Source organism: uncultured Tateyamaria sp., assembly GCF_947497045.1.
In the GTDB taxonomy this organism is placed as follows: domain Bacteria; phylum Pseudomonadota; class Alphaproteobacteria; order Rhodobacterales; family Rhodobacteraceae; genus Tateyamaria.
The window spans coordinates 1-226,024 of the sequence record NZ_CANMEU010000004.1 but is presented as its reverse complement, the minus strand read 5'-3'; the positions used below and the strand labels follow the sequence as shown (position 1 = coordinate 226,024).

Below are 226,024 nucleotides of genomic sequence, written 5' to 3'. Positions count from 1 at the left end.
CCTGGGACCAGCGCAGCCCACCTATCTCGCCAAAGACCTGAATGCCAAGCCCATGTTGCCGCCCTATGGCCACCGACGAGGTCCAGAGCCGCCCGACCGCGCCGCCATCCATGCGGAAGTTGACCATCGCATCATCCTCAAGCGTGCGCACATCGATGCAAGATACGGTATCAGCGGACAGTTTTTCGACCTCTTGGCCGGTCACAAAAGACGCCATGTGCAAGGCATGGATGCCGCAATCAGCGAATTGGGCTGACACCCCCGCCTGCGCGGGATCGTAGCGCCAACGCACGCGCGGATTGTCCGCATCTGTGGCATCCGCGTGATGCCCGTGGGCAAATTCGGCCACGACAAGGCGCACCTTGCCGATGTCCCCCCGCGCCACCATCGCGCGCATGTGACGCACGAGGGAGTAACCGGAATAGCCGTAATTCACCGCGCAGATATTGCCGGTTTTCCTGGCGATTTCGACAATTTCCTGCCCTTCCTCGACCGTCATGGTCATCGGCTTTTCGCACAGCACGTGGAACCCTTTTTCAAGGAAGGCTTTCGTGATCTCGAAGTGGGTCGCGTTGGGGGTGGCGACGGTGACCAGATCGACGCGGTCATCGCGCTTGGCCTCGCCTTCAAGCATGTCCTGCCACGCGCCATAGGCACGATCCCCAAGGCCAAGGCGACGACCATAGTCGCGCCCCTGATCGGCGCGGTGATCCAGTGCACCGGCAGAAAATTCGAACAACCCGTCAAGGCCCGCCCCAAGGCGGTGCGCCGGTCCGATCTGGCTGCCTTGACCGCCGCCGATCATGCCCCATTTCAACTTTGCCATATCAGGTCCCCTCAAAACCGATGGATTGCAGGTAGGTGCGGTTCAGCTTTGCATCATCGATGGGCGAAGTGTCGCCCGCAGGATCGCAATCCTGTTCGACCGTGCACCAGCCCTGAAACCCATTGTCGAGCAACGCCTGACGCACCGCCGGAAAATCCACGTCTCCGTCGCCCAGATTGCAGAAAATGCCATCGCCGCAGGCTTCGTAGAAGTCGGTGCGGTTCGCAACGACTTTGGCTTTGACGGTTGGGTCGATATCCTTGAAATGCATGTAGCTGATGCGGCTTATGTGGCGCTGCATGAAGGCGACGGGGTCAAACCCGGCATAGGAATGGTGTCCGGTATCAAAGCAGATTTTCAGGATGCTTTCGTCCACCTCATCCAGCAGCCGCTCAAGTTCCGGTTCAAAGTCCATAAAGCCCGCGGCATGGGCGTGGATGCCGACTGTCAGCCCGTATTCTTCAGCGCCCAAGCGCGCGATGGTGGCGATCCGGTCGCGAAAACCGGCCCATTCGGCTGCGTCCATCTGCTCGGCCTCAGAGGCGCGGCCCGCGGTGGGTGCGCGGCGGGGCGAGATGCTGTCGATCAGCACCATATGCTGTGCGCCGTGGGCCTTGAGGGCGCGGGCCGTGCGCACGCTTGCGTCCATCACCTCGTCCCATTTGGACGCATCGTGGAAGGGGCGAAAAACGACGCCACCGACCAGTTCCTGCCCGTATTCCTCAAGCGCGTCACCAAGCACGGCAGGGTCCTCGGGCATGAATCCGATGGGGCCAAGTTCGATCCCTCCATAGCCTGCATCCGCATTTTCCTGCAGCACCTTGCGCCAGCTTGGATTGCGCGGATCATCTGCAAATTCCACACCCCAGGAACAGGGGGCATTGCCGATCTTGATCATAGTGATTTGCCTTATCTTTCAGTAATCTGCAACGGACACCCACGCACTCGCGCGGGAAGAGGCGAGGGCCGCGGCGACCACCTGATTGACGGCCAGCCCTTCCTCGAATGTGGGCCAGACAGGGGCACCTGAGTGTATCGCGGTCAGGAAATCCTTGGCCTCGATGATGATCTGATCCTGATAGCCGGTGCCGTGCCCGGGGCCCTGACAAAAGGGCAGATAATCGGGATGGGCGGGCCCGGTCAGGATCTTGCGAAAGCCGCGTTCGGCTTCGGGCACATCGGTGGTATAAAGCCAAAGCGCGTTCTGGTCTTCGCCATCAAAACGGATCGCACCATGGGTGCCGTAGATGTCATAGGCATAGCCCATCTTGCGCCCTGTCGCGACACGGCTGATGAACATGCTGCCCCGTACACCAGAGGTAAATTCCAGTTGCAAATGGGCCTGGTCGTCATTGGTCACCGCCACGCCGCCACGGGTCGCATGCACCGTCTCGACAACCGCGTGCAGGCGCGCAATCGGCCCCATCAGCGCGTGTGCACAATTGATTGGGTGCGGGGCCAGATCGCCCATGCAGCCATTTGCATCACCCGCGGTGCGCCACGAGGCGGGGGCCTCTGGATCAGCGAGAAAATCCTCGGTCATTTCACCCCGAAAGGAGGTCACGGTGCCAATCCGCCCCTCGGCCAGCAATTGACGGGCGAACTGCGTGGCGGGGGTGCGCACATAGTTGAACCCGATCATGTTTGCGACCCCGGCCTTTGCGGCGGCCGCCACCATTTCGCGGGCCGCATCGGGCGTTTCAGCCAGTGGTTTTTCGCAGAACACGGGTTTGCCAAGCGCGAAGGCCGCCAGCGCGATGTCGCGATGTGTGTCCTGCGGAGAGGCGATGACAACCGCCTCGACCTTCGGATCATTGACCAATGCCTGCCAGTCATCGGTGCAGCGGGCAAATCCATATCCGGTGCGGTAGCGTTCGGCCGATGCGCTACTGGTCGCACAGACCATCTCAAGCCGGGGGCGCAGGGCCGTGTCAAACAGGGTCGCAACCACGCTGTAGGCCGCAGCATGGGCCTTGCCCATATAGCCGCCTCCGACGATTCCAATCCCGATGTCCGTTCCCGTTTCGGGCATCTGCGATCCTTCCTGAAAAAGTATTTGCAACCGGTTGCAAGATTGGTATCGTCATTGCAACACAGCGGTCAATACAGAATCGTCGTTACAGCAATTCGCGTGATCTTGGGAGGGATAGAATGACTGATGTGGGCACCGTGCGCCTGACAACGGCGCAGGCAATCATCCGCTATCTTGACGCGCAATTCATCGAGATTGACGGGGTTGAATGGCGGCTGTGTGGCGGGGGTTTTGGCATCTTTGGCCATGGCAACGTCACCTGTCTGGGTGAGGCGCTTTATGATCACCGTGATACGCTGCCTTTATATCGCGGCCAGAACGAGCAGGGGATGGGGTTTGCCGCTGCCGGTTATGCCAAACAGTGGTTGCGCCGCCGATTCATGTTCTGCACCGCCTCTGCGGGGCCGGGCACGGCGAACCTGCTGACGGCTGCGGCTCTTGCTCATGCCAACCGCCTGCCCATGCTGATGCTGTGTGGCGATACGTTCATCACCCGGTTGCCGGACCCGGTCTTGCAACAGCTTGAACATTTTGGCGATCCAACCTTCGGGGTGAACGACGCGTTCAAACCCGTCAGCCGTTATTGGGACCGGATCACGCACCCGGCCCAGATCATCCAGTCGCTGCCAAATGCGATTGCGACGATGCTGGACCCTGCCGATTGCGGGCCAGCCTTTCTGGGGCTGCCACAGGATGTGCAGGGCTGGGCCTATGACTATCCGACCGCCATGTTCGAGCGCAAAGTACACCGCATCCGCCGTCAGGCCCCCGATATCGCCGAAGTTGCCGAGGCAGTTGCCGCCCTGCGCACCGCCAGACGCCCCATGATCATCGCAGGCGGTGGCGTGCAGTATTCGGGGGCCGTTGCCGAACTCACGGCCTTTGCCGAAGCACATAATATCCCCGTCGTGGAGACCATCGCGGGCCGGGCCAATATGCTCGACACCCATCCGCTGAACATCGGGCCGATCGGGGTCACAGGATCTGACAGCGCCAATGCGGTTGCCGAGAAGGCGGATGTGATCCTGTCGGTGGGCTGCCGCTTGCAGGATTTTACCACCGGGTCCTGGACGGCCTTCGCGCGGGATGCGCAGATCATTGGCCTCAATGCAGGTCGGCACGATGCGGGCAAGCACCGCTCGCTACCCGTGGTGGGGGACGCCAGGCTGGGGCTGGCCGCGTTGACCGATGCGATGACCGGCTATGCGGCACCACCGGACTGGACGAAGTTTGCCCAGGACGTGCGCGCAAAATGGACGGCATACGTGGCCGGGAATGTAGCACCCGGCAATCGCCCTAACTCTTATGCGCAAGCCATCGGGGCGGTAAACGCCGCCTGCGATCCGCGCGATCGGGTGGTGGCAGCGGCAGGGGGATTGCCTGCCGAAGTGACCGCGAACTGGCGCACGCTGGACGTCGGAACCGTGGATGTGGAATTCGGCTTTTCCTGTATGGGCTACGAGATCGCGGGCGCGTGGGGCGCGCGCATCGCCCAGGCCGAACGGGAACCGGACGCAGACACCATCACGTTCTGCGGTGACGGATCGTACCTCTTGATGAACTCCGACATCTATTCCTCGGTCCTGACACGCAAGAAGCTGATCGTGCTGGTGCTCGACAATGGTGGCTTTGCGGTGATCAACAAGTTGCAGAACAACACCGGCAACGAGAGCTTCAACAACCTGCTGAGCGATGCGCCCACCATCCCCAAAGCCTTTGCCATCGATTTCGAAGCGCATGCGGCGGCCATGGGTGCCACCGCCGAGACGGTCGAGAATGCGGCCGACTTGGGCGCAGCATTTCAGCGGGCCAAGGCCAGCGACAAGACCTATGTGATCTGCATGAAGGTCGATGCGTTCGAGGGTTGGACGACCGAAGGCCACACATGGTGGGAGGTCGGCACGCCTCACATCACCGACAACGCCAGGGTCGCCGCCGCCCACACCGATCAGGAAGCCTCCCGATCCAAGCAGCGTAAGGGGGTCTGAGACCATGTTGAGCGTGCCCCATGATGCGATTGATGCAGATGCGATCTGCGCCGAGTTGATGGAGGGTGGCGGGGCCGTGCGGATCACCGGCCTGTTCACGCCGGACCAGATCGCAGAGGCGCGCCGCATCATCATGGCCCATTCGGATCGTGAGGGCGACAAGGTCACCCATTTTCAGGGTGCCGCGATGGAAGACGGCCGGGCAGACCTGCAACGCCGGGTCTGGAACCTGCTGGCCAAGGGCGATGTGTTTTCTGACATGGCCACCCATCCGGCAATCATGGGCATCCTGCGCAAATGGCTGGGGTCCGAGTTCATCATGGGTTCGATTGCGGCCAATCGAATCTTGCCCGGCGGACCGGGGCAGGAGCCGCATATCGATTTTCCCTACTGGGATTTTCACTTGCCCGAGACGCATCCCATGGGTCTGAACGCCTCGTTCCCGCTGAATGCGCAAGTGACCATCGCACTTGATCCTTTCACGGAAAAGTCGGGCGCGACCGCCTATCTTCCCGGATCGCAAAAGCATCTTCGCTATCCGACACCGAACGACCACGCGCAATTCTACGACACCTGCGCGCGCATGACCGGGGTGCCGGGCGATGTGGTTCTGTTCTTTGGGGCGGCGTGGCATTGCGCCATGCCCAACCATGCCGATCACGACCGCAATGCCGTGCTGATCAACTACATCCCCAAATGGGTCAAACCGCTTGAGGATATGCCCGCCGCCCTGCCGCCGGGCTTCATCGACAATGCCAGCGTCGACATGCGCCAGCTTCTGGGTCTCGACTACCGTTATCCCGAAGTGCTGGACACCGCCGACGCCATCAACGCGGAGGGGATCAGATGAGCGCCCTTCTGGACGGTATCAAAGCCAACAATTTCGTCATCGTGGGCCGCGCGGGCATCGACTTTTTCACCGATGTGGGGGTGCGCGCCGAGGATGCAGCATCGGTCACCGTCGATCTGGGTGGCTCGGCAGCCAATATCGGCGCAGGCATCTGCAAACTGGGAGGGCAGGCGGCGCTGGTCACGTCCGTCTCTGACGATTCCGTGGGCAGTTATTGCATCAACCGGCTTGGCCATTACGGGGTGGACACCACCCATGTGCGCCGGGTCGGTGGGGAATACCGCAACTCACTGGCGTTTTATGAGAGCGTGCTTGAGGGGCACCGCAACGTGATCTATCGCAACGGGGCGGCGGACTTTCAGATGGAGGTCGCAGATGTCGAGGCCGTGGATTACAGCCGCTACGGTGCGCTGATCACCGCAGGCACCGTGTTTGCCGCCGAACCATCGCGCAGCGCCACGTTCCGTGCCTTTGAGCTTGCCAAGGCCGCTGGCCTGCCGATCATTTTCGATGTCGATTACCGCCCCTATAGCTGGCCCTCGTCCGAAGTTGCCGCCGATGTGCTGAGCCGCGCAGCAGACGCCTCGGACATGATCGTGGGCAATGACGAGGAATTTGGGTTCATGGCCGGGGGGATGGGCAAGGGGCAGGCCAAGGCGCGCGTGCTGTCGGAAACCTCAGCCGAGATTGTCGTCTACAAGATGGGTGAAAACGGGGCTGTCACATATGCCGGGGGCGACGAGATCACGACCGGCATCTATCCCGTCACTGCCGTCAAACCCAACGGGGCGGGCGATGCGTTTATGGCTGGGCTGATGACGTCCATCGCAGACGATCACGACCTGGAAACGGCAATTCTGCGCGGTTCGGCCTGTGCGTCGATCACCGTGTCCCAACCGGGCTGCGCGCCCGCCATGCCGACCCCGGACTTGCTTGACGATTTTCTGACCAATCATCCCGGTCCCACTCAAACCTAAGGAGGCCGCAGATGCACATCGCGCCCTATGACAACCAGAACAAACCTATCGTGGACGTGGATGACGAGACGGTTCCGCTCAACTATTTCAACATCGTGAAGCTGAAAAAGGGGCAGGCGTTTGAATATGCCGTGCCGGGGTTTGAAACCTGCATTGTGCCTGCCACGGGCAGCATTGATGTGGATATCGAGGGTTTCAAGGTCGCTGATCTGGGCGGGCGTGGTGTTGACGTATGGGATGGCGAACCAGAAGGCGTCTATGTCCCCACTGCCGCGCGCGCCCAGATGGTCTGCACGTCGGACGCAGCCGAAGTGTTCGTGGCAGGTGCCAAATACGACAAGGTGCTTGAGGCCTTCGCTGTGCGCAATAACGAGCTGGATCTGGTGCAATACGGCTCTGACGACACCAAGACCCACCGCAAGATCAAGCATATTCTTGGCACCAGATATCACGACAAGGTGGGCCGCCTGCTGGTGTCGGAGTTGTTCACGGTCGGGCAGGGTGGCTGGTCGGGCTTTCCCAGCCACAAGCACGATACTGACCGGCGTGACGGTGATCAGATCATCGAAACCCGCCATGACGAGACATATAATTTCCGCTTCCGGCCCAATCACGGGTCAGGCGTACAGATGCTGCAACGCAAAGAGGGGAAGTCGGGGGATGCCTACCACCTTGTTGATGGGTCCACCATTTGTCTCGACAGCGGGTATCACCCCTGCGCGGTGTTGCCGGGCTACGAGATGTATTACTTCACCATTCTGGGCGGTCTGAGCCAGCGCAGTCTGGTGCAGTATTTCCAGCCCTCCCATGCCGATCAGATCGAGACCATTCCCGGCATCAAAGACATGATCGCCAAGTTCAAATGAGCCTCGCCACTCTGTCCGAGGTACTGGTCCCGGCCAAGACTGAAGGCTACGCGGTGGCGGGTCTGGTCTGTTTGGGATGGGAAGACATGCGCGCCTATGTGGCCGCCGCCGAGGCCGAAGGCTGCCCCGTGATCCTGCAAGCGGGCCCATCCTGTCGGGCACACACCCCGCTGCCCATTCTGGGCAAGATGTTCCGCCATCTGGCTGAAGAGGCCAGCGTGCCGGTCGTCGCCCATTTGGATCACGGATATACCTTTGAGGAATGCAAAGAGGCGTTGGAGGCGGGCTTTACCTCGCTGATGTTCGACGGCTCGCGCAAGCCGCTGCAACAGAACATCGACGAGACGGCAGTGATTGCCGAAATGGCGCATAAGGCCGGCATTTCCTGCGAGGGCGAGATCGGGTTCGTGGGCTATGACAATGGCGAAGCCTCGGCCGGGACCAACCCGCAGGAGGCGGCACAGTTCGCCCGCGAGACGGGCGTGGATGCGATGGCGATTTCGGTGGGCAACGTGCATTTGCAGACCGATCAATCCGGTGGCCTTGACGAAGGGCGCATCGCTGCGATCCAGGGGCTGACGGATGTGGCGCTGGTGATCCACGGCGGGTCGGGCGTGCCGGGCGTACAGCGGCGCGCGCTCGCGCGGGGCACTAACATCTGCAAATTCAACGTCGGGACCGAGTTGCGCCAAGCCTTTGGGCACGCCTTGCGGGATGCGGTGAACCGCGATCCAGATCGCTTTGACCGGGTGCGAATCCTCGGTGAAACGCACGATCCGGTGGTTGCTGCGGCGCGCAGGGTATTCCAAACGATGAGAGGTTAGACCCATGATAAACATCGCACTTCTGGGCTGTGGCCGTATCGGGCAGGTCCATGCGCGCAGCCTGATGGGCATGGAAGGTGCGCAGGTCGCAGCCGTGGCAGACGCGATGCCCGCAGCGGCCGAAGCACTTGCCAAACGCACTGGCGCGCCCGTCATGTCGGTCGCGGATATCATGGCCGCTGCGGACATCGATGCCGTGGTCATCGGGACCCCCACAACGACGCATTATGACCTGATCCACACCGCCGCCCGCGCCCAAAAGGCGATATTCTGCGAAAAGCCCATTGATCTGAATTCAGAGCGGATCAAGGACTGTCTGGCGGTGGTCGACACGAACGCTGTCCCGTTTTTTGTCGCCTTCAACCGCCGCTTCGATCCGAATTTCCAGACCCTTCAAGCCCAGATCGCCGCCGGTAAGATTGGTGAGGTGGAAATGGTCACGATCCTGTCGCGCGATCCATCCCCGCCGCCCATCGACTATATCAAGACCTCGGGTGGGTTGTTTCGCGACATGATGATCCACGATCTGGACATGGCCCGCTTTCTTCTGGGCGAAGACCCGGTGGAGGTGTTCACCCACGCCGCGTGCCTCGTGGACCCCGCGATTGGCGCGGCGGGCGATGTGGATACGGCGATGGTGTCGCTGCGCACGGCCAGCGGCAAGCTGTGCCAGATTTCGAACTCGCGCCGCGCGACCTATGGCTATGATCAGCGCATCGAGGTGCATGGGCAAACGGGGATGCTGCGGGCGGACAATGTGCTGACCTCCACCGTCGAGATATCGAACGCGGACGGATTCCGCCGCGCCCCGACCGAGCCGTTCTTTCTGGAGCGTTACGCCGATGCCTACCGCGCCGAGATGGCCCATTTTGTCGACGTGCTGACCACCGGAAAACCCGCAAACCCAAGCGGTGTCGACGGATTCAAGGCGCAAGTCATGGCCGATGCCGCGCAAGCCTCGCATGACAGTGGGACACCGCAGAAACTGGTGTTTGACTGACGCTCAGATTGCTGCGCTATAGGTCCGTTCAGCTGTCAATGGCGTGCTCGGGGTGACCAGTTGTACTGCGATCAGCCGCACCAGCGGATGGGCCCACCGCCTGATCTCCAATGTCCGCCCGTCCCATGTAACAGCACCGTCAAAGTCCTGCGCGATCTGGTTCATCGCTTTGACAATCAAGGGCTTTGCTGCCTGCGCGTCGCTGAGGGTGGCGACGTAATAACACATCAACTGCTCGACCAGATTGGACTTCAGCCTGTCTGCCTCGCTCAGTGCATAGCCACGCCAGATCGCGGATACGCCCGCATCAATCTGGGTCGCATATTTGCCGGTGACCGGAATGTTCTGGGCGAACCCCTGCGGAAAGGTCGAAATCGCCGACGCCCCCAGACCGACGAGATACCCGATTGCATCGTCCGTGTACCCTTGAAAGGACCGTTTGAGGCGCTGATCAAAGAAGGCGTGCGCCAGCGCATCCTCGGGCCGCGCAAAGTGGTCAATCCCGATCTGGACATAGCCCTGACCCAATAACGTCTTGCGCGCTTGTTCAAACAGGGCCAGCCGCGCCTCGGGTTTGGGCAAGGCATCCGCGGGGATCAACGACTGGCGTTTGGACATCCATGGCACATGCGCATAGCCAAAAAGCGCGATCCGTCCGGGCTGCATTGCAAGTGCGGCCTCCAGCGTGGCCGCCAATGTGCCGGGGGTCTGGAAAGGCAGCCCATAGAGCAGGTCAAAGTTCAGTGAACTGACCCCGAGGCTGCGCAGATCATCGACCACCGATTGCGTAAGATCGCGCGACTGGGTACGTCCGATGGCGGCCTGAACCTGCCGGTCAAAGTCCTGAATGCCAAGGCTGGCGCGGCTTAACCCTTGCTGTTTGAGCATGGCAAGCCGGGCCGGGCCAACATCAGTCGGGTCCACCTCGACCGAAAACTCATCCAGGTCCGACAGGCCCCAGATATCATCAAGACCGCGCAGCAACCTGTCCAGCAACGACGCAGACAGGATCGTCGGCGTGCCACCCCCAAGATGCAGGCGTTTGGGGGTGACGCCATTTATGAAACCGCGGCGTTGATCCGCAGCCTCGCGCAAAACCCGATCCACATAGGGCGCAAGCGGGGCCGCGTTGCGGGTGCCCTGGGTTCGGCAGGCACAAAACCAGCACAATCTGCGGCAAAACGGAATGTGGACATACAGCGAAATCTCTGCATCCTTGGGTGCGTTCGATTGCCAGGTGCGCACGTGATCCGCGCTTATCCCTTCGGTGAACCAGTTCGCAGGTGGGTAGCTTGTAAAGCGTGGCACCTTGGCGTTGAACAGGCCAAAGTGACGGAGGTCGGACAAGTGTTTCATACCCAAAACCTGCACGCATTTTGCGTGGCCTGCTTTGACACAGATCAACAGGGCACATGATGGCGCATTCCTTGGCGACAGCCCCGACCTGTTCGAATTGTCCGATCCGTCACCGGGCCCTTTGCGCGCGCTGTGATGATGACGAATTGGAAGACCTGAACAGGATCAAGTTTTACAGAACCTATAAGGCGGGCCAGACGATTGCGATGCGCGGTGATGCGCTGGATGTGGTTGCATCGGTCGTGAGCGGCACGGCAACGCTGGAGCGTGGGATCGAAGATGGGCGCACCCAGATGGTCGGCCTGCTGCTGCCATCTGACTTTATCGGGCGTCCGGGTCGCACGACCTTGCAATATGATGTGACGGCGGTGTCGGAGCTAACTCTGTGCTGCTTCGCGCGCAAACCCTTTGAGGCGTTGCTGATCCAGATCCCCCACCTTCAGGAGCGGCTGCTGGAAATGGCGCTGGATGAGTTGGATGCCGCGCGGGACTGGATGCTGCTGTTGGGTCGCAAGACGGCCCGCGAAAAGATCGCGAGCCTGTTGATGCTGATGGCCAAGCGTACGATGAATCCCGATGGCGAGGCGATGGGGACCACGTCGCGCCTTGAGTTGCCAATCAGCCGCGAAACCATGGCGAACTTTCTGGGCCTTACCATCGAAACCGTCAGCCGCCAGTTCACAGGTCTGCGCAAGGACGGAGTGATCGGATTGGATGGCAACCGGGTCGTGCTGATCCCCGATCTACAGGACTTGCTGGTTGAAAGCGGGGATGACGGTGATGGCGGTCCGTTGATCTAGGCGCAGGCTTGATCCACATCAACGCGGGGGATCTGCGAGGTCCCTATCCTCTGTTCTGCAAATCAGAACGGAAGGAACGACGATGTACAAGAATATCCTTATTCCCGTCGCATTCGAGGAAGAGCGGGATGTCGCGGGTGCCATGGAGGTGGCCGCGCGTCTGTCAGGGCCGGACGCACATACGACGTTCCTGCATGTGATGGAGCAATTGCCGGTCTATGCGGCTGAATACATGCCTGCGGATATGCTGGCCGGCACCCGTTCACGTGCCAAAGAGCGTTTGTCGGACCTGGCCGACAAAGTGCCCGGCGGGCGCATGGCCGTAATCGATGGGCCCACCGGACGATCCATCACCGAATGGGCCTCTGATAACAGCGCGGACCTGATCGTGATCCCTTCGCACCGGCCCGTATTTTCCGACATCCTGCTTGGATCGACAGCCGCATGGGTTGTGCGTCACGCGCAATGTGCGGTGCATGTGATCCGCTAAATTACCGGTCTTGATCCAGATCAACGCGCGCGTTTTTCCGCGTCTCTATCACACCATCGAGAACAGGTGCGCCGCCCGTCCGTGGCGGCGCAGAAGTGCAAAGGAAAACTCATGTGGGATTACGTCAAACTCATCTTGCTTGGCCTTGTCGCCCTGATGGCCGCAATTGGGTCGGACTGGGGATATGATCTGGCCTACAAGGTTCATGCCGCGCTGATCATGTTTGTCGCGGGCGGCATGTTCATCTGGCAACTGCGTCAGATGGGCGATGTCAAACCGGTCGTGGATAGGTCCGGGTATATGGACGGCGTGATCCGGGCAGGGGTCATTGCCACCGGGTTCTGGGGCGTGGTCGGCTTTCTGGTGGGGGTGTTGATCGCCTTCCAACTGGCCTTTCCTGTGCTGAATTTCGACTGGGGCCAGCCTTTCACCAATTTCGGACGGCTGCGCCCGCTGCACACCAGTGCGGTGATCTTTGCGTTCGGAGGCAACGCGCTGATCATGTCCTCGTTCTATATCGTGCAGCGTACCTGTGGCGCGCGGCTCTGGGGCGGCAACCTCGCGTGGTTCGTGTTCTGGGGCTATCAGTCGTTCATCGTGCTGGCCGCCACTGGCTATCTGCTGGGTGCGACCCAATCCAAGGAATATGCCGAACCCGAGTGGTATGTGGATATCTGGTTGACCTTCGTGTGGGTCGCGTTTCTGGCCGTCTATCTGGGGACGATCTTCCGCCGCCGCGAAAAGCACATCTATGTGGCCAACTGGTTTTTGCTGAGCTTCATCATCACCGTCGCGATGCTGCACATCGTCAACAACCTGAGCATTCCTGTCTCCCTGCTTGGGTCAAAATCGGTGCAGGTCTTTTCGGGCGTGCAGGATGCAATGACGCAGTGGTGGTACGGGCACAACGCGGTCGGCTTCTTTCTCACCGCCGGGTTTCTGGGGATGATGTACTATTTCGTGCCCAAGCAGGCCGAACGCCCCGTTTACAGCTACAAGTTGAGCATCATCCACTTCTGGGCGCTGATCTTTCTCTATATCTGGGCGGGTCCGCACCACTTGCACTACACCGCGCTGCCCGATTGGGCCTCGACCCTGGGCATGGTGTTCTCGATTATCCTGTGGATGCCAAGTTGGGGGGGCATGATCAACGGACTGATGACGCTGCAAGGGGCCTGGGACAAGCTGCGCACCGATCCGATCATTCGTATGATGGTGATCAGCCTTGCCTTTTACGGCATGTCCACGTTCGAAGGGCCGATGATGTCGATCCGGGCGGTCAATGCGCTGTCGCACTACACCGACTGGACCATCGGACACGTGCACTCCGGTGCCTTGGGCTGGAACGGGATGATCACCTTTGGCGCGCTCTATTTCCTGACGCCGCGCCTGTGGGGGCGCAAGCGGATGTATTCGATGGCCGCTATCGACTGGCACTTCTGGCTCGCGACCATCGGGATCGTTCTTTACGCCGCCTCGATGTGGGTCACCGGCATCATGGAAGGGCTGATGTGGCGCGAAGTTGATGCGCAAGGGTTCCTCGTCAATTCATTCGCCGACACCGTTGATGCCAAATTCCCGATGTATGTGGTGCGTGGCCTTGGCGGGGTCCTTTACCTCAGTGGCGGGCTGATCATGGTCTGGAACATGTGGATGACCATTCGGGGAGGCGCACGTGTCGCCGCGCCCGTTGGTGTCCCGGCAGAATAAGGGAGGCCGAGAACAATGGCTGACAATCCAAAGAACTTCGGTTCCGCCAAGGGTGGCAATCTTGCGGCTGCGGCGGGCAACCCCGCCGGGGCAACCGCACAGGGCGCATTCCTTAATCGTCACGCGATGATCGAACGCAGCCCCACATTGCTGTTCATCCTGTCGCTGCTGGTCGTGAGCATCGGAGGCATCGTCGAAATCGCCCCTCTGTTCTACCTCGAGAATACCATCGAAGAGGTCGAGGGCATGCGCCCCTACAGCCCCCTCGAACTGGCGGGGCGCGACATCTATGTCCGTGAGGGCTGCTATGTGTGCCACTCCCAGATGATCCGGCCCATGCGGGATGAGGTCGAACGCTATGGCCACTATTCGCTGGCGGCGGAGTCGATGTATGACCACCCCCACCAGTGGGGGTCCAAGCGCACAGGGCCTGATCTGGCGCGCGTGGGGGGGCGGTATTCTGATGCCTGGCATGTGGATCACCTCAACGATCCGCAATCGGTGGTGCCCGAGTCGATCATGCCCAAATACGCGTTTCTGGGACGCACCCCGATCCAGGGCAAACGTATCGAAGATCTGTTGCGCACCCACCGCTTTGTCGGGGTGCCCTACACCGAAGACATGATCGAAAACGCGGTCTCTGACTTTAGGGCTCAGGGTGACCCGGAGTCCGATTGGGACGCATTGGTCGAACGCTATCCCGGTGCGGTTGTGGCGAACTTTGATGGCCAGCCCGAACTGACCGAGATGGACGCGCTGATCGCCTACCTTCAGATGCTGGGCACGTTGGTCGATTTCTCGACCTTCACCCCAGATGCAAACCGATAAGAGGGCGCGGACATGGACACCTATTCCACCTTGCGCGAACTGGCGGACAGTTGGGTGCTGCTGGCGATGATGGTCTTTTACATCGTGGCCTGCGTCTGGGCGTTTCGTCCGGGCGCGCGCAGCGCCAATGACGAGGCCGCAAGCATCCCATTTCGCCATGACGATGGGGCCCTCTCCAATCCCAAGAACCGGAGGCCAAGTGATGGCTGACCACAAAGAAAAAGACGAGATCACCGGGATCGACACCACCGGCCATGATTGGGACGGGATCAAGGAACTCAACAACCCGCTGCCGCGCTGGTGGCTGTGGACGCTTTACGCCACTATCGTTTGGGCTATCGCCTATACGATTGCATATCCGGCTTGGCCGCTGATAAATTCGGCCACGGGCGGGGTCCTGGGGTACTCCACACGCGGCGAGGTGGCCGATCAGATCGCAGCCGTTGATGCGCAGAATGCCGAGGTGGCGCAGCGCCTTGCCTCGGCGGATCTGTCAACCCTTGCACCGGACGATCCGGCCCACCGCTACGGCGTGGCCGGGGGCGCGTCGGTCTTTCTGTCCCATTGTTCGCAATGCCATGGGTCGGGTGCGGCGGGGGCTGTGGGATACCCGAACCTGCTGGATGATGACTGGCTATGGGGTGGCACACTCGAAGACATCGAATACACCGTGCGCCACGGTATCCGAAATGAAGCGGACCCGGACGCGCGCTGGTCGCAGATGCCCGCCTTTGGCGAGTTGCTCGAAGGCGAGGAAATTGCGGCCACGGTCGAACACGTGTTGACCCTGTCGGGCAAGGATCACGACGCGGCGCTGGCGGCGCAGGGGGCCATTCTGTTCGAAGAGCAATGCGCGGCCTGCCACGGCGAGGCAGGCGAGGGGATGCGCGATCAGGGTGCGCCCCGCCTGTCGGATGCGATCTGGCTTTATGGTGGGGATCGGGACACGCTCACTAAGACAATCACCTATTCCCGTTTCGGCGTGATGCCCCCGTGGGGCCCGCGTCTGGACGAGGCAGAGATCAAGGCCGTCACCTTGTATCTGCACCAATTGGGTGGGGGCGAATAACGCGCCCCGACCCTACATCGATGTTGCGCGCCTCAGGTTGTCCATCCTTCGGCGGGCGCGTGGCACCTCCGGCCCCTGTCCTGTTCGCACTCAATGGGGGTCGGGGGCTTTTTCGTACACCCTTGATCCAGATCAAGGCTGGCTGGTGGGCGGATCGCGCAGAGTGAGGTCACGAACAGGACAATCAACATGACCCAACCCCAAGGCGCGCCCCCGTCACTTTATGCCGCGCGCGAACCGATCTTTCCCCGGCGCGTCAAGGGCACCTTCCGCACACTCAAGTGGTGGATCATGGGCGGGACGCTGGCGGTCTATTACCTGACCCCCTTTATCCGGTGGGATCGCGGCCCGAACCTGCCCGATCAGGCTGTGCTGATCGACCTTGCGGGGCGGCGCTTCTATTTCTTCTGGATTGAAATCTGGCCGCACGAGTTCTACTTTGTGGCCGGGCTGTTGATCATGGCCGGGCTGGGGCTGTTCCTGTTCACCTCCGCCCTTGGCCGGGTCTGGTGTGGCTATACCTGCCCGCAGACTGTGTGGACCGACTTGTTCATTCTGGTCGAGCGCTGGATCGAGGGCGACCGCAACGCCCGCGTGCGGCTGTGGAATGCGGACTGGAGCTTGCGCAAACTCCGGTTGCGGCTGACCAAGTGGGTGGTCTGGTTCTTTATCGCTTTGGTCACGGGTGGGGCGTGGGTCTTCTATTTCGCGGACGCTCCCACATTGGCACGCGATCTGGTTACCGTGCAGGCGCCCTTCATCGCCTATTCGACCATCCTCGTGCTGACCGCGACCACCTTCGTCTTTGGTGGGTTCATGCGCGAACAGGTCTGCAACTACATGTGCCCGTGGCCCCGCATTCAGGCCGCAATGATGGACAATGACACGCTGACCGTCGCCTATCGCCACTGGCGGGGTGAGCCACGCGGCAAGCACCGCAAGGCGGCGGATGCGGGTAAATTGGGCGACTGTATCGACTGCATGGCTTGCGTGAACGTCTGCCCGGCAGGCATCGACATTCGTGACGGTCAACAGATGGAGTGCATCACCTGCGCGCTGTGCATTGATGCCTGCGACGATGTGATGGCGCGCATTGGCAAGCCGCGCGGGCTGATCGGCTATCTCGCCCTTGCCGATGAGGAACGCGAGACCGCGGGTGCCCCGCCGCGCCCCATCTGGCAGCATGTGCTGCGCCCCCGCACGATCCTTTATACCGTGCTGTGGTCGCTGATCGGGGTGGTGCTGGTCTATGCGCTGTTCATCCGGTCCGACATTGGGCTGACGGTCGAGCCGGTGCGCAATCCGCAATTTGTGACCCTGTCGGATGGGGCCGTGCGCAACACCTACACCGTGCGTATCCGAAATCTGACGGCCCAGGACCGCACTTTCCGGCTCATGCTCACCTCGGACGAGATATTGCGGATCGAGGTTGAAACAGACGGACCGCATGAAGGCCACGTGACCGTGCCCGCCAACGAGACGATGCAGGCCCGCGTCTACGTTACCGCGCGTCCTCAGGACCCGGCGGCAGAGGCCGAAATCACCGACCTGCGTTTGTGGGTCGAAGACGTGGGCAGCGACGACCGCGCGGGTGTCGCCACCATTTTCAACGGAAGGGGATAGCCATGTTTTCACGCGAACTCACAGGCTGGCATGTGGCCGCGATCTTTGGCGGGGCCTTTGCGGTTATCATCGGGGTGAACCTCACCTTGGCGTTCAAGGCGGTATCGACCTTTCCGGGCCTTGAGACGCGCAATTCCTATGTGGCCAGTCAGACCTTTGATCGCGACCGCGCGACCCAAGAGGCCTTGGGTTGGAATGTAAGTGCCGATCTCGTGGATGGTATGCTGTTTCTGCGGATCGATGATGAGGTGGGGGCAGTTGTGCCACGCGTTACCGCCGCCACCCTGGGTCGTGCCACCCATGTCGCCGACGACCTCAGCCCCGTGTTTCGCCATGATGGCACCCGGTTTGTGGCCGAGGTCGGCACCCTGGCGCGGGGCAACTGGAACCTGCGGGTGGAGGCCGAAGCGGCGGACGGCACGGCCTTTCGTCAGCGCGTGATCGTGCGGGTTGCGCCATGACGATGGCCGCCTGTCCGGGCTGCGTCGCTGCTGGCCCTGCGGCAGAGCGTGCAGCGAGGCGCGCAGGCCTGCCCACCCATGAGTTGATCCTGCCCACCATCCACTGTTCCGCCTGCATCAGCGCGGTCGAGCGGCTTTTGAATGCGCGCCCCGAAATTGCCGCCGCCCGCGTCAACCTCAGCCGCAAGCGGGTGGCCATCACGGCACAGGTGGGTCTGGACCCGACCCCATGGATCACCGCGCTGACGGCCATCGGGTTTGAGGCGCACGAGGCACGCGCCACGATCGCTGCGCAGGGCAATGACGGGCTGACCTTGCGCCTTGGCATTGCGGGTTTCGCGATGATGAACGTCATGCTGCTGTCGATCGCCGTCTGGTCGGGGGCCAGCGACTCGACCCGCGATTTCTTTCACTGGATCGCGGCGACCATATCGCTGCCTGCCGCCATCTACTGCGCCGACCCGTTCTTTCGTTCGGCCTGGAGTGCTTTGAAAGCTGCGCGCCTGAACATGGATGTGCCCATTGCGCTGGCGATCATTCTGGCCTGCGGATTGTCGCTTTATGAGACGATGACCGGGGGCGCGCACGCTTATTTCGATGCGGCGCTGTCGTTGACGTTTTTCCTGCTGGTGGGCCGGGTGCTTGAAACACGAATGCGCAGTGCTGCACGCTCGGCGGCGGCGGACCTGGCCGCGCTTGAACCCAACCGGGTTACGCGGATCGATGGTGACACCCGCGTCAGTTGCCCGGTGGATGAGATCGTGACCGGTGATATGCTGTGGCTCGCCGCAGGCTGCCGCGTTCCGGTTGACGGTGTGTTGACCAGCCCCGTCGCACAGGTGGACCGCAGCGCGTTGACGGGGGAAAGCGACGCGACTGAAGTGCGCGCGGGTGCGGTACTGACAGCTGGCGATGTGCTCCTGAGCGGCCCCGTGACCCTGCGCACCAGCGTGGATGCCAAAGGGTCAACCCTGCGCCGTCTGGTTTATCTGGCCGCCCTCGCCGAAGGGGCGCGCAGCCGCTACACCAGCCTCGCCACCAAAGCTGCGGGCATCTATGCGCCGCTGGTCCATGGGTTGGCGCTGGCCGCGTTTCTGGGCTGGTCCTTTGCGACCGCTGACCTCTACCACGCCCTCACCATCGCCATCGCAACGCTGATCATCACATGCCCTTGCGCCCTCGGGCTGGCGGTGCCTGCGGTCGCGACCGTGGCGACGGGGCGGTTGTTCCGCATGGGTATTCTGGTCAAATCCGAAACCGCGCTCGAACGATTGGCCGAGGTCGACACGGTCGTCTTTGACAAGACAGGAACGCTCAGCGACAGTGGTCTGGTGCCACCAGCCGAGATGCCTGATGGCCCGCGCCGTGTGCTCAAGGCACTGGCCCAAGCCTCGCAACACCCGCTCAGCCGGAGCGTTTTGGGTGCGTTGGCGGATGTGCAAGCCACGGATCTTGACGGGATCCAAGAGCATCGGGGCAAGGGCGTGTGCGCCTGCTGTGCGGGTCGTCCGGTTGCTTTGGGAAACGGGGCATGGCTTGGCTTGGGCACAGGAACATGGGTGCAGGTCGGCGATGCGGCCTATCTGCTGGAGCGGCGCGAGCGCGCGGTTCCAGATGCGATGCCTGCGCTGAGTGCGCTTCATGCCATGGGGCTCGACATCCATATGTTGACAGGGGACACCCATGCCCATGCCACACGGATGGCGGCGGACCTGCCAGTTGATCATGTCCATGCCGAGGTCGACCCGGAGGCGAAACAAAAGCTGATCCGCGACTTGCAGGCCCAAGGGCGGCGGGTTGTGATGGTGGGCGATGGGCTGAACGATACGCTGGCGCTGACGCAAGCCTGGGCCTCGATCGCACCGGGCACTGCGCTTGAGGCAAGCCAGAATGCTGCGGATGTCGTTCTGCTGGGCCAGCAACTGTCGGGCATTCCGACGGTCCTGCGCATCGCGCGCAGTGCGCGGCGGCGGATCCTTGAGAATTTTGCCCTCGCGGCGGGGTACAACTGTACCGCGATCCCGCTCGCGCTGATGGGGTTTGCGACCCCCTTGATGGCCGCGCTGGCCATGTCGAGCAGTTCGATCACCGTGACACTCAACGCGTTGAGGACCAAGTAAGCCCATGAACATTCTTGTTATTCTTGTTCCGTGTTCGCTGATCCTTGGCCTGGGGGCGCTGGTCGCCTTCATCTGGACGTTGCGGCACGATCAATATTCAGACCCCGCAGGCGATGCGCAGCGTATCCTGCTGGAGGAGGACGACGCCCCACGGCCCTGATACGTTTTTTGTTTGACCTGACCTCGGGCTTGGTTCCACAGTTGCGGCGCGCCATTGCGGCGCATGGGTTGCATACGAATGCGTATTGTCGGGATCAGATCATTGTCGCGCCGAGCCACGGGCTGCGATCTTGTGCCCTGTCTATAAGGATGTCGGGCCGATAGGCTCGATCGCTTTGACGGCGCACTGCGCGGTCACCCCCCGCCCTTGTGACGACGACGTGATCCATGACCCACACACTTGCCACGCAACAGCCTGAAAAAAGGCGCGACGCATGTTCTGACACCGTTTCATCGGACATAACGCAGCAGATGGCGGTCCCGGTCCGTATACTGACGATACGGCCCGACTTGTGCATCTCCCGATTCGTTACCGGAGGCAGACCATGACCCGCGCCTTGCCCCATATCGCGGCAATGTCGCCCTATGCGCTTGCGGACATGCAGGCACCGGATGGGGTTGACCTGATTTCACTGTCCCAAAACGAAAGCCTGCGCGCACCAAGCCCTTTGGCGGTCGAGGCGGCGCAGGCAACACTGGCGCAGGGGATGCTGTATCCTGACCCCGATTGGACCAACTTGCGCGCGGCGATTGCGTCGGTGCATGGCGTCGATTCCGCGAACATCCTGTGCGGGAATGGGTCGCTGGACTTGATCGGCTGCCTTGTGCGTGCCTTTGCGGGACCGGCGCAGGCGGTGCTGGCCCCCGCCCATGCCTATCCGTTTTTCCGCACCGTTGCGCAGATGGCGCAGGCCCGGTTCGACACCGCACCCGAGGATGGCACGACAGTCTCCGTCGACGCCCTTTTGGCAGCCGCGCAGCCCGACACCGGCATCGTGTTCGTGGCCAATCCGGGCAATCCGACCGGAACCCACATTCCGCGCGCTGATCTCGACAGATTGCGCGCAGGCTTGCGGGACGATATCCTGTTGGTGATTGACGAAGCCTATGGCGAGTTCGCGGATCATCAGGCGGTGGCCTGTTTTGACATGATCACCGCAGGCAACACGGTGGTGCTGCGCACATTTTCCAAGGCCTATGGGATGGCAGGTTTCCGGGTTGGATGGGGGCTGTTTCCACCGCATATTGCAGCTGAGATGCGCAAGGTTATGAACCCCAACAATATCTCCGCAGCGGCGCAGGCGGGGGCGGCAGCGGCGATGCGGGATCAGACCTATATGCGTCAGACCTGCGTGATGACCGCACAGATCCGCGAAGAGGCCGCAACCGCCTTGTGCGCGCTTGGATTTATGGTCGACCCGAGCTTCACCAACTTTGTTCTGATGGATATGGGCGATGCAGAGCGCGCCGCCCGTGCGGATGCGTTTTTGCGCAAGCGGGGCATGTTCCTGCGCGCCCAGGGCGGCGCGGGTCTGCCGCATATGCTGCGCATGACAGTCGGGTCGCTGGCTGACACGCAAAGGGCCATTGCCCTGTTGGACCAGTGGCAGCAGGAGGGCAGTACATGAGCGCATCCCGTGGAAAGGCGCGATTTGGCGTGCTGGTCCCTTTTACCAATTCGAACCTTGAGCCGGACATGGCGTTGTTGCGCCCGGATGGTGTGTCGGTGCACTTTGCCCGCATGGGGGGCTATGACGAGGATGAAATACCGGACGCCGACCAGATGCATGCCTTGGGGTCTGCGAACCTCGAAGAACCCTTGCGGCTGCTGACGGGGGTCAAACCGGATGTCGTGTTTTATGGTTGCACCTCGGCGACACTCACCCATGGATCAGCCTTTGATCGCGATCTGGCCGCGCGCATTGCGCAAGCCAGCGGGGCCAGGACGGTCACGGCCGCAGGGGCGCTGGTTGCTGCGTTGACAGCGCAGGAAGCAAAACGGATCGCGTTTGCATCGCCTTATGTGCCCGCAATCAATGACATGGCGATCAACTTCCTCGGCCAAATGGGGTTCGACACCGTACACTGCGCTGACTTTAAGGGCACGCTGGACAATGAAGGGCAGGGCGCGTTGACCCCGCGCGAGGTTTATGCCCTTGGGCAGCGCGCCGATCATCCGGACGCTCAGGTCGTGGTGTTGTCGTGTACGGACATGCGCAGCGTCGAGGTTCTGGATGATCTTGAGCGGGCCTTGGGCAAACCCGTCATCAGTTCAAATCAGGCGATGGTGTTTCAGGCGATGCGCCTGCTTGGGCTGCGCGCCCCGATCACCGGCTTTGGCCAATTGCTGGCATCGGAGCGTCCATGACCTTTGAAGATATCGCTGCCTTCACATTGGGACCATGTGCCGTGCCGGACGCTGCCGTCGACATGGCCGCGACCTTGTTGATCGACACGTTGGGCGTGGCCGCAGGGGCAGATGGGATGCAGGCCGGACAGATCGCGTGCGATCATGCGGTGCGCTTTCACGCTGCATCAAACCCGAGCGATCAGGCCACGCTCATGTTTGATGGCCGCCGTGCCTCACTGTCTGGGGCCGCCTTTGCGGCGGCCACACAGATCGACAATCTGGATGCCCATGATGGATATAACCCGACGCTTGGGCATATCGGCTGTGCGGTTGTGCCCGCGTTGTGTGCGTTTGGAGAGCACCTGCCCGACCTTTCGGCGCGGGATGCGTTGCGCGCAATGGCAATGGCCTATGAGGTGTCGGCAAGGGCCGCCATCGCGCTGCATGCCAGCGTTGCGGATTATCACACCTCGGGGGCATGGAATGCGCTTGGGGTTGCGGCCCTTGGCTGTCGGCTGCGCGGGGCCACGACGGACCAGTTGCGGCATGCCCTGGGGATTGCCGAGTATCACGGGCCGCGCAGTCAGATGATGCGGGAAATCGCCAATCCCACCATGCTGCATGACGGGTCGGGCATGGGCGCTTTGGTGGGGACAATGGCGGTGCTGATGGCTGAAGCCGGGTTTGAGGGTGCCCCGGCCATCACAGTCGAAGCCGCTGATATTGCACAGCATTGGGCTGATCTGGGCCAACGCTGGACGATCACGCAGAACTACATCAAACCCTATCCGATTTGCCGATGGGCCCATGCTGCACTTGATGGGTTCGGGGACTTGATCGACGGGCACAGCCTGACTGCGGGCGACATTGCAGCCATTGATGTGCGCACCTTTGACAAGGCCGCCGCCCTGTTTCCCGGCATGCCAGAGACGACCTCGCAGGCACAGTATTCGCTGGCTTTCGCATTGGGGGCGCGATTGGTGCATGGGCGGATCAATGCGGACCATATCTCGGGTGCGGAACTGAGGAACGCGCAGGTCGCCGCCGTCGTGAACAAAATCACAGTGCAGGAAGACGCACGGCATACATCGCGCTTTCCGGCCGGGCGGTGGTCGGATGTGACGGTGCGCTTGCAGGATGGGCGCACACTCAGCTCGGGGGATGTGCATGCGCGCGGCGGACCTGAGGCCCCGATGGCGCTTGGCGATGTTGAGGCCAAATTCCACGCCATCTCTGGCGCGATGCCACAACAGCGCAAGGCTGTGATCTGGGAGATGCGGGCCAAAATGCAGGAGCCGGACACAAAATTCAGCGATCTGCTGGCCCTGATCCACCCCCCGGCAGGAGAGACCACATGACGGATCCGGTCCGTGTCGTGCTGCATACCGATGCGCCCGAAGGGTTGGTCGACAGGCTGATGGCGGCCAGCCCACAGGCGCAGGTGCGCGTCTGTGACAGCTATGACGGGTTGCCTGAGATGCTGACAGGTTTTGCGCCTCAGGTGGTATACACCGTGCGGTTCAACGGCACGCCCGGCTTTCCGAGGGCGGCCCTTTTCGGCCCCAATGGCCCGCGATGGATCGCAAATGGGGGTGTGGGGACGGACCACTTCGGGCAGTGGGACGCGCGAGCCACAACCGTGACAAATGCCGCCGGGGTCGCAGCGGACATGATGGCCGAATACGTGATTGGCGGGTTTTTGCATTTCATGCTGGACGTGCCGGGGTTGCAGGCGGACAAGGGCGCGCAGGTCTGGGCCGCGCGCACGGTGCGTCCGCTCAAGGGCAAGACGCTGTTGATTGTTGGTCTGGGCCACACCGGTCAGGCGACCGCGCAGCGTGCCAAAGCGTTCGGGATGCACGTGATCGGCACCCGCGCCACCCCGCGCGACATGGACAACGTGGACGAGGTGCACGGTGCAGACGCTTTGAACAGCCTGCTGGCGCGGGCTGATTTCATTGCGATATCAACACCTTTGACGGCACGGACGCGCGGGTTGATCGGGGCCTCTCAGCTCAAGGCGATGAAACCCGGCGTGATCCTTGCGGATGTGTCACGGGGTGGGGTCGTTGATCAGGGCGCGTTGGCGGATGCGCTGGCCGAGGGGCATGTCGCAGGGGCCGCTTTGGATGTGTTCGAGGTCGAGCCGCTGCCGCAGGGCAGTCCGCTTTGGGCCTTGGACAACGTGCTGATCTCCCCCCATTGTTCGTCGGTGCATGACGGGTGGGAGGATGCGTCCTTTGACCTGTTCCTTGCCAACTTCGGGCGCTGGATTGCGGGTGAGGCGCTGGTCAATGTGGTTGATCCGGTGCGCGGGTACTAAGGCGGCACCCCGCCATATCGCGGCCCTCGTCCCGCTTGACCCCGCATCCGCGATGCCGTATCCGAGGCTTCGGTCTTGCGGGCGTTGTGTAGTGGTAAGACCTTAGCCTTCCAAGCTAATGACGCGGGTTCGATTCCCGCCGCCCGCTCCAATTTTCCACCGATTTCGACCTGCGCTGTGCTGTCCACTTGACGCGACATGGATGTTGCGGCCATCTGCGGTGCACGGACGCCTGGAGAGAGCATGACCGACAAGACCACGACAGATTTGCCGCCTCAATCAGCCACACAAGAGCGTGAAAAATCCAGAGAGCTTGGGTCGTTACGCGCATTGGTGCCGTTTCTGATCCCCTATTGGCCGCTGATGATCGCCGCCATTCTGGCCCTTGTTCTGACGGCTGTGGTGTCCCTGACACTGCCCTTGGCGGTGCGCCGTGTCGTGGACAACTTCGGCAGCGAAGACCCCGCTGTCCTCGATCTTTATTTCCTCGCGGCCATCGGCATTGCGGGCCTGCTCGCCTTTGGCACGGGGCTGCGATACGCCTTGGTCACACGCCTTGGCGAACGGGTGGTGGCGGATATCCGAAAGGCGGTGTTTGACCGGGTCATCGGCATGTCGCCCAGTTTTTACGAAAATGTCCTGACGGGTGAGGTGCTGAGCCGGATCACTACTGACACCACCTTGATCCTGAGCGTCATTGGGTCCTCCGTCTCGATTGCCTTGCGCAACATTCTGATCTTTTTCGGCGGTCTGGTCCTGATGCTGCTGACCTCGGCCAAACTTGCCGGGCTGGTGCTGTTGATCGTACCCGCCGTCGTGGTGCCGATCCTTGTACTGGGGCGCAAGCTGCGCGGGCTGAGCCGTGAAAACCAGGATTGGATTGCTGCGTCTTCGGGGCGCGCCTCCGAGCAACTGAGTGCGGTGCAAACGGTGCAGGCCTTTACCCACGAGGCCGCCAGCCGGATGATGTTTGCGGATGTGACAGAGGCCAGCTATGGGTCGGCCAAGCGGCGCATCACCATCCGTGCACTGATGACGGTCATTGTGATCTTTCTGGTCTTTGCGGGGATTGTCGGGGTGCTGTGGATCGGGGCCAATGACGTGCGTGCCGGTGTGATGACGATGGGTGCGCTCATCCAGTTCGTGATCTATGCGGTGATGGTTGCTGGGGGCGTGGCGGCCCTGTCCGAGATCATCGGCGAATTGCAGCGCGCGGCGGGCGCGACCGAGCGGTTGGTCGAGTTGTTGCAAACCGAAGATGCGGTGCAGGACGTCGCCCGGCCCAAGATCTTGCCCACCCCGGTGCAGGGGCACATCGCCTTTGAAAACGTGCGTTTTGCCTATCCCGCCCGCCCTGCACTCAATGCGCTGGACGGTGTGACACTCGAGATTACGCCGGGTGAGACGGTGGCGTTTGTCGGCCCTTCGGGCGCGGGCAAGACCACGATCATCCATATGCTTTTGCGCTTTTACGACCCGCAAGAGGGGCAGATCAGGATCGATGGTGTCGATGTGGCCGAAATGGACCGAGAGGCGTTCCGCCAGCATATCGCGCTGGTCCCGCAGGACCCGGTGATCTTTGCGGCGTCCGCGGCGGAAAACATTGCCTTTGGCCGCCCCGATGCCTCGCAAGCCGAGATCGAAGCCGCTGCCCGTGCTGCCGAAGCGCATGACTTTATCACCAGCCTGCCCGAAGGATATCACAGCCCCCTTGGTGAGCGCGGCGTGATGCTGTCTGGTGGTCAAAAGCAACGGATCGCCATTGCGCGCGCGATCCTGCGCGACGCACCGTTGCTGTTGCTGGACGAGGCGACAAGCGCGCTGGATGCCGAAAGTGAGCGCGCTGTGCAGGACGCGGTGGACAGCTTGGCGCAAGGGCGTACAACCCTGATCGTGGCGCACCGGCTGGCCACGGTGAAAAAGGCAGACCGCATCGTGGTGCTGGATCAGGGACGCGTTGTGGCGCAAGGTCCGCATGATCAACTGGTCAGCGAAGGTGGGCTTTATGCCCGCCTGGCCCGCCTGCAATTTACAGATGGCATCGCGGCGGAATAATTCCCATGCCCCTGCGAGGGGGCACGGCCTCGCGTCCCTGACGCATTCTGTAAAAGTGGAGCAGTCAGGTTCCGCGCATTCCACAGGGCTGATCCAGTACACCGAATGGCGGTGGAGGGTGACCGGTTGCTATGGCCCGTCGCCTTTCTTGTTGTGACCTAGCGTTACGTTTTTTGACGCCGCGTATTGTGGTCTCGCGGGGCCCCACACTCCTTGAATATTGCGGCAATCCACCGCATCCTTGACCATCAGGTACGCGCGCTGCGCCCCAAAGAATCAAAAGACGCATCAGGGAGGATGACGATGACATTTGCAGGGATCGCGGACCGCGACGCCATTCAAAATGAAATGCCATGGGAAGAGCGCGACGTTGCCAAGACCCTTTACGGCATGCTCAGCGCCACTGCCGAGAAATTCCCGAACCACAATGCGGTCAGCTACCAGATCTTTTCGGATCCCACCTCCAAGGCGGAGACGCTGACCTATTCCGCCCTCAAGGATCGCACAACACAATGCGCCAACATGTTGCGTGCCATGGGTATCGGCCCGACGGACGTGGTCGCCTATATTCTGCCCAATGCGACCGAAACCGTGCTGACGCTTTTGGGTGGCGCAACCGCGGGCATCGTGGCCCCGATCAACCCGTTGCTTGATGCTGAACAAATCGGCTCGATCCTGCGCGAGACAAATGCCAAGATCGTCGTGACCCTGCGCGCCTTTCCCAAAACAGACGTGGCCCAGAAGACCGCCCAGGCGGTGTCCCTTGCCCCCAACGTCAAGACGGTGCTTGAGGTTGATCTGCTGACCCATGTGTCCGGCCTCAAGTCGTTCATCATCCCGCTGATCCGCCCGAAGTCCGAACAGGCCCCCGGTGTGGTGTACAAGAATTTCAACGCCGAAGCCGCCAAGCAGCCCAAAACCCTCAGCTTTGAGGACGTGCAGGACGACCGCGTCGCCTGCTATTTCCACACAGGTGGGACGACCGGCATGCCCAAGGTCGCACAGCACAAATATTCCGGCATGATCTACAATGGCTGGGTGGGCGCAACCGTGTTGCTGGGCCCGGACGACAATATCCTCGCGCCCTTGCCATTGTTCCACGTCATGGCAGCCCATGTCTTGCTGATGGGTGCTGTGGCGTCGGGTGCTCATTGCATCTTCCCGACGCCGCAAGGTTATCGCGGTGAAGGCGTGTTCGACAACATCTGGAAACTGACGGAACGCTGGAAGATCACCTTTATCGCATCGGTGCCCACGGCCATTGCGGCCATGATGCAGCGCGGGATCGATGCCGATATCTCGACGGTGAAGTCGACCTTCTCCGGCTCCGCGCCGTTGCCCCAGGAACTGTTCAAACGTTACGAGGCTGCCGCAGGGGTCGAAATCGTCGAAGGCTATGGCATGACCGAGGCGACCTGCCTTGTGTCGGGCAACCCGATTGATGGCGAGAAAAAGATTGGGTCGGTCGGCATCCCGTTCCCCTATACAGACGTCAAGATCTTCAAGGGCACGCCCGAGGGTGCTGCCGAGGCTGCGATCGAGGAGGTGGGCGAGATTTGCGTGTCCAATCCCGGTGTGTGGCCCGGCAATACCTACACCGAAGCCGAGAAGAACAAGGACCTGTACTATCAGGAAAAATACCTGCGCACCGGCGATCTGGGCCGCTTTGATGCGGATGGATATCTGTGGATCACGGGCCGCGCCAAGGATCTGATCATTCGCGGCGGGCACAACATTGACCCTGCCGAAATCGAAGAAGCGTTGCTGGGCCACAAAGCCATCGCCTTTGCCGGTGCCATCGGCCAGCCGGACGCCCATTCGGGCGAAGTGCCCTGCGCCTATGTGGAATTGGTCGAGGGGGCGTCCGTCACCCCGGATGAGTTGATCGAGTTCTGCAAGACCCACGTGCGTGAACGGGCCGCACAGCCCAAGCACATGGTGATTATGGATGAATTGCCCAAAACCGCTGTCGGCAAGATCTTCAAGCCTGACCTGCGCAAGGAGGCGATCACGCGCACCTATAACGAAGCACTGTCAAAGGCTGGTCTGGACGCGCGCGTTGTGTCGGTGATTGACGACAAGAAACGCGGGCTTGTGGCCCAGGTCGATGCCAAGGGCGCAAGTGATCAGGCATTGCAGACGGTTCTGGGCGCATTTATCGCGCCATGGGAACCAGCACCCGCAGCCATCGCGGCGGAGTGAGATACGTCTGAAGACGACACGAGAAGGGCGTGCGGGCATTTGCCTGTGCACCCCTTTTTTGTCGGGCTGCGATGACGTGATTGTCAGGTGCGTCTCGGCGGTTCGGGAGTAAAGTACGGACGTCAATTCGTTTCACAGGCCCTTTATATGTCCAAGTCCAAATCCAGGCACCGCAAATCCACGCCCACCGCAGCCCCGACACCGTCGCGCCGCGACGTGCTGAAACTGGGCCGCAGCGGGGCCATTGGCCTCGCGGCACTGGCGGGTGCGGGCTATTGGGGGTTCGGATCGTTCCGGGCCTATGCCGCCGAGCATGACCTGACCCGCGTGGGCGAAGGTGCCATGACAATCGTGCAAATCCATGATCCGCAATGCCCCACCTGTACCGCCTTGCAAAAGCAGACCCGCGCGGCCTTGCGGGACTTTGATGAGTGCGGGGTGACCTATCTGGTGGCGGATATCAAAACGCCCGAGGGTGCCGCATTCGCGCGCAAATACCGCGTGCCGCATGTGACCCTTTTGATGTTTGACGGGCAGGGTGACTTACACCGCACCGTTCGGGGCCTCCAGACAAGCACGCATCTGGCTGAGGTGTTCGCGGCGCACAAGGCGGCGGTGACCTAGGTCAGGAACGGCTTGGCTTTCATCGTGTCGGGAATCGGCGCGCCAAGGCGGCTGAGGATGGTCGGTGCAAGCTGTACCTGATCAATGATCATGTCCGCATCGGGGCCGTCTGCATCCCCGAAATAATAGAGCGCCGCATCCTGTTGCAAATCGCCCCGTCCACCGTGATGGCCGCGTGCGTCCTGCCCATGATCTGCCGTCACGATCACCTCATAGCCCATCGCCCGCCAGCGCGGGATGAACGGGGCCAACATCTCGTCCATGACGAAACAGGCTTGATCCATTTCCTGACTCTCGTGAAAAAACCGATGCCCCATGCTGTCCAGCGTGCAGGTGTGCAGCATGCCGTAGTTCAGATCGAAACGCGCACAGAGGTTGGTGAGCGTACCGAACAGGTCCAGATCAGATGGCGTCATTTGGTTGTCGCGCCCATAGCCTGTCATCGTGTGAAAGCGCCCGTGGTTGATCGTGTCGCTGTCGGGTTCGTCATATTCGATGTCACGCACCACGTCGAAAGGCGCGCGGTTGAAAAACTCGGACCAGAACGAGTGTGCCACCGCACCTGTCGTCCCGCCCGCGATGCGGGTTTGCGAAAACACGTCCGGGTGGGACAGGCGAAACACGTTTCCGTTGCCCGTGCAGCCATGCTGCGCCGGGGTGACCCCGGTGTGGATCGACGCATAGCAACTGGCCGAGATCGAGGGCAGCACTGCGCGGTGCATCCAGACGCGGGCCGTGCCCGCATCGACCCAGCCTTCGAGATTGCCGAACAGGCGGCGCCAATTGCGGTAGGGCACCCCGTCGAGAATAATCAGCAGCAGTTTGTTTTCCATCCCAGCCCCCTTGGGGCTTTGCCCCAAACCCCACGGTATTTTTGGTCAAAAGAAGAGGGAAGGCGCGGGCCTTAGTTACCTGCGCTTTCCATTTTGCGATGTGCGATCACTTCTTCGAGCCAGCCCAATTTCATTTCCGGCACCGAACTCAGCAGGAGGTCGGTGTAGTCGTCAAAGGGCGGGGTGAGCACTTCGGATTTGCTGCCGTAACGTTGCACCCGTCCTTGGTACATCACCGCGATACTGTCCGCGATCGCGCGCACTGTGGCCAGATCGTGCGTGATGAAGAGATAGGCGACGTCCTCGACCTTTTGCAGGTTCAGGAGCAGTTTGAGGATGCCGTCCGCCACCAGCGGGTCGAGGGCCGAGGTGACCTCGTCACAGATGATCAGCTTGGGCTTGGCCGCCAGCGCGCGTGCGATGCAGACCCGCTGTTTCTGCCCGCCCGAGAGTTCCGCCGGATAGCGATCCTGAAACCCTTCACCCAGTTCGATTTCGTCCAACAGTTCCTGAATACGTTCCTGTTTTTCTTTGCCTTTGAGGCCGAAGTAAAATTCCAGAGGGCGCCCGATGATCGTGCCCACCGTCTGCCGGGGGTTCATCGCGGTGTCAGCCATCTGATAGATCATCTGCAATTCACGCAGATCTTCGAGGCTGCGTGACGGCTGGTCGGGCGACAGCCTGCGCCCGGCGAAGGTGATCGTGCCATCGCCTGGAGGCAGGAGGCCGGTGATCACCCGCGCCAGTGTGGATTTGCCGGACCCGGATTCGCCCACCACGGCCAGCGTTTGACCGGGGCTGAGATCGACCGACACATTGTGCAGCACATTGAACTTGGTGCCGGCATAGCGCGCGGTGATGTTTTCGACCCGCAGCACAGGCTCGGTCGGTTGCTTTTCCTCATGCGTGATCGAGCGGACCGAGACGAGGGCTTGCGTGTACTCTTCGCGCGGCGCGTTGATGATCTGATCGGTGGTGCCGTATTCGACCATCTCGCCCTGACGCAGCACCATGATGTGATCGGCCACCTGCGCCACAACCGCGAGGTCGTGGGTGATGTAGAGCGCGGCTACCCCGGTGTCGCGGATTGCGTCCTTGATCGCCTTGAGCACATCGATTTGTGTGGTCACATCCAGCGCCGTGGTCGGTTCGTCAAAGACCACAAGGTCGGGTTCGGGGCACAGCGCCAGTGCCGTCATGCACCTCTGCAATTGCCCGCCCGAGACCTGATGGGGATAGCGGTTTCCAATACTGTCCGGGTCGGGCAGGCCGAGTTTTTCAAACAGCGCGCGTGCCCGGTCTTCGGCATCGGATCTGGAGAACTTGCCTTGGAGCACGGCTGCCTCGATCACCTGTTCCATGATCCGTTTGGCCGGGTTGAACGAGGCGGCGGCGGATTGAGACACATAAGTGACTTCGGCCCCGCGCAACCGGCGGATATCGCGCAAGCTTGATTGCAGCACATCGCGCCCGTTCACCATGACCTCACCGCCTGTCAGTTCGACGCCGCCGCGCCCATAGGCCATGGAGGCGAGACCAATGGTGGATTTCCCGGCTCCGGATTCACCGATCAAGCCGAGAACCTTGCCCGCTTCAACGTCAAAGTCGACGCCGTGCACGATTTCGATATCGTGTGGTTTTTCGCCGGGCGGATAGACGGTTGCGCCGATTTTTAGGCCACGGACCTGAAGGAGAGGCGTTGTCATTGTGAGGTCTCCGTCAGGTAAATTTTGAGCATTTTAGGAACAATGAAGATCATCCGCGGCCCCCTTTCAGCGAGGTGGTGCGTGTCAGGATCCAGTCTGCAATCAAGTTCACGCTGATCGACAGGGTCGCAATGGCGACCGCCGGATAAAGGGCGGCACCGATGCCGAAGTTGATCCCCTCCTTGTTCTCTTTCACGATCCCGCCCCAGTCGGCCAGAGGCGGCTGCACTCCGATCCCGAGAAAGGACAGCGTCGAGATGAACAGCACCATGAAGATGAAGCGCAGGCCCATTTCGGCCACCAATGGCGACAGTGCGTTGGGCAGAATTTCCCGAAAGATGATCCATTTCAGTTTTTCGCCGCGCAGTCGCGCCGCCTCGACATAGTCCATGACCGTGATGTCCACGGCCACCGCGCGCGCCAGTCGGTACACCCGCGTGCTGTCCAGCAGCCCCATGATCACGATCAGCGTCACCACTGTCGCCTCGATCGAAGACAGGATCACGAGCGCGAGGATCAGGGACGGGATCGACATGAACAGATCGACAAGCCGGCTCATCAACTGGTCGACCCATCCCCCCGAAACGGCGGCGATAAAGCCAAGGACAGAGCCGGTGGTGAAGCTGAGGATTGTGGCGGCGGTGGCGATAAAGATCGTGGTTTGCCCGCCATAGATCATGCGGGTGAGCAGATCGCGCCCGATCTGGTCGGTGCCAAGCCAGTGCGCGGCCGAGGACGGCTCCCACACATCGCCGACGGTTTCGGCCATGCCGTAGGGCGCGATGACGCCCGCAAAGATGGCCGCCAGAAAGTAGGTGCCGGTGATGATCAGGCCGATCGCGGCTGAGAGGGGGATGTTCTTTAGCATTGGTTTTGGTCTCTCAGTGTCGGGCAGGTCATTGTTGCACCCGGAATGGCGAATGGATGTCTCCCTGCGCCTTTGCTTTGCAAAGACGCTTGGTCGCACGAGATAAATTTTCTCGGTGAAAAATTCATTTTGGATGCCTCAGGCGCGGATTGGCGAGAATGGACACTACATCCGCCACAATATTGAGGATGATGTAGACGGCGGCAAAGATCACCCCGCAGGCCAGCACCACGGGCACATCGCGTTTGACCACCGCATCCACCAGATATTGGCCCATACCCGGATAGGCGAACACGACTTCGACCACGACGACGCCCACCACCAGATAGGCAAGGTTGATCATCACCACGTTCACGATGGGGGCGATGGCGTTTGGGAATGCGTGCTTGCGGATGACGGTAAAGGTCGTCAACCCCTTGAGTTCAGCCGTTTCAATATAGGCTGACTGCATCACATTCAGAATGGCCGCGCGCGTCATCCGCATCATATGTGCCAACACCACCATGGTCAGCACCGCAACCGGCAGCGAGATCGCGTGGAGTTGTTCCAGCAGCGGCATTCCCGGCGAAACGGATGCAAAGGACGGGGCCCAGAACAGTTTGACCGCAAAGAAGAACACCAGAATGTAGGCAATCATGAACTCGGGTAGCGAGATTGAGGCGAGGGTCACCCCAGAGATCAGCTTGTCCGGCCACCGGTTTTGATAACGCACCGCGATCAGGCCCAGCAGGATCGCCAGCGGGACCGAGATGATGGCGGCCCAGAACGCAAGGAACAGCGTGGCCGACATCCGGCGCGAAATTTGATCCGCAATGGGCAGTTTGTTGGTCAGCGCATTGCCCAGATCACCTGTCATGATCCCCCCCAGCCACTCGAAGTAGCGGGTGAAGGCAGGCCGGTCGAGGCCCATTTCTGCCCGCAGGTTGGCGAGGTTTTCTGGGGTTGCGGTCTGTCCCAAAATGGCCTGTGCCGCGTCACCGGGCAGTATTTCGGTCAAGCCAAAGATCAAGGCGGAGGCTGCGAACAGCAGGATCAGGCCAAGCCCAAGGCGTTGGGCGACCAATGTTACAACTGGATGCATGAGGGCGCGCGCGCCTCCGTCGTTAGGGATGGCCGCAACGGGGCCGGGGCGATGAATGAACAGGCGGGGTGCCGCGTGGGCGCAGGCACAAGGATATCAAACGTTTGGGGGATGTGGACCAAACACGTGGACCGCGGCAATCGGGATGCGGCGCTGTGGATCAGGTCAGCAACGGGCCCCGAGGGGCGGACGTTGCCCGGCGATGTCTGCCGGGCAACGGGATTATTGAAAGCGAACACTGGACTGCTTTACGCTTTCCAAGTGTACTTGCCGACCTTCCAGTACATCAGAGCGCCGTTGGGGTTTGCTTCCCAGCCTTGCACTTTGTCTGAAACCGCATCCACGAAGTCGTTGAACATCGGGACCATCAGGCCGCCCTCTTCGTTCAACAGGCGACCCATCTGGGAATAGATTTCCTTACGCTTGCCCTCGTCGATCTCGGCACGCGCTTCCAGCAGCATCTCGTCAAACTCAGGACGCTTCCAGCGGGTGTCATTCCAGTCGGCAGTGGACAGATATGCCGTGGTATACATCTGATCCTGCACCGGTCGTCCGCTCCAGTAGGAACAGCAGAATGGTTGAACGTTCCACACTTCCGACCAGTATCCGTCATCTGGTTCACGCTTGATTTCCAGTGGAATACCAGCCGCTTGGCACGATTGCTGGTACAAGGATGCAGCGTCAACCGCGCCTGGAAACGCACCATTGGCGGTCCGCAGGATGATGGGCGACCCATCGTGGCCGGACTTCTTGTAATGCTCGGCCGCTTTTTCCAGATCGAATTCACGCTGTGGGATCGTTTCATCGAAAAACGGATATGCTGCATTGATCGGAATATCGTTTCCGATCGAGCCATAGCCTTGCAGGATCTTGTCGACCATTTCCTGACGGTTCAGCGCATGCTTGAGGGCAAGGCGCAGTTCGAGGTTGTCGAACGGTGCTGTGTCAACATGGGCGATGAACACATAGTGGCCACGGCCTTGGGTCGACAACACGTTCAGCGTCGGCGCGCGGTCCAGCAGCTTGGCGATCTTGGGTTCAACCCGGCTGATCGCATCCACCTGACCCGATTGCAGGGCGGCGGTGCGCGCTGTGGCGTCGTTCAGAACGATAACCTCGATGGTGTCGTAGTGCGCCACAACGGTTTGATCACCTTCCCAGTAGTCCGGGCGACGCTTGAAGACCATGCGCACGCCGGGCTCATCGCTTTCGAGCGTGTAGGGGCCGGTGCCGATGGCCGCAGCCGGGTCATCAAAGCCGCCATTGGGCTGGATCATCAAGTGGTAGTCTGCCATCAGATAGGGCAGGTCAGCGTTGCCCACATCAAGGGTCACTTCGAACACGTCACCATCGGTGCGCATGGATTTGATACCCTGCACGATGCCCAAAGCGCCGGACTTGGAGTCTTCGTTCGAGTGGCGCGCCATGGTCTGCATGACGTCGTCGGCTGTGACATCTGCGCCGTTGGAGAATTTGATCCCCTGACGGACCTTGAAGCGCCAGACCGTCGCATCGTCCGAGCCTTCCCAGCTTTCGGCAACCTGGCCCTTGAGACTACCATCCGCGTTGAGTTCTACGAGCGCTTCGCCCCACAGGAACCCTCCCGCGATTGGTACGTCCGAGGCCCAGGCAGCGGGGTCTTGGGTGTTGGTGGATTCACCACCCTGCACGCCCATCTTGAACGTCCCACCCGCGACAGGCGCCGCCTGTGCAACTTGCGCCAGCATGGAGGTTGCGACCGCAGCCGTCACGCCCAATGCGGCAGCCTTGGTCATAAATTCGCGGCGTGTCAGTGTGCCTGCCGCCACGCGTGCGGACAGGTGTTTCAGGTCATGTAACATTGTCGTCTCCCGGTTGGATTCCTGCATCTTTGCGCAGATTATAAGTGATTATGCTGCGACGTTAAGCATTTGAGCCAAGGTCGCAAGGGCTAAAGGAGGCGCAGTGTTCACGATCGCTTCCTGCGCTCGCTAGATTTGGTCGCGGCGAATTTGGTCTTCGAGGCTGCGTTCAAATACACGCTCGTTGTTTTCAAAGGCTTCAATGTCGGCGCGCAGATGGAAATGGGTCAAGTCCGACCACATTTCGCACTTGGCCTCGGTGCGCAGAACGATGTCACCCCGTTGCATTTCGTCCGTCCAATGGCAGGTGCCGCGCGCCGAAAGGGGGTCGTCGGGGTGAATGTCCCACCGTTCGCGCGCCACCGAGCCGTTGATCAACCCGTGCTCCAGATCGCGGACCTTGCCGAAATCATCCTCGATCAACAGACTTGTAACGCCGGTCACAAGGTCGGTCTGGGTCACGCGGCTGTGGGCCTCTTCGCGCAGGGTTTCGGTGCGCCATGGCTGCGCCGCGTCGGGTGGGGCAAAGGCCGGGCAATCGGTGGCACCGCTTGGGGCGGGCAGGTCAACGCGGCCGCTTGTGATGTGCAAGATGGCGGGTCTGGGTGCAGGCCAGATCAGAGGCCAATAGGCGGTGCTGATGGCGATGCGCAAGCGGTGTCCCGCAGGCACGTTATAGCCGATATGGTCAAGGTTCAGGGTTACCTCGACCTTTTGGCCCGGCTCCATCGGTGCGGGCGCTGCGGCACTGTTGCGATGGGTCAGGTTGAGCACACCATAGGTAATCCGCGTGCTGGCGCCGTCCGGGTGTACGTGGTTCAGCCGCGCCGCGATTTGGGCGGTGGGTTGGTCGGTTGACAACGTAAGGCGCACCTGTGGTGCGCCAAGGATCGCCGTGTCCTTCTCCAGTGGCGCGCTTGTCCAACAGGCCGAAAGCGCATCGTCGCGCCGCTGGTCACCGGGCATCTCCGGGCCCAGCCAGATCGCGCAGTATTCGCCCCCCTGTGTCCCCGCATCCGCCGGAGAGGACACAGCGGTATCCGTGCATGTCTCTTTGTTCACAAGGGTGCCGTCGCCCAACCACCAGCTTTGCGATATCGGGCCGGGATGCACGTTGCCGCGCCTCTGGCCGACCCAAGTACCGGGGCGATCCGTGTACCACGTCGCCGGGCGTACCCCGTCCATGATGTAGGCACGCAAATCCGGGTCTTTCTCGACCCCGGTGGGGATGTCCTTCAACCACCGATCCCACCAGCGCAGGGCCTCTTGCAGGAACCCGATGCGCGGCTCGGGCACCGCAAAGTGGGGATATTTGTGAACCCAGGGGCCGATGATCCCCTTGGCATCGGGCAAGGCGTCCACCAGTTGCGGCACCGCGTTCTTATAGGCATCACCCCATCCGCCGACGGCCAGCACCTTGGCCGAAATATTGTCATAGTGATCAATCACCGATCCATGGGCCCAATAGGCATCGCGGCATTGGTGACGCAGCCATGCGCCGGGCAGAAAGGGTTCGTTCTCCAGCCGGTCCAGCCACATCTCGCGCCAGTCCGGGCGCAGGGCCGGATCGGGCGCGCGCGACGAATAGCTCCACATCGTCGCGCCCCAGCCAAGGTTTTCGTTCAGCAGGCAGCCGCCCTTGTAATGGATGTCATCGGCAAAGCGGTCCACGGTCGAACAGAGGGTGATGATCGCCTTGAGGGGGGCAGGGGACATGGCCGCCACCTGTAGGGCGTTAAATCCGCCCCAACTGATGCCCATCATCCCCACGCGCCCATTGCACCAGGGCTGGGCAGCGGCCCACTGGATCACCTCGACCGCATCATCCAGTTCCTGCTGCGTATACTCATCGCGCATCAACCCATGGCTGTCACCGTTGCCCCGGATGTCCACGCGGAGGCAGGCATAGCCGCGCTGCGCGAAATAGGGGTGGGTCAGCGCATCACGCGCGCAGGTCCCGTCGCGTTTGCGATAGGGCAGGTATTCAAGGATCACCGGGACCGGATCGTCTGATGCGTCCACGGGGCACCATACGCGGGCGGACAGGCGCGTCCCGTCCGAGAGCGTAATTCCAAGATCAGGGGTTTCTTCAATATCGCGTAGGGTATTTTTCATGTGCTCGACGGTTGCGCGCGAAGATGAACCTGTCAAGCGAAGCAGGTTAAGTCACCGAGCCGCATCCTTATGCGCAATCAGCAGGTCCATCACATTGGTGCCCGTAGGGCCAGTCTTGACCAATGCGTCGCGCGCCTCCAGCCATGGATAGGCATCCGCGCGGGCCAGTGCGTCTGCGCCACTGTCATCCCAGGTGGTGCCGTCAACGCAAGCGCCTGCCGCATCCGTGGGCCCGTCCGTCCCGTCCGTCCCTGCCACCAGAATGCGGATATCGTCGCGCCCGGCAATCTCGCGGGCAAGGCCAAGGGCCAGCGCCATGTTGCGCCCGCCCGTACCGGGGGCAGCTGGCAACTGAACAACCGGCTCTCCTCCATAGATATGCAACCCCGCAGGTCCTGAGGTCAGCGTCGCCGCAAGGCGCGGAGCCAACGCAACCACATCATCATAGAGCGCCTCACTGTTGTTTTGAACGGGCAGCGGGCTTGCGGCGGCGATGGCACTGCGCGCGATGGCGTTGCTGGCGATAACCTCGGAGTGGAACGCAAAAGCAGGGTTCGGCGGGGCGGCCCCGATGCCGGATCCGATGGTCATCAGCGCGTCACCTTCAACATCCGACAGGGCCAGCGTGGTGACCCGTGCCCCTTGAAATCCGGCCAGCAACTTGCCGCCCTTGATCTGGGATTGTGCGGTGCGATGCGCGTTCATCTGCCCGATCTGGGCACCCGAAGCGAGCAGGTCTTGGGTGCTGGCCATCAAGGTTTCGAGGTTTTGAGCGTCGGTTGGCACTTCGACCAGCGATGAGGCCCCGCCTGAGACGAGCATCAATACCTCAGACCTCGCCGGACAGGCCCTTATTGCGACTTGCAACGCTTGACCCGCGGCCAGGGATGCAGCATCCGGGACCGGGTGCGCGGCCTCGATCACCTCGGCATGGGCGGGGGCATGGGCGGCGTGCCCGTATTTGGTGATGATCAGGCAAGGCACATCAGGCCATGCGGTCGCGGCTGGTGCAGCCATGGCCGCCGCCGCCTTGCCAACGGCGACAATACGGTCAGGTTTGGTAATGTGCCCTTGGGCCAGAACGCGCGCCACAGCCGCGTCCCCGCGCACCGCATCGACCCCAATTTGCCAAAGCGCCACCAATTCTTCCACAGTTTTCATCGCACGTCCTTCCCGCGTATTCGCCTGACTGAGTCCGAATCGCCACAATTTCTCTTAGTAATTACGGTAAATTAAGGTTGTTTGCGAAAAAGACTCTAGCCGTCGAATCATGATTCGCTTATCACTGGCCAGATAAGTGAATGTCAGCACGGCGATCCAACGTCAGCGGCATCTAGATTATTGGACCGCAAAAATGCGGCCAGAGGCGAGAGTGGTGGTGTTATGAAGGCGATTGATTTCGTCGTTCGCGATGGTGCGGGCGCGTTGCAGCGTGGGGTTGTTCCACAAGACGGAAATACGACGGTTGCGCTGACAAGCGGACAGGAAGTTTCCCTAAATCTTCGACAGATCGATATGATCTCCCAACAGCGGGTTGGTGAGGATCTCTTGATCACTCTGGTGGATGGACGCCAGATCACCCTCGAAAACTACTTTAACGATATTGGCGAGACGAACCGCCTGTTTATTTCGGCGGATGGCTATCTGAACGAGGTGGCTTTCGTCGAAACCACCGACGGGGAATTGATTGCCCAATTCGGCCCGACCGAGCAGTGGGGCAAGTGGAGCCCGTCCGATGACCTGATCTATCTGGGTCGAACCGAGATTGCAGACGCAGGCGTATATGCCGATCAGGACGATGACGTATCCATGCTTGGTGCGGGTCTGTTGGGCGCGGGCCTGTTGGGTGGCGGTGGCGCTGCGGCGGCGGGCGCGGCCGTTTTGGGCGGTGCTGCGGTCCTTGGCGGCGGTGGTGGTGGTGGTGGTGGCGATGATGGCGACGACACGACCACAACCGGCGGCACATCCGACCCGGATCCGGCAACACCTACGGTCGATAATGTCGGCACATCCACCAATATCGGTGGCGATGACACAACGACCCACACCTTTGTGGTGTCCGGCACGGGCGAACCGGGCGATACCGTTTCGGTAAACGCGGGCGGTTCCGTTCAAACCACAACTATTGCAACTGACGGGACATGGTCGGTCACCTATGAGGGCGCAAGCTTTCCCGGTGATGGTACTGTCACGCCCGTGGTTGATTTCAGCCACGCGGGCGGCGGCACAACCGTAATCAATGGCCCTGAATTCGTGATCGATACGGTCGGGCCTGCCGTTGCGTTCAGCACAGGTGTGCAAAGCGTGGGCCACACGGTCAACGATGCCGAGCTTTCAAGCGGTGTGACGCTCACTGGCACCGGCGAGCCGGGTGCGACGTTGTCGATCACCATTGACAGCGTGACGCGGACGGCCACCGTAGATGACACTGGTGCGTGGTCTGCGACATGGCAGGCAGGCACGTTGGCGGATGGTGAATATGACAGCACCATCACGATCATTGCCTCGGATGCGTTCGGCAACACAACAACCGTGACCGACACCCTCGTGGTCGACACCATCGCAGAGGTGTCCATCGCCACAGCCACAGTCGAAACCGATGGGGTCGTCAATGCCGCCGAGGCCGCCGACGGGATCACTCTCACCGGGACCGCGCAGCCAGGCTCGAGCGTGAATGTGACATTCAACGGCATCACACGGGCCGCAACGGTTGACGGATCAGGCAACTGGACGGTGGACTACACCGCCGGCGAGGTGCCCGCAGGCGAGCAGACCGCGACCATCAGTGCCACAGCCACGGACACGGCGGGCAACACCTCGACCGCGACGGGCACGATTGAGATCGACACGCTGGTCAATGCGCTCAGCTATACTTCGACCACAGGCGGTGCGGATGGCGTGATCAACGCAGCCGAAGCCACATCAGGGCTGGTGGTTACAGGCGTGACTGAGCCGGGATCGAGCGTTTCCGTGCAGCTTGGCACCGCAACAGCCGCTGCGGTGGTGGCGGCAGATGGAACATGGACCGCAACCTTTGCGGCCAGCGATATCGCGCCTGGCACCTACACGTCACAAATGGTTGCGACGGCGACAGACGCCGCTGGCAACACCCGCAGCATCAATCAGATCGTCAATGTGGATACCGAGGCCGGGTTGCTGACCCTGAACGGCCCGATTGAAACAGATGACGTCATCAACTTTGTCGAAGCCAGCGATGGGGTGATCCTGTCCGGGCGGGCCGATCCGGGCGCGATTGTGAACGTAAGCCTGCACGGTGTGACCCATCAGGCTGTCGCGAACCAGGCCGGGGTGTGGCAGACGCTTTATACATCGTCCGAGATTACGGCGGGCACATATGACGCCAATATTTCGGCAACGACCACCGATGCGGCTGGCAACTCGATCACCGTGACGGACACCGTGCTCGTTGACACACAGGTCGACAACCTGTCGGTCGCCGCGGATGTGATCGAAGGCGACAACGTGATTTCCGAGGCCGAGCGGTCTGACGGCACGATCCTGACGGGCACGACCGAGCCGGGCTCAACCGTGGCTGTCACCTTGGGTGCGGTCACCGTGCAGGCGATTGTGGACGTGAACGGCAACTGGCAGGCCCCCTTCACCGCCGCCCAGATCCCGACCGGGGAATACACCACTGGCGTGTCCGTGACGGCGACCGATGTGGCTGGCAACGTGGCAACTGTGACCGATACGGTGCGGGTCGACACATTGGTCAATCAACTGACCATTCAGGACACCATCGCAACGGATGATATCATCAACGGTGCAGAAGCGCGCGAAGGCATCTCGCTTGGCGGGCAGGTCGAGCCGGGCTCGACCGTGATGGTCGATTTCCATGGGACGGTTCTGGCCGCCACGGTGGACAGCGCGGGCAACTGGTCGCTGAATATTCCGCCAAGCGCCATTGCGCCGGGCACCTACACCGCGGACATCACCGTCATGGCCACGGATGCGGTGGGCAACACCGACACCTTGTCCGACACCGTCAGCATCGACACCGAGGCACCTGACGGCCCCGTCGTTGCCAGTGTGAACCAGGGCGTGTCCAGCATTCGCGGCATCTCGACCGAGCAAAGCGATGGCGATCTCTCCGTGGCGCAGGTCGACAGCAGCGGCTCGATCAGCGATGTGTCGGTCATTGCAACGGATATCAATGCGATCAACGAGACGAACTTTACCTTCACCTCGAACGTGCCCAACGGCTCGCACCTTATCGTCGATTCGGCAGATGTAGCGGGCAACACATCGGGCACCTATGTGGTGCTGGATGATGGCGACGCCAACTCCACCGTCGACTTGTCGAACCCAGGCTTGGGCGACCACGAAGTCGAGGCCGTCGATCTGCAATTCGCGGAAGAGGCGAACCTGACGATCACCGAGGCCCAGCTTGTGGCGCTCTCGGATGCGACAAACACCGTTACCATCCACGGCGGTAGCGACGATACCGTCACCATCGCAGGTGCCAGCCGCACCGGATCGGTACAGGTCGATGGATCGACATATGATGTCTATTCGCTTGGTACTGAAGGCACCGTCATTTTGGATGACGACATCAACGTGAACACGGCTATCGCGTAAACGAAACTTCACTGGGCAAGAACAACAAAAACAATTTCGAGCATTCCAGCAAGACATGAGGCGCGGACCGGACCCCCGCAACCGCGCCCAACCTCAAAAACGATAAAAACCCGAAACGGGAACTGACTATGGGGCAAGGTGGTATTAAGGGTGTGGCAATGTGTGCCGCGATCTCGCTGACAGCGGGGTGTCTGGCAGATATGGGGGAGACCCCGTTTGTTTCGCGGCTGAGCACGGGTGCTCAAACCTCTGTCGAGCCCCCAAGCGACACGGTCGCCTTGCGCGAAACCCCGACCAAGAATGACGAGACACTGAACGCCGACAGCGCGGTGATCCAAGGGCTGCTGGCTCGCCAGACGGTGTTGCCGGCAAACAGCGCCTATGACGAAGTGGCAACGGCCGTTTTGGCCGCAAATGCACGCGCTGCCGAAACGGAACTACGCGCCGCACGGCTGCGCGCCGAGGCGGCCTCAAAGAATTGGCTGCCCACGGTCGGCCCCCGTATCTCATTGAATTCGCTTGGTGATATCATCAGCCAGATCGTTGTTGATCAGGTCCTGTTCGACAATGGGCGCAAAAAGGGTGAACGTGCCTTTGCCAAGGCTGATGTCGAGGTCGCCGCCGTGGCCTTGGCCGAAGACACAAATGACCGGGTTGCCACGGGCCTTGGGCTGTACCTTGACGCAGCCGAGGCGCGCGAGGCCACGGCCCTGCACCGCGTTACCCTGCGCGAGATGGAACATTTTGACTACATCATGTCCGAGCGCGTGCGGGGCGGGGTGTCGGACATGTCTGATTTGAACGTCATTCGCCAAAAGCTTGCCGAAATTCGCGCCAGTATCGCGTCCGGCCAAGAGGCGGCAGCCACCGCCATTGCCGAATTGAATGCGATGGCGATCCAGCCCTTGGACGATGTGCGTGGCCAACAAACGCTGATGATCAGTGCCGCCGCCGCCCAACCGCTGGCCGTGACCCGTGCCGAGGCGGAAAAAGAGCGCAACATCGCGCAGTTCCAGATCGACCGTGCCAATCAGTTGCCGGGCGTCAGTGCACAGGCGACCCTGGGTGAAAACAGCGGGGCTGGCATCACGGCGGGCGGCATGGGCATTGGTCTGGGCACCGGTGCGCGGCTGCGCGCACTTGAGGCCGCCAAAGAGGCGGCGGGGCGCGATGTGGCGCAGGCGACCGAGGATTCAAACCGCACATTGCGTCGGCTTGAAGGCCGTGTTGCGGCCACCGAGCGTCAGGCCGGTGAGGCGCGCACCCTGACGGCGCAGGCCAAGGCGAACCTGGACCTGTTTCAGGACCAATACGAGGCAGGGCGCCGTCAGGTCATGGATGTTGTCGGCGTCTACGAAACCTTCGCCGCTCGCCAAGCCGCTGAAGTCACTGTGAAATACGAAGCCTTGCGTGTGCAGATCGAATTGGCGCGCGTACAGGGCGTTCTGGCGGATGGAGACAAGATTTGACCCTAGCGCGGCCCTTTACCCTCACCATCACCAACGGCAACCGGGCCAGCATCAAGGCGGCCCCGACCACCGAACGCCCTGTCGCTGACAACGCCAACCGGTTCGAGGACCGCTTGCGCACCCGCGCAGACCTGTCGGTGGCTTTTGCGCGTATCCTTGGGGTGAACACCGCCCGCTCTGACGTGTTTGACGCCTTGCGCCTGTCCACCTCCAAAGGGGCCAGTGACGCGGTTGAGGCTGCGGCCATTGCCAAGGGGCTTGAGGCCGCGGGCCTGATCGCCCAAGTGCGCACGATTGAGGCATTGAGCGCCGACCAATGGCCCGCACTGGCCTATATGACAAGCGGGCAAGTGGTGTTGGTGCTGGGCCAGACGCGTGGCGATCTGGTGATTTACGACAAGACCTGCACCGACAATCGCGCGCAGGTGCCTGTCACCGAATTTGCGCCCTTCTTTGCGGGCATGACCGTGCGGGCCGAAGCGCCGCTGGAACGCGTGGCCGAAATCCACCAGACCAAAAATGTGGCAACCCACTGGTTCTGGGGCGAATTTCACCGCTTCCGCAAATCGCTGGCCGAGATCGCGCTTGGCTCTTTCGTGGCCAATCTGCTGGCGGTCGCCGTGGCGCTGTTTTCGCTGCAAGTCTATGACCGGGTGATCCCGCACCAGTCCGAAGCGACTCTGTGGGTGCTGGCCGCCGGGGCCTGTCTGGCCTTGCTGATGGAGGCGTTCATCAAGGTGGCCCGTGCTCGGCTGATGGACGGGGCAGGGCGGCAGATCGAATTGTCGGTGCTGCAACTCTTGATGCAGCGAGTGATCGGCATGCGCTCGGATGTGCGCGGTCAGTCGCCTTCCATGACGTTTTCGGCAATGCGCGAGTTCGGGTCGGTGCGCGAATTCTTTACCGCCTCGACCATCGGTACGATTGCCGACATCCCGTTTATCTTTGTGTTCCTGCTGCTTGTGGCCTCCATCGCAGGTCCGGTGGTGTGGGTGCTGATCCTTGGGGGCATTCTGATGGTCGTGCCCGGATTTTTCCTGCAAAAGCGGATGTTGCAGCTGACGCAGGAAACCCAAGGCGCATCCGCCAAGTCGTCGCGGCTCTTGCACGAGGCCATCTTTGAGCGCGACACCGTCAAGACGCAGCGCGGTGAGGACCGGGTGATGCGGCTGTGGCAGGAATTGACCACGCTCAGCGCGATGAAGTCGTCCGACCAACGTCGCCTCGCCTCGGCCCTGACATTCTGGAGCCAGGGCATCCAGCAGATGACTTATGTGGCGGCGGTGATCGCGGGCACCTATCTGGTTTTTGCCGGGCAATTCACCGTGGGCTCGATCATCGCGGTCGGTATCCTGACCTCGCGCACGCTTGCCCCGCTGACCCAATTGGCGGGGACCATGGCGCGGTGGGGCAATGTGAAGGCGGCGCTTGATGGTCTCGAAGGGATCGCCCATGCCGCGCAAGACACTGACGCCACGCGCACCTATCTGCGCCGCGAAGAGCTGAAGGGGCAGTTTGAGCTGCGCGAGGTGCAGTTCCAATATGACGATGAGGGTGCGCCGACGCTGGACATTCCGGGCGTGCAGATCATGCCGGGCCAGCGGGTGGCAGTGCTAGGCTCAAACGGCGCGGGCAAGTCCTCATTGTTGAAAATTCTGTCGGGGCTTTATGCGCCGACCAAGGGCCGCGTGCTGATCGACGGCACCGACATGAGCCAGATCGAACCACGCGATCTGCGCCGGCTCGTGGGCTATCTGGGGCAGGATGTGCGCCTGTTTTCGGGCACGCTGCGCGACAACCTGAACCTGACGATGCTCGAACAAGATGATGATCGCCTGTACGCAGCCCTCGATTTCGCGGGGCTTGGGCCGTTTGTGAAAGGCCACCACAAGGGGCTTGATCTGGATATTCTGGACGGCGGCCAAGGTCTCAGCATCGGGCAACGCCAGTCGATCGGATGGGCACGGCTGTGGCTGCAGGACCCGGCGATTTGCCTGCTGGATGAGCCGACGGCGGCGCTGGATCAGACGTTGGAAACCACGCTGGTCAGCCGTCTTGAGAAATGGATGGAAGGGCGCACCGCGATCATCGCGACCCACCGTGTCCCGATTCTGTCGCTGACCACCCGCACGCTGATCCTGCAAAACGGACGGCTGACCATCGACGGGCCGCGCGACGAGGTGTTGGCGCATATCGGCAAGTCCGTTCCCATGAAGGGCAAAATCGCATGAGTGTCGCCCCCACAAACCTTGGTGCGCAGCTTGAAAGCGACATGCGGGGCCCCTCGCTGTTGATCTGGCTGTGTGGCGGGGCCGTGTTGGTGTTCGTGCTCTGGGCGGCCTTTGCGTGGGTTGATGAGATCGTGCGCGGCTCGGGCGAGATGATTTCGTCCTCGCGTCCGCAAATCATCCAGAACCTCGAAGGGGGTATTCTGGCCGAACTGGCTGTGGCCGAAGGTGATATCGTCAACACCGGCGACGTTCTGGCGCGGCTGCAAGGCACCCAGTTTCAAAGCCAGGCAGATGATTTGCAGGATCAGACCACCGCACTGGCCGTGCGTCAGTTGCGGCTTGAGGCCGAGTTGGCGGGTCAGTTCGACTTTGCGGTGCCGGGGGCATTGGAACAGCAAATGCCGGGATTGATCGCCTCGGAACGTGCGCTGTTGCAGGCGCGCCAGACCGACTACCTTAGTCGTCGCGAGGGGGCGCAGCGGGTGCTGGAACAGGCGGCCAAGGAAAAGGCGCTGCTTGAGGATTTGCTTGAGCGCAAGATCGTGGCCCTGATCGAGGTGACACGGGCCCGCAAGGCGCACGCGGATGCGCGCATCAAACTGGACGAGATCGAAACCCAAACCGAGCTGGAGCGCGCACAGGCCTATTCCGACACGCTCAAGGAACTGGGCACATTGCGCCAGACCTACAAGGCAGCACAGGACCAGTTGAACCGCACCGTTCTGGTCAGCCCCATGCGCGGGATCGTGAACAACCTGAGCGTGACCACCATTGGCGGCGTCGTGCGTCCGGGCGAAGAAATCCTTCAGATCATACCGCTAGACGAAGAACTGTTTGTCGAGGCCCGCATTGCACCCAAGGATATCGCCGGCGTGCGTCCCGGACAGGATGCGACGATCAAGCTAAGCGCTTATGATTACACGATCTATGGCTCTCTCAAGGGGGAGGTCAAACTGATCTCGGCTGACACGTTCAAGGACGAACGCAAGCCCGACGGCGACCCGCATTACAAGGTGACGTTGCGGGTGGACACATCCGGGCTGACGGACCGGCAACGCGACATCTCGATCCGCCCCGGTATGCAGGCCGAGGTCGAGTTGCACACCGGGTCCAAGACGGTTTTGCAATACCTGATGAAGCCGCTCTACAAGTCACGCGAGGCGTTTCGCGAGCCTTAGTTGGGCGATGGGCGGGTTGAGCCAATCAGCTCCCTTCAATTGTGTTGTTCTGATTGGATGCTAGGTTGCCGTCATGTCAGATAGCAAACTCAAACTTTCCATACGCGGCTGGGACAACCCCTCTTATCAGCGTTTTGTCCAAGCAGACGGAGAAGTGGGAATAGCACTTGGTGAGAACAGTGAAGATACGATAAGCCACCACGCAGCAGTACTTGCTTATGCTATCCGAAGTTATGGTATCGGCGATGTCGACCAAGAACGCCTGCGGATAGTAGATCCCTTTGAAGTTGATATTCAAACATTTCATGGATCATGGTTCGATTGTGACAAAGGGCAGTTGATTAGCAAAGGAGTTGTGACAACAAAGGCAGGTTTTTCGACCGTCGACCCCTATTTTGTTGACATTGTCGATTATTCTAGTCGCTCTTCAAACGTCCCAAATCTATGGCACCCTGGCGGCTTCGCCTACGCCTTTTGCGATCCTCCTTATGGGTTGCGCATTGAGAGGTCAGAGACACAGAAACTTTATACTGCGATTACTTCCCAACTAATCCCCGACAAAGATGTTAAGATCTACAATTGGCACTGTAAGAAACTACTTGAAGCGGTGCCTGAACTGGGGTCTGGAACCGAATGGTGGGGTGTTTTTGCCTTTACAATATTTGTTCCTAAGTCGGGCCGTATTTTTGGAATTGTCGCCTCTACGACCGATTGATCAAAATCTGTGCCAACGACAGATAAGTCCGCCTTGCGCCCGTGTGAACATGTTGCAGCTCAGGTCTGCTTTGAGCCCGCTGCGGTCATTGTGACTCGTGGTCGTGGCTCTTAGGGATCAACATCCTACACGTCGCTCAATTTGTGCGCCCAATAACATAAAGCCAAATATCGAGGTCGGTATCCTCACGAGTTCCGTCAACAGGCTTCCAATGAGGTTTTTTGTGCGGCGCAACAATTATTTCTTGCACGCAATACGCCCCACTGCCCCACTCTAGAACAAGATATGGCATGATCAGTGGGTGCGCGCCGAATGGATCGGATTTGCTTGCGCCTTCAGGACCATGGAGCATTGTGTGCTCAATAATTATTCGCCCCCCTGGGGCTAACTGTTCTACCCAGCAATCCAATGCCTTTTTGGGCTCATAAGAGTGGTCGAGAGCATTAGTGTAAATAAGGGATGCGCGCCCGTTCCAATCGGCGCGTCGTTCGTGAAAGTCCCATTCTTCCACCCCTTCGGCGTGTTCGGGAGGAGCGATATCTGTACCAAGCCCTTCGCATCCCAATTTATCTGCAAGATATGAGGATTCCATCCCGGATTTGCTTCCGTGGCACAAAACGAAAGAGATGTCAGGAACCTTTTTCAGCACATATGTTGCGATGATATCCAACGTTTTTGGATCTGCCCAAACGTCACCCGTATCGGCGTTTGCTTTGCGAATTTGCACATCGCGATAAGCTTCGTAGTCCAACTCGCCGTCCCGCAAGAAGTCGTGAAGTCTGACAAGTGACTCTTCGGGTGATTGCTGTGGCTCCGATATAAGTGGCACAATCGGTTCCGGTGCCGGTGGTTCAAGGAATGCTGCAATTCTTCGTCTGAGTGACACTTCTACAGCCCTTCAAGATTATTCCAAACCATCGTGTCACAACTTGGCTGAACAATTAAGAAACTTCAATGCAGTTTAAGCAAGCTAGGGTCGCTAAAGTTGTTTCATGTCACAGACGTTACCAAGCTATATGAACAAGTCATCTGGCCAAATATCGTTGTTCAAGATGACCTCAGTAAATAACCAGTGTGCATGGTTCGAAGCACAGATATCTTCATATTGTCCATCACTGAATTTCCACTTCGTCCGGCAAACCCACACTCCCCCTCATCCCTCGGTGTCCAGCCAAACTGTCACCGGTCCGTCATTGGTCAGCGACACTGCCATGTCTGCCCCGAACTTTCCGGTCTCGCATGGCACCCCCAATTTGCGCAGGCTCTGCGTGAAATGCAGATAGAGCGCTTCGGCCTCGCCCGGACCGGCGGCCCCGGAGAACCCCGGCCTGTTCCCGCGTGAGGTGTCGGCGGCGAGGGTGAATTGGCTTACCACCAGTGCGCCGCCCCCTGTTTGCAGGATCGAGAGGTTCATTTTGCCGCCCTCGTCCTTGAACAACCGCAGTTTGGAAACCTTGGTCGCCAGCGTTTCGGCCGTATCGGTGGTATCACCCGGCATCGCGCAGACAAGGATCAGCAGACCAGGCCCGCTTTGCCCAATGACAGCCCCGTCGACGGTGACCTGCGCCGTGCTGATGCGTTGCAACAGTGCCCTCATGTATCGCGCCAGTCGATGATGTCGCTGACCTCGGCGCGTTCGGTTCGAAAACCGTTGGCGGAGTGGTCCATGTCCGCATACCCGAACGAAATCGCGCACAGGATCATGCGATCCTGCGCGATATCGAAATGCTGGCGCACGAAGGGGGCCTGGGCGGCGATGGCGGCCTGGGGGATTGTGGCGACCCCCTTGGCCTGGGCAGCAAGACAAAAGGCGGTGACAAAGCCGCCTGTGTCCATCGCTCCGTAAGGTCCAAGGGCGGTGGGTGCCGTCACGATGGCCACATGGGGCGCGCCGAACAGACGGTAGTTCTCCATCATTTGCACGGCAGAGGCGGCGCGGTCGCCTTTTTCGATCCCGATCGCATCATAAAGCTGAAAGCCGCAGGCGCGGCGGCGGTCCCCGTAGATGCCGGGATAGCCTTCGGGCCATGGCAGATCAGGGGCGGGGACGGTAGATTGTGCCGTGGCACAGAGCGCGTCGCGGAACGTATCCGTTGCGTCCCCACGGGTGATGACCAACTGCCAAGGCTGGGCATTGCACCAGCTTGGGACGTGCCGTGCGGCGTCCACGATGGCGCAGATCACCTCATCCGGAACCGGATCGGGGCGGTAGGCGCGGCAGGAAAACCGGGCCTCAAGCAGGGCCTGCAAGGTCTCAAGATCGCTCATTGCTGCATTGCCATGACAAAGCCGACGGCCCCCGCCACAAGAAGCCCGCACAGGACCGCAATTGCGATCTTGCCCTTGGACCATGGCCGTTCGCCCTGTACCCGGCCTGTGCGCCCGTTGACCACAAAGCGATAGGTCTCACCGCGATATTTGTAGGCGGCAAGCCATACGGGCAGCAGCACGTGCTTGAAGGTGATCGTCCCCAATTTGGTGTCGACCGAATGGATGCGCTGGCGGTCGCCGCCAATGTCGAACTTGATGTCGCGGGCAATGGTGCGGTCCATGATGGCGCGGGCCTCTTCAAACCCGGCCTCCAGCGCGACCGAATACCCTTCGGCACGGAACCCGGCAAGGAATTCGGGGGTGTAAGGCTCCATCGCGCTGAGGTCCCAGGGTTCCAACGCGTCGGTAAAGTGTTTGGGAAGCGAGGTGGAAGCCAGCACCAGCACATCATCAAAGAACCGGGCCACGCGACCCCGCACGCCGCGCCAGCGGACCTTGGCGACCTGCACCTGCTGGCGTTTTCCGTCGCGCGTGACGGTGCGGGTCTCGTAATAGACCGTGCCGCGTTCGCCGGTATAGGTGCTGCGGGTGTCTGCATCAAAGGTCCAGTAAGGCACATAGATGCCTTGCATCACACGCCCCTTGCGCGCGTACTCCTGAAGGCCCGAGGGCGCAAACCACAAGCTGCCCAGCCACCCCGTCATGGCTGCGCGGGCGTCTCGTTCTGCCAAGGCAAAGGGCAGCACACCGCGCGGTTTGATGTGGCGGTGCGCGCCGGTGTCGGTGACGACGGGTGTGGCGCAGAAGGGGCATTTGGTTGCGTGGATGTCCGCGTCAAATTCAACCTGTGCGGCGCAATTTGGGCAGGTCGAAACGCGCGTTTCCTCGATATCCGCCTTGGGCAGTTCGGCGTTGAGGGCCGCGCGGTAGTCCAGTTCGGCGATGGCCGGCTCGGCTTGCGTTGCCGCACCGTCGATCATGCTGGTGTTGCCGCAATGATCGCAGGTCAGTGTGCCGGTTCCCGGTTCGAACCGAAAATCAGCCCCGCAATTGTCACAGGGAAATCGGTGGTCGGCGGGCGTGGTGCGTTGATCAAGGTCAGGCAAGTCGGTCATAGCAGTCCGTGCAGTGATTTGGGCGTGATACGGCGCAGAGCCCCATCACCGAGGGCCGTATGCCGCCACAGATGAAAAATGGCGTGTAAGGCCGAGGCAGACAGCAGGTAAAAGTAAAGCGCAGGCAGCGGAGGGCCATCCCAGCTTTGCCCGATTTGCACCCACAACGTGACCCCGGCCACCAGTCCAAGGCCCGTGTACATCCCCCAACTGAGCCATGGATGCGCGCGGCGCAGCCCGCCTTCCAGCTTCGGACCGGGGCCGTTCAGAAGTCCGCCCGTGATGGCCGTGGCACACATCGCCAAACCGCTCAGCCCAAAGGCCCACGCAAGCACCGGCATCGGGCCGCCCGCAAAGACCAGCACCAGCAACAGCAATGTCAGCCAATGCAATGTGATCGTGACGGTGCGACGCATGAAACCCCTTTGGCATATCAGATGCGCAGTATGGCCCAGGGCGGGTCCCAATGGAAAGCCACCTGCATCACCCTGTCTGCTCACAAGTGTTTGTGCAGACCTTTGGGCACCATGATCCGCAAGGCGTTGTCCTGTAATTTGTAATGTCGCCAGATATGGAATGCCGCGTGCGCGCCTGCCACAACCCCAAGCGCGTAGAATTCGATGATGTGAACCTGCCCGACAAGATGATTGAGGCGCGGCCAGCCCATGGGTGGCGCAATCGGCAAGACCCCTCCGGCTTTCAGCAGCACCGCAGAGCTGAGCCCCAGCAAAAACCCGGTAAGGGCCACAAAGAACAGCCCCCAGATCAGCGTCAGGTGCATGATCCGGTGCAGCGGGCGCAAGATACCGCGCAATTTCGGCCCCGGACGGCTTGCCAGCCCGCGCCGCATCAGGTCTGCGAACCACATCATCGACAGGGACACGAAAATCAGCGCAAGGACCGAATGTGCTTGAAAGGCGGCGGGGCCAAAGGGCGTCACATCCTTGGGCTGGACCAGAAGAAACCAGATGAACAGGGGCACTATCAGCCAATGCAGCCATTTCAGGGCGGCACGACGGGTCGGCAGATGGTGGCGCAAGGTCATGGTTCAAACGTGGTTATGAGACGCGTCCTGTCAAGTGCCACCGTCGTTGGGCACACGCCTTACGTCAATGCCCACCACCAATGCGATGCAGGCAGATCGGACGGGGTACGATCCGGGTTCGGCATCGCTTCGAACTCGGCTTTGGCGCGGATATCGTCATCCAGCTCTTCGGTGTCGATCAGTTTGTCATCAGCTACGTGATCTGCAAAAAGATCGTTGAAGGCCTCGATGTTCGAGCGGCGCTGGCAGATTGTGATCCAGTCGTTGCCGGTAAGTTCCTGCTGCATCCAGACACGCAGGGCCTCGCCCCCATCCACGTCGAATGCGGACCAGGCCGTTTCAATGGACGGGGCGCTTTGGGCCAAATGGTCTTGCAGAACTGCCGCGTCAGCGTCGTCCAACCCCGCCCGTCGCGCGGTATCCAGCGTGAAACAGTGACCCAGATAGGCCTGCACATCGGCAAGGTGATCTGCGGCGGGCGTGGCGGATATGGTCGCAAGGCGGGTTGTCATGTCGGACAGACAATTGCTCAGAGTAGGGTCCATGAAATGTCCGATCTGTGAAGGTTAAAAGAACGAGGCCAATTCGGCATTTGCGCCTTTTACGGGGACGTAAGTCGTAAAGCCGCCTTTTGAAAAGGCAAAGGAGGTCGATCCGGTCTGCCCTTTCGAATTGGTGCAACTGTCGCTGGTGGCTACGGCGTTACGGGCTTGGGTCGTGTAGTGGGTCGCTTGTGCGTCCAGGTCTCCATCATGGAGGGCTCCATACATATCCGTAAAGTGCTTTAGCAGATGGTAGCCGGCACTGACCTGACTGGTGAAAAGCAGGGTCGTGGCGAGATGTTCGAGTTCGTCTTGCATGCCGCTTTCGCTCACCCCGTCCAATGCCTGGCTCGTCACGGCCGCTCCGCAAAAGGTGGCCATGGCGTTGGTATAGTCGTCGATGATCTGGCGTGCGTGGTCCAGTCGATCCTGAGACAGGGTATCGGCCCCCATGAAATCGCGCAGCCGGGCGGTGACCTGATCCTTGCGCCATTGTCTGTTCTGTTGTCGGGTGTTTGGCGGATCGTTCACGGGCAGTGGCAGTTGGTTGACCTCCGCTTTGATGCGCCGCTGGTCCGGTTCGATGATCTTGTAGAAGAACTCGACATAGGCCACGACGTCGCCGCAGCTTTGCGCGTTCATCTGCAAGGCCAGTTCGACGCCTCGGGTATTGATGGCGGCCTCTTCCGGGGATTTGTGGCTGATCTGTATCTGTGCCATCCGGTTTTTCGCTGCGGGTGAGGCATTGTCGAGAATGCCCTGCAAGCCCGCCAGATTGCCCTGCACCGCTTCGAGCTCTGTGATGGTCTTTTGAAACGTTTCATCAAAGCGGTAGCGTTCATTGGTTGAGCGTTGAAAGCTTGCCAGCGCCGCCATCCGCAGGTCTTCATCGGGTTCATTCAGACCGGCCATCAGGTCGGCGAACCTGCCATTCGCCATCAACTCATCCACGGTGTCGGGATGGATATCTATCCCACCTTGGCGCGACTCTGTGTCAGGGGCACCATCGCCACCGATCCGCAACAGGGTCTTGTCCGCCCGGCAGACGCCAAATGTCACGTTCGGATAGGCGGTTTTGTTGCGCACGGTCAGGTTTTGCACCGCCAAAGTGGTGCGATCCGGAACCCGGTCGAGGTAGTTCGCAAGAAATGCAGTTTGCGCGGTGGACAGCGGCATGCCAGGTGTGACCTTAAATGTTGGACCGCCCCGGTCGTCCGGTGCTGGTTCCCTTTATCCGAGCATAGGCAGGTCGCACCAACTTGTCGAGACGGATGCGTATCGCCTCAGATGCCGGGGGGCGGGGGCGGGGGCATGACCGTGAACAACTGCGCCAGCTCCACCACGTCCTCGGCCTTGAGCCATCCGTCCTGTCCGGCGGTCCAAACGTAGCTGTCGCGCGTCAGATCGCCGCTTGCAGCCATGCGGCCCAATTGGGCCTTGGAAAACGGGCCCTTGGTCGCGCCGTTCTCGGCAACGTGCCACACATGCTCGACCGGGGGCGGCGGAGGGGCGGCGGCCCCGCCGCGCTGGCCGCCCCATGGGCCTGCTGCCATCTGGCCCATCTGCAAGCCCATCGCGGCCCCGATCCCGGCCTGCATGGCATCACCCGCACCGCCACCTTCGCGGCCCAAAGCCTCGGCGGCCTGGAACTGCATATATTCGTTCAGATTGCCGATCACCCCCATGGAGGATCGCTTGTCCATCACCGCCTCGACTGCCGGAGGCAAAGAGATGTTTTCGATGTAAAGTTCTGGCAGGATCAACCCATAGTCTGCAATCTGGTTGCTGATTTCCTTGGCGACGATCTGGCCCAATTCGCGGGTGTTGGCGGCCATGTCCATGACCGGGATACCAGACTTGGCCAGACTACGCGACATTTCCTGCACGATGATGTTGCGAATCTGATAACTGATCTCGTCCATGGTGAACTCACCGTCGGTGCCGACGATTTCGACGAGAAATTTGGCCGGATCGGCGACCTTGACTGAATAGGTGCCAAAGGCGCGCAGGCGCACGGGGCCAAATTCGGGATCGCGGCAGATGATCGGATTCTTGGTGCCCCATTTGAGGTCGTTGAACCGGGTGGTGTTGACGAAATAGACCTCGGATTTGAACGGGCTTTTAAAGCCATGATCCCAATGTTGAAGGGTCGTCATAATGGGCATGTTGTTGGTTTCAAGCATGTAAAGGCCGGGGGTGAACACGTCCGCCAACTGACCTTCATGGATAAACACCGCCGCCTGCCCTTCACGCACCGTCAGCTTGGCCCCGTACTTGATCTCGTGACCCTCACGCTCGAACCGCCAAACCATCGTGTCACGGCTGTCATCGACCCAGTGGATGACGTCAATAAATTCGCCGGAGAGGAAATCGAAAATACCCATGTTGGGGTCTCCTTTTGGATGTCAAAGCGGCCCGTTCAGGGCTTCGCGTGCGAGAATGCGGACAACGGGGGCGGCGTCAGCCAAGGACACGCCGGGCGCAAGCCTGTTGTCATAAAGCATGGCCAGAAGGGCCTCGTCATGGTCCGTGAGCAGCGCAAATTCGTCGTCATCATTGAAGATCGAAGGGCGCGCGCCCGGGCTGTCATTGGCCAGACCCAGCCCCTGGGCCAGTTCCTCGTGAATGCAGGACAGGCGCAACAGGTCCGGGTTTTCAGCGCGGATCACGGCCACGGCGGCGGTATAGGTCGATCGGTTGGAACCGGAGGCATAGGCAGCCACGGCGCAATAGGCATCCGTGGGCAAATCACGCACCGCAGTGACGTTCGAGATGTTTACGCCGGGCAGGCGCGGTGCGATCTTGTTGATGGTATCGGCCCGGTCATCTTCGCTGACGAAAAAGATCAGGAAGTTGGGAGGGTCGCTCACGGATACAGGATGGCCCGTGACCCGTGCAAGGCGGCGGGCATAGTTTCGAACATCGGCGGTATCGCGGGTACGTTGGCTGGGTGGCACCGAAGGGCCAAAGGCGACGCCCATGCGCACAGGCTCCGACCAGCGCCGCAACTCACCCGGTACGCCGGCGCGCAATTCCCCCCCCGCATATTCGTTGAAAAATACGATCTGTTCGAAATTGCGCGCCAGCATGTCCGAAGTAAACGGCGTATCTGGCCCGCCTCCGTCCTGACGCAACAACCCAGCTGTCAGCTGGCTTGACTGCACTTGGGTCAGATAACTGCGCAAGGCCGCACTTTTTTCCGAGGTCGGTTGAACCCGGGGCACAGGCGGCGGCACCAATCCAGCCGGGCGCACGCGCGGGGTCAGCACCGGTTCGATGGGGATAAACATCTCGCAGGCCGCAACAAGGGCGAGGACGGCAAGCCCCCCCCAAACACGTGCTGTTGATGTGGCCTGTGCCCTCAATGGATATTCCTTAACCCGGGACGGCGGTGCCGGCGTTGTCGCCGACCCCGTCCTTGCGCGCCTTGGCAGAGGCCAGCGTGTCGCGCAGATCGGTTTCCATCTTCTTGAGGTCCTCTTCGGCGGCGGCGCGTTTGGCCTTGCCTTCGTCTGCGATCTTCAGGCTGTCCTCGATGGTACCGATCAGGTCCGCATTCGCCTTTTTCACCGCTTCGATATCGAAGACGCCCCGCTCCATTTCCTCGCGGATCATCTTGTTGCTGTCGCGCAGGTTTGCCGCGTTCGAGGTCAAAAGCTCGTTGGTCAGGTCATTGGCGTCACGCACGGCAGCAGCCGCTTCTGCACTGCGCTGGATGGTGACGGCTTGCGCCAGTTGGGTTTCCCAAAGTGGGACGGTATTCACCAGCGTCGAGTTGATCTTGGTCACAAGGGATTTGTCATTTTCCTGCACCAACCGGATCGAGGGCAGGGACTGCATCGTCACCTGACGGGTCAGTTTCAGGTCATGCACCCGGCGTTCCAGATCATCGCGCGCCGCACGCAGATCACGTAACTCCTGCGCCACCATGACCTGATCATCCTCTGCGGCGGCGGCCACGGCAGCCTCCTTGGCCGGAATGTCGTTCTCATCCAGCTCTTTTATCTTTTCCTCGCCCGCAGCGATATAAAGTGCCAACTCATCATAGAATTGCAGCGTCTTTTCATAAAGCAGATCGAGCGACTTGATGTCCTTGAGCAGCGTGTGTTCATGCGCCAGCAGGTTGTCGGTGATCTTGTCGATCTGGCCCTGTACGGTCTCGAATTTGGCGGTAAATTTGGCGAAAGGTGCTGCGCGCCCGATCAGTTTTTCCCACCATGACCGATCCCGACGCACGTCCAGTTCCGAGATGGAAAACCCCCGAATGGTGGTCACGATATTGCGCAGTGAGTCCCCGGCAGGGCCCACATCCTTGTTGCGCACATCCGCCAACATCGCCTGAGAGATCTCCTGCAATTCCGCCTGTGCCGCTGATCCGAACGAGACGATGGAGTTCGTATCGCCCATGTCGATCTCGCCCATTCGTGCCCGAATTTCAGCACCCACAGGGGCGTCGGCCTGCGCCAGTGGCACAATCGCGTTGGCATCCGCAGGTTCGGGCAGCACAACGGCTGTGACCTCGTTCACTTCGGCAAGGGCGGTTTCGGCTTTCTGGCGGACGATCTCGGACATGGGTTTGGCTACCTTATTGTTATCTATGTGTCTTGTTCGGGGGCGATACGCACCCCTTCGCGCTGCAAGCGGTCGCGCAGCACGTCGATTTCGATGTTGAGGTCGCTGCGATCCTCGATCAGCAGCTTGCGGGTGCGGGCCGAAAAGTTCTCGCCCAGATCATCCAGTAACGCGCTGTAATCTGCCCGGGCCTGCGCGTCCTGAGTGCGCGCGTAAATATCTGCAAACTTGATTGTCGCATCGCGCGCGCCCATCAAATAGACGCCCAGATATTTGCGCGCAGCCGTCAGATCACGCGGATCTTCTTCGACCGTGCGGATCAGGTCGCGTGCCACTGACTTGAAGGTCTCGAACTTGACCTCCATCTTGCGGTCCTGTGCGCGTTTGAGTGCGTCGGTCATGGCGGCGAGATACGCGTCAGCCTCGTCCACTACCCGTGCGACGCGGTCTTGTTGGAAGGTGTCGATCCCCTCCATCCCCTTGTCGCGCATCGGGTCCAGCCCGAATGCGGCCATGTGCAACCCGCCCGCTGCGATCCCGTAAAGGATCGGGGCAACAAGTCCGGGTTCCGAGCGATAGGCGGCAAAGGCAATGCCAACCCCTGTCAGAACGGACGAAAACAGCTTGCGTGGAATGGCGGGGCGTTTGGCGATCTTGCGTGCATGATACGCTGCCTCAGCCAGCAAGCCACCGCGCAAAAGCCATGCCGCCAGGGTCAGAACAGCGGCAGAGATCAGTGCGATCATCAGCCCAAAGGCCCCATCGTTCAGGGCCAGAAACACCATCGGAATGGCCGGCAGAAACAGCAGGTTTGACCGCGCGCCAACGGGATCAACCGTCGCACCGCGAAAGGCGGGGCGCTCAGGCGTGTCTCCCTTGACCCCATCGGGGCTGTATTTGCCGCCAAAGCGTTGCGCCATTGGGTTATAGCCCCCCCAACACGCCGGTCGTCACGCCAAACATCAGCGCGATAAGCACCGCATATGCGATCTTTTGAAAGCCCGTCGTTTCCATCATGCCCCTTACTCCGATACCCGATATATAATCGTTTTGCAGATGCAGCACTAGTGGTGTGCGCCGGGGCGCGCACCCGTGCGCCGCTCGGCGTTCAGTTTGCGGGTATAACCCGATTGAATGACCTCAACCGCAACCAGCACGAGGACCGAGAAGTAGAAGGTCGTCTTGGACATCGGGATCACCTCGTAACCGAAGATGCGCAAGGCAAGGCTGTCATCATGCATTGCGTGCGCCGCCGCCTGTCCGGCCTCGCCCAAAAGAACGACGCCCACGATCAGCAGGATGAACAGGCCCAGCACTTCGTACATCCGGTTCTTTTCCAGAAAGCGCGTGACCCCGTCCGCCAGCACCAGCATCGCCAGCCCCGACAGCAGAATGGCTGTGGCCAGAATGATGAAGACATCCGTGATGGCCAGCGCTGACAGCACGGAATCAAAGGAAAAGATCAGGTTCATCAGCACGATCAGCATCACCACCTGGGTGGCGGACTTGCCTGATTTCGCCGCAACATCCGTACTCAGATCATGGACCGTCAGCATGTGCCCGATTTCCTTGACGGCTGTGTACATGATGAAAATACCACCAAAGACGAACACGCAGGTGGCAAAATTGACCCCGCCGGTGATGACACCTTCCCAATTCAGGATGGCGAAGGGTTCGGCCATTGCATCGATCAGCTGGATCATCGTGAACAGCAGAATGACCCGCAAAACAACGGCCAGAATGATCCCCCACCGCCGCACGGCCGCCTGTTGGGCGACCGGTGCGCGCTGACTTTCGATGGAAATATAGAGCAGATTGTCAAAGCCCAGCACGGCCTGCAAAAAGCACAGCATCACCAGGTTGCCCAGATTTTCAATCGTCAGAAGGTCGGCCATAGTCATGTCCCCGTTACGTCATTGCGCGATGTTTTTGGTTCTGTCCCAAGGATTTAGACTTGAGGCGGCGAGAACAAGGGGAAATGTCGCACCGCGCGCGCAGATCTGGGCACACGCTGTATTTGGCGGGCGGGCCTGTGGTGCCTATTTGGGTTTGCGCGTGCGCGCTTTGGCCTGTGCTGCCTTGGCGCGGGCCTGGGGGCCGGGGCGTGGCGCGCTTGGTTTCGAAATCGGCTTGCGCGGCCCACGGCTGACCTTTGGGGTCTTGCGTGCGGTGCCCACATTGTCCTCGTCCGTGTCCAGCCCCACCTGATCGCGCAGAATGCGGCGGCGGACTTCTTCGATGGCACCGGGTTTCAGATCCCCAAGCTGGAAGGGGCCATAGCTGATGCGGATCAGCCGATTGACCACCAGCCCGATGCTCTCCATGGCGCGGCGAATTTCGCGGTTCTTGCCCTCGCGCAGACCCACGGTCAGCCACGCATTTGCGCCTTGCTGGCGGTCCAGCGTGATTTGCATCGGCTGAAACCGCTCGCCGTCAACCGTGACGCCCCTGCGCAGCGGCTCAAGGCTGTCATCGGTGGGCCGCCCGTTGATGCGCACGCGGTACCGGCGCATCCACCCGGTCGAGGGCAATTCCAGCTTGCGCTTGATCCCGCCATCATTGGTCAGCAGCAACAACCCTTCGGAATTGATGTCGAGCCGTCCGACCGACATCACGCGCGGCATGTCCTCGGGCAACGCGTCATAGATCGTGCGCCGCCCCTTTTCGTCCGCATCCGACGTCACGAGCCCAATCGGCTTGTGATAAAGCCACAACCGCTCGGGTTCGGGCTCGGCCAGCGGTTTGCCGTCCACCGTGATCTGGTCGCGATCCGTGACGTTCAGCGCGGGGCTGTCGATCTGCTTGCCGTTCACGCTGACGCGACCTGCGGCGATGATCTCTTCGGCACCGCGCCGACTGGCGATGCCTGCACGTGCCAGCACCTTGGCGATGCGACTGCCTTTTGGGGGTTCTTTGTCCATGGCCTCGCTTTAGCGCGCCTCCCTCACTTGCGAAAGGGGCAAGGGGCATGGCAGGGACAACAGATGGAGTTTCGATCATTCATGGATATCGCCCTGGCCGAGGCGCGCGCAGCGGATGCGCGCGGCGAAGTCCCGGTGGGCGCGGTGGTGGTGCGCGAGGGCGAGGTGCTGGCCAAGGCCGGGAACCGGACCCGAGAACTCAGCGATCCCACCGCCCATGCCGAACTGCTGGCGATCCGCGCCGCTTGCGCCGCGCTTGGCTCGGAGCGTTTGGTGGGCTGCGATCTTTACGTCACCCTTGAGCCTTGCGCGATGTGTGCAGCGGCCATTGCGGGGGCGCGCGTGGCGCGGCTCTATTATGGCGCATCCGATCCGAAATCAGGCGGTGTTGCCCAAGGCGCGCGGGTGTTTGTCCATCCTCAGGCCCATCATGTACCCGAGATTTATGATGGCATCGGGGCGCGCGAGGCAGAGGAGATATTGCGCGCGTTTTTTGCTGCGCGCCGGTAGGGGTGGGACTCGTTGAGCCTGCGGATATGCATATTTGGGGAACAATGAAAGGCAAGTGGGCACTTGGAGTTGTTGCGCGAAATTGATGGTTATTGCGAGCGGATGGGGCCGGAATACTGGGCCGAGCCGGTCAATGCGGTGACCAATGCGGCCTTTGTCATTGCCGCCGTGATCATGTGGCGGCGCAGCGCGGGTGTGCCGCTGGCGCGCGCGTTGTCGGTGATTTTGGGGTTGATCGGGCTGGGTAGCTATCTGCTTCACACCCATGCGCAAGTGTGGGCAGCCATCGCCGACACCACGCCTATTGTGGTGTTCATCCTTGTCTATCTGTTTGCGATCAACCGCGATGTGTGGGGGATGCGCCCGTGGGTGGCGGCATTGGGGACGGCGGCGTTCATCCCCTATGCGATCCTAACGGTGCCTGTGTGGCAAATGGTGCCCGTGCTCGGCGTCTCGGCAGGGTATGTTGCGGTCCCGGTGTTGATCCTGATCTACGCCGCTTTGCTGCGGCGGCGGGCCCCGATTGTGGCGCGTGGTTTCGTGATCGGTGCGGCGATCCTGTTTGCCTCGCTTACGGCGCGATCCATTGATGAGGCATCTTGTGTGCACATCCCGCATGGCACCCATTTCCTGTGGCATATCCTGAATGGCATCATGCTGGGCTGGATGATCGAGGTTTATCGCCGTTATGTGTCGGCCATCTGATGCACCTCGATCACATTGCCATCCGGGTCGTAGAAAAAGATCTGGTCCCATCCGGCCACCGCCCGGTTGCCCCAATCGGCATACGGCACGCCGTGGGCCTCAAGCCGGGCCTTGAAGGCGGGCAGATCGTCGGTGCGATAGGCGATATGCCCATGACTGACGGGGTTCACCAACTGACCCGCATTGAAGCCGGCCAGCGGGTCCTTTTGGGCCAGATGGGTCTGGATCGTGCCATCGGTGACAAAGGCCACGTCGCCTGCATATCCCTTGTTCTTTTCCAGCTTGGGCAGCCCATCGGTTTCTGAGGCAAGGCCGAGCACATCCCGGTAAAACGCATCCAGCCGGCCCACATCGTCTGTCACAAGGTTCACATGGTGCAGCTTCAGCGTCATTTTCGCCCCCTCTTTGGCGCAAATCTGCGCCAAAGGATGTGATGGGGCAAGGGCACAGGCTTGAAGGCGCATCACGCCCGCGCTAAAGCCCATCCCAGACACAACACCGAGGGTTTTCATGTCCATCGACGAAAACACAGCCGCGCGCGTGGCGAAACTGGCCCGGATCAAGGTCGAGCCGGAGCATCTGCCCGCTCTAGCGGCTGAATTCAACACCATCCTCGGCTTTATCGAACAACTGAGCGAGGTGGATGTGGATGGGGTCGAACCGATGACCTCTGTAACACCGCAGCGCCTCAAACGCCGCGTGGATGAGGTGACGGACGGGGCGCAACAAGAGCGCGTTCTTGCCAATGCGCCGGACGCGCGTGAAGGATTTTTTGCCGTGCCGAAGGTGGTGGAATAATGACTGCGCTGAACACATTGGGTCTGGCCGAGGCGCGCGATGCGCTGCGCAAGGGTGACGTCACAAGTGTCGAGTTGACCGACGCGTGCCTGACGGAAATCGAGGGTGCGGGCACGCTCAACGCCTTTGTCCACAACACGCCTGACATTGCGCGCGCCCAAGCCCGAGCCGCCGATGCCCGCATCAAGGCGGGCGACGCCCCGGCCATGTGCGGCCTGCCCATCGGGATCAAGGATCTGTTTTGCACCAAGGGCGTGCCATCCCAAGCCGGGTCGCGTATCCTTGAAGGCTTCCTGCCCGAATACGAAAGCACGATCACGCAGCAGTTGTTCTCCTCTGGTGCCGTGATGCTGGGCAAGCTGAACATGGACGAATTCGCCATGGGTTCGTCCAACGAAACCTCCGTCTATGGCAATGCGGTGAACCCGTGGAAGGTGGATGAGCGCAAGCTGACACCCGGCGGCTCTTCGGGCGGGTCCGCCTCTGCTGTGGCCGCCGATTTGTGTCTGGCCGCGACGGGCACCGACACGGGCGGGTCGATCCGACAGCCCGCCGCATTTGTCGGCATCACGGGGATCAAGCCGACCTACGGGCGCTGTTCACGGTGGGGCGTTGTGGCCTTTGCGTCCTCTCTTGACCAGGCCGGGCCAATGACCAAATCCGTGCGCGATGCGGCCATCATGCTTGAGGCGATGTGCGGGCATGACCCCAAGGATTCAACCTCGGCCGATCTGGCCGTGCCCAACTTTGAGGCGGCACTGACAGGCGATATCAAGGGCAAGAAAATCGGCATCCCGCGTGAATACCGCATGGACGGGATGCCGGAAGAGATCGAGGCACTCTGGACGCAGGGCCGCGAAATGCTGGCCGATGCAGGGGCCGAGATTGTCGATATCTCGCTGCCCCACACAAAATACGCGCTGCCTGCCTATTACGTGATCGCCCCGGCCGAGGCGTCGAGCAATCTCGCCCGCTATGACGGCGTGCGCTATGGGCACCGCGCCACATTGACGCAAGGCGACGGCATTACCGAGATGTACGAAAAGACCCGCGCCGAAGGGTTCGGGGCCGAAGTGCAGCGCCGGGTGATGATCGGGACCTATGTGCTCTCTGCCGGGTTTTATGACGCTTATTACAACCGGGCGCGCAAGGTGCGCACACTGATCAAGAAGGACTTTGAGGATGTGTTTGCCCAAGGGGTCGATGCGATCCTGACGCCTGCGACGCCCTCGGCGGCCTTCGGGTTGGGAGAGGCGTCGGATGATCCGGTGCAGATGTACCTTAACGATGTGTTTACCGTGACGGTCAACATGGCCGGATTGCCGGGCATCGCCGTGCCTGCGGGGCTGGACGCCAACGGATTGCCCCTGGGGCTGCAACTGATCGGGCGGCCTTGGGAAGAGGGCGATTTGCTGAACACCGCTTACGCTCTTGAGGCCCGCGCCGGGTTTGTGGCCAAGCCGCAGAAATGGTGGTAAACCGACGCAAACAACACCCAAACAGGGTTGAGCAGATGACAGTTTTTCGTAAATTCCTGATGGCGGGCGCGTGCCTTGCGGCGACCGCATGCCAGCCCATCTTGCCTGAAAGCGGGGCGGGTGTGGGTGATCCGGGGCGGGGCGTTGGGTTCGACAATCCAAGCACGTTGACCGCTCGCGAAGCCCGTGATGCAGAGCTGCGCCGCACAGCGGGGCAAACGCCCCTGCCTGCAACGCCACGTGTTGGGGCAGAAACGTTGCCACCCGTCCGCACGAGCGCGAATGGGACAGCCGCACAACCACGCAGCACAGCCCGCGCGGTCAGTGACCCGGGCGGGCTCGATGCCGAACTGGCCCAGATCGCGGCCCAAAACGACGCCTCGGCGGCGCGCAACAACTCCGGGCAGGGGGTGGTGAATGCAAGCCCCTCCAATGCGGCACCCGTCTTGCTGAACAATCCCGGTATATCGGACGAGAACAATTTTGATGCGGTTGCGTCACGCGAATCCATCGAAAGCGATGCGGCACGTATCGCGGCCAATCGGCAGCAATATGAGGTGGTCCAGCCCACGGCACTTCCGTCGCGCACGGGCACGGATCAGCCCAATGTGGTGCAATACGCCTTGCAGACGCGCCACCCCAAGGGGACGAAAGTGCACCGCCGCTTTGGCAGCAGTGCGGCCAAGGCCCAACGCAACTGTGCGACCTATAATTCGGCCGATGAGGCGCAGATCGACTTTCTCGCCCGTGGTGGCCCCGCGCGCGACCGGCGTGGCATCGACCCTGATGGGGATGGCTATGCCTGTGCATGGGACCCCGCCCCGTTCCGGCGCGCCTCTGGTGGCTGATACGGGTGGCACTCCACCAACACCCATCCCCCAATTGCGGACCGCGACGTGACGCGCTGACGCCGCGCTTTGTGGTGCTGCACTATACGGCGATGGGATCGGCACAAGCCGCGATTGAACGGCTGAGCGATCCGGCTTGTGAAGTCTCAGCGCATTATGTGATTTGCAAGACGGGGGCGATTACGCAGCTGGTGGGCGAGGGCGCACGGGCCTGGCACGCAGGGGCGGGGGAATGGCGCGGGCTTGATGATATGAACTCCCGCTCGATCGGAATTGAACTCGACAATGACGGGCAGGGGCCCTTTCCCGAGGCGCTGATGCACAGCCTTGAGACGCTGCTGAAGCCGATGCTGCGCGCGTGGGATATCCCGCCGGATCACGTGATCGGCCATTCGGATATGGCACCGGGGCGCAAGCTTGATCCGGGGCCGTGGTTCGACTGGGACCGGCTTGCGCGTCAGAGGCTTGCGGCACCCACCCCCCGATCACGAGAGGTCCGCGCGCCGGACTGGGACCAGTTTCGCGCACAGGCAAAATCGCTCGGCTACACCGCCGATGCGCTGGACATGGATCTGCTGAACGCCGTTCGCCTGCGCCACCGTCCCCAAGGCTCCGGCCCACTTTGTGCCGAGGACATGGCCATCAGCCACTCCTTTTAGGCTTCTTTTGACCAGAAATACCGCCGCCGGAGGCACCCTGACCCTCCACAAGCGCAGACGGGCCATTGACGCGCAACGCTTCCACCGCGTAAGGCGCAGCTGCGCGGAGGGGTGGATGGCCGCGGCGGCAACGTCGAGGAAAGTCCGGACTCCAAAAGGCAACGGTGCCGGGTAACACCCGGGCGGGGCAACCCGACGGACAGCGCCACAGAAAAGAAACCGCCCTCGCGCCCGCTTGCGGACGCTGGGGTAAGGGTGAAACGGTGGGGTAAGAGCCCACCGCGCGCCGGGCAACCGGGGCGGCATGGCAAGCCCCACCGGGAGCAATGCCAAATAGGGACCGCGTGTTGCGCAGGCAACGGGGCTGCCTTTGCCCCAGCAGGTCCGGGTTGGCAGCTAGAGGGGTGATGGCAACATCATCCCAAGAGGAATGGTCATCTCGGGCGGGGCAACCCGCCTATGACAGAATCCGGCTTATAGCCCCTCCGCGCATCTACCAGCCTTTGACGGTCCGGCGGACGATCTCTCCATGGGGCTGCAAGCCTTGTCTGCGGTTGGCTTCAGATGATTGAACACGTCCCGCAATGACCTCATCCGAAAAAGTACGCACGGGTGTCAGCGTCCCGAACACCGTCCACGCAAGAGTGTCGTGGAACATTGCACGTCAACAGGCGCGCCGGGCCGTGACCAGAGCGGGAATGGCCACATCCGTCCGCTCAAGTTCGCAAGCCGTGCTCACCATCATGCTGCCGGCATGTTCGATTGGCTACGACGGCCCCGGTTGAGAGAAGCTGGAAAAGAACATGTCGACGGAACCAGAGCCGGGCGGCACACCTGCCGATTTATGCGTGCGGGATTGTTACAACCGTGGTGATGGGCTGGTCGCTGGTTGGTTGACGGGGCAGATCACAACAGGCCGATACCGGAATTCAGCCACCGGGTTCGCAAACCCGTCAGACGAGGGTTGACTCGGGGTGCGGTCCGGGTACAAGCGGCGCTCAATACGAATTTCCCGCTGCCGCGCGGTTTCATGCGTGTCTGCGATGTAGGAGAACACCGATGGCGAAGCCAACCACAATCAAGATCCGCCTGAACTCGACCGCAGGCACCGGGCACTTCTATGTGACCAAGAAAAACGCACGCACCATGACTGAAAAGATGGTCGTCAAGAAATATGACCCCGTTGTGCGCAAACACGTTGAATACAAAGAAGGCAAGATCAAGTAAGATCGCCTGACTTTGACGTTTCAAGAGGCCGCGCCGCAAGGACGCGGCCTTTTTCGTTTTCAGGAGGGGTTTCATGCCCTGTTTCCAGCTGATCCGTCGCCACGACGGTTTGACCTATCATTTTGCAGCGCACCCCGCGCGTGCACGTTGTTATGTGCGCTCCGATCTGGAGATCACGTGGGAGGATGATCTGGGCTGGGTCATGCGTGACCCCCATGACGGGGCGCTGACGGGACGGGTCTGGCACATCGCAGTGTCCGATCAGGATGCCATTCCACCCGCCACGTGCTGGGTCACCGCCAAGGCGGGCAAAAGCTATGTCTATGATTTGCGCTATGGTGCACATGGGAGCCCGCCATGAAACGGGTGATGATCGTGGGTGGCGCAGGGTCCGGCAAAAGCACCCTCGCACGGATCATCGGCCAGCGGACCAGGTTGCCGGTTCATCATATGGATCATATCCACTGGATGCCGGGATGGGTGGCGCGCCCGCGTGATCTGCGCCGCGAGATGGCGCTGGAGGTCGAGCGTGGGCCGCGTTGGATATTTGAGGGCGGGTTTTCGACCACCTATCAACACCGCATGTCGCGTGCGGACACGGTTGTGTGGCTGGACCTTCCGGTCACGTTGCGGATGTGGCGGGTGACCAAGCGCCTGTTGATCAATTGGGGCCAGCGCCGTCCCGACATGGCCGAGGGCTGCCACGAAGGGCTGCACAGCGAAACATGGGCCTTTTATCGCTGGATTTGGGACACCCGCACTACAGGTCGGGTCCGGCTGACAGAACTGATTGACACTGCGCCCGAGGGTGTTGCGGTGCACCATCTCATGTCGCGCGCCGATGTGCGCACTTTTCTGAGGGCTTTGTGATGGACATTCGCCCCTCGACCATGGCGGACCTTGCCACAGTGGATGCGCTGCTGGCGCGGACCTATCCCAAGTTGCTGAAGGCGGATTATCCCGCGTCAGTTCTGGTCACGGCGCTGCCCATCATCAGTCGCGCCCGCCCCGAGTTGTTGTCCTGCGGGTCCTATTATGTTGCCGAGATCGCGGGACAGGTGGTGGGGGCCGGCGGCTGGACACGAGACCGGAGCAACCCGCAATTGGGCCACATCCGCCACGTGGTGACCGATGACCGCGTGTTGCGCCAAGGGGTGGGGCGCGCGCTGATGCGGCACAGCTTTGAGATCCCGCGCGCCGCCGGGGTCACACAGATGGAATGCTGGGCGACGCGCACGGCCGAGCCGTTCTACCGCGCGGTTGGGTTCAAGACGGTCGGCCCGTTTGATGTGATGCTGGATGATTGCATCCCGTTCCCCTCTATTCGCATGACCTGCACGCTGTAAGGGTGGCGCACCAACAGGTGCGCCTTACGCTGTGTCCGGATGCGTTGCGGGTGTCCCATCAAGTGTTGTGTAGGATCGGGTGTTTGTGACGCGGTCATAGTGCAGGATCCGGTTGAGTGTCGGATAGGTGATCACATCGCGCGCCGCCCGTGTGCCGATCACCACATAGCGCACCGGGGTGCCTGACCGGTTTTCAAGACTATGCCCGACAGGATCACCGGCTTTCCAGCAGGCGGCGTCGCCTGCGCCCAACTCGGTCTTGACCGCACCTTCGATCAATGTGGCGGTGCCTGACAGGATCAGGATCATCTCGTCCTCAGCCGCGTGCCAATGGGTGTGCGAAGAGCGCGAGCCCGGTGGCAACTCTTCGATGAATGCACCGAACTGGGTCAGCCCGCCAGTGTCGCTGATTAACTCGGCACGGTAGGGGCCAAGGGGGCTGTCCGTATCCCCTGTTTCACCTTGGGCATCGCCTGATTTGATCACTGTCATCATCCACCTCCCGCGAACGAAAAAGGGCCGGTCGATGTGACCGGCCCTTGGGATTTCAACGCTCTGGGCGCTGTTATTCTTGTTGACCCATGAACATCAGCAGGAACTGGAACATGTTCAGGAACGAGATATAGAGGCTGAGCGAGCCGTCGATGGCGGCCTTATCCAGCCATTCCTGATCCCCATGGGCGGCGTGCGCCACATAGGTGTTCTTAATGTCCTGTGTGTAATAGGCGGTGAGACCCGCAAAAATCAGGATACCGATCATCGAAATCGCATACATCATCGCAGGGGACTGTAGGAAGATGTTGATGACCATCGCCACGATCAGGCCGATCACACCCATCATCAGGAATGTGCCCATGCCGCCCAGGTCTTTCTTGGTGGTGTACCCCCACAGGCTCAGGCCTGCGAACGCGATCGCCGTGACCAGGAAGGTCTGGGTGATCGAGTGGGAGGTGTAGACCAGGAAGATCGAGCTCATCGAGACGCCCATGACGGCCGCAAAGATGAAGAATCCCAACTGCACTGTTGCTGCCGACCCGCGACGCATCAAAGCGCCCCAGCCAAACAGGATGAACGCGAGCGGTGCAAACATCACGACCCACCGCAGCGGCGTGGTGTAAAGCAGCTCACCCAAGCCCGTCAGGTATTGCCCTTCGCGCAAGGCGACGGTTGCACCTGTCGGGTCGGATGTGACCGCAAGGCCCGCAATCGCCCAGGCGGCAGCCGCCGTGATAAGCATGCCCACGGACATTGTGCCGTAGACTTTATTCATATGGGCGCGCAGGCCCGCGTCGATCTGGGCGGCTTGTGTTCCAGCCGCTGACCGGATCGTATTCAACTCAGCCATAATGACCTCCAAATTGATACTTAGGGTCCGGTGAAGGTTCACCGGTCGCGGATTTCCGCCCGCATTGCCTTGAATATCGGGTCATACCCCCTGTATTTCAAGGGATTTTCACAGCCCAGAGCGCCATTATCTGCGACATTCCGACCGTTTTTGTCATAAATGTCGCGGAAACGGTCGTGCAGGAGGAAATCCGGGCTGTCGCGGGGGTCAGGCGCGCCAGTTTGTGGGCACATCCCAGATCGGCTTTGTCGCCTCTGCCGCAGCGCGGTTTGCGGTGACGCCGATGTCATCCAAAGCGCGGGGATCAAGCTGCGCCAATGCGCGCCGGGACCGCCAAACCGCCAGCATCGTCAAAAGTGAGCGACGGGGCGCGCGGGGGTGTTTTGCGAATGTGGCGCGGGCTGTGAACTCTGTGAGGGCCATGTCTGTCTCCTTGGGTATCTGTGATGCGTCTGTGTCGTTGCATCAAATCTGTTGATGTGTATGGCATCCCATGTCATATTTGAAAAACGAATGGTTGTGATTTGATGTATCAAGGATGGTGATGTGAGGAATCTGGACATAACAACGCTGCGCTCGTTCGTGGCTGTGGCCGAAAGCGGGGGGGTCACGCGGGCCGCCGGATTTCTGCATCTGACACAGTCGGCGGTGTCCATGCAGTTGAAACGGCTTGAGGAATTGCTGGGCCTGGCCTTGTTTGACCGATCCGGACGTACCATCGCATTGACCGCATCGGGTGAGCAGTTGTTGGTCTATGCGCGCCGGATGGTGGCCCTTAATGACGAGGTGATTACCCGGCTGACCGATCAGGCCTATGAGGGTGAAATCTCGCTCGGGGTGCCCCATGACATTGTCTATCCGGCGATCCCGCGCGTGCTGAAACAGTTTCACACCGCCTTCCCCCGTGTCAAAGTGCAATTGGACAGCTCCTACACCCGGCGGCTCAAAAGCGAATTTGCCAAGGGGGCGTGCGATATCATCCTGACGACCGAAACGGGGATGGACGCAGGTGGCGAAGAGTTGTGCCGCAAACCGCTGTGCTGGGTCGGAGCACCTGGCGGGTCGGCGTGGCGGCAGCGTCCGCTCAAACTGGCCTTTGGACGGCAATGCACGTTCCGTCCGCGCGTGGTCGAGCATCTGGATGAGGCTGATATCCCGTGGGACGTGGTTGTTGAGACCGAAAGTGACCGGACAATCGAGGCCACAGTCAGCGCGGACCTGGCTATCCATACAATGATCGAGGGGACGGAGCCGCCGCATCTGGACCGGATTGATCACGGGGGCGCGCTGCCTGAGTTGCCGGTGCATCGCATCAACCTTTATGGTGCGACAGGGGCCTCAAACGAGGTGCAAGACGCGCTCGTGTCGCTGCTGCGCCGCGCGTTTCAGGGGTCGGATGCGGTGCAACTGCGGGCGGTCCCCTCGGTGTGATGCAGGCTCGATTCGCGTCAAACTGCCTGAAATTGATCTCAAACAGCGTATTTTTGCTGAATGTGACGTGGGGTATGCCATGTGTTCTCGTGGCGACATATAGCGGTCTGGGCAGGTGCGCTCCCGCGGGGGTTGAAAGGAGTCGCAACTGAGCTAAGGCGTTGATTGTAACGCAACAAAGACCATTAACCTTTTACTTTCAAAGCACTGGCTGCATCCAACTTTGGACGCCGCCACGATTTGGTTAACAAAAGGTTAACGCGATCAGGGTGGCGGATTTCATCCGGAACTCGCCTATGGCGGGTGGTTTGCGTTGATAAAAGCACGCGCTGCGACTAGGGTGGTGATCAATGGTCCACATTGTGCATGAGCATGCGTTTTGCCGTCGGTGAGATGCCTCAGGAGTGCCGCAGTGTATGAACCCAACCAGAATCGGACACGGCATGGCACATATGGTTGACGCACACGTGGGCAAACGCATTCGCCAGCGCCGATGGTTGATCGGGATGACCCAACAGAAGCTGGCCGATATGGTTGGCATCAAATTCCAGCAAATCCAGAAGTACGAAACCGGCGCAAACCGCGTCAGTGCCTCGCGTCTTTGGGATATTGGCGAGGCGATGGGCGTGCCGGTTGCATTCTTTTTCGAGGGCATAAAAGAGGGTGACGCCACCTTTGAGTCGGTCAGCGGCGATGTGCCCCCTGACATGCTCAGCGACAAAGAGGCGATGGAACTGGTGCGCACCTATTATGCGATTCCCGAAAACCAGCGCCGCCGCTTGTTCGAACTGGCCCGTGTCCTCAGCGACGTGGCCTGAACACTGAGGGCTTGCGCTGTGCTGCCTGGTCTGGCACCGCAGACCCATGACTTACGATATCCATGACCTGACCGATGTAGCGCATGCGCTGGCGGATGCCGCACGCGACGCCATTCTGCCCCATTTTCGCGCCACTGATCTGAAGGACGACAACAAGCGCGCAGATGGCTACGACCCCGTCACCATCGCCGACCGCGCCGCCGAAAAGGCGATGCGTGCCGTGCTGGCCCAAAGGCGTCCGCGGGATGCCATTCTGGGCGAGGAGTTTGGGGCGCAGGAGGGCACAAGCGGTCTGACATGGGTCCTTGATCCGATTGATGGCACGCGTGGGTTCGTTGCGGGCGCGCCCACATGGGGCGTCCTGATTGCGGTCGGACCCGACAGCGGCCCCGTTCTTGGGCTCATCGACCAACCCTATATCGGGGAGCGGTTTTTGGGGGTGGGTGGCAAAGCGACTCTCATCGGTCCACACGAAACCACATCCATCTCCACTCGCCCGCCCCGCTCTTTGCAAGAGGCGGTGTTGTTCACCACCTTCCCCGAGGTCGGCACCACTGCCGAGCGGGCCGCCTTCGAGGCCGTGGGCGCGCAGGTCAAACTGGTCCGCTATGGTATGGATTGTTACGCCTACGCACTGATTGCCGCGGGGCAGGCGGACCTCGTGATCGAGGCGGGATTGAACAGCTATGACATTCAGGCCCCCATCGCCTTGATCGAGGCCGCAGGCGGTATCGTGACCGATTGGGACGGCGGCCCGGTACACAACGGCGGGCGTGCGCTGGCGGCTGCCAATGCCGAAATCCACGCCGCAGCACTTGCGATATTGCGGGACGTGGCATGAGTGAATGGCTGATCCGCAATGCGGCCCATCTGGTCACAATGGATGATGCGCGCCGTGTGCTGCGCGATGCGGATATCCGGCTGCGCGATGGGGTGATTGTCGAGATTGGCGCGGGCCTTGCCACCACCGGAGAGGTTGTGGACGGTGCTGGCTGCGTCGTGACGCCCGGCCTGGTCAATACCCATCACCACCTTTACCAGACACTGACGCGGGCGGTCCCTGCGGCCCAAAACGCGCTGCTGTTTGGCTGGTTGCAATCGCTCTATCCGATCTGGGCGCGGTTCAGTCCGGATCACATGCACGTCTCGACCCAAATTGGGTTGGCGGAACTTGCGCTGTCGGGCTGCACGCTGACCTCTGATCACCTCTATCTTTATCCCAACGGTGCGCGGCTGGACGACACGATTGCGGCGGCGGTCGAGGTCGGTCTGCGCTTTCATCCCACGCGCGGTGCGATGAGCATTGGGCAAAGCGCGGGGGGGCTGCCCCCCGACACGCTGGTCGAGGACGAGGCCGCGATTCTTGAGGATTGTATCCGCGTCATCGACACCTTCCACGACGCGGACGCGGGGTCGATGTGCCGCGTGGGTGTTGCGCCTTGCTCGCCCTTTTCAGTCAGCCGTGAATTGATGCGGGACGCCGCCATATTGGCGCGCGACAAGGGCGTGATGATGCACACGCATCTGGCCGAAAATGACGAGGACATCGCCTATTCCCTTGCGCAATTTGGCTGCCGTCCGGGGCAATATGCGCAGGATTTGGGCTGGGTCGGATCGGACGTGTGGCATGCCCATTGCGTCAAGCTGGATGCGTCCGAGATCGCGCTTTTTGCCGAAACCGGCACGGGTGTGGCCCATTGCCCCTGTTCGAATTGCCGCCTTGGATCGGGCATTGCGCCGGTGCGTGCAATGCGGGATGCGGGCGTGCCGGTGGGCCTTGGCGTTGATGGGTCAGCCAGCAATGATGCGGGCAATCTGGTGGCCGAGGCGCGTCAGGCGATGTTGCTGCAACGGGTTGCGCGCGGTGCGGATGCGATGTCGGCCCATGAGGCGCTTGAGATCGCGACACGCGGCGGGGCGGATATTCTGGGGCGGCCTGATTGTGGGCGTATTGCGGTGGGCAAACGGGCTGATCTGGCGATCTGGGATGTGTCCGGCGTGGCCTCTGCGGGCAGTTGGGACCCTGCGGCGCTGTTGTTGGCAGGCCCAACCACGGTGCGCGACTTGTTTGTCGAGGGGCGGCAGATCGTGCGCGACGGGCATATGCTGACCTTGGATCTGGGGGCGGTGATAGCACGCCAGAATGCGTTGACACAGAGTTTGAGCGAGGGCATGTGATGCGGTGTTTGGCACTGGTGGTGACATTGGTTCTGAGTGCAAGTGCGGGGCAGGCTGACCCGGCGGTCCTTGCTGCGGTGAACGCGGAACGCGCGGCCAAAGGGCGCAGTGCCCTTATCTATGACGCACAGCTTGAGGCGGCAGCGGTCGCGCATGCGCAGGACATGGCGCGCGCGGGGTTCTTTTCGCACACAGGCTCGGACGGGTCCAACATCGGTGTGCGCCTGAAACGGGTCGGATACCCGTTCTGTTTTGGGGCAGAGAATATCGCGGCAGGGCAACGCTCGCTCAATCAGGTGATGGCGGCGTGGATGGGCTCAACCGGACACCGCAAGAACATTCTGCACCGCAAGGCCGAAGCGGTCGGGGTGGCGCAGGGGCCGGGCAATCGTTGGGTGATGGTGCTGGGCGCGCGCTGCTAGCTTTGCCGCAGACAGCGCCCCGCAACCCATGTCTGGATCACGGCGCGGTCGTCGCCCATCATAATGGTGGGAAAAACAGCGTCCCAGATCGCATCGGCCTCGTGCGTGCGCTGCGCAATCGCGGGGGTCGAGGCCAGATCTAGCACGCAAATGTCGGCTATCATGCCCGGTGCAAGCGTCCCGATCTCGTCCGATCGGTGCAGTACGGCAGCCGATCCGGCTGTGGCAGCCCACAAAAGCTGGCTGGCGTGAATGGTCTCGCCCCGCAGCTGCGCAATCTCGTAAGCCGCAGCCATGGTGCGCAACATCGAAAAGGACGAACCACCCCCGGTGTCGGTGGCCAGACCCACGGCCTGACCCGCACGGCTGAGCCCCATCATGTCGCACAGGCCTGATCCGATAAACGCGTTGGACGTGGGGCAGTGGGCGAGGCCCGCACCCACATCACGCAGACGGTCAATCTCTCGGGGCTTGAGGTGGATGGCATGGCCGTAAACGCCGTGCGCGCCCAGCAATCCATGCGCCTCATAGGTGTCGAGATAATCGCGCGCTTCGGGATAAAGACCTTGGACCCAGTCGATTTCGTCCACCTGTTCGCTCAGATGGGTCTGCATCAGCACATCGGGATGCTCGGCCCACAATGCGCCAAGGGCGGACAACTGATCCGGGGTCGAGGTGGGCGAAAATCGCGGCGTGATGGCATAGCGGGCGCGGCCCTTGCGATCCCATTGCGCGAGCAGCGCCTTGCTGTGGTCATAGGCGCTTTGGGCGGTGTCGCGCAGACCCTCGGGCGCGTTGCGATCCATGCAGGTCTTGCCTGCGACTACGGCCATATTGCGCGCGGCAGCCGCCTCGAACAGGGCATCCACGCTGGTGGGGTGAATGGTGCAGAAGCTGGCCACGCTGGTGGTGCCGTGATCCAGCGCCAGATCGAGGTATCGGTTGGCGATCTCTGCTGCATAGGCGGGGTCACCAAACCGCATCTCTTCGGGGAAGGTATAGGTGTTGAGCCAGTCAATCAGCCGCTTGCCCCACGAGGCGATGATGGCGGTCTGGGGATAATGCACATGTGCATCGACAAATCCGGGACAGATCAGCCGCCCTGTGTGATCGTGACGCACGACGTCCGGGCCGCTGACGCGGGCGTCCTCGCCAATGGCTGCAATCTGGCCGTTCTCGATCAATACGGCGCTGTTTTCGGCGATATGGACCGCGTCGGCCCACGGTTGCACCAGTGGGTTGCCCGTATAGCGCAGCACGTGGCCGGTCAAAAGATGGCGTGATGTCATGGGCGTGATTATGGCCGTGCGCGGGGCGGGGCGCAAAGCGAAAGTCGCGCCGTGCGCTGTGTGCAGATGCGGGGCATTGTCACCGAGTTGGGCGCACCCTATGGTCTGGGCGACACCACCTTTCGTAACGGGGATCGGCGCGCCATGGCAGAGCAGATTGACGCAACAGACCCCGGTGAAGCGGGCGGCGATGACAACGCCTATGTGCTTGAGCGCAAAAACGTATCTGCGATCCTCTATGCGGTTGATATCGAAGATCGTGACCAGCTGACCAAGCTGATGGAGCCGCTGCACGCGGCTGATATTGCGGACCTGCTCGAACAGATCAACGCCTTTGATCGCTCGCGTCTGATCCGGCTTTATGATCGCGAATTTGACGGCGAAATTCTGACCGAACTGGACGAGTCGATCCGCGAAGAGGTGATCGGTGTTCTGAAACCGGCCGTGCTTGCGGACGCGGTGCGCGACCTTGACAGCGATGACGTGGTCGACCTGATCGAGGATCTGGACGATGCGCAGCAAGAGGTGATCCTTGAGGCGCTGGAAGAGGGTGACCGCGCCCTTGTCGAGCAGTCGATGAGCTTCCCCGAATACTCAGCGGGCCGCTTGATGCAGCGCGAGGTCGTGATGGCCCCCGAGCATTGGACGGTCGGCGAGGCCATCGATCGTTTGCGCAGTGCGGACGAAGACGAGTTGCCCGGTCAGTTCTATCACATCGTGCTGGTCGATCCGCGTTTGCACCCCGTGGGCAATGTGACCCTTGGCAAGTTGATGCGCTCGCGCCGCGAGGTGCGCCTTGTGGACCTGCTGGAAGAGACGTTTCGCGTGATACCAGCCAGTCAGGACGAAAGCGATGTGGCCTATGCGTTCAATCAGTATCACCTGATTTCAGCCCCCGTTGTGGACGATGAGGGCCGCCTGATCGGCCTGATTACCATTGATGACGCGATGGCTGTGCTGGATGAGGAACACGAAGAGGATATTCTGCGTCTCGCCGGTGTGGGCGAAGAGTCTGCCTTGTCCGACAATGTGCGCGAGACGACGCGCCAGCGCCTTCCGTGGTTGGCGGTGAACCTCGTGACCTCGATTCTGGCATCTTTGGTGATTGCCCAGTTCGAAATGGCGATCGCACAGATCGTGGCACTGGCCGTGTTGATGCCCATCGTGGCGTCCATGGGAGGCAATGCGGGAACCCAATCGCTGACGGTGGCTGTGCGTGCGCTCGCCACCAAGGATTTGACCGGGGCCAATGTGTGGCGCGTCATTCGTCGCGAGGTGCTTGTGGGGTTGATCAACGGTGTCGTGTTCGCCGTTGTGATGGGGGTTGTGGGCGTGATCTGGTTCGGCTCGCCCGCCCTTGGTTATGTGATTGCAGCGGCAATGGTGGTGAACATGGTGGTGGCCGGTCTGGCGGGCACGGTGATCCCTGTGGTTCTGGACCGTTTGGGGGTGGACCCGGCGCTTGCTTCGGGTGCGTTCGTGACCACGGTGACGGATGTGGTTGGTTTCTTTGCCTTTTTGGGCCTAGCCGCCCTAGTGCTGTTGTGATGGATCGTCGGGCGGACGCTGTTTGTGCGTTGCACAAAGACGCCCCGCCCACCGACCCATGGGACGCGCGCGCATGGATGTGACGGGCAAAAAAGCCACGGTGCGCAAGGCCGCATTGGCGCGGCGCAAGGCGGCCTTTGATCTGGATGGGGGTGGGGCGTCGGGTCTCTTGTCCTCGGTCCTGGCGGGGTATCGCGGCGTTCCGCTGGCGGGCTATATGCCGATCCGATCCGAGATTGATCCGTTGCCTGCGATGGCCGAAGCGGCGGCGCATGGCTCTGTCTGCGTCCCGGTGATTGAGGTGCAAGGTGCGCCCTTGCGCTTTTCGCGGTGGGAGCCGGATGGGCCGATGCGCGCGGGACCATTTGGAGCCTCCGTGCCTTTGGTCGATGACTTCTTTGACCCTGAGATTGTGATTGTCCCCCTCGTGGCCTTTACCCGCGCCGGTGCCCGGTTGGGGTATGGTGGCGGCTTTTATGATCGCACCCTTGCGCAGTTGCGCGCGCGCCGGGCGACTTTGGCGATTGGCTTTGCTTATGGGGTGCAATGTTTTGACGCGTTGCCTCTTGAGGTGACTGACGAGCCGTTGGACCTGATTGTGACCGAGCGCGATGTGATCGAGGTCAGAGGGGGCGCTGCCCCCCGACCCTGACGGGCCGTCCCCCGAGGTATTTACGGCGAAAGGAAGGGGATGTTCCTTTCGTCGTTTTCGGTGTTTTTCTGGGTTTGGGCAGTTGCGGGTCGGTGTCGTTTGTCGGCCTGTGCAGTTCAGTATATGTCAGCGATGCCGGTACAGATTGCGATCAGCTGACAGCTGCGGGGCAGCAGTGTTTCCAGACCCACCAGCGCATTGGTCCTGGAGCAGCCAGGTTGTTGTCACGCGCATTTATGCTTGCCGTGCGCCCGCAACGGGGCATATGGGGCGGATATGAAGATATTGTTTTTGGGTGACGTGATGGGCCGGGCAGGCCGCCAGGCGATTGCGACGCGCCTGCCGCAGATGCGCACCGACTGGGATCTCGATTTTGTGGTGGTCAACGGCGAGAATGCGACCGCTGGAATGGGCCTGTCCGGGGTCCATGCCAAGGGGTTGTTTGAGGCCGGTGCGGATTGCGTGACCCTTGGCGATCATGCGTTCGATCAAAAGGACATGTTGCAGTTCTGTGAGGCCGAGCCGCGCATTGTGCGCCCGCTGAATTTTTCCAAAGCTTCGCCCGGCAAAGGCGCGCGCCTGTTCACGGCGCGGGGGGGTAAAAAGGTGCTGGTGGCCCAGGCCCTGGGTCAGGTGTTTATGAAGCGTCCCTTTGACGATCCGTTTTCGGCGCTGGAGGCGGTGTTCCGCGCGCACCCTCTTGGTGGGCAGGCGGATGCGATCATCGTGGATTTTCATTGTGAGGCGACGTCGGAAAAGATGGCTATGGGTCATTGGTGCGACGGGCGCGCAAGCCTGATGGTGGGCACGCACACCCATGTGCCCACATCCGATGCGATGATCCTGCCCAAGGGTTGCGCGTATCTCAGCGATGCGGGCATGTGCGGCGACTACAACTCGGTCATCGGGATGCAGCGCGACGAACCGCTGCGCCGCTTTATCACCGGCATGCCCAAGGATCGGTTCACACCCGCCTTGGGCGAGGCAACCCTGTCGGGCGTCTATGTCGAGACCGACGCGAGCGGCAAAGCTACCCGGATCGAGATGGTGCGCCAAGGCGGATTGTTGCAGCAAAGCGGCCCATGACCCGACGGGATCTGTGGTTTCATGGTGGCACCTTGGTGCTGTTTGGCGCGGGCTGGGGTCTCACCATGCCGCTGACCAAGATTGCGGTCAGCACAGGATACGGGCATTTCGGCCTGATTTTCTGGCAGCTGGTGATTGGGGCCTTTGTGATGTCGGCCATCGCGTCGGTCACACGCAAGCGCCTGCCACTGGGGCGTGCGCAGGTGCGGGTCTATGTGGTCATCGCACTGATCGGGTCGGTGCTGCCCAATTCAGCAAGCTATCAGGCGGCGGTGCATCTGCCGTCGGGGGTGATGTCGCTGTTGTTGTCGATGATCCCGATTTTTGCGTTTCCGGTTGCGCTGCTGCTGGCGCTGGATCGGTTCGAATGGCGTCGCTTTGGCGGTCTGGTGACGGGGCTGATAGCGGTGATGCTGCTGGTCCTGCCCGGCGCTGACATGTCGGGCGCGATCCCGGTGATGTGGGTGCTGATCGGGTTGGTGTCGGGGCTGTTTTATGCCTGCGAAGGCAATGTGGTGGCCAAGTGGGGGACCGCCGGCCTTGATCCGATACAGGTCTTGTGGGGCGCGTCGATTGTGGGGGCGGTGATCACCTTGCCGCTGGCGCTTGGGTCGGGGCAATGGATCGACCCGCGCCCTCCTTACGGCGTGGCGGAACGCGCGCAGATCATCAGCTCGGTTCTGCATGTGCTGTCCTATGCCGGTTATGTGTGGCTGGTGGGCCGGGCCGGGCCCGTCTTTGCCGTGCAGATCAGCTATCTTGTGACCCTGTTTGGTATCTTCTGGGCGTGGCTGGTCCTGGGCGAAGCTTATTCCCCCGTGATCTGGGGCGCTTTGGGCCTGATGTTGCTGGGCATGTATCTGGTGCAACCGCGCAAAGCACCGCTTGATGCGGGCGCGGCGATGGGGGAAACTGATCCGACGCACTGAGGGAGACGAAGTGGCACATGGGTCTGATTGAACTTTCGCAGACAGGCTATGCCATTTTGACGCTGACGGTGGTGGGCCTCATGTTCATCCTGTTTCTGCGCGAAAGTTTCCCAACCGAGGTCGTGGCGATCACTGGCGTGGGTGTCATGCTGGCCTCGGGTGCGTTGCCTTACGAGGATGCGCTCGCGGTTCTGTCCAACCCTGCCCCCTGGACCATCGCGGCGATGTTCATCATCATGGGCGCGCTGGTGCGCACCGGCGCACTGGATGCGTTCACGGCCATGGCCGACAAGAGGGCGCGCACGAGCCCTGTGATTGCGATTGCGCTGTTGCTGGGGTTTGTCATTTTCAGCTCGGCCATCGTGTCCAACACCCCGGTGGTCGTGGTGATGATCCCGGTCTTTATCCAACTGGCGAAAACCATGGGGCTGGCTCCGTCCAAGATGTTGATACCGCTTAGTTATGCGGCCATCCTTGGAGGGACATTGACGTTGATCGGGACCTCCACCAATCTGCTGGTGGATGGGGTTGCGCGCGCGCAGGGACTTGCGCCGTTTACCATCTTTGAGGTGACGCCCCTTGGTATCATTCTGGTGATCTGGGGCATGATCTATCTGCGGTTTTTTGGGCCAATGCTGCTGCCGGACCGCGACAGCATGGCGAGCCTGCTGAGTGATCGCAGCCGGATGAAGTTTTTCACCGAGGCTGTTATTCCGCCGGAGTCCAACCTGATTGGCCGAGAGGTGTCGGGGGTGCAACTTTTCAAGCGCGATGGGGTGCGTCTGGTTGACCTGATCCGTGGGGATCAATCGTTGCGGCGTAATTTGGCCGGCGTTGAATTGCAGGTCGGCGACCGTGTGGTGTTGCGCACGCAGATGACCGAATTGCTCAGCCTGCAACGCAACAAGGAACTCAAGCGGCTCGATCAGGTGGGCGCGGTTGAGACCACGACCGTCGAGGTGTTGATCACCCCCGGGTGCAAGATGATCGGGCGATCGCTCGGGGCGTTGCGCCTGCGTCGGCGCTATGGGGTCTATCCGTTGGCGGTGCATCGACGCAACACGAATATCGGTCGCCAACTGGATGAATTGGTTGTCAAAGTCGGCGACACGCTGCTGCTGGAAGGCGCGCCCGAGGACATTCAGCGCCTTGCCAATGACATGGATATGGTGGACGTCTCCCAACCCTCGCAACGCGCGTTCCGCCGCAGTCACGCGCCCATCGTTTTGACGGTGCTGATCGGTCTTGTGGTGCTGGCCGCGCTTGGCGTTGCGCCGATTTTCATGCTGTCGGTATTGGCGGTGGCCATCGTGCTGGTGACGCGCTGCATCGACGCGGATGAGGCGTTTTCCTTTGTGGATGGCCGCCTGCTTGCCCTGATCTTTGCGATGCTTGGGATCGGTGCCGCGCTTGAGGCATCCGGGGCCGTTGCGCTGATCGTGGATGCGCTCGCGCCGGGGTTGGCCATGCTGCCCCCGTTCCTGATCGTGTGGGCGATTTACCTGCTGACCTCTGTTCTGACCGAGCTGGTCAGCAACAATGCGGTGGCCGTGGTGGTTACGCCCATCGCCATCGGGCTGGCAAGTGCGATGGGGATTGACCCGCGCCCGCTTGTCGTGGCGGTGATGGTGGCGGCCTCGGCCTCGTTCGCGACGCCTATCGGCTATCAGACCAACATGCTGGTCTATGGCCCCGGCGGGTACAAATTCACCGATTTCATGCGTGTGGGCATTCCGCTGAACCTGAGCGTCGGTATCCTTGCCTCAGCGGTTATTCCGTTTATTTGGCCACTTTAGCAGACGGTGAGGGGGCGGGTCGGGTCGCTGGTGCGCCGTGAGACCGCGATGAATTCGCTTAGGCTTCCGTCATCACCAAAAATCGCCTGCACCGTCACGTCCCACCGGGCAGAGGTGCCCTTGGCCGTGGGGCAATCGGCAATGAAATGCGCGGTCTTTCCGTTGCGGGCCTGCACCATGGATTGTTCGATCAGCGCGCTTGCATCCGAAGGCCACAGCGCGCTCCATCTTTGGCCATAGACTTGGGAAAAATCGTCGATTTCCATCGCGCACATGCCATTCTGGCTCATGTAGGCGACGGTGCCATCGGGCCTGAGCAATTTAACGCAATCGGCTGTGCAGGCCATCATCGCGGCCGTCCGTTCCGTATTCTCATATCTAAGCGTGCGCATTGCATCTGCGTCACTGACGGGTGGTTCTAATTCCTGGGTTATTGTCATCGTACCTCCGACCGGGCCTGACGAATGCCCGAACTGGCAGTACTTTCACCTTATGTTCCTTAATAAACTGTTTATGCGGTTTATGCGGTCCGCGCCGGAGTGGTTGTTGGTGAGGATATTCTCAGGCAATCACGTCCGAGCGTCCTGCGTTCCGCCCCGAAAAGATGCACCCGCCCAGAAACGTGCCCTCAAGCGCATTATATCCGTGATAGCCACCCCCGCCAAAGCCTGCGACCTCTCCGGCGGCAAACAGGCCCGGCACCGTCGCGCCATCCGCGCCGATCATCTGACTGTCGAGATTGGTTTGCAGCCCGCCAAGGGTCTTGCGCGTGAGGATATGCAGCTTGACCGCAATCAGAGGGCCGTTGGCTGGATCAAGGAACTTGTGCGGCTTGGCCGTGCGGATCAGCCGATCCCCGCGATAGTTGCGCGCGGCGTGGATCGCCATCATCTGCGCATCCTTGGAAAACGGATTGTCGACTTGGCGGTCGCGCGCCTCGATCTGGGGTCGCAAGCGGGCCTCGGTGATCAGATTGCCGCCCGCAATCTGGTTCATGCCGTTGACGAGGGCTGTCAGATCATTGGCAACCACGAAATCCTCGCCCCGTTCCTTGAACGCCTCAACGGGGGCGGTGGCCTTGGATCCCGACAGGATGCGTTGACGGATCACCTCGCTCCACTTTTTCGAGGTGAAATCAGGGTTCTGTTCGGAGCCTGACAGCGCAAACTCTTTCTTGATGATCTTCTGGGTCAGCACGAACCAGCTGTAGTCATACCCCGTTTTCAATATCTCGCGCAGAGTGCCCATGCTGTCAAAGCCGGGCAGGGCAGGGGGTGCGAACCGATTGCCGGTCGCGTCAAACCACATCGAGGACGGCCCCGGCAGAATGCGGATACCGTGCGCAGGCCAGATTGGGTTCCAGTTCCTGACTCCTTCGGTGTAGTGCCACATCCGGTCCCCGTTGATGACATGGCCGCCGGCATCCTCGGAAATCGAGATCATCCGCCCGTCCACATGGGCCGGAACCCCTGCGACCATCTCCTTGGGTGCGGGACCCAGGTGGTCGGTGGGCCAGACCTTGCGCACCATCTCGAAATTGCCGCCGATGCCGCCCGAGGTCACGATGACCGAAGGGGCGCGCATCGCGAAATCCCCGACTGCGTCCCGGTTGGTTTTCTGGCCCCGCTCGGCGCTGTCATCGGCCAGAACCGTGCCACTGATGCCTTTGGCCGCCCCGTTTTCCATATCGATCCGGTCAACCTGGTGGCGGAATTTGAAGGTGATCCGCCCGGCTTTTTCATGCTCCAGACAGCGGCGCACGAACTGTTCGATGATGCCGGGGCCGGTGCCCCATGTGATGTGGAAACGCGGCACCGAATTGCCATGCCCATCCGCAAAGCCGCCACCGCGTTCGGCCCAACCCACCACCGGGAACCAACGGTGGCCCATGGCGTGCAGCCAGGGACGCATCTCTCCGGCCGCGAAATCCAGGTAGGCTTCGGCCCATTTGCGCGGCCATGCGTCCTCGTCCCGGTCAAACTGGGCGCTGCCCATCCAGTCGCTCAGTGCCAGTTCGCGGCTGTCGCGGATGCCCATGCGGCGCTGCTCGGGGGTGTCGATCATAAAGAGACCCCCGAGGCTCCAGAACGCCTGACCACCAAGGAAGCTGCGCGGTTCCTGATCGACCACGATCACCTGTTTGCCGCGATCCCCAAGTTCGGCCGCAGCGGCCAATCCGGCAAGGCCCGATCCGATGATGATGGCGTCAACACTGTCCATGGACGTGATCCTTTAACGATTGCGATAAAAGGCGACGAAGGGCAGGGCGACCAGATACATCGTGATCCCGTAGACCGCCGAGGGCAGGGCCATGACGCTGAAGCCCTCGGTCTGACCCGATATCAGAGCCGCCAGTGTGATTCCGAGGGTTGCGTTCTGGATGCCGGCCTCGATCGAGATGGTTTTGGATTGATGCCACGCGAGGGCGGCTGCGCGCGCAACTCCAAGCCCCACCAGCAGCAATGCGGCGGTCAACCCGATCAGCGCAGGCCCAAGTGTCGCCAGATTGGCCGTGAAGCTGTCCCAGTTGCCGATGAGCGCCGCAATCACGATCAGGATTAACAGCAGGGTTGCCAAGCGGGTAAGAAGGGGTTCGATGCCGGTTGCGAAACCCGGCGCAAAGTGGCGGATCGTGACCCCGATCAGTACGGGCAACGTGGTGATCAGGAACATCGCGACCGCAAGCGAGGTGACGGAAACCTCGGGTGCGGCATCGCCCATGAAATGCGCAACGGCCCATGCGGCAAGCACCGGCACGGTCACGATACTGAGCAGGCTGATGACGGCTGTGAGAGAGACCGACAGCGCCACATCTCCGCGTGCCAGCCGGGACACCATGTTTGATGTAACCCCTCCGGGACAAAAGCTGAGCAGCATGAACCCCACCGCCAGTTCGGTGCCAAACCCAAACGCCAAAACAGTGATGTAGGTGATCAGGGGCAGCAGAATGACCTGCGCCAGCGCGCCGATGGCAAAGGCCCTGGGCTGGCGCAGCACCCGCGCAAAATCGCTCAAGTTCAGCCCGATACCCAGGCTCAGCATGATGATCGCCAGCGACAGTGGCAGCACCACGTTGATCAATATGTCCATATGTCCGTCTCCCTGTGGGGCAGGTTACGCGGGACGCGCGCGGTGGTGCAATGTTTACGCACCGGCAGGGCATCGGGTCAAAGCGGCCAGACCACCAGGATCGTCGGGATTGATACGGCAATCACAATAACTTCAAGCGGCAGACCCATGCGCCAATAGTCGCCAAAGTGATAGCCACCGGGTCCGAGGATCAGCGTGTTGTTCTTGTGCCCGATAGGGGTCAGGAACGCCGAGGAGGCCGCGACCGCCACCGCCATCAGGAACGGGTCGGGCGAGACCCCGAGCGTATGCGCCATCTGGATGCCCACCGGAGCCGCCACAATCGTGGTGGCCGTGTTGTTCAGCACATCCGACAGCGACATGGTCACGACCATCAGCACGGTCAGCACCGCCCATGCGGGCATCCCCTGGGTGAGGGTGATCAGCCAGCCTGCGATCAGTTCGGTGCCTCCCGAGGTCTGAAGTGCCGCCCCGAGCGGGATCATGGACCCGAGTAACACCACCACGGGCCATTCGATATGGGTGTAGAGTTCGGACAGCGGCACGATCCGCGCCAGCACATATGCGATCACCACAAGGCCAAGGGCAATCGGCAGATACAGCAAACCGACGCTGGCCCCCAGAACGGCCGCCCCGAAAAGGCCAATGGCAAGCCAGACCTTGCTGTCTTCGGTCACGGCAAGGCCCCGGCTTTCAAGTGGCAGACAGCCGAGCCATTGGGTCACGTCCGCGCCCGTGTCGCGCGGCACAAGCAGCAACAGGATGTCGCCCGTCTGGATCTCGGTCTTGCGGATCTGGCTGGTGATACGCACACCGCGCCGTGACAGGCCCAACAGGACAGTGTTGCGCCGCCAGGCCAGTCCGACCATTTGCGCGGTGCGCCCGACAAGGCGGCTGTTTTCGGTCACAACGACTTCGACGATTTCAACACCTTCGCCGGCGGCGTTCAGTTTCTCTTCCCGTTTGGCGTCGGCCACGGCCAGCCCGGTGGCAGCGCGAAATTCGTCCAGCGCATCGGGCGTGGCCTCAATGATCAGCGCGTCACCCGCCCGCAATACAGAGTTGCGCGCGCGCCCGTAGCGGCGCTTGCCGTCGCGCAGCAGGCCCAGAATGGCGACATCCGCCTTGTCCGCGTCCTCCTCCAGCTGGCCAAGGCGCTTGCCGATCTGTTTGCTGTCGTCGGGCACGACAAGTTCGGCCATATAGCTTGCCAAATCTTCGAGTTCGGCGTTGGCGTCATTGCGCGCAGGGATCATCCGCCAGCCCACAAGGGCGACAAAGATCAAACCCGCGATGGCCGCAACGCCCCCGACGGGCGCAAAGTCGAACATCCGGAAAGGTTCGCCCAACGCATCCTCGCGGATGGTGGCGATGATGATATTGGGCGGGGTGCCGATCAGCGTGACCATCCCCCCAAGGATCGTCGCAAAGCTGAGCGGCATGAGGCTGAGGCCCGGGCTGCGCCCCGCCTTGCGCGCGGTTTGCACATCGACCGGCATCAGCAGGGCGAGGGCTGCGACGTTGTTCATAAAGGCCGACAGCACTCCCCCGATTGCTCCCATCAGTGCGATATGCCCCCCGAGCGCGCGGCTGGAATCCACCAGCGTGCGGGTGATCAGGAACACCGCGCCCGAGCGCACAAGCCCGGCCGAGACCACAAGCACCAGGGCCACGACCAGTGTGGCAGGATGCCCAAAGCCCGAGAACGCCTCTGCACTGGGCACCACCCCAAGCACAACCCCGATCATCAGCGCCGAAAAGGCCACGATATCATAGCGGAACTTGCCCCACAGCAGCATCCCGAACACGGTGCCGAACAGGGTGAAGAGAATGATTTGATCTGTTGTCATGGCCGCACCCTAGGGAGCGGATGCGGGGCGTGCCAGTGTTTTTGCATTTGATATGCGGGGCTTTACCGTGATCCAGAGGGCGCTGACGCGACACGATGTTTCAGGGGGCGCTGCCCCCGTCGCTTGCGCGACTCCCCCGCGGTATTTGTGGTCAAAAGAAGGTTGGGGGTCAGAGCGGTGGGATGTCGCGCCGGGGCCGTTGTGCCCAGTCCACATGGGGCCCCTTGGGGATGATCCCGAGTGGGTTGCGTAATTCGGAGCGCGAGAAGTAGCCTGCTTTGTAGATGTCGGGCTTGACGGTCTCTGCGACGCCCGGCACTGCGTAGATGGCGCGGGCGTAATCCCAGAGATTTGGGTAGTCCGATAGTTTTTTCAGGTTGCACTTGAAGGCGTAGTGATAGGCCACGTCGAAGCGTGCGAGGGTGGGGAACAGTCTGAGGTCCGCCTCGGTCAGTGTGTCGCTCACCAGGGTTGTGCGGGTTTTAAGGTGATCCTCAATCTGGTCGAGTGCCGCAAAGAGGTCGGTCACAGCGCTGTCATAGGCCGCTTGGGTCCGAGCAAATCCGGCGCGGTAGACCCCGTTGTTGATGCGTGAATGAACAAGCGTGTTCCAGCGATCGATCTCGGTCTCGTGTGCTTTGGGGACCAGTCGGCGGGCAGGGTCGAAGGCGAGGCCAAGCATCCGCGTGATGTCCGCGCTTTCGTTCGAGACGATCTGTTCGGTGTGTTTGTCCCATAAGACCGGCACCGTGATCCGCCCGGTATAGCCGGGGGTTTGACGGGCATAGATCTCATGCACCGCATGCGCGCCCAGTTCGGGGTCGCAATAGGCCCCGCTTGTGTCAAAGACCCAGCCCTGATCGGTGCGGCGGGGTTTGGCGATGCTGATCGAGATGGTGTCCGCGAGGTTCAGCACCGCGCGCGCCAGCAAGGTGCGGTGCGCCCACGGGCAGTTCCACGCGACAAAGAGATGGTAGCGACCCGCCTCGGGGTGGTGGGGCCCGTCCGTCGTGATCCAGTTGCGCAGGGTGCTTTTGGTGCGTTCATATGCGCCGCTGGCATCCGTGTTCGGAGCCGGATCATTGATGTCATATATCCCGTTGATCATCACGCCCATGTGCTGTCGCCTTTCGCTTTTGTGCGCAGACTATCGGCATCGTCGCGATTGGCCACGCGCATCTGCCCTGCGTGGGTGCACAGGGCGGGCTTGCCCCGGCCCGCGCCCTTGCCCTATAGCATCGCGGAACGATTTTTCGCCACATACCGCCACGGGCGGCAGACAGGAGGCAGAGATGGCAGGCCACTCAAAATGGGCAAATATCCAGCACCGCAAAGGTCGGCAGGACAAGATCCGCGCCAAGTTGTTCTCAAAAATGTCCAAGGAAATCACCGTGGCCGCCAAGATGGGTGACCCGGACCCCGAAAAGAACCCGCGCCTGCGTCTTGCGGTGAAAGAGGCCAAGTCAAATTCGGTCCCCAAGGACGTCATCGATCGCGCCATCAAGAAGTCGCAGGCCGGGGATGGGGACGATTACGAGGAAATCCGCTATGAGGGTTATGGCCCCAATGGCGTGGCGGTGATTGTCGAGGCGATGACAGACAACCGTAATCGCACCGCTTCGACGGTGCGGTCCACTTTCACCAAGAACGGCGGCAATCTGGGCGAGACAGGCAGTGTCGGGTTCATGTTCGATCGCAAGGGGGCGGTCAGCTATCCTGCGGATGCGGGTGATGCGGACACGATTATGATGGCCGCCATCGAAGCTGGGGCTGAGGATGTGGAATCCGGTGAGGATGGCCATGTGGTCTGGTGCGCGGATACTGACCTCAATGAGGTGTCCACTGCGCTGGAGGCGGAGCTGGGCGAGTCGGAGTCGACCAAGCTGATCTGGCGTCCGACCACCACCACCGAGATGGATCTTGAGGGCATGCAAAAGCTGATGAAGCTGGTGGATGCGCTGGAAGATGATGATGACGTGCAACTGGTCACCACCAACTTCGAGGCCAGCGACGAGGTGATGGCGCAGCTTGACGACACCTAGGCAGCACGGGATTGGCTGAGCGGGGGCTGCACTGCGGCCATGGATGGATATTTGGGATCTCTGCCCTCTCGCCGTGGGCGGGGATTTTTTCATTTAGGGGGCTCTGCCCTCCCGCCACAGGCGGGGACCTATTATTTTAGGGGGCTCCGCCCCCGGCCTGCGGCCTCCCCCGCGGTATTTCTGGTCAAAGAAGGCGAGGGTTCGTTGTTGGGGCGGGCTGAAACGCAAAACGCCGCACTGTCTCCAGTGGCGGCGTATCATCCATTCAGAGCGGTGCGGCGTCTAGAAGAACAGCTGTCGAGCAACCTGACTCCAGCTTGATCCGGCCACGGCGTGCGGGGCAGGGGTTTGGCGGCGCAGGCGGCGCATCAGACCCTTGAGGTCGTTCAGCCTTGTACGCGCGGCATCTCCTCCGGCGCGGCTTTGGACCGACAGAATTTTCTCCTGCGTTTGCAGGGCCGCTTCGATCAGCTCAAGGTCCTGTTTGGTCAGGTCCACCGAATGTGTGTCATCAAGCATCTGCATGCTTCCTCATTGTCGTAGTCCATCATATGTGGACTATTGGGTTATACGCCAATCATCAAAGATCAGATCAACGTGATACCCCCGTTACTTGTCAGTTTCTGGCCGCAGGCGTGATCCTGATGAGATCCGATTTGGCCAGAGGAGTGGTCTTTCAGATAGATGGGGGGTGCTCAACCCGATTGCGCTGTTTAATTGTGCAACCCTGCTGTGCAAAAAACGTATAGCTTAGTGTGCCTTGCCGCCCGGTCTTCATCCCTCTAGTCAGGGATGTGGTGTTTTTGGAGGCGCTTTTGTGGCCAGTTTCGTTCCCGGTTTCTTTTTGTCGCTGTCCCTTATTTTGGCGATTGGGGCGCAGAATGCGTTTGTGTTGCGGCAGGGTTTGCGCCGGGCACATGTGTTTTGGGTGTGCCTGACCTGTGCGGCATGCGACGCGGTTCTGATCGCGGCAGGTGTTGCGGGTTTTGGCGCGCTGTCAGAAGCGGTGCCGTGGTTCGAACCTGTGATGCGGTATGGAGGTGCGGCGTTTTTGATGTGGTATGGCTGGCAAAACGCCCGTTCGGCGTGGCGGGGCACGGCGGGTTTGCAAACCACAGGAGAAGACACTCAAAGCCTGCGTGCGGCCGTTGGCACTGTGTTGGCGCTGACATGGCTGAACCCGCATGTCTATCTGGACACGGTGGTTTTGATCGGCTCGATTTCGTCGCAATATCCGGATCGTTTGATGTTTGGAATTGGCGCGACCCTGGCCAGTTTCGTGTTCTTTTTTAGCCTTGGATACGGTGCGCGCCTGCTTGCTCCTCTATTTGCCAATCCGCGTGCATGGCGGGTGCTTGATGCGGTCATTGCGCTGACCATGTGGGCCATCGCCTTGAAACTGCTGTTTTTGTGACCTTGCGCGCGCGCAGGCTTTGCGCCTTGATACGCGCATGAGCCCCACCCCCTCACGCCCGATGCTTGGCATCTTTTGGATGCTTGTCACCGGCTTGTGCTTTGTCGCAGTCACCGCACTGGTCAAATATATGGGGCCACGTGTACCCCCCGCCGAGGCGGCGTTCCTGCGTTATGTGCTGGGCCTTGTGTTCCTGCTGCCGATGCTGCCCGCGGTGCGTGCGGCACATTTGACCCGCCGTCAGTGGGGGTTGTTCACCTTGCGCGGTCTGTTCCACTCGGGCGGGGTGATCCTTTGGTTTTACGCAATGACCCGCATTCCGATCGCCGAGGTAACGGCGATGAACTACCTTGCGCCCGTCTATGTCAGCATTGGTGCGGCCCTGTTTCTGGGCGAGCGATTGGCGATGCGCCGGATTGCAGCCATCACCGTGGCGTTGATCGGCACCGCCGTCATCCTGCGGCCCGGTTTCCGTGAGGTCGAACCGGGGCATTTGGCGATGCTGTTTTGCGCAGTGACGTTTGCGGGGTCTTATCTGTTGGCCAAGATCCTGGCGGACGAGATGACACCAGCTGTCGTTGTGGCCATGCTATCGATCTTTGTGACACTTGGACTGGCCCCGTTTGCCTTGGCCGAATGGGTGACCCCCAGTTGGAACGATCTTGGATTGTTGTTTGCGGTCGCCTGTTTCGCCACGGCGGGGCATTATACAATGACGATGGCCTTTGCGGTGGCACCGGTGACCGTGACTCAACCGATCACCTTCTTGCAGTTGGTCTGGGCGGTCCTGCTCGGGGCAGTTTTCTTTGCGGAACCTGTTGATATCTGGGTAATTTTGGGTGGGTCACTGATCCTGAGCGCGGTGACCTTCATCACATGGCGCGAGCATGTGCTCAAGCGTCGCCCGATCACGCCTGTGAGCTCTGCCACCAAGTTGTAGTTTTTTCTTGATTGACGGATCAATAAAAAACCCACAGATTGCGCTCCAGTCTGATCGCAGGGGGCATCAATGCCAAAAGTGGGAATGGAACCGATCCGCCGCGCGGCGCTGGTGGAGGCGACGATTGCCGAAATCGGGGCCGCAGGATCGCTGGACATCACCGTCGGGCAGATTGCCAAACGCGCCGGCATGTCGAGCGCGCTGGCCCATCATTACTTTGGCGGCAAGGATCAGATTTTTCTGGCCGCAATGCGCCAGATCCTGCGTGATTTCGGGGTTGAGGTGGTCGCAGGCCTGCGGAGGGCACCAACGCCGCGCGCCCGAGCCGAAGCACTGATTACGGCCAGTTTTGCGCCCTCCTGCTTTGCGCCTGCCACGATCAGCGCCTGGATGACGCTCTATGCCCAGGCCGCCACCCATCCCCAAACCCGCCGTCTGCTGACCCTTTATCAACGTCGCCTGCGCGCAAACCTGACCCATGCGCTGCGCCCGCTGAGCGCGACACCGGGGACGGATGCCGAGATGCTGGGCGCGCTGATCGACGGGCTTTACCTGCGCGCAGCCCTCGCGCCCGACACCATTCTGGCAGATGCCAGGACAACCGCCCTGCGCGCCCTCGACACCTTGATCGGACAGCCCACATGAGCAAGCCCAACATCCTCATCTTCATGGTTGATCAGTTGAATGGCACGCTGTTCCCGGATGGCCCCGCCGACTGGTTGCACGCGCCCAACCTCAAGAAACTGGCGGCCCGTTCGACCCGCTTTGCCAATTGCTACACCGCCTCTCCGCTTTGTGCGCCGGGCCGGGCCGCATTCATGTCGGGCCAACTGCCGAGCGCGACGGGCGTTTATGACAACGCCGCCGAGTTCGCCTCCTCTATCCCCACCTACGCCCACCACCTGCGCCGCGCGGGCTACCAGACCTGCCTTGCGGGCAAGATGCACTTTGTCGGCCCTGACCAGTTGCACGGGTTCGAGGAACGACTGACCACCGACATCTATCCGCCCGACTTTGGCTGGACGCCGGACTATCGCAAACCCGGCGAGCGGATCGACTGGTGGTATCACAACATGGGGTCGGTGACCGGTTCGGGCGTGGCCGAGATTTCCAACCAGATGGAGTATGACGACGAGGTTGCCTATCACGCCACGCGCAAGATCTACGATCTGGGGCGGGGCCACGATGCGCGGCCCTGGTGCCTGACGGTCAGCTTCACGCACCCGCACGACCCTTACGTGGCGCGCAAGAAATACTGGGACCTCTACGAGGGGTGCGACCACCTGATGCCCGAGGTCGGTCCGATCGCTTACGAAGATCAGGACCCCCATTCGCAACGCATTCTAGATGCCAACGACCGAGACAATTTCAACATCACAGACAAGGATATCCGCCGCTCGCGCCGGGCCTACTTCGCCAATATCTCCTACCTCGACGACAAGATCGGCGAGGTGATGGAGGCGCTGGAAGGCACGCGCCAGGAGGCGATCATCATGTTCGTCTCCGATCACGGCGATATGCTGGGCGCGCGGGGGTTATGGTTCAAGATGTCCTTTTTTGAAGGTTCCGCGCGGGTTCCGATGATGATCAGCGCCCCCTCGATGACGCCGGGCCTCGTGACCGACCCGGTAAGCAATATCGACGTCTGCCCGACGCTATGCGATCTGGCCGGGGTCGACATGTCCGAAATCAGCCCATGGACCACCGGCCAGTCGGTTGTGCCACAAGGGCAGGGGGTGGAACGCACCGAACCCGTGGCGATGGAATACGCCGCCGAAGGCTCCTATGCGCCCATGGTCTCGCTGCGCTATGGCAAGTGGAAATACAACCGCTGCGCGCTGGATCCGGACCAGCTCTTTGATCTTGAGGCCGATCCCCACGAACTCAACAACCTCGCTGACACCCCCGTCCATCAAGGTACCCTGACCCAACTTCAAGCCAAGGCTGACGCGCGTTGGGACCTCGACCGCTTTGACGCAGAGGTGCGCGCCAGCCAGGCGCGGCGATGGGTGGTCTACGAGGCGCTGCGCGAAGGGGGGTACTTCCCATGGGACTACCAGCCGCTGCAAAATGCATCCGAGCGGTATATGCGCAACCACATGGACCTCAACGTCCTCGAAGAAAACCAACGCTTTCCAAGGGGCGAATGATCCGCCCTTCATCTTGCCAGAAAAACTCCCGCCGGAGGCTCCATGACCTATCCAACCCAACCCACCGCCAGCCATTTTATCAACGGACAGTATGTCGAGGACACGGATGGCACACCCATCGACGTGATCTATCCCGCCACCGGTGAGGTGATCGGGCGGGTGCATTCTGCCACCCCTGCAATCATCGAACGGGCGCTTGATGCGGCACGAAATGCGCAAGCGGCATGGGCGGCAATGACCGGCACCGAACGGGGCCGTATTCTGCGCCGGGCCGCAGACATCATGCGCGAACGCAACCATGACCTGTCGGTGCTGGAAACCTACGATACGGGCAAACCCTATCAGGAAACCAGCGTGGTTGATGCCACGTCGGGGGCCGATGCGCTGGAATATTTCGGTGGCATGGCGGCCACGCTCACCGGTGAGCATATCCAACTGGGCGAAGACTGGGTCTATACCCGCCGCGAACCTCTGGGCGTCTGCGTCGGCATCGGGGCGTGGAATTACCCCACCCAGATCGCAAGCTGGAAGGGCGCGCCCGCGCTCGCCTGCGGCAACACGATGGTGTTCAAACCGTCCGAAACCACACCGCTCTGCGCGCTGAAGGTCGCGGAAATCCTGTACGAGGCGGGGGCACCGGCGGGCGTCTACAATGTGGTGCAGGGACTTGGCGATGTGGGCGCGGCCCTCGTGACGGACGCCCGCGTCGACAAGGTTTCGCTGACGGGTTCCGTGCCGACGGGACGCAAGGTCTACGCGGCGGCTGCGGCGGGCATCAAACACGTCACGATGGAACTTGGCGGCAAATCCCCCATGATCGTCTTTGACGACGCGGATATTGAAAACGCGGTCTCGGGCGCGATCCTCGGTAACTTCTATTCCTCGGGGCAGGTCTGTTCGAACGGCACCCGGGTCTTCGTGCACAGGGACATCAAAGAGGCGTTTCTGTCCCGCCTCTCCGAACGTCTGGCGCATGCCGTCATCGGCGACCCACAAGACCCCGACACCTCCTTCGGGCCGATGGTCAGCGAACGGCAAATGAATATCGTCCTGGGCTACATCGCCAAAGGGCAGGCGGAAGGTGCGCGGCTGGTCTATGGCGGCAAACGTCTGGACAAAAACGGTTTTTACCTCGAACCCACCGTTTTTGCGGATGTGCGCGACGACATGAGCATCGCGCGTGAAGAGATTTTCGGCCCCGTCATGGCGGTGCTGGATTTCGAGGACGAGGGGGATGTTATGGTGCGCGCCAACGACACTGAATTTGGCCTTGCCGCAGGCGTGTTCACCCGCGATCTGGCCCGCGCGCACCGAGTGGCGGCCGGGTTCCAGGCGGGCACATGCTATATCAACACCTATAACGACGCCCCGGTCGAGGCCCCTTTTGGTGGGTCCAAGCAATCCGGCGTGGGGCGTGAGAACTCCAAGACAGCGATTGAGCATTACAGCCAGCTGAAATCGATCTACGTCCGCATGGGCGATCTCGAGGCGCCGTTCTGATGGAAGCCGACTATGTGATCGTCGGCGCGGGCAGCGCCGGGTGCGCGGTGGCCTTCCGACTGGCCGAGGCGGGCAAATCCGTGCTCGTGATTGAACATGGCGGGACGGATGCGGGGCCTTTCATACAGATGCCGGGCGCGCTGTCTTACCCGATGAATATGGCGCGCTATGACTGGGGATACAAAACCGAACCCGAACCACACCTGGGGGGGCGTCGCCTTGCCTGTCCGCGGGGCAAGGTGATCGGCGGCTCATCCTCGATCAACGGCATGGTCTATGTGCGCGGACACGCGATGGATTTCGACCATTGGGACGAAAGCGGCGCGCACGGCTGGTCCTTTGCCGACGTGCTGCCCTATTTCAAGCGGATGGAAAATTGGGACGACGCAGGTCACGGTGGTGACCCGGCCTGGCGGGGCACGAACGGGCCGATGCATGTGCGGCGTGGCCCGCGGGACAACCCGCTGTTTTCGGCCTTCGTGGCGGCAGGCCAGCAGGCGGGGTATCAGGTCACGGACGACTATAACGGGCATCGGCAAGAGGGCTTTGGCCCGATGGAACAGACGGTGCACAACGGCACCCGCTGGTCTGCGGCCAACGCCTATCTGCGCCCCGCGCTCAAGCGGCGCAATTGCGATCTGATGCGCGGGCTGGTGGAGCGGGTGCTGATCGAAGAGGGCCGCGCGGTCGGAGTGGTGCTGCAAGGTGGGCAGATCGTGCGGGCGCGGGCAGAAGTGATTTTGGCCGCCTCGTCCATCAACTCGCCCAAGATCCTGATGCTGTCGGGGATCGGCCCCGCTGCACATCTGGCGGAGCATGGTGTCGACGTGGTCGTGGATCGCCCCGGTGTGGGCGCGAACCTGCAAGACCATCTTGAGATGTATATCCAGATGGCCTCCAAACAGCCTATCACCTTGTACAAACACTGGAATTTGATCTCCAAAGCGATGATTGGGGCACAGTGGCTGTTCACGCGCACGGGCCTCGGGGCTTCCAATCAGTTCGAAAGCGCGGCCTTTATCCGCAGCAAGGCGGGCGTGGCCTACCCGGATATCCAATATCATTTCCTGCCAATCGCCGTGCGCTATGACGGGCAGGCGGCGGCCGAAGGACACGGCTTTCAGGCCCATACCGGTCCGATGCGCTCGCCTTCGCGCGGGGCGGTCACCTTGCGCTCAGCCAACCCTGCCGATGACCCCGTGATCCGGTTCAACTATATGAGCACCGAACAGGATTGGGAGGATTTCCGCACCTGCATCCGGCTCACCCGCGAGATTTTTGCCCAGGACGCCTTTGCACCTTTTGTTAAGCATGAAATCCAACCTGGCGCGGACTATCAAAGCGACGAAGAGCTGAACGATGTGATCCGTGAACACGCCGAAAGCGCCTATCATCCGTGCGGCACATGTCGGATGGGTGCGCGCGATGACGCGATGTCGGTGGTCGACCCGGAGGGGCGGGTGATTGGTGTGGATGCCTTGCGGGTCGTGGACAGCTCGGTGTTTCCGCGTATCACCAACGGCAATCTGAACGGGCCTTCCATTATGACCGGCGAAAAGATGAGCGACCATATCTTGGGCCGTGACCCGCTTGCGCGCAGCAATGATGAACCCTGGATACACCCCGCGTGGGTAACAATGCAGCGTTAAGCATTTCGCAAGATGATCGGTTGATCTCTTAACACAAAGCCTCCAATTGAGGGGTATGTTAAGGATTTATTCTATATTTGTTCTGGCCCTTTGGCCAGTGATGTCAGGCGCGGATGTGTCGGGGGTGGTCCGTGTGATTGATGCCGACACCATTGATGTGGGGGGCACGCGGGTGCGTCTTCATGCGATTGATGCACCCGAACAGGACCAGGCCTGTTTGACGGAACAGGGGCTGCCCTTTGCCTGCGGGATATGGGCCAGTGCGCAGGTCGATGCAGCCTTTGGCGGTCGCATCGCGACCTGCGCACGTGTTGATACGGACAAATACGGGCGGATGGTGGCACGCTGCCATGTGGCGGGTCTCGATATTGGGCAAGAGGCGGTGGCGCAGGGATGGGCCTTTGCCTATCGCCGCTATGGGATGGATTATGATCTGGAAGAAAAGGCGGCCTACGTGGCCGACCGCGGCCTGCACGGATTTCGAGTGCAATCGCCTGCGCAGTTCCGGGTGACGCGCGCCAGGGGACGTATCCCGCCTGATCCAGCATGTCGGATCAAGGGCAATATCTCCAAGAACGGACAGATCTATCATCTGCCGGGGCAGGCGTTTTATGAACGCACCGGGATCAACGAAGCGCGCGGCGAGCGCTGGTTCTGTGCAGAAGCCGAGGCCCGCGCGGCAGGCTGGCGACGTGCGCGGCGCTGAAGGGGGCGCAGGACACCTGCGCCTTACGGGGTAAGGCGGATCCTGATCCGCCTAGTTCACCGCATAGGGCAGCACGCCGCGGGTGTCGGGATCGACCGACAATTGCCGCTCAAGCGGCGGAACGGAGCGTTGATGGCACTGCTTGCGCTCGCAAATCCGGCAGGAAATGCCAATGGGTTCAAAGGCGTCGGCCCGCCCCACGTCCAACCCATCCGCAAAGACCAGATCCGGCGCATGTTTCACCTCGCACCCGAGCGCGATGGCATAGCGGCGCACAGGGGCCCCGAACCGACCGCCTGTCTTGGAAACATCCCGCGCCAGACTGACATAGCGCACTCCGTCCGGCGTTTCGGCCAGTTGCCGCAGGAATTGCCCCGGTTGCTCAAAGGCGCGGTGGACGTTCCACAAGGGGCACGCCCCGCCGAACCGCGCAAATTGCAGACGTGTGGCCGAATGTCGTTTGGTGATCGTGCCCGCCTGATCCACACGCACAAAGAAGAAGGGGATGCCCTTGGCCCCGGGGCGCTGGAGTGTTGACAGGCGATGGCACACCTGCTCGATCGAGGCCCCGAAACCGGTGGCCAGCTGCTCAAGATCGTGGCGTGTTTCCTGTGCGGCCCGCTGGAATGCGGCATAGGGCATGAGGGCGGCTCCCGCGAAGTAGTTGGCCAGCCCGATCTTGGCGATATCGCGTGCCTCGGTTGTCTGGAACCGTGCCAGATCAAGAGTCGCATCCAGCAAGGCGTTCTGGCGCAACAATGCCACTTGCAGCAATATTTGAAAGGTCTGGCTTTGATGCGTGGCGCGGGTCGAAATATGCAGCACCCGGGCCGCACTATCGTAGCGCCGCAGCATGTCGGCATCCTCAAACGCCACCTTGATCCCCGCATGGGACAGGGCCGAAACGGCGGCCACGCGGATGTTGCCATGACGCCCCTGGGCTGTGGCAAAGTGTTCTGCGGCGCGGTCCACCGCATCGATGTAGTTGTCGCAATAGTGGAAAAAGTCGCGCACCTCTTCCCAGGGTGAGGGGTGAGCGCGGGCGTCCTCGCGCCCCAGTGCCTCGTCCAATGAGGCAAGCCGTTCATGGGTTTGCCGGTAGGCCCTGTGCAGGTCAATGAACGCATGCGCCAGCGCAGGGGCGTTGGAGGCCGCCAATCGCAAATCCGCCAGCGGGGGCATGTCGCCGGAAAACACCGGATCCGCCAGCGCCTCGCGCATGTCTGATACCAACCGCTCTCCGTCGCCCGAGCTGAGTTCGGTCACATCCAGCCCGAATTCCTGCGCAAGGCTCAGCACCACCGATGTGCTGACGGGCCGGTTGTTGTTTTCCATCTGGTTGAGGTAGGGCAGGGACACGCCCAGTTTCGCGGCAAAGTCCTTTTGCGTCAGCGCCACGCGGGTGCGGACCTCGCGCAATTTGGCTCCGGCATAGAGTTTGGGAGCGGCCATGTTACGCGTCCTTTGCAAGTTTGCACTTAGCACATGCTAGATTTGCAAAGTGGGGTGTGCAACCCTCAGGCCAGCGCCAGTTTGCGTTCCCGCCGATAGACAGCGCCGATGGCAAGCAAGGCGCAGACACTGGTGCTGAACATGATGTAGAGCAGCGGGAAGGCCCCCGTATCCGGCGTCAGCAACAGCCCGGCAAGCGCGGACAAGGCTGCGCCGCCCCCGATCATAATCGCCCCGCCAAGGCCGGACGCCGTGCCTGCCAGATGTGGGCGCACCGACAACATCCCCGCCGTGGCGTTCGGGATCACCAGCCCGTTGCCGAGGCCCACAAAGGTCATCATCCCAAAGAAGCTCAGCGGCGTGCCCATCCCGAGTGCAAAGATCACCAGCGACACGAATGTCCCGAACGCATTGGCCAGTGATCCCCACAACACAAGGCGGTTCACACCGAACGTGGTTGCATATCGCCCGCTGATCCAGTTGCCAAAAAAGTACCCGATGGCCGGGGCGCCGAAGTAGAACCCAAGCACGGAGGGGCTCATCCCGAACACTTCGGTGCCCACAAAGGGTGCCCCTCCGAGATAGGCAAAGAACGATCCCGAGCAGAAAGCCGAGGCCAGTGAGTATCCCCAAAAACGTGGCGAGCGCAGGAGTTCCGGATATTCCTTGAACTGCCCGATCAGCGATTTTGACGACGCAACCGCCGTCTCGCCAAGGTCCGTGTAAACCAGCCAGAGCAGCAAGCCACCCGTCAGGAAAAACAGCCAGAACACGGATTTCCATCCAAATGTTTCTTCCAGCATGCCCCCAAGGAAGGGCGAGATCATTGGCACCACGGCCATGCCCATGGTCACGTACCCAATCATCGAGGCCGAATGATCCTGATCGTAAAGGTCGCGGATAACCGCGCGGCTCAGCACCATGGCGACAGCCACAACCGCCTGACACATCCGAAAGACCAGAAAGACTTCTGCATTGGGCGCATAGATGCAGCCAAGGGTCGCCACCATGAACAACCCAATGCCCCACATCAGCACTTTGCGCCGCCCAAGGTTGTCCGAAATTGGCCCGATCACCGTCTGCATCACCGCCGACATCGCCAGGTAAAGCGCGACCGAAAGCTGCATTTTGCTGTAGTCTGTCTCGAAATATGCGGTCATGTTCGGCAGGGACGGCAGGAACATGTTCATCACCATCGCCGACACCCCGGCCAACAGGATCAGGGTCGAGATGTGGGGCGGTGTTGTGCGGTCCAGATACCGGACCTTTGGCGGTGACTGCATATCTGCCGAGGTAGATCGGCTCATCTGAACTGTCCAGTGCAGTTGTGCACGCGTGCCTGTGCTGATCTGCGGGATTTGCAGATTTGCAGTTTGCAGTCGCGCGCGTGAATACACTTTGCAAATATGCCAGTTCGCCCATTCACCCGGTGCGATGCCTCATGTATACAAAGGTCAAACCACCAGCGGAGACGGCATGACAGATATATTGACCGAATTGGGAGCGCGGCGTGAACAGGCTCGTTTGGGTGGTGGTCAAAGCCGGATCGATGCCCAACATGCCCGCGGCAAACTCACGGCCCGAGAGCGGATTGATCTGTTGGTCGACGAAGGCTCGTTCGAAGAGTTCGACATGTTCGTCACGCACCGATGCATTGATTTCGGGATGGACGCGCAAAAGCCTGCGGGTGATGGCGTCGTGACGGGCTGGGGCACCATCAACGGGCGCATGGTCTATGTGTTCAGTCAGGACTTCACCGTGCTTGGTGGGTCGGTGTCGGCCACCCATGCCGCCAAGATTTGCAAGATCATGGACATGGCGGTTGAAAACGGCGCACCGATCATTGGCATCAACGATTCCGGGGGCGCGCGCATTCAGGAAGGCGTTGACAGTCTGGCGGGCTACGGCGAAGTGTTTCAGCGCAACGTGCTGGCCTCGGGTGTGGTGCCGCAGATCAGCGTGATCATGGGCCCATGCGCCGGTGGCGCGGTTTATAGCCCCGCGATGACCGACTTTATCTTTATGGTCAAGGACAGCGCTTACATGTTCGTGACGGGCCCTGATGTGGTCAAAACCGTCACCAACGAACAGGTCACCGCCGAAGAACTGGGCGGGGCCACGACCCACACCAAGAAATCGTCCGTTGCCGATGCCGCCTTTGAAAACGATGTGGAGGCATTGGCCGAAGTGCGCCGCCTTGTCGATTTTCTGCCGCTGCACAACCGCGAAAAGCCGCCCGTGCGCCCGTTCTTTGATGATCCGGCCCGTGCCGAGGCGAGCCTTGACACGCTGGTGCCCGCCAACCCTAACACGCCCTACGATATGAAAGAGCTGATCGAAAAGCTCGCGGATGAGGGCGACTTTTACGAGCTTCAGGAAGAGTTCGCCAAGAACATCATCACCGGGTTCATCCGGCTTGAGGGACAAACCGTTGGCGTGGTTGCGAACCAGCCGATGGTGCTGGCAGGCGTTCTGGATATCGACAGTGCGCGCAAGGCCGCCCGGTTTGTCCGTTTCTGTGACTGTTTCGGCATTCCGATCCTGACCCTGATCGATGTGCCCGGTTTTCTGCCCGGCACCACGCAGGAATACGGCGGTGTGATCAAACACGGGGCCAAGCTGCTGTTTGCCTATGGCGAGGCGACGGTGCCCAAGGTCACGCTGATCACGCGCAAGGCCTATGGTGGGGCCTATGTGGTGATGTCTTCGAAACATCTGCGCGGTGATTTCAACTATGCCTGGCCCACGGCCGAGATTGCGGTGATGGGCGCGAAGGGGGCGACCGAGATTATCCACCGTGGAGACCTTGGCGATGCGGACAAGATCGCGGGGCACACGGCAGATTACGAGGCGCGCTTTGCCAATCCCTTTGTTGCCGCCGAACGCGGGTTCATCGACGAGGTGATCCTGCCCCGCAACACCCGCAAACGGGTAAGCCGCGCCTTTGCCTCGTTGCGCAACAAGTCGGTTCAGACCCCATGGAAGAAGCATGACAACATTCCGCTGTGATCCGATGATGCGGGCGGGAACGCTTTGGGCACCCTTTGCGTTCGCTTTCAAAGGAGAGCGACATGGCCAAGGACAGACCCAGCATCAAGGACGAAGAGACATAAGAAAAGGCGCTGTGCAACACCGGATCGAGGCTTATGTCTGAGCCGCTGTTTCATATGATTGCTGACGGCCCCCGCCCCGTCGCCCCGTTCTCCCATGCGGTCGAAACCGACGGTTGGGTGATCCTGACCGGGCAAATGCCTACCGATCCTGCCGCGCCAGACGCGTCCTTGTCCGAGGGCATAGAGGCGCAGACCCGCCGCGTTGTGGAAAACCTCAGGATCGTCCTTGAGGGGGTTGGTCTTGATCTGTCCCACGTGGTGCAATGCCGTTGTTATCTGACCGCATTCGAGCGTGACTATGCGGCCTTCAACGACACCTATCAGTCCTACTTTCCTGAGGATCGCCGCCCGGCCCGCACCACCGTTGGCGTTACCGCCCTTGCGGTGGGTGCGTTGGTCGAAATCGATTGCCTCGCGCGGCGCCCCGCGTGAGCGCGGCTTGGCATATCTTGCGGGATGGTGAGGGAGTGACCCTGTGTCGCCACCTGCCGCCGCGGTTTGACGTGGCCGCTCACACAACGCTTAAGGCGGGGCATCCGATCCGTCTGGCGCACCAGATCCGGCAGGACATGTGGCGCGCATTGCAAAAGGTGCGCGGGTTCTCTCCGGTGGTGGAACTGCGCCCGACCGAGGCCGGGTGGGCTGTCACCGCCGGTGGGCGCATATCCGGGACTGCCAGCGCGCGCGATGTAAGGCGCATCCATGACACCCTCGCAAACCCCGAGAACAGGACGCGCTGGATGCGCCATGCAGGGGGTACAGGATGAGCGGCTGGCCCAGACGAACGCACAGATGCAGCACAGTGCGGTGGCCCATGGCCCCACGCACAGCAACCCCGGAGGGAGGAGCCTTGCGCCAGAGATGGTCACGGGTCCGGGGTTGCGTTGCTGCGTGTTTGATGGCGTCCCCTCTGGTTGCGCAGGACCAGTCCCAAGCCATACGGGATGTCCCGTCGGGGCAGTCATTGCGCCTCAGCGAGGTGCTGATTGACACGGTGGGCAGCGACAGCTGGTTGCGGTTTCGTTTTCTTGCACCCCAGATCGCGCGGGATGGCGGCGATATGACCTACAGCGCGGCCGAGGCCGATTTCCTCTATCTGTGTGATCGCTTTGCGCGACAATATATCGATGAATTCGAGCTTGAGACCGATGTGATCGCGATCTCGATGATGGACCGGCCCGTTCCTTTCGGACAGTCGGATGCCCAAGCCACCCAGTTCTTCGAAGTGTTCCGTATTGCGGACGACAGCTGCGTCTGGGAGGGACTTTGAGCATGGACACCTGTGGCATGATTCCACCGTTATATGCGGCATTGCGGCCACAACCTGCGCAACCGTGTGCGGGGGCGTATCTTTTGTGTGTCAAATCACGTATATCAGCCCCGAGGGATCCCCAAGGCTCCCTTACCTCGCATATGGTTCGCACGTCTGCGGGCCAAAACGTTGACTACAGGAGAGACAGATGTCGAAGAACATCAAAGTGTTGGGCATGGTTAGCCTCATGGTTCTGGTTGCCGCTTGCGGGCGCAACAACAATGATGAAGAATTTGTGGTTGTGGAGCCTGAGCCCATCAGCCAGGAACCTGTTCAAACAGGTAAATTCAAGTAATAATCGAGCAGGGCAGGCGGTTGCGTCTGCCCTCGCCCCCCTCTCCGCGGAGGGCAGCATATGCTGAAACATCGCGGCTTTCCCGGTCGGCTGACCGGCACCGATTTCCAATTCACAATCCGCAGACCGAACCCCAAGGGCGTCACCCCGTTGACCCGCCGCGAGCGGTTTCCGGACCGTCGCCCTGCGGACAAACGCGCGGACGCTGCCTTTATGGCGGCGTTGTGGGCGCAGTTCGGCGATGAACCGTTCGAACGCGGCAATCTGGATGCAGGCCGCCTGTCATGGCTGTTTGGACGCGAGGTTCTGCCGGCCACGGATCCGTTTGACGCCGCCGACTACGAGGCGCTGTTGGTGATCAACGAAGCTGTGGCCCGCGCGGCCTTCCCGGACGCCTTTGATACGGAGTGGGGCGCGTGATCTCACTCCAAAGCGGCGCATTTTCGCTGAAAGATTCCCGTATGCGGCGAAACTCGGCTTATTCTTGCCTGCGCAAAAAGGCAGGCTTGGCGCAGTGCGTCGCCGCGTGCAAACGTGAATTCACAGTGGCGGTTCCCCAGTTTTATCCCGTCGCTGTGTACCATTTCCGTACCCCTTCCCCTGGCGGGCAGCATCCGTTTCACAACGACATGCTGCCCGCCTTTTTTTATGGCCCTCCTTGGAAGTGTTTCAGCGGTTCACGCAAACGCGTTGCTATGTGTCAGCCTAGGGGGTTTATTTTGAACCAAATGGTTTCTAACTCTGTTGCAGAGAATAGAAAGGAACCAGACCCATGTCGTTCAAACTCGTATCCGTCGCTCTTGCCGCCACTCTTGGACTTGCCGCTTGCGGTGACACAATCGGCGAACAGGCCCTGTCAGGTGCCGTCGTTGGCGCAGCAGGCACAGCCATCTTCAATGGCAATGCCGGGACGGGTGCCGTTGTGGGCGCTGTCGGCGGTGTGGCCTATTGCCAGATTTCGGATCGCTGCAACTAAACGATCCAGCGCGGGCGCGGCACATCTTTCGAATGTCCGGGGACCATATCGACGTCCCCGGGTTCAATCTATAAGACTGCCATCAGACACGGGAACGCACCCATGTCTTTCAGACCGTTCACCCTTGCCGCAGTCGCAACCTTCGGTACAGGCACAGACCCGCTGCATTGCCACCAAAGCCCTGTACGGTGCTAATGTACTGACGCGCGTTCCGCCCCCCGTTTTCATTCACACCCAAACGTCGTTGTGCCCCCCGGCACGGCGGCGTTTTCCGTTTCCATGCCCTGAATTACGTCCAACAAGTGAGGCCCCATGTTCAACAAGCTGCTGATTGCCAACCGGGGCGAAATCGCCTGTCGCGTCATCAAAACCGCACGCAAGATGGGGATCACCACGGTTGCCATCTATTCCGATGCGGACGCCAAGGCGCTGCATGTCCAAATGGCGGATGAGGCAATCCATATCGGCCCGCCCCCGGCCAACCAGTCCTATATCGTCATCGACAAGGTGATGGAGGCGATCAAGGCATCCGGGGCCCAGGCGGTTCACCCCGGCTATGGCTTTCTGTCCGAGAATGCCAAATTCGCGGAGGCCCTTGAAGCGGCAGGCGTTGCCTTTGTCGGTCCGCCTGTGGGCGCGATTGAAAAGATGGGCGACAAGATCACCTCCAAGAAGATCGCCAAGGAGGCCGGGGTCAGCACTGTGCCCGGATATATGGGCCTGATCGCGGATGCCGATGAGGCGGTCAAGATTTCCAATGATGTGGGCTATCCCGTGATGCTCAAGGCCAGCGCGGGCGGCGGCGGCAAGGGCATGCGCATCGCCTGGAGTGACGAAGAGGCGCGTGAGGGTTTTCAGTCTTCCAAGAACGAGGCGGCCAGTTCCTTTGGCGATGATCGCATTTTCATTGAAAAATTCGTGACCCAGCCTCGCCACATCGAAATTCAGGTGCTGTGTGATGCACATGGCAACGGTATTTATCTGGGCGAACGCGAGTGTTCGATCCAGCGCCGCAATCAGAAAGTCGTTGAAGAGGCCCCAAGCCCGTTTCTGGACGAGGCGACCCGCAAGGCGATGGGCGAACAATCCGTGGCCTTGGCCAAGGCCGTGGGCTATGCCAGCGCGGGCACTGTCGAATTCATCGTGGATGGGGACAAAAACTTCTACTTCCTCGAAATGAACACCCGTTTGCAGGTGGAACACCCCGTAACCGAGTTGATCACCGGCGTTGATCTGGTCGAACAGATGATCCGGGTTGCGAACGGCGAACCGCTCAGTATCACGCAAGATGATGTGACGCTGACCGGGTGGGCCATCGAAAACCGGCTTTATGCCGAAGATCCCTATCGCGGTTTCCTGCCCTCGATTGGGCGGCTGACCCGCTATCGCCCGCCCATGGAAGTGGCGGCTGGCCCGCTGCTTGAGACCGGGAAATGGCAAGGGGATGCGCCGTCTGGCACCACCGCCGTGCGCAATGACACCGGCGTCTATGAGGGCGGTGAGATCAGTATGTATTACGACCCCATGATTGCCAAACTGTGCACATGGGGACCTGATCGCGCCACTGCGATTGAGGCGATGCGCGTCGCATTGGACAGTTTCGAAGTCGAAGGGATCGGGCACAACCTGCCGTTCCTGAGTGCGGTCATGGATCACCAGATCTTTGTCGACGGCACCATGACCACCGCCTTTATCGAAGAGCAATATCCCGATGGTTTCCAAGGGGTTGAACTGTCCGAGGTTGATCTTCGCCGGGTCGCTGCCGCCTGCGCGGCCATGCACCGTGTCGCCGAAATCCGGCGCGCTCGCGTGTCCGGGCGCATGGACAACCACGAACGCAAAGTGGGTGCAGATTGGAACGTGGCGGTGCAGGGGCAGTCCTATGATGTGATAATCGATGCCGATCACGACGGGGCCACTGTGACCTTTGATGGCGGTGCGGCCTTGCGCGTGTCTGGCCCATGGACCCCCGGTGATCAACTGGCCGAGATGATCGTGGACGGCACACCCTTGGTGCTGAAGGTCGGCAAGGTGTCGGGGGGCTTCCGCATCCGCACTCGCGGGGCCGACCTCAAGGTGCATGTGCGCACCCCGCGTCAGGCTGAACTTGCGCGGCTCATGCCCGAGAAAACGCCGCCCGATACCTCCAAGATGCTGCTGTGCCCAATGCCCGGTTTGATCGTCAAAATTGATGTGGCCGAAGGGGACGAAGTGCAGGAAGGTCAGGCGCTGTGCACCATCGAGGCGATGAAGATGGAAAACATCCTGCGTGCCGAGAAAAAGGGGATCGTGTCCAAAATCAATGCGTCCGGTGGCGACAGTCTGGCCGTGGACGACGTGATCATGGAGTTCGAATAGGGTTCAGATGGTCGCGTGCGCTGACATATCGGGATTTGGGCGCGCTCAGGAATCGCTGGCGCGCCGTTCGCGGATTTCGCGCTGGCGCGCCGGCATCTTGTCGATGGTCCGCGTGATCTCGCGCACATCCCATGGGAACGGTTTGCGCAGTTTAACTCCGCCATCCTTGCCGATCAGCACCAGCATAAAGCCCCGCGGGCGCAGTTTTTCGCGCAACGCGCTGGCCACTGACGGGTCCGTATCGGTGAGCACGACGACATCACGATCTTCCAGATCCTGCTCGCGGTTCTCAAGATATTCCATCTGCAACCGAAAGTTCGGATCGTTCGGACTGTCGGCAAAGACGATGATGGGCCGCTTTTCCCAGACAAATTCATTCAAATCTTTCATAGGTTCTTCCAGAAAGATGGAGGATTCTTGGGATGTCTCGCCCTCGGCGGCTGCAAGCGAACCCCCTAAAAGGCTTGCAAAAACAATGGGTAGTACGTGTTTCATGCGGTCTCCTGTTGAGACCAATGTAGCGGCTTTTTCCCCGATTGCGACGTCTGGTACGATCAATTTTAGCTTTAATCGCTCCTCAAGCCCTTTGCGGGCACGCTCTGGCCATATCCGCGGCACATGTCGTCGCCGTGGACGCGCCACAGCATGTAAAGGGATCGCGATGAAAGTTATTTTGCACATCGGCGCACACCGCACCGGGACCACCAGCTTTCAGTCTTTCATGCGCAAGCGGTGTCGATCTGGCGTTGATCCGCGTGTCGGGTTCTGGGGACCGATGCGTACCCGAAGGGGTCTGTTTACCGGCATTCAACCCACACCGGGTCTGGGTAAATCTGCGGCACATCGTGCACGTGGCCGTATCCTGTTGCAGATGGACAAAGCCAGGCAGGCAGGCGTGAAAACCCTGATTGTCAGTGACGAGAATATGTTGGGCATGCCCCGTATGAACCTGCGGACGGGGCATCTGTATTCGGATGTGGGCGAACGGTTGGCGCGCCACGTTGCCGCCTTTGACGGTCATGTGGATAAGGTAGTGATGTCCGTGCGCGCGCAGGATCACTATTGGACGTCGCTGGCGGCCTTTGTAATCACGCGCGGTCACAATGTGCCCGATGCAGCGCAAGCCGGACGCATGGTGCACAGCCCGCGCACGTGGCGTGATGTGATCGCAGATGTGGCATGCGCGGCACCCGATGCGGAAATCGAGGTGATCCCGTTTGAAACGACAATGGGTCGTGCTGCCACCATGCTGGGTGTCTGCCTTGGCCACCGCGTTGACGATGCCGGTGCGGATGAATGGCTGAACCGCCGCCCCGAGACGGGCACGTTGCGCAGTATTCTGGCGGACCGTGGCGAGGATCCGGATCAGATTCCCGCCGATGCTCTCAGGTGGAGCCCGTTTGACGAAGCGGCGCGTGCGACCCTGCGCGAGGCTTACGCCGACGACATGCACTGGCTGGTGGCTGGCGCAAACGGATTGGCAACCCTGACAGAGGAATTGGACCACACACGCGCGGGGCAAACCCCGCCAATCGGTCCGCTGAACAGAGGACAAGAACATGACATCGAAGAAAGACGCATGGCGCACCCTCGCTGAGGCGGAACTGCGCGGCAAACCCGTTGACGATCTGACATGGAACACGCTTGAGGGGATCGACGTCGCCCCCCTATACACCGCTGATGATCTGGCGGATGTGACCCATCTGGACTCCACCCCGGGCGAGGCCCCCTTTACCCGTGGCGTGAAGGCCACGATGTATGCGGGCCGCCCGTGGACCATCCGCCAATATGCGGGCTTTTCCACCGCCGAGGAGTCCAACGCCTTTTACCGCCGTGCACTGGATGCCGGTCAGCAGGGCGTGTCGGTCGCTTTCGATCTGGCGACCCATCGGGGCTATGACAGCGACCATGACCGGGTGCAGGGTGATGTGGGCAAGGCGGGCGTGGCCATCGACAGCGTAGAGGACATGAAGATCCTGTTTGACGGTATCCCGCTCGACAAGGTGTCGGTTTCTATGACCATGAACGGGGCCGTGATCCCGATCCTCGCCAGTTTCATCGTGGCCGGCCAAGAGCAAGGCGTTGATACCGAAGCCCTTTCCGGTACGATCCAGAATGACATCCTCAAGGAATTCATGGTGCGCAACACCTATATCTATCCGCCCGAACCGAGTATGCGCATCATCGCCGACATCATTGATTACACCTCAAACGAGATGCCGAAATTCAACTCGATCAGCATCTCGGGCTATCACATGCAAGAGGCGGGCGCGAACCTTGTCCAGGAACTCGCCTTCACCCTCGCCGATGGGCGTGAATATGTGCGCGCCGCCATCGCACGCGGCATGGATGTGGACAAATTCGCGGGCCGTCTGTCGTTCTTTTTCGCCATCGGCATGAATTTCTTTATGGAGGCGTCCAAATTGCGCGCTGCCCGCCTGCTATGGCATCGCATCATGGCTGAATTCGAGCCCAAGAACCCCAAATCCTCGATGCTGCGCACCCATTGCCAGACATCCGGGGTCAGTTTGCAGGAACAGGACCCCTACAATAATGTAGTGCGCACCGCATTCGAGGCGATGAGCGCGGTCTTGGGCGGCACTCAATCGCTGCACACCAATTCGTTCGATGAGGCCATTGCGCTGCCCACGCAATTTTCGTCCCGCATTGCGCGCAATACCCAGTTGATCCTGCAAAACGAGACGGGTGTGACCAATGTGGTCGACCCGCTTGCCGGGTCCTATTACGTTGAAAAGCTGACCCATGATCTGGCCGAAGCCGCCTGGGTCCTGATCGAAGAGGTCGAAGAGATGGGCGGCATGACCAAGGCCGTCGCCTCTGGCATGCCTAAGCTGCGCATAGAAGAAGCTGCCGCCACCCGGCAGGCCCTGATCGACAAGGGCGAAGAGGTGATCGTAGGCGTCAACAAATTCCGCCTCGATAAAGAAGACCCCATCGACATTCTGGATATCGACAACGCCGCCGTGCGCGACAGCCAGATCGCCCGGCTGGACCGTATCCGCGCCGCGCGTGACGAGGGTGCCTGCGCGGCGGCCCTCGCGGCGTTGACCGAAGCCGCCAAATCAGATGGCAACCTGTTGGAAATGGCGGTCGAGGCCGCCCGCGCCCGCGCCACTGTCGGAGAAATCAGTATGGCTATGGAAGAGGTCTTTGGCCGTCACCGCGCCGAGGTCAAAACCCTCGCAGGTGTTTACGGGGCCGCCTATGAGGGCGACGCAGGCTTTGCCGCAATCCAGAAATCGGTCGAGGATTTTGCCGAAGCCGAAGGCCGCCGCCCACGCATGCTTGTCGTCAAGATGGGCCAGGACGGGCATGATCGCGGCGCGAAGGTGATCGCCACCGCCTTTGCCGATATCGGTTTTGATGTGGACGTGGGCCCCCTGTTTCAGACCCCGGCGGAGGCCGCGCAGGATGCGGTCGATAACGATGTGCATGTGGTTGGTATCTCGTCTCAGGCCGCAGGACACAAGACGCTCGCGCCGCAATTGGTACAGGCCCTCAAGGATGCGGGCGCGGATGATATCATCGTCATCTGTGGCGGCGTGATCCCGCAACAGGACTACCAGTTTCTTTATGATGCGGGGGTCAAGGCGATCTTTGGGCCGGGCACGAACATTCCCGATGCGGCACAGGAAATCCTGACAATTCTGCGCACCCCCTGACTGACAGGAGGGCGGCCCGGCCTGATGCATAAGCATTCAGCACGGCATCCGCGCGCCCGCGATCTCGGCCCACATGCCTCTTCTGTTTGGTGAAATGACCTGCAATAACAGGCGCAGACGGCAGCGCGCGCTGTCCAATGACCCCATGACAGGAGACGCCGGTGCAATTTGATCATCTTGTGGTGGGCGCAACTGCGCTGGATGAGGCGCAGGCTCATGTTGAGGATGCGTTGGGCGTCAGGATGCAGCCCGGCGGTGCGCACGGCGTCTTTCAGACCCACAACGCGTTGTTGGGATTGGAAGAGGGGCTTTATCTCGAAGCGATTGCGCCCAATCCGGCGGTCACCGCCCCGCCGCGTCCACGCTGGTATGACCTTGACCGGTTTGAAGGGCCTGCGCGGCTGTCAAACTGGGCCTGTGCAGTCAAAGACATGCAAAGTGCGCTCGAGCAGATGCCCGATGGCGTCGGTGCCCCCGTGGATGTCAGCCGCAGCGCGCTGACGTGGAAAATGGCTGTGAGCGGGGATGGCACCACGCCTTACGACAACCTGTGGCCTGCGTTGATCGAATGGCCCGAGGGTGTGCATCCGGCCCGCCAACTTGAGCCGACAGGCATCCGCCTCAAACGCTTTACCTTGGTGCACCCGGATGGCGATGCGCTGGCCCACGCGCTGGGCGTGCATCTGACGGACGATCGCGTGACGGTCGAGGTGGGTGCGTTGGACATGCAGGCCGAGTTCGACACGCCGGATGGGGTCCGCGTGCTGTGATCAAGCCTGCGACGTCAGACGATGCCCAATGGATCGCTGATCTGTGGAACACCATCATCACCGACACACTTGCGACGTTTACCACGACCCCCAAAACCCGTGTCGAGATGGCCGCCATGATCACCAAGGGCCCTGTTCTGGTCCTGCCGGACGCGCAGGGCTTTGCCACCTTCGGCCCGTTCCGGCCCGGTCCCGGCTATGCTCACACCGTCGAGCACAGCATTTTTCTGGCCCCAGATGCGCGCGGCAAAGGGCAGGGGCGGGCCTTGATGCAGGCGCTGATCGACACGGCCCGAACCCAGGGTGTGCATGTCATGGTCGCAGCCATCAGCGGGGCCAACCCCCGCGCTGCGGACTTTCACGCCCGTTCCGGTTTTGAACAGGTTGCGTGCATGCCGCAGGTCGGGCGCAAGGCGGGGCAGTGGCTTGACCTGATCCTGATGCAAAAGATGCTGGGGCGTTCCACGGACGCTACAACATCGCCGGCCAATACCGTATAGTTGACGCCGATGTCTCTTTGGTCCCGCATATCCGATGCCATTGCCGCCTTGTCTATGGGCGAGGGGCTGGCGGCCGTGTTCGACAAATTGCGCGCGCCGCCCGAACGCAGCGTGGCCTTTGCGATTGCGGTGATCGCGCTTGGGGCCAAGATGGCCAAGGCTGACGGGCAGGTCACCCGCGACGAGGTGACCGCCTTTCGCGAGGTGTTTCATATCGCAGCCCAGGACGAGGCAGGCGCGGCCCGTGTGTTCAACCTCGCCCGACAGGATGTGGCGGGGTTTGAGGAATACGCAACCCGCATCCACGCCATGTTTTCCGCCGAACCCGAGACCCTGACTGATCTTTTGGAGGGGCTGTTTCATATCGCGATGGCGGACGGGTTTTATCACCCGAACGAGGATGCCTTCCTTGAGGAAGTGGCGCATATATTTGCGATTTCCGACACGGACTTTCAGGGATTGCGGGCGCGGTTTGTGCCTGACGCGGTGCCTGATCCCTACACGGTTCTGGGCGTCCAGCCCGACATGTCGCTGGAGGATATGCGCGCCACATGGCGCAAGCTGGTGCGCGAAAACCACCCCGATGCGATGATGGCGCGGGGCGTTCCCGAAGAGGCGGTGCGTCTGGCCGAAAAACGTATGATCGACATCAACCGCGCATGGGAAGACATCCGCGCCAGTTACGGCTGATGCGGATCGCCACCTACAATATCGAGTGGATGAATGCCCTGTTCGATGATGCGGGCGCGTTGCTGGATGATGATGGCTGGTCGGCGCGCTATGAGGTGACGCGGGCGGCGCAAACAGCCGCGTTGGTGAGCGTCTTTCGTGCGCTTGATGCGGATGCCGTAATGGTGATCGAAGCCCCGGATGGCAGCCGCAAACGCGACACATGTGCTGCACTGGAACGGTTCGCGGCCCATGCCGGTATCCGGGCGCGGCGCGCGGTGGTCGGGTTTGTGAATGAGACGCAGCAGGAGATTGCGTTGCTTTATGACCCTGACCACCTCAACGCGCGCCATGACCCGCAGGATCACACTGGTGCCCCCCGCTTTGATGCCACGTACAAAATCGATCTGGATGTGGATGCAACCGAGGATTCGGTGGTCTTTTCCAAACCGCCGCTGGAGCTGGCGATCAAAACGGCCTCGGGCGTTGACCTGCATATCATTGGCGCGCATCTGAAATCCAAGGCCCCGCATGGCGCGCGCAATCGTGATGAGGTCATGCGCATTTCCATCGCCAATCGGCGCAAGCAATTGGCTCAGGCGATCTGGCTGCGGGCGCGGGTGGAGGCTCATCTGGTGGCGGGTACGCCGCTCATGGTGATGGGGGACCTGAATGATGGCCCCGGTCTGGATGAATATGAGGACCTGTTTGGCCGCTCGTCGGTCGAGATCATTCTGGGCCATGAGGATCGTGCGCTGTTTGATCCGCACGCACGTCTTGGCTTGCAGCGCCGCCTTGGGGCCACACCCACGACAGCGCGGTTCTGGATCAGGCCGGAACAGCGGTTTTTGCAGGCCTTGCTTGACTACATCATGGTGTCCCCCGATCTGGCGGCGCGCGGACCCTGCTGGCGCATCTGGCACCCGCTTGATGATCCGGAGTGCTGGGCGCAGCCCGCATTGCGCGACGCGCTTGTTCTGGCCTCGGACCACTTTCCCGTCAGCTTGGATATTGATCTGTGAGACCCCATATTGGGTGTATGAAACACGTGATCCTTTCCCTTTGCCTGATCGGTGCCACCCCTGCGATGGCGCAGGACGCGGAGTCTGGCCCCTCCCTGATGGAGCGGGGCGCGCAGATGCTTATGGAAGGGCTCAGGCGCGAGATGGAGCCTGCGCTTGAGGACCTGCAAGGGCTGGCCGAGGAATTTGGCCCGTCCCTGCAAGGTTTCATGCGGCAAATGGGCCCGGGTTTGCGCGATTTGCTTGAGGATGTGCAGGACTGGAGCGTTTATGAGGTGCCCGAAATGCTCGACAACGGAGACATCATCATTCGGCGCAAACCGCCCGTCGAGCCTCCGGTTGACCCAGAAGAACAGATCGAAATCTAGCGGCGGCGCTGTTTGATCAGCACCTGTGCCTCAAGCGAAGCTGCAAGTGAATTGAGCCGCGCCTCGGCAACCTCACCAAAGAGCGGCATGGCCTCGGCTGTCAGGTGCAGTTCGAGGATTTTCTTTTTCGGGAACCAGCGGAATTCACCCCGCTCTGCGTCCTTCTCCATCCACAGCATCGCGCCGAACCGCATGGCCTTGCCCATGATTTCGGCGTCTTTCTGGGTCTTTTCGTCGATCAGATCATAGAGGTTTTCAAAATGGGTTCCCTCGCGCTTGTTGGTATATCGATGCAGCAGCGACAGGCCCAGAAAGATACGTTCGGAGTGTTTCAACCCGCCCAGATTGGCCCGCGTGGCGTTGTCGAAACAAACCTCCGCGCGGTAATCGGGATGGGCGCGCCAGCTGACGTCATGCAGCAGGCAGGCGGCCTTGATCAGCCGTTTGCGGTGGAAGGGTGCTGATTTGAACAGCGGTTCGATGAATTGATAAAGCAGCTTGCCAAAGCCGGGCACGCGCGCGTCCTTGGCCTCGGCAAAGCGGCAGGCTTCGATCAGGGGGTCGCGGTCGCGCAGGCGTTGGGGCATTTGTTCGTAAAGCATCCCCTCGCGGATGCCGTAGCTGGAGACGGCAATGTCCTTGGGGCTGAAGGATTTGACCAGTCGCGTCAGCACCTCGGCAGCGAGGGGCACGAGCGCCATGCGCGTCGATGAAATACCGCAGATGCCGCGCAGGGATTCGTGGTCTGGATGTGCGGCGATGAATTTCGCGGTTTGGCGCACGGATTTGGGGGACATGCGGTACTCGTGCAGCACGTGCAGCGGATAGCCGCGCCTGTGCATGTCGACCCGCGCAATGGCGCGCCATGATCCACCCACCAGAAACAAACGGTCGCGTTGCACACCCATCTCGGTCTGAAGCCGTTGCATCGTCGCCTTGATATGCGCGGTGCGGGCCTTTTTACCGCCTTTCAGGGTTTGCAGCTTGAGCGGACCAAGGTCAGAAGTTTCGCGCCGCCCCACGATCCCGCCCGAGATTTCGGCCAGTTCCATGGACGATCCACCAATGTCGCAGACAAGCCCATAAGACCCCGGCCAGCCCAGAAGCACGCCCTGGGCCGACAGCCGTGCCTCTTCGCGCCCGTCGATGGTGCGCACATACAGTCCGGTTTCGCGCATCACGTCAGCGCAGAATGCGGGTCCGTCGCTGGCGTCACGCACGGCAGCGGTGGCCACCACGGTGAGGTCGGGCAGGCCCATCCCTTCGGCGAGGCGTTGAAAGCGGCGCAAGGCGTTCAGCGCCCGCACGCGCCCTTCGGGATTGAGGTGCCCGGTGTCGGACAGGCCCGCACCCAGGGCGCACATGATCTTTTCGTTGTAGAAGTAGGCAGGCGACCGCGCTGCGCCGTTGAATACCACCAGCCGGACCGAGTTTGATCCGACATCGACCACCCCGACGCGGGCCAATGCGCGCGCAGACGGGTCTTCGAACAGGGCGCGCCCAAAGAGGCCCCCCTCGGCATGTGTCTCGACCAAAGCGTTCATGGACCCCCCGTGGTGCATGTCCTTGCGTCAGTGATGGACCAGCGGTGGGTGTGCGTCAATGCGGCTTCGTGCCGGCAGGTGGCTCTGTTTCGGCGTTGCCGAAAGACGCGCACCCACCGACCCTTGGGGCTGCGCCCTTAATCTTCGGTATGGGTGAGTTTGGGCACGTCCGACGCCCCCGCCGATCCACGGCCCGAAAGCGACGGATTTTCCATAAAGAAACGGTGACAGTTGAACGCGAATGTACCCTCGGGCACGTCTGGCCGGGTGAAGGTGCCATCCGGGGCCATCACCCAGCTTTGGGCCACATCCGCGAGGTTTGCGGCCATGACTTGGCTCACAATCTGTGCCTTGACGGTCGCGTTTTCGATCTCGATCAGCGTCTCGACGCGCCGGTTCAGGTTGCGCCCCATCCAGTCGGCAGACGAAATGAACACCCGCGCCTTTTTTGAGGGCAGGTCGTGCCCGTTGCCGAAACACACGATGCGCGAGTGTTCGAGGAAACGACCGACGATGGATTTCACCCGGATGTTGTCCGAAAACCCCTTGATCCCGGGGCGAAGCCCGCAAATACCGCGTACCACGAGGCTGATTTTCACGCCCGCCTGTCCGGCGGCATAAAGGGCGTCGATCACCTCATCGTCGATGATCGAGTTCATCTTGGCCCAGATCACTGCGGGTTTGCCTGCGCGTGCATGGTCCGCCTCGGCGGCGATCATTTCCAGCAGGCGCGGTTTGAGTGTGGTGGGCGAAATGGCGAGGTTGTTCAGCCCCTCGGGCGGGGCATAGCCCGACAGATAGTTGAACACTTTGGTCGCGTCACGCCCAAGTTTTGCGTCACATGTGAACAGCGACACGTCCGTGTAGATGCGCGCGGTGATCGGGTGATAATTGCCGGTGCCGTAATGGGTGTAGGTCACCAGCGTCTTGCCCTCGCGGCGCACCACAGTGCTGATCTTGGCATGGGTTTTGAGGTCCAGAAAGCCGTAGACCACATGCGCGCCCGCGCGTTCCAGACGGCGGGATTGGCGGATATTTGCGGCCTCGTCAAAGCGGGCCTTGAGCTCGACAAGTGCGGTGACGGATTTGCCGTCTTCGGCGGCTTCGCACAGTGCCTCGACGATGGGGGATTTCTTCGAGGTGCGATAAAGCGTCTGTTTGATCGCCACGACCTTGGGGTCGCGCGCGGCCTGTTGCAGAAAGCGCACCACCATATCGAACGTCTCGTAAGGGTGGTGCAGCAGCATGTCCTTTTGGCGGATGGCGGCCAGCATGTCGCCGTCAAAGTCGGTGACCCGTTCTGGCACGCGCGGTGTGAACGAGGGCCACAGCAGGTCGGGGCGGTCATCCAGCACCAACTCGCTGAGGTCAGACAGGCCGATCATACCGTCGACTTCGACCACTTCGGCCAAGCTGACGCCGAGTTCTTCCATGATCACGGCCTTGAGCGCTTCGGGTGCGCCTGCGGAATGGGTCAGCCGCACAACCTCGCCGCGCCGTCGCCGTTTCAGGGCGACTTCGAATTCGCGCACAAGGTCTTCGGCCTCTTCCTCGACCTCAAGATCGCTGTCGCGCAGCACCCGGAACTCAAAGTGATCCTTGAGTTTGTAGCCGGGGAACAGGCTGGGGATGTTGAGGATCAGCAATTCCTCAAGTGGCAGAAAGCGGTGGCCGGGGCCGGGCAATGCGATGAACCGGTCGATCTGGGCGGGGATCGGCAGCAGCGCCTGAAGCGAGCGTTTATCTGACGTCCGCTCCATCTGGAGGGCGAGCGCGTAGCCGGTGTTGGGGATGAACGGGAACGGGTGTGCAGGGTCGATGGCCAGCGGAGAGAGGACCGCAAACACTTGCGACAGAAACACATCTTCGAGAAAGGCGATGTCTTCGTCGGTCAGTTCATTGCGGCGCAGAACCGAAATCTCGTGCGCCTCCATCGCGTCGTGCAAGGTAACCAGCGCGCGTTGCTGCGCCATCAGCAGGTTGCGCGCGTTCTCGTTGATGAGCACAAGTTGTTCGGCAGGGGTCAGCCCGTCAGCGGCAGGGGTGGTGTTGCCCGCAATCGCCAATTCGCGCAGACCCGCGACCCGGACGGTGTAAAATTCGTCGAGGTTTCCAGCTGAAATCGACAGGAACCGCAGCCGTTCCAGCAGCGGCACGCGGGGGTTTTCCGCCTCTTCCAGCACCCGCCAGTTGAAGCTGAGCCAGCTCAGTTCCCGGTTGAAGAACCGCCCCGGTCCATCGGTGTCGATGTCAGGCAGCTCAATGGGGTCGGGGAACGGCGAGGACAGGAAATCTGCGTTTGTCATGCGGGGCTTATGCCGATCGGGTGTGAAGATTGAGTGACGGTTATCCCTCAGACTCCGCCGCTTTGTCCAGCAACTCAGCCGCGAGGGCTCGTGTGACGGCCTTTTTGCGCGCAAGGCTCGTGGCATCTAGGCGGGCCACGATATCGCGCGCGGCGTCAAAGCTGCGCTCCATATGGGTGACGAGATAGGGGATCACGTCGGGGCGCGGGTTCAATTGCCGATCCGCGAATAGCTTGGCCGTCACCGCCGCAAGCAGGCGATCATCGGGTGCGTCAAGGACGGCATGGCCCGCGGCATCCACCCGGCTTTGCAGGTCAGGCAAGGTCAGCTGCCACAGGGCAGGAGCCAGTTTACCGGTCATCAACAGGGGCTGGCCCGCACTTTGCAGCGCGTTGTGCAGGTGGAACAGGGCGGTTTGGGCGTCCGGGTTCGTGGCAATCTCGTCCACGTCCTCGACCGCGAGGGGGGCGTCCGCGAGGCTGAGCACGGAAGTGTCGGTCAGGTCGCGTGCTGCGATGATCTGCGCGCCTGCATCGGACGCCCAGACATGGGTCAGGTGGGTTTTGCCTGACCCGGCTGGCCCGGTGAGCACCAGTTTGGGTGGGGCCCATGCGGCCCATCTGTCGATCATGGCGACCGCCACCGCGTTGGAGGGCGCGACCATAAAGTCGTCCCGCCCAAGGGCTGTGCGCGCGGGCAGGTTCAGTCCAAGCTGTTCGGCCACGTGTCAATCCTCGGGCGGTGTGTCGGTCTGCGCCGAGGTGCCCTGATAGAGGCGGCTCTCTCTGTACTGCTCGATCACAAAGCGCACGATGACCCCCAAAGAGGCAGCGACCGGCACGGCCACCAGCATCCCCACAAAACCAAAGAGCGCACCAAAAACCGACAGCGCAAGGATCAGCCAGACAGGGTGTAAGCCGACGCTTTCCCCCACCAGTTTGGGGGTCAGCACGTTGCCTTCGATCACTTGCCCCACCATGAAAACCCCTGCGACGGCGGCAATCCATTGCCATTCGCCCCAGAACTGGAACATGGCCAGACCAATGGCGAGCGCCCCGCCCACAAGCGCGCCGACATACGGAATAAAGGTCAGCAGCCCGGCGACAAAGCCCACGACCAGCCCGAATTGCAGCCCCACCAGCATCAGGGCAATGGCGTAATAGCTGCCCAGGATCAGGCAGACTGTGCCCATGCCCCGGATGAACCCGGCAAGTGTCGCGTCGACATCCGAGGCGAGGCGGCGCACGGTCGGGGCGTGATCCAGTGGCAGCAAGGTGTCGACCCGTGCAATCATCCGGTCCCAATCCAGCAGCAGGTAAACGGCGACCACAGGGACGATCACAAACAGCACGACCATGTTGAACAGTCCGGCGGCCGACGTGAGCGCCGAGTTGAGCAATTGCCCGCCGCGTTCCGAAATGGTCTGTCCGATGGAGTTCAGTGATTGGCGCACGGTCGAGCCTTCATCGAGAAGGCTGGGGAATTGCTCGGACAGGAAAGTGCCAAAGTTGCGCGCAAGGGTAGGTGCGGCATTGAAAAGTTGCACCGCCTGCTGCACCAGCGTCGGGATCACCAGCAAGGCCAGCACCACAAAGACGATGATGGCCGAGATGGTGATGATGGCCGTGGCCAGCGCCCTGCTGCATCCCCGGCTTTCGAGCCAATCCGCGACAGGATCGAGGAAATAGGCAATCGCCGCCCCCAGAAAGAACGGCAAAAGCTGGTCGCCAAGCGCATAAAGCAGGACGAAAAAGATCGCAGCCGCGATCCCCCAATATTTGAACTGATCACTGACGGGCAGGGACATGGACGCCTCGAATGGTTGGTTGATGTGACAGATGCGGTGTTTTGTCCCGCGCTGCAAGTCCCCTGCGCGGTCGGGCGTGACCTTGCGGGGCACTGACGCGCACGCTTTTGGTTTGGGGCTTCGCCCCGTCGCTGCCGCGTCTCCGCCTGGATTCATTTGGAACGGGGACAGGGCCGTTGCCCATGCCCGTGCTTTGTCCTAATCAGGGGCTCAAACCTGTTTGGGAGTGCATCACTTGCGATTGAGCCGTTATTTTCTGCCCGTTTTGAAGGAAAACCCAAGCGAGGCGCAGATTGTCAGCCATCGCCTGATGCTGCGTGCGGGCATGATCAAGCAATCGAGTGCGGGGATCTATTCCTGGCTGCCTTTGGGTTTCAAAGTGCTGCGCAAGGTCGAGAATATCGTGCACGAAGAGCAACAGCGCGCAGGCCATATGCCCATGTTGATGCCCACGATCCAGTCCGCCGACCTTTGGCGCGAGAGTGGGCGTTATGACGCTTACGGTGCCGAGATGCTGCGGTTCAAGGATCGCCATGACCGCGACATGCTGTTCACCCCCACAGCCGAAGAGTTGATCACAGATATCTTCCGCGCCCATGTCGGCAGTTACAAGGATCTGCCCCTGACCATGTACCAGATCCAGTGGAAGTTCCGCGACGAGATCCGCCCCCGTTTCGGCGTGATGCGCGGCCGCGAGTTTTTTATGAAGGACGGCTATAATTTCGACCTGACCAAGGAGGATGCGCTGCACGCCTATAACCGCCATCTGGTCAGTTATCTGCGCACCTACGAGCGCATGGGTTTGCAAGCCATCCCGATGCGCGCGGATTCCGGCCCCATTGGTGGCGATGACACCCACGAGTTCCTCGTTTTGGCCGAAACGGGCGAGAGCGAGGTGTTTTATGACAGTGCCGTCACCGATCTGACCTTTGGGGATCGCGAGATCGACTATGATGATCACGCCCAATGTGCAGGTGTGATGGAGGAGTTCACGAACCTCTATGCCCGGACGGACGAAACCCATGATGAGGCGTTGTTCAACGCCATCCCCGAAGAACGTCGCCGCGTGGCGCGCGGCATCGAGGTTGGGCAGATCTTCTATTTCGGTACCAAGTATTCCGACGCTTTGAACGCCGTTGTGCAGGGCCCCGATGGCAAGCAGGTGCCGGTCCATATGGGCAGTCACGGGATTGGTGTGTCCCGCCTGCTTGGTGCCATCATCGAAGCCAGCCATGACGACAAGGGCATCATCTGGCCCGAGGGCGTGACCCCCTATCATTGCGGGATCGTGAACCTCAAACAGGGGGATGCGGAGGCAGATGGCGCGTGCGATGCGCTTTATCAAAGCCTCACCGCCCTTGGTCTTGAACCGCTTTATGATGATCGCAATGAGCGGGCGGGCGGTAAATTCGCCACTATGGACCTGATTGGTTTGCCATGGCGCATTACGGTGGGGCCGCGCGGGCTGAAGAACGGCGTGGTCGAGTTGACCTCGCGCCGTACGGGGCAAAGCGAAGAGTTGCCCCCCGAAGAGGCCGTGAAGCGCGTGGCCGGGATTTACGCCGCCCTATGATGGGGCGCGCGCAATGATATTGCGTGTTTTGGCCCTGATCGGTGGTCTGTTGGGCGGGGCCTCCGCCTCGCAATTCCCTGAGTTTTCGCAGCAATATACGCAGCGTCTGGGTGGGGCGGTGGACGCCCTGGCCGAAGTTGTGAAAGATTTTGATGCCTCTGCCACTGCGGCGGGGCTCAGCCGGGCCGAGGCACTGGCGCAGATGCAAGGCACGCCGTTTCTGGAACGGCGGCAGGCGGATATGACCCGCACCTTCCAGCGGTATGACCAGTTGCGCGCCGATTTGAAGGTGCTGACGGATGCGGGGCCCTTCATGCGGGCCTATTACGGGGCGCGGATGACGGACGGGGATGTGGCGCGGGCCGCGATGCAGGCCTATCAACCGGCGCTGCCCCTGAATTTCGCGGGTGCGGTCTTTGCACTGACGGGGTTTTTCGCAGGTCTGATCGGGGTGTCGATCCTGTTGCGCCTGCTGGCGTGGCCCTTTTCCCGCCGATCCCGACCCCCTCGCAGGGCTTGACGCCGACCGCAGGTGCCGCCACTTGTGGCCAAAACCCCGAGCAGGAACCGAGAATGGCCAGCCAAACCACCCCATTTGCCCCGTTTGAATGGATGATCGCGTGGCGCTATCTGCGCGCGCGCCGGGCCGAGGGCGGTGTCAGCACGATGACGTGGATCAGCCTGATTGGGATCACGCTGGCGGTTTTTGCGCTGATTGCGACGTTGGCCGTGCGCTCGGGCTTTCGTGCGGAGTTTGTCGATACGATCCTTGGGGCCAACGCCCACGTGACCGTCTACCAGATCGGCGAAGTGACCGAAACAGGGCGCATTGATCGCACCATCGCGGATTACGAGGCGCGTGCCGCCGCGCTGCGCGATGTACCGGGCGTCACGCGGTCCGCCCCGCTGGTGCGCGGTCAGGTCATGGCAAACCTGCGCTCCAGCAATGCGGGTGTGCAGGTCTTTGGAATGAGCGCGCAGGACCTCGCCGGATTGCCCAGGATCGCTGATCCCGAGACATCTCAGGGTGACATTGCAAGGTTCGAGCAGGGGGTGGCCATCGGGTCGGGCGTGGCGCGCGAACTGGGCGCGCAGGTGGGGGACCGGATCAAGCTGATCTCGCCGAACGGGGTGCGCACCGCCTTTGGCACCAGCCCGCGCATCAACGCCTATGAGGTCACCTATATCTTTTCCGCGGGCCGCTACGACATCGACCGGGTGCGGGTCTATCTGCCGCTGGCCGAGGCGCAGTCGTTCTTTAACCGCGAAGGTGTGGTGGACGAGATCGAGGTCATGGTGGAAGAGCCCGAAGAGGTCGCCCGCTACCTCGACGATATCCTGATGGTGGCCGGAGAGCGGGCGCAGGTCTGGACCTGGCGTGACGCTTCGGGCGGGTTCCTGCGCGCGCTTGAGGTGGAGGACAATGTGATGTTCATTATCCTGTCGATCCTCGTACTGATCGCGGCGATGAATATCGTGTCGGGCCTGATCATGCTGGTCAAGAACAAGGGCCGCGACATTGGAATCCTGCGCACCATGGGTCTGACCGAAGGGTCGATCCTGCGGGTCTTTTTCATCTGCGGCGCGTTCACGGGTATCATTGGTACGGCGATGGGAGTGATCCTTGGTTGCCTGTTTGCCATATATATCGATCCGCTGTTTTCCTTTGTGAACTACGTGATGGGGGGCGGGGTGTGGGACCCGTCCATTCGCGGCATCTATGCGCTGCCTGCTGAGTTGCACTTGGATGATGTGCTGAGTGCGGTGGCGCTGTCCCTGGGGTTGTCGTTCGTGGTGACCATCTTTCCGGCGCGGCGTGCGGCCCGGATGAACCCGGTCGAGGCGTTGCGCTATGAGTGATCCGGTTCTGGCGCTGAGCGACATCACCAAGACTTACAACAAGGGCGCGCCCAATGCGGTGGATGTGCTGCGCGGGATCACGCTGGACGTGACCGCGGGCGAGGTCGTGGCGCTGGTGGCACCCTCGGGGGCGGGCAAATCCACGTTGCTGCACATCGCAGGGCTGCTGGACACGCCGGACACTGGCACAGTGGCACTGTCGGGTCAGAACCTGACCGGGCAGTCAGATCGGCGGCGCACCTTGGCGCGGCGTGCGGATGTTGGGTTTATTTACCAATTCCACCACCTGCTGCCCGAGTTCTCTGCGCTGGAAAACATCGTCTTGCCGCAGCTGAGTGCAGGTGTGTCCAAAACGGATGCCGAGGCCCGAGCCACGGCCCTGCTCGACCAGGTCGGGGTTGCCCATCGCGCCGATCATCGCCCGGCAGAGCTGTCGGGGGGCGAACAACAGCGGGTCGCGTTCTGCCGCGCATTGGCCAATGCGCCCAAGTTGCTGCTGGCGGATGAGCCAACGGGCAACCTTGATCCAACCACGTCCGATCAGGTGTTTGGCGCGCTTATGACCTTGGTGCGTGACACGGGGCTGTCGGCGCTGATTGCGACCCACAACCTTGAACTCGCAAATCGGATGGACCGGATCGTGCGCCTTGATGCGGGGCGACTCAGCACGGGCCCCGCCTGATTTTTCGCGTTCTGAAAACACGGGGTTTTAGGGGTGCGGTTCGCTTGCGCGCATGTGTCGTGTTAAAGCGCCGTGGCAAGTCCTGCCGCCAAAGATTTGTTATACCTGTACTTTTGATGTGACTGCGGGTTCGCCACAATTGCTGATAAGGCGGATCCTTCGGATGATCCCGAGCAAGACGCAACGGATGCATATCCACCCGAACGTGAAGCGCCTGACACCGAGCCGCCAACCCCGGACATGCCAATTATCTGTGTAGCCCCGACCGGCGGCGAAGAAAACGAGATGCCGATTGGCACTGCGCTGAAGGATAAGCGGAGTGGCCTTGGCGGTGCGGATACGCAGGTGGGCCATGCAGGGGCGGAGACGTTCGTGTTGTAACAGGATGTGGGCGACACCGTTACCAGAGGTGATTTTCATCCGACCCTTGATGCGTTGCTGGTGGGGGGATGATCCCGGCACCGTCACGATGATCGGCCAGGAACTGCTCGCAGTCGATGTGCCGATCACGCGTGACATGGGGGCGTGACCGAGTTGTGAGGTCGGGCAAAGGCATCCGACCCGGCCTGACATAGGGATAGAGCGCCCGGAACGTCCAGCGCGGCTTGACGGGTGCGCATCGTTTTGCTCTGACTGTGGGCCGCGGCCATCGCCGCCAGGGATGAGCAGAGCATGACACATATCACTTCGGCAGAGATTGAACGGACCGTGCAGGCCGCTTTGATGGGGCACGGGGCCGGGGCCTTTGCCGCGGCCGAGGTGGCGCGTGCCGTGGCGTGCGCCGAAGCCGTGGGCAACCGCATCTGCGGCCTCTATTACCTCGAAAGTTACTGCCAACAGCTTGAGACGGGGCGGGTGCAGGGTGATGTGGTCCCTGTCGTGACCGCACCCCGCCCGGCAACGGTTCACGTGGATGCGCTGATGGGCTTTGCCCAACCGGCCTTTGCCTACGGGCTGGCTCCGGCCCTTGATGCGGCGCGCCAGTTCGGGGTGGCCACGCTGGCGGTGGGGCATGCGCATACCTGCACGTCCTTGGGCTATTTCACGGAACAGATTGCACGGGCAGGCATGATCGGGTTGGGGATGACCAACGCCTCGCCCATTGTGGCCCCGCCGGGGGGCAAGACCCGCATGATCGGGACCAATCCCATCGCCTTTTCCGTGCCTGACGGAGAGGGTGGCCTTGCCATGCAGTTCGATCAATCCACAACGACCGTGGCCTTGGGCAAGATCACGATGGCCAAGGCGGCGGGCCAGCCCATCCCCCTTGGGTGGGCACTGGACAAGGATGGCGCGCCCACAACCGATCCCGAGGCGGCACTGGCCGGATCGTTGGTGTCAATGGGGGGCTATAAGGGCTGGGGCTTTGGGCTGATGGCTGAATTGTTGACCGCAGGGCTGACAGGTGGTGTGCTGAGCTGCGATGTCAAACCGCTCAAAGCGCCCGAAGGGCCGCCCCATGATCTGGGCCAGTTCTATATCCTGATCGACCCAAGCACGTCCGGTGTGTTCACAGACCGGCTTGCGCAGTTGACGGAGATGGTCGGCGAGGACGAAGGCGCACGCCTGCCCGGTCAGAACCGGGTCCTGGCTGATCCGATCGAGGTTGATCCTGCCGCATGGGCACAGGCGCAGGCATTGGCAGCCAGGAACGCCTGAGGCGCTAGGTCTGCTGCGTCAGCCAGACCCCGGCGGCCATCATCGCGATACCTGCGACCCGCGCGGTGCCAAGAGCGGCTGCCTGCGCGCCGAACAGCCCGAAATGATCAATGGCGGCGGCACTGATCAACTGCCCGAGCAGCACAAAGAACACCGCATTGCCGATCCCGAAATGGGGCGCGATATAGGTGATCGACAACACGTAAAACGCGATCAGGAGGCCCGCCAGAAACAGGTGTCTGGGGGCCTCTGCCAGCCGCGCGAGACCCTGCGCCCCGGTGGCCGCAAACACGATGCCCGATGTGGCCAGCGCCACCAGAAAAAGCACGGTTGCGGCGGCCGCAGGGCTGCCAAGGCGCACGCCAAGGGCCGCGTTCAACGCCGCCAGGATCGGAATGCCGATCCCGGCCAGCAGCATGATCATCGCATAATGCGCCATCGTTCCCCTTTCTTCGCTTTGGCGGACGACACGTCCGCCTTACGACCTCTATCCGCAGATGCCGTCCAGTTCGACCCCGTCCCAGGGCAGGCGTACGTCTTGCTGGCGCGATTGGGGCAGGGGGGCGACGGGCATGGCCCTCGCGATCAGGGCGTGCAGCCGTTTGGTCCGTGGTGCCTGCGGGGCCAGTGCGCGGCAGCAGACGAACTCTTCGACGATGGAGCCTTGCTGCTCGAAGCCGAAATCGCCAAATACCCGGTCGTCCGCGATATCAAAGAGGTAGGGATCCGCCCCGATCTGATGTTCGCGCGCGGCCTTGAGGGGGGAGTATCCGGTGGTTGCCCGGTTCTGCCACTGCCACACATGGGTCAGTTCGTGGGCAAGCAACATCGCAGCGATCAGATTGATCTCGTCCGGGTAGTCGGGCACGTAGTCGTCCAGATACCAGTCCTCGTCGAACAGCACCGTGCGCCACAAGGCGACCGCGGCGGGCTTGGCCGTGACGATCTCGGTTGTGGGCGGGGGTAGGATCAACTCGCGGCAGGTCGTGCGGGGGCGGGCCTTGCGCCGAAAGGTAACAGCGCGTGTGGGGGCACCGTCCACGATCCGCACCTTGTCCACATCCAGCGCGTCGCCGTGGATGGTTGCCGAGAAGGCCCGCTCGGTCTCGGTCAGGGGGCGGCCACAGCTGGCCAGCAATGTGAGGATCAGAAACGCACGCAAAAACATGGCCCCAGTAGGGGGCAGATCGGGGCGGGGATCAAGCCGCGAATGCGTGTTTCTAGTCGGGCACTGCAAAGGTGGCCGTGGCCAGCGCCACCGCCTTGCCCATTGGCAGGGCGCTGAGGGTGCAGCGCGCAAAGATCAACGCACGGCCCGCGCGCGTGATCTCGGCCTCGGCCAGGATCGTGTCGCCCGTCGCAGGGCGCAGGAACTGGGTGTCGAGCGTGACGGTCGCCACCGGGGCCAACCGCCCCAGATGCACCGCCGTGGCCAGGACCATCGCCGTATCCGCCATCGCGGTGAGCGCCTGACCCGACACGATCCCGCCCACCCGGGCGATATCGGGCGTAATCGGCATATCCAGCGTGACCCCATCGGGCCCTGCATCATGCACTGTCGGAGCCAGCGCGAGGACCCACGGCGCAAAGTTGTCATCAAGAAAGTGTTGTATATCAGGGACGTCCATCATGGAGGCACCATGACGACAAGCAGCGGCGCTGACAAGATGTCGCGACCCCGTGAACAGAGGTGAAGACACAGGGGTTTATGTGTCAGAGCGCCACGCCCACCTGTTCTACATGATCGCGGGATGGCCCTTGCGCCATACCCTGCAGGCCCCCACTCACGGAACCATGGCCTGTCTGGTGACAAATAGAAGGATGAAAGAAGCAATCGAGCCGAGCGTGTTTGGATGTGCGCCCATGATGAGCCTGCGGGCCGTGGTGGGCGGTATGGCCCAAGGCTCGGGCAAAGGTTTCGCGCTGCTGGTATCTGGACGTCCCGGCAGGCGAAAACAGCGGCGGCGGAGGTTCGTTCCGGGTCCCCCAATCTGAATTGGACCTCCGCCGCCATACTGTTGCCTTTGGATTGCCCCGCTTTGGTAAACGATTGTTAACCTTGATGGTGGCATATGACGATGGAGAGAGGCCGACAGATGGCCTTTGTGTTTTGGTAGTGAGTACGGGCGGGGGCGAGAGCCTCCGTTTTTTTGTTATTTGGTCGACCTTTCATAGAACGCGCAGTGCGATGGAGACAGACGGAATATCTCTAGAGGCAATTCCCTCGATGCTTCGATAGAGCCTTGCGTAACTGGGATGGGGCGATGCCATGGAACAGTGGGACTGCCGTACTGAGGTCCAGGCATTCAGTAGCTATCGGCAGGCTGCTTACTCTTTATCCAACCATCTTCTGAATTTTTCATCATCGCTGGCATGTGGCTCTAGATCGTGGAGAAATCCCCACCGTATGGACCTGGTGTTCTTACGCATCGGGATAGGTATATGGAAAAATAACATATTTAATAGAGCAGAGATAGCCATGAGGAGACCAAGATACGCCGCAGTTGCTTCATACCAAGTAACACTGGGAGTCGCTGACAAGTCCAGTAGTTGGATGCCTGTATAGAAACCGATAGCTATCAAAGGTATCAAAAAGCAACCTATTCCAAATAGAAGGAGAAATGATAATATCTGTGGAATAGGCAAAACTGGCTTAAAGAAACGACCCTGATACGCTGGTACGCCGAGGCCGCCCTCTTGATCGTGTACCATTACGTCAAACGCGTTAATCGAAAAACCGTGTAAAAGCATTTTTCCACTCAATTCTGCCTTTATTTGGAAGGCTATTGTCAAATGATTGAAGGAAAAGGAACAAAGTAGAAGCGCGAATGCAAGTATGGAGAGGAAATAAACAGCAGGAGTCGAAACGGAAAAGTTTAAAATCGTAAACTCGACATCTGTACCTGACCGCAACGAAGATGCAACAAGGTAGCTTAGCCCGACATTACCGAGAAGTTTACCGAAGGCTACTATGGCTTTATTCTGTATCTTCGTGAAAAGGTGGGATTTACTAAGCTAACTTTGATCATCTTGTGGTAAAAGTCGCAGAGTAGTGATCAATTCGTGTGCTTTAAGCCTGCGCAACGAAATCCACCAAACAGATCTAGTCAAACATCCAACTCCTCCACAAACCGCGCGTTCTCCTGGATGTACTGAAACCGCATCTCCGGTTTCTTACCCATCAGCCGCTCGACCAGATCACCCGTCTCGCCTGGTTCGTCCTCATCAATAGACACCCGGATCAGCTTGCGGGTGGCGGGGTTCATGGTGGTGTCTTTCAGGTCCTTCGCGTCCATCTCGCCCAGACCCTTGAAGCGTGACACGTCGATGCGCCCCTTGCCGCCCAAACCGGTCTCCATCAGCGCGTTCTTTTCGGCCTCGTCGATGCAATAGACCCGCCGCGCGCCTTGTGTCAGGCGGAACAGGGGCGGGCAGGCCAGATAGAGGTGCCCGGCGTCAATCATGGGCCGCATCTGCGTGAAAAAGAACGTCATCAGCAGTGCCGCGATATGTGCGCCGTCCACGTCCGCGTCGGTCATTATGATGACCTTATCGTAGCGCAGGTCATCGACGTTGAATTTCGCCCCCAGACCAACGCCAAGCGCCTGGGTCAGATCGGAAATCTCGGCGTTCGAGCCGAGTTTCGAGGACGCGGCCCCAAGCACGTTCAGGATCTTGCCGCGCAGGGGCAGCAGGGCTTGGGTTTTGCGGTCGCGTGCCATCTTGGCCGACCCGCCCGCGCTGTCGCCCTCGACGATGAACAATTCGGTCCCTTCGCGAGTCTTGGACGAACAATCGGTCAGCTTGCCGGGCAGGCGCAGCTTTTGCGTGGCCGTCTTGCGCGAGGTTTCCTTTTCCTGACGCCGCCGCAGCCGTTCCTCGGCCCGCAGCACCAGAAAATCGAGGATGGCCCCGGCGGATTTCGTGTCCGCCGCCAGCCAGTTGTCAAAGTGGTCGCGCACCGAGTTCTCGACCATGCGTTGGGCATCGACCGTGGCCAGCCGATCCTTGGTCTGGCCGACAAATTCGGGCTCGCGGATAAAGCAGGACACCAGCGCGCCCGCGCCCGTTGTCAGGTCTTCGCGCGTGATCGTGCCCGCCTTCTTGTTGTTCACCAACTCGCCGTAAGCCTTGATCCCCTTGAGGATTGCGGCCCAGAACCCGGCCTCGTGCGTGCCGCCCTCGGGCGTGGGCACGGTGTTGCAATAGGACTGGATGAAGCCGTCGCGCGCGGGTGTCCAGTTGATCGCCCATTCGACTTTGCCCGGCACTTTGAACTTTTCGAAACTGACCGCCCCGGCAAAGGGGGCATCGGCATAGGTGGTTGCGCCCGCCATGACTTCGCTGAGGTAATCCGCAAGGCCGCCGGGGAAGTGGAATGTCGCCTCTTGCGGGGTGTCGCCGTCGTTGATCGCCGTTTTCCAGCGGATTTCGACGCCCGAGAACAGGTAGGCTTTGGAGCGTGCCATTTTGAACAGCCGCGCCGGTTTCAGCTTGAGCGAGCCGAAAATGTCGGCATCGGGGTGAAAGGTCACAGCCGTGCCGCGTCGGTTGGGGGCCGCACCGATCTTGGCCAGCGCGCCCTGGGGCACGCCGCGCGAAAACTCCATCGCGTAAAGCTCGCGGTTGCGCGCCACCTCGACCCGCAGGTGGTCCGACAGCGCGTTCACGACCGATGATCCGACGCCATGCAGGCCGCCGGATGTTTCGTATGAATCGCCCGAGAACTTGCCGCCCGCATTCAGTGTGCAAAAGATGATTTCGAGCGCGGATTTGGACGGGTCCTTGGGGTGCGGATCGGTGGGAATACCCCGCCCATTGTCACGCACGGATACGTGCCCGTTCTCGTGCAGCTCGACCTCGATCCACGTGGCGTGCCCTGCGACCGCCTCGTCCATCGAGTTGTCGATGATCTCGGCGACCATATGGTGCAGTGCGCGGTCGTCTTTGCCCCCGATATACATGCCGGGGCGCAGGCGCACGTGCTCCATATCCTCGAGCACCTGGATCGAAGATGCGTCGTAGTCCGAAGGGCCCGGTGCCCCGCTCAACAGGTCAGTCATGGCAGCTGCTCGTTTTTGATTGGTTGGCGTGACTATGCCAGAGCAGCGGGGCCGGGGGAAGTGGCCATGGGCGTCTGTTCTTACCCCTCGGGCCAGCGTTTGCCCAACAGCCCACTGGTTTGTTGCTCGTCGATGACGCGCTGATAGTGGGGCATGCTATGATCCGGGCCGAACACCGATGTGCGGGCGCGGGCGCGGTGCACCTTGCCCATGTGGTGAAACGAGCCGGGCAGGTTGCACACGTTGTCGTCGTCCCGGTTGATGCAAAGGCACAGATGCGAGTGTTTGATCGGGCCCTTGCTGCGTCGCGGCCGGGGGGCTGCAAATCCGATCCCCGGCACGCCGTAAGTGCGTACGAGGATTTGCGTGGCTGCCGCGCCAAGCGAGTGCCCGATGATATATTTGGGCCGCAGCCGTTCGCGTTCGAGCCATGCAAAGATGACCTGGGCGTGGCGCAGGAACCCTTGATGCCAGATGGTCCCCGATGCCCCTTGTGCCGTATCCGCGTCGTTCAGCCGGTATTTTTTGCCCCCGATATTAAGGACCCGCAGGTTGAACTTGAGGTAATCGGCGACCGAATTGGAGCCGGGGATCAACAAGATGTCCCCCTTGAGGAACAGCGCCTGCACATCGTCCTCGTCCAGTTCCCGGCGCAGGGCGGTCGCGATGGATGCGTGGTTGCGCCCGTCATAGGAGGCGCGCGCCATTTGTGCGGCCAGACCGATATCGTAACTGTGTGCCATGTGAATATATCCGTTTGAAATGCGCGACCACTATGGCGCGAAACGGACGATTGGCAAAGCGAAAGCCTCAAGGGTGCCAGTCGCGCACCATTTGGGCGACCTGATCGGGATGTTGATGCAGTACCCAGTGATCTGCGCCCGGGATTGTTTTGCGAGTGAGATCGGGCGCAAACTCTTCCAGCCCTTCGGTCGAGACGGGCAGAAGTGCGGTGTCTCCATCGCCCCAGATCAACAGATGCGGGCACTGTACGCGCAGCCGGTCCAGCGGCAGAGGCGGCATGTCGGCGGGCTTTCCCGGATCGGCCACGATAAGTGGCGAGGCGCGATACCAGTTGATCATGCCGCGCAGGCCCGATTGGGTCCAAACCGCCTTTTGCCGGGCAAGCTGATCTCCTGCCAGCCATGACATGTCCATCTTGGCCGAAAACAGTTGCAACAACTTGGCATAATCGTTGGCGGCCAGCGCGTCTTCGGATCCCGGCGCGCGCAGGTAGTTGATATATTGCGAAGCTTCGGACTGTGCTCCACCCGCAGCCATCGCCCGTTGAAAGGGCACGGGGTGCACCCCGTTGGCGATAATCAGGCGATCTACAAGTTCGGGGCGGAACATCGCCAACCCGTAAGCAACCGATGCCCCCCAATCGTGCCCCATCACGGTGATCGGGCCATCAGACCCGATCAGGGCCGCCATGTCCTCGACCAGTTTCGAGGTGGCATAGGCGGCCACATTGTCCGGCGCATAGCTCGCCCCATAGCCGCGTTGGTCGGGCGCGATGCAATGAAACCGATCCGACAAGCGCATCGCCAAACCCTCCCAAGCGCCGCCATATTCGGGAAAGCCGTGCAGCATCAATAGCTTGGGAAAGTCTGGCGATCCCCATTCGCGAATGGTGAAGGTGTTGCCATCAAGAATCCGCTGCGAGACCCGCATCACTCGTCACGTTGCTTGGTTTCAAAGTGCAACCCTTTGGCGGTGCGTGGCGCAAACCCGGTCCAGTAGGTGTGGTCCTCGGTCTCCTGATCGTTGTCATCAAGGGCGACCACCCCATCGTCTGCATTCGGGACAAGATCAAAGAACGCGGCCTTGTCCGTGTCGCCCTTGAGGTGCAGATCCATGAAGGCTGTCGCAAAGTGTTGGGCGATATTGTTCATCCGCGTCGTGTCCCAGACCGCATCGCCGTAGTGATCGAAGGTGGGCGATCCTGTTGTCTCTGACACCTCCCAGCTTTCGGCGGGGGCGGGCATCGGGGCCGCGGCATTGTGGTTGGCATGATCAAAGGTCAGCAAGTGCCGCTCGGTGCCCACGGCCCCGTCGAAAATCCCGCGGATCGCGTCATAGATCGACACGTCATCCGCACCACCCGCCATCAGCATCGTGGGAACACGCAGGCCAGCCAGCCCGTCTGCGTCCCAGAAGCCCGCATTGTTGCCCCATGGCCCGATGGCGATTATGGCCTTGATGCGCGGGTCCATCAGCGCCTCGTGGGTGTCGGACATCGCGACGTGCTGTTCCAGCAGGCCCGCAGGCGTGCCCCAACTCAATTCGGTCGAGGCCTGGGTGACGCCCGCCCCGCCAAAGATCAGTGCGCCGTACCCCCCCATCGAATATCCGATTACGCCTGTGGAGGAGGCGTCGATGATCGCCCCAAGCGGTCCCTCAAGCGTGGCCATGTGCTCTACCACAAATGCCTGATCCAGCGGGCGGTTCAGCAAGGTCGACCCGAATGCGCCCTGATCGGCATAGGTGCTGTCGGTGTGGTCGATCGAGACGGTGACATAGCCCTTGGAGGCGAGGTTTTCGCCCAGATGGCTCATCAGGTAGCGGTTGCCGGGATATCCGTGACTGATCACGATCAGCGGAAATTGTGCATCTTCGGCGGGGGCTGCGTCGCGCGCGGCCCGGCCCGTCAGGGTCACTTGGGTGACGCCATCGCGCAGATTGGCCGTATATGTGCCCCCTTGGGCGGTGCCGAGCGCTGCCGGATACCAGACCTCAAGCGTCATAGGACGGTCATAGCGCGGCACGTTCTTGCCATCGACATTCAACACATCGATCGTGTCCGGTATGGTGGCGCGCAGCGTTTGCACGCCAATCGGAAACAGTCCAAAGGCCGCAAGCTCAGGCGCATCGGGCCGGATCTGGTCAATGGGGTTGGCCAGTGCGGCAGGGGCCACAAGAGACAATGTGGCAGCAACGGCGAGGGCGGATTTGCGGGTCATGTCGGAGGTCCTTTTGGTCGGCATTTTGAGATCGGGAGGACAGGCACAATGCGAGACAACAAGTTTACACGGCCACTGTGACAGAGCAGCGGGCGGGATCAAGCGGTTACGGATCATCCCTTGGGTTGCGGGCAAATTCCGCCGCTGCGTCAATCAGGGGCTTGAGCGTGGCGGGCCTGCCGCCTACATCTTGCCCATGCGCATGCTTCCCAGTTTCACCTTGGCCGCGGCCCTTGGCGCGGTGCCCGTGGTGGCCCCCGCCCATCCCCATGTCTTTGTGGACACGACCTTGCGTGTTGTGACGAATGCGGAGGGCATGCTTGAAGGGATCGAGGTCAGCTGGACCTATGATGATTTCTACTCGCTCTTGCTGTTTGCGGATCTGGGGCTCGATCAGGATGGCGACAGCCGGTTGCGCCCGGACGAGGTGCGCCGATTGGATGGGTTCGATCTGCAATGGATCGACGGGTTCGAGGGTGATGCCTACCTGTTGCGTGATGGCACGCCGATTGAACTTGGCCGCCCCGAGGGGCGCGGCACGACCGTGGCGGAGGGTCGCATCACGAGCACGCACTTTCGCCCCGTTTCGGGGCGCGCGGATGGTGTGGTGATCCGGGCCTATGATCCGACATTCTACACCGCCTACACGCTGGTCGGCCCGGTGGTGGTCGATGGCCCCTGCAAGGCGGAGGTGATCCCCGTTGACCTCGATGCGGCCTATTCGCTGGCCGAAGAGTTGCTCTATGGCGGTGATTACGATCCCGAGACCGAAGACTACCCGGCGGTGGGCGAGGCCTTTGCCGACACTGTGACCTTGTCATGCACGGGCTAAAGACCGGGGTCCTGGTGGTCGGCGCGACCCTGTCGATCTGGCTGTTTGCATTTGGCGGGATGAGTGACATTGCATCATGGGCCGCTGCGCAGCAGCGCGAAACCCAGAATGCATTGGCAGGTGGATTGCGCGCCGTCCGGGCGGGTGAGCCGGGGGCATGGATCGCATTGATGGGCCTGTGTGCCGCTTACGGGTTCTTCCATGCGGCGGGGCCCGGTCACGGCAAGCTGGTGATTGGTGGATATGGGGCTGCGGCGCGGGTGACGGCGTGGCGGCTTTCAGGTTTGGCGCTGGCGTCCTCGCTTGCGCAGGCGGTTACCGCCATCGTTCTGGTCGCACTCGGGGCGTCGGTGCTGGGATGGGGCCGGGTCGAGATGACCGAGACGACCGAACTGGTCCTTGCGCCCGCCAGTTATGCCGCCATCGCGCTGGTGGGGGTCTGGTTGTTTGTGCGCGGGCTGCGCCGTGTGGTTGCGACCAGGCCCCCGTCCCATGACATTGATGATCACGGCCACTGTCACACCTGCGGTCACGCCCACGCCCCTACACCGGATGAGGCGGCTGCCGTGAGGTCGGTGCGTGATGCGCTGGCCATTGTCGGCTCCATCGCCATTCGACCCTGCACGGGGGCGGTGTTCCTGCTGATCCTGTGTTTTGGTCTTGGCATCCCGTGGGCGGGCATTGCGGGGGCCTTTGTGATGGGGCTGGGCACGGCCAGCGTCACCGTGCTTGTCGCGGTGGCCGCTGTCGGTGCGCGTCAGTCCGTCCTTGCTGACTGGAATGGGCCGGGTGCTGCGCGGGCGATGGCGATGATCGAGGTGGTCGCTGGTGGTCTGATCGCGCTGGTTGCCACCATGCTGTTGCTGCCCCTGATCTAGCTGCGGGTGGTTCAGGGCGGCGTCCTGTCACCCTTGGACAGACAGGGGCTTTCTTTGCGCAAAAAGCAGGCGTAAGGGTGGGCCATGTCCACCCGTTTCATGCCATATCCCGCCCATGCGCGGGCCGTTCTTGTCCTTGGGCTGCCGCTGATTGGCGGGCATCTGGGGCAGGTCGCTATCGGTGTGACCGACACGGTTATGCTGGGGTGGTACGGGGTGGACGAGCTGGCCGCCCAGACCATGGCGGGGTCGTGGTTTTTTGTGCTGTATCTGATGGGGTCGGGCTTTGCCTGGGCGGTGATGCCCATGGTGGCGTCCTATCATGCCGAGGACGACGAGGTGAACCTGCGCCGTGCCACCCGCATGGGCCTGTGGCTGAGCCTTGGCTTTGCAGCACTGGCGATGCCGTTGATGATCTGGTCTGAACCGGTCCTGCTGGCCCTTGGGCAGACCGGGCAGGTGGCCCGCGACGGGGCCGCATACCTGATGATCGCCGGGTGGGGGATCATCCCGGCCCTGATCATTATGACCTTCAAAAGCTATCTGGCCGCCCTTGAGCGCACCCAGATCGTGTTGTGGATCACGCTGGTGGGGGCGGTGGCCAATGCGCTGGCCAATTACGCATTTATCTTTGGCAACTGGGGTGCACCCGAGATGGGGATCGCGGGTGCGGCTGTCGCCTCGCTCGTGACCCAAGCGGTGATGCTGGTTGGGATCGTGGGCTATGCAGTCGTGATCCTGCCCGAACATGGCATTCTCAATCGGCTGTGGCGCCCTGATTGGGATATGCTGGGCCGTGTGTTCCGCCTTGGCTGGCCCATTGGTCTGACGAACCTGAGCGAGGTGGGGCTGTTTGCCGCCTCGGCCATGATGATGGGCTGGCTCGGGACCATTCCGCTGGCGGCGCACGGGATTGCGCTGCAACTCGCCTCGATCACCTTCATGGTGCATCTGGGGCTTTCCAATGTGGCCACGATCCGGGCGGGCAATGCCTATGGGCATGGGGATCTTGCCCATATGGTGCGCGGTGCACGTATGGTGATCGCGATGAGCCTCGCGATGGCGCTGATGACCATTGTGCTGTTCGTGGTGGCACCCGAACCGCTGATTGCGCTGTTTATGAAAGATGATGAACCGGCCAAGGCCCAGATTTTGGCCATTGGTGTGGTGCTGATGGCGCTCGCCGCCCTGTTCCAGCTTGTGGACGGGGCGCAGGTGGTTGCCTTGGGCCTGCTGCGCGGGGTGCAGGACACCAAAGTGCCGATGATCATTGCGGGCCTGTCCTATTGGGGGGTGGGCATGCCTGCGTCCTATGTGCTTGGCTTTGTGCTGGGCTGGGACGGGGTTGGCGTGTGGCTGGGCCTTGTTGTGGGGCTGGCCTGCGCGGGGGTGGCCTTGATGCACCGCTTTTGGCGGGTGTCCTTGCCCCGGCTTGAGCGGAGCGTCGGGACGAACGCTGTTTCCGTCCCCTGAACGGGGCCGTAAAGACACCCCGCCCGCCGTCCCATGCGGGCTACTCTTTCGAGGCGCTTATCAGCCGGTCGGCTTTCTTGCGTACCAAAACTGAGCGCAAGTCGTGCATCGCCAACAGCAGCGCATCGGTGACGCTTTCAAGTTGCGCATCGCTGGCCTTGGACTGTGCCCATTGGGTGGTCAGATTAAGGTAATCCACCGCCCGGTGAATGTCGTCGATATCGCGGTGCGCCAGTACCTCTGAACGTTCGGCCATCCACCCCTTGATCCGGTCCAGATCCGCTTCGGACAGGGTCCGATCCCCATGCGGTTTGATCTCTCCGTTGCGGATGTTGATGACCGCGATCTGGTCCATCTCGATCCGGCGTTGTCGGTTTTCGGTGTCGACCCGAAACACCGCCGCGCCGTTTTCGCGCACGCGAAAGTAATATTCCGGAAGCTCAGCGCCCATATTGTCCCCCGTTACGTCAGACCCGCACAGAATGTCTGGATGCGGGTGCAGGCCTCTTTCAGGGCCTCGTCGGACGTAGCGTAACTGACGCGAAAGTTTGGCGATACCCCGAATGCCGCGCCAAAAACCACAGCCACACCGGTTTCCTCAAGCAGGGCCGTGGCGAACACCTCGTCATTGTCGATGGCCGTGCCTGCGGCAGAGGTCTTGCCGATCAGCCCCTTGATCGAGGGGTAGACGTAGAATGCGCCCTCGGGCACCGGGCACTCCATGCCTTCGATGGCGTTCAGCATCCCGACCACCAGATTGCGGCGGCGTACGAATATTTCGTTGTTGGGTGCAAGGAAGTCCTGCGGTCCGTTCAATGCTTCGACAGCGGCATGTTGGCTGATCGAACAGGGGTTCGAGGTCGACTGTGACTGTACCTTGCGCATCGCCTTGATCAACGCTTCGGGTCCCGCCGCGTAGCCAATCCGCCAGCCGGTCATCGCATAGGCCTTGGAGACCCCGTTGACGGTCAATGTACGCTCATATAGCCCCGGTTCGACCTGCGCGGGCGTGCAGAATTCAAAGTCATCATAGGCCAGATGTTCATACATATCATCCGTCATTACCCACACATGCGGGTGGCGCATCAACACGTCTGTCAGTGCCTTGAGTTCGCTGCGTGTGTATCCCGCACCTGTGGGGTTGGAAGGGGAGTTGAAGATCAGCCACTTGGTCTTGGGGGTGATCGCCGCTTCCAACTGATCTGCGGTCATTTTGAACGCGCTTTCGATGCCGCATTCGACGGTCACAGGTGTGCCGCCGGCTAGCAGCACCATGTCGGGGTAACTCACCCAATAGGGTGCGGGCACAATCACCTCGTCACCCGCGTTCAGGGTCGCCATCAGGGCGTTATACAGCACCTGCTTGCCACCTGTGCCCACGGTCACCTGGGCCGCAGTATAGGTCAGATCATTGTCGCGCTTGAATTTGTCGACAATCGCCTGCTTGAGCTCTGGAATACCATCAACGGCGGTATACTTTGTTTTTCCCAGGGCGATGGCAACGACGGCCGCATCCTTGATGTTCTGTGGCGTGTCGAAATCCGGCTCGCCCGCGCCAAGGCCGATTACATCGCGACCTGCGGCCTTCAGCTCGGCGGCCTTTGTGGTGACAGCGATGGTCGGGGACGGTTTGACGCGGTCGAGTGTCGCGGAAAGGAATGTCATTTTGGCCTCGGGGCGTTAGAAGGGTCGCGACCCTCATAGGGGGCCAAATCGCGCCGATCAAGCGCTGGTCACCCTTATTGGAACACGGGAAACGGAGATTTGGGCATGGGCATGGACGATACGCAAGACTGGTACAGCGCCGAGGCGGCAACCTTTGGGGATCGGGTGTCAGGGGCACGCGAGCAGGCGGGCATGACCCAAAAACAACTGGCCAAACGCCTGGGCGTGCGGGTTGCGACCCTGCGCGCATGGGAAGACGATCTGAGCGAGCCACGTGCCAACCGGCTGTCGATCATGGCCGGTTTGCTCAACGTGTCGATGATGTGGCTGATCAATGGTGAGGGCGAGGGTCTGGATGGCCCGGCCGAAGCTGAACCGCTCAGCAACGAGTTGCGCGATATTCTGACCGAACTGCGGGATCTGCGTGCAGATCTGTTGGCCCGCGCCGAACAGGTGGGACGCCTTGAAAAACGTCTGCGTTCGGCCGGGGTGGTGGGCAGTGCCCGTGACTGAAGAACTGCATGAACACCGGCTCAAGCGGCTGCACATGCGCTCGATGCGGCGCGGGATCAAGGAGATGGACTTGATCCTGACCGAATATGCGGCGCGCAACCTGAAGGACATGGACGATGCGGCGCTGCACACCTATGACGCGATGCTGAACGAGAATGATCAGGATCTTTACCGTTGGGTGACAGGTCAGGAAGCTGCCCCCGACGAGTTTTCTGATTTGATTTCAGATATTTCCAAGACGTTCCAAAGCTAAGTGCTGCGCTCAATTCACGCTTAACTGAATATTTCCGAATCACCGTCATCTTCTGGTCCCGAGCAGTCCAAGTCGGAGAAGGCGGATGAGCATTCAGGACCCGATCAGCCAGATGTCTGGCATGGTCGACACACCAAAGAAAGACGCCGGTTTTATGATCGGCTACCTTGAGGCGCTGTCGCTTGTCGAACGCCTTCATCGGCTGTTGCTGGATGTGATCAAGGATGAATTCGAACGCGTTGGCGTGCTGGAAATCAACGCGGTGCAAGCGCTGTTGCTGTTCAATATTGGCGATAACGAGGTTACCGCGGGCGAATTGAAAAGCCGTGGGTACTATCAAGGCTCCAATGTCAGCTACAATCTGAAAAAGCTGGTCGAGATGGGGTATATGCACCATCAGCGATGCGAGATTGATCGTCGGTCGGTACGTGTGAAGTTGACTGAGAAGGGGCGGCATATCCGCGATGTGGTGGCGGAGTTGTTCGAGCGCCACGCCGAAGGGCTGCAATCGAAGGGCGTGCTTGGTCCTGAAGGTATCATCGACATCACCGCCTCCCTCAAACGGATGGAACGGTATTGGACGGACCAGATCCGCTACATCTACTAAGGGGTCACCTGGCCAAGGATAATCGTTTCCAGCTCTCGTTCGAGTTTGCGTGCCATGGCGAGGCCGTAGTCCTCAAACCCAAGAGCGGTCTCGACAAAGCTGTCAGAGCCGACGATCACATTGGACTGGAAATAGGCCGACAGTCCGGAAATTTCCGCTTGGCGCGTGTCCCCCAAGGATGGCGCGTCTACCCCGATCACAAGCGCATTGATTGTGATGCCAGTGGGTTCGATCTCGGGTTTCACATCAACCGGGCGTGGGCCAAGGTTGGATTTTCCGTCTCCTGACAAATCAAGGGTGCGTTTCCAGCACTCGGGGCGCTCATTCAGATGCGCAACGCCTTCACGCATTGCCAGACCAAGGGCTGTGCCAGGTGTCGCCTGCCGTCGTTCGGTGGCCCTCAAGGCCCCGATTATCGTATTCAACGCAGGTTCATTCACCACCGCCGTCCATGGCAGAATGACCGTCGGATCCTCCGGGCCGCTCCACTCATAGACAAGCAACTCAACGGGCGTGTCGGGCATGATCAACAGGGCCTGGCGCACTCTGGCGCTGTCCAGAGCGGCTGCCAGCCCATCCATCTGCAATCTGTATTCACGCGCATCAACCGACCCTGACACATCCAGCCCCAAGGCAAGCGCTTGGCGGCATGCCGCATCCGCAACTCCCGCGCTCAGGCACAAGGCGACGACAGGGATCAGACGGGCCCTCACCCTTTGATCCGGGCGGTTGGCAGTGTGCCGATCACGGGCGGGGTCAGTTCCCGCTCCAACTTGCGGCGCATCGCACGCTCATAATCCTCAAACCCCTGCGCCACTTCCAGAAACGCGCCTGGTCCCCAGAGCACTTCGCGCTTGTAGAACTCGATCAGCATGGTTTCCGAGGTAAATTCAGCCGCATTCACCACCAGCCCGTTCACGGTGATGTCGCGAAAGGCAAACTCCCGATAAGCCAGCTGTGGGCCAAAGCCTTCGTTGTTCTGACCGTCTCCGGCCATGTCGATGGTCTGGTAGAGACAGGACGGTGCCCGTTCGAGCATCTGCGCGCCAAAGCCCAACGCATAGCCCATGGCCGTCGGAAATTCGTTGTGCGACCGGGTGCTGGCTGCGATCTGTTCAGCGGCTGTCACCAAGGCCGCCTCGCTGTCGATCACGACCCAGTCCAGCACCACCTCCTGATTGTAGCGACCGGACCATTCGTAGACGCCCAAGGCGACGGGCGAGTCGTTCGCAAAGAAAGCGGCCTGCACCTCGGGGGCGATCAGCGCAGCCACCAAGCCGCCGCGCTGCAATTGATCTTCGGCAGCATCCACTGACGACGACACGTCCAGCGCAAGCAAAAGCGCCAAACGACAGGCCGTCGCTGGTGATGCCGCAACACATGCGGCCAAAATGGCCGCCGCCCTTACCAATGGCCTGTGTTTTCCATGCTGGCCCAAGGCTCGGCCGGTGCAAGGCTGTCGCCGTCCTGCAACAACTCGATCGAGATATTGTCGGGCGAGCGGACAAAGGCCATGTGCCCGTCGCGGGGCGGGCGATTGATGGTGACGCCATTGTCCATCAGCGTCTGGCATACTTCATAGATATTATCGACACTGTAGGCGAGGTGCCCGAAATGGCGGCTGTCAGAGGGCAATCCCTCATCGCCGTCCCAGTTATAGGTCAGCTCAACCGGGCATTCAGGCTGATCCGGCGGTGCCATGAAAATCAGGCTAAACCGCCCGCCTTCGTGATCCATGCGCCGCGTTTCCTCAAGCCCAAGCAGCTTGAAAAAAGCTATCGTTGCGTCAAGGTCTTTGACACGCACCATCGTGTGTAAGTATTTGAGGGGCATTGATATTCCTTTGATGTTAACGACTGTGCGCTGGGTGGATCCCGATCCCGACTTGCGCAAACCGGCCCGAGAAAGAGGTAAGATCCGGCGCATACTTGCCCCAACCTTAAGGTCAAATACGCGACTGTCAAAACCCACGACGCCAACGCGGCATCAAAACACAGATTTGTCATTGCTGGTGGGGTGGGATGCCCTGATCCGGAGCATACACCGACCAAAAAACCGCTCGGTTCATCCGCATATGGTGGTTCCCGTATGCTGATCCACCATATAAGGTGGAGACCTGAGAGATTCTGTGGATAAAAGGACGCGCCCAATGCCGCTTAGCCCTGAACAGCTTGCCGAAATCGACGCGTTGCGCGCACATCCCCAACCGACATTGCGCGCGACCGTGCCCGGAATGGAGGCGCATCTGTACAAGGCGCAGCCCGTTCTGGACCACGGCTTTGTCCGCGTCATTGATTATATGGGTGATGATTCCGCAATCTGCCAGGCGGCGCGTGTGTCCTATGGCAAGGGCACGAAATCCGTCCAGAACGACGAAGGATTGATCCGCTACCTGATGCGCCATTGGCACTCGACCCCGTTCGAGATGTGCGAGATCAAGCTTCATGTGAAACTGCCGGTGTTTGTGGCGCGCCAATGGATCAGGCACCGTACCGCGAACGTGAATGAATACTCGGCGCGCTATTCCATTCTGGATCGCGAATTCTATATCCCCGAACCGGATGCGCTGGCGGCGCAATCTGTGATTAACAATCAGGGGCGCGGCGAGACACTGCAAGGGGCCGAAGCGGCCCGTGTTCTTGAGATATTGAAGTCCGACAGCAACCGCGCCTATGACCATTACGAGGCGATGATTTTGGACGAGGGCCAGTTGGGCCTTGCACGGGAATTGGCGCGCATGAACCTGCCCGCCAACATCTACACGCAGTGGTATTGGAAGGTGGACCTGCACAACCTGTTCCACTTTTTGCGACTGCGCGCGGACGCCCACGCGCAATATGAAATCCGCGTCTACGCTGATGCGATTTGCGAGATGATCAAGGACTGGGTGCCTGCCGCCTATGCCGCATTCGAGGATTACCGCATGACCGGGGCGCAACTGTCCGGTAAAGGCGTGGAGTGTCTGCGCCGTATGCTGAAAGGCGAAAAGGTCACCCAAGAGACGTCGGGGATGAGCAAGGGTGAGTGGCGCGAATTTATGAGTGTGATTGACTGACGGCGTCGCAAGGCGCGGGGGCATTCACTGTTTCCGATGCCGATCTAAACAGCGCAATGCGCCCCCAAATGGTTCCAAGTCGCCAGTTTTATGCAAATTTTCTGGACTTGTGCGCGCCTCAAAGGCAGGGTGCCCCCATAGATATCGTGGTGAGTTGATAAAACGAGGGAAGATATGCGTTTCACACAGGTGGTCACAGCCGCAGCCGTCTTGACCGTGATGGGCACAGTGTCTGCGCTGGCCCAGCAAACGGCAGGGCCAAAAATTTACGCCTACCATAGCAGCCACAACTTTTGCCCCGCTGGATTGCAGCCGGTGACAATGGACGGCACGATTTGTTGCGGCAAACCCAATCAGGGCATCAGCTACCAGCAGGCCTTGGCGCATCCGATTGCCAAAAAGCGCCACGTGCACCGCGCGCGCAAACAGTCAAGCTGCCCTGTGGGCACCAAGGGCTGCACCTTCGACTAAGCTCGGGCGGTGCAGGGCATCTGCCCTGCGCCACTTGCCGCGCTCAAAGCAGTTTCAGATCGCCAGCCATCTGACGCCCGTCGCGCCCTTCCAGCATCTCAAAATCGACCTTTTGGTTGTCCGCGAGTCCGGTCAGACCGGATTTCTCGACGGCTGAAATATGTACAAAAACGTCCTTCCCACCCTCATCCGGTGCGATAAATCCGTAGCCTTTTGTGGTGTTGAACCACTTCACGGTGCCAGTTGGCATGGTCCGTGCCTCCTTTTGCCTTGTCGTGCTGCCCCCGTTGTCTGCGCGGGCCGTGTGACACCCAAGTTGACGTAGGGGCCACACTGTAAAACATTGCCTGTTTACACGGAAATTCAAGGTTTAGGGGGTGCAATCGCGACGGCCTGCCGCATAATTAAACGTAAATGTGAGGGTGAGTTATGGAAATATACGGTCTGAAAACCTGTGATACGTGCCGCAAGGCGATCAAGGCGCTACCGGACGCGCAGTTTGTGGATGTGCGCGCGGAGGGTGTGCCGGGTGATGTGATGAAGGCGGCGCATGCCCAGTTCGGTGCGGCGCTCGTCAACACCCGCTCAACCACGTGGCGCGGGCTGAGCGAGAGTGAACGCGCCGACGCGCCAGAGGCATTGCTGGCGCAGCACCCAACCCTGATGAAACGCCCCCTGATTGCGGAGGGATCCAGGCTTTACCTCGGTTGGACCACAGACGTGCAGGCCGCCTTGGGCGTTTAGTCCACCGCTTTGGGCCGAGCCAAGGCCCGATCAAATGACAGCGGCCCGGCCCCTTTGACCACCAGCACGATCAGCAGGAAAACCCAAAGCGAACGCTGGTCCATGATCAGGCTGTTTGAGGGCGCATCAAACCATGCGCCCATCACCAGCCCGTCGCCCCATCTGCCATGCCCGTTCAGATCGGTCAGCGATTGCAAAACGATGAAGCCGATCATGCCCAAGGACGCAAGCCGCGTGAACAGCCCTGCGATGATCAGCAAGGGCAGTACAAATTCGGCGACTGTTCCAAGTGTCACGACCGCCCAGTGATAGGTGCCGAGTTGGCTCACATCATAGCCGATGGCCTCCATTATGCGGGGAAAGATCTGCGCGTAGGCCCCGAGCGAGGGTTGGAAAATTCCAAATATGCCGTCCCCCAGTTTGGTCATTCCCGAAATCCAGAAATAGACGGCCAGGACGGCTGCGAACAGGAACCGCGCGAGCGTCGGCAAAATCCAATCAGCGCGGTCAAGTGGTCCGAAAATCGCGTCATGCAAACGGGTCAGGGCAGTCATGGGTCAGTCCTTTGGGGTCGTGAAATTGGCAATTGCGTTGTTCTGGATCAAAAGCGTCAGCAGCGTAAACAGATCAAAACCGGGGTCGATGGCCATGGCGCTGTCCTGCGCCGCCCCCAGGGTTGCGCCGCCCGTGACATGGCTCAGCCACGCCGCCTGAGCAGGGGTCAACGCGTGCGGTTCGGGGTCAAATTCAACTCGTGTGATCAGGATCGGTTGGGCTATGGCGCGTGGTTTGGGCGCGCCGCTTTGAGTGGTGTAGCGCCAGATGTCAAACAGTGGCCAGACGGTCGGGATCACGGTGGCCGCAGGGGCCAAAGTGAGGGTTGAGGCCACGATCTGGTGGGCCTCAAACGTACCAAGTTTGCGCCCGTCAAATGGGGTCACGTCGGCGGCGTGATAGGATTGGCGCAGCGCCAGCTCAAGCCGGGCCACGTCGCTGAGATATTTGATGTGTGAGAGGGGGGCAAAACCGCTCAGAAATGCAGGCATGTGTGCGCCGTAATGTATCATCAACGGTGATGTGGGCGGATGCGCCCGCACAAACAGCCGGGCCAGTTGATCAAAATTTTGACGTCCCAACAGGCTCACAAGCACCGGGAATGCGGTCTTCAGCGCCTCGGTCAACGCGACGGTGACATTGTTGCGATAGACGGCAAAGCGTTTGGTTGTAGGCTGGCCTGCCCCGTCGGTCAGCCCATCCGGCACAGGCTGGGTCGGGTCCAGCAGGGCGGTGCGGAACTGGGTTTGATCGGTTGGCATATCAGGGTGCGGCTGCGGTTGCCAACGCATGCGCGGCCCGTTCGGCTTCGGCCCGCAACGTCGCCCAATCGGGCACGTCATTGTCCCATTCAACCAGTACCGGGGCAGGGCCCGTCGCCGCAAGCGCATGATCCAAAAGTGCCCAAACCGGATCCGCTGTGGCGCGTCCATGGCTGTCAATAAGCAGCGGTGCGCCTGCATCGTCGGTGTCTGCATCGTGTCCACCGACATGGATTTCGCCGACCGCATGGGTGGGGTAGGCATCAAGGTAGCCCTCTGGCGTGTCGTTCAGGTTTGTTGCCGAGATGAAGACGTTGTTCACATCCAGCAGCAAACCGCAGCCGGTACGCCGGACCAGTTCACTCAGAAAGGCGGTCTCGGACATGGTGCTGTCGGCAAACGCCAGATAGCTGGAGGGGTTTTCGAGCAGCATCTGCCGCCCCAATACGTCCTGAACCTGATCAATATGGCTCGCGACACGGGTCAGTGTCGCCTCGGTGTAGGGCAGGGGCAGCAGGTCATCCAGAAACTCGGCCCCGTGGGTCGACCACGCCAGATGTTCGGAAAAACTGGCGGGTTCCAGCCACGTTATCAGCGACTTGAGGCGCTCAAGATGAGCCTTGTCCAGCGGCCCTTCGCCCCCGATCGACAAGCCAACCCCGTGGACCGAAATCGCAAAGTCATCCCGCAGTGCGCGCAGTTGCGCGTGTGGGCGACCCCCGTCACCCATGTAGTTCTCGGCATGGACCTCCAGCCAGGTCACCGGACCCGGTGCAGCGCGCAAGTCATGGAAATGTTGGGATTTGTAACCAACTCCGGGGGCAGATGGCAGGCGGGGCGGTGTGCGTGTCGCATCCAGCATGTCGAAGCCTCCGGCGTCAGATGTGTCGCGCACCGCTCAAACCTGAGCCGTGCGCTGTCACGTGTTATGCGGGCAGGTCGCGGTCCAATTCTTCGAGCGAGCCTGTGCGCGCTGATCCATCCGCCAGATCAGGCAGTTCAATTTCGGCGCAGGTGCCCACATCCACAAGCGTCCATGCGTTGCCCTGATAATCGACGGTCGATGTGCCCGCGCAGGTCGTGCCCGGACCAGCCGCGCAGTCATTTTCGCCCGCAAGCGAGATGCCGTAGCACTTTTCCTTGGCTGCGGCGTCGGCCGGGGTCGCGGTCTGACTGGCAAACGCGGCGGCAACTGCGCCCATGATGGCGACGGATTTCATTGTGTTCGACATATCTAAGGTCCCTTTGGTTCGATTGCATAGACGGCCTTGGCGTCTAAATAAGGGGTGACAATCCGATTTTAACACTCACAAGCCGGTATGTCACAGAGCCGTTATCCGATGTCAGACATTGCGCCGGAGTTTTGGGCGTTCCGGCGCATTTGTTGCAAAAGCCCGCGTGGCATATTGCGACATCTGTGGCTCAAAGCTGATCCGGCGGAGTGGCCTCAATCCGCAAGGTTTCCACGACGGTTGCCAGGTCCTGCACGCTGGTTTGCTTTTCGCCCAGGCGGCGGACAGATACGGTCCGTTCCTCGACCTCGCGTGCGCCCACCGCAAGGATCACAGGCACTTTGCCGACCGAATGTTCACGCACCTTGTAGTTGATCTTTTCATTGCGAATGTCGGCTTCGGCGCGCACGCCTGCGGCCCGCAAAGCGGCAACGACCTCGGCGATGTAATCATCCGCGTCGGAAATGATCGAGGCCACAACCACCTGACGCGGTGCCAGCCAGAACGGCAATTTGCCTGCGGAGTTTTCGATCAGAATGCCGATGAATCGCTCGAATGAGCCGAGACAGGCCCGGTGCAACATGTAGGGGCGGTGTTTGGCACCATCCTCGGCGATATACGTCGCGCCAAGGCGTTCGGGCAGGTTTGGATCTACCTGAAAGGTGCCGCACTGCCATTCACGCCCGATAGCATCCGTCAGTTTGAAGTCCAGTTTGGGGCCATAAAACGCGCCCTCACCCTCATCCAGAGTGTAGGGGTGACCAGTCGCCTTGATCGCATTCTCAAGCGCGTTTTCCACGTGATCCCAGCTTTCTTCGGAACCGACCCGCTTTTCGGGTCGCGTGGCAAACATGATCTCAAAGCTCTCAAAGCCGAGGTCTTTATAAACCGAGGACAGGTAGGTGATGAACGCAGCACATTCGGCCTCGATTTGATCCTCGCGGCAAAAGATGTGTCCGTCATCCTGTGTAAATCCACGCACACGCATGATCCCGTGCAGCGCGCCAGAGGGTTCATAACGATTGCACGATCCGAATTCGGCCATGCGCAATGGCAGGTCGCGATAGGACTTGAGGCCCTGATTGAAAATCTGGACGTGGCAGGGGCAATTCATGGGTTTCAGTGCATTGATCGCCTTTTCACGGGCGTGATCCTCGTCCACTTCGACGATGAACATATGTTCCTGGTATTTGTCCCAATGGCCCGATGCTTCCCACAATTTGCGGTCAACGACCTGTGGGGTGTTCACCTCGACATAGCCCGCGGCACGCTGTTTGCGCCGCATATAGTCCTGAAGCGTGGTGTAGACGGACCAGCCGTTGGGGTGCCAGAAGATCTGGCCCGGGGCCTCTTCCTGCATGTGAAACAGGTCCATCTCGCGGCCCAGTTTGCGGTGATCGCGCTTGGCCGCCTCTTCAAGCATGTTGAGATGGGCGCGCAGCTTTTCCTTGCCAGTGAAGGCGACGCCGTAAATGCGTTGCAGCATCGCGCGACTGGAATCGCCGCGCCAATAGGCCCCCGCAATCGACATCAGCTTGAACGCATCGCCCGGCACCTGGCCGGTGTGTTGCAGGTGCGGCCCACGGCACAGATCCTGCCAGTCGCCGTGCCAGTACATGCGCAGCGGCTCGTCGCCTGGAATGCCTTCGATCAGCTCGACCTTATAAGGCTCGCCGCGGTCCTCGTAATATTTGATCGCCACATCGCGGTCCCACACTTCGGTGCGGACAGGGTCGCGTTTGTTGATGATCTCGCGCATCTTCTTCTCGATCGCGCCGAGGTCTTCGGGAGTGAACGGCTCGGCCCGGTCGAAATCGTAATACCAGCCGTCCTTGATGACGGGGCCGATTGTGACCTTGGTGTCGGGCCAGATTTCCTGCACGGCGCGGGCCATGATGTGGGCCAGATCGTGGCGCACCAGCTCATTGGCCTGCTCTTCGTCGGTCATGGTGTGGATCGCGATTTGGGCGTTGGCGTCGATGGGCCATGCGAGGTCCCAGTGTTCGCCATTTACACTGGCGCTGATCGCCTTCTTCGACAGGGATTTCGAGATGCTTTCGGCGACACCGGCAGGGGTGATCCCGGCCTCGTATTCGCGTGCATTGCCATCAGGAAAGGTCAGGGAAATTGGGGCCATATCGGCACTCCTCGTCAGTTCGGCGCCCACGGAACGCCCGATTGCGGGTAAATCTGTGCGGCCCGTGTCGCAGGCGACGCCCAAGGCGTCAAGTCTGCGGTGCGTATCTGAATGCGCTTGATAAAGGTTATGCGTATAATGCGACAAAACGCGCGGTTTTTGCGACAGTTTCCGCTGGACGTCGCGCCCCTGATCCCTATTTTAAAGGGTAGTTCACTATCGGAAACTTTTGATCTCAGAGGGAACGCCGTGCCAAAGTACAACACCAATTTCGAGTTGAGTGTCGAGGATCTGGACCTGATCGAAACGGCGTTGCGCGCCACCAAGCTCGCCAAAACCCAAAACGACATCAAGGCCCGCGCGGCGGACCCGGATGTGATGCAGATCCATGATCTTCTGGGGCGACTCCACAATCAAAAGACTTTTTTCCGCCCCGCTGATGGCACTTACGTCGGTGGCTGATCCAGCCTGATCGAAAATCGAGGTCCCGGACCTGACCGGGCTTCAAAGCCGCGCCGTTTATAGAACAGCGCGGCTTTTGCGTTTTCGGGATGTGTGCCGACTGTGAGGACAGTGCATCCGATGCTTACACAATGTGCCTGACAGGCTGCAATCAATGCGGCTCCAGCCCCTTGTCCCCGCATGGGTTTGCGCACGAAGAGGTGGTGCAGATCCATGCCCCGAGCCCCGAATTGCAGTTGCCCAAGGGGTAACAGGGCGGCATATCCGATCAGCGCTGCATTCTGTTCGGCTACCAACACAGTGTACCATGGACATGGGCCCAACACGTCGCGCCGCAGATGTGTCGGGTTGATGTCGGGGGTGTCGCCGTGATGTGCGGCCAGCGCACAGATCATCATGTGCAGGGCCGGGATGTCGGCAGGTTCAACAGGTCGGATCGTAAAGGTCATGTGATGTCTCCTGTGCCGGCAGCAGGCCAGAGATCAGATCAGCATAGGACCACCGCGGGGCGCGGCGGGTGTGGGCATGGGGTCAGACACGGCCACAGGCGCGCGGGATATGCGCCTGCGTATAATACTCTTGGTGAACTGCATGTGTCATGGTGGGGAGATTGGCCCGGTCCGGCCAGTTGGTCAAGCGCGATCAGTCGATCCGCCGATCAGCAGTCAGACGGCGATGGCCAGCATGCACCCCCAACTGAGCGTGAAAAGGACTGGCCGTGCGGGAAACCAGCCCCCTCGACACCATCCCGGTGACATGCGCAAGTCGTAGCCTGAAGAAGGTGGCGCTTGCGCAGATCGTGACGAGCCCCCGGATATCTCAAGATTGTGTGCGACCAGCATGATCAACCTGAACGGCATCGCGGCCTCGATCAGGTTCAGGTGCGCGCGGTGGGATCGGTGCACCCAGGCCGGAAACCTCATAGGTGGGGGCGGCCGTTCAACGTTATCGGCCCCGGTTTGGGGGCATGTTGACGCCCACGATGTAAGAAATCCACATGGACATCGCGAGGATGGCCGTCAGGGTGAGATAGGTCAGTTCCGGTGTCATGGGGCACCTTTTTGTGAGCGGGGAGGGGGCCAGCCCCCGTCGCATCCGCGACTCCCCCGGAGTTTATCTGGCAAGATGAAGGTGGGATCAGGCGCTTGCGCGGCTGCCGAAGTGGGCGGGCTCTCCGGTTTCGAGCCATGTTTTCAGGCCTGCCGCCCAACGCGCCCATCCATCGGCCACCCCTTCGCCGGGCACAACCGCAAAGGTCAGATCGTAATGTTCAACCGTCAGTTTGACGAAGTCCCCTTCGACCTCGATGAGGTAGACCACCCGACTGGGGGCACCGCCGCCGTCCCAATTGGGCTCGAAGGTGCATTCGATCCGGGATTTGGGATCGCTGGTCAAAAGGACGTTTGACATCAGTTCAGTGCCATCGGGCAGAAACATCGTGGTGCGTGCGCCGTCCCGCGTCGCGTGGCTGGCCATGAAGTGGTAATGCGCCACGTTCGTCTCGTCCGACAAGGCGTCCCACAGTCGGTCCTGTGTGGTTTTGATATAGGTCTGCATGACAAAATCGGGTTTGGGCATGGGTGAGTTTCCTTCCAGTTGAGATTTCAGGTCGAGAACTGCTTGGGCCGCCGGTTTGACGAGCAAGGGCTCCATCCAGCGATCTATTGCTTCCTGCAACGGCAGGGCGTTGAGGTAGTGATGTTTGAAGCGACCCACCTTCTTGGTGGTGATCAACCCCGCGTCTTCGAGCACGCCAAGGTGCTTCATCACCCCAAAGCGGGACATGTCCAGATAGGGCTGCAATTGCTGCAACGTCTGGCCGTCCTGACGGCGCAACGCATCCAGCAGCGTACGACGGGCGGGGTCCGCGAGAGATTTGAACAAGGCATCCATTATGTTATATATGTGAGCAAATAATCACGTGACAATATGGTAACCTAATAAATCTGACCCGTGCAGGATGGACAGCGCGGTGCCGTCTGCCCATGATCCGCGCAAACTGCAAAAGGACTGCCATGACCACCGCTGAATTCATCGACACAGCCCAAGGGCGCCGCCTTGCCTATCACCGCAGCGAAGGGACGGGCCCGTGGGTTGTCTTCCTTGGTGGGTTGAAATCAGACATGGAGGGCACCAAAGCCATCCATCTTGAGGCGTGGTGTCGCGCGCAGGGCCGCGGGTTCCTGCGTTTTGACTATTCCGGGCATGGCGAAAGTTCGGGGGCCTTTGAAGATGGCTGCATCGGGGACTGGGCCGAGGACACCGCCTTTGCGCTTGAGGCCTTGACGACGGGGCCGCTGGTGATTGTGGGCAGTTCGATGGGCGGCTGGCAGGCGCTGCTGTTTGCGCGCGATCATCCGGGCCGCGTGGCCGGGCTGGTGACCATCGCGGCCGCACCTGATTTTACCGAGGACGGCTATTGGGCCTCGTTCACCGACGCCCAAAAACAAGCCCTGGCGCGGGATGGGCGGGTCGAAATGCCTTCGGACTACATGGAGCCCTACATCATCACGCAGCGCCTGATCGAGGATGGGCGCAACCGGCTGGTGCTGCGCGCGCCGCTGCCGCTGCCCTTTGCGGTGCGCTGTCTGCAAGGCACCGACGATACCGCCGTCAGCACCGAAACCGCCGTGCGGTTGCTGAACCACGCAGACAGTCCCGACATGCGTCTGTTGCTGGTGCGTGGTGCGGATCACAGGTTTTCGGACGGGCCCTGTCTGGGGCTGATTGAGGATGCGGTCGAGCAGGTTCTGGAGACTGTGGCATGAGGCGATTTGGCAAGATATTGGGGCGGGTCATGCTGGGCCTGATCGTCTTGATGGGTGCCTTGTGGCTGTTTGGCCCCTACGAGGATGCGACGCTGACGCCGCGCCCGGAGGCTGCCACGATCACAAGCGATCTGGATGCGCATTTTGCGGCTGTCGAGGCGGCATATGATGACATCACCCCCGGCGTCGAAAAACGGGTGATCTGGGCCGGGCAGGTGGAGGCCAAGACGCCTTGGTCGATCCTTTATGTGCACGGGTTTTCCGCGACCTCCGAAGAAATCCGCCCGGTGCCGGACGCGGTGGCCGAGGCCTTGGGGGCCAACGTTGTCTACACCCGTTTGCAAGGGCACGGGCGCGGCCCCGAGGCGATGGCCGAAGGCACGGTGCAGGGTTGGGTCGATGATCTGGCCGAAGGGATTGCCGCGGCCCGGGTCGCGGGCGAAAAAGTGTTGATCATCTCGACCTCGACAGGGGGCACTTTGGTAGCCGCCACAGCGCAGAACGCGACCCTGATGGAGGACGTGGCGGGCCTTGTCTTTGTCTCGCCCAACTTCGGGATCAACAACCCGGTTGCGGCTTTGCTGACATGGCCCGCGGCGCGGTATTGGCTGCCCTCCCTTGCCGGTGAGCGGCGCAGTTTTGAACCCTCAAACGAAGCGCATGGGCGGTACTGGACGACGGAATATGCCAGTGTCGCCGTCCTGCCGATGGCGGTTCTGATCCAGACCACAATGGCGATGGATCATGGTGCACAGACCCTTCCGGCGCTGTTCTGGTATGCGACGAATGATCAGGTGGTGCGCCCCGATATCACTGCCGAGGTTGCGGCCGCCTGGGGTGGCGCAGCGCAGGTTATCAATCCGGTCATGGGTGATGGCGACGACCCGCTCGCCCATGTGGCGACGGGCGATATCATGTCTCCGGGACAGACAGACGGGGCCGTCAGCGATATGCTCGCCTTTGTGCGGGGGCTGGATCAATGATGGAACAACGGGTGTCGCTGATCACGCTTGGGGCGCGGGATATGGAGGCGCTGGCCGCCTTTTACGAGGCCATGGGCTGGGCGCGGGTGGACAGCCCCGACGGGGTGATTGCCTTTGATTTGATCGGGCAGACACTTGGCCTTTATCCCCTCGCCGCGCTGGCCGAAGACATTGGTGTTGCGGTCGCGGATTTGCGGGGTGGGGCCATGACCCTTGGGCACAACGTGTCCAAAAAAGCGGATGTCGCCCTGCTGCTGGACCAGGCCGAGAGTGCCGGGGCCAAGATCCTGAAGCCTGCGCAGGACGTTTTCTGGGGCGGGCATCACGGCTATTTTGCCGATCCCGAAGGGCACATATGGGAAGTGGCGTGGAACCCGTTTTCGCCGCTCGGACCCGAGGGGCAATTTCAGTGGAACGGGGCCGCGTGATGCGCCGTCCGGCCAGCATGTGGAGCCTTGAGAACTTGGGTCGCGTGCGGTTGTCCAAACACTTTTACATGCGGGATTTCCTTTATTCGGAAATTGGAAACTTCCATGAGATCAGGAACCTGCCACGCGATCCTGATCTTGCGATTGAACATGGGCGGATGCTGTGCACCCAATTGCTTGACCCGCTTGAGGAGACATTTGGGCGGGTTGCGATCCGGTCAGGCTACCGCTCGCCCGAACTGAACAGATATGGTAACGAGAACAAGCTGAACTGCGCGCGCAATGACAACCCGATCGAATGCCATATCTGGGATTTGGGTGCTGGAGAGGTGGCGATTGCGGGCACGTCCCTCGCAATCCCGTGGTTCACTGATCAATACGAGCAGGGCCGTGATTGGCGCGATCTGGCATGGTGGATCCATGATCATCTGCCCTATTCGGCCATGTGGTTTTTCCCGAAACTCTGCGCCTTCAATCTGGATTGGCGGCCCACGCCACACCGTATGATCGGCAGCTATATTGCGCCCAAGGGGCTGCTGTTGCGTCGGGGTGCGCAGCCTGCCGAACCGCCAGAAGCACGCGCCAGACGATATGCCGATTTCCCTTCGTTTAGGGGAATCGCCTATCCATGATGCGACATGCGTCCGCCGCGCAGTGTCAACATATATACTTGTCCACCACATCTCGTTTTGGCGTTGACGAAACCCCGCAAAATAAGGGATTTTGCTACCATACTCAGACTGGGGGATGAGGAATGAAGCGATTCTTGGGGCTTGCGGCCGCGATCTGTGTCGCGTCGAGCGTTTCAGCGGCAGCCCAGACCTGTGGCGGCAGCTATACGGTGAAGCGCGGCGACAGCCTGTCGGTCATCGCGGACGCACAGTACAAGAACGCCTCTGCCTGGACCGCAGTGCACCGCAACAACCTGTCTGTGATCGGCGAAAACCCCAACGCGCTACGGGTCGGGATGCGGTTGCAACTGGGGTGCATCGCTGGCTTGCCTGTGGGTCTGGACGCGGGAACCCCTGCGACGCAAACGGCTGGCGTGGCACCTGCGCGGGCCACCCCGCGCCGCAAGTTGGAACAGACAATCAATCTGGTGACGGCGGGTGACTTCGCCCCGTTCACCGATCAGGCCTTGGACAATCAGGGCCTGATCACGGACGTGGTCAACACTGCGATGGGGCGCACGGCGTCGCGTGATGGGTACAAGGTGCACTGGATCAATGACTGGTCCGCCCACCTTGATCCACTGATGACCAGTGCGATGATGGACATGGGCTTTCCCTGGTACAAACCCGATTGCGCCGGATCGCCCGACAATTTCCGCTGCGCCAATTTCCACTTCTCGGACCCGATGTTCGAGATGCTGATCCTTCTGTTTGTGGACAGGTCCCGCCCTGTGCCCTTTGCACGGGACACCGATATCGAAGGGCGCACCCTGTGCCGCCCTGCGGGTTACTTTACCCATGATCTGGACCGGGCGGACCGGCGTTGGATCACGGATGCAAAGATCACGCTGAAACAGCCCGCGACGGTGGCTGCATGCTTTGACATGCTGGTGTCGGGCGAGGTGGATGCGGTTGCGATGAACGAATTCACAGGCCGCGCGGCAATCAAGGACATGGGCCTCAAGGATCAGGTCGAAGTGGTGCAGGGCCGCCCCATTTCCATTGAAGGGCTGCATGTGCTGGTGCACAAGGACCATCCTGATGCCGCCACGCTGATGGAGACCATCAATGGCGGTCTGGATGCGATCAAGGCCTCGGGCGAGTACCAGCAGGTGATTGACCGGCACATGACCAAAATCTGGGCTGATTTCTGAGAATGAGACGCGCGTGGGCTCAACTCGCAGTGAGCACGGCTGCGGTCCTTGGATGGGCCGGAACGGCTGTTGCCTGTGCGCCGTCCCATGTTGTGGGGCCCGGTGAGACACTGTTTTCCATTGCCGAAGAACAGCTTGGCGATCTGTCCCGCTGGTCGCTCATCTTCTACAACAATCCGGACATTCAGGGTGGCAGCCTTCTAGAGTTGCCTGTGGGCACCGTTCTGGCCATTCCGTGCCCTGACGCCACGGCCAGCACCCCGGTCGCCAAGCCAGAGCCGGTAGTCGTGCCCGAGACATTCACGCCTGACCCGACGCCATTGTTGCAGGACGAGGCGGAGCTGCGCCTGATCACGGCGTCAAATTACGCGCCGTTTACGGATCTGGATTGGCCGGGGCAGGGGATGCTGACCGAGTTGGTGAATGCGGCCCTTGAGGAAACGCCAAACCCGCTCACCTATTCGATCACATGGGAAAACGATTGGTCCAAGCACCTGTTTCCGATGCTCGATTCCAAAGAGTTCGATATGGGCTTTCCGTGGTACAAGCCGGATTGCGCAGGCAACCCGACCCATGAGCGTTGCGCCAATTTTCACTTTTCCGAACCGCTGGTTGATCTGGTGATCCTGCTGTTTTCCCGCAGTGACGCGCTGTTGCCGTTTGAGAGTGATGCGGATCTGATGGGCAAGACGCTGTGCCGTCCTGCGGGTTACTTCACCCACGATCTGGACCGGGCGGACCGCCAATGGCTGTCGCAGGGGTTGATCACGCTTGCACAGCCCGACTCTCCGGATGCGTGTTTCGAAATGCTGATGGCGGGCGAGGTCGACGCGGTGGCTCTGAACGAATTTCTGGGCGTTCAGAAGATGTTTGAATTGGGTCTTACGGACAAAGTCGCCCCTTTGTCGCGCCCTTTGTCGGTCGAAGGGCTGCATGTACTGATCTCCAAGAAACACTGGCGCGGAACGGCGCATCTCTATCGCTTCAATGCGGGGTTGGCCAAGCTCAAGCAGACTGACCGCTATAACGAGATCGTCAGCCGTCATCTGGCGCTGTTCTGGGATCAGATCAAACAGTGACCGGGGGCTTGTGGCGCGCGGGCGCAAGGGTCATTGTGTGTCATACAGGCAAATCAGCAGGCAGCAGATGGCGTTAGAGACAAGGCGGGTACATGGCTGAGCCGTTGGTATTCCTTCCCGGTATGATGTGCGATGCGCGCCTGTTCGGGCCGCAGATCGCGGAGCTGTCGTCGGAGTTTTCCGTGATGGTGTCGCCGGTGACCCGCGGCGAGCGGATCGAGGAAATCGCAAGCGGTTTGCTGGACGAGTTGCCTCAGCGCTTTGCGCTGGCGGGCCTGTCCATGGGCGGGATCGTTGCGATGGAGATCTTGCGCCGCGCGCCCGACCGGATCACGCGGCTGGCCCTGATGGACACCAATCCACTGGCCGAGACGCCGCCGGTGGCTGCGGCGCGCGAGCCACAGATCGTCAAGGCGCGCACGGGCCGGATGGCCGAAGTGATGCGTGAGGAAATGAAACCGAATTATTTGGCACCGGGCCCCTATCGCAGTGAAATTTTGGATTTGGTGATGGATATGGCCGAAGCGCTTGGCCCGGAGGTGTTTATTCGCCAGTCGCGGGCCTTGCAGCGGCGCCGGGACCAACAGGGTACGTTGCGCAAATGCCGGGTGCCGACCTTGGTGCTTTGCGGAGCGCATGATGCGTTGTGCCCCGTCAAACGGCACACTTTTATGGCCGAGTTGATCCATGGCGCTGAATTGCGGGTGCTTGAGGATGCAGGCCATTTGCCGACGCTCGAAGCGCCAGCCGAGACGACGGCTGCGCTGCGCGACTGGCTGAAGCAGCCGTTGATTTTGCGTTAAGCCGGGCTGATCCAAAGGCCGCTGACGCGACACGATGTTTTGGGGGGCTCTGCCCCCGTCGCTTGCGCGACTCCCCCGCGGTATTTTTGGTCAAAAGAAGTCTGTAAGGCGGACGTGTCGTCCGCCCCTCAGTATTTCGGCAAGTGCAGGTTTTCGCGCTCGGCCGGGCTCACCAGATAGATATCGCGCACGGGTGTGTTTGTGGCTGCATCAAAGAACGGCGTTTGCTTCCACTTTCCGTTCAGGCGGCGCGGCAGCACCCGTGTGAGCATCCCGAGGATGAACACCGTAGCCCCTTCATGGCCACGTTTGCCATTGGCCTTGCGCACAAAGGCGCGCGCCTTGATCGGGCCAAGCGGGCTGTCATCCGCCAGACGGTCCGTGCGCAGCGATGTGAACGGGATCTTGGCTGAGCGTGTCGTCAGAAACATCATCGCGCCGCAGCATTGGGCCTGCCAGCGCAATGTGCCCTTTTTTGAGAGTGAGAACACCGCCAGTTGCTCAAGCCCGTCGTCGAACCGCACCCGATCCGGCGTCGTCTGGTAGAGTTGGACCGCGCCCGGTGCCGGGTCGGGTTGGCCTGCAAAGACTTCCGCGGCGCGGCAATCGTGGCAGAAGCACTCGGCCCGTGTTCCGTTATCCGGCGACACCCCAAGCAGCGTGCCGCGCAGTTTGTTGCAATCACAGGCGAAGGGAAGATCGACGCCTGCCATGGGTTACGCCGCCCGGTTCTTGTTGGCGGCTTTCTTGGGGGGCTTGGGCGAATTGGCGTCGATGAAGTCGAGCACCAGAGGCCGGATGTTTGTCCGCCAGCTGCGCCCTGCAAAGATGCCGTAATGGCCTGCGCCCGGCTCGACATGGCTTGCCTTTTTGCTGTCAGGCAGGCCGGTGCACAGATCAAGGGCGGCAACGCATTGGCCCGGAGCTGAAATATCATCATTCGCACCTTCGACCGTTTTCACAGCTACGGTTGTGATCTTGCCGATATCGACCTGTTTGCCCGCCACCGTGAACAGGTTCTTGGCAATCTCGGCCCGTTTGAAAATCCGGTCCACGGTCGAGAGGTAGAATTCAGCCGTCATATCCATTACAGCCAGATATTCGTCGTAGAACTTGTTGTGTTTGTCGTGATCTGCTGCATCGCCGCGCGCCACGGCGCTGATCTGGTCCTGAAATGCTTTGGAGTGCTTTTCGCCGTTCATCGACATGAAGGAGGCCAGTTGCAGCAGGCCGGGATAGACCATCCGTCCGACGCCCGGGTATTTGAACCCGACGCGCTGGATCATCATTTCCTCAAGCTGACCCATGGTGACCCGGCGCCCGAAGTCTGTCACATCCGTGGCGTTTGCATTGGGGTCGATCGGCCCACCGATCAGCGTGAGCGACCGGGGTTGGGCCTTGGGATCTTCTTCCGCCAGATAGGCGGTGGCCGCCAGTGTCAGCGGGGCAGGTTGGCACACAGCGATCACATGGGTTTCGGGGCCCATATGGCGCATGTAGTCTACAAGGTAGAGCGTATAGTCCTCGATATCGAACTTGCCGGCGCTGACCGGGATATCGCGCGCATTGTGCCAGTCGGTAATGTAGACTTCGCAATCGGGCATCAGCGAGATCACGGTCGAGCGCAGCAATGTGGAATAATGCCCTGACATGGGCGCAACAAGCAGAACCTTGCGCTTGCGCGCCTTACGGCCGACCACGTTGAAATGCAGCAGGTCTCCGAAGGCACCGGCCACTTCGATATCGACACTCACCAGATGGTCCTTGCCATCCTCGGCTGTGAAAGAGGGGATGTTCCAGTCGGGTTTGACCACCATGCGCTGGAAGGTGCGTTCCGTGACCTCGCCCCAGGCGCGCATCATTTCCATTGCCGGGTTGGGAACCAAAGCGAATGCGGGATAGGCTCCGATGGCCTGTGCCGTGGCCCCGAGCCACTGGTTCGTGTTCCGCATGGTTTCCATGAAGTCGTAGCTGGCCATATAGCGCATAACGTTTCCTTCGTACCCTAGGGGCCGGTGTATGATGTGCACATACATCGGACGGTTTGTCGCTTTGCCCCCTGAAACATGCGACCGTACATACAGCCGATGTGTTTCCAAACACATATGCTGCATGTGCAAACATTACGAGGAAGACATTAATATGACAACCAACGACACAACAGATGGTGTCGTCTCTGGCGAAAACCTCGACAAATTGAACACAAACCTTCGCAAAGTTGAGGAGTTGACGCAGCGACTCACTCAGATTTTGACGCACCGCAGCACGCATAACGCGGCCCTTGATGGTCCGAATCAGGAATTGTTCAGCAAGGCGGCCACCGCCTATTGGCATGAAGCCTTCCGCGATCCGGCCAAGGTGCTTGAGCATCAATTGCAATTCTGGTCAAAATCCGTGACCCATTTCGTCGAGGCCCAACAGGTGCTTGCCAGCGGCAAGCTGGCCGCCCCCGCCGACCCCGGCCCCAAGGACCGCCGCTTTGCCAATCCGCTGTGGGACACCCACCCCTATTTCAACTACGTCAAACAGCAGTACCTGATCAACGCAGCCGCTGTGACCCAAGCGGTTGAGGATGTCAGCGACATGGAGCCTGCCGAAAAGCAGCGTCTTGCGTATTTCTCCCGCCAGATTGTCGATATGATGTCCCCGACCAACTTCTTGGCCACCAACCCGGACGCCTTGGAAAAGGCGGTTGCCACCGAGGGGCATTCGCTGGTCAAGGGGCTTGAGAACCTGATTTCCGATCTTGAGGCCAACAATGGTGAGTTGATCGTGAAACTGGCCGATGACACCGCGTTCGAGTTGGGCCGCAATATCGCCACCACACCGGGCAAGGTCATATTCCGCAACCGCATGATGGAGCTGATCCAATACACCCCCACCACCGAAAAGGTGCACAAGACGCCTGTCGTTCTGTTTCCGCCCTGGATCAACAAGTACTACATCCTCGACCTCAAAGAGCAGAACAGCCTTGTGAAATGGATCGTCGAACAAGGGCACACCTTGTTTGTGGTCTCTTGGGTGAATCCGGATGCGGCCTATGCCGGGGTCGGCCTTGAGGACTATATCAAGGACGGGTATCTGGCCGCCATCGGCGAGGCCAAGGCGATCACCGGCGAAAAGCAGGTCAACGCCATCGGCTACTGCATTGCGGGGACCACGCTGTCGCTGACGCTGTCCCTGCTGAAACAGCGCAAGGACAAGTCGATCAAGTCTGCCACCTTCTTTACGGCGCTGACGGATTTTGGCGATCAGGGTGAATTTGCACCATTCCTGACGGACGACTTCATCGACGGGATCGAAGCGGAATGTGCGGAGAAGGGGATATTGCCCTCGGTCATCATGGCGCGCACCTTTACCTATCTGCGCTCGAATGACCTCGTCTATACGCCTGCCATCAAGAGTTACATGATGGGCGAAACCCCACCCGCATTTGATCTGCTGTATTGGAACGGCGACGGGGCGAACCTGCCCGCCAAGATGGCGATGCAGTATTTGCGGGGCTTATGTCAGCGCAATGAGTTGGCCGAAGGTGGCTTTGATCTGATGGGCCATCACCTGACGCTGGACGATATCGATGTTCCGCTTTGTGCGATTGCCTGCGAGACGGACCATATCGCGCCATGGAAAGACAGCTATCGCGGGATTCAGGCGATGGGATCCAAGGACAAGACGTTCATCATGACCCAATCAGGCCACATCGCGGGCATCGTGAACCCGCCCGCCAAGAACAAATACGGGCACTATACGAACCCGGACCTGACCCTTGACCATGAGGATTGGCTCGCTTCGGCAGATTTCAACGAAGGATCATGGTGGCCCCGGTGGGGTGCGTGGCTGAACAAGCGGGCAGGGGCCATGGTCAAGGCGCGCAAGCCGGGTGATTCTGAGCACCCGATCCTCGGAGATGCGCCCGGCACTTATGTAGGCGTCAAGGCAAGGCCCTGATTTCGCACATTCTTTCCCTTAGGTAAATCTTTTTTGCCGCAGCGCAGCATTTTTACTTGAAATGCCGCGTTGCAGCATGCATATTCTTCTCAGACGCAGGAAACACGAGAATGATCTCGCAGCGACAAGAGGAAGAGTACCATGGCTAAGACAACTACACCTGACATGACCGCAATGTTCAAAGACGTGATGGGCTCGTTCCCAGTCGACACAGCGGCAATGGAAGACGCATTCAAAACAGCGACATCGCTGAACGAAAAACTGAGCACCGTCGCCATCGACGCGGCCGAAAAATCGACAGAAATCTCGTCCAAATGGACCAAGGAAACTTTGGCGAAACTGGCCGACATCTCCAAAGCGAAAACCGAGCCAGCTGACTACGCCAAAGCGATGACCGATTTCGCTTCTGCCTACGCCGAAGTGACATCCGAGCACATGGCGGCGTTCGCTGAAGTTGCGAAAAAAGTCCAGATGGACACAGTCGAGCTGATGATGGCCGCTGGCAAAGACATGAGCGAAGACGCGCAAGCCGCTGTGACCAAAGCGACTGGCGACATGACAGCTGCTGCGAAAAAAGCGACTGCTGGCAAGTAAGCTCCATCGAGATATCGCGCCTGATTTCCTCCCTGAAATGGTGCGATGACTTTGGCGGGTCCCCGTGTGGGATCCGCCTTTTTCATGTCCGGGCTACCTTTTGAGATGCTCGGCCAGCCAATCATAGACCCGGCGCACGCGCGGCGTGCTGCGTAAATCGGGATGGGCCGTCAGCCACATGGGCATGATGGCCAGCGCCTCGTCGCCTGACACGCATGCAAGGTTCGGGTCCGCATCGCCGATGCTGCGCTGCATGAACCCGATGCCTGCCCCTGCCTGCACCAGCGCCCAACACACGACCTGATCATCGCTGCGAAACGCAAAGAAGTCGCGATTGACCTCGTGCCCGGCGGCCCGGAACCCATCAATGATCAGTGTCGAGCGGTCGTAGCCGATCACCTCATGGTTCAACACATCTGCAATGTCCTTGGGGGCCCCGCGCCGCGTGATGTAACTGTGCGCGGCATAGGCGGCGATGGGCATGTCGCGCAGATGTTGTGTGATCACGTCGTTTTGGGTGGGGCGGTACATGCGCAACGCGATATCTGCCTCGCGCCGTAGCAGGTTGTCGGTGGTGTCCGAGGCGACAACCTCGATGCTGATGTCCGGATGGGCGACCCGCAATGCGCTGATGGCGTCGGGCAGCACATAGGCCGCGACAACCTGGCTGGCGGTGATCCGGACCGTACCGCTCAGGTCGCTGTGGGTGCTGTTGGTGTGAAAACGTGCAGCGGCATCGGCCATCTGCGTCGCATGCGCCATCAATTCGGTGCCTGCCAAGGTGGGGCTCATCCCCCCGAGGCTGCGGTCAAACAACCGCGTGCCCAGATCGCTTTCGAGCGCTGCGATGTGGCGTGACAGCGTGGGCTGGCTGGTGCCAACCGCACGCGCCGCGGCTGACAAAGACCCATGTTCGGCTACCGCGGCAAAGGATTGGATGTGGGACCAGTCGGTTTGGGACATAGAGTATATCCATATTTGAATAGACAATGTTGAATTTCGCGGAATGCTATTCGATTTTGACTTGTTTATCCATCCCCCGGAGCAACCCAACAAGGAGAAATGACATGGAATCGGTGATCGTTTTAGGTGCAAAGGGACGGTTCGGACGGGCGGCAGTGGCCGGATTTCGCGCGGCAGGGTGGCGCGTGACAGAATTGGCGCGCGCCTGGCCCGAAGAAGCGACGGGCCGTGTGACAGCGGATGTCGCGGACACAGCGGCTGTCGTGCAGGCTTGCATGGGCCATGACGTGATCGTCAACGCGGTGCATCCCCCTTATCCAAAGTGGGCCGAGATGGTGCCAAAGATCACCTCCACCGTGATTGCAGCCGCCAAGGCAAGTGGTGCGACGGTGCTGATCCCCGGCAATGTCTACAATTACGGCACGGGGATGCCGGAACGGCTGTCGGAAACCTCTCCGTGGGTCAGCGATACAAAGAAGGGCGCAATTCGTATCCGTATGGAAAATACTTTCCGTGACAGCGGCGTGCGCACCATCGTGCTGCGCGGCGGCGATTTCATCGAAGGGGTCGAAACTGGAAATTGGTTTGAGACCTACATTGCTGCCAAGGCCGACAAAGGCAAGCTGACCTATCCGGGCAAGTGCGACCGGGTGCATGCCTGGGCCTATCTGCCGGATATGGGCCGCGCGGCGGCGGCGCTGGCAGGCAAGCGCGCCGAGTTCAGCAACTTTGAGGAGTTCGGGTTTGGAGGCTATGCCCTCACGGGCGACGCGCTCGTCACTTTGACCGAAGCCGCTTTGGGCCGCCCCATGAAAGTGTCAGGCTTTCCCTGGTTTGCCATCAAGATCATGGCGCTGTGGTCGCCGCTGATGCGCGAAGTGCTCGAGATGCGCTATCTGTGGAGTACGCCGCATCAGCTGGATGGATCGAAACTGCGCGCAGCCCTGCCCGACTTTGTGGAGACACCTGTCGAGGAGGCCTTTGCGCAGATATTGTCAAAACATACGGATGTGAATGTTTCAGAGGCAGTTCTGGCGTGATGGATGGCTAATTTTCCCCAAATGCGCGCAACGCTTTCTTTTTGCGAAACCTGCGCCTAAGCTGCGATGCAGCGAACCCGGGGAGAGCGGCACGTGACAGACAAACCAGCACCATTGTTGATCAAACGCTATGCGAGCCGGCGTCTCTATAACACCGAGACCAGCGACTATGTGACGCTCGAAGATATCTCGGGCTTTATCCGGGATGGGCGCGAGGTGCAGATCGTGGACCTCAAGACCGGCGATGATCTGACGCGCCAATACCTGCTTCAGATCATTGCCGAACACGAAAGCCGGGGGGAAAGCGTGCTGCCGGTGGATGTGCTGAACGATCTGGTGCGCAGCTATATGGGGGGCAGGGTGTCTGTTGTGCCCCAATTCCTGCAAGCCTCGTTCGAGATGCTGCGCGATGGTCAAAGCAAGGTGGTCGAGAACATGAGCGCCATCAATCCGATGACCAAGATGCCCGGTTTCGAGGCGATGCAGGCGCAGCAAAAAGCCTTTATGAAGGCGATGACCGGGGGCATGCCAACGCCCTGGAGCGGTGCGGCGACATCCGCGCCTGAAGCCTCTGATGGGTCCGAAGATCTGGACGCCATCAAGAAGCAGTTGGCCGAGTTGCAGGAAAAACTGTCCAAGATGAGTTGACGGTCGGGCGCACCACAGGTGCACCTTACGTGATTGGCGTGCGGTATGTGTCTTGGCCGATCCAGTCAAAGTATCGCTGTCTGAGATCGGTCGCCACCGGTCCCGCCGCCCCGTTCGAAAAGTGGTGTTGGTCGACCCGCGCCACCGGAATGACCCCACCACCCGATGATGACAGGAACACTTCGTTGGCGCGCCAGAGTTCTTCGAGGGGCAGGGGCCGCGTTTGTGTCTTGAGGCCCGCCTCTGCGCACATTTCCAGCACTGTGGCACGGGTGATCCCGTGCAGAACGCCGTGGTCTGAGGTCACAACCGTGTCTCCAAATACCCCGAACACATTGAATCCCGGCCCTTCGGTCACATTGCTCGCATGATCCAGCAGCATGGTGGTTTCAAACCCTTGATCCTTGGCTTCGAATAGACCGGATGTGAAGTCGCCCCAGTGATAGTTCTTGACCCGTGGGTTCACACTGTCGGCGGGGATGCGGCGGACGGATTTCGCGATCCAGACCGAGGTGCCCTTGGCCGCAGCCTCCGGTCTCACGATATGCACATAGGGCACGCACCATGCGTAAAAGTGGTTGGTACAGTCGCGCGGGTCCCGGCTGCCTGCCACCGGGTTGCGTCCGCGTGCGGCCACCATCGCCACATAGGCGTCGCGTAGCCCCGAGGCCTTGACCATGGCGGTAAGTGCGCCGCAGATTTCGCCCCGATCCATGCCGATGTCGTACCTGCCGGCGGTGAGCGAGGCGATGAACCGCGCCACATAATCATCCAGCCGGAAAAACGCGCCCTCCCAGACCGGGACCACATCATAGGCGATGTCGGAATGGGTCAGCCCCCAGTCCGTGACCGGAATTGCGGCTTGGTCAATCGGGATGATCTGGCCGCCCATCCAGGCGGCCCCTTTGGCGAGGTCTGTCATGGACCGCAGCGTAGTGGATCGTGTGATGAGGTAAAGAGGCTCCGGCCTCCCGCCAAGAGACGGGGATGTATCATTAGGGGGCTCTGCCCTCCCGCCGGAGGCGGGGATGTATCATTAGGGGGCTCTGCCCTCCCGCCGGAGGCGGGGATGTATCATTAGGGGGCTCTGCCCCCGGGCATACGCCCTCCCCCGAGGTATTTGGGGCGAAAGGAAGATGTAGGGTTAGGTACCGTAGTTGCGCCGTGGTTCGGTTGCGTGGCTGATGGCCGTCAGGACGACGTTTGCCACATCGTTGAGCGTGTCGGTGGGCAGGTGTACCGGCAAGCGCACATCGCAGGCCCGCATCAGCATCGCCCGCGTTTGCGGCAGGTCCGGCAGATCAGGGATGAATTGCCAGTTCCAGAATGCGCGCGCGTTGTCCGCGCTGGCACCGAACACCTGCACCTTGACCCCGTTTTGTGCGGCGTGTGCGACAAACTCTGTGACCTGCTCATCGCTCATGTCGATCAGGTTGAACTGGATGGAGTCCGGCGCGCGCACTTCCCCCGGCAGGGGCGCGGGCACGTGAATATGGGCGCTTTGGTCGAGCAGCCGGGCGACATGGTCGTGATTGCGCCGCCCGTCCGTCACCCGCCGCGCAAGGTGTGGAAGTTGCGGGCGGATCACGGCGGCGCTGAGGTTCGATAGCCGCAGATTGTAGAGCGGCAGCTGGTTCTGGTGCGTGGCAAAGGCGTCTTGCAGCACCGGGTGTTTCTTCCAATTGTGCTCGTAGGCACCGGACATGATAATCGCCCGCGCAATCAGGTCCGCATCGTCTGTCACCATGATCCCGCCTTCGCCTGCGTTGATCATCTTGTAGGACTGGAACGAAAAGCAGCCCACGCGCCCCATCGTTCCGATCCTGGCCCCGTTCCAAGTGGTGCCAAGCGAGTGGGCCGCATCTTCGATTACCGGGGTGCCGGCGGCCTGACACAGCGCCATGATCGCGTCCATGTCCGAGGTATGCCCGCGCATGTGGCTGACAATCACGGCTGACACCTCCGGCAGTTTTGCGATGAAATCGTCGATGTCGATGCGGTAATTGTCACCGACCTCGCACAGCACGGGCAGGCAGTCGGCGTGGATCACCGCCGAGGGCACTGCCGCAAAGGTGAAACCCGGGATCAGCACGCGTGCGTCGCGCGGCAGGTCGAGCGCCTTGAGCGACAGGAACAGGGCCGCAGAGCAGGAGGACACCGCCAATGCGAACCTGCTACCCATCATCTGCGCAAATTCAGCCTCAAGCAGGCTGACCGGCGCGTCACTTGCGGCGGTGTAGCGGAACAGATCCCCCGAGGCGAGCAGGCGGTCGATTTCGGTGCGGGCTGCGGGGGGGATCGCTTCGGCGCTGTGCATATCCGGCAAGAGCATATTCCAGAATCCTTATTCCTTACTTTCGGATTTATTAAATCAGAGGCGGCGCGAAAGAAACAGTTTTGTGGGCGGCAGGGTCAAACTGGCGGATTATGTTCAGAGGCCCAAGCGGTCGCGCAGGCTGTACCACGTCATAGCAAGTGCCAGCAGGGGTGCGCGCAGCACCGTGCCACCCGGAAAGGCGGGGGCAGGGATTGCAGCCATGGTGTCGAACCCGTCGCTTTGTCCTTCAATCGCATCGGCCATCAGCTTGCCCGCATGTGTTGCCGTGCCCACCCCGTGCCCGGAATAGCCCGATGCCGACAGAATGTTGGGCCCAAGCCGGGCGACGTAAGGCAGCCGTTTCATCGTGATTGCGAGGGTGCCACCCCATGCGTAGTCAATGGGTGTGCCTGCCAGGTGTGGGAAAACCTGGGTCATGGGTTTGCGCACTTTGGCCGCGATATCGGTGGGAAAGCGGTAGCCATAGCTTTCCCCACCCCCGAACAACAATCGGTTGTCATGGCTGAGCCGAAAGTAGTTCACCACGAAGCGGCTGTCTGACACCGCGATGTCCTTGGCCAGGATGCGCGCGACGTCAGGGCCAAGAGGCGCTGTGGCCGCGATAAAGTTGTTGATCGGCATGACGCGTGCCGCAATCTGTTGGCTGAGCCCGCCAAGATACCCGTTGCAGGCCAGAACCACATGATCGGCATTTATGCTGCCAGACGCAGTGCGCAATCGGGTGGGTGTCCCTTCGGTGATCTGCGCGACGGCACTGCGTTCATAGATCGTGACGCCTGCCGCCTCGGCGGCGCGCGCCAGCCCAAGCGCAAAGCGCAGCGGGTGCAGGTGGGCGGCATCCCAGTCAACAATGCCCCCTTTGTAGGCGGGCGAGGGGCAGACGGCGTGAAAGGCGGCCTCGTCCAGCATCTCAACCGGATAGTCATATTGCGCGCCCATATGATCGGCATAGGCGCGCAAGTCGTCCACGTCCGCCGCGCTCTCTGCCGTCCATGCGACCCCGGGGCGCAGGTAACAGTCAATGGCGTGATCCGCGATCAGGGATTTGACCAGCGTCTTGGCTTCCTGCCCAAGCGCCCACAACTTGGCCGCATCCGCGTGGCCCAGCATCTTTTCCAGATAGGGTTGTTCGACCCGCTGGCCCGATCCCAACTGGCCGCCATTGCGACCCGATGCGCCAAATCCGATACGCTGCGCCTCAAGGATCGCCACGGAAAACCCGCGCTGCGCCAGATGGAGGGCGGCGGACAGCCCGGTATAGCCCGCACCGACCACGCAAACATCGACACGGGCCTCGCCATCAAGCGCCGGGCGCGGGTTCGCTATATCTGCCGTCGCCGCGTACCAGCTGTCGGGATAGGCACCCGCGCGGTCATTTGCGTAAAGCAGGTTCACCTTCGTTGTTCCCCAAAAATCCCCCCGGACGGGTGGGTGGTGATTTACACATTCAGCAGCAGATGTTCCCGCTCCCAAGGCGAAATTACTTGCAGGAACTCGTCATATTCGGCCCGTTTCACGATGGAATAGACGCGCGCGAATTCAGGGCCAAGAACCTCGTGCAGATCAGTGGCTGCGTCAAACAGGTCCAGTGCCGAGCCGAGCACGCGGGGGATATCACCATCCCCCTCATAGGCATCGCCCCTGAACTGCGCCGAGGGGCGTTGTTCGTTCACAAGCCCCAGATAACCGCAGGCCAGCGAAGCGGCGATCCCAAGATAGGGGTTGCAATCCATGCCCGCGATCCGGTTTTCGACGCGCCGGGCTTGCGGCTCGGAAAGCGGGATGCGGATGCCCGTGGTGCGGTTGTCGCGTCCCCAGGCCAGATTGATCGGGGCCGCGTGGTCTTTGACATAACGGCGATAGCTGTTCACGAAGGGGGCCATCACGGCCAGTGCGGCGGGCATATGGGTCTGCAAACCGGCAATGAAATGAAAGAACGCGTCGGTGTCCCCGCCTTGCTTGCCGACAAAGATGTTCTGCCCCGTATCTGCGTCCAGCACCGAGTGGTGGATGTGCATGGCCGATCCGGGCTCGGCTTCGATCGGCTTGGCCATGAAGGTTGCAAAGCAGTCGTGGCGCAGCGCGGCTTCACGGATCAGCCGTTTGAAATAGAACACCTCATCTGCCAGCTTGACCGGATCGCCATGGCGCAGGTTGATCTCAAGCTGGCCCGCACCGCCTTCCTGCGTGATGCCGTCGATCTCGAACCCCTGGGCCTCGGCGAAATCATAGATGTCGTCGATCACCGGGCCGAATTCGTCCACCGCCGTCATGGAATAGGCCTGGCGGGCTGCCGCCGGGCGCCCCGAACGCCCCGTCATGGGTTTAATCTCTTGCGCGGGGTCGAGGTTGCGCGCGATCAGAAAGAACTCCATTTCCGGGGCCACAATGGGTGTCCAGCCCTTGTCGTGATAGAGTTGGACGACGCGTTTGAGCACATTGCGCGGGCTGAAAGGGACGGGCACGCCCTTGCGGTCAAAGGCGTCGTGGATCACCTGTAACGTCCAGTCGCCCGTCCACGGAGCGGCGGTGGCGGTGCTCATGTCGGGGCGCAGGATCATGTCCTTTTCGATGAAACCGTCCTCGTCTGCGGCTTCGCCCCAGTCCCCGGTGATGGTTTGGTAAAAGATACTGTCGGGCAGGTGGAAATAGTCCTGCTTGGCGAATTTCGAGGCAGGCACAGCCTTGCCCCGCGCGATGCCGGGCAGGTCCGAGATGATACATTCCACTTCGTCCAGCCGCCTGCCTTCGAGGTATTGCTGTGCCGCTTCGGGCAGGTCCGGGATACGGGTGTCGGGAATGGCAGTCCTATCAGGGATGCTGGTCACGGCTCAGGCTCCTCGCTTGAGAAAGGCGGCCATGTCATCGGCAATGGCGGTTTGATCTATGGGCGCATCAAGGGTGGCGCGGGCGGTGTCGAGATGCGCAGTGGGCACCACGCCGGGGCCGCGATGGGTGGCAAGGGCCTCGACCATGGGGGAGCCGAATTCCGGGTGGGGCTGGATCGTCCAGATGCGATCCCCATAGACAAGGGCCGCATTGGCGCAAAAGTCGTTCGAGGCGATCACTTCGGCCCCTTCGGGCACTTCGACCACCTGGTCCTGATGCCAGGCATTCAAAGTGATGTTGCGGCCCCGATAGGAATACCCTTTGCGCCCCACGGACCAGCCGCCGCCGAATTTGACGACCTTGCCGCCCATGGCCTGCGCGATGATCTGATGGCCGAAACAAACCCCGATCATGGGTCGGTCTGCGGCATGGATGCCGCGGATCAGGTCCTCAAGCGGCGGGATAAAGGGGTGATCCTCATAGGCCCCGTGTTTTGACCCCGTCACAAGCCACCCCTCGCACGCCTCGGGGTTGTCGGGAAACTCCATATCGACAACGTTGAAGGTCTGAAAGTCAAAGCCGTGCCCGCCCAGAAGGCGCGCAAACATCGCGTCATAGTCCCCGAGATCGCCCAACACTTCGTCAGGGGCGTGGCCGGTTTGCAGAATGCCGATTTTCATGGATCACCTGAGGTTTACACCTCGTTGATAATGCGCGACTTAAACCGTGTCGAGGTAGATTTCAGTTTGCTCGTCCGTGCTCAACGCTGCCATTTCACGCGCCTCCTGCCGTTTGGTCATCACCATGTTGCGGATCAACTCGGCATCAAAGATACGCGCGGTTTCAGGGCTGGTCTCGAAGGCGTCGATGGCGGTGTCCCACGTGCCGGGCACCTGTGGCAGGTCCTGGGCATAGGCGTTGCCGGTGATGGGCGCGGGCGGATCCGTGGCATCCTCGATCCCGTTGAGTGCGGCCCCCAGGACGGCAGCGATGGAGAGATACGGGTTCACATCCCCCCCTGCGAGGCGATGCTCGATCCGGCGTGCTGCTGGCGGGCCAGAGGGCACGCGGATCGCGGCGGTGCGGTTCTCGTAAGCCCATGCGATACCGGTGGGGGCGTGTGCTCCGGGCACGAACCGGGCATAGGAATTGGCGTGCGGCGCAAAGATCAATGTCGATCCGGGCATGCCCGTGAGGCAGCCCTGAATGGCGTGGCGCAACATGTCGCTGCCCCGATCGGTGCCATTGTCAAAGATGTTTCGCCCCGCATGGTCCAGCACGGAAAAGTGCATGTGCAGGCCAGAACCCGCGTAATCCTCATACGGTTTGGCCATGAACGAGGCTGCAAAGCCGTGCTTGCGGGCCATCCCCTTGACGAGCATCTTGAACAGCCACGCGTCATCCGCCGCCTTGAGCGCATCGTCCTGGTGCATCAGATTGATCTCGAACTGCCCCAGACCGGCTTCGGAAATGGCGGTGTCGGCGGGAATGTCCATCGCCTCGCAGGCATCATAAAGCTCGGTAAAGAAGTCATCGAACTGATCAAGGGCGCGCAGGGACAGGATCTCGCCCGCGACGCGGCGCTTGCCGGACCGGGGTGAGGGAGGCACGCGCAGCCGCGCACCCGCATCGTCGATCAGGAAAAACTCAAGCTCCACCGCAACAACGGGCGTCAGCCCCTTGTCCTTGAACCGCTTTTCCACGGCGGCGAGTGCGTGCCGGGGATCGCCCATATAGGGGCGGCCATCCTCATGTGACATCCAGATCGGCAACAATCCGGTGGGTGTCGCAAGCCAAGGCATCGGAACAAATCCACGTTCGGTGGGATGCAAAATACCGTCGCGATCTCCGGACTCCATGACCAGCGGACTGTTATCGATGTCCTCGCCCCAGATGTCGAGGTTAAGGACAGACATGGGAAAACGGGTGCCCTCCACGCTCACCTTGTCGGCAAAGCGGACGGGCACGCGCTTACCCCGCGCCACTCCGTTCAGATCAGCCGCCGCCACGCGAATGGCGCGGATTTCGGGGTTCTCAACCAGCCAGTCGTGCATTTTTGTCTTTCATTGTTCTTAAAATACTCTCGCTGAAGGCGTCTTGGGGTTTAGCGGATCAGGTTGGGCCGCAGTTTTATTTTCTGGCGCGTATTGGCGGGCAAATGGCGATTGAGATGTGTGTTCACAAGGCCAAAGCAGCCGATAATCACCAGGGTCAGCAAGATAAAATACATCGCGAGGATCGGGTAGGGGATGAACGGATTGAATGTCTTGTCCGCAAAATAGCTTGCATAATAAAGCGCGTCGCCGCGTTGCTGCCAGGCCGGAAAGCCCGAGAAATAGACCAGCGTGGTGGCGTGAAACAGAAAGATCGCCTCGTTCGTGTAGGCGGGCCAGGCAAGCCGCAACATCGTGGGCCACACCACGCGGCGAAACCGCGACCAGCCGGACAGGCCGTAGGCGTCGGCGGCCTCGATTTCGCCTTTCGGGATGGATTGCAGCGCGCCATAAAAAATTTCGGCAGAGTAGGCGGCGGTGTTCAGAAACAGCACGATCAGCGCGCCAAGCCAGGCGGCGGTAAAGGGCGAAAAGAACGGATAGACACCCTTGAGGTTCAGGAACACGAAATAGGCAAAGAAGAACTGGATGAACAGCGGCGAGCCGCGAAACAGAAAAATGAACCACTCGGCGGGCTTGCGAAAGACGGTGCGGTGCGACGCCTTGCCCATCGCCAGTGCGGTCGCAAAGAAAAAGCCCAAGATCAGCGCGAACAACCCGAAATACACGTTCCAGATCATGCCCGATCCGATCAGCGTAAATTGCTGACAGAGCGTGAAATCCTCGCGCGGCAGCAGCCGCTCTCCGATCCCGATGGCGCGCAGGCCGTAATCGGCGATGGTCTGGAGGCAGCTCATGCCGCTTTCCTTTGCGCTTCACCGCCCGTGGTCGCCTGCCCAAGGGTCAGCCGGGCCATGATCCGGCCCAACACCACTTCGGAGGCACGGGTGAACAAAAGGTAAAACACCAGCAGTGCCAGGAAATACCACATCCGCCAATCGCCGTGCGGATATTCGGTAAAGCGTTCGGTCTTGGTGCCCCCCAACTCGCGCGCCCAATAGACGATGTCCTCGACCCCAAGCAGGAACAGAAGCGGTGTGGCCTTGATCAGTACCATCCATAGGTTCGACAGGCCCGGTAGCGCATAGACCCACATTTGCGGCACGAGTACGCGCAGGAAGGTCTGGCGCGGGCTCATGCCATAGGCCTCGGCCGTTTCAAGCTGTGCGCGCGGTACGGCCCGCATTGCCCCGAACAGCACGTTGGCGGCAAAGGCCCCGAAGACGATGGCGAATGTAAAGACGGCCGTAAAAAAACCGTAGGTCTCGTGGACCCATTGCGGGGCCGTACCAAGCGGCATTTTGGCCGCTGCACAAACCACGAAATCATTGCCCTGCCGGATCGGCTCGCTCCAGTCGGGGCAGAGCGCCCGGTGGCGCACATATTCAATCATCTGATCAAGCGCGATAACAAAGAACAGGAAAAAGGCGATATCAGGCACGCCGCGCACAATCGCGATATAGCCCTTGCCCAGCCACGAGAGCGGCGCAATGCGCGAGCGCGCAGCGGACGCCCCGGCAAAGCCGAAGGCCAGTGCCGCAGGGGCCGTAATCGCCAGCAAAAGCAGGACCGTCAGCACTGACGTATAGATCGACATGTGCTTGCCCGTCGTCAGATAACACGCCATCCACTGCCAGTCGGGCAGGAGGCTGGGATCTGTGCAAAAGCTGAAAATGGCGGGCCTCGTATCAGGCGTGGTCAGTGCATATTTTTAGAACAATGAAAGGGAGGGTGCATGACCCTCCCCCCTATCTTTGCTTTAGAAGCCGTCACCGATTTCCCATTTGGCGATCAACTCGTTCAGCGAGCCGTCTTCCTTCATCGAGGTGATGGCCGCGTTGAACTTGTCTTTCAGCTCGGTGTCGCTTTCGCGCAGGCCAAGGCCGATACCGCCACCGATCAGCTCTTCCTGTTCGAGCATGACCAGATCCGCGTCGGAGTCGGCGATGGGCGTCAGGAACGCCTTGTCGGCCAGAATCGCGTCGGCTTCGCCGTTTTTGACAGCCGCCACAGTTTCTTCGGGGGTGGCGAACTCAACGAGCGTGGCACCGCTTTCAGCGATGAAAGCGGCCTGGATCGTGTTGGCTTGGGCCGCCAGAACGCCATTTTCCAGATCCACGTCAGCCGAGGCCGCGACATAGGCGGATGGGTCGGGCAAAGTGTAGTTTTGCGTGAAATCAATCACTTCGTCGCGCTCATCCGTGATGGACATGCCCGCGATGATGGTGTCGTAGTTGCCCGAAACGAGATTGGGAATGATGCTGTCCCACTCGTTTGTGACCCATTCACAGGTCAGTTCGGCGCGCGCGCACAGCTCGTCGCCCAAGTCGCGTTCAAAGCCTGCGACTTCGCCGGCGTCGTTTATGAAGTTGTAGGGAGGGTAGGCACCCTCGGTGCCCATGCGCACGACCGCGTGGCCGTCTGCAAGTGCGAATGTGGCTGTCACGGCGACCGCAACAGTGCTGAGAAGAATGGATTTCATGGTTAGGTACTCCCGGTTTCTTGTTTTTGGGTTACGCGGCATGGGTGGATGATAGGAACCCACGCAGACGTTCGGATTTGGGTGCGCCAAACAGCTGGTCTGGCACCCCTTGTTCTTCGATCAGGCCCTGATGCAGGAACACGACATGGTCGCTCACGTCGGCGGCCAGTTTCATGTCGTGGGTCACGATCAGCATGGTGCGCCCTTCGGCGGCCAGATCCTTGATCACCCGGACGACTTCCTGTTCGAGTTCGGGGTCAAGCGCGCTTGTCGGTTCGTCAAACAGCAAGGCCTCGGGCTCCATGCACAAACCGCGCGCGATGGCGGCGCGCTGCTGTTGCCCCCCCGACAGTTGTGCGGGGTAAACATCGCATTTGTCCCCGATCCCCACCTTGTCGAGATAGCCGCGCGCGGCACTCTCGACCTCGGCCGGGTCGCGGCGCAGCACGGTCACGGGCGCTTCCATCACGTTTTGCAGGATGGTCATGTGGGCCCACAGGTTGAACTGCTGAAACACCATGGACAGGTTCGTACGGATGCGCAGTACCTGTTTGGGATCAGAGGGGCGGCGCGCGTGTGCGATGCCTTTCCAGGCCACGGGCTCGCCCTTGAACAGGACGTCGCCTTGCTGGCTGTCCTCAAGCAGATTGCAGCAACGTAAAAGCGTGGACTTACCCGACCCTGACGAGCCGATCAGTGACACCACATCGCCCCGCCTGGCCACGATATCGACACCCTTGAGCACTTCGAGCGCGCCATAGGCCTTGTGGAGATTTTTGATCTCGATAACGGGTTGGTCGGTCAAGGGGCAGGCCCATATTGGTTTTGTCAGCGGGTATATGGGCGCAGAATCAGTGCCAAGTCCACGGCCAAATACCGGAGAGTGCGCATGGATTGTACCACCTGACGCAAGGTGAGGCCCGAATGATCAGGGCATTGGAGGGATGGGCTGGGCACGGTAGGTCGCCTCGCTGATGTCGATCAACCCTTTGAGGTAAAGGATCGCGCGGTCCGCCTCTGACATGGCCTTGATCGCACGGGTCACGGCGCGGGCGATGGGTTTTGGGTCGCGGTTCAGCGCGGTGATCAGCGGCAGGCCGGGTGTGGGGGTGGTGCGCATGAATGTCTCCAGCCCTGCCGCTGCGTCGGGGTGCGCTGCGCTCCACATCAGATAGGTGACCGCATCGATGCCTGCATAGTCCGCGCGATCATCCAGAACCGCCTGGATCGAGGCGACGTGACCGCCTGTTTCCAACCTGTTTTCAGGGGTTTGGCCGATGGATGCTATCTGTGCAAAGGGGGCCGCCCATCCCGATTGGGATAACGGATCATTATAGGCCAGCCGCCCGGTGCGGGTGAGTTCACGCAGGTTGCGCCGATCTCCGCGGCGGCGGACCATGTAGCTGTAGTAATACCCAGGCGGGCAGTCACGCAGCCCGTAATCGGGCGTACCAACCAGTGTGACCTGCCCAAACAGGCGCGCCCGATATGGCAACCCACAGGTCTGGGAGATCAGCAGATCCGGCGATTGCCAGCCAGCCCACATGTCCGTGGTGCGGTCCAGCTCATCCGGCCCATAGCCCACCTCGGCCCGGATGGCGGTCCAAAGGCGATCATGTGCGGCATTGGTGTGCGGCATGTCGTACATGCGAAGGGATGCGATCACCCACCGACCCTCTGTCGGGCAAGGGCGCTGTCGCGGTCGGTGATGCCAAGCAGGTTTGAGACCAGACGCAACAACGCATCCTCTTCTTGCGCGCGTTGCCCATCGGCCAGCACGACCTTCCACAGCGCCTCGATCACGCCAAGGCGGTCCTCATAGGCGACCGCATCCTTGATTGCGCGGGTAAAGCGGACAGTGTCGGGGGCTTCGGCCTCCATCGCTTCGGCCTCGGTGCGCAAGTCACTGGCATCACTGGCCGAAAGCCCATAGCGATCTTGGGTGATCGTGTCGATCAGCCGCTGTTCATCGCCGGAATAGTCGTTGTCTGAGCGTGCAACACGCACAAGCAGTGCGGTCAGAGCCAAACGCGCATCAGCATCGGTGATGGGCGCAGGTTCAGGCTGGATCAGCCGTTTGAGAAGGTCTTGGAACATGGGTGCTACATAAGGCAGCCCGCGCGATTAACCAAGCGCGCGCGTCTTGATATCCGCGCTATCCGTCGGGGTGATGCCCATCGCGGCCTCAATCTGGTGCAGGCTGTCTTCTTCGATGGCGGCGTGTTCGCCATCGGCCAGCAAGACCTGCCACATCGACAGTGCAAGCCCCAGTCGGTCCGCGTAAGGTACTGTATCGCGAAGGATTTCGGCAAATTCGGGCGTGCCGGGCGCATGGCGTTCAAGTGCTTCGCAGGTGGCGCGCAGCTTGGCCGCCTCAAGCGGTTTCAGCTCGAACGTGCCTGATAGGATCTTGTCGATCGCGCCCACTTCGGCGGCCTGATAGTCGCTATCGGCCATCGCGATGCGCACCAGCAAGGCACCAAGAGCAAGTTGGGGCGTGGGTTCGGGCAAGGGCTGGGTTGTACGTGGGCGTTTGGGAAAGAGGCGTTCGAACACGGGGGCGGGACCCTTTAGCTGAGAGTGTCGAACCGAGTTTTCAGAATTGCAGCCTGCTCGGCAAGCCCAAAGGGCGGGCGAATGACGAACAGGCCTGATCCAATCATCCCGTGCCCGGGGCGTGCGGGTGGAAACGAGACCTCGTATCGCGCCCCGTCCGGATGATCGTTTTCCAGCGTTGTCAGCATCTTATGGTGCACACCTGATGTCAGGACCGGATACCACAAGGCTATGGTCCCGACGTTCCATGCGCGGGCGTATTTTTTGATATGGCCGGGGATAGTGTCGTAGTCGCCCTTGATTTCGAAACTGGGGTCGATCAGCATCAACCCCCGGCGCGGTGTGGGCGGCAGCATCGCGTGGCCCAATGCGAACCCGTCGGTGCGTCGGCAGGTTACGGTGGGCAGTGCCAGTTCGAGGGCGCTATGCTCGGTGGGATGCAGTTCGGCGATGGTGATCTGATCAGTATCACGCAAGCGTTGCACCGCGATCATGGGTGAGCCCGGATAGGCATTTTCCCCAGCTTCTTCAGTGGTTTGTCGCAGGGAGTGCATGTAGGGATGATCGCTGTCGAACCAGTGTTTGATGCGCGCAATCCCTTGTGCCGCCTCGCCGGTTTTCAACGCCTCATCCGCGTTCAGATCATACAGTGCGCGGCCCCCATGCGTTTCGATATAGCTGACTGGTTTGTCCTTGCGCGTGAGGTAATCCAGCATCCAGGCCAGCAGGCTGTGCTTGTGAACATCCGCCAGATTCCCGGCATGGTAGCTGTGTTGATAACTGAGCATATGGCGGGGTGTAGCGGAAAGTGCGGGCAGCGCAATGCTGATCGCTTTGGTCGCGAATCATATGATCGGTTACATCAGCCGCGGCGCGGCAGCTTGAGGTAGACCATCCGGGCCGTGGCCGCCCCCACCAGAACGCTCAGACCGATCTTGGTCACGATCTCCATTGTGCCGTCGATCAGCGCCACGTGGGCGACGGTGGTGGCCACGATAAGGACCGCCAGACTTATGTGCAGCGCGCGCCAGATCGCAAGCCGAAGGTGCCGCCGGACCACCGCCAGAGCGGCTGCACAGAACACCGCCCACATCGCCGTCACACCCCAGATCGAAAAGGGTGTGGGCGAGGACAACAGCAGTGCGTCGATCACATCCGGCGGGCTGGTGATCCACAACCCGATCACATGGGCAACCACAGCCCCCACCAGCAGCGCACCAACCCCACGATGGCTCTGTCGGGCGCGTATTGGATGCAGCCCCGGCAGCGCGTTTGTTGCCAAAAGCGGTTGGAGTAATAAAAGGCCCATTGCGAAAATACCGGCAAAGCCCGAGGCGATGTAGATCCCGCTGCGCCACGCCAGCAGAGGGCTGGCCGCCGCCGCAATCAGGGGCAAGGTCACGCCAAGCCCGACCCCGGCCCAGATTAGCGCGGGGCGCAGGCGCGTGGGTCCCTGACGCACCGCAGGTTCAGGCTGGTTGCAGCACGAAGGCAACATCCAGCGTCGTCTCGGACGCACTGCTCATCACGGGGCGCAGAAAAACGGTCTGAAAGCCGTTGTCGTCAAAATCGGCGTCATAGGCGAGGTGGCCATGGGCCTGCCCGAAGGCGGGTACGATCTGTGGCATGTCCATGGTGAAGACGCCGTTGGCATCTGTCAGGGTCGCGCCGTGGCTGCGCTGGTCGCGTTCGTGCCCTTCGGTGGTATGCGCCCACATCTGAATGCGGGCACCCGCGATGGGTGCGCCGTCGCCTGCGCGGCGGACGGTGCCGGTCATCGGGAAACCGCCACCGCCGATGCGTTCGACGATTGGAGCGCCGGGCAGATAGTTGTTCGCGCCACCGCGCATGGTCGGCGTGGGCGCGACCCCTTGGGCGCGGGCAGGGATGCCAAGGCCGGTGGTCAGCAGGGCAGCGGTGCCGGCCGCAAGGACCGTGCGACGGGGGAGGGGGATCATGGCGGGTCTCCTCGATGTGTGGCGGTTCTTCTTGAGGTAAGCGGATATCACGCCGGATAAACCGGGGTCACGGGGTCGTGAATGCGCAAAGAAAGCTTTATGGCGGATGTGACTTTACTCTAACTCGCGAACTCAAGGACACCAGCACAGTTGCAGAAGACTATCGACCAGCATTTAGATTCATTGACTAAATTCGCTACGCCAATTTATGCGACAACACATCCCTACGTCCCCAAAATCGACCATAGAACCACGTCTGCCACCCTGACCTTTATCCGTTTCAAAGGTCAAGTCTGGGGTGTAACATGCAAGCATGTCGCGCAAGAACGATTTGAACAATTAGAATCTAGAACGGGTCAATGGTGCATTGCCTCGGGGCGTCTCATTCAAAATTTTTCCTATATAGCTTCGGGCGAATTTCGTGATTCGTTCCTATATCCCAAGAACGGATCAGCTGATGTTGCTCTTTGCCCATTGGGTCACGTTTGGGATTTCTTCGAGAAAGAGGGATGTCAGGCAGCAGTAGTTCTAGACACCAAAGAGTTGCAGGACATGTTGAATGCTTCTACTCAATTTGAAACTGGAATTGCTATCGGTTTTCCTGATCGGGCCAAAGAGCTGAGGATAGGGAAAGAGGGGTTGAGATTGATAAAAAAGTGCACTCGACTTACCGGGCCCATTGCACCGAAAAGATATTCCAGACAGTGGATCTTTTGGGTTCTCAGCACCGAATAATCAAAGCATTTCACAGGATTTAAGTGGGATGAGTGGGGGACCAGTATTTGGTTTGCCCAAGATAGAAGGACCGTTCCAAGAATGGCAGCCGTTCTTTCTAGGCATTACGAAAATGCAGCCGTATCCTCGCGAAACTGACCCAATTCTACCGCTGGAATTTTGCGTTGTTGTGGAAACGATAACTCAAGAATTGATGTCCAGTTGGCTCGACTGATTTGGATCAGACGAGGCGGCTGACGTCCCGCGCTGCGCGCACAAAGTCCTGAAACAGCGGGTGCGGTTCAAACGGTTTGGATTTCAGTTCGGGGTGGAATTGCACACCAATGAACCACGGATGATCCGACCATTCCACGATCTCGGGCAATTTGCCGTCGGGTGACATGCCAGAGAAACAAAGCCCTGCCTTTTCAAGCTGTTCGCGGTAGGCGATGTCCACCTCATAGCGGTGACGGTGGCGTTCATCAATTGCCGTGCGCCCATAGACCTGCGCCACGCGCGACCCTTCAGCGAGCGTTGCATCATAGGCCCCTAGGCGCATGGTGCCACCCTTGTCGTCGCCCACCTTGCGTTCGACCTTGTGGTTGCCCTGCACCCATTCCTTGAGGTGATAGACCACAGGTTCAAACCGCTTTTTGCCCGCCTCGTGGTCAAATTCTTCGGAGCCAGCGGCCTTGAGGCCCGCGACATTGCGCGCGGCCTCGATCACGGCCATTTGCATGCCCAGACAAATCCCCAGATAGGGCACCTTGTGCGTGCGCGCGAACTCGGCCGCCTTGATCTTGCCCTCGGTGCCGCGTTCGCCAAAGCCACCGGGCACGACGATGGCGTGGAACCCGTCAAGGTGAGGGGCGGCATCCGCATTGTCGAACAGTTCGGCATCCACCCACTCGATCTTGACGCGGACCCGGTTGGCCATACCGCCATGGGTCAGCGCCTCGGCGATGGATTTGTATGCATCCTCAAGCTGGGTGTACTTGCCCACGATCGCGACTTTCACCTCACCCTCGGCGTTGTGGATGCGGTCGCTCACGTCTTCCCATTTGGTAAGGTCGGGCTTGGGGGCGGGGCTGATCTGGAACGCATCAAGCACTGCCTGATCCATTCCCTCGCGGTGATAGGCGAGGGGGGCGTCATAGATGGTCGACAGGTCCTGCGCGGCAATGACCGCTTCGGGGCGCACATTGCAAAACAGGGCCAGTTTCTCGCGTTCCTTGACGGGGATCGGCCCTTCCGAGCGGCAGACCAGAATGTCAGGCGCGATGCCGATGGAGCGGAGTTCCTTAACCGAGTGCTGGGTGGGCTTGGTCTTCAACTCGCCGGATGCCTTGATATAGGGCAACAGGGTCAGGTGCATGAAAATACACTGCCCACGCGGCTTGTCCTGGCTGAACTGGCGGATCGCTTCAAAGAACGGCAGGCCTTCGATGTCACCGACGGTGCCGCCAATCTCGCAGAGCATGAAATCGACCTCATCATCGCCGATATTGATGAAATCCTTGATCTCGTTCGTGACGTGGGGGATCACCTGAATGGTCTTGCCGAGGTAGTCTCCGCGCCGCTCTTTTTCGAGGACGGTGGAATAGACCCGACCCGAGGACACGGAATCAGTCTTGCGCGCGGCTACCCCTGTGAAGCGTTCGTAATGGCCAAGATCCAGATCGGTCTCGGCCCCGTCATCGGTCACGAACACTTCGCCGTGCTCAAAGGGCGACATCGTGCCGGGATCGACGTTCAGATAGGGGTCAAGCTTGCGCAACCGGACGGAAAATCCACGGGCCTGCAAAAGTGCGCCCAATGCGGCCGAGGCCAACCCCTTGCCAAGCGATGACACAACGCCGCCGGTGATGAAAATGTAGCGTGCCATAAGGTGGTGGTCTCCCGTGGTTCATGCAGGCAAAGGCCAGATGCGGGCGGCGCAAATGAACGCTCCCCACGGGGCCTCAGTATAACAGGATTCGCGTTCAGGGGGCAAGGCGTGCGCTAGATGATGTTATAGCGCGTTGATTGCCCTCAAGATTTCGTCAATCGGCGCTTGGCACCAGCGGGGCGTCGTCACCTGCGGTCGGCGGCAACAGATCGCCACCGGGCGGGGCAAGGTCCGCGTCGGGCGCGTTTTGTGCAGGCGGCGTGATGCCCAACTGGTCAATCACGGAGGTGCCGGATGCGTTGCGCGCAGCGATGATCGTCAGCGTGATCGACGTGATGATAAAGCAGATCGCCAGCACCCAGGTCACCTTGGACAGGGCCGACGCTGCCGAACGGCCCGTCATGGCACCACCACCGCCGCCGCCACCCATGCCCAGACCGCCCCCTTCGGAGCGCTGCATCAGCACCACGGCAATCAGGCCGAGCGCGAGGATCAGATGGACGATGAGAACGACGTTTTCCATGTGGGGGAATTGCCCTTTCAAGCTGCGCGATGGGCGGTATCTATGCAAGATCGCCCCCTCCCGCAAGTCGCCTTTTGCCTGTGGGCCCGTGCGGCTGGATATGGTCGGTCGGGGTGCGTGCAAAAACGGGTGGATATTTGGGTTCGACTGCCGCAAAGTTGGCACTATGCCCCATGACCATTCTGACCACGCTCACCCGCACAGCCTGTTGCCGTCCGACCCTGCGTTGCGGGTCAAGGCGCTTGAAACCATCCTGACGCAGAAGGGGCTGATCGATCCCGCCGCGCTGGACGAAATCATCGACACCTATGAAAACCAGATCGGGCCGCACAACGGTGCTCATGTGGTGGCGCGCGCCTGGACGGACCCGGACTTCAAGGCGGCGCTGCTGGCAGACGCGGATGCCGTCGTGTCCGAGATGGGATATTACGGCCGCCAGGGCGAACATATGGTGGTGGTCGAAAACACGGCGCAGGTGCACAACATGGTCGTGTGTACCTTGTGTTCCTGTTACCCGTGGCCGCTGCTTGGCATTCCGCCGGGATGGTACAAGTCCGACGCCTACAGGGCGCGGGCCGTGCGCGAACCGCGCAAGGTGCTTGCCGATTTCGGAGTGACTCTGCCCGAGGACACCGCCGTGCGGGTCTGGGATTCGACAGCCGAGGTGCGCTATCTGGTGTTGCCCATGCGGCCCGAAGGGGCTGAGGGGCTGGATGAGGCGGGTCTGATGGATTTGGTCTCGCGCGATGCGATGATCGGCTGCGCGCTGGCGGGCACTCCATGAGCCGGGTGCATGATATGGGCGGACGCTTTGGCGACGGGGCCGTGGTGCCCGAACCCGAGGGCGAGATATTCCACGCCGACTGGCATCCCCGTGCATTGGCCGTGACCGTTGCGTGCGGCACGCTTGGTCTGTGGAACATCGATGTGTCGCGCCATGCCCGCGAGTCGCTGGCCCCGATGGATTATGCGCGGTTTTCCTATTACGAAAAGTGGATGGCGGCGCTGGCTGATTTGCTGGTGGAAAGGGGCGCGCTGAGTGCTGACGAGTTGGCGCAAGGCAAGGCATTGGGGGACAGCCCCTTGGCCGCCAAACGGCTGAAACGCGATGCGGTTGCGGCCATGTTGGCAAAAGGAGGCCCTGCGGATCGACCAAGCACGGTGCCTGCGCGGTTTGTGCCCGGCGATACTGTCCAGATCAGAGCGCTGGCCGAAAACGTAACCGTGCCCGGTGGCCACACCCGCTTGCCCGGATACGCGGCAGGGGCCAAGGGGACCATCGTGCGGATGCATGGCAGCCACGTCTTGCCCGACAGCAACGCGCACCGCTTGGGCGAGGCCCCCGAGCCGCTTTATGCGGTGGCTGTGCGCGCGGTTGATATCTGGGCGCATCCCGAACATCCCCAGGACGAGGTAATCCTTGATCTGTGGGACAGCTATCTGGCTCCCGCATGATCCCCGAGCCCGTATTTGAGGCCCCCTGGCATGCGCAGGTCTTTGCCCTGACGGTGCATCTGAATGAGGCGGGCGTCTTCGCATGGCCGGACTGGGCCGCGCGGCTCGGGGCCACACTCAAGACGCACGGGCTCAGCAAAGACCTCAATGGGGGCGATGACTATTTTGCTGCATGGCTGGAAACGCTTGAAGCCTATCTTGCCGAATTGGGGGCGGCGTCGCCAGACAAGGTGAGCGAAGCGCACGCGGCATGGAAGGCGGCCTATCTGGCCACACCCCACGGCCAACCCGTCACGCTGGACTGAAAGACACCTTGCCGTTCATTGTTCAACAAATATGCCGGGGGAGGCCGCAGGCCGGGGGCAGCGCCCCTACTTAGGCCGTGATATGGCGCGTCTTACTCGTCCACGTCGTCCATATCTGCCTGACCCGACAGATAGCGGCGCACATGGCTCCAACTCAGACCAACCCCAAGGACAAGAGACAGCGCCAAGAGTGCCAACCACACGTTTAGCCCGGGATTGTCGAGCTTGAGCACGCCCAGATCATAAAGCACCCACAGGCCCGCCCCGACCACGGCCAGCACAAGGGTCATGCCGAACCCGCCAATCGAGCGCAGCGTGGCGCGCAGGTAGATGATGTATCCAATCAGCAAGAGCAGCCCCGCCAGCACCGCGATCGACAGGTTTCGCTGACCGAAGTCTCGGATCCACGCCACATAATTGTAGGGTGTTGGATTGTAGGTTGCGGCCAACAGCCCAAAGGCAAACAGCCAGCGCCAGAGAAAGCCCATATCGGTGATCCGTGCGTTGTTATGGGCGTGCTCATGCCGCGAAGTCGGGTGTGTTGCAACTGCGGGATGCCTCCGGCGGCGGTATTTTTGGTCAAAAGAAACATGCGCGCGGGCTTTGCGTCAGATACCGGTTTCGCATGCCGCACAGCCTCGCTATACGGGCGCGGGTTTGCATGAAAGGGATCAGCATGGCCAATGTGGTGGTTGTCGGCGCGCAGTGGGGCGACGAGGGCAAGGGCAAGATTGTCGATTGGCTGAGCGAACGCGCCGATGTGATCGCGCGCTTTCAGGGGGGCCACAATGCCGGTCACACGCTGGTCATTGACGGGGCCGTCTACAAGCTGCATGCGCTGCCATCAGGGGTCGTGCGCGGCGGCAAGCTGAGCGTGATTGGCAACGGTGTGGTGCTTGATCCCTGGCACCTGATCTCGGAGATTGAAACGCTGCGCGGTCAAGGCGTTGATATCTCGCCCAAAACCTTGATGATTGCCGAAAATACGCCGCTGATCCTGCCCATTCATGGTGAGTTGGACCGGGCTCGCGAATCCCAGAATTCCGTCGCCAAGATCGGCACGACGGGCCGCGGCATTGGGCCCGCTTATGAGGACAAAGTGGGCCGCCGTGTCGTGCGTGTGGCGGATCTGGCGGACACGGCAACGCTTGAATTGCGGGTGGATCGCGCGTTGATCCACCACGACGCCTTGCGTCGCGGTCTGGGGCTGGACCCTGTCGACCGCGATGGCCTGATCGCCAGGTTGAAAGAGGTGGCACCCGCCATCCTCGAATATGCCGCCCCCGTGTGGAAGGTGATGACCGAGGCGCGCAAAGCGGGCAAGCGTATCCTGTTTGAGGGCGCACAGGGGGCATTGCTGGATATTGATTTTGGCACATACCCCTTTGTGACGTCCTCCAACGTGATTGCAGGGCAGGCGGCCACCGGTGTCGGGGTCGGTCCCGGCGCAATTGATTTCGTGCTGGGCATCGTCAAAGCCTACACTACCCGTGTCGGCGAAGGGCCATTCCCGACCGAGCTTGAGGATGCGGACGGCCAGCGCCTTGGCGAGCGTGGCCATGAGTTCGGCACCACCACGGGGCGCAAGCGTCGTTGCGGCTGGTTTGATGCCTGCCTTGTGCGCCAAACCTGCGCGACCAGCGGGGTGAACGGCATTTCGCTGACCAAGCTTGATGTGCTGGATGGGTTCGAGACCCTCAAGATTTGTGTCGGCTATGAATTGGACGGCAAGCAGTTGGACTATCTGCCCACAGCCGCCGATCAGCAGGCCCGCTGCACTCCCGTCTACGAAGAGATGCCCGGCTGGTCGGAATCCACCGAAGGCGCGCGCAGTTGGGCCGAATTGCCTGCCAATGCGATCAAATATGTGCGCCGCGTCGAAGAGTTGATCGACTGCCCCGTTGCCCTACTTTCCACCTCACCCGAGCGGGAGGACACCATTCTCGTCCGGGACCCATTTGCGGACTGAAGGGGTGCACATGGCACTGTCGTACAAGACCCGAAAGCGGCTGGCTTTGGCAATTCTGATGCTGGGCGTGCCGCTTTACATCGTGGTGGCCGTGACGGTCGTGGGCTGGTTCGAGCGGCCCGGCTTTCTGGTTGAGTTGTTGATCTACATCATCCTCGGGGTGATCTGGGCCTTTCCGCTGAAAGCGGTGTTCAAGGGGATCGGTCAGCCTGATCCTGACGCCTGAGCAGCCTGCCACACTGATTTTTCCAACGCGTAGCACATCCACATCCCCGGTGATTTACCGAGGGAGCGTTCACGCGTTTCGATGTATTTTGCGCCCAGTTTGGCCGTCGCTTTTTGCGAGCGGATGTTGCTGGGGCCGATGTGGAACCACAGGCGGTCCACGTGGCGAAATGCGTGGTCCAGCATCAGGGTCTTAAGTTCGCGGTTGGTGGTGCCACCCCAATGCGCGGTGGTCAGAAAAGTGAAGCCGATCCCGATTTCGCCTGCACCTTCGGGGGCGGGGTAGTAGCGTGAGCAGCCGATTACCGCACCGCTACCCCCTTCCGTGATCACAAGGGTGCCGCCCGCATCAAGCAACATGTCGAAATAGGGGGTAAAGACGTCTGGCTTGTGACGATCCCGTGCGGGATGGCCGGCCCAGATCGCCGGGTCGCTGGCGGCTGCGGCGAGGGCTGCGTGGTCGTCAACACTCAGCGGGCGCAGACGCAGCGTCGGGCCTGTCAGAGTGGGTTGATCAGGAAATGCCATGCCGGTCACAGAGCATAAAAAAAGGCGCTCCGACAAGAGCGCCTTTTTTGTGGTTCTCGCGGTGGCCTGGGTCAGCCAGCGGCGCGTTGATCAGGGCGGTAGCCGATATCACCTGTCACGGTAAAGCGGCCCCCTTTGATCTTTTCGATCTTGCCGGCCCGGAGCAGTTGACCGAACGAGCGCAGCCCGTCTTCGCGGCTGAAATCGCGTTCCTCGACCTGACGCACCTTGCTCATCAACTGGGGACGCGAGAATTGGTCGCGACCCTCGACAAAGCTGAGGTAGCTTGCCGCCGCCTCAAGCAGGTCGGGCAGGGTGTGTGCGCCCATGTCCGAGGCGTAGTCGGCAAAGTTGCCTTCGTCCTCGGTGTCGTGGGTCACCTCTTGCACGGCGGCGACGCGGCGTGGGCGCACGGGGCCTTTGGGTGCGGTCTCAACATCGACGCGCTGTTCCGCCACGAGTTTCAGAGGGGCGGGACGTTCGGCAGAAGGCCGTTCGCCGCGGGTGCTGGGTGCGGTGGGCCGGCGGGGTTTGACCACCGAGGCCAGATCAGAGCGGAACGCCCCTTCTTCCTCGTCGTCCTTGCTGCCAATCCCGGCATCCGCCTTTTTGGCGGCCACAGCAGCTTTGAGATGGGCAAAGGCGTTGCGGCGGCTTGAGCCTTCGGGCTCGTCCATCTGGTTGTCCGCTTCGGCCATCAGACGCGAGACATCATCGTCGTTGACTTTGGTGTCTTCTGCCTCTGCCTCGGCTGCGACTTCGATGTCTTCGGCGATGCCGTCCTTTGCGATGTCATCCTCTGCAATGACGTCTTCCGCAACATCATCCGTCAGATCATCTTCCAGGTCATCTTCGAATGTGGCGTCCTGAGCGTCGGTGGGCAATTCCGCTTCGACCTGTGCAAGCTCGGCCAGCAATTCCGCTTCCTCATCCTCGGACAAGGTTGAGGTGGTGGTCGTGTCTTCGTCTGCGACTTCCTCGATCTGACCTTTGGCAATGGCGGCGTCGATTTCGGCGCGTTTGACCTTGATCACACGGGCGCGGCGCGCGGCGGGTGCGGCCATGTCCGCGTCTTCGTCGGTATCAGCAGCCTCAACACTGTCCTCAAACAGGTTTTCGTCATCCTCGGCGGTGTCCACCTCGTCCTCTGCATCGCGCGCCATCAATGCGGCCAGCGAGTCGAGATCCAGATCATCGTCGTCGTCCTGCGATGTCTCTTCTGTTTCCTCGGACAAGATATCGTCCGGCAGGTCAGATTGCTCAGCCACGGCATCGTCATCTGTGTCGAAACGCGCGAGGATCGACGAGATGTCATTATCGCCTTCTTCATCAGCGACATCCGCCTCAGCCGTATCTTCATCCGACTGCGCAGCCTCAATCGCCTGCGCCGTTTCGGCGACAAAGGCGGATTGGTCTGTGTCCGCGTCAATCGCGTCATCCACGTCATGGGACGGTGCGAGGTCTTCGGCGTGCTCGTCTTCGAACATCGCGTGCTCGTCTTCATCGTCCTGATGCTGAGACACCACGGCACGGATGCGTTGCAGCTTGGCTGCGATGCTGTCGGGCGCAAGGGCGGCGGCATTTTCCACGGCATTGCTGGCGTCTTGAGCACGCAACTCCGGGACCGCGTCTTCGGTGACATCGGCAAAGAATGCCTCGGCACTATCTTCGATGTCGGTGATGTCAGTGGTGTCATCGGCATCAATGACCGTGTCGGACAACACGGGCTCGGGTGTGATTTCTTCGACGGCGGGCGTGGCCGCTTCAACGATGTCCTCTTGAACCGGTTCCTCGACGTCGGCGTCGATCGCGTCCTCGGTGGTTTCAGTTTCTGCTTCCTGGACCTCGGCGATGTCCGGGGCCTGCTCCGGTTCGGGTGTGGCAACAGGGGCAAGCACGGCTGCGGGCGGCGCTTGGGCCACCTCTGCCTCACCCGCGCTCAGTACGATCCGGCCCTCGTCTTCGCGTGCTTCAACGCGGCGCGAAATCTCGCGTTCGGCGATTCGCGCCAGCATTTCGGCGTCGGGTTGCGGTGGCTCGGCCCCGAAATATCGATCATCAGAGGCCAGATCGCGGAAATATTCTGCAATCGCCTTCATCGTGCCGAAACTATCGTCAAAGCCTTCCAGCGTGCACGAAAACGTGCCGTAGGAGACTGTCAAAATCTTATTGTTATTTATCATCGGATGCTCGTCCTCTGCCGATTTGCGGAGGTTTCTATAGGGCGCAATGCCGGACCAAAGCGGCCCGAATCTGTGCCGAAGAGGGTATCATTTCGCGGCGACATTGTGATCTGTTTCCGAAAAATGCATTAAAAACCCATGACCAAGCGGATTGTTCACAGTTTTGACCCTATCACCCTGTTGGGCGGCGGTGAGGCGTCTGTCGCGGATGTCATGGACGCCGTGGCCTTGGCCCCCACTTGCGTCGCGGCTGATGGAGGTGCTGAGCTGGCGGACAGGGCCGACGTCGCATTGGCGGCCATCATCGGTGATTTTGACAGTGTGTCGCCCCAGACCCTTGCCCGCATTCCGCCTGACCGTCAGATCAAGGTCAGCGAACAGGACAGTACGGATTTCGACAAGGCCCTGCGCCACATCGAGGCCCCTGTGGTCGTCGCCGTCGGTTTTACGGGGGGCCGTGTTGACCATCACCTCGCCGTTCTTCATGGGCTGGCCGCGCGCCCGGAGCGCCCTTGTCTTGTGCTGGGGCCGAGCGAAATCACGTTCCTTTGCCCGTCTGACGTGACGCTGCCGACCGAGGACGGGGATACCGTGTCCTTGTTTCCCCTTGGGCCGGTGGGCGGTGTGTCAGAGGGATTGCATTGGCCGATCAAGGGATTGCGCTTTGATCCTGCCACGCGGATCGGGACGTCGAATATGGCCACAGGCCCGGTGATCTTGCAGATGGATGCGCCCGGCATGTTGGTGATCCTGCCCCGTGCGCGGCTGGCGGGGGTCATACGGGCGCTGGCGTGCGTGCCTCAAGCTGCGCGATGGCCCGCTCGCGAAACACGATATACAGACCCGCCCCAACCGTGATGCAGATCCCGATGGCCGCCAGCCCATTTGGCAGATCGCCAAAGATGGCAAGGCCGATGATCGTGGCCACCGGAATTTCGAGGTATTGCATCGGTGCAAGGGTCGCCGAGGGCGCATAGCGCAGCGACCATGTCATCAGCAGATGCGCCAGTGTGCCAAGCACCCCGATCGCGATCAGCTGGAACAGGGGCATTGTGAACAGGGATGTCCACTGATCTGCGGGCAGCGAGGTGTCGAGCGCCACGAGTTGCAATGCGGGCAGGTCAGCGCCTTGGGTCAGCCACAGTATGGGTCCCATGATCACCAGCGCCATGACCCCGCTGACCGCTTGCAGACCCACGGGGTCGGTATCCTTCGCGATCTGCCGGGTGACCAGCATGAAGAAGGCAAAGTTGATCGCCACGGCCAGCGGCAGCAGGGCAGGCCAGCCGACTTCGGCAAAGCTGGGCTGAACCACCAGCAGCGTGCCTGCGAACCCGACCACGCAGGCCCAAAGGCGGCGGCTGCCCACCTCTTCGTCCAGCACGTATTTGCCAAGGAGCATCATAATGAAGGGCATCACAAAGGCGATGGCGACGGCATCCGCCAGAGGCAGGAATTTGAGGGCCGTGAACATTGCCCCGATGCCGACGATGTGCAGCACCGTGCGCAGCAGGGTCAGCCATAACACCCGCCCCCGCATCCGCCAGGCCCGTCCCGTCACCCAGATCAGCGGGATCAACAGTACGACCTGAATGCCAAAGCGCACAAACAGCAACTGCCCAAGCGGGATGGACCCGCCCAACAGTTTTGCAAACGCGTCGCCCATCGGAGCCACGGTGCAAAAGCCCAGCATAAGCATGATGCCGAGGAAGGGACGATCCTGTGTCATTGCCGCACGGTAGCAGCGGATCGTACGAACACAATGTGGGAGTTGCTGCGGACGTGATGCGGGTTGGCGTCAGAACGTACGGGTGCGGGGCGGTGCGTGGGACTGTTTCGCGGTCGCGAAAGGCGCCCACCCACCGACCCCGCCGCGCGTGTGCCTCAGCAGTTGGGGACGTTGACGGCCAATCCACCCAAGGAGGTTTCCTTGTATTTCTCGCTCATATCTGCGCCGGTCTGGCGCATGGTTTCGATGCACGCATCCAGCGGCACAAGGTGGGTTCCATCCCCGCGCAGGGCCAGCGAGGCGGCACTGACCGCCTTGATGGCCCCCAATCCGTTGCGCTCGATACAGGGCACTTGCACAAGTCCGCGCACCGGATCGCACGTCATCCCCAGATGGTGTTCCAACGCAATTTCTGCCGCGTTTTCGATTTGCTGAGGGGAGCCGCCCATAACCGCACATAGCCCCGCCGCGGCCATGGCCGCTGCACTGCCCACTTCGGCCTGACATCCCGCTTCGGCCCCTGAGATGGAGGCGTTGAATTTGACCAGCCCGCCGATGGCGGCGGCCGTCAGCAGAAAGTCCTGCACATGCGCTTGCGAGGCCCCCGGCACATGGTCGAGGTAGTAGCGCAATGTGGCCGGCAGCACCCCCGCCGCCCCGTTGGTGGGGGCGGTCACGACCTGACCGCCTGCCGCGTTCTCCTCGTTGACGGCCATGGCATAGACGCTCATCCAGTCGTTAATCGTATGCGGCGCGCTTTGGTTCATTCCGCGCTCGGCGATCAGGGCGTCATGGATGCCTTTGGCCCGGCGTTTGACCGATAGCCCGCCCGGCAGGGTTCCTTCGGTCTCAAGCCCGCGGTCGATGCAGTCGCTCATCACCTGCCACAACCGCTTGGTCCCGGACTTGAGGTTTTCGGCCCCGCCGCGGGATTCTTCGTTGGCCTGTTTCATCTGTGCGATGGTTTTACCCGATTGGGCGGTCATCTCCAGCATCTCGGCGGCGGACTTGAACGGGTAGGGGACGGGCGCGCCCTCATCCGTGGCCTTGCCTGCGGCGAGTTCTTCTTCGGTCATCACGAAGCCGCCGCCGATGGAGTAGAACACTTGGCGCAAGGTGACGTCCCCTTGTGCATCTGTGGCCATCAGGATCATCCCATTGGCATGCCCCGCAAGCTGCGTGTCGTAGTCAAAGATCAGGTCGGTTTTGGCATCAAACCGCAAAGGTCCGAGGCCGTCAGGGTGCAGGGTTTGCGTAGTGTGCAGATCCACAAGCACCTGTTCGGCGCGGTCATGGTCGTAGGTGTCGGGCACAAACCCCGCAAGGCCCAGGATCGTGGCCCGGTCTGTCGCGTGTCCGACCCCGGTAAAGGCAAGGCTGCCGTGCAGGGACGCCCTGAGCCCTGAAAACTGGAAGGGTGAGGCGCGCATCATCTCCAGAAACCGTGCGGCAGCCACCATAGGCCCCATCGTGTGGGACGAGGATGGGCCAATACCGACCTTGAACATCTCGAATACGGACAAAAACATCAGAGTGCAGATCCTTCCGGGGGATTGGGTCGTGTGGGCGCGGTGAATGGGGTGGGGCCAAGCCCCTCGGCCATCTGGGCGCGGCGTGTGGCGGGCAGAACCTCAACGCGCGCACAAATGCGCGCCAGCGCCGGTGTGTCGGCAAGCGAAAACCACGTGCGATCCTGGGGGCCGTAAATCGCGCACCAGCGGAGCATCGTTGCGACATAAAGGTCGATCACGGTGATGTCCCGTTGCCCGAAGGCCTCGGTCTGCGTGGTCTCCAATGTCGAAAAATGGTTGCGCAACAGCCGCTTGGCCCCGGTCGTGACGATCTTGCAGGCCTGCGGCGCGTCGCCTGCCAGTTTGTGCGGATAGAATAGCAGTTGCAGGGCCGGATGTACGGTGTTGGAACAGAAGAACAGCCATTTGAGGAAGTCGGCACGGTGGGTGTCCTGAGGGCCGGGGCCCAGATCATCATGCCTGTCCACCAGCCACAACAGTATCGCGCCGGTTTCAAAGACGGGTCCCTGCGGGCTGATCAGCGTCGGGATCAATCCGTTGGGGTTGACCGCAAGGTAGGTTGGGCTGCGTTGGCTGCGGGCCGCGCGATCCACCAACGCCGTCTCAAAGGGCACGTTCAGAGTGTCGAGTGCCAGTCGCACGATCAGCGATGCGTTGTCCGGGGCGTAGTGCAGCACGTAAGTCATGGGCCAGTGATAGCGCGGGTGTGGACCCCGTGCACCGCCCTAAAACGACCGTTTGGTCTGTGATTTGGTCAGGCTTAACCCAGACTTAACCCTGATGGGATTGGATCGGGGCAGGAGGATGTCACGATGCGATGGATTATTGCGGTTTTTGCGTTGATCGCGTGTTTGATGCCCTGGCGTGTTGCCTTGGCGCAGGAGCTTTCGGGGCAGGCGTTGGTGGATGTGCTGGTGGCGCGCACACCGGGTACGACACTGGATCGGATGCGCACCCGCCCCGAAGCCTTCGTGGAAGAGGCGGCGGGGCTGATTCTTGGCTATGGGGGCGGCGATGGTTTGCGGGCGTCCCATATCGAACAGGCGATTGCGGCGGAACTGGCCCGGCTGCGGGCCCGCGAGATGCGCCGCCTGCTTGAGGCGGATCTGAACGGAGATCTGGGGGTGACCCAATCCGAGCTGAACGTGTTGCTGCGGGCGGCGAGCGCGACGATGCGTGGTCGGTTGCTGGTCTGGTTTCGGGCGGCCGATGTGAATGGCGACCACGTTGTCGCGTGGAGCGAGATGCGCGCGCATGCCAGCCGCAAGGCACATGTCGCGATGGGCCCGCATGCTGCGGATGCGATGCGCGCCATGATGACCTTTGATCTGGATCACGACGGCGCGGTGGAGATGTCCGAGGTGCTGGATGCAATGAACGCCCTCAAAACGCCGAGCTGAGCGGGGCGCGACTCGACCGGGTGCCTGACGGCGTACATGATGGTTCGCGTACAGGACGCGCCCGTGTCGTCTGGTTGTGCCGCGCCCCTCTGGCTGCCAAGGTGAACGCCAAACGCCTTGGGGGGTCGCAACGCACCGCGTGGGATCGTATAAGCGCCTCAACACATGGGGAGTCGTCACAACATGACCGGAGAATTGTCACCCATCGACAAGGCGAAGTTCGTCGCCGCCAAACGGGCGGCAGACTATGTCGAGGATGGAATGCGCGTCGGCCTTGGCACCGGATCAACCGCCGCATGGCTGGTACGTTGTCTGGGCGAACAGGTGCGCGATGCAGGCTTGCGGTTCAAGGGTGTGCCGACCTCGACCCGCACGGCGGATCTGGCGCGCGAGGTGGGGATCGAGGTGATCTCGCTGGATGAGGCGAAGTGGCTGGATGTCACGATTGATGGCGCGGACGAGTTTGATGGGGACCTGAACCTGATCAAAGGGGGCGGAGGCGCGCTGTTGCAGGAAAAGATAGTAGCCACCGCCTCTGATCAAATGGTGGTGATCGCCGATATCGGCAAAGAGGTCGAACATCTGGGCGCGTTCCCCCTGCCGATCGAGGTGATTCCGTTCGGCTGGCAGACCACCCAGGCCCTCGTTGAGGAAACCCTTATTTCCATGGACGTTCTGGGCCGCCAGTCCAGCTTGCGGATGAACGGGGATCACCCGTTCGTCACGGACGAGGGCAACTATATCATGGACCTGCATTTGCAACGCATCGGCAACCCGCGCCAACTCAGCCTTGTCATCAACCAGATGCCGGGCGTGGTTGAAAACGGGCTGTTTATCGATATTTGTGATGCGGTCGTGATCGGCTATGGCGATGGCCGGGTCGAGGTGCGAGATATCAATGAAGGTACGGTAGAGCAGGAGCGGCTCGATTTCCTTGAGACGGACAACCTGTTCACGGACCTTGCAGACTAAAGACCAAAGGCGGCTGACATGGCGGAATATGACTACGATCTGTTTGTAATCGGTGGCGGATCGGGGGGGGTGCGCGCCGCGCGCGTGGCCGCCAGCGACGCCGGTGCCCGGGTCGCACTGGCCGAAGAAGACCGCTATGGCGGGACATGTGTGATCCGGGGCTGTGTGCCCAAAAAGCTGATGGTGTTTGCCAGTGAATTTTCCGGCATGCCGGCCCTCGCCCGCGGCTATGGCTGGGACATGGGCGAGGGCACATTCCACTGGGACAGGTTTCAGGGCCACATGGCGAGCGAACTTGACCGGCTTGAAGGGATCTACCGCAATCTGCTGAAGTCATCGGGTGTCGAAACCTTTGATGCCCGCGCCCGGCTCAAGGACGCCCACACAGTGGAACTGTCCACCGGGGAAACCAAAACAGCCAAGACGATCCTGATCGCAACCGGCGGTCACCCGGTCCGCCCGGACATCCCCAACGCCGATCTGGGGATCGTGAGCGACGACATCTTTCACCTGGAAACGCTGCCAAAATCCATTCTGATTATCGGGGGCGGGTATATCGCCTGCGAATTTGCCTGCATCTTCAACGGGCTCGGGGTCGAGGTGACACAGTTCTACCGCGGTGCCCAGATTTTGCGCGGCTTTGATGACGAAGCCCGCGGTCTGATCGCCGAGGCCATGCGCGAAAACGGGATCAAGCTGCATTTGGGCACCAACATTGTCGAAATGGCCCCCGGCGGTGGTGATTATGATGCGGTCAGCGGACCCACGGCCACCGACGCGGCCATGGGGGCCGATGCCAAACAATCCGCCACCTTGATGGCAACGCGCACGGGGGATGGGTCGCAATCGGTCTGGGTCAAACCCACCAGTGGCGACGCCCGGGAATATGATATCGTCCTGTTTGCGACCGGTCGCGATCCCAACAGTGCGGATCTGGGTCTGGAAGACCTCGGCATTCAGATCGGGCGCCGCAAGGAAATTGTTGTGGACGCTTATTCCAAAACAGCCGTCGACAGCGTCTATGCCATCGGGGACGTGACCAATCGCGTGAACCTCACCCCTGTCGCCATTCGCGAGGGCATGGCCTTTGTTCAGACGGTGTTTCAGGACAATCCAACGGCTGTAGATCACGAGCTGATCCCATCGGCCATCTTTACTCAACCCGAGATGGGCACCGTGGGGCTCAGCGAAGAGGACGCGCGCGAACAGGAAGAGGTCGAAGTCTACTGCACCTCGTTCCGCCCGATGAAGACGGCCTTTGGCGGCCAAAACAATCGGGTTCTGATGAAGCTGGTTGTCAGCAAGGCGACCCGCAAGGTTCTGGGCTGTCACATCGTCGCGCCGGATGCGGGTGAAATGATCCAACTGGCGGGTGTCGCTATCAAAATGGGCGCAACCAAGGAAGATTTCGACCAGACCGTGGCCGTTCATCCCACCATGTCCGAAGAGATCGTGACCATGAAGACGCCCATGCGCACCGCTTGAATTTTCGATATCTAGACACAAGTGACAAGACAAGATGCGGCACCTGTCGCACGACAAGAGGAGAACTACACCATATGGCTGGCAATACAGGCGGCCCCTGGGGGGGTGGCGGAAATTCGAACGACGGGGATGACGGGCGCAAAAACGGCTCGCGTGACCCTGGTCGTGGCAACGGCGGGCGTCGGCCCGGTGATGACGGTCCGCAAATCCCCGAGATCGACGAACTGGTCAAGAAAGGCCAGGAACAACTGCGCGTCCTGATGGGCGGTCGCGGTGGCGGCGGCACCGGTGGGGGGCGTGGCAATGGCGGCGGCTCCGGCCCGTTTCTGACCAAAGGTACGCTTGGCCTTGGCGCTTTGGCCGCGGTCGTGCTGTGGGGGATGGCCAGTTTTTACACGGTCCGACCCGAAGAACAATCCGTCGAATTGTTCCTTGGCGAGTTCTCGGCGATCGGAAATCCGGGTCTGAATTTTGCGCCCTGGCCTGTGGTCACCGCCGAAGTCATTCCCGTCACCCGCGAACAAACCGAAGAGATCGGTGTGGGCGGCCGTGGCGGCGACGCGGGCCTGATGCTGACCGGTGACGAAAATATCGTCGACATTGATTTCCAGGTCGTCTGGAACATCAATGATCCGGCCAAATACCTGTTCAACCTGCGTGATCCACGCCCCACCATCCGCGCCGTTGCGGAATCGGCGATGCGTGAGATTATCGCCCAGTCTGATCTGGCCCCGATCCTCAACCGGGACCGTGGTGCGATCGCGGTGCAGTTGCTTGACCTCATCCAAAACACGCTCGACAGCTATGACAGCGGTGTCACGGTCATCCGCGTGAACTTTGACAAGGCCGACCCGCCACAATCCGTGATCGACGCCTTCCGCGACGTTCAGGCCGCTGAACAGGAACGGGATCGTTTGCAAAACGTGGCGGATGCCTATGCCAACCGCGTTTTGGCCGAAGCCCGTGGTCAGGCCGCGCAGCTTCTGGAAGAGGCCGAAGGCTACCGTGCCCAACAGGTCAACCAGGCCGAGGGTGAAGCGTCTCGTTTCTCGGCCGTTTTGGAAGAATATGCCAAGGCCCCCGACGTCACCCGCAAACGTCTTTATCTTGAAACGATGGAGCGTGTGCTGGGCCGTGTCGACAAGGTCATTATCGACGAGAATGGGGGCGACAGCCAGGGCGTGGTGCCTTACCTGCCGCTCAACGAATTGCGTCGCAACACTACTGAAGGGACAAACTGATGCGTAAATCTGCGTTTCTGATCCCCGTTATCGTGGTGGCTGCGGCCATCGCATTGTCGTCCCTGTTCATCGTGGATGAACGTGAAAAGGTGCTTGTCCTGCAATTTGGCCGGGTCGTCGACATCAAGGAAGTGCCCGGATTGGGCGTGAAAATCCCCCTGATCCAAGAGGTTGTGCGCTATGACGACCGTATCCTGAGCCGCGATGTCGAACCGCTTGAAGTCACCCCGCTGGATGATCGTCGTCTGGTTGTGGATGCCTTTGCCCGCTACCGGATTGCTGATCTGAACCAGTTCCGCCAAGCGGTTGGTACAGGCGGTGAAGGGGCCGCCGAACGTCGCATCGACGGTATTTTGCGCAACGAGCTGCGCGAAGTGCTGGGCTCCGTGTCGTCCAACGATATCCTGAGTTCGGACCGGGCGGCGCTGATGCTGCGCATTCGAAATGGTGCGATTGCCGAAGCGCGCGCCCTGGGTATTGAGGTTGTCGACGTGCGTCTCAAGCGCACGGACCTGCCAACCGAAAACCTTGACGCGACCTTCCAGCGGATGCGCGCCGAACGTGAGCGTGAGGCAACCGACGAACGCGCCCGCGGTAACGAGGCTGCCCAACGGGTGCGCGCTCAGGCGGACCGGACGGTGGTTGAATTGACCTCTGATGCGGAACGTCAGGCCGAGATTATTCGCGGTGAAGCGGATGCGCGCCGCAACGCCATCTTCGCCGATGCGTTCGGGGCCGACCCGGAGTTCTTTGAATTCTACCGCTCGCTCACCGCTTATGATCGTGCACTTGGGGCGAACAACTCGACTATGGTGATGTCGCCGGACAGCGAGTTCTTCAACTACCTCAAATCCGATCAGGGTGCCCGCGGTCTGGCGGCGGAGTGACCTGATGGCCTGGGTGCTTCTTGCCCTTGGACTTGTGATGATTGTGGAGGGGCTGGCCTATGTGCTGGCCCCTTCGCTTATTGAACGCGTGCTTGAGGTTTTGCGCAGCCTGCCTGAAGCCGTGCGACGTCAATTGGGGGCCTTGGTGATGGTGTCGGGCCTGATCTGTGTGTGGCTCGCATTTTATATCGGGATTTGACCACCCAACCGGCTGTGCGTTGACACATTGGTAACGTGATATTGAAACCATGCGGGACAGGGCCATCTTTAATGTTGCAAGGATGCAACCCTACATGCACCCTGTATGCAAACGCGCATCCGTGTGTGTTATCCGGCCAGCCCGGCCATCAAGACGAAGCAGGAGAGACCTGATGCAGCGACAGGCAATTGCCCTTTCGAGACAGCTTACCGATGTGAACTACATCCGCGCCCTCTGGATAGGCGCGCTCGCGCTGGCCTTTGTGCTGGTGCAAACCCTGATGGCCACGGCCCGCCCCGAAAGCCTTGCGCCGCTGGCAGAACAGATCAGCCCATCAGTGGTCAACATCACCACATCCACCGTGATTGAAGGACGCACAGGGCCGCAAGGTGTTGTGCCCGAAGGCTCCCCCTTCGAGGACTTCTTTCGGGAGTTTCAGGACCGCAACGGGCAGGGCGACCGCCCCCGCCGCTCATCGGCTCTGGGCTCGGGCTTTGTGATTTCCGAGGACGGGTTCATCGTCACCAACAACCACGTGATTGAAGGTGCCGACGAGATCCTGATCGAGTTCTTCAACGGCGACGAACTAGAGGCCGAATTGATCGGCACCGATCCAAACACCGACATCGCCTTGCTCAAGGTCAGCGCGGATGGCCCATTGCCCTTTGTGCCCTTCGGCAACAGCGACGACTCCCGCGTGGGTGACTGGGTGATTGCGATGGGCAACCCGCTTGGTCAGGGCTTTTCCGTTTCGGCCGGGATCGTGTCCGCGCGCAACCGCGCCCTCAGCGGCACCTATGACGACTACATCCAGACTGACGCGGCCATCAACCGGGGCAACTCGGGCGGTCCTCTGTTCAACATGGACGGTCAGGTGATCGGCGTGAACACAGCGATCCTGTCGCCCAATGGTGGCTCTATCGGCATCGGCTTTTCCATGGCATCCAACGTCGTGACCCGCGTGGTGGACCAATTGCAGGAGTTCGGCGAAACCCGCCGTGGCTGGTTGGGCGTGCGCATTCAGGACGTGACCGAGGACATCGCCGAGGCCATTGGCCTTGAGGAAGTTGCGGGTGCGTTGGTCACCTCTGTGCCCGAAGGTCCTGCGCTGGAATCCGGCATGCAGGACGGTGATGTGATCCTCAGCTTTGCAGGCGTGGACGTGGCCGACACCCGTGGCCTGGTACGTCAGGTCGGCAACAGCCCGATTGGTGAAACCGTGCGCGTGGTTGTGTTCCGTGACGGGGAAACCGTGACATTACGCGTGACCCTTGGTCGCCGTGAAGAGGCCGAAGGTGCGACCCCTGCGGTGGCGGACACGCCCTCCGAACCCGAAGGCGCCGAAACCAAAGAGGTGCTTGGCCTGACTCTCAGCACGCTGACGGACGAGTTGATCGAACAGCTGAGCGTGGGCGAAGGCCAGCAGGGTCTGGCTGTGACGGATGTGGATGAAACCAGCGAAGCCTATGAAAAAGGGCTGCGCGCGGGTGACGTCATCACCGAAGCCGGGCAGCAAAAGATCGCGAGCATCGCGGATTTTGAGACCCGTCTGAGCGAAGTCAAAGAGGCGGGGCGCAAGTCGCTGCTGCTGCTTGTCCGCCGTGCAGGTGATCCACGCTTTGTGGCGCTCAGCCTTCCAGAGTAAATCTACCCCTGAAGAAATGACAAAAGGCATCCCTTGATCGGGGTGCCTTTTTCGTTGGGCCGTTTGGTTTGGCTCAGCCGAGTTCCTGAAGCCGGGCGAGCGCCTCTTGCAACTTGCCCTCTTCTTCGGCGCGCGCGTCCAGATTGGCCTGGGTTTCGGCCACAACCTCGGGCGGTGCGCTTTGCGCGAATTTGGGGTTCTTGAGCCGGCCGCGCAGCCCGCCCACTTCCTTGGCCAATTTTCCGAGTGTCTTTTCCAGTCGCGCAATTTCTTCGGCGACATCGATCACCCCGTCCAGCGGCAGGCCAAAGCGCCCCCCCGCAAGCCCAAGGGTCACGGTGCCTTTGGGGAAGTCGTCCACCACGTTCAATTCGGTGATCCGGGCCAATGCGTTGAACGCGCTTTCGTTGGCGTCCCACGCGGCGCGCGCGCCTTCCTCAAGACCCACAACCACCATCGGTATACGCGCACCTGCGGGCACGTGCATCTGCGCGCGGGCCGACCGGATCGCGTCAATCGCGCCTGTCACCCAGCCCAACTCCGCATCTGCGCTTGGGTCGGCCAGATCAGCCGCGCTGTAGGTCGGCCAGTCGCCATGCACCAAGGGTTTGGGCCGCGCCTTCTGGCCCCACAACTCTTCGGTGATGAAGGGCATGATCGGGTGCAGCATGAGCAGGCATTGATCAAGGCCCCAGGCATAGACGGCGCGGGTTTCGGCGATCTCGGCCTCGGTGCCGCCCTCGAAAATGGGTTTGCTCAGCTCGATATACCAGTCGCAGAAAGTGCCCCAAGTGAACGCATAAAGCGCACTGGCCGCATCATTGAAGCGATATTCGGCCAATGCGGCATCGACCGCCTCGCGGGTGCGTGCGATCTCTCCCTTGATCCAGCGGTTCGGTGTCAGGGTCGCCTCTGGCATGGTGCCCGAATGGGGCACGTCAAACGTGCCGTTACGCTCACCAAAGGAGGCGGCGTTCCACAGCTTTGTGCCGAAGTTCCTGTAGCCTGCGATGCGTTGGGTGTCGAGTTTCAGCGCCCCGCCAAGCGAGGCCATGGCCGCATTGGTGAACCGCAGCGCGTCTGCCCCGAATTCGTCGATCAGGTCCAGCGGGTCGATGACGTTGCCGGTCGATTTCGACATCTTCTTGCCCTTTGCATCGCGCACGAGCCCATGGAGGTAGACGTTCTTGAACGGCACCTCGTCCACGATGGCCAGTTGCATCATCATCATCCGCGCGACCCAGAAGAACAGGATATCCTGCCCTGTGATCAGATCAGAGGTCGGGAAATAGCGGGCCAGTTCGTCCGTCTTTTCGGGCCAGCCGAGGGTCCCGATGGGCCAGAGGCCGGAGGAGAACCACGTGTCGAGCACATCCGCGTCCCGCCACAACCGCACGGGCTGACCATCTTCGTGATAGGTCAATGTCAGCGCTTCGTCCGCGTTGGCCGCCTCCTCATCGACAAGGAAGCCCATCGCGCCGCTGTTCATGTAGTAGTTGACCGCCAATTCCAGCGCTTCGGCATGGGTGGGCGCGCAGAAATGCTGCGGGTTCTGGATGTCCCATTCATCCGAGGCGGTCCCGTCTTCGTTTTCGGTGTGCGTGACGCTTGGGCCGTACCAGACCGGAATCTGATGCCCCCACCAAAGCTGGCGCGAGATGCACCATGGCTCGATGTTTTCAAGCCAGTGGAAATACACCTTCTCCCCGCTTTCGGGCATGATCTTCACGTCGCCGCTGCGCACCGCATCCAGCGCGGGCCCGACGATCTTGTCAGTGTCCACGAACCACTGGTCCGTCAGCAGCGGCTCGATCACCACTTTGGAACGATCACCAAAGGGCTGCATGATCGGCTTGTTTTCGACCAGCGGCACGGCCTCGACGCTTTCGTTTCCGTCCGCGTCCGTTACCGGTACCATGTGCATCACGGCCAGCCCTTCGGCGGTGATGTCGGCCACCACTTTCTTGCGCGCCTCGAACCGGTCCAGCCCACGATAGTCGTCCGGTACGAGGTTCATTGCCGAGATCATCGCCTCGTCGAAATTGCGCTCTCCATTGGCGATCTCCTGGGCAATCGCGGCCTCGATCGCGTAAGGCTGCCCATCGCTGCGCATCCGCGCCTTGGTGTCCATCAGGTTGTACATCGGGATGCCGCCCCGTTTGGCCACCTGATAGTCGTTAAAATCATGCGCGCCGGTGATCTTGACCGCGCCCGAGCCAAAATCCTTGTCCGGGTACTCGTCGGTGATGATCGGGATCAGGCGGCGATGTGCCTTGGGACCGACCGGGATCTCGCACAGCTTGCCCACGATGGGTGCGTAACGCTCGTCGGATGGATGCACCGCCACAGCCCCGTCGCCCAGCATCGTCTCGGGCCGGGTGGTCGCGATCGAGATATAGTCGCGGACCTCTTCCAGCGTGACATTTCCGTCCTCGTCCTTTTCGACATAGGTATAGGTCTGCCCCTCTGCGAGCGGGTATTTGAAGTGCCACATGTGGCCCGGTGTTTCGATGTTCTCGACCTCAAGGTCCGAGATCGCCGTCTCGAAATGCGGGTCCCAGTTGACCAGCCGCTTTCCGCGATAGATCAGGCCCTTGTTGTACATCTCGACAAAGACTTTGATGACTGCATCGTGAAAGTTCCCCTTGGCCACGTCCTGCGGTGCGCCGGGCGCGCCGGACATGGTGAACGCCTCGCGCGACCAGTCACAGGAGGCCCCGAGCCGTTTGAGTTGGGACACGATGGTGCCCCCGCTTTCGGCTTTCCACTCCCACACCTTGGCGGTGAAGGCGTCGCGGCCAAGTTCGGTCCGTGAGGGTTGCTGGTGTTCGGCAAGGCGGCGTTCCACCACCATTTGCGTGGCGATGCCCGCATGGTCCGTGCCCGGCTGCCAGAGCGTGTCGAACCCGCGCATGCGGTGCCAGCGCACCATGATATCCTGCAACGTGTTGTTGAAGGCATGACCCATATGCAGCACGCCCGTGACGTTGGGCGGCGGGATCATAATGGCATAGGCCGACGCGCCATCGCGGGCATTGGCACCTGCCTTGAAACAGCCTCGTGTCTCCCACTGCTCGTAAATGCGCGCCTCGACTTCTGCGGCGTTGAATTTTCCAAGGGCCATGGCGCGTATCCTCTGTGTTCGTTGGCCCGTGAGATAGCTGCGCGGGCCTATGAAGGAAAGGGGGTTTTGGCGATGTTGGCCCGCGCCAACGGGCGACAAACGTGCCGTCCGTGTCCAAATCCTGGTCGCTTACGGCTCTGGACACTGGCCGCGCAACCGCTAGGTTCGCACTCAACTGACACCACTCCAGCCACAGGAGCGTTCCCCATGGAAAAGTTCGGAAAAAGCCAATCTGTCAGGCGCCGCGAAGATGTGCGGTTCTTGACCGGCGAGGGGCGCTATGTTGACGACATTGCACCTGCAAATGCGTTGCAGTCTTTTGTGTTCCGCTCGCCCGTTGCGCATGCGGTGATCACGGATCTGGATGTGACCGAGGCCCGCGCGGCGGAGGGTGTGCACGCAGTCTACGTGCTGGCCGATCTTGAAGCGGCGGGCATGAAGGTCGGCATGCGCGGTGCGACGATGCCCAACCGTGATGGCACTCAGGGGGCTGCCCCCGAACGCCCCATTCTGGCGCGCGACCGCCTGCGCTTTGTGGGCGAACCTGTGGCCATGATTGTGGCTGACACCATGGCTCAGGCCCGCGATGCGGCAGAACTGATCATGCTCGACTATGACGATCTGCCAGCCAAGATGGACATGGATGCAGGGGGCGAGATGCTGCACCCCGAGGCGGCGGACAATGTGGCCTATGATTGGGAAATGGGCGATGCGGCGACGGCCGAGGCTGTGTTTGCATCGGCGCATCGCGTCATCAGTCTGGATGTGGGTGACAACCGCGTCATCGTCAACTCGATGGAGCCGCGCGGGTGTTACGCCGAGATGGAGGGCGCGCGTTTTCACGTCGCCATCAATGGTCAAGGCGTGTGGGGCCCCAAGGAACAGTTGGCCGAGGCGTTGAATGTGGACCCGGACATGATCCGTGTCACCAATCCCGATACCGGCGGTGGCTTTGGGATGAAGGGGATGATGTACCCCGAATATTTTGTGCTCGCCCATGCCGCGCGCGATCTGGGCCGCCCGGTGCGCTGGATGTCCGAACGCACCGAAGCGATGCTGAGCGACAATGCGGGCCGCGATCTGACGTCGCTGACCGAGCTGGCCTTTGACGAAAATCACCGCATCATCGGCTACCGCGTCCATACGAAGGCGAATATGGGGGCCTATAACTCGCAATTTGCCCAAGCCATCCAGACGCAATTGTTCAGCCGCGTCTTGATGGGGGTCTATGACGTGCAGACGACCTATCTGCGCTCGGTCGGGTACTACACCAACACCACGCAGGTCGATGCCTATCGCGGGGCGGGTCGCCCCGAGGCGATCTATATTCTTGAGCGGGCCATGGACCGCGCCGCCCGAGAGCTTGGCGTTGATCCGCTGGAATTGCGCCGCATCAACTTCATCAAACCCGACCAGTTTCCCTATGCCACGACTGTGGGCGAAACCTATGACGTGGGCGATTTCAACAAGGTGCTGAGCCGGGCCGAGGTCGAGGCCGACCTCGCCGGGTTCGCCGCGCGCAAGGCCGCAGATGCAGGCCGGGGCCTGCTGCGTGGGGTCGGGGTGTGTTACTACATCGAAAGTATCCTTGGCGATCCGACCGAAAGCACGAAGGTGGAATTCACCGACGAGGGCCGGGTCAACATCTATGTGGGCACGCAATCGAACGGGCAGGGGCACGAAACGGTCTATGCCAAATTCCTGTCCGACCAGACCGGCATCCCGGTCGACATGATCGATGTCGTGCAGGGCGACAGCGACCGGATCAAGGTGGGTGGTGGCACCGGGGGGTCCCGGTCGGTGACAGTGCAGAACAATGCGACGCTTTATACCGTCTCGGCCATGACCGAAGCCTTTGCCGTGTTCCTGTCCGAGGAGATTGGCGTGCCTGCGGCCGAGATCACCTTTGATGATGAACGGTTCCGGGCCGAGGGGTCGAATATGACCCCCACCATGCTTGAGGTGGCCGAGATGGCCCGCGGCAAGGGGCGCGATGATCTGATGGTGCATGAACGCCGCGTTAAACTGGAGGCGCGCAGCTTTCCAAACGGGTGTCATATTACAGAGGTTCAGATCGACCCGGACACTGGGGTCACGACTGTTGAACGCTATACCGTTGTCGATGATTTTGGCAATCTTATCAATCCGATGCTGGCCGAAGGGCAGGTGCATGGCGGTGTCGTCCAAGGCATCGGACAGGCCCTGACCGAGCATGTTCAATTTGACGAAGACGGCCAACTTCTCACGGCAACGTTCATGGATTATGCCTTGCCGCGCGCCGATGATGTTCCCTACATCGGGTTCACGTCAGAACCGGTTCCGTCAACGGCCAACATCATGGGAATGAAGGGCTGTGGCGAGGCGGGTACGGTCGGAGCATTGGCAGCGGTGGCCAATGCGGTGCAGGATGCGCTGTGGGATCACGGTGTGCGCCAGGCTGATATGCCTTTCACACCGATGAAAGTGTGGGAATTGCTCAGGGATGATCCTATCGCGGCTGAATAAATCGATTGCAGGCTGGCTTCAGAGCAAGTTTGGAAAAGGTTTGCCGGAGGTCACGCCTCCGACCCGTGGACAGACGACGCACGTGATCATCATTGACGGCACGATGTCGTCGCTGGACGAATGTGATGAAACCAATGCCGGGCTGACCAATAAGCTGCTGGCCCAGATGGGCAGTGCGGTGTCCCTGTACTACGAACCCGGTTTGCAATGGTCCCATTGGCGGCGCGGTGGAGATGTCATTTTCGGGCGCGGTATCAATCGTCAGATCCGCGGGGCGTATGGCTATCTGGCCTCGCGATATCACCCCGGCGACAAGGTATTTCTGTTTGGCTATTCGCGCGGGGCCTATGCGGTCCGCTCGCTTGCGGGGATCATCGACCGGGTCGGTCTGCTGAAACCCGAGGCGGCGACTGAACGCAATATTCGCGACGTCTACCGCTATTACGAATGCAATCCCGACGGGGCGACCGCGAAGGTCTTTGCCGCAAACAATTGCCATGACACGGTCGAAATCGAGATGATTGGCGCGTGGGACACGGTGAAATCCCTGGGCCTCAACATGCCCTTGCTGTGGCGTCTGAGCGCGCCGCGTCATGCTTTTCACAACCATCAGCTTGGTAAATCCGTCAAACGCGGCTTTCACGCGCTGGCCCGCAATGAGACCCGCGTCGCCTATGCGCCCGTGATGTGGGACACGTCCGACGATTGGGACGGCCATCTGGTGCAGATGTGGTTTCGCGGGGTCCATGGCGATATTGGCGGGCATTTGTCCGGTAAATATGGCTCGCGCCCCCTGGCCAATATCCCATTGGTCTGGATGCTGGAAATGGCCGAATCCTGTGGACTGTCATTGCCAGCGGGATGGGCAGATCGCTTCCCTCAGGACCCGACTGCGCCCTCCATGGGGTCGTTCGTGGGCTTCGGGCGGTGGCTGGTGACCCGCAGGCCACGCAAAGTGGGGCTTGACCCGTCCGAGCGGGTGCATCCCTCGGTCGCTCAGGCCCCGCCGCCCAAAGGGTGGGGCGAATGGGTCGCGGACCTGCGCGGATCGACCGCCAAAGACGTGCCGTAAGCGGCTGTCAGGGCGTCAATTCCATGATGATGCAGGTGGTTGATCCGGTCGCATAAAGCTTGCCGTCCTCAACCCCACGTATCTCGCCCGACGCCACCCCGGTGGAGCGCCCGGCATGATCGATGACGCCCACGCAGTCAATTTCCATATCAAGGGGGATCGTGCGGGTGATGTTGATCTTGTATTCAAGCGTGGTGTAGACCGCGCCACGCGGCACTTTGGTCATCACAGCGCACGCCATCGCGCTGTCAAGCAAGGTGCCGTACCAGCCCCCATGCACCGTGCCCATTGGATTGGTCACGTTGAACGCGGGTGCGCCGCGAAAGGTGACCCGCCCGTCCTCGACCGCGTGCAGCGCATATCCCATCGTTTGTGCGATGGGTGGCCCCGGCAAGGTGCCCTCCAGCATCCCGCGCATGAACTCATAACCGGACATGGACAACAATTCGTCCTGACTGAGCAACTCGGCGGGAGAGGTGGCGACAAGGGGCATGGGGTAGGGTCCGGTGACTGTTACACCGGCGAGGTTAGGCGAGCCAGACCGATCGGTCTAGTCCCTCCTTACGCCACATTCCGAATTTGTGAGGGGCGGACCAAACCAAGTGCGCGGCAGACCTTGAGGGTCAGGTCGGGGCGGTTCAGCGTGTAGAAATGCAGTGCATCGACCCCTTCATCCGTCAGCGTGTCACACAGGTCAGCGCAGTGCGTCAGCGCGAACAACTCGGCGCGGTCATCGCGCTCGGCCCGGTCAAAGGCGGTGCGCGTCACCGCCGATATCGGCGTGCCGCAACGCTGTGCGAATGACTGCGTGCGGGCCCAATTGCTGACCGGCAGGATACCCGGCGTGATGGGTGCGCCGATGCCTGCATCCGCACAGGCATCGCGGAAGCGCAGAAAGGTGTCCGCTTCAAAGAAGAATTGCGTGATCGCTTCGGTCGCGCCTGCGTCCAGCTTGGCTTTGAGGAAGTCGATGTTTTGCGCCATCGAGACCGCATCGGGGTGGCCGTCGGGATAGGCCCCCACACGGATCGTGAAAGTGCCGGTATCCGCCAGCGCCTTGATCAGTGCGATGCTGTCGGCAAAGCCATCTGGGTGGGGTTCAAAGGCGCGTCCATCCGGGGCATCCCCGCGCAGGGCCACGATATCCGTCACACCGGAAGCGGCATAGTTGCGCGCGGTGCGCATCACGTCATCACGGCTTTGCCCGGTGCAGGTCAGGTGCGCTGCGACCCGCAGGCCGGAGGTCTTGCGCAACGTCTGTGCGGCCTCTTGCGTGAGGGATTGGGTCGAACCGCCCGCCCCGTAGGTCACCGACACAAACCGCGGCGCAAGGGGGGTCAGCGTCTGCACCGTGTCCCAGAGGTGAAACGAAGCGTCCAGCGATTTTGGCGGAAAGGTCTCAAACGACAGCGCGGTCATGGTGGGGCTCCTTTGGGCTTGTGTCGAGTATGTGGCAGCGCGTATCTTGAAGCAAATTCATAACTCTCAAGATAAACATGAGGATCACATGCATATCGAGTTTCGCCATCTGCGCACGATCAAGGCCATCCATGAGGCGGGGGGGCTCGCGAAGGCGGCGGATCAGTTGCACATCACCCAATCTGCCCTCAGTCATCAGGTGAAGGGCCTTGAGGAGCAGGCGGGGGTGGAGCTGTTCGTGCGCCGCTCAAAACCATTGAAACTCTCGGCGGCGGGGATGCGCCTGTTGCGTCTCGCCAATCAGATCCTGCCGCAGGTCGAGGCAATGCAGGCCGAGTTCACGGGCCTGCGTGACGGATCATCGGGGCGGATGCATATCGCCATTGAATGCCATGCCTGTTTTGAGTGGCTGTTTCCGGTGCTTGAAGTGTTTCGCCGCTCGTGGCCGGATGTGGATGTGGATATCCGCCCCGGTCTTGCCTTTGACGCGCTGCCCGCCTTGATGAAGGAAGAGGTGGATCTGGTCGTGTCCTCGGATCCGGAGGATTTGGCGGGGGTCGCCTTTGTCGAGTTGTTTGACTACGCGCCCGTCTTTGTCGCGGCCAGCACGCATCCACTGGCCCAGAAAGAGTATATCGAGGCGGCGGATTTTCGCGATCAGACCCTGATCACCTATCCGGTGGAACGAGCCCGGCTGGATGTGTTCAGCCAGTTGTTGATCCCTGCCAAGGTGGAGCCCGCGGCTGTGCGTCAGGCGGAGTTGACGGCAGTGATTTTGCTGCTGGTTGCGTCCAATCGCGGTGTGTCTGTCTTGCCCGATTGGGTGGTGCGCGAGGTGAAGTATTCCAGTGATTATGTGACCCGCCCGCTGACCAGGGACGGGCTGACCCGTCGTCTTTATGCTGCGGTGCGCGAGGATGATCTGGGCAAGCCCTATATGGACAAATTGATCGAGCTGGCCCGCGTTGAGGCGCGCAAGTTGCAATCTGTTTGAGGGCCTGCGGGTGGCACTGTTTGCCGGCGCAAAGGTACCCACCCACCGACCCCAGGCACACCCTAGATCAGCTTGACGATCTGCTTGCCCCGATTGCGCCCCTCAAGCAGGCCGATGAACGCCTCTGGTGCGGACTCAAGCCCTTGCGCGATGTCTTCGACGACCCTGATGTCGCCGGATTGGACTTTGGGTCCAACCTCGCTCAGGAACTTGGGAAATTGATCCCAGTGGTTGGAGATGATGAACCCGTTCACGCTCAGGAATTTGACCAGAATGGGACGCCACAGGGCCGGGGCTGACATTGCCGCATCTGCCCCTGCACCCAAACCGCCTGCATTGTACCACGAGATCATGCCGCAGATCGGGATGCGCCCGTGCGGGTTCATCAGCGGCATGACCGCCTCGAGCACTTTGCCGCCCACATTTTCGAAATAGATGTCGATGCCCTTGGGGCAGGCCTTTTTCAGGGCGGTGCGCAGGCTGCGCGCGTCCGCATGGGCGCGGTGATCAAGGCAGACATCAAAGCCGAACGTATCAGTCGCCAGCGCGCATTTGTCCGCGCCCCCCGCGATGCCGATCACCCGCAGCCCTGCTGATTTCGCCAGTTGCCCGACCATGGACCCGACCGGCCCAGTGGCTGCGGCCACCACAAGCGTTTCACCGGATTTGGGCCGCCCATATGCGTTCAGCCCATGCCAGCCGGTAAAGCCGGGCATGCCCAGAACGCCAAGAGCCGCGGTGACCGGGCCGCGTGTGGGGTCGAGTTTGCGCAAAGTGTTCGCCGCCGCGACCGCGTGCGTTGTCCAGCCGAACATCCCGAACACCATGTCACCCGTTTCAAACCCATCGTCGTGCGAGATGAGAACCTCGCCAACGCCACCGCCCTCCATCGTGCCGCCCAGAGGAACGGGTGCGGCATAGGATTTGGCATCATCCATGCGCCCGCGCATATAGGGATCAAGCGACACGTAGTGAACGCGCACCAGCACCTCGCCCTTGCCGGGGATTGGTACATCGCTGGTCTGCATTTCGAAATTGGCGGGCGTGGGGGCACCCTTGGGGCGGCTTTTGAGGGTGATGTGGCGCATATGGTCGGACATTGAACGCTCCTGTTATGTGTCTGCCAGACTGCACACCCCATGCCCCCCTTGGCAAGGGCATCCATGGGGCGTATAGCGCGGCTTTGGCCCCCTCATCCCTCGGAGAGACCTCATGCAAGGCAGCGCAAATCTGAACATTATGATGAAGGCCGCGCGCAAGGCGGGCCGGTCGCTGGTCAAGGACTTTCGCGAGGTTGAAAACCTTCAAGTGTCGATGAAGGGTGCAGGTGACTTCGTCTCCAAAGCCGATATCGCCGCCGAAGAGATCATCCGTGACGAGTTGCGCACCGCTCGGCCCACCTATGGCTGGCTGGCCGAAGAGGGGGGTGAAGCCGACGGCGAGGATCCCACCCGCCGCTGGATCGTCGACCCCCTGGACGGAACCACCAACTTTCTGCACGGGCTGCCCCATTGGGCGGTGTCCATCGCGCTCGAACACAAAGGGCAGGTGGTTGCGGGCGTCGTTTACGACCCGGCCAAGGACGAGATGTTCTTTGCCGAAAAAGGGCAGGGCGCCTTTATGAACGACACCCGGCTACGTGTGTCGGGACGCAACAAGATGATCGAGGGGCTGTTTTCGACGGGCCTGCCATTTGGCGGGCGCTCCGATCTGCCTGAGACGCTTAAGGAGCTTGCCCGCGTCATGCCGGCCTGTTCGGGGGTGCGTCGGTTTGGGGCGGCGGCGTTGGATTTGGCCTATGTGGCCGCGGGCCGCTATGATGGCTATTGGGAACGCCGTCTGAATGCGTGGGATATCGCCGCTGGCTTGTTGATCGTGCGCGAAGCGGGCGGGCTGGTCGAGCCGCTGACGCCCGGCAAGGATATTCTGGAAGATGGCGAGATCATCTGTGCCAATGAGGGGCTGTTTGCCCAGTTGGCCAAGCTTGTCCGCCTCTAGGGCTTGCGATCGGACGGGTGGTTGATCCCGTCTGCCCATGGGATGGGTTCAAAGCGGGCCGGGTTCACCCCCTCGAGCGTGCCCATGTTCACCCCGATCTCGTCCGGGTTCGAGCGGCGATTGTGGTACATGTAAATCCCGCAGATTTTGCAGAAATGGTGTTTGGCGGTCTTGGTGCCCCATGTGTAGGTCGTCAGCGCATCGCCACCTTGGATGATCTGCACGCCGTCCTTTGGGGCCGTGACCGCAGGGGCAGCGCGCCGGGCACAGAACGAACAATCACAGCGCCCCGCCGTGCCAAGCCCCTCGCTCAGCGTGACCTCAAGCACAACTGCGCCACAGTGGCAGGACGCTTTCATCGGCGCACCCTGGGAATGCTGGAGCGGGCATAGACCGCCTCGGGATGGGGTGGCCGCCCGTGGGTGCGCTCCCAGAATGTGGACCCGCCAAGGCGCAGCCAGAGCGGTGCGGTCAGGATCAGCCCTGCAACAAAGCCACCCGCATGCGCCCAATAGGCGACCCCGCCCGCCTGCGGATCAGAACCAAGCCCGCCCATGAATTGCATCGCAAACCACACGGCAAGCATGATCCACGCGGGGATCGGGAAAACCCTGAAATACACGACCAAAAACAGCAAGATATCCACCCGTGCGCGCGGAAACAGCAGCAGGTAGGCCCCCATGACCCCTGCAATCGCACCCGATGCCCCGACGGTGGGAACAAGCGAATAGGGGGCCGACACCACGTGGATCAGCCCTGCGGCAATGCCTGTGGCAAGATAAAAGCCAAGGAAGGGCAGATGCCCCATCTCGTCCTCCACGTTGTCGCCGAAAATCCATAAAAACAGCATATTGCCGATCAGGTGCATCCAGCCGCCATGCAGGAACATGGATGTGACAAGCGTCTGAAATCCGTCTCCGGTCGAGATGCGTGCAGGCAGGATCGCATAGGCGTTGAAGAAGGCGTTGATCGCGCGCGCATCGTCAAACAGGCCGACATAGGAAATGAACATGCCAATATTGGCCGCAAGCAGCATGTAGGTGACGTAGGGCGTGCGCCCGGATGGATTGTGATCACGGATGGGAAACATGTGCGCAGGCTGTGTCAGTCACACGGGCGGGTCAAGTGGTTGCGTCATGTAGTTCAGAATTGATATGGTGCGTTATCCGTACTATATGGTGTGTGTCTGACAAGGAAAGCCGTGCATGAAACCTGGACTATAGATCGTCGTGGGGGTGCTGAGCCTGATACCCGTTTTTACGGGGTCCTGAACCATCGAGTGGGGCGCGCGTTTTTGCCGCCCGAGGCGATAAACGCCGCCATAGACAGCCAGTTTCGGTATCAATCGGGTATCTATTTCGGGCTGGCGGTGATGGTCTGGTATGCGATCCCGCGGATTGATCGCGAGGTCGCGTTGTTTCGCATGATCGCGCTTGCCATCTTCGTGGGCGGGTTGGGGCGCGTGTTGTCCTGGGTCACCGTGGGTCAGCCGGATGCGATCATGTCAGGGGCGATGGCGCTGGAACTGGCCGTGCCCCTGTTAATCATCTGGCAGAATGCGATCCGGCAGAGCGCGGCCTAGCTGGCCGCCCCCAACAGTGCCGCGTTGCCACCCGAGGCGGTTGTGTCCACGCAGATATGCCGCTCGACTGTGGCATGTGCGCGGTCCGGCATGGTTGTGATCAGCGGAATGATGGCACTCTGCCGGGCGGCAAGGGCACAGGCCATGGCGCGCCCCGTTTCGGCGTCTCCCCACCACAGGACACCGCCATAGGCCGGGCCGTCCGTCAGGTTTGCGGGATTGATCTGACCGGTGGCTTGCACCGCCTGACCGCCCAATTTGGTGATCGCCTCTGCCTGCTTTGCGGCAGCATCGGGACCCGGGCCGGCGCACAGGATGGCCGGGCGGACGCGGTGGCTCAATACATTGGATTCGCCCGTTGGCCCGGGCAAAGGCGTGTCGCCAAAGCTGGAGTGCGGTGGCGTTGGCAGTGTGGGTAGGGCGGCGTCGTTTGCCCATGTGTCTGCCTGTGATGTGATGCGGCCTTGGCGGAACCGCGAAAGATAGTCTGGCCCGCCCGCTTTCGGCCCTGTGCCGGAAAGTCCAACTCCGCCAAAAGGTTGGCTGCCAACAATCGCGCCGATCTGGTTGCGGTTCACATAGATGTTCCCCGCCAGGATCCGATCTGACACGTGCTGCACGCGGTCGTCGATGCGGGTGTGCAACCCGAATGTCAGCCCATAGCCCGTCGCGTTGATATCATCGATCACCCGATTCAGATCGCGGGATTTGAAGGTACACAGGTGCAAAACGGGGCCAAAGACTTCGCGTTCAATATCACCGATGCCATCCACCTTGATCAGAGTGGGCGCGACAAACACGCCGTCAGTGGGTGTTTTGAGGCGGTGCAGTACACGGCCCTCAGTTTGGGCAGCGGCGATGTGCGCATCGATGCCTTGGCGGGCCTCGGAGTCGATCACGGGCCCCACATCGGTAGGCAAGTCCCACGGGTTGCCGATGGCCAGTGCGTCCATCGCCCCCATCAGCATCTCGGTGAAGGCGGGCGCGATATCGTCCTGCACATAGAGGCAGCGCAGCGCGGAACATCGCTGGCCTGCGGACTGAAACGCGCTTTCCACGATGCTGCGCACCGCCTGTTCGGGCAGGGCGGTGCTGTCCACGATCATCGCGTTCAACCCGCCGGTCTCGGCGATCAGCGGGGTGCCGGGGGCCGCGTGTTTGGCAAGGCTTGCGCGGATGCGCAAGGCGGTGGCTGTCGACCCGGTAAAGGCCACGCCATTGGTGCGCCCATCCGCCGTGAGGGCCGCACCCACATCGCCGTCGCCGGGCAAAAGTTGCAGCGCGCTGAGCGGGACGCCCGCCTCATGCAGGATCGAGATCGCGCGGTGCGCGATCAGCGGTGTTTGGGCGGCGGGTTTGGCCAGTACCGCGTTGCCTGCCGCGAGGGCGGCTGCAATTTGACCCGTGAAAATCGCCAGTGGAAAGTTCCAGGGCGAGATGCACACAAAAGTACCTGCGGGCGCGTCATCTGTGGCTTGGGTCGCGTAATAGCGCAGGAAATCAACCGCTTCACGCAGTTCGGCAACGGCGTCTGGAAGGGTTTTGCCTGCCTCGCGCGCCAACAGGGCAAAGATTTCGCCAAACTGCGCCTCATAAAGGTCCGCCGCTGCATTCAATACCGCATGTCGTTCGCGCAGTGGTACAGCCCATGGCTGGGCGTCGGCATAAGCGCGCGTGACCGTCTCGGCGGTTGCAGACGTGGCATGGCCCACGATGTCATCGGGATTGGCGGGGTTTATGACCGGGTGTGCCGCTCCGTCGGTTGGGTGCACGGTCAGTGGCGCTGCTGTCCACCGATGCGCGCGGAACGGGTCACGGGCCGCCTCAATGTGCGCCAATGTGGGCGTATGCGTCAGATCAAAGCCGATGGAATTGGGGCGCTCAGGCGCAAACAGGGCCGGGCCGGTGGGGATAGTGATGCTCGCCTCTGCCAGGGCCGCAAATGGGTCCGCTGCAACGACTTCGGGGGGCACGTCCTCATCCACGATTTGGTTCACAAAGCTGGAATTGGCCCCGTTTTCCAACAAGCGCCGCACCAGATAGGCCAACAGATCCTTGTGCGCCCCGACAGGTGCATAGATCCGGCAGCGCGTGCTATGCTTGCGCAACACGATGGTGTGCAGCGCCTCGCCCATCCCGTGAAGACGTTGAAATTCGTAAGGCTGCCCGTCGGCCATATGCAGGATCGCAGCCACTGTGTGCGCATTGTGCGTGGCGAATTGCGGATAGATGCGGTCGGTCATGCCAAGCAAGCGCCGCGCGTTGGCGATGTAGGACACGTCGGTGGCGGGCTTGCGGGTGAAGACGGGAAACCCGTCCATTCCCTCGACCTGCGCACGTTTGATCTCGGTGTCCCAATAGGCCCCCTTGACCAGCCGGACCATGATCTTGCGGTCATGGCGGCTGGCCATGTCATAGACAGCCTTGATTGCGGCACCTGCGCGCGGGCTATAGGCCTGCACGACGATGCCGAACCCATCCCATCCTTCAAGCGCGTCATCGCCCATCACCGCGTCGATCACCTCAAGGGACAGGGACAGCCGATCCGCCTCTTCGGCATCGACGTTCAGCCCCATGCCTGCGGATTTCGCCAGCATCGCAAGCGAGCGCAGGCGTGGCACCAGATCGCGCAGCACGCGGGTCTCTTGGGCGCGCTCGTAGCGGGGGTGCAGGGCCGAGAGTTTGACCGAAATGCCTGGATTTTCGCGAATATCGGCACTTGTGCAGGCCCGTGCAATCGCTGAGATCGCGCGCGAATAGCTGAGATGATAACGGCGTGCATCCGCATCCGTCAGCGCCGCCTCGCCAAGCATGTCGTAGGAATAGGTGAAGCCCTTGGCCTCCATCCCCGCCGCGCGGTCCATGGCGCGGTCAATGTCTTCGCCCAGCACAAACTGGCGGCCCATTTCCTTCATCGCGCGGCTGACGGCGGCCCGGATAACAGGTTCGCCCAAGCGCTTGACTGCGCCGCGCAAGTGCTTGATCGGCCCGGGTTGGTCATCATCCAATACGCGTCCGGTCAGCATCAGTGCCCAGGTCGAGGCGTTCACAAGGCTTGAGGTCGAGTGCCCCATATGCCTGCCCCAGTTCGAGGGGGCGATCTTGTCTTCGATCAGCGCATCAATCGTGTCCGCATCCGGCACCCGCAACAACGCCTCGGCCAGACACATCAGCGCAATACCTTCGTCGGTGGACAGGCCGTATTCGGCCAGAAACACCTCCATCAAACCCGGAGCGGCGCTGGTGCGGATGCCGGTCACAAGGTCGGCGGCCTGAGTGCAGATTTCGGCGCGATCCCGCGGTGACAGATCGGCAAGCTGGATCAGATCAGACAACGTAGCGTTAGGGTCGCCATACATGCCCGTATCCAATGCGGTTGCCAAGTCTTCAGCTGTATCACGTGCCATTGTGCATTCCCTTTTCCACTTTGATCAGTGTAACAGGGTCTGGAAAGTGAATTTCGTCGAAATTGTCAGTCAATGCAGATCATATGGATGAAAATAAGATGAAATCAAAGTCATCCCGCCTGTCTGGGCTTGATGCGTTTGATCAGGCGATTCTGGTCGCCTTGGCCGAGGATGGGCGGATGAGCGTCACCGACCTTGCCGCCCGCATCGGTTTGTCCAAATCCCCGACCCAGGCCCGGGTGCGACGGCTTGAGGCAACGGGCGTCATTATGGGCTATCGCGCCCTGCTGGACCCGATCCTGTTGGGGCTTGATCACGTCGCTTTTGTCGAAGTACGCCTCAGTGATACCCGCGAGGCGGCGTTGAAGGCATTTAACGAGGCCGTTCAACAGGTTGCCGAGATTGAACAGGCCCATATGATCGCGGGTAATTTCGACTATCTGCTCAAGATACGCACCCGGAACATGGCGCAGTATCGCGCCTTTCTGGGGGATGTGATTTCGACGTTGCCCTTTGTGGCCTCCACCTCAACCTTCGTGGCAATGGAAGCGGTGAAGGAGGTCATGTTGCCCGGCATTGATTGACCCTAGCGGGTATGTACTTGACCTGCGGCCTATGTGGCGCATCATTCAGGGCATGAAACACATTTTGCTTTCGCTGGCCTTTGCCGCCCCCGCCTTGGCCGAGACGTGCCCTGATGTGCCTGACTATTCCGATGAATTGTCCAGCTTGATCGAAGCCGCGCGAGCCGCGCCGGATGAACAGGCAGGGCGTCCGATTTCGGATCAGATGTGGCAAGTGTGGCTGCGTGCACCGGATGCTGCGGCCCAGGAGGTGCTGGACCGGGGCATGCGCCAGCGCAACAATTTTGATCTGACGGGGGCTGTCGCTACGTTCGACCAGCTTGTCACCTACTGTCCCGACTATGCCGAAGGGTACAACCAACGCGCCTTCAGCAACTTTTTGGGTGGAAATTTCGAGGCTGCGTTGACGGATCTGGATGCGGCCCTTGCCCTGTCGCCGCGTCATGTGGCGGCTCAATCAGGGCGCGCGCTGACGCTGATGAACTTGGGCCGAAGAGCCGAAGCACGCCTTCAGCTTTTGGCAGCCGTGGAAAACAATCCGTGGCTGTCGGAGCGGGGATTGCTGGCCAAGGGGGCTGCGTTGGGGCCAAACGGCGAAGATATCTGAGACACCCTTGAGGTGTACCGCCCGATTGCCTAACAAGGGCGCATGCGGGCGTGATGGAATGGTAGACATACCAGACTTAAAATCTGTTGGGGCCTCGCCCCGTGTGGGTTCGAGTCCCACCGCCCGCACCAGCTTCTAGTGATCGACCACCTGCGGCGACTTGAGGCCGTGTAGGTTCTGGGGTTTTCCTCTCACCTGCACCACTCTTTCTTGACCTGCCGCTCCGTGCGCCAATTGATGCCGATTTTGACAACCCTCAGTGGCAATAACGCGCGCACTCTTTGCGACAGATGCAGCCCAAGTGGCAGAGGCCGCCGGGTTTGCGGTTATATGAAATAGTAAGTCGCCTGCACTGGGGCGGGTGGAAAATACGGCGATTCCAAAGTGGTGAGCTTCGGCGATCAGTTGTGGTATGTGTGGTGGGTACATGATGTCTAAGCGCTTTATATCGCTGGCGTTCTTTATATTGAGCTGGCCCTTTCATGCGCTTGCCCAGGACACGGTTGATTGGTCCGTTCCGCAAGAGTTCGAAGACTGGCGCGTGACCTGCACTGCGCAAGCTTCTGAAACCTGCCGCGTCTGGCAGCGTGTCCAAATTGCGCACGAGGGCAAGACCCAAGACGTCATGGCCGTGTCTGTTGCGCCATCGGATGAGGGTCTTGTCTTGCTTGTTCAGGTCCCCATCGATGTTTTCCTTCCTGCGGATTTCGGGCTGCGGATTGATGGTCAGAACGAAAGGCGGGTTCGGTATCGCAACTGCAATCAGGCCGGATGCTGGGTGCTGATTGTGCTGAATGATCGGCTTTTGCGTCAGCTCCAAAGCGGTCTGACTGCCGAAACCGCAATGAGCCTTGTCGAGGGCGAAACGGTCAGGGTCAGCTTTTCCCTGCGCGGATTTACCGCCGCGATGGCGGCCTTTGAAAAGGCGCGGGCGTCTTATGAATAGTGCCACGTTTCAGAAGGTGGCGGGACGCGCAGCTTTTGCCGTGCTCTTGTCCGGTGGACCGGCTGCGGCGCAGATCTGCATCGATATCGAGCGGGTGGATTTCAGCGGTCTCACTTTGATCGACGAGGCGGCGTTGCAAAGCGAGATCGCGCCAACGCTTGGGTGCCTGGGGCTTGAGGGGCTGAACGACATTCTGGAAACCGTCACGCTTGCGTATATCGACGCAGGTTACGTGGCGGCCCGGGCCTTTTTGCCCGAACAGGATCTGTCAGACGGCGTTCTTGATATTGCGGTCATCGAAGGTCAGGTCTCGGACGTGGTCGTGTTGCAGAACGGCACCCCGGTCAAAGGGCGCCAGATCACTGCATTTCCGGGCCTTGCGGGCGAACCGCTGAGACTGCCGCAGCTGGAGCAAGGGCTGGCGCAGATAAACCGCTTGGGCTCAAGCGATGCCGTCAGTGAACTCAGCCCTGGCGATGCACCGGGTGATACCGTTGTGACGGTGAATGTCGCGCAGGACAAACAATGGAGCGGGACAATCGCGCTGGACAATCGCGGCACCAGCGTCACCGGCAAGTTCAATTTCGGGCTGACCCTCGGTTATGAAAACCTGCTTGGGCTGAACGACAGCTGGTTGTTTTCGTTGCAGCGCAGCATGGAGTCCTCTCCGCTGTCCTTTGGTGTATCAAGTCCCGTTGGCAATGCCTACAGCCTGTCCGGGTCCATTCCGTTCGGATTCTGGACCTTTGGAGGTTCGATCAGCGCGTCAGATTACGTGATCGATATCCTTGGCCTGACAACGCCGATCGAGGCGTCTGGCGAAAATCTGACCATACAACTGTCAGCGGAACGGCTGCTGTCAATTTCAGAGTCCGGGCGTTGGGACGCGGGTGTGACCTTGCGCTGGAACGACAATGAGAACCTTATTCTTGGCACTGTGATTGATACGGCCTCGCGACGGCTGAGCGTTCTGGACGCCTATGTGCGTCGCTCTCAAGCTGCCTTTGGCGGGCAGTTGGACGCGGTTGTAACCTTGCGCCAAGGGCTTGATATCTTTGATGCCTTTGATGATGATACCGCGCCACCCGGCTCACCCAAAGCGCAATATACCGCCTTGCTGATCGAGGCGTCTTACCGGCGCAATTGGGACATTGGTGGGCAATCCGTCTTTCTGTCATCGCGGTTTTCGGGGCAATATTCGGGCGACAGCCTGTTTGGCTCGGAACAGTTTTCGAGTGGTGGATTTTCGAGTGTGCGCGGCAGCCGCGACAGTTTGTTGTTTGGCAATAGCGGTGTTCAGCTTATCAATACAATCAGTCTTCCCAACGCCGTAGAACTCGGCGAAAATGTCTTTTTGACACCGTATGTCGGTTTCGACTTTGGCCATGCCTTTGGCGAAACCGAGTTCGGGATAGATGATGAGACGTTGATTTCCTATGCGGTTGGAACAACGCTGACGGGGCCGAATTTCAGCATTGATGCGCTCTATGGTCGTATCATTGACGGGCCTGATCCGGCGGAGTTTTCCAAGAGCGGTTTGTTTACGATTCAAGCACGGTGGAGTTTTTAGGCTATGGCTATTCGAAATCCCCTCAAATCGCCAAAGATCGGCCTGCGCAAATCCATTGCACGCGCGGTGCACCGCGTTACCTCAGTGCTGTCGATTGCGGTTCTGACCGTTCAGCCGTTGCTGGCCCAAACCGTGCCATCCGCCGGCGCGGCGGGGGGGCTGAATGTGGATACGGCCCCCAATGGGGTCCCCCTTGCCAATATCGCGACCCCCAATGCCCAAGGGCTGTCGCACAACACCTACGAAGACTTCAACGTCGATGCCCAAGGCCTCATTCTCAACAACCAGGCGGGCAATTTTGGCTCATCCCAGCTTGGCGGGGTCATTCCTGGCAACGCAAACCTTGCAGGCTCGGGCCCGGCGCGTGTCATCCTCAACGAGGTTGTCAGTGCGAACCGGTCTGACCTGTCAGGGGTCATTGAGGTGGCGGGGCAGTCTGCCGATGTCATCGTCGCGAACCCGAACGGCATTTCGTGCAATGGCTGCGGGTTCATCCGCACCCCACGCGTCACGCTCACAACAGGTACACCCGATATCAGTGGCGGCGTCTTGCAAGGGTTCACCGTCGATCAGGGGCAGATCACCTTTGGGCCGGACGGTGCTGATCTGGGCAGTGTGCGCCTGTTCGATATCATCTCGCGCGGGGTGACCTTTGACGGTCCCGTAGTTGGGCAAAACGTGCGTGTCACCGCAGGGCGCAATGCGTTTAATTATCAAAGTGGGGAGGCCACGGCGCTGACTGATGATGGCAGCGCCGCCTCTGCCTTTGCAATTGATAGCACCGCAGTGGGCGGGCTTTATGCCGGTCGCATTTCGTTGCTGTCGACCGAGACTGGCGTGGGCGTTCGCGCCCCGCGTGAGATGAGCGCAAACGCTGGCGGCATGACCTTGACGGCCGACGGGCGGTTGATCATCGGACAGGCCCAGTCCAGCGGGGCGGTCCGTGTACGGTCCAACACCGCTCAGGTGCAGGTCCAAACATCGCTGTTCTCCGAAGACGCCATTGAGCTGACCGGCATATCTGCTGATCTGGCGGATGATGCGCTGGTGATTGCAGGTCGCGATCTGAGCATTGACGCGAGTACCGTCAGCTTGGGGACGGGTGCTGTTGCGGCGGCTGGTCTGACGGCGGATGGCACATTCGGTGCCCCCGGCGCGTTGGACATCACGACAACCAATTTGGCGGCCGTTGATGCGCAACTGCTGGCCTCCAGTGATGCGCGCCTGAATGCGGCAACCATAGATATCAGCCAGTCCAGTGATGGCGAGGCCCTGAATGTCGGCGGCAATCTGGATATCGAGACCGAAGACTTTTCGGCGGATCGCGGGACCCTCACCGTGGGCGGCGATGTTACCCTGTCGAGCCCGGATGCGCTTGCGATCACGGGCGGTACGGTGCGCGCGGGCGGAGAAGTCAGTGTTGATGCCACCACTCTTGCCACCACTGGCAACATTGAAGCGGTCGGCCCGGTTAACGTCATAGCCCGTTCGGGGGATCTGACTCAGGACGGTGATATTTCGACGCAAGGCGCATTGGCGCTGAGCGCGGCGTTGGGGCTGGATATCAGCGGCGCATTGGACGCGGGCACAACCGTTGATCTGCGCGCCGGTACGGCATTGGTCAACACCGGGTCTGTTGTTGCCTCCACCGGCCTGACGGCCACAGCAACTGACATGGTGAACGAGGGGCCTTTGGGTGCATCCGATGGAGCGGTCACCTTGTCGGTGGGCAATGACATCACAAACACTGGCTTGCTCTACTCCGGTACCGACCTGAACATCGGCCTCGACGGTGTGCTGTCCAACGTCTTTGCGGACATCCTCGCCGAGGACAGCATCGCAATCCGTGGATTGAGCACGGCGCGTGCGGCAGCGGTTGCAAACCGGTCTGCGAATATCGAGGCCATTGTGGGCAGCATCATCATTGCGGCCGTCAGCGTCGAAAACACCCAGCCTTTGCCCACGCTGATACCAGAGGTCACTGTCGCAACCCGCGAAGGCACCGTCGCCGATTTCCCAGATATCAGTCACCCAGGCGGCACCTACCGCGTAGTTGAGACCATCACGACGACACGGATGATGGCGGATACCAGCACCGACGCCCCGGCCCGCATTCTGGCCGGCACGGACGTTACCATCGACGCGGATACAATCACCAACCAATACAGTGAAATTTCGGCCAATGGCGATGTGACCCTGACGGCGGGGACGGTCGCCAATACCGGGCAGGACCTCCTCGAAGTTGTCCAGACCAGCACCGTATCCTATTACAGCCAGCGTTACTGCGCGCGGCGGATCTTTGGCTTCTGCCTCAACCGCAAGACGCGCTATCTGACCCGCACGAATGACCGCTCAGAAACGGCGACCAACGGCGCGATCTTTGCCTCTATCGAAGCGGGTGGCCGCGTGAATGCCACAGTCAGTGGATATCTGAGCAACGATGCGGTGCGCTCCGGTGCAAGTCAGGTGGGGCTGGCCTCGGGTGGTCGTGCCCTTGCGGCGCCCCCGCTGATCGGTCAGGTCAATCCCAACGTGATCCTTGGCCGGTCCGCCCTGTTTCAACCCTCGCGCAGCCCCGACAGCCCGTTTCTGATCGAAACGCGTTCGGAGTTCATCGACATCAGTCGGTTTGTGTCCTCTGCATCCTTCCTTGAACGCCTCGGGGGGTTCGACGCTGACCTCACGCAGCGTCTGTTTGGCGATGCCTATGTCGAAGCGCGCCTGATCCAGGAACAGTTGTTTGCCCTCACAGGACGGCGTGCCGCGCAGGACCCGGAGGCGCTGGCTGCGCTGATCAAACAGCTCTATTCCAACGCCTTGGCTGCTGAGGGACAGCTTGAGCTTTCCCCCGGCATCGCGTTGACACCAGATCAGGTGGCGGCCCTGTCCGACACAATCATCTGGCCCGAAGAGCGTGTGATCGACGGGCAGACCGTTTTGGTGCCCGTGGTCTATCTGGGCGCAAATGATACCGGGGCCGTGTCGCTTGCCAGCGCGCAAATCAATGCACCTGACGTCGATCTGTCCGCAGACACGCTGCTGAACGCGGGGCGCATTTCCGGCACTGATGAGGTGCGCATCGCGGCGTCGTCAGACCTGCTTAATATCGGGGGGCAAATCACCTCTGACGGTGATGTGGCGCTGGAGGCGGACGGGCGCTTTGCCAACGTCTCGGGGCAGGTTTCGGGGCGCAACGTGGATATCGCCGCAACCGATGTCGAAAATTCGACCGCGGTGATCCGGGACGAGACCGAATTTGGGATCCGCGATCGCGCCCAGGACAGAGCGCAGATCGAGGCCGATCAAGACGTGACCGTGGAAGCGAGCAATGACGTCACTTCCGAGGCGGGGGATTTTGATGCAGGGCGTGATGTCACGATTGCTGCCGGGGGCGATGTTTCCATCGGGGCCGGAACCCGCGAGACGCGCCGCGAACAGTCCTTTGACGACGGGTTTGACAACAGCTTTAGCCGCGACTCTGATCTGGGTCGCGTGACCGCGGGCCAGAATGTCAACGTGGACGCGGGGCGCGATTTGCGGATTGAAGGTGCCGAAATCGCTGCGGGATCGGATGTGACGTTCGGGGCCGAACGCGACATCATCGTCTCATCCGTGCAGAACACGCGACAGGATGACTTCCGCCTTGATATCGAAACGGGCGGCCTGTTCGGCAACGATACGGAAATTGATCGTAACAACCAGCAGATCACGACCCTGGACACCACCATCTCAGCAGGCGGCGACGTTACTGTCCTTGCACGGCGCGGGGACGTTGATGTTGTCGCTCCCGAGATCACCAGTGGGGGCACGGTGTCACTGTCTGCCGAGAACGGTCAGGTCTCGATCCTGACGACGCAAGACAGCACCTTCGAGCGCGACCAGCTCAAGGAAAAGGACATCTTCTGGTGGAACGAGGCCGACGAGGGCACGCACGAGACGACCCGCACCTTCACGCGGATCACCGCCACCGGCGATGTGCAGATCATGTCGGGCCAGAACGTCATCGTGGAATACACCACGACCGGTGATCTGGATGCGGGCATTGCGCAATTGGCCGCTGCGCCGGGCCTGGAATGGATGGCGAATGTCCGGGACCTCGACAATGTCGAATGGCAACGGGTCGAGACGTCGTTTCAGGAATGGGATTACGAATCTCAGGGGCTGACCGAAGCAGGCGCACTGGTCATTACCGCCGTCACCACATGGGCTTTGGGTCCGGGGATCGATGCGCTTGCATCGACCTTGGCGTCCAACCTCGCAGGGGGGGCTGTTCTTGAGACGGCCATTCATGCCGGTCTGACAAGCCTGTCAAATCAGGCGGCAGTGTCTTTGGTCAACAATCAGGGTGACATCGGGGCCGTACTGCGCGACCTCGGTTCGGAACAAAGCCTGCGCGGGTTGGTCACAGCCATCGTGTCGGCAGGGTTGACGACCGAGCTGACGGGCGCGTTGGGCATCAATGGGGTTTCGCCCACGGCGCCGCTTGCGGATCGCCTTGCCTATCACCTCCAGTTCGAAGTGCTTCAGGCCAGCGTCGATACGGCCCTTGAGGTTGTCGTTCTGGGCGCAGAGTTGGACGACGCGCTGGTCAACAACCTGCGCTATGCGGCGTCCGGGGTATTGGGCACTGTGGTGGCCCAGAACATCGGTCAGGCCGCAGCCAGCGGAGACATTGATCGCACAACCCAGTTGATCGCCCATGCGGCCCTTGGATGCGCAGCGGGGGCCGTTGCGGCGAATGAATGTGCGTCCGGTGCGGTTGGGGCCTTTGCCGGTGAGTTGACGGCGCTGTTTTATACGGACGCCGGGCTGGCGAACCCTGAATTGATCGGCTCAAACGCTGAGCGGTGGGAAGAAACCGGGATCTCCCTGTCTCAACTTGCCGGGGGGCTGGCCGCCGCAGCGATCGATGGCAGCGCAAATATCGGGGCAAACGCGGGTGTGAACGCGGCGGAGAACAACGCGTTCTGGATTCCGATCCTGATCGCCGCGGCCTATTTGACGGCCGAAGGCAACGGGAACCCGATTGACGGCTTGATCGAGGTCGGGCGCGGTGATGACCTGCTATCCTCGGTTGCAGCCGCCGGGAGTGAGCAGGCCCTGGCCTTTGCCTCGTCGCAGTTTCCGGACCAGACCGCCGCGGTTCTGAATGCTGTCGAAGCCGTGGGTGAGGGTGCAAATGTCGCTATCAGCTATGTTGACAATGCGACAGGGAATCGGATCAGCACGACCTGGGATCGCATTCCGCCCGATGTGCAGGATGCCATCAAAGGGGCTACCGTTGTTGCAAGCGTCGTCGTGCCCGCAGGCAGTGTGTCGCGGTTGCGGGGCGTGGCACCTGACGTGGACGCACCGTCACGTCCGGGGACCGGCGTTGATGACGGTTTTGGGGCTGGCGCTACAAATAACGTAGTTAAACCGATAACGGTTTCGACTGATGTGAAAACGTGGAACCAATTTCAGTCTGCTACAAAAGGCCAGTTTGTTTCACGCGCTGATGCTGCCAAAGGTTGGGACCTATACAAACAAGCACACGGAATTCAAACAGGTACTGTTCGAAGTCAAGCTGCAAAATCGTTCTTTTTGAAACAGCTTGGTGCTAGCGGAAAAGCACCAAAGTGGATGAACCAGTATTTGGCGAATGGAAAAGTGCCGCCAGGTTATCATGTTGATCACTTGACGCCAATTTCGGTTGGTGGTGCGGATAGTCCAGTAAACATGCGACTAAAAGACATTGCTACTCATGTTACTCGCCACAAATATTACCGACCATGGGAGTGAGAAATTGACGAAGAAGATGCTGGTTCCATATTCAATGGCCCAAGGTAAGGCGGTTGGAAAATCTTTTGTAGTGCCAATCAATGACGGTGTGCAGAACCGCTTTGTTGCGGTTAACAACGGGTCTAAAGTGGATTTTGCGACAGTGGTGTTTGTAGGCAAAACCATTTTTGTTGAAGACATCTTTAAGAAGATCGTTGATGCAGGTTTTACTGTACTGCCAAGCACAGATGATATGGTTAACTCACTGTCGAGTTACATTGATCTCGTGTCAAATATGAAGGTTGGCGATGTTGTGAAAGTTAGTTTCAATGAAGCTGGACAACAGCAAATTGAAAAGCAACAGAAACCGAAACCTGCTCAAAAGAGCCGATATTTGCCATAGGATTCTGCACCTTAATCACCGTTCCAAATTCTCGACCACGCACCCGATATCCAGCTGGACGGAAACCTGTTCGACGATGGCTTCTAGCTCTTCGTAAGCGTGATTTAGGTTCACCGCGTATGGTTTGCCAAAATGCGGATTTCCCAAGAACGTGGCGAGTATGGTCTTCGTCACTGACAAAAGCGTTTGCAGCATATGGCGCGATGGTTTGCGGTTACGGGCGATCATGCTGGAATAGTAAGATGGTGGTTTGCCCAATATGCGGCGGGAAAAGCTACGCTGCGAGATCACCAAGTTGTTGCGTCGGTAGCAGTGGTAGGCGTCTTGTAGCAGCCCAGTTTGGTTGATCTCGCTGTATCGCATTTTGTGGCTCCATTGGCGTATTAGGCAGCTGCGAAACAACTGCTCTGCATAAATATATTTATCGAAGACGGGCAGTTGGATGGCGCTGATTACGGCGTCACGTTCGGCGCATTTAAATTTAGGGATTGGGGTGCAAAATGGCGTATACTGAGGTCATGCAGAAACGAATTTACACGGATTTTAACACGCTACGGCGTGCGCATCAGCTTATGGCGGTGCAGATGGACACACAGCTGTTTTTGACTTTGGCGACGAACAGGTCGATGAGCTTGGCGTTTATGAAGCATAAGACGCATGCGTTTTTGGCGCGGATGGCCGAACATATGCTGGGGCGGAATTGGTCGAAAAAACCGATGACGCAGCGCATGGATGGTCTGCTTTATGTGGAACACGAACACAGCAACATACACGTGCATGGTTTGATGACGAAACCTTATTGCAACTTGGTTGGTCTGCAACTGAAGGCGGATGAGACTTGGGCTGACCTTTGCGAAAGTGGTTCGGTTGTCATTAAAGACATTGGTGATGTCGAAAAGCGTTCGGAATATGTGACGAAGGAAGCTGGGATATATGGCTTCTTTGAGCGGCAATTTTTTATGGCGGCGGCTTAAAACGCGGGCTTGGTTGGACGTACTGGGTTTGGGCGAAAGGCGCAAACTCGGTTTGAATGCAGGGCGCGACGCGCATGTGTTTGACGGGCTAGGCGACATTGATGGTGCTGGATATTTGCGTGGGCTGCGGGCTACGTAAATGTTACTCATGCAAAGTTCACAGATCATGAACACAGTCAGTTCAAAGCGTCATAGAGTTAAAGAACTCAAGAACCGCTGAACATGATAATCAAGCATTTACAGCAGCTTGGACATCACAGCACATCAACAACTGTAACCCGTCACGGCCTTTGAGACAGACAGCATTGTTTTGCTAAGGGAGTGTCTTTCGCTCATCGTAACCCTTGG

224 protein-coding genes, 2 tRNA genes and 1 other RNA gene (1 of these 227 cut by a window edge) are annotated in these 226,024 nt (G+C 60.8%); 129 read left to right on the top strand and 98 right to left on the bottom strand.

The genetic code is table 11. The annotated features are described in order from the left end of the window. The 3 genes in view from Q0859_RS10595 to Q0859_RS10585 are tightly spaced (at most 18 nt apart) and all read right to left on the bottom strand, a layout consistent with a single transcriptional unit that may run on beyond the window. Window positions 1-826, bottom strand: the 5' portion of a protein-coding gene (locus Q0859_RS10595; RefSeq protein WP_299150796.1) for a Gfo/Idh/MocA family oxidoreductase. It extends 329 nt beyond the left edge of the window; 826 of the gene's 1,155 nt are visible here — the first part of the coding sequence; its start codon is at window positions 824-826; the stop codon falls past the left edge of the window. 1 nt (window position 827) lies between these two features. After that, the gene (locus Q0859_RS10590) at window positions 828-1,724 is read right to left on the bottom strand and encodes a TIM barrel protein (RefSeq protein WP_299150793.1); all 897 of its coding nucleotides are present in this window, start codon (window positions 1,722-1,724) and stop codon (window positions 828-830) included. An 18-nt stretch (window positions 1,725-1,742) separates the two neighbouring features. After that, the gene (locus tag Q0859_RS10585; RefSeq protein ID WP_299150791.1) at window positions 1,743-2,858 is read right to left on the bottom strand and encodes a Gfo/Idh/MocA family oxidoreductase; all 1,116 of its coding nucleotides are present in this window, start codon (window positions 2,856-2,858) and stop codon (window positions 1,743-1,745) included. A gap of 119 nt (window positions 2,859-2,977) precedes the next feature. Between Q0859_RS10585 and iolD the strand changes: the two genes are divergently transcribed. Genes iolD through iolG form a run of 6 tightly spaced genes read left to right on the top strand, consistent with a single transcriptional unit; the run spans window position 2,978 to window position 9,363 of the window. Further along, a complete protein-coding gene (gene iolD, locus Q0859_RS10580) occupies window positions 2,978-4,846 on the top strand; it encodes a 3D-(3,5/4)-trihydroxycyclohexane-1,2-dione acylhydrolase (decyclizing) (RefSeq protein ID WP_299150788.1) in 1,869 nt (622 codons plus the stop codon). A 4-nt stretch (window positions 4,847-4,850) separates the two neighbouring features. Next, the gene (locus Q0859_RS10575) at window positions 4,851-5,696 is read left to right on the top strand and encodes a phytanoyl-CoA dioxygenase family protein (RefSeq protein ID WP_299150785.1); all 846 of its coding nucleotides are present in this window, start codon (window positions 4,851-4,853) and stop codon (window positions 5,694-5,696) included. Further along, window positions 5,693-6,673: a 5-dehydro-2-deoxygluconokinase gene (gene iolC / locus Q0859_RS10570; protein ID WP_299150783.1), complete on the top strand. Its 981-nt coding sequence runs from the start codon at window positions 5,693-5,695 to the stop codon at window positions 6,671-6,673. Before Q0859_RS10575 ends, iolC begins: the two co-directional genes overlap by 4 nt. A gap of 11 nt (window positions 6,674-6,684) precedes the next feature. Beyond that, window positions 6,685-7,539 carry a 5-deoxy-glucuronate isomerase gene (locus tag Q0859_RS10565; RefSeq protein ID WP_299150781.1) on the top strand — a complete coding sequence of 285 codons (855 nt, stop codon included), beginning with the start codon at window positions 6,685-6,687 and terminating at the stop codon, window positions 7,537-7,539. Further along, entirely contained in the window at window positions 7,536-8,363 is an 828-nt protein-coding gene (locus tag Q0859_RS10560) for a class II fructose-bisphosphate aldolase (protein WP_299150779.1), read from the top strand. The genes Q0859_RS10565 and Q0859_RS10560 overlap by 4 nt, the downstream gene beginning before the upstream one ends. A gap of 4 nt (window positions 8,364-8,367) precedes the next feature. Further along, the gene (gene iolG, locus Q0859_RS10555) at window positions 8,368-9,363 is read left to right on the top strand and encodes an inositol 2-dehydrogenase (protein WP_299150777.1); all 996 of its coding nucleotides are present in this window, start codon (window positions 8,368-8,370) and stop codon (window positions 9,361-9,363) included. A 3-nt stretch (window positions 9,364-9,366) separates the two neighbouring features. On the opposite strand, the gene hemN is transcribed toward iolG, so the two are convergent. Then, the gene (gene hemN / locus Q0859_RS10550) at window positions 9,367-10,710 is read right to left on the bottom strand and encodes an oxygen-independent coproporphyrinogen III oxidase (RefSeq protein ID WP_299150773.1); all 1,344 of its coding nucleotides are present in this window, start codon (window positions 10,708-10,710) and stop codon (window positions 9,367-9,369) included. Window positions 10,711-10,775: 65 nt separating this feature from the next. On the opposite strand from hemN, the gene fnrL reads away from it, so the two are divergent. The 18 genes from fnrL (at window position 10,776) to Q0859_RS10460 (ending at window position 29,374) form a co-directional block, all read left to right on the top strand. Beyond that, a complete protein-coding gene (gene fnrL, locus Q0859_RS10545) occupies window positions 10,776-11,519 on the top strand; it encodes a transcriptional regulator FnrL (RefSeq protein WP_299150768.1) in 744 nt (247 codons plus the stop codon). Between the two features lie 82 nt (window positions 11,520-11,601). Beyond that, a complete protein-coding gene (locus tag Q0859_RS10540) occupies window positions 11,602-12,009 on the top strand; it encodes a universal stress protein (protein ID WP_299150764.1) in 408 nt (135 codons plus the stop codon). Window positions 12,010-12,120: 111 nt separating this feature from the next. Next, complete coding sequence (ccoN, locus tag Q0859_RS10535; RefSeq protein ID WP_299150760.1) at window positions 12,121-13,719, top strand: cytochrome-c oxidase, cbb3-type subunit I; 1,599 nt, start codon at window positions 12,121-12,123, stop codon at window positions 13,717-13,719. Between the two features lie 126 nt (window positions 13,720-13,845). Continuing rightward, window positions 13,846-14,547 carry a cytochrome-c oxidase, cbb3-type subunit II gene (gene ccoO, locus Q0859_RS10530; RefSeq protein WP_299151472.1) on the top strand — a complete coding sequence of 234 codons (702 nt, stop codon included), beginning with the start codon at window positions 13,846-13,848 and terminating at the stop codon, window positions 14,545-14,547. Window positions 14,548-14,559: 12 nt separating this feature from the next. After that, complete coding sequence (locus Q0859_RS10525) at window positions 14,560-14,757, top strand: cbb3-type cytochrome c oxidase subunit 3 (protein ID WP_299150757.1); 198 nt, start codon at window positions 14,560-14,562, stop codon at window positions 14,755-14,757. Further along, window positions 14,750-15,616: a cytochrome-c oxidase, cbb3-type subunit III gene (gene ccoP, locus Q0859_RS10520; RefSeq protein ID WP_299150755.1), complete on the top strand. Its 867-nt coding sequence runs from the start codon at window positions 14,750-14,752 to the stop codon at window positions 15,614-15,616. The genes Q0859_RS10525 and ccoP overlap by 8 nt, the downstream gene beginning before the upstream one ends. A 189-nt stretch (window positions 15,617-15,805) precedes the next feature. Next, window positions 15,806-17,239, top strand: coding sequence for a cytochrome c oxidase accessory protein CcoG (gene ccoG, locus Q0859_RS10515; protein ID WP_299150753.1), 1,434 nt, complete (start codon window positions 15,806-15,808; stop codon window positions 17,237-17,239). 2 nt (window positions 17,240-17,241) lie between these two features. Further along, window positions 17,242-17,700 carry a FixH family protein gene (locus Q0859_RS10510; RefSeq protein ID WP_299150749.1) on the top strand — a complete coding sequence of 153 codons (459 nt, stop codon included), beginning with the start codon at window positions 17,242-17,244 and terminating at the stop codon, window positions 17,698-17,700. Further along, window positions 17,697-19,820, top strand: coding sequence for a heavy metal translocating P-type ATPase (locus Q0859_RS10505; RefSeq protein WP_299150745.1), 2,124 nt, complete (start codon window positions 17,697-17,699; stop codon window positions 19,818-19,820). Before Q0859_RS10510 ends, Q0859_RS10505 begins: the two co-directional genes overlap by 4 nt. 4 nt (window positions 19,821-19,824) lie before the next feature. Beyond that, complete coding sequence (gene ccoS, locus Q0859_RS10500; protein ID WP_299150741.1) at window positions 19,825-19,980, top strand: cbb3-type cytochrome oxidase assembly protein CcoS; 156 nt, start codon at window positions 19,825-19,827, stop codon at window positions 19,978-19,980. Window positions 19,981-20,365: 385 nt separating this feature from the next. Beyond that, a complete protein-coding gene (locus Q0859_RS10495; RefSeq protein ID WP_299150737.1) occupies window positions 20,366-21,448 on the top strand; it encodes a histidinol-phosphate transaminase in 1,083 nt (360 codons plus the stop codon). Next, window positions 21,445-22,188: an Asp/Glu racemase gene (locus tag Q0859_RS10490; protein WP_299150735.1), complete on the top strand. Its 744-nt coding sequence runs from the start codon at window positions 21,445-21,447 to the stop codon at window positions 22,186-22,188. The genes Q0859_RS10495 and Q0859_RS10490 overlap by 4 nt, the downstream gene beginning before the upstream one ends. Next, complete coding sequence (locus tag Q0859_RS10485) at window positions 22,185-23,528, top strand: MmgE/PrpD family protein (protein ID WP_299150733.1); 1,344 nt, start codon at window positions 22,185-22,187, stop codon at window positions 23,526-23,528. Before Q0859_RS10490 ends, Q0859_RS10485 begins: the two co-directional genes overlap by 4 nt. Beyond that, on the top strand, window positions 23,525-24,493 hold the full coding sequence (locus Q0859_RS10480; RefSeq protein WP_299150731.1) for a D-2-hydroxyacid dehydrogenase: 969 nt from the start codon (window positions 23,525-23,527) through the stop codon (window positions 24,491-24,493). The genes Q0859_RS10485 and Q0859_RS10480 overlap by 4 nt, the downstream gene beginning before the upstream one ends. A gap of 77 nt (window positions 24,494-24,570) precedes the next feature. Continuing rightward, window positions 24,571-24,644: transfer RNA gene (locus Q0859_RS10475), tRNA-Gly, on the top strand. A 92-nt stretch (window positions 24,645-24,736) separates the two neighbouring features. After that, a complete protein-coding gene (locus Q0859_RS10470) occupies window positions 24,737-26,548 on the top strand; it encodes an ABC transporter transmembrane domain-containing protein (protein WP_299150728.1) in 1,812 nt (603 codons plus the stop codon). Window positions 26,549-26,851: 303 nt separating this feature from the next. Then, window positions 26,852-28,750, top strand: a complete 1,899-nt coding sequence (locus Q0859_RS10465) for an acyl-CoA synthetase (RefSeq protein ID WP_299150726.1) — start codon at window positions 26,852-26,854, stop codon at window positions 28,748-28,750. Window positions 28,751-28,897: 147 nt separating this feature from the next. Further along, window positions 28,898-29,374: a hypothetical protein gene (locus Q0859_RS10460; RefSeq protein WP_299150724.1), complete on the top strand. Its 477-nt coding sequence runs from the start codon at window positions 28,898-28,900 to the stop codon at window positions 29,372-29,374. Here Q0859_RS10460 and Q0859_RS10455 read toward each other — a convergent pair. The 7 genes from Q0859_RS10455 to Q0859_RS10425 form a co-directional block, all read right to left on the bottom strand. After that, window positions 29,371-30,207: an alkaline phosphatase family protein gene (locus tag Q0859_RS10455; protein ID WP_299150722.1), complete on the bottom strand. Its 837-nt coding sequence runs from the start codon at window positions 30,205-30,207 to the stop codon at window positions 29,371-29,373. The genes Q0859_RS10460 and Q0859_RS10455 overlap by 4 nt on opposite strands. A 71-nt stretch (window positions 30,208-30,278) precedes the next feature. Next, the gene (locus Q0859_RS10450) at window positions 30,279-31,913 is read right to left on the bottom strand and encodes an ABC transporter ATP-binding protein (protein ID WP_299150719.1); all 1,635 of its coding nucleotides are present in this window, start codon (window positions 31,911-31,913) and stop codon (window positions 30,279-30,281) included. A gap of 49 nt (window positions 31,914-31,962) precedes the next feature. After that, the gene (locus Q0859_RS10445; RefSeq protein WP_299150717.1) at window positions 31,963-32,781 is read right to left on the bottom strand and encodes an ABC transporter permease; all 819 of its coding nucleotides are present in this window, start codon (window positions 32,779-32,781) and stop codon (window positions 31,963-31,965) included. A 124-nt stretch (window positions 32,782-32,905) separates the two neighbouring features. Next, window positions 32,906-33,862: an ABC transporter permease gene (locus Q0859_RS10440; protein ID WP_299150714.1), complete on the bottom strand. Its 957-nt coding sequence runs from the start codon at window positions 33,860-33,862 to the stop codon at window positions 32,906-32,908. 248 nt (window positions 33,863-34,110) lie between these two features. Then, entirely contained in the window at window positions 34,111-35,703 is a 1,593-nt protein-coding gene (locus Q0859_RS10435) for an ABC transporter substrate-binding protein (RefSeq protein WP_299150711.1), read from the bottom strand. A gap of 129 nt (window positions 35,704-35,832) precedes the next feature. Beyond that, window positions 35,833-37,818 carry a CocE/NonD family hydrolase gene (locus Q0859_RS10430; protein WP_299150709.1) on the bottom strand — a complete coding sequence of 662 codons (1,986 nt, stop codon included), beginning with the start codon at window positions 37,816-37,818 and terminating at the stop codon, window positions 35,833-35,835. A gap of 51 nt (window positions 37,819-37,869) precedes the next feature. Then, window positions 37,870-38,979, bottom strand: coding sequence for a DUF4147 domain-containing protein (locus Q0859_RS10425; RefSeq protein ID WP_299150707.1), 1,110 nt, complete (start codon window positions 38,977-38,979; stop codon window positions 37,870-37,872). Window positions 38,980-39,201: 222 nt separating this feature from the next. On the opposite strand from Q0859_RS10425, the gene Q0859_RS10420 reads away from it, so the two are divergent. The 5 genes from Q0859_RS10420 to Q0859_RS10400 all read left to right on the top strand — a co-directional run bounded on the left by Q0859_RS10420 (window position 39,202) and on the right by Q0859_RS10400 (window position 48,010). Next, complete coding sequence (locus Q0859_RS10420) at window positions 39,202-42,417, top strand: Ig-like domain-containing protein (protein ID WP_299150705.1); 3,216 nt, start codon at window positions 39,202-39,204, stop codon at window positions 42,415-42,417. A 158-nt stretch (window positions 42,418-42,575) separates the two neighbouring features. Beyond that, complete coding sequence (locus Q0859_RS10415) at window positions 42,576-43,886, top strand: TolC family protein (protein ID WP_299150703.1); 1,311 nt, start codon at window positions 42,576-42,578, stop codon at window positions 43,884-43,886. Beyond that, the gene (locus tag Q0859_RS10410; RefSeq protein ID WP_299150701.1) at window positions 43,883-46,117 is read left to right on the top strand and encodes an ATP-binding cassette domain-containing protein; all 2,235 of its coding nucleotides are present in this window, start codon (window positions 43,883-43,885) and stop codon (window positions 46,115-46,117) included. The genes Q0859_RS10415 and Q0859_RS10410 overlap by 4 nt, the downstream gene beginning before the upstream one ends. After that, window positions 46,114-47,295: an HlyD family type I secretion periplasmic adaptor subunit gene (locus tag Q0859_RS10405; RefSeq protein ID WP_299150699.1), complete on the top strand. Its 1,182-nt coding sequence runs from the start codon at window positions 46,114-46,116 to the stop codon at window positions 47,293-47,295. The genes Q0859_RS10410 and Q0859_RS10405 overlap by 4 nt, the downstream gene beginning before the upstream one ends. Window positions 47,296-47,368: 73 nt before the next feature. Then, a complete protein-coding gene (locus Q0859_RS10400) occupies window positions 47,369-48,010 on the top strand; it encodes a hypothetical protein (protein WP_299150696.1) in 642 nt (213 codons plus the stop codon). Window positions 48,011-48,146: 136 nt separating this feature from the next. On the opposite strand, the gene Q0859_RS10395 is transcribed toward Q0859_RS10400, so the two are convergent. The 14 genes from Q0859_RS10395 to Q0859_RS10330 form a co-directional block, all read right to left on the bottom strand. Continuing rightward, window positions 48,147-48,761, bottom strand: coding sequence for a hypothetical protein (locus Q0859_RS10395; RefSeq protein WP_299150694.1), 615 nt, complete (start codon window positions 48,759-48,761; stop codon window positions 48,147-48,149). Window positions 48,762-49,163: 402 nt separating this feature from the next. Beyond that, complete coding sequence (gene dtd, locus Q0859_RS10390) at window positions 49,164-49,607, bottom strand: D-aminoacyl-tRNA deacylase (protein WP_299150692.1); 444 nt, start codon at window positions 49,605-49,607, stop codon at window positions 49,164-49,166. Then, a complete protein-coding gene (locus tag Q0859_RS10385) occupies window positions 49,604-50,278 on the bottom strand; it encodes a nitroreductase (RefSeq protein WP_299150690.1) in 675 nt (224 codons plus the stop codon). Before Q0859_RS10385 ends, dtd begins: the two co-directional genes overlap by 4 nt. After that, window positions 50,275-51,396: a TFIIB-type zinc finger domain-containing protein gene (locus tag Q0859_RS10380; protein ID WP_299150688.1), complete on the bottom strand. Its 1,122-nt coding sequence runs from the start codon at window positions 51,394-51,396 to the stop codon at window positions 50,275-50,277. The genes Q0859_RS10385 and Q0859_RS10380 overlap by 4 nt, the downstream gene beginning before the upstream one ends. Further along, the gene (locus Q0859_RS10375) at window positions 51,393-51,812 is read right to left on the bottom strand and encodes a hypothetical protein (protein ID WP_299150686.1); all 420 of its coding nucleotides are present in this window, start codon (window positions 51,810-51,812) and stop codon (window positions 51,393-51,395) included. Before Q0859_RS10375 ends, Q0859_RS10380 begins: the two co-directional genes overlap by 4 nt. A gap of 80 nt (window positions 51,813-51,892) precedes the next feature. Continuing rightward, window positions 51,893-52,441 carry a cytochrome b/b6 domain-containing protein gene (locus Q0859_RS10370; RefSeq protein ID WP_299150685.1) on the bottom strand — a complete coding sequence of 183 codons (549 nt, stop codon included), beginning with the start codon at window positions 52,439-52,441 and terminating at the stop codon, window positions 51,893-51,895. A 59-nt stretch (window positions 52,442-52,500) separates the two neighbouring features. Next, window positions 52,501-52,986 (bottom strand): hypothetical protein, encoded by a 486-nt coding sequence (locus tag Q0859_RS10365; RefSeq protein ID WP_299150683.1) that lies wholly within the window; start codon window positions 52,984-52,986, stop codon window positions 52,501-52,503. 21 nt (window positions 52,987-53,007) lie between these two features. Beyond that, window positions 53,008-54,159: a hypothetical protein gene (locus tag Q0859_RS10360; protein WP_299150681.1), complete on the bottom strand. Its 1,152-nt coding sequence runs from the start codon at window positions 54,157-54,159 to the stop codon at window positions 53,008-53,010. Between the two features lie 107 nt (window positions 54,160-54,266). Next, a complete protein-coding gene (locus Q0859_RS10355) occupies window positions 54,267-55,367 on the bottom strand; it encodes an SPFH domain-containing protein (protein WP_299150680.1) in 1,101 nt (366 codons plus the stop codon). 21 nt (window positions 55,368-55,388) lie between these two features. Further along, the gene (locus tag Q0859_RS10350) at window positions 55,389-56,348 is read right to left on the bottom strand and encodes a DUF2927 domain-containing protein (RefSeq protein WP_299150678.1); all 960 of its coding nucleotides are present in this window, start codon (window positions 56,346-56,348) and stop codon (window positions 55,389-55,391) included. 10 nt (window positions 56,349-56,358) lie between these two features. Then, on the bottom strand, window positions 56,359-57,555 hold the full coding sequence (locus Q0859_RS10345; protein WP_299150676.1) for a toxic anion resistance protein: 1,197 nt from the start codon (window positions 57,553-57,555) through the stop codon (window positions 56,359-56,361). Window positions 57,556-57,578: 23 nt separating this feature from the next. Next, on the bottom strand, window positions 57,579-58,475 hold the full coding sequence (locus tag Q0859_RS10340; RefSeq protein ID WP_299150674.1) for a 5-bromo-4-chloroindolyl phosphate hydrolysis family protein: 897 nt from the start codon (window positions 58,473-58,475) through the stop codon (window positions 57,579-57,581). A gap of 144 nt (window positions 58,476-58,619) precedes the next feature. After that, window positions 58,620-59,450 carry a tellurium resistance protein TerC gene (locus tag Q0859_RS10335; protein WP_299150672.1) on the bottom strand — a complete coding sequence of 277 codons (831 nt, stop codon included), beginning with the start codon at window positions 59,448-59,450 and terminating at the stop codon, window positions 58,620-58,622. Window positions 59,451-59,594: 144 nt separating this feature from the next. Further along, window positions 59,595-60,476 (bottom strand): pseudouridine synthase, encoded by an 882-nt coding sequence (locus Q0859_RS10330; protein WP_299150669.1) that lies wholly within the window; start codon window positions 60,474-60,476, stop codon window positions 59,595-59,597. A 63-nt stretch (window positions 60,477-60,539) separates the two neighbouring features. Between Q0859_RS10330 and Q0859_RS10325 the strand changes: the two genes are divergently transcribed. After that, window positions 60,540-60,986, top strand: a complete 447-nt coding sequence (locus tag Q0859_RS10325) for a nucleoside deaminase (protein ID WP_299150666.1) — start codon at window positions 60,540-60,542, stop codon at window positions 60,984-60,986. A gap of 63 nt (window positions 60,987-61,049) precedes the next feature. Further along, window positions 61,050-61,691, top strand: a complete 642-nt coding sequence (locus Q0859_RS10320) for a ceramidase domain-containing protein (RefSeq protein ID WP_299150663.1) — start codon at window positions 61,050-61,052, stop codon at window positions 61,689-61,691. Here Q0859_RS10320 and Q0859_RS10315 read toward each other — a convergent pair. After that, window positions 61,673-62,203 (bottom strand): VOC family protein, encoded by a 531-nt coding sequence (locus Q0859_RS10315; protein ID WP_299150661.1) that lies wholly within the window; start codon window positions 62,201-62,203, stop codon window positions 61,673-61,675. The genes Q0859_RS10320 and Q0859_RS10315 overlap by 19 nt on opposite strands. Between Q0859_RS10315 and gatC the strand changes: the two genes are divergently transcribed. The 11 genes from gatC (at window position 62,202) to Q0859_RS10260 (ending at window position 68,047) form a co-directional block, all read left to right on the top strand. Then, complete coding sequence (gatC, locus tag Q0859_RS10310; RefSeq protein ID WP_299150659.1) at window positions 62,202-62,489, top strand: Asp-tRNA(Asn)/Glu-tRNA(Gln) amidotransferase subunit GatC; 288 nt, start codon at window positions 62,202-62,204, stop codon at window positions 62,487-62,489. The two genes, Q0859_RS10315 and gatC, sit on opposite strands and share 2 nt — an antisense overlap. Then, window positions 62,489-63,967: an Asp-tRNA(Asn)/Glu-tRNA(Gln) amidotransferase subunit GatA gene (gene gatA / locus Q0859_RS10305; RefSeq protein WP_299150656.1), complete on the top strand. Its 1,479-nt coding sequence runs from the start codon at window positions 62,489-62,491 to the stop codon at window positions 63,965-63,967. Before gatC ends, gatA begins: the two co-directional genes overlap by 1 nt. 35 nt (window positions 63,968-64,002) lie before the next feature. Next, complete coding sequence (locus tag Q0859_RS10300; protein WP_299150653.1) at window positions 64,003-64,815, top strand: hypothetical protein; 813 nt, start codon at window positions 64,003-64,005, stop codon at window positions 64,813-64,815. Then, a complete protein-coding gene (locus tag Q0859_RS10295) occupies window positions 64,776-65,474 on the top strand; it encodes an N-acetylmuramoyl-L-alanine amidase (protein ID WP_299150651.1) in 699 nt (232 codons plus the stop codon). The genes Q0859_RS10300 and Q0859_RS10295 overlap by 40 nt, the downstream gene beginning before the upstream one ends. 103 nt (window positions 65,475-65,577) lie before the next feature. After that, window positions 65,578-65,967: RNase P RNA component class A (gene rnpB / locus Q0859_RS10290), an RNA gene on the top strand. A gap of 91 nt (window positions 65,968-66,058) precedes the next feature. After that, window positions 66,059-66,259: a hypothetical protein gene (locus Q0859_RS10285; RefSeq protein ID WP_299150649.1), complete on the top strand. Its 201-nt coding sequence runs from the start codon at window positions 66,059-66,061 to the stop codon at window positions 66,257-66,259. Between the two features lie 18 nt (window positions 66,260-66,277). Continuing rightward, window positions 66,278-66,442, top strand: a complete 165-nt coding sequence (locus Q0859_RS10280) for a hypothetical protein (RefSeq protein WP_299150647.1) — start codon at window positions 66,278-66,280, stop codon at window positions 66,440-66,442. A gap of 91 nt (window positions 66,443-66,533) precedes the next feature. After that, on the top strand, window positions 66,534-66,701 hold the full coding sequence (rpmG, locus tag Q0859_RS10275; RefSeq protein ID WP_058315632.1) for a 50S ribosomal protein L33: 168 nt from the start codon (window positions 66,534-66,536) through the stop codon (window positions 66,699-66,701). 73 nt (window positions 66,702-66,774) lie between these two features. After that, the gene (locus Q0859_RS10270; RefSeq protein ID WP_299150630.1) at window positions 66,775-67,062 is read left to right on the top strand and encodes a hypothetical protein; all 288 of its coding nucleotides are present in this window, start codon (window positions 66,775-66,777) and stop codon (window positions 67,060-67,062) included. Then, entirely contained in the window at window positions 67,059-67,571 is a 513-nt protein-coding gene (locus tag Q0859_RS10265; RefSeq protein ID WP_299150628.1) for an AAA family ATPase, read from the top strand. The genes Q0859_RS10270 and Q0859_RS10265 overlap by 4 nt, the downstream gene beginning before the upstream one ends. Continuing rightward, window positions 67,571-68,047, top strand: coding sequence for a GNAT family N-acetyltransferase (locus tag Q0859_RS10260; RefSeq protein ID WP_299150627.1), 477 nt, complete (start codon window positions 67,571-67,573; stop codon window positions 68,045-68,047). Before Q0859_RS10265 ends, Q0859_RS10260 begins: the two co-directional genes overlap by 1 nt. 24 nt (window positions 68,048-68,071) lie before the next feature. Here Q0859_RS10260 and Q0859_RS10255 read toward each other — a convergent pair whose 3' ends face one another. From Q0859_RS10255 to Q0859_RS10245, 3 genes are all read right to left on the bottom strand, one after another. After that, the gene (locus Q0859_RS10255; protein WP_299150626.1) at window positions 68,072-68,539 is read right to left on the bottom strand and encodes a cupin domain-containing protein; all 468 of its coding nucleotides are present in this window, start codon (window positions 68,537-68,539) and stop codon (window positions 68,072-68,074) included. Window positions 68,540-68,612: 73 nt separating this feature from the next. After that, window positions 68,613-69,392, bottom strand: coding sequence for a Bax inhibitor-1/YccA family protein (locus Q0859_RS10250; protein ID WP_299150625.1), 780 nt, complete (start codon window positions 69,390-69,392; stop codon window positions 68,613-68,615). A gap of 207 nt (window positions 69,393-69,599) precedes the next feature. Then, a complete protein-coding gene (locus Q0859_RS10245; protein WP_299150624.1) occupies window positions 69,600-69,815 on the bottom strand; it encodes a DUF1127 domain-containing protein in 216 nt (71 codons plus the stop codon). 123 nt (window positions 69,816-69,938) lie between these two features. Between Q0859_RS10245 and Q0859_RS10240 the strand changes: the two genes are divergently transcribed. The 5 genes from Q0859_RS10240 to Q0859_RS10220 all read left to right on the top strand — a co-directional run bounded on the left by Q0859_RS10240 (window position 69,939) and on the right by Q0859_RS10220 (window position 74,241). Then, window positions 69,939-70,823 (top strand): LysR family transcriptional regulator, encoded by an 885-nt coding sequence (locus Q0859_RS10240; RefSeq protein ID WP_299150623.1) that lies wholly within the window; start codon window positions 69,939-69,941, stop codon window positions 70,821-70,823. A gap of 443 nt (window positions 70,824-71,266) precedes the next feature. Further along, the gene (locus Q0859_RS10235) at window positions 71,267-71,641 is read left to right on the top strand and encodes a helix-turn-helix transcriptional regulator (RefSeq protein ID WP_299150620.1); all 375 of its coding nucleotides are present in this window, start codon (window positions 71,267-71,269) and stop codon (window positions 71,639-71,641) included. Between the two features lie 46 nt (window positions 71,642-71,687). Beyond that, window positions 71,688-72,482 carry a histidinol-phosphatase gene (gene hisN / locus Q0859_RS10230; protein ID WP_299150617.1) on the top strand — a complete coding sequence of 265 codons (795 nt, stop codon included), beginning with the start codon at window positions 71,688-71,690 and terminating at the stop codon, window positions 72,480-72,482. Then, window positions 72,479-73,819, top strand: a complete 1,341-nt coding sequence (locus Q0859_RS10225) for an 8-oxoguanine deaminase (RefSeq protein ID WP_299150613.1) — start codon at window positions 72,479-72,481, stop codon at window positions 73,817-73,819. Before hisN ends, Q0859_RS10225 begins: the two co-directional genes overlap by 4 nt. Continuing rightward, window positions 73,819-74,241, top strand: a complete 423-nt coding sequence (locus tag Q0859_RS10220; RefSeq protein WP_299150610.1) for a CAP domain-containing protein — start codon at window positions 73,819-73,821, stop codon at window positions 74,239-74,241. Before Q0859_RS10225 ends, Q0859_RS10220 begins: the two co-directional genes overlap by 1 nt. Here the strand turns inward: Q0859_RS10220 and guaD are convergent. Beyond that, on the bottom strand, window positions 74,238-75,530 hold the full coding sequence (gene guaD / locus Q0859_RS10215; RefSeq protein WP_299150608.1) for a guanine deaminase: 1,293 nt from the start codon (window positions 75,528-75,530) through the stop codon (window positions 74,238-74,240). The two genes, Q0859_RS10220 and guaD, sit on opposite strands and share 4 nt — an antisense overlap. 144 nt (window positions 75,531-75,674) lie before the next feature. Here guaD and mgtE point away from each other — a divergent pair, with 144 nt between their 5' ends. The 5 genes from mgtE (at window position 75,675) to Q0859_RS10190 (ending at window position 81,541) form a co-directional block, all read left to right on the top strand. Next, window positions 75,675-77,078 carry a magnesium transporter gene (gene mgtE / locus Q0859_RS10210; protein ID WP_299151468.1) on the top strand — a complete coding sequence of 468 codons (1,404 nt, stop codon included), beginning with the start codon at window positions 75,675-75,677 and terminating at the stop codon, window positions 77,076-77,078. 58 nt (window positions 77,079-77,136) lie between these two features. Next, window positions 77,137-77,730, top strand: a complete 594-nt coding sequence (locus tag Q0859_RS10205) for a 5-formyltetrahydrofolate cyclo-ligase (RefSeq protein ID WP_299150605.1) — start codon at window positions 77,137-77,139, stop codon at window positions 77,728-77,730. Between the two features lie 276 nt (window positions 77,731-78,006). After that, a complete protein-coding gene (locus Q0859_RS10200; RefSeq protein WP_299150603.1) occupies window positions 78,007-78,816 on the top strand; it encodes a TIGR00282 family metallophosphoesterase in 810 nt (269 codons plus the stop codon). After that, a complete protein-coding gene (locus tag Q0859_RS10195) occupies window positions 78,813-79,745 on the top strand; it encodes a DMT family transporter (RefSeq protein ID WP_299150600.1) in 933 nt (310 codons plus the stop codon). Before Q0859_RS10200 ends, Q0859_RS10195 begins: the two co-directional genes overlap by 4 nt. 17 nt (window positions 79,746-79,762) lie before the next feature. Next, window positions 79,763-81,541 (top strand): SLC13 family permease, encoded by a 1,779-nt coding sequence (locus Q0859_RS10190; RefSeq protein WP_299150597.1) that lies wholly within the window; start codon window positions 79,763-79,765, stop codon window positions 81,539-81,541. Here the strand turns inward: Q0859_RS10190 and Q0859_RS10185 are convergent. From Q0859_RS10185 to Q0859_RS10165, 5 genes are all read right to left on the bottom strand, one after another. Continuing rightward, window positions 81,538-81,981: a PAS domain-containing protein gene (locus Q0859_RS10185; protein ID WP_299150595.1), complete on the bottom strand. Its 444-nt coding sequence runs from the start codon at window positions 81,979-81,981 to the stop codon at window positions 81,538-81,540. The genes Q0859_RS10190 and Q0859_RS10185 overlap by 4 nt on opposite strands. A gap of 121 nt (window positions 81,982-82,102) precedes the next feature. Continuing rightward, window positions 82,103-83,761, bottom strand: a complete 1,659-nt coding sequence (locus Q0859_RS10180; protein WP_299150594.1) for an FAD-binding dehydrogenase — start codon at window positions 83,759-83,761, stop codon at window positions 82,103-82,105. Window positions 83,762-83,773: 12 nt separating this feature from the next. Continuing rightward, window positions 83,774-84,631: a bile acid:sodium symporter gene (locus Q0859_RS10175; RefSeq protein ID WP_299150591.1), complete on the bottom strand. Its 858-nt coding sequence runs from the start codon at window positions 84,629-84,631 to the stop codon at window positions 83,774-83,776. Between the two features lie 77 nt (window positions 84,632-84,708). Continuing rightward, window positions 84,709-86,481 (bottom strand): SLC13 family permease, encoded by a 1,773-nt coding sequence (locus Q0859_RS10170; protein ID WP_299150588.1) that lies wholly within the window; start codon window positions 86,479-86,481, stop codon window positions 84,709-84,711. A gap of 169 nt (window positions 86,482-86,650) precedes the next feature. Then, entirely contained in the window at window positions 86,651-87,598 is a 948-nt protein-coding gene (locus Q0859_RS10165; RefSeq protein ID WP_299150586.1) for a glutathione S-transferase C-terminal domain-containing protein, read from the bottom strand. 175 nt (window positions 87,599-87,773) lie between these two features. Here Q0859_RS10165 and Q0859_RS10160 point away from each other — a divergent pair, with 175 nt between their 5' ends. Further along, complete coding sequence (locus Q0859_RS10160; protein WP_299150584.1) at window positions 87,774-88,523, top strand: YebC/PmpR family DNA-binding transcriptional regulator; 750 nt, start codon at window positions 87,774-87,776, stop codon at window positions 88,521-88,523. 282 nt (window positions 88,524-88,805) lie between these two features. Here the strand turns inward: Q0859_RS10160 and Q0859_RS10155 are convergent, their stop codons facing one another. Further along, entirely contained in the window at window positions 88,806-89,042 is a 237-nt protein-coding gene (locus tag Q0859_RS10155) for a hypothetical protein (RefSeq protein WP_299150582.1), read from the bottom strand. A 298-nt stretch (window positions 89,043-89,340) separates the two neighbouring features. Here Q0859_RS10155 and Q0859_RS10150 point away from each other — a divergent pair, with 298 nt between their 5' ends. From Q0859_RS10150 to Q0859_RS10120, 7 genes are all read left to right on the top strand, one after another. Beyond that, window positions 89,341-89,937: a LysE/ArgO family amino acid transporter gene (locus Q0859_RS10150; protein WP_299150580.1), complete on the top strand. Its 597-nt coding sequence runs from the start codon at window positions 89,341-89,343 to the stop codon at window positions 89,935-89,937. A gap of 37 nt (window positions 89,938-89,974) precedes the next feature. Next, window positions 89,975-90,877: a DMT family transporter gene (locus Q0859_RS10145; RefSeq protein ID WP_299150577.1), complete on the top strand. Its 903-nt coding sequence runs from the start codon at window positions 89,975-89,977 to the stop codon at window positions 90,875-90,877. A gap of 69 nt (window positions 90,878-90,946) precedes the next feature. Then, window positions 90,947-91,522 (top strand): transcriptional regulator BetI, encoded by a 576-nt coding sequence (gene betI, locus Q0859_RS10140; RefSeq protein WP_299150574.1) that lies wholly within the window; start codon window positions 90,947-90,949, stop codon window positions 91,520-91,522. Continuing rightward, the gene (gene betC, locus Q0859_RS10135; RefSeq protein ID WP_299150571.1) at window positions 91,519-93,027 is read left to right on the top strand and encodes a choline-sulfatase; all 1,509 of its coding nucleotides are present in this window, start codon (window positions 91,519-91,521) and stop codon (window positions 93,025-93,027) included. Before betI ends, betC begins: the two co-directional genes overlap by 4 nt. 42 nt (window positions 93,028-93,069) lie before the next feature. Continuing rightward, window positions 93,070-94,527 carry a betaine-aldehyde dehydrogenase gene (betB, locus tag Q0859_RS10130; protein ID WP_299150569.1) on the top strand — a complete coding sequence of 486 codons (1,458 nt, stop codon included), beginning with the start codon at window positions 93,070-93,072 and terminating at the stop codon, window positions 94,525-94,527. Further along, the gene (gene betA, locus Q0859_RS10125) at window positions 94,527-96,176 is read left to right on the top strand and encodes a choline dehydrogenase (protein WP_299150567.1); all 1,650 of its coding nucleotides are present in this window, start codon (window positions 94,527-94,529) and stop codon (window positions 96,174-96,176) included. The genes betB and betA overlap by 1 nt, the downstream gene beginning before the upstream one ends. 100 nt (window positions 96,177-96,276) lie before the next feature. After that, a complete protein-coding gene (locus Q0859_RS10120; protein ID WP_299150565.1) occupies window positions 96,277-96,882 on the top strand; it encodes a thermonuclease family protein in 606 nt (201 codons plus the stop codon). A gap of 51 nt (window positions 96,883-96,933) precedes the next feature. On the opposite strand, the gene Q0859_RS10115 is transcribed toward Q0859_RS10120, so the two are convergent. Both Q0859_RS10115 and Q0859_RS10110 read right to left on the bottom strand, forming a co-directional pair. After that, on the bottom strand, window positions 96,934-98,334 hold the full coding sequence (locus Q0859_RS10115) for a helix-turn-helix transcriptional regulator (RefSeq protein ID WP_299150563.1): 1,401 nt from the start codon (window positions 98,332-98,334) through the stop codon (window positions 96,934-96,936). A 65-nt stretch (window positions 98,335-98,399) separates the two neighbouring features. Beyond that, entirely contained in the window at window positions 98,400-99,617 is a 1,218-nt protein-coding gene (locus Q0859_RS10110; RefSeq protein ID WP_299151464.1) for a multidrug effflux MFS transporter, read from the bottom strand. Window positions 99,618-99,810: 193 nt separating this feature from the next. Between Q0859_RS10110 and Q0859_RS10105 the strand changes: the two genes are divergently transcribed. The 8 genes from Q0859_RS10105 to Q0859_RS10070 all read left to right on the top strand — a co-directional run bounded on the left by Q0859_RS10105 (window position 99,811) and on the right by Q0859_RS10070 (window position 106,388). Further along, complete coding sequence (locus Q0859_RS10105; protein ID WP_299150560.1) at window positions 99,811-101,343, top strand: acyl-CoA carboxylase subunit beta; 1,533 nt, start codon at window positions 99,811-99,813, stop codon at window positions 101,341-101,343. 137 nt (window positions 101,344-101,480) lie between these two features. Next, window positions 101,481-101,879, top strand: a complete 399-nt coding sequence (locus Q0859_RS10100; RefSeq protein WP_299150556.1) for a RidA family protein — start codon at window positions 101,481-101,483, stop codon at window positions 101,877-101,879. Beyond that, complete coding sequence (locus tag Q0859_RS10095; protein ID WP_299150553.1) at window positions 101,876-102,214, top strand: hypothetical protein; 339 nt, start codon at window positions 101,876-101,878, stop codon at window positions 102,212-102,214. The genes Q0859_RS10100 and Q0859_RS10095 overlap by 4 nt, the downstream gene beginning before the upstream one ends. A 131-nt stretch (window positions 102,215-102,345) precedes the next feature. Further along, window positions 102,346-102,717, top strand: a complete 372-nt coding sequence (locus Q0859_RS10090; protein WP_299150549.1) for a DUF6497 family protein — start codon at window positions 102,346-102,348, stop codon at window positions 102,715-102,717. A 190-nt stretch (window positions 102,718-102,907) separates the two neighbouring features. Further along, window positions 102,908-103,054 (top strand): hypothetical protein, encoded by a 147-nt coding sequence (locus Q0859_RS10085; RefSeq protein ID WP_299150546.1) that lies wholly within the window; start codon window positions 102,908-102,910, stop codon window positions 103,052-103,054. Between the two features lie 60 nt (window positions 103,055-103,114). Next, on the top strand, window positions 103,115-103,474 hold the full coding sequence (locus Q0859_RS10080) for a hypothetical protein (RefSeq protein ID WP_299150541.1): 360 nt from the start codon (window positions 103,115-103,117) through the stop codon (window positions 103,472-103,474). Between the two features lie 352 nt (window positions 103,475-103,826). After that, window positions 103,827-104,030, top strand: a complete 204-nt coding sequence (locus Q0859_RS10075; protein WP_299150537.1) for a hypothetical protein — start codon at window positions 103,827-103,829, stop codon at window positions 104,028-104,030. A gap of 312 nt (window positions 104,031-104,342) precedes the next feature. Then, complete coding sequence (locus Q0859_RS10070; RefSeq protein WP_299150533.1) at window positions 104,343-106,388, top strand: acetyl/propionyl/methylcrotonyl-CoA carboxylase subunit alpha; 2,046 nt, start codon at window positions 104,343-104,345, stop codon at window positions 106,386-106,388. 45 nt (window positions 106,389-106,433) lie between these two features. On the opposite strand, the gene Q0859_RS10065 is transcribed toward Q0859_RS10070, so the two are convergent. Further along, entirely contained in the window at window positions 106,434-106,883 is a 450-nt protein-coding gene (locus tag Q0859_RS10065; RefSeq protein ID WP_299150530.1) for a DUF4174 domain-containing protein, read from the bottom strand. A gap of 166 nt (window positions 106,884-107,049) precedes the next feature. Between Q0859_RS10065 and Q0859_RS10060 the strand changes: the two genes are divergently transcribed. The 7 genes from Q0859_RS10060 (at window position 107,050) to Q0859_RS10030 (ending at window position 113,400) form a co-directional block, all read left to right on the top strand. Then, window positions 107,050-107,985, top strand: coding sequence for a hypothetical protein (locus tag Q0859_RS10060; protein WP_299150526.1), 936 nt, complete (start codon window positions 107,050-107,052; stop codon window positions 107,983-107,985). After that, a complete protein-coding gene (gene scpA, locus Q0859_RS10055; protein WP_299150522.1) occupies window positions 107,948-110,071 on the top strand; it encodes a methylmalonyl-CoA mutase in 2,124 nt (707 codons plus the stop codon). Before Q0859_RS10060 ends, scpA begins: the two co-directional genes overlap by 38 nt. 161 nt (window positions 110,072-110,232) lie before the next feature. Further along, window positions 110,233-110,841 carry a VOC family protein gene (locus Q0859_RS10050; RefSeq protein WP_299150518.1) on the top strand — a complete coding sequence of 203 codons (609 nt, stop codon included), beginning with the start codon at window positions 110,233-110,235 and terminating at the stop codon, window positions 110,839-110,841. Then, complete coding sequence (locus tag Q0859_RS10045) at window positions 110,838-111,341, top strand: GNAT family N-acetyltransferase (protein ID WP_299150512.1); 504 nt, start codon at window positions 110,838-110,840, stop codon at window positions 111,339-111,341. The genes Q0859_RS10050 and Q0859_RS10045 overlap by 4 nt, the downstream gene beginning before the upstream one ends. Window positions 111,342-111,350: 9 nt before the next feature. Further along, the gene (locus Q0859_RS10040; protein WP_299150510.1) at window positions 111,351-112,031 is read left to right on the top strand and encodes a molecular chaperone DjiA; all 681 of its coding nucleotides are present in this window, start codon (window positions 111,351-111,353) and stop codon (window positions 112,029-112,031) included. Further along, window positions 112,031-113,032: an endonuclease/exonuclease/phosphatase family protein gene (locus Q0859_RS10035; RefSeq protein ID WP_299151460.1), complete on the top strand. Its 1,002-nt coding sequence runs from the start codon at window positions 112,031-112,033 to the stop codon at window positions 113,030-113,032. The genes Q0859_RS10040 and Q0859_RS10035 overlap by 1 nt, the downstream gene beginning before the upstream one ends. A 17-nt stretch (window positions 113,033-113,049) precedes the next feature. Then, entirely contained in the window at window positions 113,050-113,400 is a 351-nt protein-coding gene (locus Q0859_RS10030; RefSeq protein ID WP_299150507.1) for a hypothetical protein, read from the top strand. Here Q0859_RS10030 and Q0859_RS10025 read toward each other — a convergent pair. The 4 genes from Q0859_RS10025 to Q0859_RS10010 all read right to left on the bottom strand — a co-directional run bounded on the left by Q0859_RS10025 (window position 113,397) and on the right by Q0859_RS10010 (window position 119,057). Next, window positions 113,397-114,944 (bottom strand): Ppx/GppA family phosphatase, encoded by a 1,548-nt coding sequence (locus Q0859_RS10025; protein WP_299150505.1) that lies wholly within the window; start codon window positions 114,942-114,944, stop codon window positions 113,397-113,399. The two genes, Q0859_RS10030 and Q0859_RS10025, sit on opposite strands and share 4 nt — an antisense overlap. 137 nt (window positions 114,945-115,081) lie before the next feature. Beyond that, window positions 115,082-117,250, bottom strand: coding sequence for an RNA degradosome polyphosphate kinase (locus Q0859_RS10020; protein WP_299150502.1), 2,169 nt, complete (start codon window positions 117,248-117,250; stop codon window positions 115,082-115,084). A 40-nt stretch (window positions 117,251-117,290) separates the two neighbouring features. Continuing rightward, window positions 117,291-117,974 (bottom strand): DnaA/Hda family protein, encoded by a 684-nt coding sequence (locus tag Q0859_RS10015; RefSeq protein ID WP_299150500.1) that lies wholly within the window; start codon window positions 117,972-117,974, stop codon window positions 117,291-117,293. Window positions 117,975-117,977: 3 nt separating this feature from the next. After that, a complete protein-coding gene (locus tag Q0859_RS10010; RefSeq protein WP_299151456.1) occupies window positions 117,978-119,057 on the bottom strand; it encodes an AI-2E family transporter in 1,080 nt (359 codons plus the stop codon). 235 nt (window positions 119,058-119,292) lie between these two features. Between Q0859_RS10010 and proS the strand changes: the two genes are divergently transcribed. From proS to Q0859_RS09980, 6 genes are all read left to right on the top strand, one after another. Next, window positions 119,293-120,630, top strand: coding sequence for a proline--tRNA ligase (gene proS / locus Q0859_RS10005; protein ID WP_299150499.1), 1,338 nt, complete (start codon window positions 119,293-119,295; stop codon window positions 120,628-120,630). Window positions 120,631-120,643: 13 nt separating this feature from the next. Continuing rightward, window positions 120,644-121,150, top strand: coding sequence for a DUF2937 family protein (locus tag Q0859_RS10000; RefSeq protein ID WP_299150497.1), 507 nt, complete (start codon window positions 120,644-120,646; stop codon window positions 121,148-121,150). Between the two features lie 53 nt (window positions 121,151-121,203). Further along, a complete protein-coding gene (locus Q0859_RS09995; protein ID WP_299150495.1) occupies window positions 121,204-122,490 on the top strand; it encodes a lipoprotein-releasing ABC transporter permease subunit in 1,287 nt (428 codons plus the stop codon). Then, entirely contained in the window at window positions 122,483-123,172 is a 690-nt protein-coding gene (locus Q0859_RS09990; protein ID WP_299150492.1) for an ABC transporter ATP-binding protein, read from the top strand. The genes Q0859_RS09995 and Q0859_RS09990 overlap by 8 nt, the downstream gene beginning before the upstream one ends. Before the next feature lie 240 nt (window positions 123,173-123,412). Then, on the top strand, window positions 123,413-123,553 hold the full coding sequence (locus Q0859_RS09985) for a hypothetical protein (RefSeq protein ID WP_299150489.1): 141 nt from the start codon (window positions 123,413-123,415) through the stop codon (window positions 123,551-123,553). A gap of 291 nt (window positions 123,554-123,844) precedes the next feature. Further along, window positions 123,845-124,831, top strand: a complete 987-nt coding sequence (locus Q0859_RS09980) for an Ldh family oxidoreductase (protein WP_299150488.1) — start codon at window positions 123,845-123,847, stop codon at window positions 124,829-124,831. A gap of 4 nt (window positions 124,832-124,835) precedes the next feature. Here Q0859_RS09980 and Q0859_RS09975 read toward each other — a convergent pair whose 3' ends face one another. The 7 genes from Q0859_RS09975 to Q0859_RS09945 form a co-directional block, all read right to left on the bottom strand. Further along, complete coding sequence (locus Q0859_RS09975; protein ID WP_299150486.1) at window positions 124,836-125,270, bottom strand: DMT family transporter; 435 nt, start codon at window positions 125,268-125,270, stop codon at window positions 124,836-124,838. Window positions 125,271-125,318: 48 nt separating this feature from the next. Next, the gene (locus Q0859_RS09970; RefSeq protein WP_299150484.1) at window positions 125,319-125,999 is read right to left on the bottom strand and encodes a hypothetical protein; all 681 of its coding nucleotides are present in this window, start codon (window positions 125,997-125,999) and stop codon (window positions 125,319-125,321) included. Between the two features lie 52 nt (window positions 126,000-126,051). Then, complete coding sequence (locus Q0859_RS09965) at window positions 126,052-126,462, bottom strand: PaaI family thioesterase (RefSeq protein WP_299150481.1); 411 nt, start codon at window positions 126,460-126,462, stop codon at window positions 126,052-126,054. Between the two features lie 1,476 nt (window positions 126,463-127,938). Further along, on the bottom strand, window positions 127,939-129,894 hold the full coding sequence (locus tag Q0859_RS09960) for a DNA topoisomerase IV subunit B (RefSeq protein WP_299150478.1): 1,956 nt from the start codon (window positions 129,892-129,894) through the stop codon (window positions 127,939-127,941). 80 nt (window positions 129,895-129,974) lie between these two features. Then, on the bottom strand, window positions 129,975-130,637 hold the full coding sequence (locus tag Q0859_RS09955) for a hypothetical protein (RefSeq protein WP_299150475.1): 663 nt from the start codon (window positions 130,635-130,637) through the stop codon (window positions 129,975-129,977). A gap of 67 nt (window positions 130,638-130,704) precedes the next feature. Then, entirely contained in the window at window positions 130,705-131,568 is an 864-nt protein-coding gene (locus Q0859_RS09950; RefSeq protein WP_299150474.1) for an alpha/beta fold hydrolase, read from the bottom strand. Continuing rightward, entirely contained in the window at window positions 131,568-132,857 is a 1,290-nt protein-coding gene (locus tag Q0859_RS09945; protein ID WP_299150472.1) for a dienelactone hydrolase, read from the bottom strand. The genes Q0859_RS09950 and Q0859_RS09945 overlap by 1 nt, the downstream gene beginning before the upstream one ends. A gap of 196 nt (window positions 132,858-133,053) precedes the next feature. Between Q0859_RS09945 and Q0859_RS09940 the strand changes: the two genes are divergently transcribed. The 3 genes from Q0859_RS09940 to Q0859_RS09930 all read left to right on the top strand — a co-directional run bounded on the left by Q0859_RS09940 (window position 133,054) and on the right by Q0859_RS09930 (window position 136,040). After that, on the top strand, window positions 133,054-133,689 hold the full coding sequence (locus Q0859_RS09940; RefSeq protein ID WP_299150469.1) for a DUF1007 family protein: 636 nt from the start codon (window positions 133,054-133,056) through the stop codon (window positions 133,687-133,689). Then, the gene (locus Q0859_RS09935) at window positions 133,677-134,567 is read left to right on the top strand and encodes a hypothetical protein (protein WP_299150466.1); all 891 of its coding nucleotides are present in this window, start codon (window positions 133,677-133,679) and stop codon (window positions 134,565-134,567) included. The genes Q0859_RS09940 and Q0859_RS09935 overlap by 13 nt, the downstream gene beginning before the upstream one ends. Window positions 134,568-134,651: 84 nt before the next feature. Further along, complete coding sequence (locus tag Q0859_RS09930; protein ID WP_299150464.1) at window positions 134,652-136,040, top strand: MATE family efflux transporter; 1,389 nt, start codon at window positions 134,652-134,654, stop codon at window positions 136,038-136,040. A gap of 40 nt (window positions 136,041-136,080) precedes the next feature. On the opposite strand, the gene Q0859_RS09925 is transcribed toward Q0859_RS09930, so the two are convergent. Continuing rightward, window positions 136,081-136,491, bottom strand: coding sequence for a hypothetical protein (locus Q0859_RS09925; RefSeq protein WP_299150461.1), 411 nt, complete (start codon window positions 136,489-136,491; stop codon window positions 136,081-136,083). An 11-nt stretch (window positions 136,492-136,502) separates the two neighbouring features. Beyond that, on the bottom strand, window positions 136,503-137,705 hold the full coding sequence (locus tag Q0859_RS09920; RefSeq protein WP_299150459.1) for a pyridoxal phosphate-dependent aminotransferase: 1,203 nt from the start codon (window positions 137,703-137,705) through the stop codon (window positions 136,503-136,505). Between the two features lie 111 nt (window positions 137,706-137,816). On the opposite strand from Q0859_RS09920, the gene Q0859_RS09915 reads away from it, so the two are divergent. The 3 genes from Q0859_RS09915 to Q0859_RS09905 all read left to right on the top strand — a co-directional run bounded on the left by Q0859_RS09915 (window position 137,817) and on the right by Q0859_RS09905 (window position 139,078). Beyond that, on the top strand, window positions 137,817-138,218 hold the full coding sequence (locus tag Q0859_RS09915; protein ID WP_299150457.1) for a helix-turn-helix domain-containing protein: 402 nt from the start codon (window positions 137,817-137,819) through the stop codon (window positions 138,216-138,218). Between the two features lie 34 nt (window positions 138,219-138,252). Next, a complete protein-coding gene (locus Q0859_RS09910) occupies window positions 138,253-138,471 on the top strand; it encodes a succinate dehydrogenase assembly factor 2 (RefSeq protein WP_299151452.1) in 219 nt (72 codons plus the stop codon). An 85-nt stretch (window positions 138,472-138,556) separates the two neighbouring features. Continuing rightward, a complete protein-coding gene (locus Q0859_RS09905; protein ID WP_299150455.1) occupies window positions 138,557-139,078 on the top strand; it encodes a winged helix DNA-binding protein in 522 nt (173 codons plus the stop codon). Here Q0859_RS09905 and Q0859_RS09900 read toward each other — a convergent pair. The 3 genes from Q0859_RS09900 to Q0859_RS09890 are packed head-to-tail and all read right to left on the bottom strand — an operon-like array spanning window position 139,075 to window position 140,911. Next, window positions 139,075-139,791, bottom strand: coding sequence for a DUF1194 domain-containing protein (locus Q0859_RS09900; RefSeq protein WP_299150452.1), 717 nt, complete (start codon window positions 139,789-139,791; stop codon window positions 139,075-139,077). The two genes, Q0859_RS09905 and Q0859_RS09900, sit on opposite strands and share 4 nt — an antisense overlap. Next, the gene (locus Q0859_RS09895) at window positions 139,788-140,489 is read right to left on the bottom strand and encodes a DUF1194 domain-containing protein (protein WP_299151449.1); all 702 of its coding nucleotides are present in this window, start codon (window positions 140,487-140,489) and stop codon (window positions 139,788-139,790) included. The genes Q0859_RS09900 and Q0859_RS09895 overlap by 4 nt, the downstream gene beginning before the upstream one ends. Continuing rightward, window positions 140,483-140,911, bottom strand: coding sequence for a VOC family protein (locus Q0859_RS09890; protein WP_299150450.1), 429 nt, complete (start codon window positions 140,909-140,911; stop codon window positions 140,483-140,485). Before Q0859_RS09890 ends, Q0859_RS09895 begins: the two co-directional genes overlap by 7 nt. A 316-nt stretch (window positions 140,912-141,227) precedes the next feature. On the opposite strand from Q0859_RS09890, the gene thyX reads away from it, so the two are divergent. Continuing rightward, a complete protein-coding gene (gene thyX, locus Q0859_RS09885) occupies window positions 141,228-142,133 on the top strand; it encodes an FAD-dependent thymidylate synthase (RefSeq protein ID WP_299150448.1) in 906 nt (301 codons plus the stop codon). A gap of 174 nt (window positions 142,134-142,307) precedes the next feature. Beyond that, window positions 142,308-142,604, top strand: coding sequence for a hypothetical protein (locus Q0859_RS09880; protein WP_299150445.1), 297 nt, complete (start codon window positions 142,308-142,310; stop codon window positions 142,602-142,604). Between the two features lie 43 nt (window positions 142,605-142,647). Here the strand turns inward: Q0859_RS09880 and Q0859_RS09875 are convergent, their stop codons facing one another. Further along, the gene (locus tag Q0859_RS09875; RefSeq protein WP_299150442.1) at window positions 142,648-142,854 is read right to left on the bottom strand and encodes a cold-shock protein; all 207 of its coding nucleotides are present in this window, start codon (window positions 142,852-142,854) and stop codon (window positions 142,648-142,650) included. 179 nt (window positions 142,855-143,033) lie between these two features. Here Q0859_RS09875 and Q0859_RS09870 point away from each other — a divergent pair, with 179 nt between their 5' ends. Next, window positions 143,034-143,348 carry an ArsC/Spx/MgsR family protein gene (locus tag Q0859_RS09870; RefSeq protein ID WP_299150440.1) on the top strand — a complete coding sequence of 105 codons (315 nt, stop codon included), beginning with the start codon at window positions 143,034-143,036 and terminating at the stop codon, window positions 143,346-143,348. On the opposite strand, the gene Q0859_RS09865 is transcribed toward Q0859_RS09870, so the two are convergent. The 5 genes from Q0859_RS09865 to thrS form a co-directional block, all read right to left on the bottom strand. Further along, on the bottom strand, window positions 143,345-143,902 hold the full coding sequence (locus Q0859_RS09865) for a DoxX family protein (protein WP_299150438.1): 558 nt from the start codon (window positions 143,900-143,902) through the stop codon (window positions 143,345-143,347). The two genes, Q0859_RS09870 and Q0859_RS09865, sit on opposite strands and share 4 nt — an antisense overlap. 3 nt (window positions 143,903-143,905) lie before the next feature. Then, window positions 143,906-144,664 (bottom strand): DNA-binding domain-containing protein, encoded by a 759-nt coding sequence (locus tag Q0859_RS09860; RefSeq protein WP_299150436.1) that lies wholly within the window; start codon window positions 144,662-144,664, stop codon window positions 143,906-143,908. A 1-nt stretch (window position 144,665) separates the two neighbouring features. Then, window positions 144,666-145,526, bottom strand: coding sequence for a DUF692 domain-containing protein (locus tag Q0859_RS09855; RefSeq protein ID WP_299151446.1), 861 nt, complete (start codon window positions 145,524-145,526; stop codon window positions 144,666-144,668). Window positions 145,527-145,590: 64 nt separating this feature from the next. Continuing rightward, the gene (locus tag Q0859_RS09850; RefSeq protein WP_299150434.1) at window positions 145,591-145,896 is read right to left on the bottom strand and encodes a DUF2282 domain-containing protein; all 306 of its coding nucleotides are present in this window, start codon (window positions 145,894-145,896) and stop codon (window positions 145,591-145,593) included. Window positions 145,897-146,086: 190 nt separating this feature from the next. After that, the gene (gene thrS, locus Q0859_RS09845; protein ID WP_299150432.1) at window positions 146,087-148,033 is read right to left on the bottom strand and encodes a threonine--tRNA ligase; all 1,947 of its coding nucleotides are present in this window, start codon (window positions 148,031-148,033) and stop codon (window positions 146,087-146,089) included. 249 nt (window positions 148,034-148,282) lie between these two features. Between thrS and Q0859_RS09840 the strand changes: the two genes are divergently transcribed. After that, window positions 148,283-148,495: a hypothetical protein gene (locus Q0859_RS09840; protein WP_299150430.1), complete on the top strand. Its 213-nt coding sequence runs from the start codon at window positions 148,283-148,285 to the stop codon at window positions 148,493-148,495. On the opposite strand, the gene Q0859_RS09835 is transcribed toward Q0859_RS09840, so the two are convergent. Then, window positions 148,480-148,944 (bottom strand): GNAT family N-acetyltransferase, encoded by a 465-nt coding sequence (locus tag Q0859_RS09835; RefSeq protein WP_299150427.1) that lies wholly within the window; start codon window positions 148,942-148,944, stop codon window positions 148,480-148,482. The genes Q0859_RS09840 and Q0859_RS09835 overlap by 16 nt on opposite strands. A 688-nt stretch (window positions 148,945-149,632) precedes the next feature. Then, window positions 149,633-150,388, bottom strand: a complete 756-nt coding sequence (locus Q0859_RS09830; protein WP_299150425.1) for an SRPBCC domain-containing protein — start codon at window positions 150,386-150,388, stop codon at window positions 149,633-149,635. 122 nt (window positions 150,389-150,510) lie between these two features. Here Q0859_RS09830 and Q0859_RS09825 point away from each other — a divergent pair, with 122 nt between their 5' ends. From Q0859_RS09825 to Q0859_RS09795, 7 genes are all read left to right on the top strand, one after another. Continuing rightward, a complete protein-coding gene (locus Q0859_RS09825) occupies window positions 150,511-151,263 on the top strand; it encodes an alpha/beta hydrolase (protein WP_299150423.1) in 753 nt (250 codons plus the stop codon). Beyond that, window positions 151,260-152,246, top strand: coding sequence for an alpha/beta fold hydrolase (locus Q0859_RS09820; RefSeq protein ID WP_299150420.1), 987 nt, complete (start codon window positions 151,260-151,262; stop codon window positions 152,244-152,246). Before Q0859_RS09825 ends, Q0859_RS09820 begins: the two co-directional genes overlap by 4 nt. Continuing rightward, a complete protein-coding gene (locus Q0859_RS09815) occupies window positions 152,246-152,674 on the top strand; it encodes a VOC family protein (RefSeq protein WP_299150417.1) in 429 nt (142 codons plus the stop codon). Before Q0859_RS09820 ends, Q0859_RS09815 begins: the two co-directional genes overlap by 1 nt. Window positions 152,675-152,691: 17 nt before the next feature. Next, window positions 152,692-153,306, top strand: a complete 615-nt coding sequence (locus Q0859_RS09810) for a hypothetical protein (protein ID WP_299151443.1) — start codon at window positions 152,692-152,694, stop codon at window positions 153,304-153,306. Window positions 153,307-153,428: 122 nt separating this feature from the next. Continuing rightward, a complete protein-coding gene (locus tag Q0859_RS09805) occupies window positions 153,429-154,499 on the top strand; it encodes a transporter substrate-binding domain-containing protein (protein ID WP_299150415.1) in 1,071 nt (356 codons plus the stop codon). A 2-nt stretch (window positions 154,500-154,501) separates the two neighbouring features. Further along, window positions 154,502-155,578, top strand: coding sequence for a transporter substrate-binding domain-containing protein (locus Q0859_RS09800; protein ID WP_299150413.1), 1,077 nt, complete (start codon window positions 154,502-154,504; stop codon window positions 155,576-155,578). 92 nt (window positions 155,579-155,670) lie between these two features. Further along, a complete protein-coding gene (locus tag Q0859_RS09795) occupies window positions 155,671-156,381 on the top strand; it encodes an alpha/beta fold hydrolase (protein ID WP_299150411.1) in 711 nt (236 codons plus the stop codon). A 128-nt stretch (window positions 156,382-156,509) separates the two neighbouring features. Here the strand turns inward: Q0859_RS09795 and Q0859_RS09790 are convergent, their stop codons facing one another. Further along, a complete protein-coding gene (locus tag Q0859_RS09790) occupies window positions 156,510-157,094 on the bottom strand; it encodes a DUF6151 family protein (RefSeq protein ID WP_299150409.1) in 585 nt (194 codons plus the stop codon). 3 nt (window positions 157,095-157,097) lie between these two features. Further along, window positions 157,098-158,369, bottom strand: a complete 1,272-nt coding sequence (gene phaZ, locus Q0859_RS09785) for a polyhydroxyalkanoate depolymerase (RefSeq protein ID WP_299150406.1) — start codon at window positions 158,367-158,369, stop codon at window positions 157,098-157,100. A gap of 154 nt (window positions 158,370-158,523) precedes the next feature. On the opposite strand from phaZ, the gene phaC reads away from it, so the two are divergent. Next, a complete protein-coding gene (gene phaC / locus Q0859_RS09780; RefSeq protein ID WP_299150403.1) occupies window positions 158,524-160,329 on the top strand; it encodes a class I poly(R)-hydroxyalkanoic acid synthase in 1,806 nt (601 codons plus the stop codon). A 141-nt stretch (window positions 160,330-160,470) separates the two neighbouring features. Further along, window positions 160,471-160,923, top strand: a complete 453-nt coding sequence (locus tag Q0859_RS09775) for a phasin family protein (RefSeq protein ID WP_299150400.1) — start codon at window positions 160,471-160,473, stop codon at window positions 160,921-160,923. Window positions 160,924-161,016: 93 nt separating this feature from the next. On the opposite strand, the gene Q0859_RS09770 is transcribed toward Q0859_RS09775, so the two are convergent. Then, window positions 161,017-161,886: a LysR family transcriptional regulator gene (locus tag Q0859_RS09770; protein WP_299150397.1), complete on the bottom strand. Its 870-nt coding sequence runs from the start codon at window positions 161,884-161,886 to the stop codon at window positions 161,017-161,019. 104 nt (window positions 161,887-161,990) lie between these two features. Here Q0859_RS09770 and Q0859_RS09765 point away from each other — a divergent pair, with 104 nt between their 5' ends. Both Q0859_RS09765 and phaR read left to right on the top strand, forming a co-directional pair. Beyond that, on the top strand, window positions 161,991-162,926 hold the full coding sequence (locus tag Q0859_RS09765) for an NAD(P)H-binding protein (RefSeq protein ID WP_299150394.1): 936 nt from the start codon (window positions 161,991-161,993) through the stop codon (window positions 162,924-162,926). A 93-nt stretch (window positions 162,927-163,019) separates the two neighbouring features. Next, window positions 163,020-163,574 (top strand): polyhydroxyalkanoate synthesis repressor PhaR, encoded by a 555-nt coding sequence (gene phaR, locus Q0859_RS09760; protein WP_299150390.1) that lies wholly within the window; start codon window positions 163,020-163,022, stop codon window positions 163,572-163,574. A gap of 25 nt (window positions 163,575-163,599) precedes the next feature. Here the strand turns inward: phaR and Q0859_RS09755 are convergent, their stop codons facing one another. From Q0859_RS09755 to Q0859_RS09680, 16 genes are all read right to left on the bottom strand, one after another. Next, complete coding sequence (locus Q0859_RS09755) at window positions 163,600-164,496, bottom strand: aminotransferase class IV (protein WP_299150387.1); 897 nt, start codon at window positions 164,494-164,496, stop codon at window positions 163,600-163,602. Window positions 164,497-164,718: 222 nt separating this feature from the next. Next, window positions 164,719-165,906 carry an aminotransferase class I/II-fold pyridoxal phosphate-dependent enzyme gene (locus Q0859_RS09750; RefSeq protein WP_299150385.1) on the bottom strand — a complete coding sequence of 396 codons (1,188 nt, stop codon included), beginning with the start codon at window positions 165,904-165,906 and terminating at the stop codon, window positions 164,719-164,721. Window positions 165,907-166,005: 99 nt separating this feature from the next. Further along, complete coding sequence (locus Q0859_RS09745; protein WP_299150383.1) at window positions 166,006-167,307, bottom strand: FAD-binding oxidoreductase; 1,302 nt, start codon at window positions 167,305-167,307, stop codon at window positions 166,006-166,008. A 44-nt stretch (window positions 167,308-167,351) separates the two neighbouring features. Continuing rightward, window positions 167,352-168,731, bottom strand: a complete 1,380-nt coding sequence (locus Q0859_RS09740; protein WP_299151439.1) for a glutamine synthetase family protein — start codon at window positions 168,729-168,731, stop codon at window positions 167,352-167,354. Window positions 168,732-168,743: 12 nt separating this feature from the next. Further along, window positions 168,744-169,421 carry a type 1 glutamine amidotransferase gene (locus Q0859_RS09735; protein WP_299150381.1) on the bottom strand — a complete coding sequence of 226 codons (678 nt, stop codon included), beginning with the start codon at window positions 169,419-169,421 and terminating at the stop codon, window positions 168,744-168,746. 39 nt (window positions 169,422-169,460) lie between these two features. Then, on the bottom strand, window positions 169,461-170,795 hold the full coding sequence (locus Q0859_RS09730) for a glutamine synthetase family protein (RefSeq protein ID WP_299150374.1): 1,335 nt from the start codon (window positions 170,793-170,795) through the stop codon (window positions 169,461-169,463). A 50-nt stretch (window positions 170,796-170,845) separates the two neighbouring features. Next, window positions 170,846-171,652 carry an amino acid ABC transporter permease gene (locus Q0859_RS09725; RefSeq protein ID WP_299150371.1) on the bottom strand — a complete coding sequence of 269 codons (807 nt, stop codon included), beginning with the start codon at window positions 171,650-171,652 and terminating at the stop codon, window positions 170,846-170,848. After that, entirely contained in the window at window positions 171,649-172,530 is an 882-nt protein-coding gene (locus Q0859_RS09720; RefSeq protein ID WP_299151436.1) for an ABC transporter permease subunit, read from the bottom strand. Before Q0859_RS09720 ends, Q0859_RS09725 begins: the two co-directional genes overlap by 4 nt. An 84-nt stretch (window positions 172,531-172,614) precedes the next feature. Next, on the bottom strand, window positions 172,615-173,337 hold the full coding sequence (locus tag Q0859_RS09715; protein ID WP_299150369.1) for a transporter substrate-binding domain-containing protein: 723 nt from the start codon (window positions 173,335-173,337) through the stop codon (window positions 172,615-172,617). Between the two features lie 31 nt (window positions 173,338-173,368). Next, entirely contained in the window at window positions 173,369-174,142 is a 774-nt protein-coding gene (locus Q0859_RS09710; protein ID WP_299150367.1) for an ATP-binding cassette domain-containing protein, read from the bottom strand. A gap of 123 nt (window positions 174,143-174,265) precedes the next feature. Further along, complete coding sequence (locus tag Q0859_RS09705) at window positions 174,266-175,003, bottom strand: PhnD/SsuA/transferrin family substrate-binding protein (protein WP_299150364.1); 738 nt, start codon at window positions 175,001-175,003, stop codon at window positions 174,266-174,268. Further along, on the bottom strand, window positions 175,000-175,434 hold the full coding sequence (locus tag Q0859_RS09700; protein WP_299150362.1) for a TerB family tellurite resistance protein: 435 nt from the start codon (window positions 175,432-175,434) through the stop codon (window positions 175,000-175,002). Before Q0859_RS09700 ends, Q0859_RS09705 begins: the two co-directional genes overlap by 4 nt. A gap of 27 nt (window positions 175,435-175,461) precedes the next feature. Then, window positions 175,462-175,893, bottom strand: a complete 432-nt coding sequence (locus Q0859_RS09695) for a TerB family tellurite resistance protein (protein ID WP_299150360.1) — start codon at window positions 175,891-175,893, stop codon at window positions 175,462-175,464. Window positions 175,894-175,907: 14 nt separating this feature from the next. Beyond that, window positions 175,908-176,681 (bottom strand): 23S rRNA (adenine(2030)-N(6))-methyltransferase RlmJ, encoded by a 774-nt coding sequence (gene rlmJ, locus Q0859_RS09690; protein WP_299150358.1) that lies wholly within the window; start codon window positions 176,679-176,681, stop codon window positions 175,908-175,910. A 74-nt stretch (window positions 176,682-176,755) separates the two neighbouring features. After that, entirely contained in the window at window positions 176,756-177,391 is a 636-nt protein-coding gene (locus tag Q0859_RS09685; protein ID WP_299150357.1) for a ferric reductase, read from the bottom strand. Then, complete coding sequence (locus Q0859_RS09680) at window positions 177,363-177,851, bottom strand: twin-arginine translocation pathway signal (RefSeq protein ID WP_299150355.1); 489 nt, start codon at window positions 177,849-177,851, stop codon at window positions 177,363-177,365. Before Q0859_RS09680 ends, Q0859_RS09685 begins: the two co-directional genes overlap by 29 nt. A gap of 150 nt (window positions 177,852-178,001) precedes the next feature. Between Q0859_RS09680 and Q0859_RS09675 the strand changes: the two genes are divergently transcribed. Further along, window positions 178,002-178,586, top strand: a complete 585-nt coding sequence (locus Q0859_RS09675; protein WP_299150354.1) for a hypothetical protein — start codon at window positions 178,002-178,004, stop codon at window positions 178,584-178,586. Window positions 178,587-178,806: 220 nt separating this feature from the next. Here the strand turns inward: Q0859_RS09675 and Q0859_RS09670 are convergent, their stop codons facing one another. Continuing rightward, the gene (locus tag Q0859_RS09670) at window positions 178,807-180,450 is read right to left on the bottom strand and encodes a CTP synthase (protein ID WP_299150352.1); all 1,644 of its coding nucleotides are present in this window, start codon (window positions 180,448-180,450) and stop codon (window positions 178,807-178,809) included. Between the two features lie 157 nt (window positions 180,451-180,607). Then, window positions 180,608-180,976, bottom strand: a complete 369-nt coding sequence (gene secG / locus Q0859_RS09665; protein ID WP_299150349.1) for a preprotein translocase subunit SecG — start codon at window positions 180,974-180,976, stop codon at window positions 180,608-180,610. A gap of 166 nt (window positions 180,977-181,142) precedes the next feature. On the opposite strand from secG, the gene nthA reads away from it, so the two are divergent. From nthA to Q0859_RS09650, 3 genes are read left to right on the top strand one after another with little or no spacing between them, the layout of a single operon-like run. Next, a complete protein-coding gene (gene nthA, locus Q0859_RS09660; RefSeq protein WP_299150346.1) occupies window positions 181,143-181,760 on the top strand; it encodes a nitrile hydratase subunit alpha in 618 nt (205 codons plus the stop codon). After that, a complete protein-coding gene (gene nthB / locus Q0859_RS09655) occupies window positions 181,757-182,431 on the top strand; it encodes a nitrile hydratase subunit beta (RefSeq protein WP_299150343.1) in 675 nt (224 codons plus the stop codon). Before nthA ends, nthB begins: the two co-directional genes overlap by 4 nt. Next, window positions 182,428-182,736 (top strand): nitrile hydratase accessory protein, encoded by a 309-nt coding sequence (locus tag Q0859_RS09650; protein WP_299150340.1) that lies wholly within the window; start codon window positions 182,428-182,430, stop codon window positions 182,734-182,736. Before nthB ends, Q0859_RS09650 begins: the two co-directional genes overlap by 4 nt. 92 nt (window positions 182,737-182,828) lie before the next feature. Here Q0859_RS09650 and Q0859_RS09645 read toward each other — a convergent pair whose 3' ends face one another. Continuing rightward, window positions 182,829-183,224 (bottom strand): DUF6524 family protein, encoded by a 396-nt coding sequence (locus Q0859_RS09645; protein ID WP_299150338.1) that lies wholly within the window; start codon window positions 183,222-183,224, stop codon window positions 182,829-182,831. A 188-nt stretch (window positions 183,225-183,412) separates the two neighbouring features. Here Q0859_RS09645 and Q0859_RS09640 point away from each other — a divergent pair, with 188 nt between their 5' ends. After that, a complete protein-coding gene (locus Q0859_RS09640) occupies window positions 183,413-184,705 on the top strand; it encodes an adenylosuccinate synthase (protein WP_299151433.1) in 1,293 nt (430 codons plus the stop codon). Window positions 184,706-184,715: 10 nt separating this feature from the next. Next, window positions 184,716-184,931, top strand: a complete 216-nt coding sequence (locus tag Q0859_RS09635) for a DUF2842 domain-containing protein (protein ID WP_299150336.1) — start codon at window positions 184,716-184,718, stop codon at window positions 184,929-184,931. Here the strand turns inward: Q0859_RS09635 and Q0859_RS09630 are convergent. Together Q0859_RS09630 and Q0859_RS09625 are read right to left on the bottom strand one after the other, a co-directional pair. Beyond that, window positions 184,910-185,458 (bottom strand): GNAT family protein, encoded by a 549-nt coding sequence (locus Q0859_RS09630; protein WP_299150334.1) that lies wholly within the window; start codon window positions 185,456-185,458, stop codon window positions 184,910-184,912. The two genes, Q0859_RS09635 and Q0859_RS09630, sit on opposite strands and share 22 nt — an antisense overlap. A 71-nt stretch (window positions 185,459-185,529) precedes the next feature. Continuing rightward, window positions 185,530-187,641, bottom strand: a complete 2,112-nt coding sequence (locus Q0859_RS09625) for a hypothetical protein (RefSeq protein ID WP_299150331.1) — start codon at window positions 187,639-187,641, stop codon at window positions 185,530-185,532. 138 nt (window positions 187,642-187,779) lie between these two features. On the opposite strand from Q0859_RS09625, the gene Q0859_RS09620 reads away from it, so the two are divergent. Further along, window positions 187,780-188,499: a thiamine diphosphokinase gene (locus Q0859_RS09620; protein WP_299150329.1), complete on the top strand. Its 720-nt coding sequence runs from the start codon at window positions 187,780-187,782 to the stop codon at window positions 188,497-188,499. Here Q0859_RS09620 and Q0859_RS09615 read toward each other — a convergent pair. The 3 genes from Q0859_RS09615 to Q0859_RS09605 all read right to left on the bottom strand — a co-directional run bounded on the left by Q0859_RS09615 (window position 188,417) and on the right by Q0859_RS09605 (window position 191,588). Further along, complete coding sequence (locus Q0859_RS09615; RefSeq protein WP_299150327.1) at window positions 188,417-189,370, bottom strand: DMT family transporter; 954 nt, start codon at window positions 189,368-189,370, stop codon at window positions 188,417-188,419. The two genes, Q0859_RS09620 and Q0859_RS09615, sit on opposite strands and share 83 nt — an antisense overlap. 155 nt (window positions 189,371-189,525) lie before the next feature. Then, entirely contained in the window at window positions 189,526-190,899 is a 1,374-nt protein-coding gene (locus Q0859_RS09610) for an L-serine ammonia-lyase (RefSeq protein ID WP_299150324.1), read from the bottom strand. Continuing rightward, on the bottom strand, window positions 190,899-191,588 hold the full coding sequence (locus Q0859_RS09605; protein WP_299150321.1) for a glutathione S-transferase family protein: 690 nt from the start codon (window positions 191,586-191,588) through the stop codon (window positions 190,899-190,901). The genes Q0859_RS09610 and Q0859_RS09605 overlap by 1 nt, the downstream gene beginning before the upstream one ends. A 168-nt stretch (window positions 191,589-191,756) precedes the next feature. On the opposite strand from Q0859_RS09605, the gene Q0859_RS09600 reads away from it, so the two are divergent. The 7 genes from Q0859_RS09600 (at window position 191,757) to Q0859_RS09570 (ending at window position 198,731) form a co-directional block, all read left to right on the top strand. Beyond that, window positions 191,757-192,302: a hypothetical protein gene (locus Q0859_RS09600; protein WP_299150318.1), complete on the top strand. Its 546-nt coding sequence runs from the start codon at window positions 191,757-191,759 to the stop codon at window positions 192,300-192,302. 183 nt (window positions 192,303-192,485) lie between these two features. After that, window positions 192,486-193,274, top strand: coding sequence for a ribose-5-phosphate isomerase RpiA (rpiA, locus tag Q0859_RS09595; protein ID WP_299150312.1), 789 nt, complete (start codon window positions 192,486-192,488; stop codon window positions 193,272-193,274). An 18-nt stretch (window positions 193,275-193,292) separates the two neighbouring features. Beyond that, the gene (locus tag Q0859_RS09590; RefSeq protein ID WP_299150307.1) at window positions 193,293-194,759 is read left to right on the top strand and encodes an FAD-dependent oxidoreductase; all 1,467 of its coding nucleotides are present in this window, start codon (window positions 193,293-193,295) and stop codon (window positions 194,757-194,759) included. Window positions 194,760-194,833: 74 nt separating this feature from the next. Next, window positions 194,834-196,000, top strand: a complete 1,167-nt coding sequence (hflK, locus tag Q0859_RS09585; RefSeq protein ID WP_299150303.1) for an FtsH protease activity modulator HflK — start codon at window positions 194,834-194,836, stop codon at window positions 195,998-196,000. Continuing rightward, the gene (hflC, locus tag Q0859_RS09580) at window positions 196,000-196,887 is read left to right on the top strand and encodes a protease modulator HflC (RefSeq protein WP_299150299.1); all 888 of its coding nucleotides are present in this window, start codon (window positions 196,000-196,002) and stop codon (window positions 196,885-196,887) included. The genes hflK and hflC overlap by 1 nt, the downstream gene beginning before the upstream one ends. A gap of 4 nt (window positions 196,888-196,891) precedes the next feature. After that, entirely contained in the window at window positions 196,892-197,086 is a 195-nt protein-coding gene (locus tag Q0859_RS09575; RefSeq protein ID WP_299150294.1) for a DUF2065 domain-containing protein, read from the top strand. 172 nt (window positions 197,087-197,258) lie between these two features. Continuing rightward, window positions 197,259-198,731, top strand: coding sequence for a Do family serine endopeptidase (locus tag Q0859_RS09570; protein ID WP_299150288.1), 1,473 nt, complete (start codon window positions 197,259-197,261; stop codon window positions 198,729-198,731). 73 nt (window positions 198,732-198,804) lie between these two features. Here Q0859_RS09570 and Q0859_RS09565 read toward each other — a convergent pair whose 3' ends face one another. Continuing rightward, the gene (locus tag Q0859_RS09565) at window positions 198,805-201,855 is read right to left on the bottom strand and encodes a valine--tRNA ligase (protein WP_299150283.1); all 3,051 of its coding nucleotides are present in this window, start codon (window positions 201,853-201,855) and stop codon (window positions 198,805-198,807) included. Between the two features lie 207 nt (window positions 201,856-202,062). Between Q0859_RS09565 and Q0859_RS09560 the strand changes: the two genes are divergently transcribed. Together Q0859_RS09560 and Q0859_RS09555 are read left to right on the top strand one after the other, a co-directional pair. Further along, on the top strand, window positions 202,063-204,360 hold the full coding sequence (locus Q0859_RS09560) for a xanthine dehydrogenase family protein molybdopterin-binding subunit (RefSeq protein ID WP_299150280.1): 2,298 nt from the start codon (window positions 202,063-202,065) through the stop codon (window positions 204,358-204,360). After that, window positions 204,338-205,432, top strand: coding sequence for a DUF2235 domain-containing protein (locus tag Q0859_RS09555; protein ID WP_299150277.1), 1,095 nt, complete (start codon window positions 204,338-204,340; stop codon window positions 205,430-205,432). The genes Q0859_RS09560 and Q0859_RS09555 overlap by 23 nt, the downstream gene beginning before the upstream one ends. Before the next feature lie 7 nt (window positions 205,433-205,439). On the opposite strand, the gene Q0859_RS09550 is transcribed toward Q0859_RS09555, so the two are convergent. Both Q0859_RS09550 and Q0859_RS09545 read right to left on the bottom strand, forming a co-directional pair. After that, window positions 205,440-205,925, bottom strand: coding sequence for a PaaI family thioesterase (locus Q0859_RS09550; protein WP_299150274.1), 486 nt, complete (start codon window positions 205,923-205,925; stop codon window positions 205,440-205,442). A gap of 68 nt (window positions 205,926-205,993) precedes the next feature. After that, complete coding sequence (locus Q0859_RS09545) at window positions 205,994-206,851, bottom strand: methylenetetrahydrofolate reductase (RefSeq protein ID WP_299150270.1); 858 nt, start codon at window positions 206,849-206,851, stop codon at window positions 205,994-205,996. 88 nt (window positions 206,852-206,939) lie between these two features. Between Q0859_RS09545 and Q0859_RS09540 the strand changes: the two genes are divergently transcribed. Further along, window positions 206,940-207,845, top strand: coding sequence for a LysR family transcriptional regulator (locus Q0859_RS09540; RefSeq protein WP_299150267.1), 906 nt, complete (start codon window positions 206,940-206,942; stop codon window positions 207,843-207,845). Window positions 207,846-207,907: 62 nt separating this feature from the next. Here the strand turns inward: Q0859_RS09540 and Q0859_RS09535 are convergent, their stop codons facing one another. Beyond that, window positions 207,908-208,945, bottom strand: coding sequence for an NADP-dependent oxidoreductase (locus Q0859_RS09535; protein WP_299150265.1), 1,038 nt, complete (start codon window positions 208,943-208,945; stop codon window positions 207,908-207,910). A 112-nt stretch (window positions 208,946-209,057) separates the two neighbouring features. Here Q0859_RS09535 and Q0859_RS09530 point away from each other — a divergent pair, with 112 nt between their 5' ends. After that, window positions 209,058-209,843, top strand: coding sequence for an inositol monophosphatase family protein (locus tag Q0859_RS09530; protein ID WP_299150263.1), 786 nt, complete (start codon window positions 209,058-209,060; stop codon window positions 209,841-209,843). Here Q0859_RS09530 and Q0859_RS09525 read toward each other — a convergent pair. Together Q0859_RS09525 and Q0859_RS09520 are read right to left on the bottom strand one after the other, a co-directional pair. Beyond that, a complete protein-coding gene (locus Q0859_RS09525) occupies window positions 209,840-210,202 on the bottom strand; it encodes a GFA family protein (protein ID WP_299150260.1) in 363 nt (120 codons plus the stop codon). The two genes, Q0859_RS09530 and Q0859_RS09525, sit on opposite strands and share 4 nt — an antisense overlap. Beyond that, the gene (locus Q0859_RS09520; RefSeq protein WP_299150258.1) at window positions 210,199-210,933 is read right to left on the bottom strand and encodes a rhomboid family intramembrane serine protease; all 735 of its coding nucleotides are present in this window, start codon (window positions 210,931-210,933) and stop codon (window positions 210,199-210,201) included. The genes Q0859_RS09525 and Q0859_RS09520 overlap by 4 nt, the downstream gene beginning before the upstream one ends. A gap of 111 nt (window positions 210,934-211,044) precedes the next feature. Here Q0859_RS09520 and Q0859_RS09515 point away from each other — a divergent pair, with 111 nt between their 5' ends. Then, window positions 211,045-211,425 carry a DUF4345 domain-containing protein gene (locus Q0859_RS09515; RefSeq protein WP_299150256.1) on the top strand — a complete coding sequence of 127 codons (381 nt, stop codon included), beginning with the start codon at window positions 211,045-211,047 and terminating at the stop codon, window positions 211,423-211,425. Here Q0859_RS09515 and putA read toward each other — a convergent pair. Then, window positions 211,422-214,832 carry a bifunctional proline dehydrogenase/L-glutamate gamma-semialdehyde dehydrogenase PutA gene (putA, locus tag Q0859_RS09510; protein ID WP_299150254.1) on the bottom strand — a complete coding sequence of 1,137 codons (3,411 nt, stop codon included), beginning with the start codon at window positions 214,830-214,832 and terminating at the stop codon, window positions 211,422-211,424. The two genes, Q0859_RS09515 and putA, sit on opposite strands and share 4 nt — an antisense overlap. 98 nt (window positions 214,833-214,930) lie before the next feature. Between putA and Q0859_RS09505 the strand changes: the two genes are divergently transcribed. The 7 genes from Q0859_RS09505 to Q0859_RS09475 all read left to right on the top strand — a co-directional run bounded on the left by Q0859_RS09505 (window position 214,931) and on the right by Q0859_RS09475 (window position 224,702). Continuing rightward, a complete protein-coding gene (locus Q0859_RS09505) occupies window positions 214,931-215,416 on the top strand; it encodes an Lrp/AsnC ligand binding domain-containing protein (RefSeq protein WP_299150252.1) in 486 nt (161 codons plus the stop codon). A 52-nt stretch (window positions 215,417-215,468) separates the two neighbouring features. After that, complete coding sequence (locus Q0859_RS09500; RefSeq protein ID WP_299150250.1) at window positions 215,469-216,023, top strand: hypothetical protein; 555 nt, start codon at window positions 215,469-215,471, stop codon at window positions 216,021-216,023. A gap of 44 nt (window positions 216,024-216,067) precedes the next feature. After that, window positions 216,068-216,154: transfer RNA gene (locus tag Q0859_RS09495), tRNA-Leu, on the top strand. A gap of 335 nt (window positions 216,155-216,489) precedes the next feature. Next, entirely contained in the window at window positions 216,490-216,969 is a 480-nt protein-coding gene (locus Q0859_RS09490; RefSeq protein WP_299150247.1) for an invasion associated locus B family protein, read from the top strand. After that, window positions 216,962-218,539, top strand: coding sequence for a ShlB/FhaC/HecB family hemolysin secretion/activation protein (locus tag Q0859_RS09485; protein WP_299150244.1), 1,578 nt, complete (start codon window positions 216,962-216,964; stop codon window positions 218,537-218,539). Before Q0859_RS09490 ends, Q0859_RS09485 begins: the two co-directional genes overlap by 8 nt. Before the next feature lie 3 nt (window positions 218,540-218,542). Further along, window positions 218,543-224,320 (top strand): DUF637 domain-containing protein, encoded by a 5,778-nt coding sequence (locus tag Q0859_RS09480; protein WP_299150242.1) that lies wholly within the window; start codon window positions 218,543-218,545, stop codon window positions 224,318-224,320. Window positions 224,321-224,324: 4 nt separating this feature from the next. Then, window positions 224,325-224,702: a hypothetical protein gene (locus Q0859_RS09475; RefSeq protein WP_299150239.1), complete on the top strand. Its 378-nt coding sequence runs from the start codon at window positions 224,325-224,327 to the stop codon at window positions 224,700-224,702. A gap of 15 nt (window positions 224,703-224,717) precedes the next feature. Here Q0859_RS09475 and Q0859_RS09470 read toward each other — a convergent pair whose 3' ends face one another. After that, window positions 224,718-225,065, bottom strand: a complete 348-nt coding sequence (locus tag Q0859_RS09470) for a hypothetical protein (protein ID WP_299150235.1) — start codon at window positions 225,063-225,065, stop codon at window positions 224,718-224,720. A gap of 137 nt (window positions 225,066-225,202) precedes the next feature. On the opposite strand from Q0859_RS09470, the gene Q0859_RS09465 reads away from it, so the two are divergent. Further along, window positions 225,203-225,676: a hypothetical protein gene (locus tag Q0859_RS09465; protein WP_299150233.1), complete on the top strand. Its 474-nt coding sequence runs from the start codon at window positions 225,203-225,205 to the stop codon at window positions 225,674-225,676. Window positions 225,677-226,024 lie beyond the last annotated feature (348 nt).

What these genes read in the sequence shown, in the direction of transcription:
- Q0859_RS10370 (WP_299150685.1), bottom strand. Translation starts at nt 52,441, where the DNA reads ATGACCTTGCGCCACCATCTGCCGACCCGTCGTGCCGCCCTGAAATGG.
- Q0859_RS09615 (WP_299150327.1), bottom strand. Translation starts at nt 189,370, where the DNA reads ATGACACAGGATCGTCCCTTCCTCGGCATCATGCTTATGCTGGGCTTT.
- Q0859_RS10505 (WP_299150745.1), top strand. Translation starts at nt 17,697, where the DNA reads ATGACGATGGCCGCCTGTCCGGGCTGCGTCGCTGCTGGCCCTGCGGCA.
- iolG (WP_299150777.1), top strand. Translation starts at nt 8,368, where the DNA reads ATGATAAACATCGCACTTCTGGGCTGTGGCCGTATCGGGCAGGTCCAT.
- Q0859_RS09775 (WP_299150400.1), top strand. Translation starts at nt 160,471, where the DNA reads ATGGCTAAGACAACTACACCTGACATGACCGCAATGTTCAAAGACGTG.
- Q0859_RS10525 (WP_299150757.1), top strand. Translation starts at nt 14,560, where the DNA reads ATGGACACCTATTCCACCTTGCGCGAACTGGCGGACAGTTGGGTGCTG.
- Q0859_RS10365 (WP_299150683.1), bottom strand. Translation starts at nt 52,986, where the DNA reads ATGGACCCTACTCTGAGCAATTGTCTGTCCGACATGACAACCCGCCTT.
- Q0859_RS09520 (WP_299150258.1), bottom strand. Translation starts at nt 210,933, where the DNA reads ATGTTTCCCATCCGTGATCACAATCCATCCGGGCGCACGCCCTACGTC.
- Q0859_RS10470 (WP_299150728.1), top strand. Translation starts at nt 24,737, where the DNA reads ATGACCGACAAGACCACGACAGATTTGCCGCCTCAATCAGCCACACAA.
- Q0859_RS09635 (WP_299150336.1), top strand. Translation starts at nt 184,716, where the DNA reads ATGGCACTGTCGTACAAGACCCGAAAGCGGCTGGCTTTGGCAATTCTG.
- Q0859_RS10490 (WP_299150735.1), top strand. Translation starts at nt 21,445, where the DNA reads ATGAGCGCATCCCGTGGAAAGGCGCGATTTGGCGTGCTGGTCCCTTTT.
- thyX (WP_299150448.1), top strand. Translation starts at nt 141,228, where the DNA reads ATGCCGCTTAGCCCTGAACAGCTTGCCGAAATCGACGCGTTGCGCGCA.
- Q0859_RS09890 (WP_299150450.1), bottom strand. Translation starts at nt 140,911, where the DNA reads ATGCCCCTCAAATACTTACACACGATGGTGCGTGTCAAAGACCTTGAC.
- Q0859_RS09555 (WP_299150277.1), top strand. Translation starts at nt 204,338, where the DNA reads ATGATCCTATCGCGGCTGAATAAATCGATTGCAGGCTGGCTTCAGAGC.
- Q0859_RS09650 (WP_299150340.1), top strand. Translation starts at nt 182,428, where the DNA reads ATGATCCCCGAGCCCGTATTTGAGGCCCCCTGGCATGCGCAGGTCTTT.
- Q0859_RS09965 (WP_299150481.1), bottom strand. Translation starts at nt 126,462, where the DNA reads ATGATGGACGTCCCTGATATACAACACTTTCTTGATGACAACTTTGCG.
- Q0859_RS10285 (WP_299150649.1), top strand. Translation starts at nt 66,059, where the DNA reads ATGACCTCATCCGAAAAAGTACGCACGGGTGTCAGCGTCCCGAACACC.
- Q0859_RS09750 (WP_299150385.1), bottom strand. Translation starts at nt 165,906, where the DNA reads ATGCTCTTGCCGGATATGCACAGCGCCGAAGCGATCCCCCCCGCAGCC.
- Q0859_RS09940 (WP_299150469.1), top strand. Translation starts at nt 133,054, where the DNA reads ATGCGCATGCTTCCCAGTTTCACCTTGGCCGCGGCCCTTGGCGCGGTG.
- Q0859_RS10200 (WP_299150603.1), top strand. Translation starts at nt 78,007, where the DNA reads ATGAAGATATTGTTTTTGGGTGACGTGATGGGCCGGGCAGGCCGCCAG.
- Q0859_RS10345 (WP_299150676.1), bottom strand. Translation starts at nt 57,555, where the DNA reads ATGTCCGAGATCGTCCGCCAGAAAGCCGAAACCGCCCTTGCCGAAGTG.
- Q0859_RS09525 (WP_299150260.1), bottom strand. Translation starts at nt 210,202, where the DNA reads ATGAAAGCGTCCTGCCACTGTGGCGCAGTTGTGCTTGAGGTCACGCTG.
- Q0859_RS10020 (WP_299150502.1), bottom strand. Translation starts at nt 117,250, where the DNA reads ATGACAAACGCAGATTTCCTGTCCTCGCCGTTCCCCGACCCCATTGAG.
- ccoG (WP_299150753.1), top strand. Translation starts at nt 15,806, where the DNA reads ATGACCCAACCCCAAGGCGCGCCCCCGTCACTTTATGCCGCGCGCGAA.
- betA (WP_299150567.1), top strand. Translation starts at nt 94,527, where the DNA reads ATGGAAGCCGACTATGTGATCGTCGGCGCGGGCAGCGCCGGGTGCGCG.
- gatA (WP_299150656.1), top strand. Translation starts at nt 62,489, where the DNA reads ATGACTGCGCTGAACACATTGGGTCTGGCCGAGGCGCGCGATGCGCTG.
- Q0859_RS09725 (WP_299150371.1), bottom strand. Translation starts at nt 171,652, where the DNA reads ATGAGCTGCCTCCAGACCATCGCCGATTACGGCCTGCGCGCCATCGGG.
- Q0859_RS10145 (WP_299150577.1), top strand. Translation starts at nt 89,975, where the DNA reads ATGAGCCCCACCCCCTCACGCCCGATGCTTGGCATCTTTTGGATGCTT.
- Q0859_RS10040 (WP_299150510.1), top strand. Translation starts at nt 111,351, where the DNA reads ATGTCTCTTTGGTCCCGCATATCCGATGCCATTGCCGCCTTGTCTATG.
- Q0859_RS09920 (WP_299150459.1), bottom strand. Translation starts at nt 137,705, where the DNA reads ATGACATTCCTTTCCGCGACACTCGACCGCGTCAAACCGTCCCCGACC.
- Q0859_RS10205 (WP_299150605.1), top strand. Translation starts at nt 77,137, where the DNA reads ATGGGACGCGCGCGCATGGATGTGACGGGCAAAAAAGCCACGGTGCGC.
- guaD (WP_299150608.1), bottom strand. Translation starts at nt 75,530, where the DNA reads ATGACATCACGCCATCTTTTGACCGGCCACGTGCTGCGCTATACGGGC.
- Q0859_RS09645 (WP_299150338.1), bottom strand. Translation starts at nt 183,224, where the DNA reads ATGGGCTTTCTCTGGCGCTGGCTGTTTGCCTTTGGGCTGTTGGCCGCA.
- Q0859_RS10400 (WP_299150696.1), top strand. Translation starts at nt 47,369, where the DNA reads ATGTCAGATAGCAAACTCAAACTTTCCATACGCGGCTGGGACAACCCC.
- Q0859_RS10170 (WP_299150588.1), bottom strand. Translation starts at nt 86,481, where the DNA reads ATGACAACAGATCAAATCATTCTCTTCACCCTGTTCGGCACCGTGTTC.
- Q0859_RS10080 (WP_299150541.1), top strand. Translation starts at nt 103,115, where the DNA reads ATGCTGAAACATCGCGGCTTTCCCGGTCGGCTGACCGGCACCGATTTC.
- iolC (WP_299150783.1), top strand. Translation starts at nt 5,693, where the DNA reads ATGAGCGCCCTTCTGGACGGTATCAAAGCCAACAATTTCGTCATCGTG.
- Q0859_RS09685 (WP_299150357.1), bottom strand. Translation starts at nt 177,391, where the DNA reads ATGTTGCCTTCGTGCTGCAACCAGCCTGAACCTGCGGTGCGTCAGGGA.
- betB (WP_299150569.1), top strand. Translation starts at nt 93,070, where the DNA reads ATGACCTATCCAACCCAACCCACCGCCAGCCATTTTATCAACGGACAG.
- Q0859_RS09825 (WP_299150423.1), top strand. Translation starts at nt 150,511, where the DNA reads ATGACCACCGCTGAATTCATCGACACAGCCCAAGGGCGCCGCCTTGCC.
- fnrL (WP_299150768.1), top strand. Translation starts at nt 10,776, where the DNA reads ATGATGGCGCATTCCTTGGCGACAGCCCCGACCTGTTCGAATTGTCCG.
- Q0859_RS10085 (WP_299150546.1), top strand. Translation starts at nt 102,908, where the DNA reads ATGTCGAAGAACATCAAAGTGTTGGGCATGGTTAGCCTCATGGTTCTG.
- rpiA (WP_299150312.1), top strand. Translation starts at nt 192,486, where the DNA reads ATGACCGGAGAATTGTCACCCATCGACAAGGCGAAGTTCGTCGCCGCC.
- Q0859_RS10495 (WP_299150737.1), top strand. Translation starts at nt 20,366, where the DNA reads ATGACCCGCGCCTTGCCCCATATCGCGGCAATGTCGCCCTATGCGCTT.
- Q0859_RS10375 (WP_299150686.1), bottom strand. Translation starts at nt 51,812, where the DNA reads ATGCGTCGCACCGTCACGATCACATTGCATTGGCTGACATTGCTGTTG.
- Q0859_RS10100 (WP_299150556.1), top strand. Translation starts at nt 101,481, where the DNA reads ATGTCTGAGCCGCTGTTTCATATGATTGCTGACGGCCCCCGCCCCGTC.
- Q0859_RS10575 (WP_299150785.1), top strand. Translation starts at nt 4,851, where the DNA reads ATGTTGAGCGTGCCCCATGATGCGATTGATGCAGATGCGATCTGCGCC.
- ccoN (WP_299150760.1), top strand. Translation starts at nt 12,121, where the DNA reads ATGTGGGATTACGTCAAACTCATCTTGCTTGGCCTTGTCGCCCTGATG.
- Q0859_RS09755 (WP_299150387.1), bottom strand. Translation starts at nt 164,496, where the DNA reads ATGACAGACCTCGCCAAAGGGGCCGCCTGGATGGGCGGCCAGATCATC.
- Q0859_RS09530 (WP_299150263.1), top strand. Translation starts at nt 209,058, where the DNA reads ATGCAAGGCAGCGCAAATCTGAACATTATGATGAAGGCCGCGCGCAAG.
- Q0859_RS09910 (WP_299151452.1), top strand. Translation starts at nt 138,253, where the DNA reads ATGCGCTCGATGCGGCGCGGGATCAAGGAGATGGACTTGATCCTGACC.
- Q0859_RS09975 (WP_299150486.1), bottom strand. Translation starts at nt 125,270, where the DNA reads ATGGCGCATTATGCGATGATCATGCTGCTGGCCGGGATCGGCATTCCG.
- Q0859_RS10465 (WP_299150726.1), top strand. Translation starts at nt 26,852, where the DNA reads ATGACATTTGCAGGGATCGCGGACCGCGACGCCATTCAAAATGAAATG.
- Q0859_RS10435 (WP_299150711.1), bottom strand. Translation starts at nt 35,703, where the DNA reads ATGTTACATGACCTGAAACACCTGTCCGCACGCGTGGCGGCAGGCACA.
- Q0859_RS10455 (WP_299150722.1), bottom strand. Translation starts at nt 30,207, where the DNA reads ATGGAAAACAAACTGCTGCTGATTATTCTCGACGGGGTGCCCTACCGC.
- Q0859_RS10425 (WP_299150707.1), bottom strand. Translation starts at nt 38,979, where the DNA reads ATGAAAACTGTGGAAGAATTGGTGGCGCTTTGGCAAATTGGGGTCGAT.
- betC (WP_299150571.1), top strand. Translation starts at nt 91,519, where the DNA reads ATGAGCAAGCCCAACATCCTCATCTTCATGGTTGATCAGTTGAATGGC.
- Q0859_RS10280 (WP_299150647.1), top strand. Translation starts at nt 66,278, where the DNA reads ATGTCGACGGAACCAGAGCCGGGCGGCACACCTGCCGATTTATGCGTG.
- Q0859_RS10440 (WP_299150714.1), bottom strand. Translation starts at nt 33,862, where the DNA reads ATGCATCCAGTTGTAACATTGGTCGCCCAACGCCTTGGGCTTGGCCTG.
- Q0859_RS09865 (WP_299150438.1), bottom strand. Translation starts at nt 143,902, where the DNA reads ATGACTGCCCTGACCCGTTTGCATGACGCGATTTTCGGACCACTTGAC.
- Q0859_RS10380 (WP_299150688.1), bottom strand. Translation starts at nt 51,396, where the DNA reads ATGACCGACTTGCCTGACCTTGATCAACGCACCACGCCCGCCGACCAC.
- Q0859_RS10235 (WP_299150620.1), top strand. Translation starts at nt 71,267, where the DNA reads ATGGCACATATGGTTGACGCACACGTGGGCAAACGCATTCGCCAGCGC.
- rpmG (WP_058315632.1), top strand. Translation starts at nt 66,534, where the DNA reads ATGGCGAAGCCAACCACAATCAAGATCCGCCTGAACTCGACCGCAGGC.
- Q0859_RS10120 (WP_299150565.1), top strand. Translation starts at nt 96,277, where the DNA reads ATGTCAGGCGCGGATGTGTCGGGGGTGGTCCGTGTGATTGATGCCGAC.
- Q0859_RS10190 (WP_299150597.1), top strand. Translation starts at nt 79,763, where the DNA reads ATGGGTCTGATTGAACTTTCGCAGACAGGCTATGCCATTTTGACGCTG.
- Q0859_RS10385 (WP_299150690.1), bottom strand. Translation starts at nt 50,278, where the DNA reads ATGAGCGATCTTGAGACCTTGCAGGCCCTGCTTGAGGCCCGGTTTTCC.
- Q0859_RS09870 (WP_299150440.1), top strand. Translation starts at nt 143,034, where the DNA reads ATGGAAATATACGGTCTGAAAACCTGTGATACGTGCCGCAAGGCGATC.
- Q0859_RS10450 (WP_299150719.1), bottom strand. Translation starts at nt 31,913, where the DNA reads ATGACAACGCCTCTCCTTCAGGTCCGTGGCCTAAAAATCGGCGCAACC.
- Q0859_RS10360 (WP_299150681.1), bottom strand. Translation starts at nt 54,159, where the DNA reads ATGCCGCTGTCCACCGCGCAAACTGCATTTCTTGCGAACTACCTCGAC.
- Q0859_RS09465 (WP_299150233.1), top strand. Translation starts at nt 225,203, where the DNA reads ATGGCGTATACTGAGGTCATGCAGAAACGAATTTACACGGATTTTAAC.
- Q0859_RS09980 (WP_299150488.1), top strand. Translation starts at nt 123,845, where the DNA reads ATGACACATATCACTTCGGCAGAGATTGAACGGACCGTGCAGGCCGCT.
- Q0859_RS10330 (WP_299150669.1), bottom strand. Translation starts at nt 60,476, where the DNA reads ATGGACAAAGAACCCCCAAAAGGCAGTCGCATCGCCAAGGTGCTGGCA.
- mgtE (WP_299151468.1), top strand. Translation starts at nt 75,675, where the DNA reads ATGGCAGAGCAGATTGACGCAACAGACCCCGGTGAAGCGGGCGGCGAT.
- Q0859_RS09630 (WP_299150334.1), bottom strand. Translation starts at nt 185,458, where the DNA reads ATGGCATTTCCTGATCAACCCACTCTGACAGGCCCGACGCTGCGTCTG.
- Q0859_RS10165 (WP_299150586.1), bottom strand. Translation starts at nt 87,598, where the DNA reads ATGGGCGTGATGATCAACGGGATATATGACATCAATGATCCGGCTCCG.
- Q0859_RS09830 (WP_299150425.1), bottom strand. Translation starts at nt 150,388, where the DNA reads ATGGATGCCTTGTTCAAATCTCTCGCGGACCCCGCCCGTCGTACGCTG.
- hflC (WP_299150299.1), top strand. Translation starts at nt 196,000, where the DNA reads ATGCGTAAATCTGCGTTTCTGATCCCCGTTATCGTGGTGGCTGCGGCC.
- Q0859_RS09935 (WP_299150466.1), top strand. Translation starts at nt 133,677, where the DNA reads ATGCACGGGCTAAAGACCGGGGTCCTGGTGGTCGGCGCGACCCTGTCG.
- putA (WP_299150254.1), bottom strand. Translation starts at nt 214,832, where the DNA reads ATGGCACGTGATACAGCTGAAGACTTGGCAACCGCATTGGATACGGGC.
- Q0859_RS09995 (WP_299150495.1), top strand. Translation starts at nt 121,204, where the DNA reads ATGGCCAGCCAAACCACCCCATTTGCCCCGTTTGAATGGATGATCGCG.
- Q0859_RS10325 (WP_299150666.1), top strand. Translation starts at nt 60,540, where the DNA reads ATGGAGTTTCGATCATTCATGGATATCGCCCTGGCCGAGGCGCGCGCA.
- Q0859_RS09765 (WP_299150394.1), top strand. Translation starts at nt 161,991, where the DNA reads ATGGAATCGGTGATCGTTTTAGGTGCAAAGGGACGGTTCGGACGGGCG.
- ccoO (WP_299151472.1), top strand. Translation starts at nt 13,846, where the DNA reads ATGATCGAACGCAGCCCCACATTGCTGTTCATCCTGTCGCTGCTGGTC.
- Q0859_RS09565 (WP_299150283.1), bottom strand. Translation starts at nt 201,855, where the DNA reads ATGGCCCTTGGAAAATTCAACGCCGCAGAAGTCGAGGCGCGCATTTAC.
- phaZ (WP_299150406.1), bottom strand. Translation starts at nt 158,369, where the DNA reads ATGCGCTATATGGCCAGCTACGACTTCATGGAAACCATGCGGAACACG.
- Q0859_RS09670 (WP_299150352.1), bottom strand. Translation starts at nt 180,450, where the DNA reads ATGGCACGCTACATTTTCATCACCGGCGGCGTTGTGTCATCGCTTGGC.
- Q0859_RS10155 (WP_299150582.1), bottom strand. Translation starts at nt 89,042, where the DNA reads ATGCTTGATGACACACATTCGGTGGACCTGACCAAACAGGACCTTGAG.
- Q0859_RS09875 (WP_299150442.1), bottom strand. Translation starts at nt 142,854, where the DNA reads ATGCCAACTGGCACCGTGAAGTGGTTCAACACCACAAAAGGCTACGGA.
- Q0859_RS09960 (WP_299150478.1), bottom strand. Translation starts at nt 129,894, where the DNA reads ATGACTGACCTGTTGAGCGGGGCACCGGGCCCTTCGGACTACGACGCA.
- Q0859_RS09575 (WP_299150294.1), top strand. Translation starts at nt 196,892, where the DNA reads ATGGCCTGGGTGCTTCTTGCCCTTGGACTTGTGATGATTGTGGAGGGG.
- Q0859_RS09880 (WP_299150445.1), top strand. Translation starts at nt 142,308, where the DNA reads ATGCGTTTCACACAGGTGGTCACAGCCGCAGCCGTCTTGACCGTGATG.
- iolD (WP_299150788.1), top strand. Translation starts at nt 2,978, where the DNA reads ATGACTGATGTGGGCACCGTGCGCCTGACAACGGCGCAGGCAATCATC.
- rlmJ (WP_299150358.1), bottom strand. Translation starts at nt 176,681, where the DNA reads ATGCTCAGTTATCAACACAGCTACCATGCCGGGAATCTGGCGGATGTT.
- Q0859_RS09620 (WP_299150329.1), top strand. Translation starts at nt 187,780, where the DNA reads ATGACCAAGCGGATTGTTCACAGTTTTGACCCTATCACCCTGTTGGGC.
- Q0859_RS09505 (WP_299150252.1), top strand. Translation starts at nt 214,931, where the DNA reads ATGAAATCAAAGTCATCCCGCCTGTCTGGGCTTGATGCGTTTGATCAG.
- Q0859_RS09640 (WP_299151433.1), top strand. Translation starts at nt 183,413, where the DNA reads ATGGCCAATGTGGTGGTTGTCGGCGCGCAGTGGGGCGACGAGGGCAAG.
- Q0859_RS10220 (WP_299150610.1), top strand. Translation starts at nt 73,819, where the DNA reads ATGCGGTGTTTGGCACTGGTGGTGACATTGGTTCTGAGTGCAAGTGCG.
- Q0859_RS09535 (WP_299150265.1), bottom strand. Translation starts at nt 208,945, where the DNA reads ATGTCCGACCATATGCGCCACATCACCCTCAAAAGCCGCCCCAAGGGT.
- Q0859_RS09500 (WP_299150250.1), top strand. Translation starts at nt 215,469, where the DNA reads ATGAAACACATTTTGCTTTCGCTGGCCTTTGCCGCCCCCGCCTTGGCC.
- Q0859_RS09990 (WP_299150492.1), top strand. Translation starts at nt 122,483, where the DNA reads ATGAGTGATCCGGTTCTGGCGCTGAGCGACATCACCAAGACTTACAAC.
- Q0859_RS10295 (WP_299150651.1), top strand. Translation starts at nt 64,776, where the DNA reads ATGGGACCCCGCCCCGTTCCGGCGCGCCTCTGGTGGCTGATACGGGTG.
- betI (WP_299150574.1), top strand. Translation starts at nt 90,947, where the DNA reads ATGCCAAAAGTGGGAATGGAACCGATCCGCCGCGCGGCGCTGGTGGAG.
- Q0859_RS10585 (WP_299150791.1), bottom strand. Translation starts at nt 2,858, where the DNA reads ATGCCCGAAACGGGAACGGACATCGGGATTGGAATCGTCGGAGGCGGC.
- hisN (WP_299150617.1), top strand. Translation starts at nt 71,688, where the DNA reads ATGACTTACGATATCCATGACCTGACCGATGTAGCGCATGCGCTGGCG.
- scpA (WP_299150522.1), top strand. Translation starts at nt 107,948, where the DNA reads ATGACATCGAAGAAAGACGCATGGCGCACCCTCGCTGAGGCGGAACTG.
- gatC (WP_299150659.1), top strand. Translation starts at nt 62,202, where the DNA reads ATGTCCATCGACGAAAACACAGCCGCGCGCGTGGCGAAACTGGCCCGG.
- Q0859_RS09470 (WP_299150235.1), bottom strand. Translation starts at nt 225,065, where the DNA reads ATGCGATACAGCGAGATCAACCAAACTGGGCTGCTACAAGACGCCTAC.
- Q0859_RS10070 (WP_299150533.1), top strand. Translation starts at nt 104,343, where the DNA reads ATGTTCAACAAGCTGCTGATTGCCAACCGGGGCGAAATCGCCTGTCGC.
- Q0859_RS09815 (WP_299150417.1), top strand. Translation starts at nt 152,246, where the DNA reads ATGGAACAACGGGTGTCGCTGATCACGCTTGGGGCGCGGGATATGGAG.
- Q0859_RS09850 (WP_299150434.1), bottom strand. Translation starts at nt 145,896, where the DNA reads ATGTCGAACACAATGAAATCCGTCGCCATCATGGGCGCAGTTGCCGCC.
- Q0859_RS10565 (WP_299150781.1), top strand. Translation starts at nt 6,685, where the DNA reads ATGCACATCGCGCCCTATGACAACCAGAACAAACCTATCGTGGACGTG.
- Q0859_RS10265 (WP_299150628.1), top strand. Translation starts at nt 67,059, where the DNA reads ATGAAACGGGTGATGATCGTGGGTGGCGCAGGGTCCGGCAAAAGCACC.
- Q0859_RS09800 (WP_299150413.1), top strand. Translation starts at nt 154,502, where the DNA reads ATGAGACGCGCGTGGGCTCAACTCGCAGTGAGCACGGCTGCGGTCCTT.
- Q0859_RS10035 (WP_299151460.1), top strand. Translation starts at nt 112,031, where the DNA reads ATGCGGATCGCCACCTACAATATCGAGTGGATGAATGCCCTGTTCGAT.
- Q0859_RS09735 (WP_299150381.1), bottom strand. Translation starts at nt 169,421, where the DNA reads ATGAAAATCGGCATTCTGCAAACCGGCCACGCCCCTGACGAAGTGTTG.
- nthA (WP_299150346.1), top strand. Translation starts at nt 181,143, where the DNA reads ATGCCCCATGACCATTCTGACCACGCTCACCCGCACAGCCTGTTGCCG.
- Q0859_RS09485 (WP_299150244.1), top strand. Translation starts at nt 216,962, where the DNA reads ATGAATAGTGCCACGTTTCAGAAGGTGGCGGGACGCGCAGCTTTTGCC.
- Q0859_RS10195 (WP_299150600.1), top strand. Translation starts at nt 78,813, where the DNA reads ATGACCCGACGGGATCTGTGGTTTCATGGTGGCACCTTGGTGCTGTTT.
- Q0859_RS10560 (WP_299150779.1), top strand. Translation starts at nt 7,536, where the DNA reads ATGAGCCTCGCCACTCTGTCCGAGGTACTGGTCCCGGCCAAGACTGAA.
- Q0859_RS10245 (WP_299150624.1), bottom strand. Translation starts at nt 69,815, where the DNA reads ATGGCCCTCACAGAGTTCACAGCCCGCGCCACATTCGCAAAACACCCC.
- Q0859_RS10175 (WP_299150591.1), bottom strand. Translation starts at nt 84,631, where the DNA reads ATGGACATATTGATCAACGTGGTGCTGCCACTGTCGCTGGCGATCATC.
- Q0859_RS09790 (WP_299150409.1), bottom strand. Translation starts at nt 157,094, where the DNA reads ATGGCAGGCGTCGATCTTCCCTTCGCCTGTGATTGCAACAAACTGCGC.
- Q0859_RS09590 (WP_299150307.1), top strand. Translation starts at nt 193,293, where the DNA reads ATGGCGGAATATGACTACGATCTGTTTGTAATCGGTGGCGGATCGGGG.
- Q0859_RS09600 (WP_299150318.1), top strand. Translation starts at nt 191,757, where the DNA reads ATGCCCTGGCGTGTTGCCTTGGCGCAGGAGCTTTCGGGGCAGGCGTTG.
- Q0859_RS09810 (WP_299151443.1), top strand. Translation starts at nt 152,692, where the DNA reads ATGTGGAGCCTTGAGAACTTGGGTCGCGTGCGGTTGTCCAAACACTTT.
- thrS (WP_299150432.1), bottom strand. Translation starts at nt 148,033, where the DNA reads ATGGCCCCAATTTCCCTGACCTTTCCTGATGGCAATGCACGCGAATAC.
- Q0859_RS10415 (WP_299150703.1), top strand. Translation starts at nt 42,576, where the DNA reads ATGTGTGCCGCGATCTCGCTGACAGCGGGGTGTCTGGCAGATATGGGG.
- Q0859_RS10225 (WP_299150613.1), top strand. Translation starts at nt 72,479, where the DNA reads ATGAGTGAATGGCTGATCCGCAATGCGGCCCATCTGGTCACAATGGAT.
- Q0859_RS09820 (WP_299150420.1), top strand. Translation starts at nt 151,260, where the DNA reads ATGAGGCGATTTGGCAAGATATTGGGGCGGGTCATGCTGGGCCTGATC.
- ccoS (WP_299150741.1), top strand. Translation starts at nt 19,825, where the DNA reads ATGAACATTCTTGTTATTCTTGTTCCGTGTTCGCTGATCCTTGGCCTG.
- Q0859_RS10430 (WP_299150709.1), bottom strand. Translation starts at nt 37,818, where the DNA reads ATGAAAAATACCCTACGCGATATTGAAGAAACCCCTGATCTTGGAATT.
- Q0859_RS09835 (WP_299150427.1), bottom strand. Translation starts at nt 148,944, where the DNA reads ATGACCTTTACGATCCGACCTGTTGAACCTGCCGACATCCCGGCCCTG.
- Q0859_RS10025 (WP_299150505.1), bottom strand. Translation starts at nt 114,944, where the DNA reads ATGAACGCTTTGGTCGAGACACATGCCGAGGGGGGCCTCTTTGGGCGC.
- Q0859_RS10030 (WP_299150507.1), top strand. Translation starts at nt 113,050, where the DNA reads ATGAAACACGTGATCCTTTCCCTTTGCCTGATCGGTGCCACCCCTGCG.
- nthB (WP_299150343.1), top strand. Translation starts at nt 181,757, where the DNA reads ATGAGCCGGGTGCATGATATGGGCGGACGCTTTGGCGACGGGGCCGTG.
- Q0859_RS09625 (WP_299150331.1), bottom strand. Translation starts at nt 187,641, where the DNA reads ATGATAAATAACAATAAGATTTTGACAGTCTCCTACGGCACGTTTTCG.
- Q0859_RS09550 (WP_299150274.1), bottom strand. Translation starts at nt 205,925, where the DNA reads ATGCCCCTTGTCGCCACCTCTCCCGCCGAGTTGCTCAGTCAGGACGAA.
- Q0859_RS09855 (WP_299151446.1), bottom strand. Translation starts at nt 145,526, where the DNA reads ATGCTGGATGCGACACGCACACCGCCCCGCCTGCCATCTGCCCCCGGA.
- secG (WP_299150349.1), bottom strand. Translation starts at nt 180,976, where the DNA reads ATGGAAAACGTCGTTCTCATCGTCCATCTGATCCTCGCGCTCGGCCTG.
- Q0859_RS09680 (WP_299150355.1), bottom strand. Translation starts at nt 177,851, where the DNA reads ATGATCCCCCTCCCCCGTCGCACGGTCCTTGCGGCCGGCACCGCTGCC.
- Q0859_RS09945 (WP_299150472.1), bottom strand. Translation starts at nt 132,857, where the DNA reads ATGACCCGCAAATCCGCCCTCGCCGTTGCTGCCACATTGTCTCTTGTG.
- Q0859_RS10260 (WP_299150627.1), top strand. Translation starts at nt 67,571, where the DNA reads ATGGACATTCGCCCCTCGACCATGGCGGACCTTGCCACAGTGGATGCG.
- Q0859_RS09930 (WP_299150464.1), top strand. Translation starts at nt 134,652, where the DNA reads ATGTCCACCCGTTTCATGCCATATCCCGCCCATGCGCGGGCCGTTCTT.
- Q0859_RS09955 (WP_299150475.1), bottom strand. Translation starts at nt 130,637, where the DNA reads ATGGCACACAGTTACGATATCGGTCTGGCCGCACAAATGGCGCGCGCC.
- Q0859_RS10315 (WP_299150661.1), bottom strand. Translation starts at nt 62,203, where the DNA reads ATGAAAACCCTCGGTGTTGTGTCTGGGATGGGCTTTAGCGCGGGCGTG.
- Q0859_RS09795 (WP_299150411.1), top strand. Translation starts at nt 155,671, where the DNA reads ATGGCTGAGCCGTTGGTATTCCTTCCCGGTATGATGTGCGATGCGCGC.
- ccoP (WP_299150755.1), top strand. Translation starts at nt 14,750, where the DNA reads ATGGCTGACCACAAAGAAAAAGACGAGATCACCGGGATCGACACCACC.
- Q0859_RS09905 (WP_299150455.1), top strand. Translation starts at nt 138,557, where the DNA reads ATGAGCATTCAGGACCCGATCAGCCAGATGTCTGGCATGGTCGACACA.
- Q0859_RS10405 (WP_299150699.1), top strand. Translation starts at nt 46,114, where the DNA reads ATGAGTGTCGCCCCCACAAACCTTGGTGCGCAGCTTGAAAGCGACATG.
- Q0859_RS10110 (WP_299151464.1), bottom strand. Translation starts at nt 99,617, where the DNA reads ATGCAGTCACCGCCAAAGGTCCGGTATCTGGACCGCACAACACCGCCC.
- Q0859_RS10185 (WP_299150595.1), bottom strand. Translation starts at nt 81,981, where the DNA reads ATGACAATAACCCAGGAATTAGAACCACCCGTCAGTGACGCAGATGCA.
- Q0859_RS09925 (WP_299150461.1), bottom strand. Translation starts at nt 136,491, where the DNA reads ATGGGCGCTGAGCTTCCGGAATATTACTTTCGCGTGCGCGAAAACGGC.
- Q0859_RS10510 (WP_299150749.1), top strand. Translation starts at nt 17,242, where the DNA reads ATGTTTTCACGCGAACTCACAGGCTGGCATGTGGCCGCGATCTTTGGC.
- Q0859_RS10460 (WP_299150724.1), top strand. Translation starts at nt 28,898, where the DNA reads ATGTCCAAGTCCAAATCCAGGCACCGCAAATCCACGCCCACCGCAGCC.
- Q0859_RS10270 (WP_299150630.1), top strand. Translation starts at nt 66,775, where the DNA reads ATGCCCTGTTTCCAGCTGATCCGTCGCCACGACGGTTTGACCTATCAT.
- Q0859_RS10340 (WP_299150674.1), bottom strand. Translation starts at nt 58,475, where the DNA reads ATGGCGCAACGCTTTGGCGGCAAATACAGCCCCGATGGGGTCAAGGGA.
- Q0859_RS10075 (WP_299150537.1), top strand. Translation starts at nt 103,827, where the DNA reads ATGTCGTTCAAACTCGTATCCGTCGCTCTTGCCGCCACTCTTGGACTT.
- Q0859_RS09540 (WP_299150267.1), top strand. Translation starts at nt 206,940, where the DNA reads ATGCATATCGAGTTTCGCCATCTGCGCACGATCAAGGCCATCCATGAG.
- Q0859_RS09985 (WP_299150489.1), top strand. Translation starts at nt 123,413, where the DNA reads ATGCCAATTATCTGTGTAGCCCCGACCGGCGGCGAAGAAAACGAGATG.
- Q0859_RS10115 (WP_299150563.1), bottom strand. Translation starts at nt 98,334, where the DNA reads ATGGCCGCTCCCAAACTCTATGCCGGAGCCAAATTGCGCGAGGTCCGC.
- Q0859_RS09610 (WP_299150324.1), bottom strand. Translation starts at nt 190,899, where the DNA reads ATGTTTTTGTCCGTATTCGAGATGTTCAAGGTCGGTATTGGCCCATCC.
- phaC (WP_299150403.1), top strand. Translation starts at nt 158,524, where the DNA reads ATGACAACCAACGACACAACAGATGGTGTCGTCTCTGGCGAAAACCTC.
- Q0859_RS09970 (WP_299150484.1), bottom strand. Translation starts at nt 125,999, where the DNA reads ATGTTTTTGCGTGCGTTTCTGATCCTCACATTGCTGGCCAGCTGTGGC.
- Q0859_RS10160 (WP_299150584.1), top strand. Translation starts at nt 87,774, where the DNA reads ATGGCAGGCCACTCAAAATGGGCAAATATCCAGCACCGCAAAGGTCGG.
- Q0859_RS09545 (WP_299150270.1), bottom strand. Translation starts at nt 206,851, where the DNA reads ATGACCGCGCTGTCGTTTGAGACCTTTCCGCCAAAATCGCTGGACGCT.
- Q0859_RS09915 (WP_299150457.1), top strand. Translation starts at nt 137,817, where the DNA reads ATGGACGATACGCAAGACTGGTACAGCGCCGAGGCGGCAACCTTTGGG.
- Q0859_RS10540 (WP_299150764.1), top strand. Translation starts at nt 11,602, where the DNA reads ATGTACAAGAATATCCTTATTCCCGTCGCATTCGAGGAAGAGCGGGAT.
- Q0859_RS09715 (WP_299150369.1), bottom strand. Translation starts at nt 173,337, where the DNA reads ATGAAATCCATTCTTCTCAGCACTGTTGCGGTCGCCGTGACAGCCACA.
- Q0859_RS09480 (WP_299150242.1), top strand. Translation starts at nt 218,543, where the DNA reads ATGGCTATTCGAAATCCCCTCAAATCGCCAAAGATCGGCCTGCGCAAA.
- Q0859_RS09700 (WP_299150362.1), bottom strand. Translation starts at nt 175,434, where the DNA reads ATGTTCCAAGACCTTCTCAAACGGCTGATCCAGCCTGAACCTGCGCCC.
- hflK (WP_299150303.1), top strand. Translation starts at nt 194,834, where the DNA reads ATGGCTGGCAATACAGGCGGCCCCTGGGGGGGTGGCGGAAATTCGAAC.
- Q0859_RS10010 (WP_299151456.1), bottom strand. Translation starts at nt 119,057, where the DNA reads ATGTCCCTGCCCGTCAGTGATCAGTTCAAATATTGGGGGATCGCGGCT.
- Q0859_RS09860 (WP_299150436.1), bottom strand. Translation starts at nt 144,664, where the DNA reads ATGCCAACCGATCAAACCCAGTTCCGCACCGCCCTGCTGGACCCGACC.
- Q0859_RS10060 (WP_299150526.1), top strand. Translation starts at nt 107,050, where the DNA reads ATGAAAGTTATTTTGCACATCGGCGCACACCGCACCGGGACCACCAGC.
- Q0859_RS10105 (WP_299150560.1), top strand. Translation starts at nt 99,811, where the DNA reads ATGACAGATATATTGACCGAATTGGGAGCGCGGCGTGAACAGGCTCGT.
- Q0859_RS10480 (WP_299150731.1), top strand. Translation starts at nt 23,525, where the DNA reads ATGACGGATCCGGTCCGTGTCGTGCTGCATACCGATGCGCCCGAAGGG.
- Q0859_RS09770 (WP_299150397.1), bottom strand. Translation starts at nt 161,886, where the DNA reads ATGTCCCAAACCGACTGGTCCCACATCCAATCCTTTGCCGCGGTAGCC.
- Q0859_RS10445 (WP_299150717.1), bottom strand. Translation starts at nt 32,781, where the DNA reads ATGCTAAAGAACATCCCCCTCTCAGCCGCGATCGGCCTGATCATCACC.
- Q0859_RS09730 (WP_299150374.1), bottom strand. Translation starts at nt 170,795, where the DNA reads ATGCACGACTGGCTGGTTGAGAACCCCGAAATCCGCGCCATTCGCGTG.
- Q0859_RS09950 (WP_299150474.1), bottom strand. Translation starts at nt 131,568, where the DNA reads ATGCGGGTCTCGCAGCGGATTCTTGATGGCAACACCTTCACCATTCGC.
- Q0859_RS09805 (WP_299150415.1), top strand. Translation starts at nt 153,429, where the DNA reads ATGAAGCGATTCTTGGGGCTTGCGGCCGCGATCTGTGTCGCGTCGAGC.
- Q0859_RS10065 (WP_299150530.1), bottom strand. Translation starts at nt 106,883, where the DNA reads ATGAAACACGTACTACCCATTGTTTTTGCAAGCCTTTTAGGGGGTTCG.
- Q0859_RS09570 (WP_299150288.1), top strand. Translation starts at nt 197,259, where the DNA reads ATGCAGCGACAGGCAATTGCCCTTTCGAGACAGCTTACCGATGTGAAC.
- Q0859_RS09560 (WP_299150280.1), top strand. Translation starts at nt 202,063, where the DNA reads ATGGAAAAGTTCGGAAAAAGCCAATCTGTCAGGCGCCGCGAAGATGTG.
- Q0859_RS10000 (WP_299150497.1), top strand. Translation starts at nt 120,644, where the DNA reads ATGATATTGCGTGTTTTGGCCCTGATCGGTGGTCTGTTGGGCGGGGCC.
- Q0859_RS10090 (WP_299150549.1), top strand. Translation starts at nt 102,346, where the DNA reads ATGGCGTCCCCTCTGGTTGCGCAGGACCAGTCCCAAGCCATACGGGAT.
- Q0859_RS10300 (WP_299150653.1), top strand. Translation starts at nt 64,003, where the DNA reads ATGACAGTTTTTCGTAAATTCCTGATGGCGGGCGCGTGCCTTGCGGCG.
- Q0859_RS10335 (WP_299150672.1), bottom strand. Translation starts at nt 59,450, where the DNA reads ATGGCCGACCTTCTGACGATTGAAAATCTGGGCAACCTGGTGATGCTG.
- Q0859_RS10250 (WP_299150625.1), bottom strand. Translation starts at nt 69,392, where the DNA reads ATGGCTGAGTTGAATACGATCCGGTCAGCGGCTGGAACACAAGCCGCC.
- Q0859_RS10485 (WP_299150733.1), top strand. Translation starts at nt 22,185, where the DNA reads ATGACCTTTGAAGATATCGCTGCCTTCACATTGGGACCATGTGCCGTG.
- Q0859_RS10255 (WP_299150626.1), bottom strand. Translation starts at nt 68,539, where the DNA reads ATGACAGTGATCAAATCAGGCGATGCCCAAGGTGAAACAGGGGATACG.
- Q0859_RS10355 (WP_299150680.1), bottom strand. Translation starts at nt 55,367, where the DNA reads ATGGGTATTTTCGATTTCCTCTCCGGCGAATTTATTGACGTCATCCAC.
- Q0859_RS10420 (WP_299150705.1), top strand. Translation starts at nt 39,202, where the DNA reads ATGAAGGCGATTGATTTCGTCGTTCGCGATGGTGCGGGCGCGTTGCAG.
- Q0859_RS10590 (WP_299150793.1), bottom strand. Translation starts at nt 1,724, where the DNA reads ATGATCAAGATCGGCAATGCCCCCTGTTCCTGGGGTGTGGAATTTGCA.
- dtd (WP_299150692.1), bottom strand. Translation starts at nt 49,607, where the DNA reads ATGAGGGCACTGTTGCAACGCATCAGCACGGCGCAGGTCACCGTCGAC.
- Q0859_RS10180 (WP_299150594.1), bottom strand. Translation starts at nt 83,761, where the DNA reads ATGGACAGTGTTGACGCCATCATCATCGGATCGGGCCTTGCCGGATTG.
- Q0859_RS09605 (WP_299150321.1), bottom strand. Translation starts at nt 191,588, where the DNA reads ATGACTTACGTGCTGCACTACGCCCCGGACAACGCATCGCTGATCGTG.